Source organism: Martinezella sp. CNPSo 3964 (genome assembly GCF_057784375.1).
In genome coordinates, this window is sequence record NZ_JBXSOW010000003.1 from 57,672 (window position 1) to 288,357 (window position 230,686).

General features: G+C 58.0%; 196 protein-coding genes, 2 tRNA genes and 9 pseudogenes (1 of these 207 running past the window's edge). 103 read left to right on the plus strand and 104 right to left on the minus strand.

Annotation, left to right across the window (positions count from 1 at the left end):
• Positions 1-473: the beginning of a glutathione S-transferase family protein gene (locus AC13Q5_RS10805; protein ID WP_488501657.1), read on the minus strand. It extends 481 nt beyond the left edge of the window; only the first 473 of its 954 coding nucleotides appear in the window; it begins with the start codon at positions 471-473; its stop codon lies off the left edge, out of view.
• Positions 474-635: 162 nt separating this feature from the next.
• Between AC13Q5_RS10805 and AC13Q5_RS10810 the strand changes: the two genes are divergently transcribed.
• Both AC13Q5_RS10810 and AC13Q5_RS10815 read left to right on the plus strand, forming a co-directional pair.
• Positions 636-926: a DUF2218 domain-containing protein gene (locus AC13Q5_RS10810; protein WP_457893735.1), complete on the plus strand. Its 291-nt coding sequence runs from the start codon at positions 636-638 to the stop codon at positions 924-926.
• Positions 927-1,005: 79 nt separating this feature from the next.
• Complete coding sequence (locus tag AC13Q5_RS10815) at positions 1,006-1,605, plus strand: nitroreductase family protein (RefSeq protein ID WP_075853339.1); 600 nt, start codon at positions 1,006-1,008, stop codon at positions 1,603-1,605.
• A gap of 65 nt (positions 1,606-1,670) precedes the next feature.
• On the opposite strand, the gene gyrB is transcribed toward AC13Q5_RS10815, so the two are convergent.
• From gyrB to AC13Q5_RS10840, 5 genes are all read right to left on the minus strand, one after another.
• A complete protein-coding gene (gene gyrB / locus AC13Q5_RS10820) occupies positions 1,671-4,100 on the minus strand; it encodes a DNA topoisomerase (ATP-hydrolyzing) subunit B (protein ID WP_075853340.1) in 2,430 nt (809 codons plus the stop codon).
• Positions 4,101-4,248: 148 nt separating this feature from the next.
• Complete coding sequence (locus tag AC13Q5_RS10825; protein ID WP_069613918.1) at positions 4,249-4,614, minus strand: helix-turn-helix domain-containing protein; 366 nt, start codon at positions 4,612-4,614, stop codon at positions 4,249-4,251.
• Positions 4,611-5,195 (minus strand): Smr/MutS family protein, encoded by a 585-nt coding sequence (locus AC13Q5_RS10830; RefSeq protein ID WP_349956865.1) that lies wholly within the window; start codon positions 5,193-5,195, stop codon positions 4,611-4,613. The genes AC13Q5_RS10825 and AC13Q5_RS10830 overlap by 4 nt, the downstream gene beginning before the upstream one ends.
• Positions 5,195-6,313, minus strand: a complete 1,119-nt coding sequence (gene mltA, locus AC13Q5_RS10835) for a murein transglycosylase A (RefSeq protein ID WP_488501658.1) — start codon at positions 6,311-6,313, stop codon at positions 5,195-5,197. The genes AC13Q5_RS10830 and mltA overlap by 1 nt, the downstream gene beginning before the upstream one ends.
• Positions 6,310-7,011, minus strand: coding sequence for a Tim44/TimA family putative adaptor protein (locus AC13Q5_RS10840; RefSeq protein WP_349956863.1), 702 nt, complete (start codon positions 7,009-7,011; stop codon positions 6,310-6,312). Before AC13Q5_RS10840 ends, mltA begins: the two co-directional genes overlap by 4 nt.
• A 146-nt stretch (positions 7,012-7,157) precedes the next feature.
• Here AC13Q5_RS10840 and AC13Q5_RS10845 point away from each other — a divergent pair, with 146 nt between their 5' ends.
• Both AC13Q5_RS10845 and secB read left to right on the plus strand, forming a co-directional pair.
• Complete coding sequence (locus AC13Q5_RS10845; RefSeq protein WP_075853344.1) at positions 7,158-7,676, plus strand: FxsA family protein; 519 nt, start codon at positions 7,158-7,160, stop codon at positions 7,674-7,676.
• Positions 7,677-7,771: 95 nt separating this feature from the next.
• On the plus strand, positions 7,772-8,254 hold the full coding sequence (gene secB, locus AC13Q5_RS10850; RefSeq protein ID WP_047634000.1) for a protein-export chaperone SecB: 483 nt from the start codon (positions 7,772-7,774) through the stop codon (positions 8,252-8,254).
• 83 nt (positions 8,255-8,337) lie between these two features.
• Here the strand turns inward: secB and dnaQ are convergent, their stop codons facing one another.
• From dnaQ to AC13Q5_RS10875, 5 genes are read right to left on the minus strand one after another with little or no spacing between them, the layout of a single operon-like run.
• Positions 8,338-9,054, minus strand: a complete 717-nt coding sequence (gene dnaQ / locus AC13Q5_RS10855) for a DNA polymerase III subunit epsilon (RefSeq protein WP_075853345.1) — start codon at positions 9,052-9,054, stop codon at positions 8,338-8,340.
• A gap of 17 nt (positions 9,055-9,071) precedes the next feature.
• Positions 9,072-9,671: a dephospho-CoA kinase gene (gene coaE / locus AC13Q5_RS10860; RefSeq protein WP_457881521.1), complete on the minus strand. Its 600-nt coding sequence runs from the start codon at positions 9,669-9,671 to the stop codon at positions 9,072-9,074.
• Position 9,672: 1 nt separating this feature from the next.
• Positions 9,673-10,530 carry a shikimate dehydrogenase gene (locus AC13Q5_RS10865; protein ID WP_488501659.1) on the minus strand — a complete coding sequence of 286 codons (858 nt, stop codon included), beginning with the start codon at positions 10,528-10,530 and terminating at the stop codon, positions 9,673-9,675.
• Positions 10,523-11,122 carry a Maf-like protein gene (locus tag AC13Q5_RS10870; protein WP_075853789.1) on the minus strand — a complete coding sequence of 200 codons (600 nt, stop codon included), beginning with the start codon at positions 11,120-11,122 and terminating at the stop codon, positions 10,523-10,525. The genes AC13Q5_RS10865 and AC13Q5_RS10870 overlap by 8 nt, the downstream gene beginning before the upstream one ends.
• Positions 11,123-11,155: 33 nt before the next feature.
• The gene (locus tag AC13Q5_RS10875) at positions 11,156-11,977 is read right to left on the minus strand and encodes a pyruvate, water dikinase regulatory protein (RefSeq protein ID WP_075853348.1); all 822 of its coding nucleotides are present in this window, start codon (positions 11,975-11,977) and stop codon (positions 11,156-11,158) included.
• 401 nt (positions 11,978-12,378) lie between these two features.
• Here AC13Q5_RS10875 and hemE point away from each other — a divergent pair, with 401 nt between their 5' ends.
• From hemE to AC13Q5_RS10915, 8 genes are all read left to right on the plus strand, one after another.
• Complete coding sequence (gene hemE, locus AC13Q5_RS10880) at positions 12,379-13,413, plus strand: uroporphyrinogen decarboxylase (RefSeq protein WP_488501660.1); 1,035 nt, start codon at positions 12,379-12,381, stop codon at positions 13,411-13,413.
• Entirely contained in the window at positions 13,413-13,958 is a 546-nt protein-coding gene (hemJ, locus tag AC13Q5_RS10885; RefSeq protein ID WP_208621534.1) for a protoporphyrinogen oxidase HemJ, read from the plus strand. Before hemE ends, hemJ begins: the two co-directional genes overlap by 1 nt.
• 197 nt (positions 13,959-14,155) lie before the next feature.
• Entirely contained in the window at positions 14,156-15,421 is a 1,266-nt protein-coding gene (rho, locus tag AC13Q5_RS10890; RefSeq protein WP_004127423.1) for a transcription termination factor Rho, read from the plus strand.
• Positions 15,422-15,545: 124 nt separating this feature from the next.
• Complete coding sequence (mnmE, locus tag AC13Q5_RS10895) at positions 15,546-16,880, plus strand: tRNA uridine-5-carboxymethylaminomethyl(34) synthesis GTPase MnmE (RefSeq protein WP_488502001.1); 1,335 nt, start codon at positions 15,546-15,548, stop codon at positions 16,878-16,880.
• A gap of 110 nt (positions 16,881-16,990) precedes the next feature.
• A complete protein-coding gene (gene mnmG, locus AC13Q5_RS10900; protein WP_488502002.1) occupies positions 16,991-18,871 on the plus strand; it encodes a tRNA uridine-5-carboxymethylaminomethyl(34) synthesis enzyme MnmG in 1,881 nt (626 codons plus the stop codon).
• Positions 18,872-18,900: 29 nt separating this feature from the next.
• Positions 18,901-19,518, plus strand: coding sequence for a 16S rRNA (guanine(527)-N(7))-methyltransferase RsmG (gene rsmG / locus AC13Q5_RS10905; RefSeq protein WP_457881509.1), 618 nt, complete (start codon positions 18,901-18,903; stop codon positions 19,516-19,518).
• Between the two features lie 21 nt (positions 19,519-19,539).
• Positions 19,540-20,337: a ParA family protein gene (locus AC13Q5_RS10910; RefSeq protein ID WP_488501661.1), complete on the plus strand. Its 798-nt coding sequence runs from the start codon at positions 19,540-19,542 to the stop codon at positions 20,335-20,337.
• 36 nt (positions 20,338-20,373) lie between these two features.
• The gene (locus AC13Q5_RS10915; protein ID WP_075853353.1) at positions 20,374-21,258 is read left to right on the plus strand and encodes a ParB/RepB/Spo0J family partition protein; all 885 of its coding nucleotides are present in this window, start codon (positions 20,374-20,376) and stop codon (positions 21,256-21,258) included.
• A gap of 185 nt (positions 21,259-21,443) precedes the next feature.
• Here AC13Q5_RS10915 and holA read toward each other — a convergent pair whose 3' ends face one another.
• The 3 genes from holA to leuS are packed head-to-tail and all read right to left on the minus strand — an operon-like array spanning position 21,444 to position 25,636.
• Complete coding sequence (gene holA, locus AC13Q5_RS10920; protein WP_488501662.1) at positions 21,444-22,481, minus strand: DNA polymerase III subunit delta; 1,038 nt, start codon at positions 22,479-22,481, stop codon at positions 21,444-21,446.
• Positions 22,482-22,494: 13 nt separating this feature from the next.
• On the minus strand, positions 22,495-23,016 hold the full coding sequence (locus AC13Q5_RS10925) for an LPS assembly lipoprotein LptE (protein ID WP_075853355.1): 522 nt from the start codon (positions 23,014-23,016) through the stop codon (positions 22,495-22,497).
• Positions 23,006-25,636 (minus strand): leucine--tRNA ligase, encoded by a 2,631-nt coding sequence (gene leuS, locus AC13Q5_RS10930; protein ID WP_488501663.1) that lies wholly within the window; start codon positions 25,634-25,636, stop codon positions 23,006-23,008. Before leuS ends, AC13Q5_RS10925 begins: the two co-directional genes overlap by 11 nt.
• Positions 25,637-25,836: 200 nt before the next feature.
• On the opposite strand from leuS, the gene AC13Q5_RS10935 reads away from it, so the two are divergent.
• Entirely contained in the window at positions 25,837-26,496 is a 660-nt protein-coding gene (locus AC13Q5_RS10935; RefSeq protein WP_457881503.1) for a YggS family pyridoxal phosphate-dependent enzyme, read from the plus strand.
• 268 nt (positions 26,497-26,764) lie between these two features.
• On the opposite strand, the gene AC13Q5_RS10940 is transcribed toward AC13Q5_RS10935, so the two are convergent.
• A complete protein-coding gene (locus tag AC13Q5_RS10940) occupies positions 26,765-27,472 on the minus strand; it encodes a DUF1013 domain-containing protein (protein WP_075853359.1) in 708 nt (235 codons plus the stop codon).
• Between the two features lie 223 nt (positions 27,473-27,695).
• On the opposite strand from AC13Q5_RS10940, the gene acs reads away from it, so the two are divergent.
• The gene (gene acs / locus AC13Q5_RS10945) at positions 27,696-29,654 is read left to right on the plus strand and encodes an acetate--CoA ligase (protein ID WP_488501664.1); all 1,959 of its coding nucleotides are present in this window, start codon (positions 27,696-27,698) and stop codon (positions 29,652-29,654) included.
• A 62-nt stretch (positions 29,655-29,716) separates the two neighbouring features.
• On the opposite strand, the gene AC13Q5_RS10950 is transcribed toward acs, so the two are convergent.
• Entirely contained in the window at positions 29,717-30,706 is a 990-nt protein-coding gene (locus AC13Q5_RS10950) for an alpha/beta hydrolase family protein (RefSeq protein ID WP_488501665.1), read from the minus strand.
• A gap of 37 nt (positions 30,707-30,743) precedes the next feature.
• Positions 30,744-30,971: a DUF1674 domain-containing protein gene (locus AC13Q5_RS10955; protein WP_488501666.1), complete on the minus strand. Its 228-nt coding sequence runs from the start codon at positions 30,969-30,971 to the stop codon at positions 30,744-30,746.
• A 108-nt stretch (positions 30,972-31,079) separates the two neighbouring features.
• Here AC13Q5_RS10955 and htpX point away from each other — a divergent pair, with 108 nt between their 5' ends.
• From htpX to purH, 4 genes are all read left to right on the plus strand, one after another.
• Positions 31,080-32,078, plus strand: a complete 999-nt coding sequence (htpX, locus tag AC13Q5_RS10960; RefSeq protein WP_457893761.1) for a zinc metalloprotease HtpX — start codon at positions 31,080-31,082, stop codon at positions 32,076-32,078.
• On the plus strand, positions 32,075-33,484 hold the full coding sequence (locus AC13Q5_RS10965; protein WP_488501667.1) for an RsmB/NOP family class I SAM-dependent RNA methyltransferase: 1,410 nt from the start codon (positions 32,075-32,077) through the stop codon (positions 33,482-33,484). The genes htpX and AC13Q5_RS10965 overlap by 4 nt, the downstream gene beginning before the upstream one ends.
• Before the next feature lie 148 nt (positions 33,485-33,632).
• Positions 33,633-35,279, plus strand: a complete 1,647-nt coding sequence (locus AC13Q5_RS10970) for a heparinase II/III family protein (protein WP_488501668.1) — start codon at positions 33,633-33,635, stop codon at positions 35,277-35,279.
• A 171-nt stretch (positions 35,280-35,450) separates the two neighbouring features.
• Entirely contained in the window at positions 35,451-37,067 is a 1,617-nt protein-coding gene (gene purH, locus AC13Q5_RS10975) for a bifunctional phosphoribosylaminoimidazolecarboxamide formyltransferase/IMP cyclohydrolase (RefSeq protein WP_488501669.1), read from the plus strand.
• Positions 37,068-37,133: 66 nt separating this feature from the next.
• Here the strand turns inward: purH and AC13Q5_RS10980 are convergent, their stop codons facing one another.
• The gene (locus tag AC13Q5_RS10980; RefSeq protein WP_488502003.1) at positions 37,134-38,522 is read right to left on the minus strand and encodes an MFS transporter; all 1,389 of its coding nucleotides are present in this window, start codon (positions 38,520-38,522) and stop codon (positions 37,134-37,136) included.
• 49 nt (positions 38,523-38,571) lie between these two features.
• Positions 38,572-43,362 carry an NAD-glutamate dehydrogenase gene (locus AC13Q5_RS10985; RefSeq protein ID WP_488501670.1) on the minus strand — a complete coding sequence of 1,597 codons (4,791 nt, stop codon included), beginning with the start codon at positions 43,360-43,362 and terminating at the stop codon, positions 38,572-38,574.
• A gap of 294 nt (positions 43,363-43,656) precedes the next feature.
• Between AC13Q5_RS10985 and pdxY the strand changes: the two genes are divergently transcribed.
• Complete coding sequence (pdxY, locus tag AC13Q5_RS10990) at positions 43,657-44,532, plus strand: pyridoxal kinase PdxY (RefSeq protein ID WP_349956840.1); 876 nt, start codon at positions 43,657-43,659, stop codon at positions 44,530-44,532.
• A 72-nt stretch (positions 44,533-44,604) separates the two neighbouring features.
• Positions 44,605-45,246, plus strand: coding sequence for a carbonic anhydrase (locus AC13Q5_RS10995; RefSeq protein WP_488501671.1), 642 nt, complete (start codon positions 44,605-44,607; stop codon positions 45,244-45,246).
• Between the two features lie 94 nt (positions 45,247-45,340).
• Here AC13Q5_RS10995 and AC13Q5_RS11000 read toward each other — a convergent pair whose 3' ends face one another.
• From AC13Q5_RS11000 to AC13Q5_RS11045, 10 genes are all read right to left on the minus strand, one after another.
• Positions 45,341-46,162 (minus strand): lytic murein transglycosylase, encoded by an 822-nt coding sequence (locus tag AC13Q5_RS11000; protein ID WP_075853371.1) that lies wholly within the window; start codon positions 46,160-46,162, stop codon positions 45,341-45,343.
• A 284-nt stretch (positions 46,163-46,446) separates the two neighbouring features.
• The gene (locus tag AC13Q5_RS11005; protein WP_075853372.1) at positions 46,447-47,481 is read right to left on the minus strand and encodes an aspartate-semialdehyde dehydrogenase; all 1,035 of its coding nucleotides are present in this window, start codon (positions 47,479-47,481) and stop codon (positions 46,447-46,449) included.
• A gap of 375 nt (positions 47,482-47,856) precedes the next feature.
• On the minus strand, positions 47,857-48,366 hold the full coding sequence (locus tag AC13Q5_RS11010) for a Dps family protein (RefSeq protein WP_075853373.1): 510 nt from the start codon (positions 48,364-48,366) through the stop codon (positions 47,857-47,859).
• Between the two features lie 300 nt (positions 48,367-48,666).
• A complete protein-coding gene (locus AC13Q5_RS11015) occupies positions 48,667-49,416 on the minus strand; it encodes an SDR family NAD(P)-dependent oxidoreductase (protein ID WP_349956836.1) in 750 nt (249 codons plus the stop codon).
• Between the two features lie 159 nt (positions 49,417-49,575).
• Complete coding sequence (locus tag AC13Q5_RS11020) at positions 49,576-49,830, minus strand: winged helix-turn-helix domain-containing protein (protein ID WP_488501672.1); 255 nt, start codon at positions 49,828-49,830, stop codon at positions 49,576-49,578.
• 152 nt (positions 49,831-49,982) lie between these two features.
• The gene (gene lpxE, locus AC13Q5_RS11025; RefSeq protein WP_075853793.1) at positions 49,983-50,747 is read right to left on the minus strand and encodes a lipid A 1-phosphatase LpxE; all 765 of its coding nucleotides are present in this window, start codon (positions 50,745-50,747) and stop codon (positions 49,983-49,985) included.
• Positions 50,748-50,958: 211 nt separating this feature from the next.
• Positions 50,959-52,071 carry a 3-isopropylmalate dehydrogenase gene (gene leuB, locus AC13Q5_RS11030; protein ID WP_349956834.1) on the minus strand — a complete coding sequence of 371 codons (1,113 nt, stop codon included), beginning with the start codon at positions 52,069-52,071 and terminating at the stop codon, positions 50,959-50,961.
• A gap of 324 nt (positions 52,072-52,395) precedes the next feature.
• Positions 52,396-53,214: a sugar phosphate isomerase/epimerase family protein gene (locus AC13Q5_RS11035; RefSeq protein WP_488501673.1), complete on the minus strand. Its 819-nt coding sequence runs from the start codon at positions 53,212-53,214 to the stop codon at positions 52,396-52,398.
• A 245-nt stretch (positions 53,215-53,459) separates the two neighbouring features.
• On the minus strand, positions 53,460-54,068 hold the full coding sequence (gene leuD, locus AC13Q5_RS11040; RefSeq protein ID WP_075853378.1) for a 3-isopropylmalate dehydratase small subunit: 609 nt from the start codon (positions 54,066-54,068) through the stop codon (positions 53,460-53,462).
• Positions 54,069-54,261: 193 nt separating this feature from the next.
• Positions 54,262-54,498 (minus strand): hypothetical protein, encoded by a 237-nt coding sequence (locus AC13Q5_RS11045; protein WP_075853379.1) that lies wholly within the window; start codon positions 54,496-54,498, stop codon positions 54,262-54,264.
• A 111-nt stretch (positions 54,499-54,609) separates the two neighbouring features.
• On the opposite strand from AC13Q5_RS11045, the gene AC13Q5_RS11050 reads away from it, so the two are divergent.
• Both AC13Q5_RS11050 and AC13Q5_RS11055 read left to right on the plus strand, forming a co-directional pair.
• Positions 54,610-55,554, plus strand: coding sequence for an HpcH/HpaI aldolase/citrate lyase family protein (locus tag AC13Q5_RS11050; protein WP_488501674.1), 945 nt, complete (start codon positions 54,610-54,612; stop codon positions 55,552-55,554).
• A 37-nt stretch (positions 55,555-55,591) separates the two neighbouring features.
• Positions 55,592-55,798 carry a DUF1737 domain-containing protein gene (locus AC13Q5_RS11055; RefSeq protein ID WP_037155128.1) on the plus strand — a complete coding sequence of 69 codons (207 nt, stop codon included), beginning with the start codon at positions 55,592-55,594 and terminating at the stop codon, positions 55,796-55,798.
• Positions 55,799-55,848: 50 nt separating this feature from the next.
• On the opposite strand, the gene AC13Q5_RS11060 is transcribed toward AC13Q5_RS11055, so the two are convergent.
• Positions 55,849-56,286 carry a metallopeptidase family protein gene (locus tag AC13Q5_RS11060; RefSeq protein ID WP_075853381.1) on the minus strand — a complete coding sequence of 146 codons (438 nt, stop codon included), beginning with the start codon at positions 56,284-56,286 and terminating at the stop codon, positions 55,849-55,851.
• A gap of 276 nt (positions 56,287-56,562) precedes the next feature.
• On the opposite strand from AC13Q5_RS11060, the gene AC13Q5_RS11065 reads away from it, so the two are divergent.
• From AC13Q5_RS11065 to AC13Q5_RS11075, 3 genes are read left to right on the plus strand one after another with little or no spacing between them, the layout of a single operon-like run.
• On the plus strand, positions 56,563-57,543 hold the full coding sequence (locus AC13Q5_RS11065; RefSeq protein WP_488501675.1) for an ImuA family protein: 981 nt from the start codon (positions 56,563-56,565) through the stop codon (positions 57,541-57,543).
• Positions 57,544-57,583: 40 nt separating this feature from the next.
• On the plus strand, positions 57,584-59,011 hold the full coding sequence (locus AC13Q5_RS11070; protein ID WP_488502004.1) for a Y-family DNA polymerase: 1,428 nt from the start codon (positions 57,584-57,586) through the stop codon (positions 59,009-59,011).
• Entirely contained in the window at positions 59,008-62,475 is a 3,468-nt protein-coding gene (locus AC13Q5_RS11075) for an error-prone DNA polymerase (protein ID WP_488501676.1), read from the plus strand. The genes AC13Q5_RS11070 and AC13Q5_RS11075 overlap by 4 nt, the downstream gene beginning before the upstream one ends.
• A gap of 85 nt (positions 62,476-62,560) precedes the next feature.
• Here AC13Q5_RS11075 and AC13Q5_RS11080 read toward each other — a convergent pair whose 3' ends face one another.
• On the minus strand, positions 62,561-62,803 hold the full coding sequence (locus AC13Q5_RS11080; protein ID WP_425298683.1) for a hypothetical protein: 243 nt from the start codon (positions 62,801-62,803) through the stop codon (positions 62,561-62,563).
• On the opposite strand from AC13Q5_RS11080, the gene AC13Q5_RS11085 reads away from it, so the two are divergent.
• Both AC13Q5_RS11085 and bfr read left to right on the plus strand, forming a co-directional pair.
• Positions 62,690-62,962: a (2Fe-2S)-binding protein gene (locus AC13Q5_RS11085; RefSeq protein ID WP_245304927.1), complete on the plus strand. Its 273-nt coding sequence runs from the start codon at positions 62,690-62,692 to the stop codon at positions 62,960-62,962. The two genes, AC13Q5_RS11080 and AC13Q5_RS11085, sit on opposite strands and share 114 nt — an antisense overlap.
• Positions 62,928-63,413 (plus strand): bacterioferritin, encoded by a 486-nt coding sequence (gene bfr, locus AC13Q5_RS11090; RefSeq protein ID WP_075853386.1) that lies wholly within the window; start codon positions 62,928-62,930, stop codon positions 63,411-63,413. Before AC13Q5_RS11085 ends, bfr begins: the two co-directional genes overlap by 35 nt.
• A 45-nt stretch (positions 63,414-63,458) precedes the next feature.
• On the opposite strand, the gene AC13Q5_RS11095 is transcribed toward bfr, so the two are convergent.
• The 7 genes and pseudogenes from AC13Q5_RS11095 to AC13Q5_RS11125 all read right to left on the minus strand — a co-directional run bounded on the left by AC13Q5_RS11095 (position 63,459) and on the right by AC13Q5_RS11125 (position 70,010).
• On the minus strand, positions 63,459-63,998 hold the full coding sequence (locus tag AC13Q5_RS11095) for an RNA pyrophosphohydrolase (protein WP_488501677.1): 540 nt from the start codon (positions 63,996-63,998) through the stop codon (positions 63,459-63,461).
• Positions 63,999-64,038: 40 nt separating this feature from the next.
• Positions 64,039-65,232: a divergent polysaccharide deacetylase family protein gene (locus tag AC13Q5_RS11100; protein WP_457881474.1), complete on the minus strand. Its 1,194-nt coding sequence runs from the start codon at positions 65,230-65,232 to the stop codon at positions 64,039-64,041.
• A gap of 329 nt (positions 65,233-65,561) precedes the next feature.
• The gene (locus AC13Q5_RS11105; RefSeq protein ID WP_075853390.1) at positions 65,562-66,890 is read right to left on the minus strand and encodes a S41 family peptidase; all 1,329 of its coding nucleotides are present in this window, start codon (positions 66,888-66,890) and stop codon (positions 65,562-65,564) included.
• Positions 66,880-68,319, minus strand: a complete 1,440-nt coding sequence (locus AC13Q5_RS11110; protein WP_244557839.1) for a murein hydrolase activator EnvC family protein — start codon at positions 68,317-68,319, stop codon at positions 66,880-66,882. The genes AC13Q5_RS11105 and AC13Q5_RS11110 overlap by 11 nt, the downstream gene beginning before the upstream one ends.
• Positions 68,320-68,507: 188 nt before the next feature.
• On the minus strand, positions 68,508-68,990 hold the full coding sequence (gene rlmH / locus AC13Q5_RS11115) for a 23S rRNA (pseudouridine(1915)-N(3))-methyltransferase RlmH (protein ID WP_075853392.1): 483 nt from the start codon (positions 68,988-68,990) through the stop codon (positions 68,508-68,510).
• 115 nt (positions 68,991-69,105) lie between these two features.
• Positions 69,106-69,548 (minus strand): annotated as a pseudogene (rsfS, locus tag AC13Q5_RS11120) (ribosome silencing factor).
• Between the two features lie 162 nt (positions 69,549-69,710).
• On the minus strand, positions 69,711-70,010 hold the full coding sequence (locus AC13Q5_RS11125) for a DUF1330 domain-containing protein (protein WP_488501678.1): 300 nt from the start codon (positions 70,008-70,010) through the stop codon (positions 69,711-69,713).
• Positions 70,011-70,294: 284 nt separating this feature from the next.
• Here AC13Q5_RS11125 and AC13Q5_RS11130 point away from each other — a divergent pair, with 284 nt between their 5' ends.
• Positions 70,295-70,678 carry a winged helix-turn-helix domain-containing protein gene (locus tag AC13Q5_RS11130; RefSeq protein WP_075853395.1) on the plus strand — a complete coding sequence of 128 codons (384 nt, stop codon included), beginning with the start codon at positions 70,295-70,297 and terminating at the stop codon, positions 70,676-70,678.
• On the opposite strand, the gene modC is transcribed toward AC13Q5_RS11130, so the two are convergent.
• The 11 genes from modC to rplU form a co-directional block, all read right to left on the minus strand.
• Positions 70,679-71,752, minus strand: coding sequence for a molybdenum ABC transporter ATP-binding protein (gene modC / locus AC13Q5_RS11135; RefSeq protein WP_075853396.1), 1,074 nt, complete (start codon positions 71,750-71,752; stop codon positions 70,679-70,681).
• Positions 71,749-72,450, minus strand: coding sequence for a molybdate ABC transporter permease subunit (gene modB, locus AC13Q5_RS11140; protein WP_488501679.1), 702 nt, complete (start codon positions 72,448-72,450; stop codon positions 71,749-71,751). The genes modC and modB overlap by 4 nt, the downstream gene beginning before the upstream one ends.
• Before the next feature lie 83 nt (positions 72,451-72,533).
• Positions 72,534-73,331 (minus strand): molybdate ABC transporter substrate-binding protein, encoded by a 798-nt coding sequence (gene modA / locus AC13Q5_RS11145; RefSeq protein WP_488501680.1) that lies wholly within the window; start codon positions 73,329-73,331, stop codon positions 72,534-72,536.
• A gap of 558 nt (positions 73,332-73,889) precedes the next feature.
• Positions 73,890-74,471, minus strand: a complete 582-nt coding sequence (locus AC13Q5_RS11150; protein WP_244441482.1) for a nicotinate-nucleotide adenylyltransferase — start codon at positions 74,469-74,471, stop codon at positions 73,890-73,892.
• A gap of 37 nt (positions 74,472-74,508) precedes the next feature.
• The gene (locus AC13Q5_RS11155; protein ID WP_488501681.1) at positions 74,509-75,792 is read right to left on the minus strand and encodes a glutamate-5-semialdehyde dehydrogenase; all 1,284 of its coding nucleotides are present in this window, start codon (positions 75,790-75,792) and stop codon (positions 74,509-74,511) included.
• A complete protein-coding gene (gene proB, locus AC13Q5_RS11160) occupies positions 75,785-76,954 on the minus strand; it encodes a glutamate 5-kinase (protein ID WP_488501682.1) in 1,170 nt (389 codons plus the stop codon). The genes AC13Q5_RS11155 and proB overlap by 8 nt, the downstream gene beginning before the upstream one ends.
• Positions 76,951-78,057: a GTPase ObgE gene (gene obgE, locus AC13Q5_RS11165; protein WP_488501683.1), complete on the minus strand. Its 1,107-nt coding sequence runs from the start codon at positions 78,055-78,057 to the stop codon at positions 76,951-76,953. The genes proB and obgE overlap by 4 nt, the downstream gene beginning before the upstream one ends.
• Positions 78,058-78,327: 270 nt before the next feature.
• Positions 78,328-78,915 (minus strand): GNAT family N-acetyltransferase, encoded by a 588-nt coding sequence (locus tag AC13Q5_RS11170; RefSeq protein WP_488501684.1) that lies wholly within the window; start codon positions 78,913-78,915, stop codon positions 78,328-78,330.
• Positions 78,912-79,547 (minus strand): GNAT family N-acetyltransferase, encoded by a 636-nt coding sequence (locus tag AC13Q5_RS11175; protein WP_488501685.1) that lies wholly within the window; start codon positions 79,545-79,547, stop codon positions 78,912-78,914. Before AC13Q5_RS11175 ends, AC13Q5_RS11170 begins: the two co-directional genes overlap by 4 nt.
• Positions 79,548-79,676: 129 nt before the next feature.
• Complete coding sequence (gene rpmA, locus AC13Q5_RS11180) at positions 79,677-79,946, minus strand: 50S ribosomal protein L27 (RefSeq protein ID WP_007790980.1); 270 nt, start codon at positions 79,944-79,946, stop codon at positions 79,677-79,679.
• Positions 79,947-79,978: 32 nt separating this feature from the next.
• Complete coding sequence (gene rplU, locus AC13Q5_RS11185) at positions 79,979-80,296, minus strand: 50S ribosomal protein L21 (RefSeq protein ID WP_004127263.1); 318 nt, start codon at positions 80,294-80,296, stop codon at positions 79,979-79,981.
• 307 nt (positions 80,297-80,603) lie between these two features.
• Between rplU and AC13Q5_RS11190 the strand changes: the two genes are divergently transcribed.
• Positions 80,604-80,693 (plus strand) — tRNA-Ser (locus AC13Q5_RS11190).
• 199 nt (positions 80,694-80,892) lie between these two features.
• A complete protein-coding gene (locus AC13Q5_RS11195) occupies positions 80,893-81,261 on the plus strand; it encodes a Fic/DOC family N-terminal domain-containing protein (protein ID WP_488501686.1) in 369 nt (122 codons plus the stop codon).
• Positions 81,262-81,432: 171 nt separating this feature from the next.
• Here the strand turns inward: AC13Q5_RS11195 and AC13Q5_RS11200 are convergent, their stop codons facing one another.
• The 4 genes from AC13Q5_RS11200 to AC13Q5_RS11215 all read right to left on the minus strand — a co-directional run bounded on the left by AC13Q5_RS11200 (position 81,433) and on the right by AC13Q5_RS11215 (position 84,843).
• The gene (locus AC13Q5_RS11200) at positions 81,433-82,671 is read right to left on the minus strand and encodes a HipA domain-containing protein (protein ID WP_488501687.1); all 1,239 of its coding nucleotides are present in this window, start codon (positions 82,669-82,671) and stop codon (positions 81,433-81,435) included.
• A complete protein-coding gene (locus tag AC13Q5_RS11205) occupies positions 82,668-82,940 on the minus strand; it encodes a helix-turn-helix transcriptional regulator (RefSeq protein WP_488501688.1) in 273 nt (90 codons plus the stop codon). Before AC13Q5_RS11205 ends, AC13Q5_RS11200 begins: the two co-directional genes overlap by 4 nt.
• A 347-nt stretch (positions 82,941-83,287) precedes the next feature.
• Positions 83,288-83,683: a cupin domain-containing protein gene (locus AC13Q5_RS11210; RefSeq protein ID WP_488501689.1), complete on the minus strand. Its 396-nt coding sequence runs from the start codon at positions 83,681-83,683 to the stop codon at positions 83,288-83,290.
• Between the two features lie 239 nt (positions 83,684-83,922).
• Positions 83,923-84,843: an alpha/beta fold hydrolase gene (locus AC13Q5_RS11215; RefSeq protein WP_488501690.1), complete on the minus strand. Its 921-nt coding sequence runs from the start codon at positions 84,841-84,843 to the stop codon at positions 83,923-83,925.
• A gap of 152 nt (positions 84,844-84,995) precedes the next feature.
• On the opposite strand from AC13Q5_RS11215, the gene AC13Q5_RS11220 reads away from it, so the two are divergent.
• The 3 genes from AC13Q5_RS11220 to AC13Q5_RS11230 all read left to right on the plus strand — a co-directional run bounded on the left by AC13Q5_RS11220 (position 84,996) and on the right by AC13Q5_RS11230 (position 87,719).
• On the plus strand, positions 84,996-85,460 hold the full coding sequence (locus AC13Q5_RS11220; RefSeq protein ID WP_488501691.1) for a winged helix-turn-helix transcriptional regulator: 465 nt from the start codon (positions 84,996-84,998) through the stop codon (positions 85,458-85,460).
• Between the two features lie 220 nt (positions 85,461-85,680).
• Positions 85,681-86,343 carry a flavin reductase family protein gene (locus tag AC13Q5_RS11225; RefSeq protein ID WP_488501692.1) on the plus strand — a complete coding sequence of 221 codons (663 nt, stop codon included), beginning with the start codon at positions 85,681-85,683 and terminating at the stop codon, positions 86,341-86,343.
• A 1,073-nt stretch (positions 86,344-87,416) separates the two neighbouring features.
• Complete coding sequence (locus AC13Q5_RS11230) at positions 87,417-87,719, plus strand: H-NS histone family protein (protein ID WP_488501693.1); 303 nt, start codon at positions 87,417-87,419, stop codon at positions 87,717-87,719.
• 324 nt (positions 87,720-88,043) lie between these two features.
• Here AC13Q5_RS11230 and AC13Q5_RS11235 read toward each other — a convergent pair.
• The 3 genes and pseudogenes from AC13Q5_RS11235 to AC13Q5_RS11245 form a co-directional block, all read right to left on the minus strand.
• A pseudogene (locus AC13Q5_RS11235) lies at positions 88,044-89,069 on the minus strand (IS110 family RNA-guided transposase).
• Positions 89,047-89,196 (minus strand): annotated as a pseudogene (locus AC13Q5_RS11240) (Hsp70 family protein); the annotation flags it as partial. The pseudogenes AC13Q5_RS11235 and AC13Q5_RS11240, both read right to left, overlap by 23 nt.
• A 271-nt stretch (positions 89,197-89,467) precedes the next feature.
• Positions 89,468-89,746: a hypothetical protein gene (locus AC13Q5_RS11245; RefSeq protein WP_488501694.1), complete on the minus strand. Its 279-nt coding sequence runs from the start codon at positions 89,744-89,746 to the stop codon at positions 89,468-89,470.
• A gap of 76 nt (positions 89,747-89,822) precedes the next feature.
• Here AC13Q5_RS11245 and AC13Q5_RS11250 point away from each other — a divergent pair, with 76 nt between their 5' ends.
• The 8 genes from AC13Q5_RS11250 (at position 89,823) to AC13Q5_RS11285 (ending at position 109,637) form a co-directional block, all read left to right on the plus strand.
• Positions 89,823-90,305 (plus strand): invasion associated locus B family protein, encoded by a 483-nt coding sequence (locus AC13Q5_RS11250; protein ID WP_488501695.1) that lies wholly within the window; start codon positions 89,823-89,825, stop codon positions 90,303-90,305.
• Positions 90,306-90,316: 11 nt separating this feature from the next.
• A complete protein-coding gene (locus AC13Q5_RS11255) occupies positions 90,317-92,047 on the plus strand; it encodes a ShlB/FhaC/HecB family hemolysin secretion/activation protein (protein WP_488501696.1) in 1,731 nt (576 codons plus the stop codon).
• A gap of 1 nt (position 92,048) precedes the next feature.
• On the plus strand, positions 92,049-92,651 hold the full coding sequence (locus tag AC13Q5_RS11260; protein ID WP_488501697.1) for a hypothetical protein: 603 nt from the start codon (positions 92,049-92,051) through the stop codon (positions 92,649-92,651).
• Between the two features lie 54 nt (positions 92,652-92,705).
• Positions 92,706-105,479: a two-partner secretion domain-containing protein gene (locus tag AC13Q5_RS11265; protein WP_488501698.1), complete on the plus strand. Its 12,774-nt coding sequence runs from the start codon at positions 92,706-92,708 to the stop codon at positions 105,477-105,479.
• Between the two features lie 29 nt (positions 105,480-105,508).
• A complete protein-coding gene (locus tag AC13Q5_RS11270) occupies positions 105,509-105,976 on the plus strand; it encodes a hypothetical protein (RefSeq protein ID WP_488501699.1) in 468 nt (155 codons plus the stop codon).
• A gap of 7 nt (positions 105,977-105,983) precedes the next feature.
• Entirely contained in the window at positions 105,984-106,421 is a 438-nt protein-coding gene (locus AC13Q5_RS11275) for a hypothetical protein (RefSeq protein WP_488501700.1), read from the plus strand.
• Between the two features lie 171 nt (positions 106,422-106,592).
• Positions 106,593-107,609: a hypothetical protein gene (locus tag AC13Q5_RS11280; RefSeq protein ID WP_488501701.1), complete on the plus strand. Its 1,017-nt coding sequence runs from the start codon at positions 106,593-106,595 to the stop codon at positions 107,607-107,609.
• A 198-nt stretch (positions 107,610-107,807) separates the two neighbouring features.
• Positions 107,808-109,637, plus strand: coding sequence for a tetratricopeptide repeat protein (locus tag AC13Q5_RS11285; RefSeq protein ID WP_488501702.1), 1,830 nt, complete (start codon positions 107,808-107,810; stop codon positions 109,635-109,637).
• Between the two features lie 156 nt (positions 109,638-109,793).
• Here the strand turns inward: AC13Q5_RS11285 and AC13Q5_RS11290 are convergent, their stop codons facing one another.
• Together AC13Q5_RS11290 and AC13Q5_RS11295 are read right to left on the minus strand one after the other, a co-directional pair.
• On the minus strand, positions 109,794-109,988 hold the full coding sequence (locus AC13Q5_RS11290; RefSeq protein ID WP_488501703.1) for a hypothetical protein: 195 nt from the start codon (positions 109,986-109,988) through the stop codon (positions 109,794-109,796).
• A gap of 420 nt (positions 109,989-110,408) precedes the next feature.
• Complete coding sequence (locus tag AC13Q5_RS11295) at positions 110,409-111,326, minus strand: DUF1003 domain-containing protein (protein WP_488501704.1); 918 nt, start codon at positions 111,324-111,326, stop codon at positions 110,409-110,411.
• Positions 111,327-111,802: 476 nt separating this feature from the next.
• On the opposite strand from AC13Q5_RS11295, the gene AC13Q5_RS11300 reads away from it, so the two are divergent.
• On the plus strand, positions 111,803-112,759 hold the full coding sequence (locus tag AC13Q5_RS11300; RefSeq protein WP_488501705.1) for a phytanoyl-CoA dioxygenase family protein: 957 nt from the start codon (positions 111,803-111,805) through the stop codon (positions 112,757-112,759).
• Positions 112,760-112,877: 118 nt separating this feature from the next.
• On the opposite strand, the gene AC13Q5_RS11305 is transcribed toward AC13Q5_RS11300, so the two are convergent.
• From AC13Q5_RS11305 to AC13Q5_RS11325, 5 genes are all read right to left on the minus strand, one after another.
• The gene (locus AC13Q5_RS11305) at positions 112,878-113,363 is read right to left on the minus strand and encodes a DoxX family protein (protein WP_488501706.1); all 486 of its coding nucleotides are present in this window, start codon (positions 113,361-113,363) and stop codon (positions 112,878-112,880) included.
• A gap of 125 nt (positions 113,364-113,488) precedes the next feature.
• Positions 113,489-114,244 (minus strand): HvfC/BufC N-terminal domain-containing protein, encoded by a 756-nt coding sequence (locus tag AC13Q5_RS11310; RefSeq protein ID WP_488501707.1) that lies wholly within the window; start codon positions 114,242-114,244, stop codon positions 113,489-113,491.
• A 10-nt stretch (positions 114,245-114,254) separates the two neighbouring features.
• The gene (gene bufB, locus AC13Q5_RS11315; RefSeq protein ID WP_488501708.1) at positions 114,255-115,109 is read right to left on the minus strand and encodes an MNIO family bufferin maturase; all 855 of its coding nucleotides are present in this window, start codon (positions 115,107-115,109) and stop codon (positions 114,255-114,257) included.
• A gap of 122 nt (positions 115,110-115,231) precedes the next feature.
• Positions 115,232-115,516, minus strand: a complete 285-nt coding sequence (locus AC13Q5_RS11320; RefSeq protein ID WP_457878364.1) for a BufA1 family periplasmic bufferin-type metallophore — start codon at positions 115,514-115,516, stop codon at positions 115,232-115,234.
• 46 nt (positions 115,517-115,562) lie between these two features.
• Positions 115,563-115,829, minus strand: a complete 267-nt coding sequence (locus tag AC13Q5_RS11325) for a BufA1 family periplasmic bufferin-type metallophore (RefSeq protein ID WP_488501709.1) — start codon at positions 115,827-115,829, stop codon at positions 115,563-115,565.
• A gap of 290 nt (positions 115,830-116,119) precedes the next feature.
• On the opposite strand from AC13Q5_RS11325, the gene AC13Q5_RS11330 reads away from it, so the two are divergent.
• The 3 genes from AC13Q5_RS11330 to AC13Q5_RS11340 all read left to right on the plus strand — a co-directional run bounded on the left by AC13Q5_RS11330 (position 116,120) and on the right by AC13Q5_RS11340 (position 117,542).
• A complete protein-coding gene (locus tag AC13Q5_RS11330) occupies positions 116,120-116,686 on the plus strand; it encodes a sigma-70 family RNA polymerase sigma factor (RefSeq protein ID WP_488501710.1) in 567 nt (188 codons plus the stop codon).
• The gene (locus AC13Q5_RS11335; RefSeq protein WP_488501711.1) at positions 116,673-117,308 is read left to right on the plus strand and encodes an NrsF family protein; all 636 of its coding nucleotides are present in this window, start codon (positions 116,673-116,675) and stop codon (positions 117,306-117,308) included. Before AC13Q5_RS11330 ends, AC13Q5_RS11335 begins: the two co-directional genes overlap by 14 nt.
• 160 nt (positions 117,309-117,468) lie before the next feature.
• Positions 117,469-117,542 (plus strand) — tRNA-Gln (locus tag AC13Q5_RS11340).
• Between the two features lie 1,962 nt (positions 117,543-119,504).
• On the opposite strand, the pseudogene AC13Q5_RS11345 reads toward AC13Q5_RS11340, so the two are convergent.
• Positions 119,505-119,711 (minus strand): annotated as a pseudogene (locus tag AC13Q5_RS11345) (IS21 family transposase); the annotation flags it as partial.
• 781 nt (positions 119,712-120,492) lie between these two features.
• On the opposite strand from AC13Q5_RS11345, the gene AC13Q5_RS11350 reads away from it, so the two are divergent.
• The 3 genes from AC13Q5_RS11350 (at position 120,493) to AC13Q5_RS11360 (ending at position 125,565) form a co-directional block, all read left to right on the plus strand.
• Positions 120,493-122,205: a type I secretion system permease/ATPase gene (locus AC13Q5_RS11350; RefSeq protein ID WP_488502005.1), complete on the plus strand. Its 1,713-nt coding sequence runs from the start codon at positions 120,493-120,495 to the stop codon at positions 122,203-122,205.
• The gene (locus AC13Q5_RS11355) at positions 122,202-123,512 is read left to right on the plus strand and encodes an HlyD family type I secretion periplasmic adaptor subunit (protein WP_488501712.1); all 1,311 of its coding nucleotides are present in this window, start codon (positions 122,202-122,204) and stop codon (positions 123,510-123,512) included. The genes AC13Q5_RS11350 and AC13Q5_RS11355 overlap by 4 nt, the downstream gene beginning before the upstream one ends.
• Positions 123,513-123,654: 142 nt before the next feature.
• Entirely contained in the window at positions 123,655-125,565 is a 1,911-nt protein-coding gene (locus AC13Q5_RS11360; protein ID WP_488501713.1) for a M10 family metallopeptidase, read from the plus strand.
• A 249-nt stretch (positions 125,566-125,814) separates the two neighbouring features.
• On the opposite strand, the gene AC13Q5_RS11365 is transcribed toward AC13Q5_RS11360, so the two are convergent.
• The 10 genes from AC13Q5_RS11365 to rfbB all read right to left on the minus strand — a co-directional run bounded on the left by AC13Q5_RS11365 (position 125,815) and on the right by rfbB (position 136,871).
• Positions 125,815-126,987: a glycosyltransferase gene (locus AC13Q5_RS11365; RefSeq protein WP_488501714.1), complete on the minus strand. Its 1,173-nt coding sequence runs from the start codon at positions 126,985-126,987 to the stop codon at positions 125,815-125,817.
• Positions 126,984-128,120 (minus strand): non-hydrolyzing UDP-N-acetylglucosamine 2-epimerase, encoded by a 1,137-nt coding sequence (gene wecB / locus AC13Q5_RS11370; protein ID WP_488501715.1) that lies wholly within the window; start codon positions 128,118-128,120, stop codon positions 126,984-126,986. Before wecB ends, AC13Q5_RS11365 begins: the two co-directional genes overlap by 4 nt.
• Complete coding sequence (locus AC13Q5_RS11375) at positions 128,113-129,609, minus strand: hypothetical protein (RefSeq protein WP_488501716.1); 1,497 nt, start codon at positions 129,607-129,609, stop codon at positions 128,113-128,115. Before AC13Q5_RS11375 ends, wecB begins: the two co-directional genes overlap by 8 nt.
• 89 nt (positions 129,610-129,698) lie before the next feature.
• On the minus strand, positions 129,699-131,036 hold the full coding sequence (locus tag AC13Q5_RS11380) for a phenylacetate--CoA ligase family protein (RefSeq protein ID WP_488501717.1): 1,338 nt from the start codon (positions 131,034-131,036) through the stop codon (positions 129,699-129,701).
• Positions 131,037-131,138: 102 nt separating this feature from the next.
• Positions 131,139-132,116: a glycosyltransferase gene (locus AC13Q5_RS11385; protein WP_488501718.1), complete on the minus strand. Its 978-nt coding sequence runs from the start codon at positions 132,114-132,116 to the stop codon at positions 131,139-131,141.
• Complete coding sequence (locus AC13Q5_RS11390) at positions 132,116-133,192, minus strand: glycosyltransferase (RefSeq protein ID WP_488502006.1); 1,077 nt, start codon at positions 133,190-133,192, stop codon at positions 132,116-132,118. Before AC13Q5_RS11390 ends, AC13Q5_RS11385 begins: the two co-directional genes overlap by 1 nt.
• Positions 133,193-133,224: 32 nt before the next feature.
• Complete coding sequence (locus AC13Q5_RS11395; RefSeq protein ID WP_488501719.1) at positions 133,225-133,971, minus strand: ABC transporter ATP-binding protein; 747 nt, start codon at positions 133,969-133,971, stop codon at positions 133,225-133,227.
• A gap of 3 nt (positions 133,972-133,974) precedes the next feature.
• Positions 133,975-134,811, minus strand: a complete 837-nt coding sequence (locus AC13Q5_RS11400; RefSeq protein ID WP_488501720.1) for an ABC transporter permease — start codon at positions 134,809-134,811, stop codon at positions 133,975-133,977.
• 117 nt (positions 134,812-134,928) lie between these two features.
• On the minus strand, positions 134,929-135,816 hold the full coding sequence (gene rfbD, locus AC13Q5_RS11405; RefSeq protein ID WP_488501721.1) for a dTDP-4-dehydrorhamnose reductase: 888 nt from the start codon (positions 135,814-135,816) through the stop codon (positions 134,929-134,931).
• Positions 135,813-136,871: a dTDP-glucose 4,6-dehydratase gene (gene rfbB / locus AC13Q5_RS11410; protein WP_488501722.1), complete on the minus strand. Its 1,059-nt coding sequence runs from the start codon at positions 136,869-136,871 to the stop codon at positions 135,813-135,815. The genes rfbD and rfbB overlap by 4 nt, the downstream gene beginning before the upstream one ends.
• 104 nt (positions 136,872-136,975) lie before the next feature.
• On the opposite strand from rfbB, the gene rfbC reads away from it, so the two are divergent.
• Entirely contained in the window at positions 136,976-137,527 is a 552-nt protein-coding gene (gene rfbC, locus AC13Q5_RS11415; RefSeq protein WP_488501723.1) for a dTDP-4-dehydrorhamnose 3,5-epimerase, read from the plus strand.
• A gap of 37 nt (positions 137,528-137,564) precedes the next feature.
• Here the strand turns inward: rfbC and rfbA are convergent, their stop codons facing one another.
• Positions 137,565-138,449: a glucose-1-phosphate thymidylyltransferase RfbA gene (gene rfbA / locus AC13Q5_RS11420; RefSeq protein ID WP_488501724.1), complete on the minus strand. Its 885-nt coding sequence runs from the start codon at positions 138,447-138,449 to the stop codon at positions 137,565-137,567.
• A 132-nt stretch (positions 138,450-138,581) separates the two neighbouring features.
• Here rfbA and AC13Q5_RS11425 point away from each other — a divergent pair, with 132 nt between their 5' ends.
• Both AC13Q5_RS11425 and AC13Q5_RS11430 read left to right on the plus strand, forming a co-directional pair.
• A complete protein-coding gene (locus AC13Q5_RS11425) occupies positions 138,582-139,628 on the plus strand; it encodes a glycosyltransferase (RefSeq protein ID WP_488501725.1) in 1,047 nt (348 codons plus the stop codon).
• Positions 139,589-140,263 carry a histidine phosphatase family protein gene (locus AC13Q5_RS11430; RefSeq protein ID WP_488501726.1) on the plus strand — a complete coding sequence of 225 codons (675 nt, stop codon included), beginning with the start codon at positions 139,589-139,591 and terminating at the stop codon, positions 140,261-140,263. The genes AC13Q5_RS11425 and AC13Q5_RS11430 overlap by 40 nt, the downstream gene beginning before the upstream one ends.
• On the opposite strand, the gene AC13Q5_RS11435 is transcribed toward AC13Q5_RS11430, so the two are convergent.
• Entirely contained in the window at positions 140,253-141,182 is a 930-nt protein-coding gene (locus AC13Q5_RS11435; RefSeq protein ID WP_488501727.1) for a hypothetical protein, read from the minus strand. The genes AC13Q5_RS11430 and AC13Q5_RS11435 overlap by 11 nt on opposite strands.
• A 754-nt stretch (positions 141,183-141,936) precedes the next feature.
• On the opposite strand from AC13Q5_RS11435, the gene AC13Q5_RS11440 reads away from it, so the two are divergent.
• The 5 genes from AC13Q5_RS11440 (at position 141,937) to AC13Q5_RS11460 (ending at position 149,691) form a co-directional block, all read left to right on the plus strand.
• Positions 141,937-142,884, plus strand: a complete 948-nt coding sequence (locus AC13Q5_RS11440; RefSeq protein ID WP_488501728.1) for a glycosyltransferase — start codon at positions 141,937-141,939, stop codon at positions 142,882-142,884.
• Between the two features lie 87 nt (positions 142,885-142,971).
• Positions 142,972-143,934, plus strand: a complete 963-nt coding sequence (locus AC13Q5_RS11445) for a rhamnan synthesis F family protein (RefSeq protein WP_488502007.1) — start codon at positions 142,972-142,974, stop codon at positions 143,932-143,934.
• A gap of 2 nt (positions 143,935-143,936) precedes the next feature.
• Positions 143,937-145,934 carry a glycosyltransferase gene (locus AC13Q5_RS11450; RefSeq protein WP_488501729.1) on the plus strand — a complete coding sequence of 666 codons (1,998 nt, stop codon included), beginning with the start codon at positions 143,937-143,939 and terminating at the stop codon, positions 145,932-145,934.
• 40 nt (positions 145,935-145,974) lie between these two features.
• Positions 145,975-146,976, plus strand: coding sequence for a rhamnan synthesis F family protein (locus AC13Q5_RS11455; protein WP_488501730.1), 1,002 nt, complete (start codon positions 145,975-145,977; stop codon positions 146,974-146,976).
• Positions 146,977-147,039: 63 nt separating this feature from the next.
• Positions 147,040-149,691 (plus strand): glycosyltransferase, encoded by a 2,652-nt coding sequence (locus tag AC13Q5_RS11460; protein WP_488501731.1) that lies wholly within the window; start codon positions 147,040-147,042, stop codon positions 149,689-149,691.
• A 34-nt stretch (positions 149,692-149,725) separates the two neighbouring features.
• Here AC13Q5_RS11460 and AC13Q5_RS11465 read toward each other — a convergent pair whose 3' ends face one another.
• The 5 genes from AC13Q5_RS11465 to AC13Q5_RS11485 all read right to left on the minus strand — a co-directional run bounded on the left by AC13Q5_RS11465 (position 149,726) and on the right by AC13Q5_RS11485 (position 156,109).
• A complete protein-coding gene (locus tag AC13Q5_RS11465; protein WP_488501732.1) occupies positions 149,726-150,841 on the minus strand; it encodes a glycosyltransferase family 4 protein in 1,116 nt (371 codons plus the stop codon).
• A gap of 296 nt (positions 150,842-151,137) precedes the next feature.
• On the minus strand, positions 151,138-153,051 hold the full coding sequence (gene traG, locus AC13Q5_RS11470) for a Ti-type conjugative transfer system protein TraG (RefSeq protein WP_488501733.1): 1,914 nt from the start codon (positions 153,049-153,051) through the stop codon (positions 151,138-151,140).
• Between the two features lie 295 nt (positions 153,052-153,346).
• Positions 153,347-153,880 carry an SMa0974 family conjugal transfer regulator gene (gene rctB, locus AC13Q5_RS11475; protein WP_488501734.1) on the minus strand — a complete coding sequence of 178 codons (534 nt, stop codon included), beginning with the start codon at positions 153,878-153,880 and terminating at the stop codon, positions 153,347-153,349.
• Entirely contained in the window at positions 153,877-155,136 is a 1,260-nt protein-coding gene (locus AC13Q5_RS11480; protein ID WP_488501735.1) for an 8-amino-7-oxononanoate synthase family protein, read from the minus strand. The genes rctB and AC13Q5_RS11480 overlap by 4 nt, the downstream gene beginning before the upstream one ends.
• 250 nt (positions 155,137-155,386) lie before the next feature.
• Positions 155,387-156,109: a winged helix-turn-helix transcriptional regulator gene (locus AC13Q5_RS11485; RefSeq protein ID WP_488501736.1), complete on the minus strand. Its 723-nt coding sequence runs from the start codon at positions 156,107-156,109 to the stop codon at positions 155,387-155,389.
• A 405-nt stretch (positions 156,110-156,514) separates the two neighbouring features.
• Here AC13Q5_RS11485 and AC13Q5_RS11490 point away from each other — a divergent pair, with 405 nt between their 5' ends.
• Positions 156,515-156,805: a hypothetical protein gene (locus AC13Q5_RS11490; protein ID WP_488501737.1), complete on the plus strand. Its 291-nt coding sequence runs from the start codon at positions 156,515-156,517 to the stop codon at positions 156,803-156,805.
• 124 nt (positions 156,806-156,929) lie between these two features.
• Here the strand turns inward: AC13Q5_RS11490 and AC13Q5_RS11495 are convergent, their stop codons facing one another.
• Entirely contained in the window at positions 156,930-157,826 is an 897-nt protein-coding gene (locus AC13Q5_RS11495; RefSeq protein ID WP_488501738.1) for a nucleotidyltransferase and HEPN domain-containing protein, read from the minus strand.
• A 541-nt stretch (positions 157,827-158,367) separates the two neighbouring features.
• Here AC13Q5_RS11495 and AC13Q5_RS11500 point away from each other — a divergent pair.
• On the plus strand, positions 158,368-158,601 hold the full coding sequence (locus AC13Q5_RS11500; RefSeq protein ID WP_488501739.1) for a hypothetical protein: 234 nt from the start codon (positions 158,368-158,370) through the stop codon (positions 158,599-158,601).
• Positions 158,602-158,667: 66 nt separating this feature from the next.
• On the opposite strand, the gene AC13Q5_RS11505 is transcribed toward AC13Q5_RS11500, so the two are convergent.
• On the minus strand, positions 158,668-159,588 hold the full coding sequence (locus tag AC13Q5_RS11505; RefSeq protein ID WP_488501740.1) for a DUF1698 domain-containing protein: 921 nt from the start codon (positions 159,586-159,588) through the stop codon (positions 158,668-158,670).
• Between the two features lie 246 nt (positions 159,589-159,834).
• Between AC13Q5_RS11505 and AC13Q5_RS11510 the strand changes: the two genes are divergently transcribed.
• Positions 159,835-160,020 (plus strand): DUF7940 domain-containing protein, encoded by a 186-nt coding sequence (locus AC13Q5_RS11510; RefSeq protein WP_488501741.1) that lies wholly within the window; start codon positions 159,835-159,837, stop codon positions 160,018-160,020.
• Positions 160,021-160,342: 322 nt separating this feature from the next.
• Here AC13Q5_RS11510 and AC13Q5_RS11515 read toward each other — a convergent pair whose 3' ends face one another.
• On the minus strand, positions 160,343-161,143 hold the full coding sequence (locus AC13Q5_RS11515) for a class I SAM-dependent methyltransferase (protein ID WP_488501742.1): 801 nt from the start codon (positions 161,141-161,143) through the stop codon (positions 160,343-160,345).
• Positions 161,144-161,373: 230 nt separating this feature from the next.
• Between AC13Q5_RS11515 and AC13Q5_RS11520 the strand changes: the two are divergent.
• Positions 161,374-161,613 (plus strand): annotated as a pseudogene (locus AC13Q5_RS11520) (phospholipase D-like domain-containing protein); the annotation flags it as partial.
• A 174-nt stretch (positions 161,614-161,787) separates the two neighbouring features.
• Here the strand turns inward: AC13Q5_RS11520 and AC13Q5_RS11525 are convergent.
• The 6 genes and pseudogenes from AC13Q5_RS11525 to AC13Q5_RS11550 all read right to left on the minus strand — a co-directional run.
• A pseudogene (locus AC13Q5_RS11525) lies at positions 161,788-161,970 on the minus strand (helix-turn-helix domain-containing protein); the annotation flags it as partial.
• Between the two features lie 339 nt (positions 161,971-162,309).
• On the minus strand, positions 162,310-162,618 hold the full coding sequence (locus tag AC13Q5_RS11530; RefSeq protein ID WP_488501743.1) for a hypothetical protein: 309 nt from the start codon (positions 162,616-162,618) through the stop codon (positions 162,310-162,312).
• Between the two features lie 647 nt (positions 162,619-163,265).
• On the minus strand, positions 163,266-164,297 hold the full coding sequence (locus AC13Q5_RS11535) for an ABC transporter substrate-binding protein (protein WP_488502008.1): 1,032 nt from the start codon (positions 164,295-164,297) through the stop codon (positions 163,266-163,268).
• Positions 164,298-164,381: 84 nt separating this feature from the next.
• Entirely contained in the window at positions 164,382-165,134 is a 753-nt protein-coding gene (locus AC13Q5_RS11540; RefSeq protein WP_488501744.1) for an ABC transporter permease, read from the minus strand.
• Between the two features lie 97 nt (positions 165,135-165,231).
• A complete protein-coding gene (locus tag AC13Q5_RS11545; protein WP_488501745.1) occupies positions 165,232-166,131 on the minus strand; it encodes an ABC transporter permease in 900 nt (299 codons plus the stop codon).
• Positions 166,132-166,134: 3 nt separating this feature from the next.
• Positions 166,135-167,241 carry an ABC transporter ATP-binding protein gene (locus AC13Q5_RS11550; protein WP_488501746.1) on the minus strand — a complete coding sequence of 369 codons (1,107 nt, stop codon included), beginning with the start codon at positions 167,239-167,241 and terminating at the stop codon, positions 166,135-166,137.
• Positions 167,242-167,472: 231 nt separating this feature from the next.
• On the opposite strand from AC13Q5_RS11550, the gene AC13Q5_RS11555 reads away from it, so the two are divergent.
• The 5 genes from AC13Q5_RS11555 to AC13Q5_RS11575 all read left to right on the plus strand — a co-directional run bounded on the left by AC13Q5_RS11555 (position 167,473) and on the right by AC13Q5_RS11575 (position 172,917).
• Entirely contained in the window at positions 167,473-168,177 is a 705-nt protein-coding gene (locus tag AC13Q5_RS11555) for a GntR family transcriptional regulator (RefSeq protein WP_488501747.1), read from the plus strand.
• A gap of 97 nt (positions 168,178-168,274) precedes the next feature.
• Positions 168,275-169,636 carry an aspartate aminotransferase family protein gene (locus AC13Q5_RS11560; protein WP_488501748.1) on the plus strand — a complete coding sequence of 454 codons (1,362 nt, stop codon included), beginning with the start codon at positions 168,275-168,277 and terminating at the stop codon, positions 169,634-169,636.
• Positions 169,633-171,345: an acetolactate synthase catalytic subunit gene (locus AC13Q5_RS11565; RefSeq protein ID WP_488501749.1), complete on the plus strand. Its 1,713-nt coding sequence runs from the start codon at positions 169,633-169,635 to the stop codon at positions 171,343-171,345. The genes AC13Q5_RS11560 and AC13Q5_RS11565 overlap by 4 nt, the downstream gene beginning before the upstream one ends.
• On the plus strand, positions 171,342-172,115 hold the full coding sequence (fabG, locus tag AC13Q5_RS11570) for a 3-oxoacyl-ACP reductase FabG (RefSeq protein WP_488501750.1): 774 nt from the start codon (positions 171,342-171,344) through the stop codon (positions 172,113-172,115). Before AC13Q5_RS11565 ends, fabG begins: the two co-directional genes overlap by 4 nt.
• Positions 172,102-172,917 (plus strand): winged helix-turn-helix transcriptional regulator, encoded by an 816-nt coding sequence (locus AC13Q5_RS11575; protein WP_488501751.1) that lies wholly within the window; start codon positions 172,102-172,104, stop codon positions 172,915-172,917. Before fabG ends, AC13Q5_RS11575 begins: the two co-directional genes overlap by 14 nt.
• Before the next feature lie 74 nt (positions 172,918-172,991).
• On the opposite strand, the gene AC13Q5_RS11580 is transcribed toward AC13Q5_RS11575, so the two are convergent.
• Positions 172,992-173,345 carry a MarR family transcriptional regulator gene (locus AC13Q5_RS11580; RefSeq protein WP_488501752.1) on the minus strand — a complete coding sequence of 118 codons (354 nt, stop codon included), beginning with the start codon at positions 173,343-173,345 and terminating at the stop codon, positions 172,992-172,994.
• Positions 173,346-173,444: 99 nt separating this feature from the next.
• On the opposite strand from AC13Q5_RS11580, the gene AC13Q5_RS11585 reads away from it, so the two are divergent.
• The 16 genes and pseudogenes from AC13Q5_RS11585 to AC13Q5_RS11660 all read left to right on the plus strand — a co-directional run bounded on the left by AC13Q5_RS11585 (position 173,445) and on the right by AC13Q5_RS11660 (position 186,610).
• Positions 173,445-173,984: a hypothetical protein gene (locus AC13Q5_RS11585; RefSeq protein WP_488501753.1), complete on the plus strand. Its 540-nt coding sequence runs from the start codon at positions 173,445-173,447 to the stop codon at positions 173,982-173,984.
• Between the two features lie 2 nt (positions 173,985-173,986).
• Positions 173,987-174,655 carry a lytic transglycosylase domain-containing protein gene (locus tag AC13Q5_RS11590; protein ID WP_488502009.1) on the plus strand — a complete coding sequence of 223 codons (669 nt, stop codon included), beginning with the start codon at positions 173,987-173,989 and terminating at the stop codon, positions 174,653-174,655.
• Positions 174,652-174,954: pseudogene (locus AC13Q5_RS11595) on the plus strand (TrbC/VirB2 family protein). The gene AC13Q5_RS11590 and the pseudogene AC13Q5_RS11595 overlap by 4 nt, the downstream one beginning before the upstream one ends.
• Before the next feature lie 5 nt (positions 174,955-174,959).
• Positions 174,960-175,298, plus strand: a complete 339-nt coding sequence (locus AC13Q5_RS11600; protein WP_174176210.1) for a VirB3 family type IV secretion system protein — start codon at positions 174,960-174,962, stop codon at positions 175,296-175,298.
• Entirely contained in the window at positions 175,291-177,660 is a 2,370-nt protein-coding gene (locus AC13Q5_RS11605) for a VirB4 family type IV secretion/conjugal transfer ATPase (protein WP_488501754.1), read from the plus strand. The genes AC13Q5_RS11600 and AC13Q5_RS11605 overlap by 8 nt, the downstream gene beginning before the upstream one ends.
• A 14-nt stretch (positions 177,661-177,674) precedes the next feature.
• Positions 177,675-178,355 (plus strand): P-type DNA transfer protein VirB5, encoded by a 681-nt coding sequence (virB5, locus tag AC13Q5_RS11610; RefSeq protein WP_349956707.1) that lies wholly within the window; start codon positions 177,675-177,677, stop codon positions 178,353-178,355.
• Positions 178,352-178,585, plus strand: a complete 234-nt coding sequence (locus AC13Q5_RS11615; RefSeq protein WP_113217523.1) for an EexN family lipoprotein — start codon at positions 178,352-178,354, stop codon at positions 178,583-178,585. The genes virB5 and AC13Q5_RS11615 overlap by 4 nt, the downstream gene beginning before the upstream one ends.
• A gap of 3 nt (positions 178,586-178,588) precedes the next feature.
• Positions 178,589-179,521, plus strand: coding sequence for a TrbL/VirB6 family protein (locus tag AC13Q5_RS11620; RefSeq protein WP_113222316.1), 933 nt, complete (start codon positions 178,589-178,591; stop codon positions 179,519-179,521).
• Between the two features lie 39 nt (positions 179,522-179,560).
• Positions 179,561-179,848, plus strand: a complete 288-nt coding sequence (locus AC13Q5_RS11625; protein WP_113222317.1) for a hypothetical protein — start codon at positions 179,561-179,563, stop codon at positions 179,846-179,848.
• Positions 179,848-180,519: a VirB8 family type IV secretion system protein gene (locus tag AC13Q5_RS11630; protein WP_488501755.1), complete on the plus strand. Its 672-nt coding sequence runs from the start codon at positions 179,848-179,850 to the stop codon at positions 180,517-180,519. The genes AC13Q5_RS11625 and AC13Q5_RS11630 overlap by 1 nt, the downstream gene beginning before the upstream one ends.
• Positions 180,516-181,403 (plus strand): P-type conjugative transfer protein VirB9, encoded by an 888-nt coding sequence (gene virB9 / locus AC13Q5_RS11635; protein WP_488501756.1) that lies wholly within the window; start codon positions 180,516-180,518, stop codon positions 181,401-181,403. Before AC13Q5_RS11630 ends, virB9 begins: the two co-directional genes overlap by 4 nt.
• Positions 181,393-182,559, plus strand: coding sequence for a type IV secretion system protein VirB10 (gene virB10 / locus AC13Q5_RS11640; RefSeq protein WP_488501757.1), 1,167 nt, complete (start codon positions 181,393-181,395; stop codon positions 182,557-182,559). The genes virB9 and virB10 overlap by 11 nt, the downstream gene beginning before the upstream one ends.
• 8 nt (positions 182,560-182,567) lie before the next feature.
• Complete coding sequence (gene virB11 / locus AC13Q5_RS11645) at positions 182,568-183,557, plus strand: P-type DNA transfer ATPase VirB11 (protein WP_488501758.1); 990 nt, start codon at positions 182,568-182,570, stop codon at positions 183,555-183,557.
• A 548-nt stretch (positions 183,558-184,105) separates the two neighbouring features.
• Positions 184,106-185,680, plus strand: coding sequence for a Fic family protein (locus AC13Q5_RS11650; protein ID WP_488501759.1), 1,575 nt, complete (start codon positions 184,106-184,108; stop codon positions 185,678-185,680).
• Between the two features lie 278 nt (positions 185,681-185,958).
• Positions 185,959-186,210: a type II toxin-antitoxin system prevent-host-death family antitoxin gene (locus AC13Q5_RS11655; RefSeq protein WP_106999503.1), complete on the plus strand. Its 252-nt coding sequence runs from the start codon at positions 185,959-185,961 to the stop codon at positions 186,208-186,210.
• Positions 186,203-186,610: a hypothetical protein gene (locus tag AC13Q5_RS11660; protein ID WP_488501760.1), complete on the plus strand. Its 408-nt coding sequence runs from the start codon at positions 186,203-186,205 to the stop codon at positions 186,608-186,610. The genes AC13Q5_RS11655 and AC13Q5_RS11660 overlap by 8 nt, the downstream gene beginning before the upstream one ends.
• 431 nt (positions 186,611-187,041) lie before the next feature.
• On the opposite strand, the gene AC13Q5_RS11665 is transcribed toward AC13Q5_RS11660, so the two are convergent.
• Together AC13Q5_RS11665 and AC13Q5_RS11670 are read right to left on the minus strand one after the other, a co-directional pair.
• Positions 187,042-187,455, minus strand: coding sequence for a type II toxin-antitoxin system VapC family toxin (locus AC13Q5_RS11665; RefSeq protein WP_488501761.1), 414 nt, complete (start codon positions 187,453-187,455; stop codon positions 187,042-187,044).
• Positions 187,455-187,697: a type II toxin-antitoxin system VapB family antitoxin gene (locus tag AC13Q5_RS11670; RefSeq protein ID WP_488501762.1), complete on the minus strand. Its 243-nt coding sequence runs from the start codon at positions 187,695-187,697 to the stop codon at positions 187,455-187,457. The genes AC13Q5_RS11665 and AC13Q5_RS11670 overlap by 1 nt, the downstream gene beginning before the upstream one ends.
• A gap of 461 nt (positions 187,698-188,158) precedes the next feature.
• Between AC13Q5_RS11670 and AC13Q5_RS11675 the strand changes: the two genes are divergently transcribed.
• Positions 188,159-188,902, plus strand: coding sequence for a DUF72 domain-containing protein (locus tag AC13Q5_RS11675; protein ID WP_488501763.1), 744 nt, complete (start codon positions 188,159-188,161; stop codon positions 188,900-188,902).
• A 95-nt stretch (positions 188,903-188,997) separates the two neighbouring features.
• On the opposite strand, the gene AC13Q5_RS11680 is transcribed toward AC13Q5_RS11675, so the two are convergent.
• Positions 188,998-189,621 carry a plasmid pRiA4b ORF-3 family protein gene (locus tag AC13Q5_RS11680; protein WP_488502010.1) on the minus strand — a complete coding sequence of 208 codons (624 nt, stop codon included), beginning with the start codon at positions 189,619-189,621 and terminating at the stop codon, positions 188,998-189,000.
• A 223-nt stretch (positions 189,622-189,844) separates the two neighbouring features.
• Complete coding sequence (locus AC13Q5_RS11685) at positions 189,845-190,432, minus strand: LysR substrate-binding domain-containing protein (RefSeq protein WP_488501764.1); 588 nt, start codon at positions 190,430-190,432, stop codon at positions 189,845-189,847.
• 771 nt (positions 190,433-191,203) lie between these two features.
• Between AC13Q5_RS11685 and AC13Q5_RS11690 the strand changes: the two are divergent.
• Positions 191,204-191,350: pseudogene (locus tag AC13Q5_RS11690) on the plus strand (helix-turn-helix domain-containing protein); the annotation flags it as partial.
• Positions 191,351-191,371: 21 nt separating this feature from the next.
• Here the strand turns inward: AC13Q5_RS11690 and AC13Q5_RS11695 are convergent.
• Positions 191,372-192,757: an O-antigen ligase family protein gene (locus tag AC13Q5_RS11695; RefSeq protein ID WP_488501765.1), complete on the minus strand. Its 1,386-nt coding sequence runs from the start codon at positions 192,755-192,757 to the stop codon at positions 191,372-191,374.
• Between the two features lie 154 nt (positions 192,758-192,911).
• Positions 192,912-193,487 (minus strand): sugar transferase, encoded by a 576-nt coding sequence (locus AC13Q5_RS11700; RefSeq protein ID WP_349958982.1) that lies wholly within the window; start codon positions 193,485-193,487, stop codon positions 192,912-192,914.
• Positions 193,488-193,674: 187 nt separating this feature from the next.
• Here AC13Q5_RS11700 and AC13Q5_RS11705 point away from each other — a divergent pair, with 187 nt between their 5' ends.
• A complete protein-coding gene (locus AC13Q5_RS11705) occupies positions 193,675-194,610 on the plus strand; it encodes a UDP-glucose 4-epimerase family protein (RefSeq protein ID WP_488501766.1) in 936 nt (311 codons plus the stop codon).
• 15 nt (positions 194,611-194,625) lie between these two features.
• On the opposite strand, the gene AC13Q5_RS11710 is transcribed toward AC13Q5_RS11705, so the two are convergent.
• Positions 194,626-195,912 carry a nucleotide sugar dehydrogenase gene (locus tag AC13Q5_RS11710; RefSeq protein WP_488501767.1) on the minus strand — a complete coding sequence of 429 codons (1,287 nt, stop codon included), beginning with the start codon at positions 195,910-195,912 and terminating at the stop codon, positions 194,626-194,628.
• Positions 195,913-196,174: 262 nt separating this feature from the next.
• Here AC13Q5_RS11710 and AC13Q5_RS11715 point away from each other — a divergent pair, with 262 nt between their 5' ends.
• Entirely contained in the window at positions 196,175-196,363 is a 189-nt protein-coding gene (locus AC13Q5_RS11715) for a hypothetical protein (protein ID WP_488501768.1), read from the plus strand.
• 226 nt (positions 196,364-196,589) lie between these two features.
• Here the strand turns inward: AC13Q5_RS11715 and AC13Q5_RS11720 are convergent, their stop codons facing one another.
• The 5 genes and pseudogenes from AC13Q5_RS11720 to AC13Q5_RS11740 all read right to left on the minus strand — a co-directional run bounded on the left by AC13Q5_RS11720 (position 196,590) and on the right by AC13Q5_RS11740 (position 199,234).
• The gene (locus AC13Q5_RS11720; RefSeq protein WP_488502011.1) at positions 196,590-196,964 is read right to left on the minus strand and encodes a recombinase family protein; all 375 of its coding nucleotides are present in this window, start codon (positions 196,962-196,964) and stop codon (positions 196,590-196,592) included.
• A gap of 96 nt (positions 196,965-197,060) precedes the next feature.
• Complete coding sequence (fic, locus tag AC13Q5_RS11725) at positions 197,061-198,164, minus strand: protein adenylyltransferase Fic (protein ID WP_488501769.1); 1,104 nt, start codon at positions 198,162-198,164, stop codon at positions 197,061-197,063.
• 444 nt (positions 198,165-198,608) lie between these two features.
• Positions 198,609-198,718, minus strand: a pseudogene (locus tag AC13Q5_RS11730) (IS481 family transposase); the annotation flags it as partial.
• An 11-nt stretch (positions 198,719-198,729) separates the two neighbouring features.
• Positions 198,730-198,960: a conjugal transfer protein TraD gene (locus tag AC13Q5_RS11735; protein WP_488502012.1), complete on the minus strand. Its 231-nt coding sequence runs from the start codon at positions 198,958-198,960 to the stop codon at positions 198,730-198,732.
• Between the two features lie 49 nt (positions 198,961-199,009).
• Positions 199,010-199,234, minus strand: a complete 225-nt coding sequence (locus tag AC13Q5_RS11740) for a TraC family protein (protein ID WP_349956695.1) — start codon at positions 199,232-199,234, stop codon at positions 199,010-199,012.
• A 191-nt stretch (positions 199,235-199,425) separates the two neighbouring features.
• Between AC13Q5_RS11740 and traA the strand changes: the two genes are divergently transcribed.
• The 4 genes from traA to AC13Q5_RS11760 all read left to right on the plus strand — a co-directional run bounded on the left by traA (position 199,426) and on the right by AC13Q5_RS11760 (position 207,646).
• Positions 199,426-203,310: a Ti-type conjugative transfer relaxase TraA gene (traA, locus tag AC13Q5_RS11745; protein ID WP_488502013.1), complete on the plus strand. Its 3,885-nt coding sequence runs from the start codon at positions 199,426-199,428 to the stop codon at positions 203,308-203,310.
• Positions 203,311-204,281: 971 nt separating this feature from the next.
• Positions 204,282-204,965, plus strand: coding sequence for a YoaK family protein (locus AC13Q5_RS11750; RefSeq protein ID WP_488501770.1), 684 nt, complete (start codon positions 204,282-204,284; stop codon positions 204,963-204,965).
• Between the two features lie 151 nt (positions 204,966-205,116).
• Complete coding sequence (galE, locus tag AC13Q5_RS11755; RefSeq protein WP_488501771.1) at positions 205,117-206,100, plus strand: UDP-glucose 4-epimerase GalE; 984 nt, start codon at positions 205,117-205,119, stop codon at positions 206,098-206,100.
• Positions 206,078-207,646: an alkaline phosphatase family protein gene (locus AC13Q5_RS11760; RefSeq protein ID WP_488501772.1), complete on the plus strand. Its 1,569-nt coding sequence runs from the start codon at positions 206,078-206,080 to the stop codon at positions 207,644-207,646. The genes galE and AC13Q5_RS11760 overlap by 23 nt, the downstream gene beginning before the upstream one ends.
• A gap of 71 nt (positions 207,647-207,717) precedes the next feature.
• Here the strand turns inward: AC13Q5_RS11760 and AC13Q5_RS11765 are convergent, their stop codons facing one another.
• Positions 207,718-208,224 (minus strand): DUF1993 domain-containing protein, encoded by a 507-nt coding sequence (locus tag AC13Q5_RS11765; protein ID WP_488501773.1) that lies wholly within the window; start codon positions 208,222-208,224, stop codon positions 207,718-207,720.
• A gap of 131 nt (positions 208,225-208,355) precedes the next feature.
• Between AC13Q5_RS11765 and AC13Q5_RS11770 the strand changes: the two genes are divergently transcribed.
• The 14 genes from AC13Q5_RS11770 (at position 208,356) to AC13Q5_RS11835 (ending at position 230,050) form a co-directional block, all read left to right on the plus strand.
• Positions 208,356-208,559, plus strand: a complete 204-nt coding sequence (locus AC13Q5_RS11770) for a hypothetical protein (protein ID WP_488501774.1) — start codon at positions 208,356-208,358, stop codon at positions 208,557-208,559.
• A 37-nt stretch (positions 208,560-208,596) separates the two neighbouring features.
• Entirely contained in the window at positions 208,597-209,523 is a 927-nt protein-coding gene (locus AC13Q5_RS11775) for a sugar ABC transporter substrate-binding protein (protein WP_488501775.1), read from the plus strand.
• Positions 209,524-209,595: 72 nt separating this feature from the next.
• On the plus strand, positions 209,596-211,137 hold the full coding sequence (locus tag AC13Q5_RS11780; RefSeq protein ID WP_488501776.1) for a sugar ABC transporter ATP-binding protein: 1,542 nt from the start codon (positions 209,596-209,598) through the stop codon (positions 211,135-211,137).
• A 32-nt stretch (positions 211,138-211,169) separates the two neighbouring features.
• Positions 211,170-212,195 carry an ABC transporter permease gene (locus tag AC13Q5_RS11785; RefSeq protein WP_488501777.1) on the plus strand — a complete coding sequence of 342 codons (1,026 nt, stop codon included), beginning with the start codon at positions 211,170-211,172 and terminating at the stop codon, positions 212,193-212,195.
• Between the two features lie 189 nt (positions 212,196-212,384).
• Positions 212,385-213,443: a dipeptidase gene (locus AC13Q5_RS11790; protein WP_488501778.1), complete on the plus strand. Its 1,059-nt coding sequence runs from the start codon at positions 212,385-212,387 to the stop codon at positions 213,441-213,443.
• Between the two features lie 46 nt (positions 213,444-213,489).
• Positions 213,490-215,130: an ABC transporter substrate-binding protein gene (locus tag AC13Q5_RS11795; RefSeq protein WP_488501779.1), complete on the plus strand. Its 1,641-nt coding sequence runs from the start codon at positions 213,490-213,492 to the stop codon at positions 215,128-215,130.
• Positions 215,131-215,151: 21 nt separating this feature from the next.
• Positions 215,152-216,219, plus strand: a complete 1,068-nt coding sequence (locus tag AC13Q5_RS11800; RefSeq protein ID WP_075853449.1) for an ABC transporter permease — start codon at positions 215,152-215,154, stop codon at positions 216,217-216,219.
• Positions 216,216-217,142: an ABC transporter permease gene (locus AC13Q5_RS11805; RefSeq protein ID WP_488501780.1), complete on the plus strand. Its 927-nt coding sequence runs from the start codon at positions 216,216-216,218 to the stop codon at positions 217,140-217,142. The genes AC13Q5_RS11800 and AC13Q5_RS11805 overlap by 4 nt, the downstream gene beginning before the upstream one ends.
• Positions 217,139-217,972: an ABC transporter ATP-binding protein gene (locus AC13Q5_RS11810; protein ID WP_488501781.1), complete on the plus strand. Its 834-nt coding sequence runs from the start codon at positions 217,139-217,141 to the stop codon at positions 217,970-217,972. Before AC13Q5_RS11805 ends, AC13Q5_RS11810 begins: the two co-directional genes overlap by 4 nt.
• Entirely contained in the window at positions 217,969-218,718 is a 750-nt protein-coding gene (locus AC13Q5_RS11815) for an ABC transporter ATP-binding protein (protein ID WP_488501782.1), read from the plus strand. Before AC13Q5_RS11810 ends, AC13Q5_RS11815 begins: the two co-directional genes overlap by 4 nt.
• A 161-nt stretch (positions 218,719-218,879) precedes the next feature.
• The gene (locus AC13Q5_RS11820) at positions 218,880-219,068 is read left to right on the plus strand and encodes a hypothetical protein (RefSeq protein ID WP_488501783.1); all 189 of its coding nucleotides are present in this window, start codon (positions 218,880-218,882) and stop codon (positions 219,066-219,068) included.
• Between the two features lie 162 nt (positions 219,069-219,230).
• Complete coding sequence (locus tag AC13Q5_RS11825) at positions 219,231-219,389, plus strand: hypothetical protein (RefSeq protein WP_174176193.1); 159 nt, start codon at positions 219,231-219,233, stop codon at positions 219,387-219,389.
• Positions 219,390-220,234: 845 nt separating this feature from the next.
• Positions 220,235-228,745 (plus strand): glycoside hydrolase family 94 protein, encoded by an 8,511-nt coding sequence (locus tag AC13Q5_RS11830; RefSeq protein WP_488501784.1) that lies wholly within the window; start codon positions 220,235-220,237, stop codon positions 228,743-228,745.
• Positions 228,746-228,835: 90 nt separating this feature from the next.
• Positions 228,836-230,050, plus strand: a complete 1,215-nt coding sequence (locus tag AC13Q5_RS11835; protein ID WP_488501785.1) for an OpgC family protein — start codon at positions 228,836-228,838, stop codon at positions 230,048-230,050.
• Positions 230,051-230,686: the final 636 nt, after the last annotated feature.

Consider the following 230,686-nt stretch of genomic DNA (forward strand, 5'->3'; position numbering starts at 1 on the left):
CCGCCATTCAGCATGCGCAGGATATCGGATGACTCGTTGTTGACGATCGTGCCGGTGCGCTTGTCCCAAAGGACCGGAACCGTGGCGCGGCCAGTGAAGGCCGGATCGGCCTTCGTATAGATCTCGTGCATGTAGACGGCGCCGTTTATCGGATCGTTCGTGGCGCCCGGATACTCGCCAAACTGCCAGCCCTGCTTGGAGAGCATGGGTTCGACAACGGAAACGGAAATGACATCCTCCAGGCCCTTCAGCTTCCGGCCGATCAGGGTGCGCGATGCCCAGGGGCAGATCAGCGCGACGTAGAGATGATAGCGGCCGACTTCCGCCGCGAAACCGCCCTCGCCCGTCGGCACCGGCTTCCCGTCCGGCGTCACCCAGTTGCGGAAGCTTGAAACCTGGCGAACGAAACCGCCCTTTTCATCCTTGGCCTGGACCGGCTGCCACTCCTCAGTCCATTTTCCATTTACCAGCAAGGCTTTGTCTCCGCTCGCACGCGTTCCTATCGACCCTCAGCATAGCGGAACAGAATTTCACTGGAATAACGCAAACTTGAAACAGACTGTCTACCTGGCGAATGCGGATGGCTCTATGTATGAAATCGTGCGTTTTGCGATCAGGTTTATTGGAGAAATCCCATGGCGACATCCGTTTCCAACGTCAAAACCGAGCATGCCAGCCGCTATCTCCAGCAGCTCTGCAAGCACTGGAGCCATCGCTTCAGCGTGGAATTCGATGCGGCTGCGGGCAAAGTGCCGTTCAGCCCGGAAAACGTCCTCGACCTGGCAGCCGAACCCGGCAACCTCGTCATGACGCTGACGGTCGGGAAGCTCGAAGACCTCGAGCGCATGCAGAACGTCGTTGCCGACCACCTCAAGCGCTTCGCCTTCCGCGAGGAGCTCGACGTGAGCTGGGCGGCTCGAGTTTAAGTTCTCATCCTCTATTTGTAACCAGCCAACGGCCAGTTTCGACCGCCCGCGGCAGATGCTCTCTAAGGAAGAAGCCCTCATGACATCAAGCAACAGCCGCGAATCCCAATATCCGATCGACAAGCTCTTTCTCGACCGCTGGTCGCCGCGTGCCTTTTCCAACGAGACCATGCCGGAACAGGATCTGCTGACCATTCTGGAAGCGGCGCATTGGGCGCCTTCCGCCTCGAACCTGCAGCCCTGGCGCTTCCTCTACACTCTGCGTGGCTCGGAGCATTGGGACCGGTTCCTGAGCGTCCTCGTGGAGTTCAATCAGGGCTGGGTGAAATCCGCCGCCGCGCTGCTTTTCGTCATTTCCCGTACCCACAGTGGCGAGCTCGGCTCGGCCGAACAGAAGCCCAGCTACAGCCACTCCTTCGACGCGGGTACGGCCTGGGGCTTTCTGGCAATCCAGGCACATCTAGCCGGCTATGAAGCGCATGGGATGACCGGCTTCCATGTCGAAAAATCTTATGAGGTTCTCGGTATTCCCGAAGGCTTCCGCGTCGAGGCGGCTGTCGCGATCGGCAAGATCGGCGACAAGAACCAGCTGCCGGAAAAGTTGCGCGAGCGCGAGGTGCCGAGCCAGCGCAATCCGCTTTCCGGGCTTGCCTTCAACGGCACCTTCATCGCCAAGTAATTGATAGAAAAGAAAAAGCCCGCCAGAATGTTCGCGGCGGGCTTTTTTGTGTCTGAAGCAGGCGATCAGATGTCGAGATTGGCGACGTTCAACGCGTTGTCCTGAATGAACTCGCGGCGCGGCTCGACCTCATCGCCCATGAGCCGGGCAAACAGCCCATCGGCATCGGTCGCGTCAGTGACCTTCACCTGTAACAGCGTGCGGACATTCGGATCGAGCGTCGTTTCCCAGAGCTGTTCGGCATTCATCTCGCCGAGGCCTTTATAGCGCTGCAGCGTCAAGCCCTTGCGACCGCCGGCAAAGATCGTATCAAGCAGCATGCGCGGACCCGAAATCTCCGTCTCTCCGTCCCGGCGGGTGAGCTTCGGCGGAGTCTGGTAGACCTCCTTCAGCCGCGTGCCAAGCTGGTCGATGAGACGAGCATCCTGCGAACCGATCAGCGCCATGTCGAGGAAGACCACTTCCTTGACGCCGCGCACAGTGCGCTCGAAGCGAAGACTGCCCTCGCCGGTTACGGCACCGGTCCAGCCGCGCTCCGTTTCCTCGGCAATGACATCAAGCCGCTTGGCAACGTCATTGGCGAGTACTTCCGCGCGGGCGGGATCGCTGACCATTTCGGCATTGAGAGCGCCGGCGATCGCCGCCTGCTCGACAGCCGAGCGATTGTAGCGGGAGTGCAGATTGTCGATCAGCGTGCGCAGCCGCAGCGCATCGTAGATCGCCTCACGCAGATCCTGACCGGTGCGGACTTCGCCATTGCCGAGACGCAGGCTTGCATCGTCGGTACCCTGGCCGATCAGATATTCTTCCAGCGCCTTCTCGTCCTTGACGTACTGCACCGACTTGCCGCGCGTCACCTTATAAAGCGGCGGCTGGGCGATATAGAGGTGACCGCGCTCGATGAGATCGGGCATCTGGCGGAAGAAGAAGGTCAGAAGCAGGGTGCGGATATGCGCGCCGTCGACGTCTGCGTCCGTCATGATGATGATCTTGTGGTAACGCAGCTTCTCGGCGTTGAATTCGTCCTTGCCGATACCGGTGCCAAGTGCGGTGATCAGCGTGCCGATTTCCTGGCTCGACAGCATCTTGTCGAAGCGGGCGCGCTCGACGTTCAGGATCTTGCCGCGCAGCGGCAGGATGGCCTGGTTTTCGCGCGAACGGCCCTGCTTGGCCGAACCACCTGCCGAGTCACCCTCGACGAGGAAGACTTCGGACTTGGCCGGATCGCGCTCCGAGCAGTCAGCAAGCTTGCCGGGGAGCGAGGCGATATCCAGCGCGCCCTTGCGGCGGGTCAGTTCGCGCGCCTTGCGGGCGGCTTCGCGGGCGGCCGCGGCTTCGACGACCTTGCCGACCAGAACTTTGGCTTCGGACGGATGCTCTTCGAGCCAGGTGCTGAGGGCTTCGTTGACCAGGCTTTCGACGACCGGGCGAACTTCGGAGGAAACCAGCTTGTCCTTGGTCTGCGACGAGAACTTCGGATCGGGAACCTTGACCGACAGCACGGCCGTCAGGCCTTCGCGGCAGTCATCGCCGGTCAGCGTCACCTTTTCCTTCTTGGTGATGCCAGAGCTGTCCGCATAAGAGGTGATCTGACGTGTCAGGGCGGCGCGGAAGCCAGCCATGTGCGTGCCGCCGTCGCGCTGCGGGATGTTGTTGGTGAAGCAGAGCACGTTTTCATGGTAGCTGTCGTTCCACCACATCGCCACTTCGACAGTGATACCGTCCTTCTCGCTGCGGATCGACACCGGCTTTTGAACCAGCGGCTTCTTGGCGCGATCGAGATAGGAGACGAAGGCTTCCAGACCGCCGTCATAGAGCAATTCTTCCTGCTTGACGTCGGAATGACGCTTGTCCGTCAGGAGAATGCGAACACCGGAATTCAGGAAGGCGAGTTCGCGCAGACGATGCTCCAGCGTGCCATAGTCAAACTCGATCATCGTGAAAGTTTCGGAACTCGGCATGAAGCTGACTTCGGTGCCAGTCGCATTGCCGGCATCGCCGGTTTCCTTCAAAGGCGCGTCGGCGACACCATGGGTAAAGCTCATTTCATGGATGCGGCCCTGGCGGCGGATCTTCAGCTTCAGCCAGACGGACAGGGCGTTGACGACCGAAACGCCGACGCCATGCAGGCCACCGGAAACCTTATAGGAATTCTGGTCGAACTTACCGCCGGCGTGAAGCTGGGTCATGATAACCTCGGCTGCCGAAACACCTTCGCCGCTGTGAATATCCGTCGGGATGCCGCGGCCGTTATCGGTGACCGTGACGGAGCCATCGGGATTAAGGGTTACGGTTACGACATCGGCGTGGCCGGCCAGGGCTTCGTCGATAGCGTTGTCGACGACTTCATAGACCATGTGATGCAGGCCAGAGCCGTCATCCGTGTCGCCGATATACATGCCCGGACGCTTGCGCACGGCATCGAGGCCCTTGAGAACCTTGATGCTATCTGCGCCATATTCGGCATTGCCGCCGTTATCGGTTATATCGGTCATTTTATTGAAGTCTTTCCAGTGTTTAGAGAATCTCGCCAATTCCTAACGAATCAGCGGTTTTTCCTAGCCTGAATATAGGATGTTTCACCCTGAAGTTCCAAACGGAAGGCCCCGAAATCAGGTATAAAACAGGGGATTAAGGCGCTTTTCAGCCGGTTTTTCCGGCATTTTCCAGAACCTTTGACAGTTCACGGATCGTCGCCGCGTCAAGGCTGCGGATCTTGCCGGCCAAGTGGTTGACGAAGGCCGTATATTCAGGCGAAAGCCCGGAGGTATCAACGACGACGCGCGGGTCGGAAAACCGCGCCAGCAGGAACAATTCCTCGGCTTCGTCCCAGATGATGTTGAAATAGCCGGCGATGCGCTGCAAGAGATCGAAAGTCGGAAGGCCACGCTTTCCGTGTTCTAAGGCGGATAAATAAGCCGGAGTCACATTGAGCGCGGCGGCCATCTGCTTTTGCGAGACGCCCTTGCGCAACCTCAACTTTCGCACCGCTTCGCCGAACGGGGTCAAAGCCTCTCCCCCTTCAGGCGCGACAGGCGGATATAGAGAGCGCCCTCACCGCCGTGATGCTGCGCCGCAGTCTCATAGGAGGAAATCAGAAAACGGAATTCCGGCTTGGAGAACCAGAGCGGCACGGCCCGCTTCAGCGCCCCCTCGCTGCCCATCGAGCTGCCCTTGCCGGTAATGACGAGCACATGGCGCAGACCGCGGCTATGGGCACGCAGCAGGAAATCCAGGAGCATACCGTGGGCCTCGCTCTGGATCAGGCCGTGAAGGTCGATCCGGGCTTCGAGCGCCAGATGACCCCTCGCGATCTTGCGCTTGACGGGACGCTCGAGCGGATGATGGCGGCCGCCGGGCTGCTTTATGGGCGTTGAAACTTCCGGCGCTTCTGTAGATACAGGCGCCGGCTTTGCCTTTGCGGCGCGGGCAGTTTCCTCGCTTTCGGCTTCGGCTTGCAAGGCCGCCTCGAAAGCCTCGATGTCGGCCATGCGGCCCGGCATGGGACGCGTGCTCTTGGCGACCTTACCCCAAAGGATACGGTCCTCCGCGCTGAGCTTTCGTTCCTTGTCCTTCCGTTCCGGGGCCATCAGCCGAACCTCTGCGCCGCCGCCTTCGGAATGAGTATATAAAAATCGGCGTCGTTGCGCACGGTACCGGCGAGCTCGCCTGCATCGTAGCCGGAGCCGGTAAAGATATCGCCACGTGCCGGCCCGACGATCGCCGAGCCCGTATCGAGCGCCAGCATCAGCCGCGCGAAAGGCTTGCCGGCATCGAGATGCGTCAGGCTTTCCGAACGGATGAAGAAGGGAAAACCGAAGGTATGGATCAGCCGATCGACCGCAAGGGAACGGCCCGCCAGCAGCGGCACCTTGGCTGCCGCGATCGGTCCGAGAGCGGGATCGCTGACTTCGGCCTCGCGGAAGAAGATATAGGATCGATTGTGCGAGAGAATTTCATCGACCTGATCCGGGTGGGCGTAGAGCCAGTCACGGATCGTCTGCATGGAGATCGTCGCGCGGTCCAGCAGGCCGCGGTCTATGAGCAGGCGCCCGACGGCCGAGAAGGGATGACCGGCCTTGGCAGCATAGGTGATACGGCCGAGACGCCCATCTGGATAGCGCAGACGCGCCGCTCCCTGCACATGTACGAAGAAGACGTCGACCTTGGATTTCGCCCAGGCGATCTCCAGCTCTTTGCCATCGAGATAGCCGCGATCGATTTCGCCACGATCAGGATAGGTGGAAATCGAACCAGCCTGACGCCTGCCGAACATGTAGGAAGGATCGATATCCTCCGGCCGATTGCTGTCGTCGAGATCGATCAGATCATCCGGCCGACGATAAAAAGGATAGCGGTAGGTTTCGCTTGGCTCGGCCGACACTTCGATTTCCGGCTCAAAGAAGGCGGTCACGAAACCGGTCGCGCCGCCATCGCGGCGAATGAAGAAGGGCTGGCAGTGCTCCTCGAAGAAGGCTCTGGCTTCGGCTGCATCGCCAGGTTCTTTCCCTTCTGCCGCATCGAGAAGCGCCAGGAGATCATCGGCTGTCAGCCCAGCAGCGCCGGTGCGATAGGGCTTCACATCGCGGATATGGGTGCGACAGTCCTTCATCGCGCGAAAAAGGCTGGAAGGATCGTCCTCCTCCCAGCCCTTCAGATCGGCGAAGGTTGCCGGCTCCAGCCTGAATTCCTGCGATGGGCTCGTCATTGTTCCGATTCGGTCGCCACGAGTTTCCAGTTCGGATCGCGCGAGCGCGTGTCGCGGGCGAAAGTCCAGAGATCGCTGACCTCAGCCACGGCTTCGGCATCGCCATCGATCAGCTTATCCGCCTTGTCGTAGGTGGCGGAAATCATCTGGCTGACGATGCGCATGGTGATCAGGGCATCCGTTCCCTTCACCTCGGCAGTGACGATATCAGCCTTGTCGATGCCGACGAAGGTCGATTTGACCTTTTCGCCCTTGGCTTCGCGATCGGCGATGGCGGCATCGAAGCCTTCGTAGACCTCGCGCGACAGCAGCCCCTTCAGAGACTTGCGATCACCATCGGCAAAGGCCATGACGATCATCTCATAGGCCATGCGCGCGCCATTGACGAACTCCTTCGGGTTGAAGGAAGGATCAACTTTGCTCACCTCGCGCAGCGAATCATTGAGTGGCGTGCCGGCCGGGGTGAAGGCATCGATGGCAGCAAAACGGTCTTCCTCTTCGGTCCCGTCACGACGCGGCAGGGTGACCACCTTGCCGGCGTCCGGTGCAGTCGTGCCATTGGCCGGATCAGCAGAACCGTAGAGATCACGCGGCGGCTTCTCATTCCCCGTGCGGCGGCCAAGGACGCTGCGCAACTGAAAGAAAATCAGCACCGCCGCCACCAGGAAAAAGATCGTCACAAAGTCGTTTGCACCCATCTCGTATCGGAACCACCGTTAAAATTAAAAGATCAATCCCCATATAGTCCGCATCGATCTATCATTCAAATAGCGGACCAGTTTCTTTATTATACGCGAGAAACCAACGCTTACGCGAAGAAACCCGCTCTCAGGACCACCGTAACATGCGCCTATCACTTCTTCCTATCTTCGTTTTTCTGATGCCTCTGGCTGAGATTGCCGGATTCATCGTGGTTGGAAAGATGATCGGCGTCTGGGCGACGCTGGGGCTCGTCATTCTCAGCGTGCTGCTCGGTGCCGCTCTTCTGAGGATCCAGGGCATCGGTATTCTTCAGCGCATCTCGGCCGAAAGCCGCAATGGCGGCGATCCCGGCCGCGAGATGGTGCATGGCGCCATGATCGTCGTTGCCGCCTTCTTCCTGATGCTACCCGGCTTCATCTCCGACATCATCGGCCTGTTGCTTTTCATCCCGGCCGTACGCGACCTCGCCTGGCAGGTCTTGCGCAAGCGTATCGTCGTTGTCGGCAATTCGCGGGCGTTCCGCCGCGGACAAGGCCCGGGTGCCGGGCCACAAGGCCGACCGAACAAACCCGGAAACGTCGTCGATCTCGATGAAGGCGATTTTCATCGCGAGCCGAACCGCAACTCGCCCTGGTCTGATCAAAAGCGTCTGGATGACTAGAGAGCGGCTGCGGGAGCCCCGGCGCCATAAGGGTTGTAAGCCCCTTTTCTAAATGCTAGATGGCGACACCCATCGAGACGTGAGAGGACACCCCCATGGCCAACGAGACCAACGGCAACGGCGCAGCCACCCCGAGCCTCAGCATCCTTGCTCAGTACACCAAGGATCTTTCCTTCGAAAATCCGGGTGCTCCGCGCTCGCTCCAGGCCCGGGAAAATGCTCCGGACATCAATATCAACGTGAACGTCAACGCCAACCCGCTGTCGGACTCCGATTTCGACGTCGTGCTGACGCTGAGCGCCGAAGCCAAGGATGGCGAGCGCGTTCTCTTCCACACCGAGCTGGTCTATGGCGGTGTCTTCCGCGTCACCGGTTTCCCGCAGGAACACATGCTGCCGCTGCTCTTCATCGAGTGCCCGCGCCTGCTGTTCCCCTTCGCACGCCAGATCATCGCCGACGTCACGCGCAATGGCGGCTTCCCGCCGCTGATGATCGATCCAATCGATTTCGCGCAGATGTTCACGCAGCGCATGGCCGAAGAACAGGCCCGCGCTCAGGTTTCGGCCGTTCCGAACTAAGCTTGAATATCTCCATTCTGGAAATGAAAATGCCCGGACGTCGATCCGGGCATTTTCTTTTGGTGGTTGCCTGAGATGACAGCTTATTCGGACGTGCGGTATTTGGACCAGATGCCCTTCGCGCCGAGCTTGGCAACCAGCGCAGCATGGGCCGAAAGTTCTTCCTCGCTCAGCCGGCTCGACAATGGATTGGGTCGCGTAAAGATATCGGCGACTACCTCCTCCGCATCATCACTCTGTCGCGAGCGCGACGACGAACCATTGGTGCTGCCAAGGCCAAGTGCGGTCTGACGGCCACCGATCATCTCGATATAGACTTCGGCCAGCAGTTCGGAGTCGAGCAGCGCGCCGTGTTTCGTGCGGTGCGAATTGTCGATGCCGTAGCGACGGCAAAGCGCATCGAGCGAATTCGGCCCCATTGGATGTTTGCGACGCGCCATGGCGAGCGTATCGATCACCATGTCGGGAAGGATCGGCGGCCGGTTCAGTCGCGCAAATTCAGCATTGACGAAGCCCATGTCGAAGGTGGCGTTGTGCGCGATCCACTTGGCACCCTCGAAGAATTCTAGAATCTTGTCGGCGACCTCTTCGAAGGGCGGCTTGTCCTTCAGCGATTCATCGGTGATCCCGTGCACGGCAAGCGCATCCGGATGAACCTTGCGATCACCCGGATTGATGTAGAGATGCAATGTCTTGCCGGTCGGGAAATGGTTGATGAGCTCGATGCCGCCAATTTCGATGATCCGGTCAGCCCTATTGTCAAGGCCCGTGGTTTCCGTATCGAAAATGATTTCGCGCATGTCGGGACTCCGCTTTCCTATTTCTCGATCGGCAGCTTGCGCCGCACATCCGCAATGATCTCTCTGACCTGCTCGCCAGCCGCCTCGATGCTTCCGCCCGTATCGATGACATAATCGGCGCGCGCCCGCTTTTCCGCATCCGGCGTCTGGCGGGAGAGAATCATATTGAATTTTTCCTCCGTCATGCCCGGCCGGGCAAGCACCCTCTGTCGCTGAATCTGTGGATCGCAGCTTACGACGGCGATCTTGTCCACTCTCTTGTCGGCACCGGTTTCAAAGAGAAGCGGGATATCCAGCACCACCATATCGGCACCGGCCTTGCGATGACGTTCCAGAAACCGGCGTTCACGCTCACGCACGAGCGGATGGACAATCGCTTCGAGACGCTTGAAGCCGGAGGGATCGCCTGCCAGCTTTCGGCTGAGCTCCTGCCGGTCGACCTTACCGTCCGCTGTTGTGCCGGGGAAAGCAGCCTCCACCAGAGGCACCGCCTCGCCACTATAGAGATCGTGCACAATCGCATCGGAATCATTCACCGGGATTCCGGCTTGGGCGAAAAGTTTCGCCGAGGTCGACTTTCCCATGCCGATCGATCCGGTGAGCCCGATCCTGATCATATCAATGCTTTTCCATGTCCGCGATGATCAATGCTCTCAAGGTTTCATCGACCGCCGGACGCTTCCCGAACCATTTTTCGAAACCGGGTACGGCTTGATGCAGAAGCATGCCGAGGCCGTCAACGATGGCAAAACCCTGCTCTTCGGCCTCGGCAAGAAGCGGCGTCTTCAGCGGTATATAGACAATGTCGGTAACGACAGCCCCTTGTGCAAGAGGCGAAAAATCGATGCGGAGCGCCGCTTCGCCATCCATGCCGAGCGACGTCGTATTGATAAAGAGACCGGCGCCCTGCATGACCTCGCCGAGCGCTGCCATCGGATGGGCATGAACCCTTTCGCCGAAACGATCCGCCAATTCCTGCGCGCGCTCGACCGTACGGTTGACGACGTGGATTTCCTTGAAGCCGCGATCGCGCACGGCCTGTATGATGGCGCGGCTGGCACCGCCTGCCCCGAGGATCACCGCGCGATCGCTGCGGGCCCAGCCGGGATGACGCTCGTCGAGGTTTGCCGTGAAGCCGCGGCCATCGGTATTCGTCGCATGGAGTTCGCCGTCCTGAAGCCACAGGGTGTTGGAAGCACCCAGCTCCTGCGAAAGCTCGTCCGGCCGATCGGCGAGTTTGAAGGCTGCTTCTTTATGGGGGATGGTGACGTTGCCGCCGACGAAGCCGCTGGTACCATCCTTCAGGGACGAGATGAAGGCAGCGAAATCCTCGACAGACACTTCATGGGCACGATAGCTGCCGGCCAGACCGAGCTGCTTCAGCCAGTAACCATGGATTAGCGGCGAGCGCGAATGCTTGATCGGATAACCCGTTACGAAAGCGTTTACGCTCTGTGTTTCACGTGAATCATCCATCGATTGTCCCCAACTCTCGCAGTTTTTCCAGGAGCGGCAGCATCGGCAATCCGACGATGGTGAAATAGTCACCGTCGATTTTCGAGAAAAGCTGGATACCTTCGCCTTCGAGCTGGTAGGCGCCGACGCTCGACAACGCCTTCTCGCCGACGCGGTTCAGATGCCGGTGAATGAAATCGGCCGGCAGCTCCCGCATGGTGAGATCGGCGTGGGACACATGCTCCCAAATGATATCGCCGTTGCGTGCAAGGGCGACAGCGCTGTTCAGCCGATGGGTCTTTCCCGACAGGGTCCGCAAATGATTTTCCGCATCCGCCATGGTCGTCGGTTTGTGAAAGACCTGGGCACCGAGCGACATGGTTTGATCCGAGCCTATAACGAGCGAACCGGGGAAGCGATCGCTCACTTCCTTCGCCTTCGCCTTTGCCAGCACGAGCGCGACCGCATCCGGGCTGGCACCGCCTTGTTCCAGCGGTGCTTCGATCGCACGCTCATCGATATCGGCGGCGATGGCCTGAAAATGCAATCCGGCATTTTCCATCAGCATTCGTCGAAACGGGCTGGAGGATGCAAGAATAAGGGGCGAGGTCATGATGGCTGCCTCCGAGAAAATCATCCGCAGCGCTTAGCGCAGCTTCGGTCGCAGGGCAACAATGGCAGCCGCGGTCTCTTCGATCGAGCGGCGCGTGACATCGATGATCGGCCAATTGTGCCGCGCGCAGAGAGAGCGAGCATATTTCAGCTCCTCGGAGATGGCGGCCCGATCCGTATAGCCACCGCGATCGAAGCCCGGCGTTGCCCCGAGAATGCGATTTTCACGGACCTGCGAAATCCGGTCCGTTGTCGCGACCAGTCCAACGATCAGCGGCTTTGTTGCCCTGGCAAGGCTTTCCGGCAACGGCACACCATGGACAATCGGAATGTTGGCCGTCTTGATGCCGCGGTTCGCCAGATAGATGCTCGTCGGCGTTTTCGAGGTGCGGCTGATACCGATGATGACGACATCGGCGTCATCGTAATCGTCAGGCATCTGGCCGTCATCATGATCCATGGTGAAGTTCAGCGCTTCGATGCGCGCGAAATAATCCGCATTCATCACATGCTGCGCCCCGACACGTCGGCGAGATGCCGTGCCAAGATAGGTCTGGAAAACATTCATGACCGGCTCGAGAACATTGACGCAGGGTACACCCATCTCGCGGCAACGCTCGGCGATGAAATCGGCAAGCTCGCGATCGACGATCGTATAGAGAACGATACCGGGGCTGTGATCGATTGCCTCTAGGACAGGCAGAAGCTGCTTGCGGTTTCGAATCAGCGGATAGACGTGCTCGATCGGCTGGCTGGCATGGAATTGAACTGATGCAGCACGGCCGGCGGAGATGAGAGTCTCACCCGTTGAGTCAGAAATCAGGTGCAGATGAAAGAAGCTCGTTCGGTTTTCCACGCTACTTTCCATCACCTGTTGATATCTCGGGAGAAAAGAGAGGTACGGGAAGGGGGGCGTCATGGGCAAGTGGAAAACGGCCGAGTTTTCCACATTTGGAATTTTCGAGAAACGGCTTTCGCGGTGGCTGTGGGCAATGTGGACAAGATCGACGATGCCTTACTCATCCCCGACTTGTCCCCAGAGGGAGAAGAGCCAAATTTCTCTTCAACTTCCTCAAAAGATTAGAAAATTACCTTTCTTTTCCACATGTCGGCTTATGGCTTCGAAATCTCTGCAAATTCGTGCGCGAGGCGCGACAAAATGGATAGGCAAGGGATGAACTTTAATCCTTGCTACTCACCGACTCTAAGAAATAGAAACCTTTCAATATATGTTTGGTTTTATATAGGACGACGTCTGTGACCGATGAACGCCGGAAGATCATGCGGGTCTTGAGCGGAGAAACGCTCAGCCCTCCCCCGCTCTGGCTGATGAGACAGGCAGGGCGTTATCTACCCGAGTATCGTGAAACGCGTGCGAAGGCTGGAAGCTTCCTTGATCTCTGTTATACGCCTGACCATGCTGTCGAGGTGACGATGCAGCCGATCCGACGTTATGGCTTCGATGCTGCAATCCTGTTTTCCGATATTCTGGTCATTCCCGATGCGTTGAAGCGCAATGTCCGCTATACCGAGGGTCATGGTCCGGAGATGGATCCGATCGACGAGGCGGGCATCCTGGCTTTGAAACCTGAGGGGGTCGTAGCCTACCTGGAGACGGTCATGGAGACGGTGCGGCGGCTGCGGCGGGACTTGCCCACGGAGACAACGCTTCTTGGCTTCTGTGGGGCTCCCTGGACCGTTGCGACCTATATGATCGCTGGACACGGCACACCGGACCAGGCCCCTGCCCGGCTCTTTGCCTACCGCTATCCGAAGGCCTTCGAACATCTGCTGATGCTGCTTGCAGACATCTCCGCCGATTATCTCGTCGCGCAGATCGATGCGGGTGCGGATGCCGTACAGATTTTCGATTCCTGGGCCGGCGTGCTCGGCGAGAAGGAATTCGAGGCTTTTGCCATCAAGCCGGTCGCAAAAATGATCGCGTCGATCAAGGCGCGGCGGCCGCAGGCTCGGGTGATCGCTTTCGCCAAGGGTGCGGGCTATCTCTTAAAAACCTATCGTCAGAAGACGGGTGCCGATGCGATCGGTCTCGATTGGTCGGTGCCATTGGCCTTTGCTCGCGAACTGCAGAAGGACGGGCCGGTGCAGGGAAATCTTGACCCCATGCGTGTCGTCGCTGGCGGCAAGGCTCTGGACGACGGGATCGACGACGTCTTGCAGCAGCTCGGGAACGGCCCGCTGATTTTCAATCTCGGGCACGGTATCACGCCGCAGGCGGACCCCGCCAATGTTGCGAGGCTTGTCGAACGCGTGCGGGGATGGAGGAACTGATGACGATGGAAAAGCAGACGGATTCCGCTCCTGGCCAAAGAGCCGGACGGCGCGCCTATTTCATGATCCTGATTTTTGCGGTTCTGGCGATCGGCCTCTTCGCCTGGCATCCCGCCGATCTCTATCTCTGGATCAAGGCGCTGCACATCATTGCCGTCATCTCGTGGATGGCCGGCATGTTCTATCTGCCGCGTCTTTTCGTCTATCATATCGATGCGGAACCGGGTTCGCAGCAATCCGAGACGTTCAAGGTGATGGAGCAGCGGCTGCTGCGCTACATCATCACGCCGGCGATGATTCTGACCTGGATTTTCGGGCTCTACCTCGCCTGGTCCGTCTATGATTTCCAGGGTGGCTGGCTGCACGCCAAGATCGGGCTCGTTGTGCTGCTGTCGGCCGTTCACGGTCATTTCAGCAGCGCGGTGCGCGCCTTCGCCCGAGACGAAAACAAGCATTCGGCGCGGTACTGGCGCCTGATGAACGAGGCGCCGACGCTGTTGATGATCGCGATCGTCATTCTCGTGGTCGTCAAGCCCTTTGCGTGAGGCGTGGCTGTATTAGGGGCGACGTTAAATTTCTTTCATTTTGCGTGCCCCCCTTGCGGTTCAGAAAGTGAGTCGCTATTTTCCCGCCATCTTCTCTTCGTGGCATGTATCCATTCTGTCGCCCGCGAGCGCCCCTATCGCGGTTCTGAATACGAGCAACATTGCCTTTCCCCTCCTAAAAATGAGTAATTCCCTTCATGGCTGAAATGAAGCTTCAGGAACTGAAAAATAAATCCCCGACCGATCTCCTGGCCTTTGCCGAATCGCTCGAGGTGGAAAACGCCAGCACGATGCGCAAACAGGAATTGATGTTTGCAATTCTCAAGGTGCTGGCGAGCCAGGACGTAGAAATCATCGGCGAGGGCGTCGTCGAGGTTCTGCAGGATGGCTTCGGTTTCTTGCGTTCCGCCAACGCAAACTATCTTCCCGGTCCGGACGACATCTATATTTCCCCCTCGCAGATCCGCCGTTTCTCTTTGAAGACGGGCGATACGGTTGAGGGACCGATCCGCGGACCGAAGGAAGGCGAACGTTATTTCGCGCTGCTCAAGGTCAACACCATCAATTTCGACGATCCGGAAAAGATCCGTCACAAGGTTCACTTCGACAATCTGACGCCGCTCTATCCAAACGAGCGTTTCCGTATGGAACTCGACGTTCCCACGTCGAAGGATCTGTCACCGCGTGTCATCGATCTTGTGGCACCGCTCGGCAAGGGCCAGCGCGGCCTGATCGTCGCGCCGCCGCGTACCGGTAAAACCGTTCTCCTGCAGAACATCGCCCATTCCATCACCGCCAATCATCCCGACTGCTATCTGATCGTTCTCTTGATCGACGAGCGTCCGGAAGAAGTGACCGACATGCAGCGCTCCGTGCGCGGTGAAGTCATCTCCTCGACCTTCGACGAGCCGGCCGTGCGCCACGTGCAGGTTGCCGAAATGGTCATCGAGAAGGCCAAGCGCCTTGTCGAACATGGCCGCGACGTCGTCATCCTGCTCGATTCCATCACCCGCCTCGGCCGTGCCTATAACACCGTCGTCCCCTCTTCGGGCAAGGTTCTGACCGGTGGTGTCGACGCCAACGCTCTGCAGCGCCCGAAGCGCTTCTTCGGTGCCGCGCGTAATATCGAAGAAGGCGGTTCGCTGACGATCATCGCGACGGCTCTGATCGATACCGGCAGCCGCATGGACGAAGTGATCTTCGAAGAATTCAAGGGTACCGGTAACTCTGAAATCGTGCTCGACCGCAAGGTCGCCGACAAGCGCATCTTCCCGGCGATGGATATTCTCAAGTCCGGTACGCGTAAGGAAGACTTGCTTGTGCCGCGCCAGGATCTGCAGAAGATCTTCGTTCTGCGTCGAATTCTTGCCCCGATGGGTACGACCGATGCAATCGAATTCCTGATCGACAAGCTCAAGCAGACGAAGAACAACCCGGACTTCTTCGATTCGATGAACACGTAATCCTTAGCCGGATTCATAGAATCCGCTGCTTTGGCAGTGCTTATATGGTGTTATGATCGGGCTGCATTTTGCAGCCCGATTTTGTTTGTTGGATCGGATGTCGCCCGCCCGGCAATCGATTCGGATGCGGATCAATTTGATGGTGACCATGAACGAGACGATTTATGCCCTGTCCAGCGGCGGACTGCCGGCCGGCGTTGCCGTCATTCGTATCAGCGGGAATCTGGCGTTCCCTATTGCTGGGTCCCTTGCCGGCGCACTGCCGGCTCCTCGGCAAGCCGGGCTAAAAACGATTCGGACTCGTAACGGTCTAGTCATCGATCGCGGCCTAGTGCTGATTTTCCCCGGCCCAGCCTCCTTTACCGGAGAAGATTGCGTCGAGATTCATGTTCACGGCGGCAAAGCGGTGGTGAATGCGCTTCTGCAGGAGCTTTCGACCTTCGAGCATTGCCGTCTGGCGGAGCACGGTGAGTTTTCGCGGCGTGCCCTCGAGAATGGAAAGATGGATCTGGTGGAGGTGGAAGGCCTTGCCGATCTCATCAGTGCTGAAACGGAGATGCAGCGTCGGCTTGCGCTTGAGCATGCGGCTGGCGGGCTATCGGGTCTCTATAACGCTTGGGCCGACAGATTGACACGGGCACGCGCTCTGATCGAGGCGGAACTGGATTTTGCCGACGAGGACGACGTGCCCGGCTCCGTCTCCGATATGGTATGGGCCGATATGAAGCGGCTGCGCCTGGAAATTTCCGATCATCTCGCTGGCGCCGATCTCGGCGAGATCATTCGCGATGGCTTGAAGGTGGTGATCGCAGGCGCGCCTAATGCAGGTAAATCCAGTCTCATGAATGCGCTGGCAAAGCGTGAAGTGGCAATCGTTACTGATATTGCGGGCACCACGCGCGATGTTCTGCATATCGATCTCAATATCGAGGGATATGCCGTCAAGCTCTATGATACGGCCGGACTGCGGGAAACCGATGAGATCGTCGAGCGGGAGGGCATTCGACGCGCGCTGCGGACGGTTGCTGATGCGGATCTTGTTCTGTCTCTTGCTGAAATCGGCAGTGAAGCGCAACGGAATTTTCCGGGCTTTGTCGGCAAGGTCCTGACTATTGGTACAAAAGCTGATATTCATCCGGGGGAAACCAATCAGTATGATTTGCTGATCTCCTCGCCCGCGGGTTCGGGTTTGGCGGAGTTGCATGAGCTTCTGCGGCAGGATCTGCAGGCGCGTTCCGGGATGCTGTCGTTGGCTTTGCCGAGTCGGCTGCGTCATCGCACATTGCTTGGCGAGAGCCTTCGTGCTGTTGAGGCGGCGCTTGCGTCAGAGGATCGCGGTCTCGATATCAGGGCAGAATATTTAAGGCAGGCGGCAACCAGCCTTGGACGCATTACCGGACGGGTCGATGTGGAAGATTTGCTGGATGTGATCTTCTCGGAATTCTGCATAGGAAAATGATTCACGTGAAACAGGGCTGCGCCTTACGTCCCTGATTGACGTTTCACGTGAAACCTTCTTGACTCCTAAAATTGGTATGCCAAACAAGCGGCACGACCGAGGACTGGATGATGTTCGATACAATGTATGATGTGATTGTTGTGGGTGGTGGGCATGCAGGCAGCGAAGCCGCAGCCGCAGCCGCGCGCCTGGGTGCGCGCACGGCACTCGTAACGCATAAGCGCGACACGATCGGCGTCATGTCCTGTAACCCCGCAATTGGCGGTCTTGGCAAAGGTCATCTGGTTCGGGAAATTGATGCTCTTGATGGCTTGATGGGTCGCGTTGCGGATGCGGCTGGTATCCAGTTTCGCATGCTCAATCGCAAGAAAGGTCCTGCCGTGCGCGGACCACGCACCCAGGCAGACCGGAAGCTCTATCGTTTGGCCATGCAGGCAGAGATCGCCGCGATCGACAATCTCGAGATCATAGAGGGTGACGCTTTCGATCTCGGCTTTGAGCACGGCCGAGTGTCTGCGGTGATCCTGAAAGATGGGCGCAGCATTCGCTGCGGCGCCGTTGTTCTGACCACTGGTACTTTCCTTCGCGGCCTCATTCATATTGGCGACAAGAAGATGCCGGCTGGTCGCGTTGGCGAGGAGCCATCTCTCGGGCTTTCCGCTACGCTGCTACGACATGGCCTTGCCTTGGGACGGTTGAAAACCGGAACCCCTGCCCGCCTCGATGGTACGAGCATCGATTGGGATTCTGTTGGACGGCAGGGCGCGGATGAAGATCCCACGCCCTTCTCTTTCATGACCGATTCCATCGTGAACCCACAGATTGAATGCGGCGTAACCAGAACGACGCCTGAGACTCACAGGATCATTGCCGAAAACCTGAAGCGTTCGGCGATGTATTCCGGCCAGATTGAAGGCGTAGGACCGCGCTATTGCCCATCGATCGAAGACAAGATCGTCAAATTCGGCGAGCGTGACGGTCATCAAATCTTCCTGGAGCCGGAGGGTTTGGACGACAATACCGTCTATCCAAACGGCATATCGACCTCGCTGCCTGAGGATGTCCAGAATGAGTTCATCAAGACCATTCCGGGTCTGGAACGAGTGCGCATTCTTCAGCATGCCTATGCCATTGAGTATGATCATGTCGATCCGCGTGAATTGAAACTGTCCCTTGAAGTGGAAAAGATTCCCGGACTTTTCCTGGCTGGTCAAATCAACGGCACGACGGGATATGAAGAAGCTGGCGCCCAGGGGCTCGTCGCGGGGCTGAACGCCGCGCGTTTAGCCGGCGGCGGCAAAGCCATCGAGTTCAGCAGAACAGAATCCTATATCGGTGTGATGATCGACGATTTGACCTCGCGCGGCGTAGCAGAGCCTTATCGTATGTTCACCTCGCGCGCGGAGTATCGTCTGTCGCTCCGCGCTGACAATGCCGATGTTCGCCTTACTCCGGTCGGGCTTGCTTTGGGCTGCGTTGGTTTCGGTCGTGCGGCGCGTTTCGGCCGGTATATGAAGAAGCTCGAGCAGACGCGCGATCAGCTGAGAAGCTTGACTGTGACGCCGAACGAGGCCGAGAAGGCCGGTATGCATCTTAACAAGGACGGTCAGCGACGTTCCGCCTATGAGCTTCTGTCTCATCCAGGTCAGTCGGTGGAAAACCTGTCGCGGCTTTGGCCGGAATTGGGGTCCATTGAGCGCAACGTGGCTGAGGCGATCGAGATCGAGGCGGCCTATGCCGTCTATATGGATCGCCAGACAGCGGATATCGTTCAAGCCCGTAGGGAAGAAGAGCGTGTCATTCCGGCGGAGTTTGATTTCTCCGTTCTTTCAGGATTGTCCAATGAGCTGAAGCAGAAGCTGGGAGTTGCTCGACCCAAGAATATCGCCCAAGCCTCGCGCATTGACGGAATGACGCCGGCGGCTATCTCTTTGCTATTGGCTTATTTGAGGAAGATGAGCGCGCCTGAAGAGCAGAAGCTTGTTTCCTGACGCCACTACAAGGTTAGAGAGTCCATAGTATGGAATTGAACGGTGTGCGTGTTTCACGTGAAACACAGGAGCGGCTGCAGCATTTTGCGCAGCTTTTTCAGAAATGGGCGAAGACCATCAATCTTGTCGCGCCTTCTACGATCGACGATCTTTGGCGCCGCCACATCGCGGATAGCGCGCAGATATTTCAGCTGCATCCGGCAACAGATCATTGGGTTGATCTGGGGAGTGGCGGTGGATTTCCCGGTGTGATAACGGCAATTCTGCTGGCGGAAAAGGGTGCCGGGCACGTCGATCTGGTCGAAAGCAATCAGAAAAAGGCTGCGTTTTTGCGCGTCTGTCTGCGGGAATGCGCAGCTCGCGGCGCGGTTCATGCCATTCGTATCGAAGAAGCGCCTTCGGCTATCCAAAATTGTGACGTAATTTCCGCACGAGCACTTGCCGAGCTTGAGATGTTGCTGGATTACGCGGCTCCTTGGCTCGATCGCAATGAAAATCTGCGTCTTTTTCTGCATAAAGGCCGGGATTACGAGCGCGAGCTACAGAAAGCCCGTGGTCGTTGGGAATTCGATCTGGTAAAACATCAGAGTGTCGTTGAGCGAGATTCCGTCATTCTGGAGCTAAGTCGCCTTCGACGCCTGATTTAACCATAATTGGATATGCGGCAGATGATCGGCGAGCGAAACCGGATTATTACAATCGCAAATCAAAAGGGCGGCGTTGGCAAGACGACGACCGCGATCAACCTGGCGACGGCTCTTGCGGCCATCGGCGAGCGCGTCCTGATCGTGGATCTCGATCCGCAGGGCAATGCCAGTACAGGCTTGGGCATCGAGCGACGTGATCGCAAGTTGTCGTCCTATGATCTGTTGGCAGGCAGTCATGGGATCATGGATACGGTTCAGGAAACGGCCGTTCCGAATCTCTTCATCGTGCCATCAACGATGGATCTGCTCGGCATCGAGATGGAAATCGCGCAGCAGCCGGATCGCGTCTTCAAGCTGCGGCGAGCGCTGAACGCCTCGGACGCCCTCGCCTTCTCCTATATTCTGGTGGATTGCCCACCGTCGTTCAATCTTCTGACGATGAATGCCATGGCGGCGGCACATTCCGTTTTGGTGCCGTTACAGTGCGAATTTTTCGCACTGGAAGGCCTCAGCCAGCTGCTGGAAACCGTCGATCAGGTGCGGCGCACGGTCAATCCGTCCCTCGATATTCAGGGAATCGTCTTGACCATGTTTGATTCTCGCAACAATCTGGCGCAGCAGGTTGTCACCGATGTACGGACTCATCTTGGCGAAAAAGTCTACCACACGTTGATTCCGCGCAACGTTCGCGTGTCCGAAGCACCATCCTACGGCAAGCCCGCCATTCTTTACGATCTGAAGTGCGCAGGCAGCCAGGCCTATCTGCAACTGGCTTCGGAAGTGATTCAAAGAGAGCGGCAGCGGAAAGCTGCCGCCTGATATGACCTAGTATTTGTTCAAGAGTGAGTATCGGCGATGAATGATGATCTTTCGAAGCGGCGTCTCGGGCGCGGACTGGCGGCCCTTATCGGGGAGATGGATCAGCCGACGCCTGTGGATGCCGGCAGACCGGCCGTCAATCCCGATCGCCTGGTGCCGATCGAGTTCATCAGCCGCAATCCGCGCAATCCGCGCCGCTATTTCGACGAAACCGAGCTGCATGATCTTGCCAGCTCTATCCGCCAGCATGGCATCGTCCAGCCGGTCGTGGTCCGCACGGTTTCCAGCGATCGCTTTGAAATCATTGCCGGTGAAAGACGCTGGCGCGCAGCTCAGCTTGCCGGCCTGATCGAAATTCCAGTGATCGTACGCGATGTTGACGACAAGACCGCGCTTGAGATCGCTATTGTCGAGAACGTCCAGCGCGCAGACCTCAATCCATTGGAAGAGGCATTGGGTTACGAGCAGTTGATCGCCGAGCACGGCTATACGCAAAACGATCTCGGCGAAATCATCGGCAAGAGCCGTAGCCATGTCGCCAATTCTTTGCGACTGCTGAAGCTTCCCGATCCGGTGCGCGATATGCTTGCTGCCGGGTCGCTTTCCGCCGGTCATGCCCGCGCCCTCGTTTCGACCTCCGATCCGACGGCACTGGCGCGAACTGTCGTTTCCAAGGGCATGTCCGTTCGCGATGCCGAGCGGCTGGCGCAGAATGACATCAAGGCTCAGAACGATCCTCGCCCGGCGGGCGCACGCAGGGATGAGAAGGATTCCGATACACTGGCGCTCGAGCGCACCCTGTCGGACACGCTCGGGCTGGATGTTTCCATCAATCACCGCGGCAATGGCGGCCAGGTGAAGATCAGCTACAAGACGCTGGAGCAGCTTGAGGAAATCTGCCGGCTTCTGGAGCGCCGCTAGAACGGTTCAGCCCCTCACGGGAACGTTATCGGTCTGGTCGCTTGCTACTCGCTATACCCGACGGAAGACCGTTATGTGTTTTCTCCGGAATTGCTCGATAACTCAATAATGCTGTAAAAACAAAGAGATGGGCGGTTACGGGTTCGCTCTGCGTCCACCCTATCCAAGCCGTTTCCCGTGAAACATCAGCCTCTGCGTGCCGACTGCAATGTGGTCGCAAGCAGGGTTTGCGTTGCGATCGTGTCTTCGAGGCTCGCACGCTGGCGCGTCTGGAGAATGGCGGATTGCAGCCTGTTCATCTCGCGGGCGATGGCAGGAGCGGACCAGGTTTTGAGAGCCTGTTCTATGATCGGCTTGCGCCTGAAATGCAGATGACGCCCATGCGTCTGCATGACCTGGGCCGGCGCGATCCGCTTTTCATCCATCTCGGCCCGCATCGTATCGAGCATCTGAAACTGCCGCAGGCAACCCTGTAGCACGAGAAACATCGGGGTCTTGGAGGAGGCGATCTTCTGCATGGCATGCAGAAAGGCCTCAGAGTCCCCCTTCAAGATGGCATCGACGGCATCATCGGTGGAAATCGCGCTGGCATCACCGATGATCTCCATGACATGGTTTTCTTCGATCGTGCCCTGCCCGCGGCAGTAAAGCGCCAGTTTGCGCACCTCGTTGCGCGAAGCGATGCGGTCACCGCCAAGAAGCTCGAGCAATGCCTGACGGGCTGCCGGGGCAATGCGCAACCCCTCATTTGCCAGCTCCGTATCGATCAGGCCATTCAGGGCTCTGGCGTCATCGGCATAGCAGGGAATGGTCGCGACGGAGCGTGCCGGTTCCGCCACCTTGCGCAGACCCGCGCCCTTCTTCAGATCGCCGGCTTCGATGATGACGAAACTTGCCTCCGGCGGGCCTTCAGCAATGATCTGCAGCGAATCGACCAATGCTTTTTCATTGGCGGCACCGCGAATCCAGACGAGCTTTTCGCCGCCAAACAGACCGATGGCGTTGACTTCATCGAGCAGGCGTCCTGCATCATTCTGCAGGTCGCCGACGTCAAGCTTGATGAGGGAAAAGGCATCGTTGAGATCGACGCCGGTTTTGGCGGCGATCTGCGCGGCACGTTCGGAAACGAGGCCACGATCCGGGCCATAGATCACGAAGACCCGATAATTGCGCGCGGCATTTTGCAGGAATCCATCAAATTCGTGAGACTTGATTTCCGCCATGCCGCGCTCTTTATCAGCGGCTGAGCGCGGCAGCGATATCGGCTGCGACCATCTCGGCTACTTCGCGGGCGGCACGGTCTTCCGAATCACGGATGGCGCGCTGCTTGGCGAATTCCTGGGTCGGGAAGTCGACGAGCGAAGTCACTGCTCGGCTACCCGATTTGATGACTTTGCCAGTGCCGATTTCCTTCAAGGTGAAGGAAGCCGTCACGGTGGTGCGGCCTGCGCCGGACGTATCCGAAGACGGAAGATAGAGCACGCCGGCGGTGCCGGAGCTGACGCTCAGATCGACATTGTATTTCGGCGTCTTGGTCTCGCCCGCGCCGCGCCCCGCGATGAAGATCAGCTGGTTGCGCACCTGGAGACCGATGCGCGAGCCGACGTCGGAGAAGGAGACTTCCGACAGCTTCTGCGTGACACCGGTGCTGACGGCATAGAGCGGCCGAACCTGGCAGGCAGACAGAAGTCCGGCAACGGCCACAAGAGACGCAACGCCGGCGATGCGGGCGAACTTGAAAAGAGTATCAGACGACAATGTTTACGATCCTCTGTGGAACGACGATGATCTTCTTTGGCGCCTGACCATTCAATGCGCTCGTAACGGCATCCAGGGCGAGCACGGCCTGCTGCACGGCATTCTGATCTGCATCGCGCGCGATTGTCAATTCGGCGCGCTTCTTGCCGTTGATCTGGACGGGATAGACGATCTCGTTCTCGATGACGAGCGCTTCGTCGTAGGTCGGCCATATGCTGGTCGCGATCATATGGCTGTTGCCGAGGGCTGCCGAGCACTCCTCGGCCAGATGCGGCGTGATCGGCGCGACCAAAGCAATCAGGATCTCGACTGCTTCGCGCACGGCTGAGCGATAGGCTGCGTCGGCCTGGCCGGCAGCCACTTTCGTCAGCGGTGCCGCCAGGGCATTGACGAATTCGTAGATGCGCGCCACGGCCTTGTTGAAGGCGAGCTTGTCGTAGTCGCCCTGAACCGCCTTCAGTGTGCGATGGGCGATCTGCGAGATGGCCAGCGCTTCGCCTTCCTTAGCCGGAGTCGATTCGACGGTCTTCAGGGCGTCGGCAGCTTCCGAGACCAGTCGCCACATGCGCTGCGTGAAACGATGCGCGCCTTCGACGCCGGCTTCCGACCAGATGACGTCGCGGTCCGGCGGCGAATCGGAGAGCACGAAGAAGCGTGCCGTATCGGCGCCGTACGAAGCGATGATGTCATCGGGATCGACGACATTCTTCTTCGACTTCGACATCTTTTCGATCGAGCCGATGGCAATCTCCTCACCATTCGACAGCAGTGTTGCGCGGCGCTGGCCGTCCACTTCTTCGATGCGGATCTCGGCCGGCGACACCCATTCGCGCGTCAGGCCATTGCCGCGGCTATAGGTTTCATGCACCACCATCCCCTGTGTGAACAGGCCTTTGAAGGGCTCCTTCACGTCGAGATGACCGGTTTCACGCATGGCGCGGGTGAAGAAGCGCGAATAGAGCAGATGCAGGATCGCGTGCTCGATACCGCCGATATACTGGTCGACGGGCAGCCAATGATTGGCGGCCTTCTGATCCGTCGGCTGGTCTTCCCAGGGTGCGGTGAAGCGGGCGAAATACCAGCTCGAATCGACGAAAGTATCCATCGTATCGGTTTCACGGCGTGCATCCTTGCCACATTGCGGGCAGGCGACATGGCGCCAGGTGGCGTGCCGGTCGAGCGGATTGCCGGGCTGGTCGAAGGTGACGTCGTCGGGCAGCCGGACGGGCAGGTCCTGCTTCGGCACCGGCAGCACGCCGCAATCGTCGCAATGGATGACCGGGATCGGGCAGCCCCAATAGCGCTGGCGGGAAATGCCCCAGTCGCGCAGGCGGAAATTCACCTTGCGCTCGGCCTGTGGCGCGTTGCCGAGGCTCGTTTCGGAAAGCTTTGTGGCGACCGTTTCGAAGGCTTCCCCGGTGCTCATGCCGTCGAGGAAACGGGAATTGATCATCACGCCATCGCCGTCATAGGCGACATCGCCGACCGTAAAGCTTGCCGCATCGCCATCAGCGGGCATGACGACGGGCACGACGGGCAGGCCGTATTTGCGGGCGAAATCCAGATCGCGCTGGTCGCCGGACGGGCAGCCGAAGATGGCGCCCGTGCCATAGTCCATCAGCACGAAGTTGGCGATGTAGACGGGCAGTTCCCAGGACGGATCGAAGGGGTGGCGGACGCGGATGCCGGTGTCCATGCCCTTCTTCTCGGCCGTTTCGAGCGCAGCCAGCGAGGTGCCGGCGCGGCGGCATTCCTCACAGAAGGCCTCGATCGCCGGGTCCTTGGCGGCGGCTTCCTTGGCGAGCGGATGGTCGGCCGAGATCGCCAGGAAGGAGGCGCCGAACAGCGTATCGGGTCGTGTCGTGTAAACAGTGATCTCGCGATCGCTGTTGGGAGCGGTTTCGGCTACGATTTCCCAGCGAACGGTCAGGCCCTCGGAGCGGCCGATCCAGTTCTTCTGCATCAGCCGCACTTTTTCCGGCCAATGATCCAGCGTGTCCAGGGCATCAAGCAGTTCCTGGCTGAATTCGGTGATCTTGAAGAACCACTGCGTCAGCTCGCGCTGCTCGACGAGCGCGCCAGAGCGCCAGCCGCGGCCGTCGATGACCTGCTCGTTGGCGAGAACGGTGTTGTCGACCGGGTCCCAATTGACCTTGGACTTCTTGCGGTAGACCAGGCCCTTCTCCATCATGTCGATGAAGAGCATCTGCTGGCGGTGATAGTAATCGACGTCGCAGGTCGCGAACTCGCGGCTCCAGTCGAGCGACAGGCCCATGGCCTTCAGCTGGGTGCGCATCGAGGCGATGTTCTGGTAGGTCCATTCCTTCGGATGCACCTTGTTGTCGCGCGCGGCGTTTTCCGCCGGCATGCCGAAGGCGTCCCATCCCATCGGATGCAGCACATTGTAGCCGCGGGCGCGCTTGTAGCGGGCAACGACATCGCCCATCGCATAGTTGCGCACATGGCCCATATGGATGCGGCCCGATGGATAGGGAAACATCTCTAGAACGTAGTATTTCTCACGCGGATCGGCATTGTCTGTCACGAAGACCTTTTCTTCGTTCCATTTTTCCTGCCAGCGGGGCTCGGCGTCGCGCGGATTATAACGTTCGGTCGTCATCTGATCTTGTATTCCGGAAAATCATGGGGAGTAAGGCGTGACCTTCACCACGAAACCACCCAAGCGTCAAGTTTAGCAGTTGCAGCAAGTGCCTTATCTTGCAAAGCAAAGCCGGATTCGGGTGCTTTCGCCCTTGGCAAAGGCCGCCCGCCTCATTACTGCAAGGTTTGAGAAGCAAGCGAAAATATCGAGGCGAAAAGATGGAACTTCAAGAGCGCCTGAACGAAGTCCGTTCCCATATCGCGGCGGCCGAACGCCAGGCTGGCCGAGCTGCGGGCTCGGTGCAGCTTGTTGCCGTTTCCAAGACTTTCGACGCCGATCAGATTCGCCCTGCCATTTCGGCCGGCCAGCGGGTGTTCGGCGAGAACCGCGTGCAGGAAAGCCAGGGCAAGTGGCCAGAGCTGAAGGCCGAAACCCCCGGGATCGAGCTGCATCTGATTGGCCCGCTGCAATCGAACAAGGCGGCTGATGCTGTGACGCTGTTCGATGTCATCGAAACCATCGATCGGGAGAAGATCGCGCGGGCCATCGCCGATGAAATGAAGCGGCAGGGCAAGGCCATGAGGCTCTATGTGCAGGTCAATACCGGGCTGGAGCCACAGAAAGCAGGTATCGCGCCTGACGATACGGTCGCTTTTGTCGAGCTTTGCCGCAAGGAGCTTGGACTTTCGATCGAGGGTCTGATGTGCATCCCGCCGGCGGAGGAAAATCCGGGGCCTCATTTTGCCCTGCTTGCGAAGCTCGCCAAGCAAGCCGGCGTCGAAAAACTCTCCATGGGCATGTCGAGCGATTACGAAACCGCCGTCGCCTTCGGCGCGACCAGCGTTCGCGTCGGCTCGGCGATATTTGGGGCGCGGTAGATTCGGTCGAAAATAAAGGGCCACGCTACCCGCCCTCGTGGTTCGAGGCTACGGCCTCACGGCCTACGCACCTCACCATGAGGGCTAGCCTTTTGCGCACGTCGTTATACAGAATTGGGCTCCATCGGTAGTGGTGCTTACTCCATCCTCACCCTGAGGTGCGGAGGCTGTAAGCCGAAGCCTCGAAGGGCGAGGATGGCCCGTGTCTCCCGACAAAAAAGCCCCGGTTTTTCACCGGGGCTTCGCAAATCTTCGATAAGAACGAATATCAGAACTGATCGTCGTCTTCGTCGTCGCGGCTGGTCGACTTCAGCGACTTCAGCTTGGCGAAAACGGCGTCGGCGTCGATTTCCTTTTCCTTCTCTTCTTCACGCTCATAGCTGAAGCCGAGCTTCTCGGTTTCCTGGGCGGGCTGCAGGGTCGCGCCGAGTTCGGCAGCGGTCGGCAACGGACGGCCCTTGGCGGCCTTTTCAACTTCCATGTCGAGGTCGATCTGGCTGCAGAGGCCGAGGGTTACCGGATCCATTGGTGCCAGGTTGGCCGAATTCCAGTGGGTGCGGTCGCGGATCTGCTCGATGGTCGACTTGGTGGTACCGACGAGGCGGGAAATCTGCGCGTCCTTCAGTTCCGGATGGTTGCGCACCAGCCAGAGGATGGCGTTCGGGCGGTCCTGGCGCTTGGAGACTGGGGTGTAACGCGGGCCGCGGCGCTTGGATTCCGGCACGCGAACCTTCGGCTCGGAAAGCTTCAGCTTGTGGTTCGGGTTGGCTTCGGCGCGGGCGATTTCGTCGCGGGTCAGCTGACCGGTCGAGATCGGGTCGAGGCCCTTGATGCCCTGTGCTGCTTCGCCATCGGCAATGGCCTTCACTTCGAGCGGATGCAGCTTGCAGAACTGCGCGATCTGGTCGAATGACAAGGCTGTATTGTCGACAAGCCAGATGGCAGTTGCCTTCGGCATGAGCAATTGTTGAGCCATGGATATAGTCCTTCTGTCAGTCCGCGCCGGTGTCGCGGTCCGGGGTGTAACACCACATTGTCCGGGAAATACGGCCCTATATAGCGATAGTGTCGCGTAATTGCAATTCTTTGCGCATGAAATGCACTTTGTCCAATTGCTGTCGTAGTTTGACCTGCTATTTATTGCGCGGAAAGAGCACTCGCGATTACAAATCGGAGTGTGAGGATTTGAGGAGGAAACAATGTCGGAGAAGATCCATCCTGTGACGAAACCGGTCAAGGCACGCGCCCTGATCGACAAGGCGAAGTACCAGAAATGGTATGAGCAGAGCGCCGAGGATCCCGACAAGTTCTGGGGCAAGCACGGCAAGCGCATCGACTGGTTCAAGCCCTATACCAAGGTCAAGAACACGTCCTTTACCGGCAAGGTTTCGATCAAGTGGTTTGAGGACGGCATCACCAACGTCTCCTACAATTGCATCGACCGGCATTTGAAGAAGCACGGCGATCGTGTCGCTTTCATCTGGGAAGGCGACAATCCCTATATCGACAAGAAGGTCACCTATAACGAGCTTTACGAGCAGGTCTGCCGGCTGGCGAACGTGCTCAAGAAGCACGGCGTCAAGAAGGGCGATCGCGTCACCATCTACATGCCGATGATCCCGGAAGCCGCCTATGCGATGCTGGCCTGCGCCCGCATCGGCGCGGTGCATTCGGTGGTCTTTGGCGGCTTCTCGCCGGAGGCGCTTGCCGGCCGCATCGTCGACTGCGCATCGACCGTCGTCATTACCTGCGACGAAGGCGTTCGCGGCGGCAAGTCCATTCCGTTGAAGGAAAACACCGACACGGCCATTCAGATCGCCGCCAAGCAGAAGGTTGCGGTCAAGACGGTGATTGCCGTGCGCCGCACCGGCGGCAAAGTCGGCTGGGAGCCTGGCCGCGATGTCTGGTATCACGAGGAAACCGCCAAGGTGAAGGCGGATTGCCCGCCGGCGAAGATGAAGGCGGAAGACCCGCTGTTCATCCTCTATACCTCCGGCTCCACCGGCAAGCCGAAGGGCGTGCTGCACACGACGGCCGGTTACCTCGTCTACGCGGCGATGACGCATGAATACACGTTCGACTATCACCCCGGCGATATCTACTGGTGCACGGCCGATGTCGGCTGGGTCACCGGCCACTCCTATATCGTCTACGGGCCGCTCGCCAATGCCGCGACCTCGCTGATGTTCGAAGGCGTGCCGAACTATCCCGACCAGGGCCGCTTCTGGGACGTCATCGACAAGCACAAGGTCAATATCTTCTACACCGCGCCGACGGCGATCCGCTCGCTGATGGGAGCCGGCGATCATTTCGTCAAGCGCGCCTCGCGCTCCAGCCTGCGCATCCTCGGCACGGTCGGCGAACCCATTAATCCAGAAGCCTGGGAATGGTATTACAAGGTGGTCGGCGACAGCCGCTGCCCGATCGTCGATACCTGGTGGCAGACTGAAACCGGCGGCCACATGATCACGCCGCTTCCAGGCGCGACCGATCTCAAAGCCGGCTCGGCCACCCTGCCCTTTTTCGGCGTGCAGCCGCAGCTGGTCGACAACGAAGGCAACGTGCTGGAAGGGGCTGCCGACGGCAATCTCGTCATCGCCGACAGCTGGCCGGGCCAAATGCGCACGGTCTACGGCGACCACGAGCGCTTCATCCAGACCTACTTCTCCACCTACAAGGGCAAGTATTTCACCGGCGACGGCTGCCGCCGCGACGAGGATGGCTACTACTGGATCACCGGCCGCGTCGACGATGTGCTGAACGTCTCGGGCCATCGCCTCGGCACGGCGGAAGTGGAATCGGCGCTGGTGTCGCACAAACACGTGTCCGAAGCCGCCGTCGTCGGCTATCCGCATTCGATCAAGGGTCAGGGCATCTATTGCTATGTGACGCTGATGGTTGGCCTCGAGGGCTCGGATACGCTGCGGCAGGAGCTGGTGAAGCATGTCCGCGCCGAAATCGGCCCGATCGCCTCGCCGGACAAGATCCAGTTCACGCCTGGCCTGCCGAAAACACGCTCCGGCAAGATCATGCGCCGCATCCTGCGCAAGATCGCCGAAGACGATTTCGGCGCGCTCGGCGACACCTCGACGCTCGCCGATCCGGCTGTCGTTGATGATCTGATCGCCAACAGGCAGAACAAGGCTGATGCGGCGTAGATCGAACGAGGGGCATTAGGCCATTCGACGTTAGGCGAGAGCTTTGCTCTCGCCTAAGCTTCTCATCTTGCAGTGCTGAAAAAAGCAATTGCTGTTTGCGCAACATGGTTGTGCACGTTTTCGCGTACCAAGCCTGGGGTGTCGGTAAAGACCGCTGGTGCGGCCTTCAAGCCTTGTGGTGTGGGCTCAGGCAAAAACGTATAGTGGCCTACTCCGCCGCCCATGATTTCAAGGGAGCTGGAGCGCACATTTTCGTGGAGCCATGTGCAGCACTCGTGGGCCGGGGCTATGAGATCGGCGTCGCCGCCAATGATTTGAATGGGTACTGTTATTTCCTCGAGGCTTTGCTTGGCAAAGCCGAGAACCGAGCGACCCGGTGCAATCGCCAAAGCGGCTTTCAATCTGTCATCCCTGAAGCTGTCTCGTCGTCGATTCCATGATTCCAGGAACATCTCATCCTGGAGAAGCGAAGGAATGTGATCCGCCAAATCAGGGAATTCTCTCGGGCCACGTATGGGGCTCTTTTGAGGGTTATCCGGTTCGAACTGCGAGTAGGCAACGCGCGCGCCCACAAGCAGCATCGCAGTATAGGCGCCGGCGGAGAAACCCGCGACGTAGGCCTGGTCTTCGACGGCCCCTCCCAAAACCTCTCTCCAGTCATTGACATCGAGCAGGGCCGTCAGATCAGCCGCGCGCTCCCAGAGACAGAGGAACCCCTCGGCCCTGTAGGGTTCCGAACCTGTATGGCCGTGATGGTCGATGCCCAAGGTCACAAAGCCGGCCTGCGCCAGGCGATGTCCGAGCCATTCCAGTCCGATGGCAAGGCCGCCCGACCCATGGGACAGCAACACCAGGGGGCGCGGATCGGAAGACTTCTTCAACGGCGCGTTGGGCGCGACCGGCTTTTGCTTGAACCAAGACGGCGGAGGTACAATTTCGGCTGCATCATCGGCCGGATACCATGCGTACCAAGCCAAAGGGCGATGGTCCGTATGGCTCCAGTTTGTGCGCTTGCTATCAAAGGACAGACCTTGAGAGAAACCTACGGCCATTATTCTCTCATCGAATGACGACTAACCTATATTCGTCTCAAAAATCGATCGCCCGGCCGTTGATTTCCCAATCGCCGAAGCGGGCGGGATCAGAGCCGCCGCGGCCGCCGATTTCGGGAGGGAGTTCGGCCCCTGCTTGAGCTTCGTGCGCCTTGCGGCGCTCCTCAGCTTCGGCAAGCGCGCGCTTGGCGGCGGGCGAAAGCGGCTTGCGAGTGATTTCACCGGTTTCGGTGTCGAGTTTATTGTCGTTATCGGCTGTCTGCATGATCTGATCGGCCCGGAACCGTTGAATTAAGCGGAGGAATAGCCAAATCATAGTGCGTCCAGCCGCAAAGAAAAAGGTTTGGGCGACAGATGTGTTGGAGACCCCTCGATGAATCTCATGCGTACTGCCATGCTGCTTGCCTTCATGACCGCGCTTTTCATGGGTGTCGGCTATCTGATCGGCGGTCAATCGGGCATGCTGATCGCATTTGTCGTCGCCGCCGGCATGAATTTCTTTTCCTACTGGAATTCGGACCGCATGGTGCTCTCTACCTATGGTGCGCAGGAGGTGGATGAGCGCAGCGCCCCGGAATTCTACAGGATCGTCCGCGATCTCGCCCGCAATGCCGGCCTGCCGATGCCCAGGGTTTATCTCTATGACAGCCCGCAGCCGAATGCGTTTGCCACGGGCCGCAATCCGGAAAATGCCGCCGTTGCTGCCTCCACGGGCCTTCTGCACGCACTGACGCCCGACGAAGTCGCTGGCGTGATGGCGCATGAGCTTGCCCATGTGCAGAACCGCGATACGCTGACCATGACGATTACGGCGACGCTTGCCGGCGCCATTTCCATGCTCGGCAACTTCGCCTTCTTCTTCGGCGGCCGCCGCGACAACAACAATCCGCTCGGCATGATCGGCGTTCTCGCGGCGATGATCGTCGCGCCTCTGGCTGCCATGCTGGTGCAGATGGCGATCAGCCGCACGCGCGAATATTCGGCCGACCGCCGTGGCGCGGAAATCTGCGGCAACCCGCTCTGGCTCGCCTCGGCGCTTGGCAAGATCGCCCGCGGTGCGGCGCATATTCCGAATGAGGAAGCCGAAGGTCATCCGGCGACGGCGCATATGTTCATCATCAATCCGCTTTCCGGCGAGCGCATGGACAACCTGTTTTCCACGCATCCGAACACGGAAAACCGCATCGCCGCGCTGCACGACATGGCCCGTTACGGCGGCGGCGGCACCTCGCCGATGACGCCCTCTTCAGGCCCATCTTCGGGCTTTGGCTCGACGGGACCGGTTCTGACTGCTAATCCGGGGCGCAAATCGCGCTCCGTGCCGAATACGGGTCGCGGTGGTTCGCAACCGCCGAAGGGTCCCTGGTCTTGAGTTCTGACACGAAAAACAACGCTTCCAACAAAGACGGAAAACGATCGGGCAAGCGGCCGCAGCAGTTGCGGTCGGCCGATCCGTCTCCGCCGAAGCCCGGCCTTGCGGCCCGCGCGGCGGCGTCGAAGATCCTGGGAGCCGTTCTGGATCGCAAGACGCCGCTCGACGGCATGCTCGACGCCGAAGGCGGCAGCGCCGCCTATACGACGCTCAGCGATGGCGACCGTGCCTTGGTGCGCGCCATTCTGAACAGTGCGCTCAGGCACCTGCCGCGCATCGAGGCGGCGATATCGTCGCTGCTTGATTCGCCGCTGCCAGAAGGTGCTCGCGCCCTGCATCACGTGCTGGTCGTCGGCGCGGCGCAGATCCTTTATCTCGACGTGCCGGATCATTCCGCCGTCGATCTTGCTGTTGAGCAGGCCAACCGCGATCCCCGCAACCGCCGCTTCGCCAAGCTGGTCAACGCCATCCTCCGCCGCATCGGCCGTGAGAAGCAGGAGATTCTCGAGCGTGTCGCGAAGGTGCCGGCCATGCCGGACTGGTTCCTGTCTCGCCTCGAAGCTGCCTATGGCGCGCCAGCCGCATTCAAAATTTCCGACACGCAGCTTGAGCCGGCCGCGATCGATCTCACGGTGAAATCCGATCCCGAAGGCTGGGCGAAGCGGTTGAACGGTACCGTGTTGCCGACCGGCGGCGTGAGGCTTGCTGCGTTCGAGGGGTCCATTCCCTCGCTGGAAGGATTCGACGAGGGCGAGTGGTGGGTTCAGGATGCCGCCGCCAGCATTCCGGCCAGGCTTTTCGGCCCATTGACCGGCAAGCGGGTCGTCGACCTCTGTGCGGCGCCCGGCGGTAAGACGGCCCAGCTTATTCTCGCGGGCGCCGAGGTCACGGCTCTCGATCAATCCGCCAACCGGCTGAAGCGGCTATCCGGCAATCTCTCTCGCCTTGGTTTCGAGGCCGAGACCGTCGTTGCCGATATGAGCAAATATCAGCCCGAGGCGCTGTTCGATGCCGCTCTTCTCGATGCGCCCTGCTCCTCGACGGGTACGACGCGTCGTCATCCCGACGTGCTCTGGACCAAGGGGCCGGAAGATATCGCCAAGCTTGCCGGCCTGCAGGCGCGCCTGCTTCGCCATGCCCTGACGCTCGTCAAACCCGGCGGCGTGGTGGTCTTTTCCAATTGTTCGCTCGATCCCGAAGAGGGCGAGGATCTGGTCGCGCGGCTGCTTGCCGAGAAGGATGACGTGGAGCGCGTGCCGATCGACGCGGGGGATTGGCCGGGTTTGGAAGCGGCGATTTCGCCGCTCGGCGCCTTCCGCACCACGCCGGACATGCTGCCGCTTGCCGATGGCTTTGCCTCCGGCCTCGACGGCTTTTTCGCAGTCGTGCTTCGACGCACGCATTGATGACGGTTCGCCGCGTCATCCATCAAGCGGTTAAAAAACCGGTAATATGTCCTTTATCGGTATATCCGTAACCTCTTTTTAACCACGGATAATGAGAGTAAGCAGAAGCAAATATGCAGATCTGCGGCAGGGTTTTGTGAGTTCATACATGCGGGAAGCATGGCGGCGGATGTCGCGCCGCGCGGCGTTGACGCGATTGCGTCTCACCCGCCACACGATGCGTGTGCCGGAGCGCCTAATCGTGGCGCCGACCGACCTTCGCAGCGTCGATCCCTTTTTCGTCGAAGAGCTTCTGAACGGCCGCATCCTGCTGGCTGGGCGGGTTCTGGAAACGCAAGGCGCTTCGCCCTTTTCGCTGGAGCTCCCGTCGCTGGCCTTTGCAGCGCGGCTGCATAATTTCCGCTGGTTGCGGCATTTGCGGGCGGAAAAGAGCGATCAGGCCTCGGCCATGGCGCGTTCGATCCTCACCGACTGGATCGCGGTTCACGGCCGCCGGCTGCACGGCCTTGCCTGGTCGCCCGATATAGCGGCGCAGCGGCTGGTCGCGCTCCTGTCGCATTCGCCCGTGCTTTTGCAGGGCACCGATAGCGGCTTCTACCGCCGCTTCATGCGCATGCTCGTCTTTCATGTGCGCTTCTTGCGTCGGGTCGTGGCGTCGTCGCCCGATGGCATCACCCGTTTTCGTGTGCGCATCGCGCTTGCCATGGCCTCAGTCGCAATGCCGAGCAGTTCGCTGACGCTGAAACGGGCCGGTCAGGCGCTCGATCGCGAGATCGACCGGCAGATCCTGGCAGATGGCGGCCATATCTCCCGCAATCCGCGCGCGTCGCTGGAGCTGTTGCTCGACCTGCTGCCGCTGCGCCAGACCTATGTCAATCTCGGCCACGACGTGCCGGTGCGGCTGATCCCCGGCATCGACCGCATGTATCCGGCGCTGCGCTTTTTCCGCCATCAGGATGGCGATCTGGCGCTGTTCAACGGCGCGACATCGACGCTCGCCAACGAGCTGATGTCGGTGTTGCGTTATGACGAGACGGCGGGACAGGCTTTCAAGGCGCTGCCGCACACAAAATATCACCGGCTGTCGGCCGGTTCGGCCGTCGTCATCGTCGATGCCGGGAACGCCGCTTCGACCGATCTCAGCCGCACGGCCCATGCCGGCTGTCTGTCTTTCGAGATGTCCTCGGGCAAGACGCGCTTCATCATCAATTCCGGCGCGCCGGAGTTTGCGGGCGATCGCTTCATGCAGGCGGCGCGGGCGACGGCCGCTCATTCTACCGTCACGCTCAACGACACGTCGTCCTGCCAGTTTTCCAAGTCGAAATCGCTGGGTCCGATCATGGTCAGCGGCGTGAAAAAGGTCATCGTCGAGCGCGCCGAGACCGAAGACGGGCGCGACTATGTCCGCGCCGCGCACGACGGTTATCTCTCCACCTTCGGCTATGTCCACGAGCGCGAGGTCAGCCTCAACGCCAGCGGCACGATCGTTGCCGGCCGCGACCGGTTCCTGGTGCCGGAGGGCAGGAAGCAGCCGCCGAAAGGCGAAGGTATCGCCTCGGCCCGCTTTCATATTCACCCTTCCATCAGCCTGTTGCAGACCGAGACGGACTCCGCGCTGCTGATCGCGCCGGACGGGGAAACCTGGGTCTTCTCCTCGCCTGGCAACGAGGTGCTGGTGGCGGAAGACATCTTCTTTGCCGATCCTTCGGGCATGCGCTCTTCCGATCAGCTCGAGATCGTTTTCAAGATCACCGAAAAGCCGGAAATCCGCTGGTTTTTATCCCATCGGCCATAGGCTAACAGCGTTAGCTATGCTAACGGGGCGGCATTCCCGTCCCGCGCCATTTCCGCCGGACGTCTCATCTCCTCATACCAGAGCGTTTCCGCTCTGTTTTTTGTTATCGCAACTCCGGACGGAAAACCGCCATACACCTTTCCTGGAGTTGCTCTAGACCGGAGAAAGCCCATGGCCGTCGTTTCCAAGAAAATTCCCGCTCCCGACAAGGTGAAGGTGAAAACCGCGCTTTTGTCCGTCTTCGACAAGACCGGCATCGTCGAACTGGCGCGCGCGCTCAGCGAACAGGGCGTGCGCCTGCTGTCGACTGGCGGCACGCACAAGGCGATCGCGGCGGCCGGCCTTGCGGTAACCGACGTGTCGGAAGTGACGAATTTTCCGGAGATCATGGACGGCCGCGTCAAGACGCTGCATCCGAAGGTGCATGGCGGCCTGCTTGCCATTCGCGACGATGCCGAGCATCAGGCTGCGATGAAGGAGCACGGCATCGAGGCCATCGATCTTGCTGTCATCAACCTCTATCCCTTTGAGGACGTTCGCAAGGCCGGCGGCGATTATCCGACGACGGTTGAGAATATCGACATCGGCGGCCCGGCGATGATCCGCGCTTCGGCCAAGAACCATGCCTATGTGACGACGCTGACCGATCCCGCCGATTATGCCGAACTATTGACGCAGCTTTCCGCCGATGCCGGCCAGACCACTTATGATTTCCGAAAGCGCATGGCTGCCAAGGCCTTTGCCCGCACCGCCGCTTACGACGCGATGATCTCCAACTGGTTTGCCGAAGCGCTCGACATCGCCACGCCGCGCCACCGCGTCATCGGCGGCGTCCTGCGCGAAGAAATGCGCTATGGCGAAAACCCGCACCAGAAGGCTGCTTTCTACCTGACCGGCGAAAACCGCCCCGGCGTTTCCACTGCAAACCTCATTCAGGGCAAGCAGCTTTCCTACAACAACATCAACGACACCGATGCGGCCTATGAGCTCGTTGCCGAGTTCCTACCGGAAAACGGCCCGGCCTGCGCGATCATCAAGCATGCCAATCCTTGCGGCGTTGCCACCGGACCGAGCCTCGTGGAAGCCTATAAGCGGGCGCTTGCCTGCGATTCCACCTCTGCCTTCGGCGGCATCATTGCTTTGAACAGCCTGCTCGACGCCGAAACGGCCGAAGAGATCGTCAAGCTCTTCACGGAGGTCATCATCGCGCCCGATGTTACCGAGGAAGCCAAGGCGATCATCGCCCGCAAGCCGAACCTCCGCCTGCTCTCGGTCGGCGCCCTGCCCGATCCGCGCGCTGCCGGCCTGACCGCAAAGACCGTCTCCGGCGGTCTGCTGGTCCAGAACCGCGATAATGCCTTGGTCGAGGATATGGAGCTCAAGGTCGTGACCAAACGCGCGCCGACGGCGCAGGAGCTTGAGGACATGAAGTTCGCCTTCCGTGTTGCCAAGCACGTAAAGTCGAATGCCGTCGTCTACGCCAAGGATGGCCAGACGGCCGGTATCGGCGCGGGGCAGATGAGTCGGGTCGATTCCGCTCGCATCGCCGCCATCAAGGCCGAGGAAGCCGCCAAGGCCATGGGTCTTGCCGAGCCGCTGACGCGCGGCTCCGCCGTCGCTTCCGAAGCCTTCCTGCCCTTTGCCGACGGCCTGCTCTCGGCGATCGCTGCCGGCGCCACCGCCGTCATTCAGCCCGGTGGCTCGATGCGCGACCAGGAGGTCATCGACGCGGCCAATGAGCACAATGTCGCGATGGTCTTCACCGGCGTTCGCCATTTCCGCCATTAAATGGCGGATATACCCAATCGAAAAATTTTATATCCCGGCTGGCGAACCAGCCGGGATTTTCTTTGCCTACTTCGTCTTGTCGGCCGGATAGGGCGTTGGCAGCAGAAGCAGAAGGCCGCCGGCGAGGAAGATGACGAGCGTCGCCATGCCGAGGCGGGCCGAGCCGCTCCAATAGGTCACCAGTGAGAAGAACAGGGTCGCCATGAAACTGGTGGCGCGGCCTGACAGAGCGTAGATGCCGAAATAGCGGCCGGCCTCCGAGAGGCTGACGCTGCGGGCAAGATAGGAGCGCGAGGAGGCCTGCACGGGACCAAAGGCGATGCCGATCAGCAGGCCATAGCCGATATAGGCCTTTTCCGCCGCAGTGCCGAACAGGCCGCCGGAGCTGACCGTGGAGAGCGGAACGAAGCCGAACAGCGTGAAGCCGGGACCGGTCGAGAGAATGCCGAAGGTGGCGATGAGCAGCAGCGTCAGGCTGATCATAACTGTCGTCTTCGAGCCCAGCCAGCGATCGACATAGCCGGCGGCAAAGCAACCGAAGATGGCGATGACGTTGAGAATGATGCCGTAGATGCCGATCTCGATCGTCGCCCAGCCGAACATGCCGGCCGCGAATGTGCCGCCGAGGATCAGCAGGCCGTTGACGCCGTCCTGATAGATCATGCGGGCGATGAGGAAGAGGCTGATGCCGCGCCGGCGCTTCAGCTCGCCCAAGGTCGCCGACAGCTCGCGCAGGCCCGAGCGAACGGCGGCGCGAAGTGGCAGGCCGCGGGCGGCGTCGGGCGTGAAGAGGAACATTGGCAGGATGAAGATGAGATACCAGACGGCGGAAATCGGTCCGGTGATGCGCGCATCCTCGCCGAGCGTGGCATCGAGGCCGAAGAGCGGCGTCTGGCCGAGAATGGTCCTGCCGGTCTGCGGATTGCCGGCGAGCAGCGCGACGACGGTGATCAGCACGATCATGCCGCCGAGATAGCCGAGCCCCCAGGCGGCGTTCGACAGCCTGCCGACGTCGTCCTTGCCGACCAGCCGCGGCATCATCGAATCGTTGAAGACGATGGAGAATTCGGCCGAGATCGAGGCGAGAATCATGAAGATGACAGGGTAGATGACAGGCGATCCGGGTGCTGCACCCCAGAGACAGAAGAGGCTTGCGATCTTGATGACGGCGAAGAAGGCGATCCACGGTTTGCGGGCGCCGGATTGATCAGCGATCGAGCCGAGAACCGGGGAGAGAATGGCGATGATCACCGAGGAGATCGTCGCCATGTTGCTCCAGGTCGTTTGCGCTGAGACAGGATCGGCCGTCAGCCGCGCAACGAAATAGGGGCCGAAAATGAAGGTGGTGACGACGGTGAAGAACGGCTGAGCCGCCCAGTCGAAGAACATCCAGCCCCAGATGCCGCGTGCCGGCACTTTGGCCGGCACGTCATTGTCAATTTCGGTTGCCACCAGATCCTGCCCCTCAATCCCTTACCCGTATGACGGGCCGGGGCGGACTGTGTCACCTTGCCCGGCCGTTCGCAAGATCGCTGAGCAGGCCGGCGGCGACGGTGATGCGGGCGAGGTTCGGATCGCCACTTTCGCTGAGGCCGCCGAGTTCTTCGGCGATGCGATTGATGCGGATACGGTCTTCCGCATGCCAGGCCTGAACCGGCTGCTTGTCCTTCGGATGGTTTGATAGCGCCGAGATGACGATATCGCGGCGGGCGCCGGCGATCTGGTCGAGGCTGCGCGCGAGCGCCAGGCTCTCGTAATGATCGCCGGTGACGATCCGGCTGCCGGCAAGCAGCAGGCGACCGACGCGGAAGGTCTGCGACACCGTGAAGTAGCTTTCGGCCGCCCGGTTCAGCGTATCGCCGGTGCGCTCGGCGATCTGCATGATTTCCGGTACGAGGACGAGCGCGTAGATCGTGGCGATCTCCGAAGCCAGCTTTTCCGGCAGGCCGGCAGCCTGGTATTCCGCTTCGCGAGCAGCGATCTCGGCCGCGAAATCCGCCGGGATGTGGCTCAGGAAAACGGGGCGCAACTTCTTCAGGGCTGCGCGAAGCCGGCTAACGGTTTCCTCGATCTCACCCTTCGCGGCCCCGGTCTTCAGTAGCAGGCGCGTCAGAACGGTGTAGACCTCGGTGATCTCGCCATAGACGCGGTTCTGCATCTGGCCGCCGACCTTGCCGTCCAACGCGTCGGTCTCGTTCCAGAGCCGGTCGAGATCGAAGCCATCGCGGGCGATGACGGCGGCCTTGACGACTTCCGCAGCCGATGCCGCCGTCGCGTCCATCATGCTGACGGCAAAGCCCGGGCCGCCACGGTTGATCGCTTCGTTGGCGAGCGCCGTGCCGATGATTTCGCGGCGCAGACGATGGCTCTCGATATCGGTGGCGTTCGAACGCTGCATCTTGGCCGGGAAATAGCGGCTGAGGGTTGCGGCGAAATAGGGATCGTCAGGCAGGTCGCTGGCGACAAGCGCGTCGAAGAGAACGATCTTGGCATAGGAGAGCAGCACGCCGATCTCGGGGCGCGTCAGCGGCCGGCCGTTGGCGTAACGCTCGGCGAAGGTCTGGTCGTCGGGCAGGGTCTCGACCTTGCGGTTGAGCTGCTTTGCTGCTTCCAGCACGCTCATGAAGCGGCTGAGTTCCAGGCCGTTGCCGGTGCCCTTGCGCTCCGTCAGCGAGATCGCCAGGGATTGCAGGTAGTTGTTGCGCAGGACCAGCAGAGCCACTTCGTCGGTCATGGAGGCGAGCAGCGTATCGCGCTTGGCGCGCGTCAGCCGATCGTCGAACATGGCATTGGCGAGTGCGATCTTGATGTTGACCTCGACGTCGGAGGTGTTGACGCCGGCGGAATTGTCGATGGCGTCGGAGTTGCAGCGCCCGCCCTTGAGGCCATAGGCGATGCGGCCCTTTTGGGTGACACCGAGATTGGCACCCTCGCCGATCACCTTGGCGCGTACTTCCTCGGCGGTGATGCGGATCGGATCGTTGGCGCGATCGCCGACTTCCGAATCCGTCTCCGACGGCGCCTTAACGTAGGTGCCGATGCCGCCGAACCACAAGAGATCAACGGGAGCCCTGAGGATCGCCGTCATGATCTCGAAAGGTGTTGCGACTGACTTGTCGATGCCGATGGAGGCGACCGCCTCCGGCGTCAGCGTCACCGATTTGGCCGAGCGGGAGATGATCATCGCGCCCTTCGACAGGACCGACTTGTCGAAATCCTGCCAGCTGGAGCGCGGCAGATCGAAAAGACGCTGGCGTTCGGCAAGCGTCTTTGCCATGTCCGGATCGGGATCGATGAAGATATCGCGGTGGTCGAAGGCGGCGAGCAGGCGGATCTTCGGAGACAGCAGCATGCCGTTGCCGAAGACGTCGCCGGACATGTCGCCGACGCCGACGACGTTGAAGGGCGTCGTCTGGATATCGATGTCCATTTCGCGGAAGTGGCGCTTCACGGTTTCCCAGGCGCCGCGGGCGGTGATGCCCATCTTCTTGTGGTCATAGCCGGCCGAGCCGCCCGAGGCGAAGGCGTCGTCCAGCCAGAAGCCGGCTTCCTGCGCCAGCGCATTGGCGGTGTCAGAGAAGGTGGCGGTGCCCTTGTCGGCGGCGACGACGAAATAAGGATCGTCGCCATCGAGCCGTACCGTGTCGGCCGGCGGGATGATATCGGCGCCGGAGATATTGTCGGTGATCGACAGCAGCGTGCGGATATAGGTCTTGTAGGCTTCGCGGCCAGTGTTGAAGATCTCGTCGCGGCTGCCGCCGACCGGAAGCTTCTTCGGATAGAAGCCGCCCTTGGCGCCGACGGGCACGATGACGGCGTTCTTGACCTGCTGTGCCTTCACCAGGCCGAGCACTTCGGTGCGATAGTCTTCCGCGCGGTCCGACCAGCGCAGGCCGCCGCGTGCCACCTTGCCGAAGCGCAGGTGCACGCCTTCCACTTCGACGCCGTAGACGAAGATTTCGCGGAAGGGGCGCGGCTCGGGCAGGCCATCCAGCAGCTTCGGATCGAGCTTGAAGGCGAGCATGGCCTTCGGCGTGCCGTCTGCATTCCTCTGGAAATAGTTGGTGCGCAGCGTCGCATCGATGGCGTTGACGTAGCGGCGCAGGATGCGGTCGTCATCAAGGCTCGGAACGTCGGCGAGCTCGGTCTCGATGGCGGTATGGAGGTCGGAAAGCTTCTTCGTGCGGTTCTTGTCGCTGAGTTTCGGATCGAGCGTGTCGTGGAACAGGCGGAAGAGCGAGGCAGCGATGCGCGGATACTTGTCCAACGTCGCAGAGATATAATCCTGCGAATAGGCAATGCCTGCCTGGCGCAGATAGCGGGAATAGGCGCGCAAGACGTTCGTCTCACGGGCGGAGAGGTCGGCGGAGACGATCAGCCGGTTGAAGGCATCATTGTCAATCGTGCCGCCGAAGGCGGCGAGGAAGGCCTCTTCCAGAGCAGCACCATGGCGGGCGAGATCGATGGTCAATCCGCCCCGAGCCTCGAGTTCCATGTCGTGCAGTACGACATGGCCGGTCGAGCCGTCCTTGGCCGTGACGTAGATATCGAAGGTGCGCTCGCTGATAACGTTGAAGCCGAGATTTTCGAGCAGCGGCACGCGGCGCGACAGTGCGAGGTTGCCATCGCCATGGAAGATCTTCAGCGAGAGAATGTCGCCCGCCTCGTCCTTGCGGATATAGAAGCCGATACGGATCGGCTCGGCACCGGCCGTGGCGACGATATCGGGCAGGTCGGCAAAGGCGTCTTCCGGCGAGAAAGCTTCCTGGAAAGCCTGGCTGACGGAGATGTTCGGCGCCTTCGGACCTGCCAGCATGACGAAACGCTCATCCCAGCGGGCGGTGATGGCGCGGATCGCCTCTTCCAGCTTGGCTTGGGGAACGTGTGGCGTCTTGCCGGCGCTACGGCCGATGATGAAGTGAACGCGGGCCACGCCGCCTTCCGGGAAAGCCGGATAATAAGCGGAGACGCGGCCGTCATAGACTGACTTCAGGTAGTTGCCGATCTTCTCGCGGACGACGGAATCATATTCCTCGCGCGGGACATAGACGATGACGGAGACGAAGCGGTCGAAATGATCGATGCGCGGCAGCGCCCGCACACGCGGCCGGTCTGTCAGGTCGTTGATCTGCTCGGCAAAGCTCGCGAGCAGCGTCGTATCGATCTGGAAGAGATCGTCGCGGGGGTAGGATTCCAGCGTGTTCTCGAGCATGCGGCCGGAATGGCTTGTGGGATCGAAGCCGAAGTGATCCTTGACCTTCTGCACCTTCGAGCGCAGCAGCGGCACTTCAATTGCGGCGCTGGTATAGGCGGTGGAGGTGAAGAGGCCGACGATGCGCAGCTCGCCGGTGACGTTGCCATCCGTGTCGAAGCGCTTGACGCCGACATAATCCATATAGGCGCGGCGATGGACGACCGACTTGACGTTGGCCTTGGTGACGATCAGGAAATCCGGCCCATCGAGGAAGGCGAGGATTTCAGGCGTCGTGGTCACCTGGTCCTTGCCCTGTCGGAGGACGCGGACATCCGGATTGGAGAGGATGCCGAGGCCGGTGCCGCGATCGCGCTCCACCTTGGCGTTGGCGCCCTTGCCGGAATAGACATATTCGCGCATGCCAAGGAAGGTGAAGTTGCCGTCTCTTAGCCAGGCAAGGAAGGCGAGCGCTTCGTCGCGATCATTCCTGCGGCGGCCGGCCGCTTCGTAGGTGGAAAGCTCGGAAATGACTGTGTCGAGGCGCGACAGCATCGGCTTCCAGTCGGAAACGGTGAGATGCGTCTGGTCGAGCACGGTCTGGACCCGCTTGGTCAGATCCGTTGCTTGCGCCGTCGATAGGGGTGAGAGATGCAACTGGATATGGCTGACGCGATGGGCGGGGTCGCTCGGTTGATCGGCTGAATAGAGGCTCGGCTGCTTGCCTTTCTCGATGATCAGGATCGGATGCACCGCCATATAGAGATCGCGGTAGCTGCTGGTCACTTCGCCCATGATCGATTCATAGAGGAAGGGCATGTTGTGGTCGGTGATCGAGAGGATCGACACGGCAACGCCATCGGGCTCGATGTTGGCGACCTGCTCGATGCTGACGCGCGGAGAGGTGCCGCCCCAGGCCGCGAGTTCCTTGGCCGCATGCGTCGCGGCAAGAGCCAGCATCTCCGGGCTGTAAAGCTCCATGTCGTCGTTGCTTGCCCGGCCGAACAGGATTTCGGGATCAAGGTGCGCCTCGCCCGTTGCCGCCGCTATCTTGCGTGCCGCTTCGATCTGTTTTTCCCGTTTCGGATTGGTCTTGGGCGCCATGGAATTCCTCCCGATTTTTGAATTTTGACGACAGTAGCAGAAGGTTTAGCGAAAAAACTGGCAAAAAGAATGCGAATTTGGTTGCTTTCGGACTGATTTTGGCCGGTTTTTTTAAAAATCTTGCCGGAATGCGCGATCTCGATGCAAAGCGGATGTCATTAGTGTGAAATTGGCGGAGTGGGCTCGTCAACAGAGGTTTTCATGACTCTGTGAAGTGCGGTTGACAGAGTGCCGCCAAAGGGATCATCAACGGCGCCATGGCAGTTTGAAGCCCTGAACTTGAAAGCTAGCATCATGTCGCAAGTGTCCGCCGGCGCCGTTATCGTCATCTCCAGCCATGTCGTCCGAGGGTCGGTCGGCAATCGTGCGGCCGTCTTCGCGCTGGAGACGCTCGGCCATCCGGTGTGGGCGCTGCCGACGATCGTTCTGCCATGGCATCCCGGCCATGGGCGTTCGACGCGGCTAACCTTCAACGAGGCGGATTTCGACCATGCGATCGACGATCTCATCGCCGCACCCTGGCTTTCCGAGGTCAGGGCGGTGCTGTCGGGCTATTTCGGCAATGCTGCGCAGGCGCTTTCCGTCGCCCGGCTGGTAACGGCTTTGCGGGAGAAGAACCCCGATCTCCTCTATGCCTGCGATCCCGTTATTGGCGATGCTGGCGGGCTTTATGTGCCCGAGGCGACGGCGGAAGCGATCCGCGACCACCTGATCCCGCTGGCATCGCTGGCAACGCCGAACCGCTACGAGCTTGCCTGGCTTGCCGGTGCACCGCTCGAGGATAACAACGCCATCATGGAGGCGGCTCTCGCGCTCGGGCCGTCGCGCATGCTGGTAACGTCCGCCGTGCCGATGATGGCCGGCGGCATCGGCAATCTCTATCTCAGCGGCCGAAATGCGCTGCTTGCAGAACATCGCAGCGTGGAAGGCGCGCCGAACGGGCTTGGCGATCTCTTGTCCGCCGTCTTCCTGTCGCGCCTGCTTTCCGGCATGGATGAGGAGCGGGCGCTGCAACTGACGACGGCCAGCGTCTTTGAGGTGCTGGCGCGCGCCGTCAAACGCGGCAGCAACGAGCTGACGCTGGCCGTCGATTCCGCAAGCCTGTCGACGCCGATGGCGATGGTGCAGCTGCGCCATCTTGTTCATCCGGCACAGCGGAAGAAAAAATAGCGGTTCGCGACGGTTAACGCTTTTTGCAGCGCAGCAGTTGCCATCGGCCGAAGCGCGCTGTAATCCAATGTCATGCAAAGCTTTCCCGACACCCTTCTGAACGGCTATCGCAATTTCATGAGCGGGCGTTACGTCGATGAGCGCGAACGCTATCGCACTCTGGCGGAACTCGGCCAGAACCCGTCGACGCTCGTGATTGCCTGTTGTGACTCCCGCTCGGCGCCGGAGATCATCTTCGATGCTGGCCCGGGAGAGCTCTTCGTCATCCGCAATGTCGCCAATATGGTGCCGCCCTACGAGCCGGACGGTAATTTCCATTCGACCTCGTCGGCGCTTGAATTCGCGGTTCTGTCGCTCAAGGTCTCCGACATCGTCGTCATGGGTCATGGCCGCTGCGGCGGCATCCGCGCCGCGCTCGATCCCGATGCCGAACCGCTCTCGCCGGGTGACTTCATCGGCCGGTGGATGGCATTGCTGAAGCCGGCTGCCGAACAGATCAAAAGCAATGACATCATGACGCAGACCGAGCGTCAGACGGCGCTGGAGCGTATTTCGATCCGCAATTCGCTGGAAAATCTGCGCAGCTTTCCCGAAATCAAGGCACGCGAGGAAGAAGGCAAGCTGCGCCTGCACGGCGCGTGGTTTGATATTTCGACCGGCGAGCTATGGATCATGGACCCGGCTACGCGCGATTTTATCCGCCCTGACGTTTAAGGGGCCGGTCGCCTGGTGGGGCCGAAGGCAGATCAAATGAAAAGGCGCTGCTGACCATCCCGTCGCAGCGCCTTTTTAATTGATGAGATCAGGCTTACTTGCCGTCGATCTGCTGGCCGATATAGGCGATCGCCTGCTGATAGACCTTTGCGTCATTCCAGCCGGCGATGGCGGCGAAATTCGGCTCGCCGGGCTGATAGCCGGCGCCCGGCTGCCAGCCGTGGCCGCGCAGGAAGTTCGCAGTCGAGGCCAGCGCATCCGCGCGCGAGCCGACCAAGTCTACCCTGCCATCGCCATCTTCGTCGACGCCGAAGGCAACGACGTTTTTCGGCATGAATTGCGTCTGGCCGATTTCGCCGTGAGCCGCGCCGCGCGCCGACGGGCTGAGATAGCCTTCGCCCACAAGCTTCAGGGCGGCGTAGAGCTGCTCGGTAAAGAATGCGGAACGACGGCAGTCAAAGGCAAGGGTCGAGACGGCTGAAAGCGTATGCTGGTCGCCCATATAGCTGCCGAAGCCGGTTTCCATGCCCCAGATGGCGATGATCGGGCCTGGGGGAACGCCGAAGCGCTTCTGTATCTTGGCAAACAGCGCCGCATTGGCTTGCTTCATGCTCTTGCCGCGATTGATGATCGTCTGGCCGCCACGCTTCTTCATGAATTCCTCGAAGGAAAGCTTGAAGCTCTTCTGGCCGCGGTCGGCGCGGATGGTGGCCTGGTTGTAATGAACGTTGGCGAAGGCCCTGTCGAGGGTGGACGGGCTGACGCCCTGTCCCTGCGCTTCCCGCTTGAATTCCTGCACCCAGTTTTCGAAGCCGGCGGAGGTGTTGCTGCAAGAGGCGGCATTTGCCGCAAGCGGCATTCCCAGCAGCAACCCGCCCGCCACGAGAGCCGCCATTCCAGACTTTGTGAAGCGCATTCAGTGTCCCCGAAATCTTACCGCGATGCGAACGCGGTAACCGTTTTCAATGGCGCGCAAACCCTTGGAAGCCAGGGGATCGCGCGCGTTTAGTCGCCACCGGACCATGCCAGCATCCGACCATCATGTCATCATATTTTAGCGACCGATGTTTTCGTTTCATGTGAAACATCGCCGCCAAAATCATTCAGAAAAGCCCCGCCTTTCGTTTGAAATGGCGAGGCTTCCATTCAATCCTGAATAGCCAGAGAGGGTTTATAAACCGTAAATTGGTTTACAGATCCTTATGCAGCCTGCTTGCGCGGCTTGATGAGGCCGCGATTGACCAGCAATTCGGCAATCTGGATGGCGTTGAGCGCGGCACCCTTGCGCAGGTTGTCGGAAACGACCCATAGGTTGAGGCCGTTCTCGACGGTCGCGTCTTCACGGATACGCGAAATATAGGTCGCATCTTCGCCGGCGGATTCGTAAGGCGTGATGTAGCCGCCGTTTTCGCGCTTGTCGATGACGAGGCAGCCCGGCGCTTCGCGCAGGATGTCACGAGCCTGATCGGCTGTGATCTCGTTTTCGAACTCGATGTTGACTGATTCCGAGTGGCCGATGAAGACGGGTACGCGCACGGCCGTGCAGGTGACCTTGATCTTCGGGTCGAGCATCTTCTTGGTTTCGGCCAGCACCTTCCATTCTTCCTTGGTGTAGCCGTCTTCCATGAAGCTATCGATGTGCGGGATGACATTGAAGGCGATGCGCTTGGTGAACTTCTTCGCTTCGATCGGGTCGGCGACGAAGACGGCGCGGGTCTGGTTGAACAGCTCGTCCATGCCGTCCTTGCCGGCGCCGGAGACCGACTGGTAGGTCGAAACGACGACGCGCTTGATCTTGGCGAAGTCGTGCAGCGGCTTCAGGGCGACGACGAGCTGCGCGGTCGAGCAATTCGGGTTGGCGATGATGTTGCGCTTGGTGAACTGCGCGACGGCATCCGGGTTTACTTCCGGCACGATCAGCGGCACGTCGGCGTCGTAGCGCCAGGCCGAGGAGTTGTCGATGACGACGCAGCCCTGGGCGCCGATCTTCGGCGAGACCCGCTTCGAGACGTCGCCGCCGGCCGACATCAGGCAGATGTCGGTGTCGGAGAAATCGTAGTTCTCCAGGTTGGAAACCTTCAGCGTCCGGTCGCCGAAGGATACCTCGGTTCCCTGCGAACGGGCCGATGCGAGTGCCACGACCTCATCGGCCGGGAAACCGCGTTCCGCGAGGATATTGAGCATTTCGCGGCCAACATTCCCGGTCGCGCCCGCTACTGCAACTTTGAAACCCATTTCTCAAGCTCTCTTTCTCTTCTCTCCTCTTGGGCGAAGGGGGGAACCGTGGCCATGACGACCGGTTCCTGTCCCCAGCCGAGCCGGGGAGAGAGCGGCAGGCCAGAGACGTCAGACGGTTTTCGTCGTCGTTTTGGCCTTGGTTTTGGAAGAAACCGGAAAACAGACATCCTGCCCGGCATATTCAGCCAAGTGACTGCAGCTATCGATCTGTTCGAAGCGAACCATGGAAGTCTTCCTTTTCCGTCGCCGGTTCTAAGATGTTTTCCACAGGAGTCAAGGATTTCCTCGCTGGCATCGCTGCCGGAGCGAGGAAATCGGGATCATTGCAGACCGCCTTCAACTGATCGTGTTCGAAGGTCGCGGTCTCAGATGTCAGCGGTTGGACTTGCGCGTGATCTCGAACAGGAACCAGGTGCGGCGCTCCGTCTCGTCCAGCCAGTTTTCGAGGAGGCTTGCTGTGGCGATATCGCCATATTCATCGCAGACATCGTGAACGGCGCGGATTTCGGCTGACAGTTTGAGATTATCATCAGCCAACTCGGCAAGCATGTCCTGCGGATCGACATATTCGGCGTCATTGTCGGGGATACGCTGCAGCTTGGCGATCTGGCCGATCGAGTGGAGGGTCGTCCCGCCGATCTTCCGGCAACGCTCGGCCATGGGATCGGTCATGGCGAAAATCTGATCGCCCTGATCATCGAGAAGAAGGTGATAATCACGGAAATGCGGGCCGCTCATGTGCCAGTGAAAATTCTTGGTTTTCAGATAGAGGGCAAAGACATCCGCCAGCAGCGCGGTCAGCGCTGCGGAAATATCGCGCGTCGCGTCTTCGCTGAGATTGGTGCGAGTGCCCAATTTCGATTTGGTATTGGCGGTATTCATAAAGGCGTCCTCCGTTTGTTATTCACGACAGCCATCGCCGACGGATCTTAAGGGAGTTCGATGACATTCGCTGCGGCGTGGGATCGCATTGAAGACTGGATCTGTTTTGAAATTTCGCGGTCGAAAGGTCGCTTCGCGGCACAGTCGGCTGCGCTGACATGCGGAAAACCCGAACAGCTCTACTAAATAGGAAAATGAGGTGGTTTGGCAATCGCCTGCTAATGTATTGGCAGGGCACGCGGTTATGCCGCGCGGAAGGACACCGCCCTCGTGTCGGAGGGCGATGTTTCAGTTGATGAGTTACTTCAAGCCACCGCCGACATAGATGGTTTCGCCGGTCACCCAGGCGGCATCCTGCGAAGCAAGGAAGACGGCGACCGGGGCGATATCGGTCGGCTGACCGAGGCGGCCAAGAGGCGTCTGGGAGACGAGATGCTTCTCGAAATCGCTGCCGATGAGGCCCGCGGTAACGACGCCTTCGGTTTCGACGCCGCCAGGCGCCAGGTTGTTGACACGGATATTGCGTGAACCGAGCTCCTTGGCGAGGATCTTGGTGATGGAATCCACGGCGGCCTTGGTTGCGGTGTAAACGGACGCAGTCGGCAGGTTCATGCTGACGGCGTTGGAGCCGATGTTGATGATATTGCCGCCTTCCGGGCCGAAATATTTGACAGCTTCCCGGCTGGTCAGCAGCGTGCCGAGCACGTTGATATTGAATTCACGATGGAATTCTTCCTCGGTGAACTCCTCTATCGGCGCAAATTGATAGACGCCGGCATTGTTGACGAGAATATCGACGCGGCCGAAGGCCTGCTTGGTTTCGGCAAACAGCTGTTTGACGTCTTCGGATTTGGAAACGTCGCCGTGCACGGCGAGCGCCTTGCCGCCCTTGGCGGTGATCTCGGCCACTACCTTGTCGGCACCTTCGCGGCTCGAGGCGTAGTTGACGACAACGGCTGCACCCGCCTCGCCCATCGCCTTGGCGATACCGGCGCCGATGCCCTTGGATGCTCCGGTCACGATTGCGACCTTGCCTGTCAATTTGCTCATGTCAGCTTCCTTCGGAGATTATTAGACAGTTTTACAATCATCAAATCATTTGGCGCATGCGACCCGAAAACCGTTTCGCATCGTCACTTTGATATTTAGATAATCATCTAATTGATACAAGAGCCACAGCAAGAAATGCTGATGGCATGGATGGAAGTGTCAGATCTTGGAAAGCTCTGCCATATAGGCGTTCAGCGTGTCACGGCGCAGCACGAGGTTCGCGAACTTGCCTTCGCGCTGGATCTCGATGAGACCGGCATTTTCAAGTTCCTTGATGTGATGCGACATCGTCGCGGCACTGACGGTGTGGCATTCGTTCAGGATGCTGCAGGGCGTGGGCTCAGTCCGTATGCCGATCTCCTTCAGGATCTGCACGCGTCGCGGCTCGGCAAGTGCTCGGGAAATCAATCCCATCTGCCTTTCGCTTAAACGTATCGGTCCGGCATCCATGGTATTCATCGCAAACGGAAACGAAATCGGGTTGACCACCTTCAGCCACCCCTACCTTGCCAGATATATGAATGCGCGAGGGCCTTGGCAACCTTTGCGATGCAGGCGTGACAAGCTCAGGAATCGGCCTGTCGAGGCTTGCCGCTTTTGAAAAGCGGCAGTCGCGGCGTCGGCCAGCCGGCGGCGTTGATACGGAAAAGCAGGCCGTAGCGCGCATAGACGATCGCCACCATGAAGGAGAACCAGCCGCCGAGCGCCAGGCCGGCTATCACGTCGCTCGGATAGTGGGCGCCGACCATGACGCGGGTGATCGCCAGCCACAGGGCGCAGACCGCGAAGATGTAGCGATAGCGCGGGAACAGGAAGGCAAGCGCCACGAACAGGGCACCGATGGTGGTCGCATGGCCCGACGGGAAGCTTTCGAAGCTGGCGCGGCCGTTGAAGGGCGAGAAGCCAAAGGGACCCCAATCGGCAAAATGTGTCGGACGCGCGCGGCCGATGGCGCGCTTCAGCAAATTGGCAAGGAGGCCGGAAAGCGCAATGGTCGTCAGCAGATAGCCGCCGATCTGGCAGATGCGCAGCGCCTGGCAGCGACAGCGTTGGGAATGCAGCAGCCTGCTGCCGGCCCAGCCCTCGACGAGCAGGAAGGCGCTGACGAGGAGAAGCCAGCCGGATTCGCCGAAATTGGTCAGCATTCCTCCGACGAAGCGAATGGATGGCGACAGGCTTTTCAGGGTCGCGCCGACGGGCCAATCGAACAGGAGAGCCGAAAGAAGTACGACATTGGCGGTCAGAAAAAGGCAAATTTTCCAGTGAGATGGTGCAAATGCCGCATCGCTTCGCCGCCAACGCCTGTCGAGAGACGTCAAGATCGCCTGCATAATCATTGCCTATTGTCGATTTCCAATCACCTCGACAAATAACAGGCTGTTGTTACAGTTTTTCTAATTTTCTAAAAATTAACGACACGAGCCGAAGCGGCGATCGTGGGCTCAGACGAGACTATCCTGCTTGCAATGAAAAGCCCCGTTCCGGCGAAGAACGGGGCCTTCGTGTTTCACGTGAAATATATCAGGCGACTTATGCCGGCGATTATGCCGACAGGGCCTTGAATTCGGCGAGGATGGCGTCGCCCATTTCGGCGGTGCCGACCTGGCGGCTGCCTGCCGACATGATGTCGCCGGTGCGGATGCCGCTGTCGAGCACGTTGGCGATCGCCTTTTCCAGCGCGTCGGCTTCGGCAACCAGGCCGAAGGAGTAGCGCAGGCACATGGCGAAGGAAGCGATCATGGCGATCGGGTTGGCGATACCCTTGCCAGCGATGTCGGGTGCGGAGCCGTGCACGGGCTCGTAGAGCGCCTTGCGCTTGCCGGTCTTGGCATCGGGTGCGCCGAGTGAAGCGGACGGCAGCATACCGAGCGAGCCGGTGAGCATGGCCGCAACGTCGGACAGCATGTCGCCGAACAGGTTGTCCGTCACGATGACGTCGAACTGCTTCGGCTGGCGAACGAGCTGCATGCCACCGGCGTCAGCCAGCATATGTTCGAGCTGCACGTCGGAATATTTTTCCTTGTGCGTCGCGGTGACGACCTGGTTCCAGAGCACGCCTGATTTCATGACGTTGCGCTTTTCCATCGAGCAGACGCGGTTGTTGCGGGTGCGCGCCAGTTCGAAGGCGACGCCGGCGATGCGCTCGATTTCGTAGGTGTCGTAGATCTGAGTGTCGATGCCGCGCTTCTGGCCGTTGCCGAGGTCGATGATTTCCTTCGGCTCGCCGAAATAGACGCCGCCAGTGAGTTCGCGGATGATGAGGATATCGAGGCCGTCGACCAGCTCCGGCTTCAGCGAGGAAGCTGATGCCAGCGCCGGATAGCAGATGGCCGGGCGCAGGTTGGCAAACAGCTGAAGATCCTTGCGCAGGCGCAGCAGGCCGGCTTCCGGGCGCACTTCATAAGGAACTGCATCCCACTTCGGACCGCCGACGGCGCCGAAGAGCACGGCGTCAGCCGCCATCGCCTTTGCCATATCTGCATCGGAGATCGCCGCGCCATGGGCGTCATAGGCGCTGCCGCCGACAAGGCCCTCATCGGTGACGAAGCCGGCATTCTTGGCCTCGTTCATGTAAGCGATGATCTTGCGAACTTCGCCCATAGCCTCGGGACCGATGCCGTCACCCGGCAGGAGGAAGAGATTGCGAACTGTCATGGGAAAGCCTCCGCGAAAGAAAAAGTTGCGGGGTTTTTAGACCTGCAAATGCGGCTTTTCAAGCGAGGAAGAGACCGAAACGGTACGGTTTTCGGGCTTTTGCGGCTACCCACCCGCCCTCGCCCTTCGAGACGGCCTTGCAGGCCTCCTCAGGGTGAGGGCTGGTGCTTTTGCACTTAACAGGAGGGGCCGCCTGATCCTTCGACAGGCTCAGTATGAGGGCGGAGCGGGTTGATAGTCTGATGAGGAGATTAGCCCTCATGGTGAGAAGGCCCGAAGGGCCGTCTCGAACCACGAGGGCGGATGGTTTGCGTTGCTTTATCCTTACTCGGCGAGGCCGAGCGAAGCGAGGTAGGCTGCTGATGCCGGGATCTTCGACTTGTCCTTGATCTCGACGATCAGGCGTGGATTGCTGTTGAGCTTGCCAAGGGCGGCAAAGACGGCGCGCCAGTGGATGCTGCCTTCGCCGAGGCTCCAGTGACGGTCGGCATAGCCGTCGGCATCCTGCAGGTGGACATGCTGCAGGCGGTTGCCGGCGGCATGGACGTAATAGTCGACCGGCGGAGCGCCCGTGTAGCCATGGGCGTAATGGGCGTGGCCGGTGTCGATCGAAACGGCGACGGCGGGCGAATTGAAGCTGTCGGCGAGGCCGACGCGGATATGGGGATCCTTGTCCTCGATGTTCTCGATGACCATGGTGAGCCCGATGTCTTCGGCGCGCTTGACAGCTTCTTTCAACGTCAGGTGCGTGTATTCGATGATCTTCTCGCGCTCGCCCTTGTTGTTGTCGAGGTTGTTGTAGGACCACGACGTATAGGGGCTATGGATGACCATCTGCGTGGCGCCGATATTGGCGCAGACGTCGAGGGCCTGCAGCAGGCGCTTGGTGACGACGGCGCGGACATCCGGGTCCTGCGAGGCGATGACGAAACCCCAGAACGGGCCGTGGATGCCGAGGCGGCCCTGATGGCCGTCGAGCAGCTTGCGGGCGCGCTCGGCAAGCGGAGCCCAGTCGCCGCTCAGGATTTCGGCTTCGACGAAGCTCTGCAGCTCCAGATCGCGCGGCTTTTCCAGCAGCCAGTTGCGATGGATTTCGACGTCGTCGAGCGTCATGGCGGCGCCAACAATGGGAAGGGAGGTCATGGAGAAGCTCCAGTGTGTGGAGAGGAATTAGGGGGGTGGGAGAGAGGCCCGAAAGCTCTCAGCAGGTCTGTATGGACCCCCTTCTTGTCGAACATATTACAGCGGACGGGAAAGATGGTGCCTGAGCCGTTTTAACGGAATAGTCCCCTCTCCCCGCATGCGGGGAGAGGGGACCTTTGTGTCCGAATGAAAAAAGCCGGGCTGTAAGGCCCGGCTTCTAAACGCTAGAGATAAGGATAAGCCGATCAGGCGGCCCAGGGGCGCGATGCGGCGTTCGTCTTTTCGAAAGTGTCGATCGCGGAGGATTTTTCCAGCGTCAGGCCGATATCGTCGAGGCCGTTCAGCAGGCAGTGACGCTTGAATTCGTCGAGTTCGAACTTCAGCGAGCCGCCGTCCGGGCCGGTGATTTCGAGGTTTTCCAGATCGACCGTCAGGATGGCGTTGGAGCCGCGCGAAGCGTCGTCCATCAGCTTGTCCAGATCTTCCTGGCTGACCTTGATCGGCAGGATGCCGTTCTTGAAGCAGTTGTTGTAGAAGATGTCGGCGAAGCTCGTCGAGATGACGCAGCGGATGCCGAAATCGAGCAGCGCCCAGGGAGCGTGTTCGCGCGAGGAGCCGCAGCCGAAATTGTCGCCGGCGACGAGGATCTTGGCGTTCTGGTAGGCCGGCTTGTTCAGCACGAAATCTTCGTTCGGCGTGCCGTCTTCATTGTAGCGGGCTTCAGCGAAGAGCCCCTTGCCGAGACCCGTGCGCTTGATGGTCTTCAGATAATCCTTCGGGATGATCATGTCGGTATCGACATTGACGACCGGGAGGGGTGCTGCGACACCGGTCAACTTCACGAACTTGTCCATGGGGTCCTGCCTTCATTTTCGTCTAAGCACGAATTATCCTGCCAATAGAGCAAATCCGGCCCGAAATGAAGGAGAATCTTGGAAATGCTCTAAAAGGCGGCGCTTTGGTCGCCCTTGCCCTTCAGCACGTGGCTTGAACCGGGCAAACGGGTGCCAGCGGCCGGCAATGGGCCGCCCTGCCCTGCTTTCAATCTCAGAGATCGATGATGGTGCCGCGACCGTCGTTCCAGATGCGCATTTCGCGCTGGCCGTTCGTCTTCGCCTTGGCGCGCACCGGTGCCGGCTTCATGCGCAGCGAAATCGCGCGGGCTGCCATCAGCACGGTGAGAATAGCGCCGACGGCAAGCGTGACCGAAACGGTAAACAACGCCATGGCTGCAAACACGGTGATACCGGCAAGCGCGATGAACAGGGAACGGATATTCTGCATGGTCGAGACCTCTCTACAGCAAGCAATGTGGCCCTCTTCCCTGTCATCTGCAAGAGGAGCATGGCTTTTTGTTGACTTGCCTGGCGCGTAAAAGCGCGGCAAAACGGCACAATGAGCCAATCTGAGAGCCAGAATCCCCCTTCCCGCCCCGCCCGGGTGCGCCGCTCGGTCTTGAGCGTTCCCGCCATCAACCGTCGTGCGCTGGACAAGCTTTCGAGTCTCGATTGCGATGCCGTCATCTTCGATCTCGAGGATTCGGTGGCGCCGGAGAAAAAGGCCGAGGCGCGGGAGAATCTGCGAGCCTTCTTTGCTGTCGCGCCGCTGCCGGGCAAGGAGCGGATCATCCGCATCAATGCGCTTTCCTCCAATTTCGGCGCCGACGATCTGGCGCTGGTTGCGGAGCTGGAGCCGGATGCGGTGCTGCTGCCGAAGGTGGACGAGCCGCAGGATGTCATGATGGTCGGCGACTGGCTCACGGAAGCCGATGTGCCGGAAGACTTACGCATCTGGGCGATGATCGAAACGCCGCGCGGTATCCTGAACGTGGCTGCGATCGCCGAGGCTGGTCGTACGGCCGGCAGCCGGCTCGATTGTTTCGTGGTCGGCCTCAACGACCTCAGAAAGGAAACGGGTGTCCTGCCGCAACCCGGCCGCCCCTATCTCGTGCCCTGGCTGATGCAGGTGATATTGGCCGTCAGCGCTTATGGGCTCGAGGCCATCGACAGCGTGTTCAACGATTTCAAGGATGCCGAAGAATTCGAGGCGGAATGCGGCCAGGGTGTCGCCATGGGCTTTACCGGCAAGATGCTGATCCATCCGAGCCAGATCGAGGCCGCCAACCGGCATTTCGGCCCGGCTGAGGCTGCCATCGCCGAGGCCGAGGCCATCATATCAGCCTTCGCCGAGCCGGGCGCTGAAGCTCTCAATGTCGTGAACATCGGCGGGCGGATGGTGGAGCGGCTGCACCTTGTCCAGGCGGAAAGACTCATTCATAAAGCTCGCCTGATCGAGCAGCGTTCTTCGGGCGCTGCCGCAGCGCCCCGCACCGGAGCCTGACTGTCGAATTGCCCGGCCAAACACGAAAGATGCCTTGATGAAACTCTATCGCTTCCTCACCGGTCCTGATGACGCTTCCTTCTGCCACAAGGTGAGTGCAGCGCTGAACAAGGGCTGGGAGCTATACGGCTCGCCGACCTATGGCTTCAACTCCGCAAGCGGCCGGATGGAATGCGGCCAGGCCGTCGTCAAGGAAGTGGCCGGCAAGGATTACGATCCGGATATGAAGCTTTCCGAGCAGTAAGCGTCGATTGAAGTTCTTCACCCTGGCCGCCTACGGTCGGGGGGGCGATATCATCGATCCGTCGCTTCTTCGGCGCTTTCCTCGATGCGCTCCATGTCCTCGTCGCTCAGGCCGAAATGGTGGCCGATCTCGTGGATCAGGACATGGGTGATGATGTCGCCGAGGGTTTCCTCGTTTTCAGCCCAATAGTCGATGATCGGCCGGCGGTAGAGGCGGATCTTGTTGGGCATGTCGCCGGTCTGGGCAGTGAAGCGCTCCGAGATGCCGCGGCCTTCGAAGAGGCCGAGCAGGTCGAAAGGGGTTTCCAGCGCCATATCCTCGAACACCTCGTCATCCGGGAAATCCTCGATGAGAATGACGAGATTGCCGGTGAGCGAGCGGAATTCGTCCGGCAGGTGGCTGTAAGCCTCCATTGCCAGAGATTCGAATGTGCTGATGGAGGGCGAGTGGCGGTCCCGCCAATCTTCGCTCTGGTCGACGCGAGCCATGAATATTCCTTCCTTGGCTGGTCATATAGAGACTTTATGCTGCTTTTACGAGAGCGGATTAGTGTATGGCGCCGAAAAGTGTTTGAGCGGTTTTCGGGCGCCATCATGCCCTACTTCTTTGATTCTAGAGCGGATTTAGATTTTAGGTCATTTCAACCTGAAATCATCCAACTCTGAGCAGAGGAATATTTTCTCATGAAATGGTGTTGACTCTTTCTCCAAGCTCTGGAATCCATAAGAACATAACAGGAACATTATCGATCTGGAGTGAACGTCATGGCCGAGGCTGCCGTGGCGCGGGAAACGCTTTTTGCCCTGCGTGAAACCATTGCCCGACTGGAAGGCAGGCCGATCCCGGCACTGGCAGCAGCGGCGCGTGAAACGCTGGCAGACAGGCCGGGGATGGGGACGGCGGGCATTGCGAAGCCCCTGCCCGCGCAACCCGGACTTTCCCAGCCGCTCCTTCCGATCGGCGTCGATGATCTCGACGCGGCGCTGCAGGGCGGCCTGCCGCTCGATGCACTGACGGAAATCCGCTCGCACGGCCTGCGCGATGCCGGGGCGGCAAGCGGTTTTGCTTTGGCGCTCGCAGCGCGGCTGCATGCGCAAGCGTCGGATACGGCCGTGTCCAAGTCCCCGGTCCTGTGGATCGGCGATACGGTCGCGACGATGGAGGCGGGCGTACCTTATGCCATCGGCGTCAGCGATTTCGGGCTGGAGCCTGCGGCTTTCCTGCAGGCCTCGCCGCGCAAGCTGGACGATGCGCTCTGGGTGGCGGAGGCAGCACTTGGCAGTGCCGCCTTTGCTCTCGTCATTCTGGAAGTGCGCGGCAATCCCGCCCGTTTCGGCCTGACCGAAAGCCGGCGGCTGGCGCTGAGGGCCAAGGCGGCGGGGCGGCCCTTGTTTCTGTTGCGACAGGGAGGCGAGGAGGAGGCAAGCAGCGCCCTCTTCCGCTTTTCGGTCGAACCCGCGCCGGCGCAGGCGCGGCCCCTGCCGGACGGATCGGTGCTTGGCGGCAGCATCGGTCATCCGGCCTTTCGTCTGACCTTGGAAAAAAGCCGAAACCCGGCGCCTCTTTCCATAACCCTGGAGTGGAATGCCCATGACCGCCGCTTTGCCCCTATCCTCGACACTCAACGCCCTGCCTTTCCCGGCGAACACGCAGCGCATTCTGGCGCTGACCTTTCCGCATCTGCCGACCGACCGCATCGCGCGCAAGCGCTGGGGTCTGTCCTGGCGTTCGACAGGCAGGCTTGAAGCGCCGCCGCTTGCTTGTGCCGGCAAGCTCAACAATGCCATGCGACTGACAGCTCTTAACGAGCGCGCGGAGATGATCGGCTTGAAACAGGGTCAGGGCGTGGCCGAGGCGAAGGCGATCTGTCCCGATCTCGATGTGGTCGAGGAGGATCCGGCGGCGGACCGCAAGCTTCTGGAGGCGATCGCCGACTGGTGCGACCGCTATACGCCGCTGGTGGCGATCGACGGCAAGGATGGGCTTTTCCTCGATATTACCGGCTGCGCCCATCTCTTCGGCGGCGAAGAGGCGCTGCTCGAGGACATCCTGATCCGGATTTCCCGGCTGGGCTTCGATGTGCGCGGCGCCATTTCCTCCGCGCCGGGCCTGTCCTGGGCCGTTGCCCGCTTCGACGACAGCCGTGTCGTTCCTCCGGAGGCGATGGAAGAAGCCCTGGCGCCGTTGCCCGTCGCCTCCTTAAGGCTCGGAGAGGAAACGGTTGCGGCCCTGCAGAAGATGGGCCTGAAGCAGGTGGGCGATCTTCTGGCCGCGCCGCGAGCGCCGCTTGCCCGCCGTTTTGGCGCGCAACTGCTGTTGCGGCTCGACCAGGCCGTTGGTCTCGTCGAGGAGCCGATCTCGCCGCGCCGCCCGGTCGCGCAATTGTCGGCCGAGCGCCGTCTGGTCGAACCGGTACAGGCGGAAGAGGATATTCTTAAGCTTGCCCGCCAGCTTGCCGAAACCCTGAAGCCGGGGCTGGAAGCACGCGGTGTCGGCGGCCGTTCCTTCGAACTTCTGCTTTTCCGGGTGGACGGCGCGGTCTTCCGCATCGCCGCCGGTGCATCGCAGCCGCTGCGGGAGCCGAGCCGGATTTCAAGCCTGTTCACGGAGCGCTTCGGCGCCATTCATGACGATCTCGATGTCGGCTACGGTTTCGAAATCATCCGCCTCAATGTGCTTCAGCATGCGCCTTTCGATGCAACGCAAGGCGATTTCGTCGGCGAGGACCGCCAGGAAGGGTCGCTTGCCGCCTTTGTCGATCGCGTGGCCGCGCGGCTGGGATCGGACTGCCTGCAGGGGTTCGAGCTGCGACAGAGCCATATCCCCGAGCGGGCCGTGCGGCCGCTGCCGGCCATGGCGATCCTCGCTTCGAAGCGGCGCACAGGCAAGGAGGATGCCGGCCATGGCTTCTTCCGCGGCGAGCGGCCGCTGCGGCTGTTCCGCATGCCGGAGCTGGTCGAAACCATTGCCGCCGAAGTGCCCGATGGCCCTCCTCGGCAGTTCCGCTGGCGGCGGGTCATGCATCGGGTCAGCCGGGCCGAGGGGCCGGAGCGGCTTTCGGCGGAATGGTGGCTCGAAGAAAAGGAAGAGCCTGCCCGTGATTATTTCCAGATCGAGGATGAAGAGGGTCATCGTTTCTGGCTGTTCCGCAAGGGGCTTTATGGTCGCGGTGGAACGGCGCCGGACTGGTACATGCACGGGGTCTTCGCATGAACGCGCGCCCGAGCTTTCACGAACCCGTACCCTTCTGCGAGATTGGAGTCAGAACCAACTTCTCCTTTCTCGAGGGAGCCTCGCATCCGGAAGAGATCGTGGCGCAGGCCGCCATCCTGAGACTTTCCGGATTTGGGATTGCCGACCGCAATTCGGTTGCAGGCGTCGTCAAGGCGCATGCGCATACCAAGCTTCTCCAGGCGAAACATGAAGACATCATCAAGGAAAATCTTCTGCTTCGAGCCCAGGGAAAGCCGGAAAAGCCGTTCCTGAAGCCGGTTCGTTTCCAGCCTGGCGCCCGTCTGGTGTTTTCGGACGGCACACCTGACATTCTTGCTTATCCTCAGAACCGCAAGGGCTGGGCGCATCTCTGCCGGCTTTTGAGCGCCGGCAATCTACGCGGCGAGAAAGGCACCTGCATCCTCACTGAAAGCGACCTCGTGGAATGGGGCGACGAGATGATGCTGGCGTTGGTCCCCGATGCGACAAGCGTCGAGACGCCGGAGGGGCAAGAAAAGCTGGAGCAATGCCTGAAGCGGCTATGGATGCGCTTCGGCAGGAAGCTGCATATGGTCCTGTCGCCGGCCTATGACGGGCGTGACCGGATGACCTTTGCCACGCTCTCCATTCTGGCGCAGCGCAATGGCGTGCGACTGATCGCCAGCAACCAGCCGCTCTATCACGCGACCGAACGCAAGCCGCTCGCCGATATCGTGATTTCGATCCGGGAGCATGTGCCGATCGCCGAAGCCGGCTTCAGGCTGGCGGCCAATGCCGAGCGCTATATGAAGGATGCTGGCGAGATGGCGCGTCTCTTTCGAGATTATCCAAAGGCCATCGCCAATACGCAGAAGTTTTTTAGCCGGCTGTCTTTTTCGCTGGATGAGCTGAGGCACAATTATCCCGACGAAAGTGTTCCTGGCGAAACCGTCTCGGAAACGCTGGAGCGGCTGACCTGGGAGGGGGCCAGATGGCGCTATCCTGATGAGATTCCCGCAGAGGTCGTCAAACAGATCAATGACGAGCTTATTCTTATCCGCGAGCGGCAATATGAGCCCTACTTCCTGACGGTGCGCCGCATCATGGAGTTTGCCCGCAGCCGGAACATTCTATGTCAGGGGCGCGGTTCGGCCGCCAACTCCTTGGTCTGCTATTGTCTCAGGATCACGGAAGTCAATCCGAAGATCACGACGCTTTTGTTCGAGCGCTTCATCTCGACGGAGCGTGAGGAACCACCTGACATCGACGTCGATTTCGAGCACGAGAAGCGTGAAGAGGTCATCCAATTCATCTACCGGCATTACAAGATGGAGCATGCCGGGCTGACGGCGGCGGTCACCAGCTACCGGGCGCGCTCGGCCGGCCGCGAAGTGGCAAAAGCCTTTGGCCTGTCGGAGGATGTGCAGTCGGCTCTTGCAAGCGGTGTCTGGGGCTGGTCGACGGAGGATCTGTCCGAGCGCGAAGCGAAGATTGCCGGCCTCGATCTTAACGACAAGACGACACAAAACGTCCTTTCCTATGCCTCGACGCTGATGGGTTTTCCGCGGCATCTGACCCAGCATGTCGGCGGTTTCGTCATCACCCGGGATCGGCTGGATGAGGTCGTGCCGATCATGCACACGGCGATGGACGATCGCTACATGATCGAGTGGAACAAGGACGATCTCGACAATCTCAACATATTGAAGATCGACGTGCTGGCGCTCGGCATGCTGACCTGCCTTGCCAAGGCTTTCGATCTGCTTTTGCTGCATTACGACGTCAAGAAGGAGCTCGCCGATCTTGGTTACGCCAATTACCCGGATGGCGAACCTGTCTATGACATGATCTGCCGCGCCGATACGATCGGCGTTTTCCAGATCGAAAGCCGGGCGCAGATGAGCATGCTGCCACGTCTGCGGCCCCGCGAGTTCTACGATCTGGTCATCGAGGTGGCGATCGTCCGCCCCGGTCCGATTCAGGGCAATATGGTGCATCCCTATCTCAAGCGACGGGAGGCCAAGCGGGCGGGGAAAAAACTCGACTATCCGAGTCCGGAGCTGGAGGCGGTGCTAAAACGTACGCTGGGTGTTCCTCTCTTTCAGGAACAGGCGATGCAGATCGCCATTACGGCGGCTGGATTTAAGCCTGCGGAAGCGGACAAGCTGCGTCGGGCTATGGCAACATTCAAGCGAACCGGGACTATCCATACTTTCGAGGAGAAGATGGTCGAGGGTATGGCCGCGAAGGGGTACGACCGTGAGTTCGCCAAGAACTGCTTCGAGCAGATCAAAGGCTTCGGCGAATATGGCTTTCCGGAAAGCCATGCGGCGTCCTTTGCCCTGCTCGTCTACGCCTCTTCCTGGCTCAAGGCCTATTATCCCGATATCTTCTGTGCGGCGATCCTCAATGCTCAGCCCATGGGCTTTTATGCGCCGGCGCAGCTGGTGCGCGATGCGCGCGAGCATGGCGTCGAGGTGCGGCCGGTGGATGTCAATCATTCGAGTTGGGATTGCCTGCTGGAAAAGGCGTCTTTCGACCGCAGTTCGGTCGAGCAGCGTCATGCGTCGATGCGCGAGATCATCAAGACGCAATGTGCCGTCCGCCTCGGTTTCCGGCAGGTCAAGGGCCTGTCCGAGGATGAGATGAAGCAGCTGGTCGAGCGCCGTGGTGATGGTTATCGCTCGGTGCGCGATCTCTGGCTACGATCCGGACTTGCCAAGGCGCAGATCGAGCGTCTGGCGGATGCGGATGCGTTCGGTTCCATCAGCCTCAGCCGGCGTGAGGCGCTTTGGGCGGTGCGGGCGCTTGATGCCAGCAGCGCTGCCGAAAAGCTTCCCCTCTTCGATCTCGGCGACCATGCGGATCTGCAGTTCGAACCGGCGGTTTCTCTGCCCGAGATGCTACCCGGCGAGCAGGTCACCGAAGATTATCGCTATCTGTCCATGTCGCTGAAAGCGCATCCGGTTTCCTTCCTGCGCGCCGATTTCGCGCGGCAGGGTATTGTACGGAGCCGGGAACTGCCCGGTGTCGCCAATGGCCGGATGGTGACGATCGCCGGGCTGGTGCTGGTGCGCCAGCGGCCGGGCTCGGCCAAGGGGGTGATCTTCATGACGCTCGAAGACGAGACTGGCGTCGCCAATGCGATCGTCTGGCCGAAGAAGTTCGAGAAATACCGTGCCATTGTCATGGGGGCACGATTGGTGAAGATCCGCGGCCGCCTGCAGAGCGAAAGCGGCGTCATCCATGTGGTGGTCGATTATATCGAGGATATGACGCCGGCACTCGGCATCCTACAGCGCGAGGCAAGGCGTTTCGGCGTCAGCGACCGGGCGGATGAGGCGCTACGGCCGACCATGGATCACAGGCAGAAGAAAAAATCTGCCCTGCTGCCGCGTCCATCCGGTGCAGGGACAGCGGCGGAAGGCCGCAGCAATGGCGTGGAAACGGCAAAGGTCATGCCGCGAGGTCGCAATTTCCATTGAGATTCTGGGAGATTCGAGGCCTTTCATCCGGAGGTCGCGAGCCAATGCTCCTGTCATCCAATCAAACCGGCAATCAAACCGGCGATTAAAATGAATCGTTTCTTTCTTGACAAAGGGCGTCTTCTTTAGCAGATAACAAGACAGCGGATGTCATGTTTGACGGGCTGAGCGAAGAATGCTGGTTTGCAGTTGTAATTACATCACCGACAAGGAAATCCGGGAGGTCATCACCGAACTCCTCGATCAGGACTGTTGGCAGCTCATCGTTCCCGCCAAGGTTTATCACGCCATGGAAAAGCGCGGCCGCTGCTGCGGCTGTTTCCCGAATGTCGTTGATATCATTATACAGACAACCGAAGATTATCATGCCCGTCGGCACTCGACGGAAGCCGAAATATTTGATTTCATGTCCCGCCTGAAAAAATTCCATGAAGACAACAGGAGAGCGGACATTGAAAGGCGACAAAAAAGTCATCGAGCGGCTTAACGAGGCGCTGTTCCTCGAGCTTGGCGCAGTCAACCAGTATTGGGTTCACTATCGACTCCTCGAGGACTGGGGCTACACCAAGCTCGCCAAGAAGGAGCGTGCGGAATCCATCGAGGAGATGCAGCACGCCGACCGTCTCGTCGCTCGCATTATCTTCCTTGAAGGTCATCCAAATCTGCAGACGCTGGCGCCGCTGCGCATCGGCCAGAACGTCAAGGAAGTGCTGGAAGCCGATCTCGCCGGCGAATACGACGCCCGCACGGCCTACAAGAAGTCGCGCGATATCTGTCATGACGCTGGCGACTATGTTTCCATGAAGCTGTTCGAAGAGCTGTTGACGGATGAGGAAGGCCATATCGACTTCCTCGAAACCCAGCTCGAGCTGCTCGGAAAAATCGGCGAAGCCAAGTACGGCCAGCTCAACGCTGACTCCGCCGATTCCGCAGAATAATTGACATCTTACGAAACCGGCCGCCAAGCGGCCGGTTGTCTTCGTTCAGTCCTCGGCCTTCAGGCCGGCCAGATGGCTGAATTCCGAAATGACCTGCTCGTAGACCGATCGCTTGAAGGCGACGATCAATCCGGGAAGCTCGGCCATAGGCTTCCATCCCCAGGCATCGAATTCCGCTTCATGGCCGCCCGGCGGAGGGTTGATGGCGATCTCGCTCTCGTCGCCGTCGAAGCGGAAGGCGAACCAGCGCTGCGTCTGGCCGCGATATTTTCCTTTGAGGCCGATGCCGATCAGCTGCGGCGGCAGATCATAGTTGATCCAGTCCTTCGCCTCGGCCATCAGGGTCACGGTTTTCATGCCCGTTTCCTCGTAAAGCTCGCGATAGGCGGCTTTCAGCGGATCTTCGCCCTCGTCTATGCCGCCCTGCGGCATCTGCCAGAGCTGCGGCGAGCCGTCATATTCGGAATTGCCGTCCGGAATGCGGCGGCCGGCCCAGACCAGGCCATCCCGGTTCAGGATCATGATGCCGACACAGGGGCGGTAGGGCAGGTCTTCGGCTCTTACGGGCGCGTGGGGCGTGCTCATTTCTCTCTCCAGGGTCAGGCCCAGGGAACCAGGCCAGGGGTCAGGGATGTTTCGGGTCGTCGGCAAGCGCCGAGACGGCGACGATTTCAACGCCGCGCATGGCGGCCTCCTCGCTCCATTTGCTAATGGCGTCGACACTCTCGTCGAAGGCGGAGGCGACGCCGATCGCGGAGCCGTTGCGGCGGGCAATGCGTTCGAGCTCGTCGAGTTTCCTGAGGATCGCATCCTGCTGCAGTTCGCCGTCGAGCTGCACGTCGGCAAAGGCATGCGGCACGTCCAGCGTCTTGGCGAGCGTTCCGGATTTGGATTGCGCCGAAGAGCCGTCATCCAGGAACAGCAGGCCGCGCTTGCCGATATCGCGCAGCACCGGTTCCATGACGCCGGGATTGGCCAGGAAGCGGCCGCCGAGATAGTTCATCACGCCGGTGTAATTGGTGATCTTGCCCATCGCCTTGTGCAGGTTTTCGACATTCTTTGCAGCCGACAGCGAGGTCAGCAGCGTATCCGGGCCTGGATTGTTGCTGGGATAGTCGAAGGGCTCGAACGGCACCTGGATGAGGATCTCATGGCCACCGCGCCGTGCCTCCTGCATCCAGCGCTGCAGGCTGTTGCCGCTGACGGCAAAGGCGAGCGTGATTTCTTCCGGCAGCTTCTCGATGGCGCGCTGCGTGCCGGTCTGGCTGAGGCCAAGGCCGCTGACGACAATGGCGACGCGGGTGCCGCGAGCGCCTGACCAGGGCCGCGCATATTGATCCATCGGCCTCAGGCCGCTCGGTGAGGTGATCGGCAGCTTGCCGAAGGGCGAATCCTCCAGCAGGCTGTCATTCGGCGTTGCCGCCATGCGTGGGTCCTGGCCCACCTGATTGGCGTTGATCAATACCGGGCCGCTGCCGTCACGATTGTTCGGGCTGAACATGGTGACGACCGAACCGTCGCCGGTAACGATGCGTGTGGCATTGGCGCCGGATTGCGGATCGACCTGCGTCAACCCGGCCTGGTCGGTTTTCTCGGTCGCAGCAGGCTTGGTTTCGGCCGGAGGGGCCGGATCTTCCTTCTTTGCCGCCTCTACCGGCTGGGTCTTCTGCAGGTGATCGCGCAGAAGCGCCGAATAGAGAGAAAAGCCGGCGATCGCGATCAGACAGAAGCCGCCGAGAATGCGCCCAAAGGGGATGGAGCGCCGCTGGCGGCCGGGGCCGCGATTCTGTCCCAACGGTGCATGCAAATCCGTTCCCAAATTTCAATCCACCCCAAGCGGAAAACTGTATCGGCCTTGAGCATATCGCTCGCGGCGAAGCGGAAAAATGCCCGCGGCACTCAAAGTGCTAGAGCGGTTCAGTTTTCATGGAATCTCTGAACCGCTCTATCTCTTTGTTTTCACGCACTTCCGGACGGAAAACCGCTGCGCACTTTTCCTGGAATTGCTCTAGAACATGAACAAAACTGTTTCCGAACAAGGCCGGATTCATATGAAATTGAGGCTGGCGGAGAAGAGCGGAACGATACGCGTTATCCCGCTCCCTCATCATGAAAGCGCCGGGTCTGTTTCCAGCCCGGCGCCAATCCTTACTTGGAGGAAACCGCCTTTTCGGGGTTCGGCGGGAAGGCCGGATCGGTCTTGGCGCCGCGCAGCAGGTCGAGCGCGTAGTTGAGCTGGATATCGTCCTTCGGGTCCGGCGGCACATAGGCCGACGAGCCGGAGCCCTTGTCGGTTTCGCTCTGGCCCTTGATGTGGCCCGGCAGGCTGGATTCGCCTTCCGTCGTCAGCTTGCCCTTCAGATCATCCGGCAGCGGCTGGTCGACCTTGATATCAGGCGTGATGCCGGTGCCCTGGATCGAGCGGCCTGAGGGCGTATAGTAGAGTGCCGTCGTCAGGCGCAGCGCGCCGTTGCCATCACCGAGCGGAATGATCGTCTGAACCGAGCCCTTGCCGAAGGACTGGGTGCCGAGAATGGTGGCGCGGCGCAGATCCTGCAGGGCGCCGGCGACGATTTCCGAAGCGGAAGCCGAGCCGCCGTTGGTGAGCACGATGATCGGCTTACCGTCGGTCAGATCGCCGGGCGTGGCGTTGAAGCGGCGGGTCTCGTCTGGATTGCGGCCGCGCGTGGAAACGATCTCGCCACGCTCAAGCACATCGTCGGCAACGTTGATCGCCTGATCGAGCAGGCCGCCCGGGTTGAGGCGCAGATCGAGGACATAACCCTTCAGTTTGTCGGCCGGGATATCCTTCTTGATCTTGGCGATCGCGGCTTCGAGGTCCGGCGTGGTCTTTTCGGTGAAGGAAATGATGCGGATATAGCCGACATCGCCGCCTTCCTCGCGCGACTTGACGGCTGCAACGGCGATGACGTCACGGATGACGGTGAGCTCGATCGGCTTGTCGACGCCCTTGCGCATCAGGGTGAGCTTGATCGGCGTCTTGACCGGGCCGCGCATCTTCTCGACGGCGTCTTCCAGCTTCAGGCCGCGGACGGACTGGCCGTCGATGGCGGTGATATAGTCGCCAGCAAGGACGCCAGCCTTGGCGGCGGGCGTGTCGTCGATCGGGGTGATGACCTTGACGAGGTCGTTGTCCATCGTCACTTCGATGCCGAGACCGCCGAACTCACCCTTGGTCTGGGTGCGCATGTCTTCCGCATCCTTGGCGTTCATGTAGCTCGAATGCGGGTCCAGCGAAGAGAGCATGCCGTTGATGGCGGCTTCGATGAGCTTGTCTTCCTGCGGCGGCGTCACATACTGCGCGCGGACGCGCTCAAAGACGTCGCCGAAAATCGACAACTCCTTATAGGTGGAAGTGCCAGCGGCTTCCGCCGGCGCTACCGCCGAGTAGATAACGCCCATCGCGGTCGCACCCATCAATGCGCCGACGAGAACAAGAGAAGCCCTACGTATCATTGCGTGCCTTTCCAGTGTCTTTGGAGGTCCACCAGGGCCGAGAATCGACCGGTTTTCCATCTTTTCGGAATTCAATGTAAAGCGTTGGCCGATCCGTTTCCAGCGCCAATGCGGTCGCGCTCGCGACTCTTTTTTGGCCCATTGTGGCAAGCGGCTCGCCAGCGAAGACGAATCTGCCAGGGCGCGTCTTGATCGCGTCCATGCCCGACAGCACCATGTGATAGCCGTCGCCCGTATCCAGGATGATCATCTGTCCGTAGCTGCGAAATGCACCGGCATAGACGACCGTGCCGTCGGCGGGAGCCGTGACGAGCGCATCCGGGCCTGTCGCGACGGTCAGTCCCATCGCGGTGTGGCCCGTGCCATCGTCGTCGCCGAACTGGCGGAGAATATCGCCCGCCACGGGCAGCTCCAACTTTTTCTTCAGGTCTGAGAAGGGATATGCGGGCGTAATGCGGTTTTTATCGGGCACGCCGTTCTCGGCAAGGGCTTTCGCCTGCTCGCGCTGCTGTTCGGTCATCTGAGCCCGGCGCGCTTCTTCCGCACGGGCTGCCGCGGCGGCGTCACGCACGGAGCCTATCTGGCTTTCAAGCGAGGCAACGAGGCCCTCCAGGCTGGTTGCCTGGCCTGCCAGCTCTTCCGCGCGCTTGCGCTCCGCCTCGAGCTGGGTCGTATTCTCCTTGTTGTGCTTGTCGTTTTCCGCAATCAGCAGATCCATGCGCCGCTCCTCCTCCAGACTGTTGGTCACGGTGGTGGTGAAGCTGGCTTTTTCGGCGGCGGCATCGGCCCTCAGTTTGCTCAGATCCGTAAGATCGGCGATGAGTTTGTCGGTTTCCTTGCGCATTCCGGGCACGACGGCGCCGAGAAGAATGGCGCTGCGCACCGAGGCGAGCGCATCGTCCGGCGTCACCAGCAGGGCTGGCGGCGGATTGCGCCCCATGCGCTCCAGGGCGCCCAGAACCTCGGCGAGCAGCGCGCGGCGATCATGCAGGGAGGCGCGGATCTTGTCTTCCTTGACGGCGAGATCCGTCAGCGTCTTCTCGCTCTGCTGGATCTTGCGATCCAAGTCCTTGCGGCGGGCGGCACTATCGATCAGTGCCTGGCGCAGGCTGGCGGTGCTCTTGTCGAGCGATGCGATGCTGTCTTCCAGCTCCTTGGTCTTGTCTGAGGAAAGACTGATCGTCTTTGAAAGTGCGTCGAGCTGCGTGCGAGTTTCATCGCGCTTGCGGGCAAGGTCTGCCGCCGGGTCAGGCGCCTGTTGCCCAGGCAGTGCCGATGTCGTCGTGGAAGGGCGATCGTCAGGCGCTTGCGGCGCGATGGCATCAGCTTCCTGCGCGACGGCGACGTCCTCCCGGGAGAAAGGGCCTGTCATATAAGCGCCCATGCCGAGAGACGCCGCCAAAGCTGGCAGCACGAGACGCGAAAGCATGGGCGGGGCTTTTCTCATCCAGTCGGTTCGGGCCTGGTCCCTTCAGATCGCGTGAAAATAGGCTGATTTGCCGCGATCGGCTAGGAAGCATCGTCATTTTCAGGGCGGGAATCAAAACACGCCTGTGTGAGCGTTTCGTTAACGCAAAAGAACCGAAAGCCAAACAGTTTTCGAAATGGAATAGGTGATTACACCCGGTGGTAGGGGTGGCCGGAGAGGATGGTGACGGCGCGGTAGAGCTGTTCGGCAATGAGAATGCGGACCAGCTGGTGCGGCCATGTCAGCTTGCCGAGACAAATGGTCATGTCGGCCTTGTCGTAAAGGGATGGGTCGAGACCGTCAGCGCCGCCGATCGCGATCGTCAGGTCGCGCTTGCCCTGATCGCGGTATGTCCCGAGCATGGCGGCGAAGCCTTCGCTATCGAGCGCCTTGCCGCGCTCGTCGAGAAGAATGAGGACACCGCCTTCGGGATGCGCCTTTTGCAGCAGACCCGCCTCTTCGCGTTTGCGGGTCTCGCTATTGGAAGCACGGCTTTCGGCAACCTCGGTCATGCGCGTCATTTCCAGGCCGATGGCCGGCCCGGCCTTGGCGAAACGGTCGAGATAGCGAGCCGCAAGATCCTTTTCAGGGCCGGCTTTCAGCCGTCCCACCGCAAAGAGACCTATCCGCATTCCCGCTCCCACGCATATCCGCCGTCATGGCGGCACAAAACAAAACCCTTGCCGGAGGCTCATCTCCGGCGATCTAAAAGCTGCGAACCGGGCCGGGAAAGCGTTCCGGGGTCGGTTAGTGCAGCGTGCCTTCGTCGAGATCGGGTGCGGCCCACATCTTTTCGATGTTGTAGAACTCACGGATCTCGGGTCGGAAGACATGAACGATGATGTCGCCGGTGTCGATCAACACCCAGTCGCCACCATCGAGACCCTCGACGCGGGCATTGCCGAAGCCCTCGTCCTTCAGGTCGGTCATGAGATGGTCGGCAATCGCCACGACATGGCGGTTCGATCGGCCGGAGACGACGACCATGTAGTCTCCAAGCGCAGATTTGCCAGCAATGTCGATGGTGACGATATTTTCGGCCTTGGAATCCTCGAGGCTAACGAGGACGGCTTGCAGGGCGCGGGCAGCGGCATCGGCGCCACGTTCCGAGCTCTTCGGGATAACGACAGGCGTTCTTCCCTTGGCGTGTACTGTTGTCAGTGCTCTTCCTTCCTTGAGTAACAGAACATGCACGTACGTGATCTGAGTCGATCACATGATAAAGATAGGCATCAAAGCATTAAGGTTTCAAGACGCTGGCGGCCATCTTGAGGCGTTGAAGACAAGGATTTGTGTCCGAATAGGGCGCTTTCGCACCAGATATGGGTAAATATTCGTGCCGGCGACCGAAATCAGGCTTCCAGACCTGCTCCGTCGACCAGAATGAGATTGCGGCTGAGAGCCCGATTGCGGACTTTGTGAGCGTGCGCATATTCCGGTGAACCATACCAGGCTCTCGCCCGTTCCAGGTCCGGAAATTCCACGATTACGATCGCTTGCGGCGACCGGTCGCCCTCCAGCTTTTCGATCGGGCCGCCGCGGACAAGATAGTGCCCACCATAATGGGCGATGGAGGTGGCTGCGCGGGCCCGGTAGGTCTGGAAGGCCTCGCCATTCCTGATGGTGACGTCGGAAATGATATAGGCCGGCATCGATTTCCTCCTCTAAAATCCACGGCCCGCGCGATTCTTGCTTCTGGCGCTAATGTGCTTTCCATGGAAGATCAGATAGGCCGACGCCGCGGCTTGTCCATTTCCCGGCGGCATGTACAGCCGGGGGAAGGCCGCGTATACACTAGAGCCGAATGATTTTAGGTCTGTTCGACCTAAAATCTGAATCCGCTCTAGCTTCAAAGAAGTAGAGCGTGATGTCGTCCGAAAACCGCCTACACTTTTCGGCATCACGCTCTTAGCAGACCTCAAACGTTACAGATGCCATGACAGATGCTCCGCAGCCACCGTTGAAGCCCATTCTCCGTATCAGCTTTTCGGGGCAGGACCGGCTCGGGCGCGGCAAGATGGAGCTCCTCGAACATATCCAGGAAACCGGTTCGATCTCGGCCGCCGGCCGTGCCATGGACATGTCCTATCGCCGGGCCTGGCTGCTCATCAGCGAATTGAACCATATGTTCCGCGAACCGGTTGTGGAATCGCAACGTGGCGGCCAGAAGGGTGGCGGAGCCGCCCTGACGCCATTCGGCGAGGAATTGCTGCGGCGCTTCCGCAGTATGGAAACGACGCTGCGCGCGGCCATAGCCGACGATCTGAACTGGCTGGAGATCAATCGCAACCCGGCCGAGGCTTCTTCGGAAAAGTCCTGATCAGTGTTCTAGTGCCACGGTTTTGATGACTGCATGGATTGGCAGGCCGATGCGCAGCCCCAGCCGCTCGGCCGAGAATTGCGTGATGCGGGCTGTCACGATGTCGCCGCCGCAATCGATCCTGACTTCCGCCGTTCCGTCGACTGCCGTGCCGATCCCCAGCACCTTACCGTCGAGGATATTGAGGGCGCTGAGCCCCTCGGGCCTAGTTGTCGCCAGCATGACGTCGCGAGCCGGAATATGGACGCGTACGGTTTTGCCGATAGCGGCCGCCTGGCCCGGCACAAAGAGTTTTGCTGCCTTCAGCGCGACGACAGTCAGATGATGGCGATCGTCCATCGATTCCACACGGCCTTCGAGCAGCACGCCGGCTTCGCGCCGGTCCGCGGCCAGCGGGCCGGAAAGCTGGCTGAAGATGTCGACGGCGGCGCCGATCGTCTCGACCTTGCCGTCGCGCATGACAACGACGCGGTTGGCAAGCCGGGCCACTTCGGCAATGGAGTGGCTGACATAGATGATCGGTATCTTCGTCTCGTCGCGCAGCCGCTCGAGATAGGGCAGGATTTCCGCCTTGCGGGCTTCGTCGAGCGCGGCGAGCGGTTCGTCCATCAACAACAGTCGCGGTGAGGAAAGCAGGGCACGGCCGATCGCGACACGCTGTTTCTCGCCGCCGGAAAGCTTTGCCGGCCGGCGATCCAGCAGCGCGCCGATGCCGAGAAGATCGACGACGCCGTCAAAGCTCTCGCTGCGCTCGTTCCGCGGAGCGAACCAGCGGCCGTAATTGAGGTTCTGCCGCACGGAGAGGTGCGGAAACAGCCGCGCCTCCTGAAAGACATAGCCGAAGCGACGGCGGTGGCGCGGCACGAAGATTTGCCTGCTGGTATCGGCAAGTACCGTGCCGTCAAGACTGATGCGGCCCTGGTCTGGCCGGGTGAGGCCGGCAATGATGCGGACGATCGACGTCTTGCCGGAGCCGGAACGGCCGAAAAGGGCGGTTACGCCGCCTTCCGATGTGAATGAAGCCTCCAGCGAAAAGGCGCCGAGGCGATGACGGATATCGACCGAGAGCGTCATTCGAAGTCCACCCTGCGGCCGGCGAGGTAGGCGAGGAATTCCGAGGCGAGCAACGCTGCCATTGAAATGATGATCGCGACGATAGTGAGCCGCATGGCGCCGGCATCGCCGCCCGGCACCTGGGTGAAGGTGTAGATCGCCGAAGACAGCGTCTGGGTTTCGCCTGGAATGTTGGAGACGAAGGTGACGGTGGCGCCGAACTCGCCCATGGCCTTGGCAAAGGAGAGGATCATGCCGGCGATGATGCCGGGCAGAATCAGCGGCAGGGTCACGGTCCCGAAGGTCCAGATGGGGCTGGCGCCGAGCGTGCCGGCAGCCTCCTCCAGCTTGCGGTCGACGGCTTCGATCGATAGGCGGATGCTTCGGACCATCAGTGGAAAGCCCATGACGCCGCAGGCAAGTGCGGCACCCGTCCAGCGGAAGGAGAAGACGAGGCCGAGATATTGCTCGAAGAGCGAGCCGATCGGCCCCCTTCGGCCGAAGAGGATGAGAAGGATGAAGCCGGTGACAACAGGCGGAAGAATCAATGGCAGATGGATGAGGCCGTTGAGGATCGATTTGCCCCAGAAGCGGCCACGCGCAAGCAGATATGCGGCGCCGATGCCGAAGGGGAGGCTCACCAGCATCGCGACGATAGAGACGCGCAGGCTCAGTTCGATGGCCGTCCATTCGTCGCTGCTCAAACTCAATGCTTCCAAGCTCTGCCCCTTAAAACATCTCAGGCCCGCCATGGTCGGCGAGCCTGATATCGAACCTCATACCTGATTTGCGGTGATGACGCTCACTGCTTCAGGATGGTGAAGCCCTCATGCTCGAAGAAGGGAACAGCCTTAGCCGATTTCAGATAGTCAAAATAGGCTTGTACGTCCGGGTTCTTGCTGCTGTTGGTGATGGCGAAGGGGTAGACGATCGGCGGGTGGCTGTCTGCCGGGAAGGTGCCGACGACGGCAACGCCCGGATCGGCCGAGACGTCGGTCTGATAGACGATGCCATACGGGGCTTCGCCGCGCGAGACCAGCGCGAGTGCGGCGCGGACGCTTTCGGCGCCGGCAACCTTCTTTTCGACCGAAGACCAGACACCGAGCTTTTCCAGCGCGGTCTTGCCATATTTACCCGCAGGCACCGATTCCGGCTGGCCGATCGCCAGGCGGCCGTCGCCGAGCAGGGCGGCGAGATCAAAGCCATGCTTGATCTCGACCGGCTTGGCCTTGTCCTTGGCGGCGACCAAAACAAGCTTGTTGCCGAGGAGGTTTACCCGGCTGTCGTCCTTGATCAGCTTCTTGCCTGTGACATAGTCCATCCAGTTGGTGTCGGCCGAAATGAAGACATCGGCGGGTGCGCCGTTTTCCAGCTGCTTGGCAAGCGGTCCGCTTGCAGCATAGGAGACGGTGACTTCCTTGCCGGTTTCCTTGGTGAAGGCGGCATCGGCATTGTCGAGCGCGTTCTTCATGCTGGCGGCGGCAAAGACGACGATCTTGTCGGCGGCGAGCGCCGGCGTCGGAATGACCGAAAGGCCGAGCCATGCGGCTGATACTGCGGCGGTTGCAAGCTTGATCCATTGGCGTCGGCTGGTGGTCATCTTAATTCTCCCCAAAGATGTCGACATGTTTCGACAGATATAACGGCGAGAGAAGCTTGGCTAGGGATGTATTTGCAAAAATATATCGCGAAATTGTCACGTAACCCTACGAATTCTATGGATTTTCCGTGGCGCAGTGCATATGAAGGGTTTCGGGTATTGCAAAAATGCATGACTGGATTCGCCCAGCGGCTTGGCGAACGCTCACGAAGCAAGACGTAACGTTACGAACCGTGCGATTGTCGGCCTTTATCGCGATTGTTTGATTCCTGCAGTGAAAATCCGAACGCCGCAAATCTGCAAAAGAAGCGTTTTTTGGGCAGTAAATTTTCATAGCTATGCTATCAGTGCATTGCTGCATTGCGCAATCGACCATTTATCAATCGGTAAAATCTGGTAAAACATAATCATCGAGACGGCGATCTCCTCCTCCCAATGCCGTCCGATATGGATCAGCAACTCTCCTCCTCCCAGTTGCTGATCAGGTTCAAAAGCCCGACGCATCCTCCTCCCGCGTCGGGCTTTTTATTTTCCAGATTTTCCTACAGATCGGCGAAATTATTGTGCGGCGCGCAACGCTGTCGAGCTGAGCGTTGAGCGCGGTCCATGGATGAAGGTCCAGGCCGGCGCCCGCTTCTTCCAGAGCACGCGGGCATCATCCTCGTCGACGCGGGCGTAGTGGAACGTCTTTGCCATCTTGGCCGAGAGATAGGAGAGTGTGGATCCCGGTCGGTCGATGACAGCGATCGGGAAGGTTTGCGCGATTTCCTGCCACTTCTGCCAGCGATGAAACGTGTTCAGGCTGTCGGCGCCCATGATCCAGATGAAGTGGACATGGCGGTTGCGCGCCTTCACATGTGCCAGCGTATTGGCCGTGTAGCTCATGCCCAGCGTCTGCTCGAAGGCCGTCACCTTGATGCGCGGATTGTGGAGGATTTGCTCGCTCAGCGCGATGCGCTCGGCAAGCGGCGCCAGATGATTCCGGCTCTTCAACGGGTTGCCCGGCGTTACCATCCACCAGAGCTGATCGAGGCCGAGCCGACGGATGGCGATCTCGGCGACGAGTGCGTGGCCCTCATGCGGCGGATTGAACGAGCCGCCGAAAAGACCGACCACCATGCCGCGCTCGGCATGGGGCATACGCAGATAGCGTTGATCGATCTCTTCTTTCAGCACGTCAGGGCCGTATCTGTCCGGTGCCGCGAACGCGATATTTGAAGGAGGTGAGCTGCTCGACGCCAACAGGCCCGCGCGCATGCATCTTGCCGGTGGCGATGCCGATTTCCGCGCCCATGCCGAATTCGCCGCCATCGGCGAATTGCGTTGATGCGTTATGCAAGAGGATCGCCGAATCGATCTCCGTAAAGAAGCGTTCGACAACTGCTGGGTCGTCGGCGATCACTGCCTCCGTATGGTTCGACGAATATTTGTCGATATGCTCGATTGCGCCCGAGATGCCGTCGACCAGCGCCACCGAGATGATTGCGGCCAGATATTCCGTCGTCCAGTCTTCTTCAGTTGCCGCCTTCAGGCCGGGTACGAGCTTCAGCACATCGGCCGAACCGCGGATTTCGCAGCCCGCGGCGGCAAGTCCGTCGAGCAACGGCTTCAAATGGGTGGAAGCGACCTTCTTGTCGACCAGCAGCGTTTCGGCAGCACCGCAAATGCCCGTACGGCGCATCTTGGCGTTGACGACAATCGCTTTCGCCATTTCCAGATCGGCCGAAGCGTCGATGTAGATGTGGCAGAGGCCTTCCAGATGCGCAAAGACCGGCACGCGCGCCTCGGTCTGAACGCGTCCGACAAGGCTCTTGCCGCCGCGCGGCACGATAACGTCGATATTGCCTTCCAGCCCACGCAGCATGGCGCCGACGGCGGCGCGGTCGCTGATGGGCACGAGCTGGATCGCATGTTCCGGCAGGCCGGCTGCCTTCAAGCCCTCAACCAGGCAATCGTGGATCGCCTGCGAGGAGCGACGCGAATCGCTGCCGCAGCGGAGAATCACGGCATTGCCAGCTTTAAGGCACAGCGCGCCGGCATCGGCCGTCACGTTCGGCCGGCTTTCGAAGATGACGCCGATGACGCCGAGCGGCGTGCGGACGCGCTCGATCTGCAGGCCGTTCGGGCGATCCCAGGCAGCGATGACTTCACCGACCGGATCGGCCAGCGCGGCAATCGCGCGGATACCCTCGGCCATCTCGGCGACGCGCTTGTCGTTCAGCGTCAGGCGATCGACGAAGGAGGCGAGCATATCCGTGCCCTCGACATCCTTCAAATCCTTGGCGTTTTCAGAGAGGATATGATCCTTGCCGGCCAGAATGGCGTCCGCCATGGCGTTTAACGCCTTGTTCTTGCTTTCCGTCGAAGCAAAGGCCAACGGTCGCGACGCAGCCCGGGCCTTGCGGCCGATATCGTTCATCAGCGCATCGATGTCGGGGCTTTGTGCGACAGTATCAAGCATGAGCTTCATCCTTCTTCAACTTCTCGGCCTTCGTCCTGACGGAAGCGGTCATGACGAGGTCGTCGCGATGCACCATGGCGGCGCGGCCGGCATAGCCGAGGATCGCCTCGATCTCAGCCGATTTGCGGCCGGTGATCTGGCGAGCCTCTTCGGCATCGTAGCCAACGAGGCCACGAGCAATTTCCCGGCCCGAGGGGCCGATGATGGCGACGGTATCGCCGCGGCCGAAATGGCCGACGACGCTACGCACGCCGGCGGGCAACAGGCTTTTTCCCGCGCCGAGCGCGGTGACGGCACCGTCGTCGACATGCAATTCGCCGGCCGGCTGCAGCTGCCCGGCAATCCAGGTCTTGCGGGCTGTCACGGGCGTACCCGACGGCGCGAACCAGGAGGAGCGGGCGCCATTTTCGATTGCGTTCAGCGGCCGGTCGGTCTTGCCCGATGCGATGATCATGGCGCAGCCGGCACCGGTGGCGATCTTGCCGGCATCGATCTTGGTGCGCATGCCGCCGCGCGAGAGTTCAGAGGCCGCGCCGCCGGCCATGGCTTCGATCTCTGGGGTGATCTCGGCGATCGTGTCGAGGAATTTCGCCTGCGGGTCGAGATGCGGCGGAGCCGTATAGAGCCCGTCGATGTCAGACAGCAGCACCAGAAGGTCGGCGCCGGTCATGGTGGCGACGCGGGCAGCGAGGCGATCATTGTCGCCATAGCGGATTTCGCTCGTCGCGACCGTATCGTTTTCATTGATGATCGGCACGGCGCCGATCTTCAGGAGTTGGTTGATGGTGGCGCGGGCGTTGAGATAACGGCGGCGCTCCTCGGTGTCGCCGAGCGTCAGCAGGATCTGGCCGGCGACGATATTGTCATGCGACAGACTTTCCGACCAGGCGCGGGCGAGCGAAATCTGCCCGACGGCCGCGGCCGCCTGGCTTTCTTCCAGCTTCAGCGCGCCGGAAGGCAGATCGAGCACGGAGCGGCCAAGTGCGATGGCGCCTGAAGAGACGACCAGCACATCGATGCCCTTGGCCTTCAATGCGGCGATGTCGGCACACATGCCGTCGAGCCAGGATTTCTTCAAGCCGGTCTTGCGATCGACCAGGAGGGCGGAGCCGATCTTGATGACGATGCGGCGGTAGCGGTCGAGCGGCTTGCGGGCTGTCATCCCTGATTATCCCCGTCTTCACCAAGACGTTCGTCAGCGCCCTCATCGTCGGAGAGCTGCATGTCGCGATGCCGCACTTTCGGGGCCTTTGCCGGCTTGTCCGCTTCGCCCGCATTGGCTTCGACAATCACGTCACGCAGCGCACGCAGCACTTCGGTCATGCCGCGGCCGGTGACGGCGGAAATCTGGAAGGGCGTCCTGCCGCAGGCGCGCGCCAGTTCGCGGGTCTTCTTCTTCAGCGTTTCCTCGTCCACCACGTCGATTTGCGAGAGGGCGACGATTTCAGGCTTGTCGGGGATGCTGTTGCCGTAGGCTTCGAGCTCGTGCTTCACGGTCTTATAGGCTTTGCCGACCTTTTCTTCCTGGGCGGAAACCAGATGCAGCAGCACGCGGGTGCGCTCGACATGGCCGAGGAAGCGGTCGCCGATGCCGACGCCCTCATGAGCGCCTTCGATCAGACCGGGAATGTCGGCGAGAATGAACTCCTGGCCGTCGATGGTGGCAACGCCGAGATTGGGATGCAGCGTCGTGAACGGATAGTTGGCGATCTTCGGCCGCGCACGGCTGACGGCAGCGAGAAAGGTCGATTTGCCGGCATTCGGCAGGCCGACAAGGCCAGCATCGGCGATCAGCTTCAGCCGCAGCCAGATGGTCTTTTCCTCGCCGGGCAGGCCTGGATTGGCCCAATCCGGCGCCTGGTTGACCGAGGATTTGAAATAGGCATTGCCGAAGCCGCCATTGCCGCCGGCGGCGAGACGGAAGCGCTGGCCTTCCTGCGTGATGTCGCAGATCAGGGTTTCGCCGTCCTCTTCGAAGATCTGCGTGCCGACAGGCACCTTCAGCGTCACGTCCTCGCCCTTGGCGCCGGCGCGGTTCTTGCCCATGCCATGCGTGCCGATCGTCGCCTTGAAGTGCTGCTGATAGCGGAAATCGATTAGCGTGTTGAGGCCGTTGACGGCCTCGACCCAGACATCGCCGCCGCGACCACCATCGCCGCCATCCGGGCCGCCGAATTCGATGAACTTCTCGCGCCGGAAGGAGACGCTGCCTGCGCCGCCATCGCCCGAGCGAATAAAGACTTTTGCTTCATCGAGAAATTTCATCTTGCTACGTCCGTCACTCGGTATCGGCGCATATCCCTTCGGATCGAATGGGATTCACAAAGCCTATGCGCTCTTTTCAATTGCTGCCGTCTTTTGCATCCGGAAGGACGCATCGGACGGCCATTTGCCCGTCATGTCGCCTTCGATATAGGCGCTTCGGGCTGAGGTCAAAGAATATCGTGCGGTTCCAGTGCCATAAAGGGGCGGAACTGCATGGCTGGCATGATGGTCATCGCCGGTTTGAACGGCGATGACCGCTTTTCAAGGGCCTTAGGCCGCCTGCGAGAGCCGCAGCGCGCCCGGCTTCAACACGGTCTCGATATGCGGAACCATGGTGTTGCGGGCAAAGCTGTAGATCTCCGAGCAACCGGTGATCTCGAAGCCGAGCCTCTGCTGCAGCTTCAAGGATGCCGGATTGTCGGCGAAGGCGCCGGAATAGACGGCGACTTCGGGCATGCGGCGGGCAAAACGTTCGAGCGCAGCCTTGACCGCTTCGGTCATGATGCCTTGCCGCCAGTAGAAGCGGTTCAGCCAGTAACCGAGGTGCCAGCGGCCGTGGCGGAGTTCGATACCGACGTTGCCGATATGGGCATCATCCCGCTCGGTGATGGCCAGTTCCCAATCCATGCCGAGGCCGGAGGTGTGCTCGACCAGCCAGTCGAGCGCATCCTGCCGGTCATAGGGCGCGGGGACGCGGGCCAGCATGCGGGTGACGGCGAAATCCGAAAGCGACTCCGCAATCATATCGGCGTCGCTGAGCCGGTGCGGGCGCAGCGTCAGTCGGCCCGTCTGGATGACAGGCGTTGGCCCGGGCATGAGGATCCGGACATCGCGACGGGTGACGGCGAGAGCGTTCATCTCATGCCTCCCCAGCTGCGCAAGGATATCCAGGTCTTGCGATCGAGCCTGTACCATTCGACCGGCACGGTGCTGCCGAGCGCGAGCGAAGCGGCAAGGCCGGATCCCTGAAACTGGAAGCCGCACTTCTGGACGACCCTTCTCGAGGCAACGTTGGTGACCCTGCAACGTGCGTCGATCTGGGCGACATTTTCGCGGGTGCGGAAGACCATGTCGATGAGGGCATGGGCTGCTTCCGTCGTATAGCCCTGATTCCAATGTGGTTCGCCCAGCCAATAACCGATCTCGACGGTGTTGGGATCACTCGTGGGTTCGACCCCGCAGCAGCCGAGAAAGGCGCCGTTGTCGGCTTTGGTAATGGCATAGACGCACTTGCCAATCTCGCCAAGCTTCGTGCGTCGCACGAAATCGGCGGCATCGGCGATCGTATACGGGTGCGGCATACGCGATACCATTGTGGCGACATTGGCGTTGTTGGCGAGATGGGCAAGGGCGTCGATGTCTTCTTCGTGGGGCGCGCGCAGAACGAGCCTTTCCGACAGTAAGACAGGGCAATCGGTCCTTAACCGTTCCGGCCTCAGCCGCTCTTCGGGAGACCGCGATTGGCCTTCCCTTAACAATTCGCCTTGCATGGTTCAGTCCTCCTTGGTTGAGGGTAAAGAAAAAGGGGAGATGGTGCCCCATCTCCCCTTTTTTCTTGACTGAACCTTGTAGCGTCAGCCGGGTCGATGAGACGCCGGCTGTTTTAGAGCGCTACCGGCTTATTCCGCTGCTTCCGCTTTCGGCATTACAGACACGTACACGCGGCCATTGGCCTTCGTACGGTAGTTCACGTTGCCCGCCGTAAGCGCAAAAATCGTGTGATCCTTGCCGAGGCCAACGTTGGAACCCGGGTGCCACTGCGTGCCGCGCTGACGCACGATAATGTTGCCTGCGATGACGGTTTCGCCGCCGAACTTCTTCACGCCAAGGCGCTTGGATTCGGAATCGCGACCGTTGCGCGAGGAACCGCCAGCTTTTTTGTGTGCCATTGGAGTTCTCCTTTAAACCCTGATCCCGTTACTTACTTGGCAGCCACGATGTCCGTGATACGGACAACAGTGTGGTGCTGGCGATGGCCGCGCGAACGCTTCGAGTTCTGACGACGGCGCTTCTTGAAGGCGATGACCTTCTTGCCGCGGTTGTGCTCGACCACTTCGGCCTTGACGGAAGCGCCCTTGACGAAGGGAGCACCAATCGCAGCGTCGGCGCCTTCGCCGATAACGAGGACTTCGGTGAATTCTACGGTGCCGCCGGCGGTGACTTCGAGCTTCTCGATGGTCAGCACGTCGTTGGCTGCCACACGGTACTGCTTACCGCCGGTCTTGATGACTGCGAACATTTTTTATCCTTTCATGTTCGTTCCGGCTCTCTCGCCTTAAGGGACGAGCGGCCGTCTTTTTATCAGTCGAAATTTAGCAGGAATTCCAAAGGCCTGAGGCCTTGTAAAAGATCTGCCGGTGAAGCCCTGCGCGAGGCAGGGCGGGCAAGGCGCGGACTTATCCACACCTATTGCGTCGCACGGGATATATAAGCGTCCCTGATCTGTCAAGGCAAAAGGATGAAAAGCTTTCATATTCGCCCTTGCTATCCTCTCCATCAGTCGCTATGAGACAGCCCGCGCCGAACAAGCGCCGACCAGCATAACCGGAGAGGTGGCAGAGTGGTCGAATGCACCGCACTCGAAATGCGGCATACCTGCAAGGGTATCGTGGGTTCAAATCCCACCCTCTCCGCCATAAATATGTTCATTATCGTATAGTTACGACGTTGATGTCTGCGGCAGACGTCGCCTATTTTGGCTGGCTGCGATCACAATTGACCACAGGGCCACGCTGAAGGCGCTGCCCGGCGAATCTCTTTCTTGGAATTCAACTCAAATTTTGGATTACTCCGCACTGACAATCACGGATGTGGATTTAACATGTTGCGACGGACATGTTAAATCCGTCCTATCAGCTTCCCGATCTGACATCGCTTCATGGCTTTGAGACCATCGAAGTTTTCAAGGCGCTCGCTGGAGCTAACAGATCCCTCGCTGAATTGAAGGGGCGAGCTGCGGCAATACCCAATCAGGGAATTCTGATCGACACGCTTGCATTGCAAGAGGCAAAAGCGAGCTCGGAGATCGAAAACATCATCACCACCCAGGACGAGTTGTTTCAAGCCGATCTGTTTCCAGAGGGGCTAGAGTCTCCGACGGCAAAAGAAGTCTGGCTATATCGCGATGCCCTAAAATTCGGCTTCGACAAGCTCCGGCGGACCCATGGCCTGATTACGAATGCAACCATCGTCGGCATGTTCTAGCTTCTCGAAAATGGATGAAGTAACGATGCACACGCATTTATTGTATTCGCACCCAATATACGGGCGCAATTTGCCGCATCGCGGATTGTCTAATCAACAGACCGACTTTTGGTCAGCTCGCCAGACTGATGAAACGGACGGAAATCATTTCCGCCCTGCATACGGCTCTCGTTATCCGCGGCATAGCGTTTGAATTCGCCGACACCGCTTTTGAATGGAGTGCGCAATCTTTTCCAGGACTCTCGTTGGATCACCCGCCAAAGCCTCAATTTGCGACGCGACGTTCTCGCATCCCGCGCCGACACGCTCTGTAAGTTCCTCGACACGCCTCAATGTCGATGCACCACTCAATCCGATCTCGTCGGCAAGCCCCTGCCAGTCTACGCGCCGTAGATCCCGAGCGTTGAAACGTCCAGCGATCCCCTGAGCCAGGCTCTGATCGACCTGCCGATAGACCGCTGCACACGTTAGATCGTAGAGCGGCGCCATCTTTGCGGACCCGCCGGCACCAATCAGGACCGAATAGTTCTTGGCATGCGAATCCGAATTGCAGATCAGCACATTGAAGATCACTGCTTCGAGAAGCTTCAGACGCTCGCCGGGCGAAACCAGATCGCTGAGGGCGTCGAACATCATTTTCAGCGTCACGCCGTGCCCTGTCGAGGAGCGCTCATATTTCTGCGATGGGAAGTGGCCCGTTAGCTGGCAAAGATCTTCCTGATGCAGCCGGCGGATGTCGCCTTGCGGATCGATGAAGCGGTCGTATCGCTTCACCAGCAGATAGCGCCGTTTGCCGGCGACACCAATAGTCGCTTCGGCTGCCTCGAGACCGCATGCGCGCGCCAGGGCAAGGCAGAACGCTTCGTTTTCGACGCTCCCCGCGAGCCGTTTCGTATCCGGCTTCAGAATGTGTGTGGAGGGTGTTCCATCAACCGGAATGGAAATCGCGCCATCCTCGTCGACGAAGACCGGCAGTTTTTCCTGAACGCCAGCAAGCGACATGGAGACGCCGCGCTCCCCGACGAGGAAGGGTTTTGCGGGAAGCTCGTCCAGGATGCGCTCGAGCGTCGCCGCATCCGGCATCGGTTGCAGATGGATCCCCGCCTTCCGCGGCTCGCCAATCGACAATGCGCCGGCTGTGTCACGTCCGATATGGCCAAGCAGGCCAACGACGTCCTGGGGCGAGACTTTCAGCCGCTGGCCGATCTCGGCAAGATGCGTTTCCGGAAGCAGGTTTGCCAGCCAGGGCAGGAGCCTGTCGGCTGCGACTGGGCCTGAGCGCAATGGCATGGTCAGCGACACCGGGAATGCCGAGCGGCGCGCTTCCCAGCTTGGATCATAGTCAAGCCGCCATTCGCTTTCGAAGGCCAAATTAGCGACAGGCAGGCTCTCGTAGAAGATCATGGTCATCCGGCTTTACCGAAGGTCGGCAGGAAACCCAGGTCGTCGTCTGGCGAAGGTGGAGCGGTCTGGACCGTCTTGATGTCGCCGATCTCGATGCCCACGGTGCGCGCCACGATGAGGGATTTCTCGAGCTGGCAGCTTGGCTTGCCGAATTCGAGTTCTACGATGAAACGCTCTCCCGTGCCGGAACGGGTGGCGAGCTCGGTCTGCGTCCAGCCGAGAGCCTTGCGTTTCTCCCGGACGGCAGCGCCGAAATCACGTGCGGACTTGAACATGGAGCATCTCCCGAGTTGGCTTACCGTACAGGAAGATTTCTCGACAATCAATACGAAACTTACCGATCGGGAAGCGTAAAGCCTTGGGGCTAAAGATCACCCCGATCGGGAAGTTTCACGTCTTTTAGGCTATCGAAGAATGAGGTCCTTGAGCTCCGGGTATCGCACTTGGTACACCTGCGGGTATCGCAATTTTCCGAACGCGGGCAGGGGTTTACGGAAACCCTAGGTCTCTCAGGTATCGCAGGCCTAATTGGCGGAGAGTCCCACCCTTTCCGCCATTTTGACCTTTGTTTCAATCCGCTATCAACCAAGCTGATCCACTGAAAATCAGCCCCGGGGGTGTCTCAAACCTCCGGAAACCGATAGACCACGTCCGCAAACGATCCCGTCGGAAACACATAGAAGAATTTCAGGCTGGTGAATGATTCGTTGCGGATGCCGTGTTCGGCTTTGCCGGGGATGAAGACCGTAGTGCCTGATTTAACCGTGGTTTCCTCGCCGTCGATTTGGACGATGCCGGTTCCTTCGAAGATGAAGTAGATTTCCGAGGGGTCGTGGCGATGCGGCTTCAATTCGCCGCCGGGTGCGAGCTCGGCGATGCCGGCGCTCATGCTGTCGGTGGGGGTGATGTCGCTGCTGAGCAGCGTGTGCCAGGAGATGGAGCCGTGGACGGGGTCGTCCCATCCGTCGCGCGGGCGTTCTTCGGCGGTGGTGATAACGGCTTGCGATCGCTTTGTCATTTTGCCTCAGGACGGTGGGTCGGCAACCATGCGGAACGGTGTCACAACCGCGGAGAATGTCAATCAGGTCCGCATTCAATCGGCTGATATTGGCCGCCTTTCACCGGCTCTCAAGAGCTTTCCGAAAGCGCCATGTGGAGGTCGGCAGATTGAAGTCGAGCCACGCCGCGGTTGACAGAAGCGGGAAGATTTTTCTCGCTCCTGCGCTTTGCTTCGAATTCGATCCTGAGCGGCTGTGTTCAGGTCCGACGCAGAAAGTCCGTGATCAGGCCCGAAATGGTCTCCGGGGCATCTTCGAAACAGTAGTGCCCGACACCTGGGAGGCGCTCGATGGGCGCTGACGGGAAGAGGGCGGAGAACAGCGGCAGGAAATGCTCCGCATGCAGCGTTCGGTCCGCCTTGCCCCAGATAGCGAGCGCCGGCTTGGAGCGGATGGCGCGATCGGCCGCCGGATCGGGCGTCTCGAACCGGTGGGCGCCGGTCGCAAAGCCCTTGGCCCAGCCGAGCGCGCCGAGGCACTCGACCGCGGTGGCAAAAGGCGCGCTATAGGCTTCGAGCCAGGTGTCGTTGATGATGGCGTTGTTTTCGAAGCCATTGAGCTTGAGCGTGCTGAGAATGTTGTAGCCGAGATTGTTGAGCACCGGCTCCAGCGTGCCGTCGGCTTCGGCCTTGAGGATCCATTGAAACCACGGGGACACGGCGGCATTTGCCACACCTCGCTCCATACTGTCGGGCTGGCCGAAGGGCGTTGGTCCGTTTGCCGAGATGATGCGGCGGATATGGTCGGGATGACGGGCGGCAAGGGCCATGCCCACGGGGCCGCCGAAATCATGCATCACGAGCGTGATGTCCGTGAGGCCGAGCGCGAGCACGAAGGCCTCCAGATTGGCGACGTGGTCCTGAAGCCAATAACCGCGGCCGATTGGCGTTTCGCTCTTGCCGAAGCCCATGTGGTCGGGGACGACGACGCGATGCGTTCGGCTCAGCGTCGAGATGAGATGGCGAAAGAGATAGCCCCAGGTCGGCTCGCCATGCAAGCAGAGGATGATCTCGCCGTCGCGAGGCCCTTCGTCGACATAATGCATCCGGAAGCCGGGTGCCTCGGTGAAATGCGGTGCGAAGGGGAATGTGCCGGCGAATGTTTCATTGGCAGGAATCACAGTTGCTCTCCTAATGTGGTTTTAGTTTGAAACCACGATTCGAATATCTCTTGTGGTTTTAATTTGCAACCGATATATCTGGGAAGGCGCTGCAGCTGCATTTTGCTGCCGACGCGACGGGATGACAGGCAAGCAAGCGAGGGCAGGACGGCATGGCCAAGAGAATAAGCCACAGGGATTCCATGTGCGGGGTGGCGCGGCCGCTGGATGCGATCGGCGACTGGTGGTCGCTGCTGATCATCCGCGATGCCTTCGATGGGCTGCGCCGGTTCGGCGAGTTTCAGAAAAGCCTCGGGCTTGCCAAGAACATCCTCTCTGCCAGGCTGCGCAATCTCGTCGCCCACGGCATCATGGATACCGTGCCGGCATCCGATGGCGGCCCCTATCAGGAATATGTGCTGACACAGAAAGGGCAGGGCCTGTTTCCGCTGCTGGTAGCACTTCGCCAATGGGGCGAGGATTTCTTCTTCGAGCCCAATGAGCCGCATGTGACGCTGGTCGACAGAGCAACAAAGCTGCCGGTACGGCGACTGGAGCTGCGGGCGCAGGATGGGCGGATGCTTATGGCGGAGGATACGATGATCGTGGTGCCGCCGCCCGAAGGTGCGCACGAATAAATTCGCCGGTCAAAATCTTTGCTTGCCCTTTAGTGGAGTTTACTCGGCGATCAGACCGCTTCGGCGCAGGAGCGACAGGAAGAAAAGCGGATTGGCGCCGTCAGAGGATTGCCTGGTGAATAAGGGCTGGCGTACCGGCCCTGGGGCAACAGTTCGGTCACGGCCGAACTATTGCAAGCGTCATGTCGGCTACACTGGAACTCTCAAAGGAGAGTTTGCAATGTTGACGAACACAGCCGAATTCAACGCAGCCGAGAGCGATCGCGAGCATATCGAAATCAAGCCCAGCGTGCTTTATGTCGGCACTCCCGTGGCGCTGATTACGAGCCTCAACCCTGACGGCACGACAAATATCTCGCCGATGTCCTCATTTTGGGCCCTATATGACCGAGTCGTTCTGGGACTGACATCAACCAGCAAGGGGCGGGAAAATCTCCTGCGCGAGCGTCAGCTGGTACTGAATTTCCCGTCGCCGGAGTTGTGGCCGAAGGTCGAAGCGATCGCGCCGACCACGGGTCGCGACCCCGTCCCCCCGCATAAGGAAAATATCGGCTATCGTTTCGAGGCAGATAAGTTCGATGCGGCCGGCTTCAAGCCGCAGCCCGCCGATCTCGTGCGGCCTCTGCGCATTGCCGAATGTCCGATCCAGTTCGAGGCAGAGGTGGTGGCGGCGCATCCTCCCGGTGCAGAATGGCCCTCGGAACGTGCCGAAGCCTTCTCCATCATCGAAGCAAAGGTTCTTCGCGTCCACGCACACAAGAATATCGTCATCACCGGCACCAATCACATCGATACCAGCAGATGGAGCCCGCTGTTTTACGTGTTTCGACATTATTTCGGCACCGGGCCGGATCTCGGCCGCACTTTCAAGGCCGAGAGATGATGCATGCAATTTCGGACAACGCCCATATGACACATTACAGTCCGCACATGAAGTTGTGCGTAACCCCGCGGGCAATTTATGGCCGTTCGGTCCGCGCGTCACAGAGCGGCGTGTATACAACGCCGTCAATTTTCACGCACGGAATGTCTGAAATTCTGCCAATCTTTTTGGTCCGGGGCCGCCCGTGGGGTGGTTCAGCACAGCTCCCGTGGCGCAATTGCCTCGAAGCGCTGAAGAACGCTGACTGGCGCCAGCTTCAATCATTCGGCAAATGGCGGGCAATCCATAAGGATCGATTGATTGCAAAGGCAATGAGCGATCCAGCTCTCCGCAAAAAAATGCTTTCTTTGACTCTCAGTTGATTGACGAAAGAGCGACTGCTGCGAAGGCCGTTAATCCTGCAAAAATCAGCAGCAGTTTGGTCATGATGAGCTGCGCAAGCTTTCGCTTTTCTATGTCCGTCACGTTCTTCTCGCTTCGAAAAATAACTGCTCAGAAAACCTTGCTACGCCGCAATTGGAATAACAGTGTCGCTTAGTGTGCAGAAAATAGCACCAAGGACACGCCTTGGCTATAGGTGCGTCGCTCGGGACAACGTTGGGGAGTGTTTACTTCTCGTGCGCAGGCGTGCACCTCATAAGAGGTCGAAAGTTTTGCATGCTAAAACCCATATCTGCATCATCGTTGCGTTTGGCGCGCGTGTTGTTGCGCAAATGCGCCGCTGCCGGAAATGTTCTTTCGAACCACTCTCGGCCGGGCTTCTTTGGAACAAAAAACGATCCACCAGGGAGTGCCCGCTTTCCTAGCGGGCCGAAGTTGGGGTACAATCCCGGGCGGCTTATTTCCTTAGCAGTCGGCTCTGCTCAGCTTCCCAAGGCTCCTTAGGCGTCTCGGAGCGTGGTGTCTTCAATTGAAAAGACGCTAACCAATAACATCTCCAATAAGACTCTACATTTGGCGCGGACGCGCTTATAGAGAACGGCGTTCGTCAAGCGTCTATATACGCTTTAATTGTATTATGGTGCTTGAGGCGTCGACCCTTGGCAAAGCATTAACGAGATGAAAGGTTTTAGATGAAAGTTGATTATTCCAAGGCGACGCTAAAAGAATTGAATGAAATCATTGCTGATGCAGTCGCGGCTCGAAACAAGATCATCTCGACACGCAGGTCGCAACTTCTCGCCGAGCTGAACGAGCTTGATAAGTTGTCCAAAGCAGGCTTGGGGAAGACCGCCAGAGAAGTGCCTAGTTCAAAGGCTATCTACAGAGACGACAAAGGAAACTCATGGCGCGGCAGAGGCCGCATGCCTCAGTGGCTGAAAGATGAAATTGATGGCGGCGCAAAGCTAGAAGATTTTGAGGTGCACGAGGCCTAGGACGACTAGATTTGGTTTGAATCCTCCTTGTATGGACACGAAAATAAGCACCGGCTCATGTATGGATGCCCCCGTTCATGCAAGTTTTTCTTTGAGCGGTTTGAACGTGTGATTGGATGCGGTCATGTATCAGGCCTTTGATGCGGTCTGGATATTGCTGCTGGCCGGTATGGAGCTAAGCGGGGCTGGCGCAAATCAGTTCTACGAGCTCGTGGCTCACTGAGCCGGGTGCATTTCCAACCCCTCTTGCCAATCTTTTGTCCTTACCGTTCGCTGATCTCCTCACACGCCGATGGTCCGATCTCGTTGTATCGCCAGCTTTGCTTATGAGGTGGCGAGACCGGAATCTTTGTAATTTTCATTCTTCGTCATCATCGCCCAGACGGAGCGCGCCATCTTGTTGGCCAGCGCAATAGCAACGAGCATACGTGGCTTGCGCATCAACATTCGCCCCAGCCATGAGCTCTCTGAGGGGGCCTTGCGGCAAGCCCATCGGATCACCGTCATTGCGCCGATTATCAGAAGCCGCCGGATGTCACGCTGTCCCATCTTCGATGTCCGGCCAAGCACCTGCTTTCCACCGCTCGAATGTTGCCTGGGCACTAGCCCAAGCCATGCTGCAAAATCTCGTCCCTTCCGAAACGTCGTTAGACTTGGGGCAAAGGCCTCGATCGCCATGGCAGTGATCGGCCCCACGCCGGGCATTGATAACAGCCGAGCAGTATTCTCCGACTGCTAAGCCTCAGACTTCAGTACCTTCTCCAGTGTGAGGATACGGGCGTTGAGCAGGTCGATCTGCTCCAGATAAATCCGGGCAGTCTCTACGACCAAGAGCTCAAGGCTGCTTTTATCGTCTTCTACGATCTCCCTCAACGCGACCAAACTTGCAATTCCCTGTGGTGCAATGACCCCATGTTCTGCCAAGTGGGCTCGGAGGGCGTTGATGAGCTGCGTGCGCTGACGCACGAATAGATCACGCGTCCGAAAGACCATGGAAGAGGCTTGCTGCTTCTCTGTCTTCGGTACGACGAATCTCATTGAGGGGCGGGTGGCAGCGTCTACAATTGCTTCAGCATCTGCCGCATCATTCTTCTGACGTTTGACGAAAGGCTTTACATAGGCGGGTGGCAGCAATCGAACCTCGTGGCCAAGCTTCCCGATCTCACGAGCCCAGTAATGCGCGGTCGCGCATGCTTCCATTGCAACTATGCACTTCGGCAATTCTGAAAAGAAAGCTAGGACATGCACGCGAGATAGTTTCCTTCGAAACACCAAAGCGCCATCGGCGCTGGCCGCGTGGAGTTGGTCGGGTATCGGCGGCCGCGCGGCCGACCAAGACCATACCATCATCGGCGATGCTGATTGCCGATGGCGTCAGAGTTTCTCCCAATGCGTTGGTGATGAGTTTCGAATTGTTTTCGGACCAGACGGCGACCAAAGAATTGGAGGTGCCGAGATCAATGCCCACAATTGCCATCAATACCTCGTATGCGAATGGAAAATATCTAGTAAGAGATCAACGCCAGATAGCGGACAGATGTAAAAAGATTGTACATTTTGTCAGTCGAATTGCCGATCAGAAGGGAAGAATGTAGGTTTTCCGCCAGAACGGAGCAGCTCGGCTTGCGCTGGAGCCAACAAGGTCGTGGGAACCAAGAGCGCGACAATTTTATTCAATTGTTGAACGTCGGTGTTGCAGATTTTACACGCATATCTAAAAACGAGCGTGTGAGTCGCCCATGTGCTTGCTACTTTTTGCTGTACTTTTTTAGAAATCTGCTATTGAGCGGATCAGGCCCATGATCGGCTACGCCACTATGTGGTGAATCTTCCTGAATTTTGACCGACATGCCGATTGAGCAAGGTACGCCTTGCGCAAGCGAATGGCTTTGACTTTGGGTAATTTGTATGTCCCTCGCCAATAAAACCCTTTCCTTCAAGACGCTGACTTCAGCAGTTTTTCTTTCTTCGACGTTGCTTGCTTTCCCAATGATGGCGCAGGAACAGCCCGCTCCGGCGGCTGCCAACACGCCGCCCAGCGCCGGTTCTGCTCAGAGCACTGCCCCTCAAACAGACGAACAAAAGCCAGCGCCGCAGGCGCGCGTGCAGAAGTTTGACGACTGGTACTATCGCTGCATCGATGGCAAGGCAGCGGATGGTTCGGCAACGAGGAGCTGCGAAGTCGCGCAGATTGCGACGGTCAAGCAGGGTGACCAGGATGTGAACATATTGACGCTGGCGGTTGCCAAGGTGCCTGCTCCCACTGCAACGGACAAGAAGGCGGCAAAGCAAGCGGCAAGCGATCTGGTGCTGACGACGCTCGTGCCGCTCAACATGTATCTGCCAGCCGGCATCAGCATCGACGCCAGCGACAAGCAGGTTTTGCAGCTTGCCTATCGCAACTGCAATCAGGCCGGCTGCTGGGCGCAGCAGAAGCTGGACGCCAAGATGGTATCGGCCCTTTCCAAGGCTGCGGATGGCACCGGCCACGTTCAGATGATGAATGGCCAGAAGGTCAACATCAAGTTCTCGCTGAAGGGATTGTCGGCAGCGCTTGATGCGCTGCAGAAGGCTGCATCCAACTAGTCGGGGCAGCCATGACATCAATCTCGCGCTCGGCCGCCGCCATAGGCGGGCTTTTGGCAGCGGTTCTTGTGGCTTCGGCCGCGGCCGCTCAAACACCCAACGACGACTTCGCGCGCCGTCAGGCGCAGGAAGCCGAACAGCAGCGCCTCAAGACGCTTGGTGAGATGACGCCGAGACCTTCTCCGGTCGAAGTCCTGCAGCCGGAGAAGGCCGGTGGCGGCAAATCCGGCCGGTGTTTTGCCATCACCCATATAGAGGTTGAAGGCGTCACGCGGTTTTCGGCCGGCGCGATCGACAAGGTCACCGCTCCTTACGCGAACCGCTGCGTCGGCGTCGGCGAGATTAATGCTCTGCTGCGCGACTTGACGCGTCTTTATCTCGACAAGGGTCTTGTCAGTTCCCGTGTCTATGTGCCGGCGCAGGATATCGCCAAGACCAAGCTGCTGCGCCTCGTCGCCGTCGAAGGGACACTCTCCGACATCTACATCAACGGCAAGCCGTCGCCCGGTTCCGGCGTGATCGCTACCGCCTTTCCCGGTATGAAGGGCGATATCACCAATCTTCGTGATATCGAGCAAGGTCTCGACCAGATCAACCGCCTTACCTCCAATAATGCCAAGACGGCGATGCTGCCCGGCAAGACCGACGGCACCTCTATCCTCAATATCGAGAACAAGCCCAGCCATCCCTGGCACCTTTCGTTCGGGAACAGCAATCTCGGCCAGGAACAGACGGGATATTCCAAAAGCTCAGCCTCGATCGGCTATGACAGCCTCTTCGGCATCAACGACCAGTGGAATTTCGCTTACGAGCATACTGGCCCAGATTATCCATGGCGCAATGACGGTCTGGGCAAGAGCAACAGCTATTCCGGCAATGTCAGCGTGCCCTACGGCTACTGGACCTTTTCCACCAATGGCTCCTGGTATGAATATGACAGCTCCGTGCCAGGCAATTTCGGCACGCTGCGGACGTCGGGCGATAGCAAGCAGGCCGGTATCGGCGCCGACCGGGTGATCTTCCGCGACAAGGATTCGATCACCACCTTCAACAGTGGGCTGACCTACAAGGAAACCAACAACTTCCTGCTCGGCAACCGGATCGAGGTCGGCAGCCGCAAATACACGGTCGGCGATCTCGGCCTCTCGCATTCGCGCCGCATGCTCGGTGGCCTCTGGGTCTTCGATCTCTCCTATAGCCAGGGGCTCAATCTCTTTGACGCAGTTGCGCCAGGCGATGCCGGGGCGGGGGATGCCGATCCTCGCTTCTCGAAATTGTCAGGCACGATCACGGTCACGAAGCCGTTCCAAATCGCGGAGCAGCATTTCGAGATCAATTCGATCGTCACCGGTCAATATTCGCCCGACAATCTGTTCGGGGCGGAGCAGATCTCGGCCGGCGGCTATTCCTCGGTGCGCGGCACGCGCGAGACGATGCTCTTCGGCAATAACGGCTTCTTCATCCGCAACGATCTCGTCTGGCGTACGCAGCCCTTCGCCGACAATGCCGGGCTGGCGAAGATGCTTGGAGAATTCAGGCCGTATATCGGTCTCGACTACGGGCGGATCGCACGCCAGGCCCGCTACCAGATCGCCGGCGGCGACATGTTCGGCTGGACGGTCGGCGCCAAGCTCGCTGGCGGCAATGTCAATTTCGATATGGGTTATTCCGATGTTCTCGGCGGCACGGTCAGCCGGCGCGACTCCGGACTTCTTTTCGTAAGTACTTCAGTGAGGTGGTGAAATGAGTGAGAAGATGAAGGAAAATTGCAAAAAATTGCATCGCGGCGTGACCAGAGCTCTGCTTGCCGCTGCGCTTGTGGGTTCGATTGTCGTGGCCGGATGCACCACACAAGATCCACGCCTCACCGCGGCACTTAGCACAGCCAGTATCGCCGATGTCCGCATAGAATCGGCGCCTGATCTGAGGATGGGGTCACCTCTATTGAACGGTGATACGCGGGAATCTCAGGTAGCACTTGTGTCGCGTGTCCTGCAGCAAAGACTTGCAAAAGATCTGAAGGGCTATCCAGGGGGGAATATTCCCGCGCGGTTGATTGTCACCCTTCATGATCTGGATGTGGCGTCGGCTCCCGGCAGAATTATTGCAGGTAACAACAGCTTTATCGATGGAACCGTTCGCCTCGAGGACATGCGCACCGGGAAATTGATCGCGCAGGCTCAGGAGATCCGTGCCAACGACATGACGGTTCGCGGGAATGGGTTAGCGCTCATTCCGGCGATGGTCATCAATGCGGCCGTCACCCCCAATCAGACCGCCGTGGCGACCCAACTGGCCGAGACGTTCATGAAGCAGGTGAAGACGTGGCTAACGCCACGGAAGTAGTCGATCGAAAACTCACGGCGAGCAAAAAGCGTTCAACAGGACAGGGCGATGACCATGACGTCAGCACGTGTTTCAAGTGGCGAAAATGGCAAGGTAAGTGTCAGACACCTGAGCAGTGCCATGCGTCAACTGTCTGCGACGCTTCTGAGCGCCCTGCTTGTTTTCCAGCCGATGCTGGCCAATGCCCAGTCGGTATCGGCCGCTGGATCGGCTCCCGTTGCCAATCAGCCGAGTGTCGGTGCTGCCCCGAACGGCGTCCCGCTGATCGACATCGTCACGCCGAACGGGGCCGGCCTCTCACATAACAAGTACGACAATTTCAATGTCGGTACGCAGGGTCTCATCCTCAACAACTTCAAAGGTGAAGTCGGCACGTCGAACTTGGGCGGCGCGACACCCGGCAACCCGAACCTCAACGGCTCCGGCCCTGCTTCTGTCATCCTCAACGAAGTCACATCAGGCAATCGTTCCGCGCTGAACGGTCAGATGGAAGTCTTTGGTGGCCGCGCAGACGTTATAGTAGCGAACCCGAATGGAATAACCTGCGACGGCTGCGGCTTCATCAACACGCCGCATGCCACGCTGACGACAGGCGTCCCCAATATCGGCGCCGACGGAAGCCTGACCGGCTTCACCGTCAATGGCGGCGACGTCACCTTCGAAGGGGCGGGGACGAACCTCACGACCGCTCCCGGCGCAGTCGATCTCTTCGACGTCGTCTCGCGGCAGATCCATGTGAATGCTCCAGTGTATGGCAAGACCATCCGACTGACGGGCGGCGCCAGCCAGTATAACTACGCGACTGGAGAGTCTACAGCGCTGACGGCAACGTCAGGCACGCCGGAATACGCCATCGACGGCACGGCACTTGGCGCCATGCAGGCCGACCGCATCAAGGTCGTCGTCACGGAAAAGGGCGCTGGCGTCAAGATGAGCGGCGACATGGCCGCCAATGCCGGCGAGCTCTCGCTGTCGGCCGACGGCAAGATCTCGATCGGTAATGCGTCTGGTCGCGATGGGGTGACCATCACTTCGAAACAGAAGGTCACTGCTGCCAAGGTTACCTCAAGGCAGAAGGTTGCCGTCCAGGCCGATCAGGGCATCACTCTGCAGTCCATCGCTGCCGACAGCGATATCATGCTTGCCAGCGGAACCGGACTCTTGAGCGTGTCGGGTGATGTCAACAGCGGTACGACCGTGCAGATGAATTCAGGCGGCGGCATTGCTGCTGGCAGCGTCACCGCTGGCAATGGCGCAACAACCATTGTCGCCACCTCTGGCGATATCGCGATCGCAGGGGCTGCCAATAGCACAGGCGACCTCAACCTGACCGCTTCGGCCGGCTCGATCTCGGCCGCCTCGCTGCAGAGCGGCCAGAACATCGCCTCGAATGCCGCTCTCGATATTGCCGTTGCCGGCAATATGCAGGCACAGGGCAATGTCAATGTTACCGGCCGGTCCATCTCCACCGGCAAAGTCATCTCAGGCATCAACATCGCCGCTACCAGTGCTGATCCGAATGGCAATGTGGTGCTTGGGGTAGCCGGTGATCTGAGCCTGACGGCGACCGGCGGCAATATCGCCACCGGCAATCTTTTGTCGGCTGGAAGCCTCAAGACGACCGCGACCGGCAATATGACCGCGGGCAGCGTTCAGTCGGCCAACGATCTGACGATCTCAGCTGCATCGCTGACGGTGAGCGGCGTCACCTCCCATGGAGCGCTTACGGTCAATACGGCAGGCGGCCGCGTTGATGTCAGTGGCCAGGTTTTGGTTGCCAGTAATGTCCTGATCTCCGGTTCTGCTCTTCAGGCCGGCGCCATTGCCGCCGGTGTCGACTTTGCCGCTACCGACGCGAACGGCGGCGGTATTGTTCTCGGCTCGTCGGGTACGCTCGGGCTCACCGCCACGGCAGGCAATATTGTTGCTGACAAGCTTCTGTCAGCAGGCGACCTGACGGCTCAGGCCGCCCTGTTGCAGGCAAATAACATCACGAGCCATGGCGCGATCGGCATCACCGGCGGCGTCAATGTCGCCAATCAATTGCTCAGCGCTGGCAATATCACCATCAATGGCAACGCCAATGGGGTCAGCACCGGTCTACTCGCCTCCGGCGTCGACTTTACTGCTACCAAAGCCAATGGTGGCAATATCGTACTGGCGGGTAGCGGCGATCTGACGATCAATGACAGCGCCGGCGCCGTCCAGGCAGGGACCTTGCTTGCAGCCGGCGCGATCAATGCCACTGGCCAGACCATCACCGCCGATACGATCACCGGCCACAAGGACATCACGCTTTCGGGCGCCACCAGTGCGACGGCCGGAAGTGGTGTCGTCAATGTGACTGGCCAGGTTCTCGGTGCAGGCAATGTCGGCGTTTCCGGCTCCGACATTAAAGCCGACGCCGTTGTTTCTGGCGTCGATATAGCCGCCACCAATGCCTCTGGTGGCGGCGTCATACTCAGCCAGACCACGGCTGGGACTGGCAATCTGTCCTTGACTGCGTCCGACCAGCTCGAGGTCGGCACCTTGCTGTCCGCCGGCGATCTCAATGCCAGCGGTGCGGCGATCACCGCCGGCAATATCTCGGCCCATCACGACATGACGCTTGGCGGCATCATCAGCACGACGACCGCAAGCGGTCGCGTAGATATCAGCGGCCAGATTCTTGGCTCCGGCAACGTCTCGATCACCGGGCAGAGCCTGTCTGCACAGACCATCGTCGCCGGCCTTGATTTTGGCGGCACAAATGCGGCTGGCGGCAACATCGTCCTTGGTCAGGCTGGCGATTTGAACGTGTCCGTCAATGGCGCCGTCACGGCGCCAACCATCCAGGCCGCGGGTATCATCGATGTGAGCGGCGCATCCGTCGCGGCAGGTTCGATCACCGGTCACAAGGATATAACCCTTTCCGGCGCGGACGCCGGCGTGAATGTTACCAATCAGGTGCTGAGCGGCGGGATTGTTGCGATCTCCGGTTCCAGTATCGGTGCCGGGACCATAGTTTCAGGCGTCGACTTCACGAGGACTGCCGCCGCCAATGGCAATATCGTGCTGGCCGGGAGCGGTGACCTTACGCTTGCGGCTTCGGGCGCACTCAGCGCCGGCACGCTGATATCGGCCGGCAGTCTTAGTGCAACCGCTTCGACCCTCACGGCGAACAGCGTGACCGCCCATGGTGACATGACGCTCGGCGGCGCAATCAACGTGACAAACCAGATCCTCGGCTCAGGCAACGTGTCGATAACCGGCCAGAGCCTGACCGCTCAAACCATCGTCTCCGGTATCGACTTCGATGCGACAAGTGCTGCGGGCGGCAATATCGTCCTTGGCCAGGCCGGCGATTTGAACGTGGCTGTCAATGGCGCGGTGGCGGTGCCGACCATGCAGGCCGCAGGCATCATTGACGTCAGCGGCGCGTCCGTCGCGGCAAGTTCGATCACAGGCCACGGCGATATCACCCTTTCCGGCGCGACCACGATTGGTGGTCAGGTTCTGGGCGGCGGCAACATCGCCATCTCGGGTGCAGGCATCAAGGTTGGAACTGTGGTTTCCGGCGTTGATTTTACCAAAACTGCCGCTGCAAATGGCAATATCGTTCAGACCGCAAGCGGTGACCTGACGCTCGTGTCGACGGGTTCGATCGATGCAGGCACATTGCTGTCCGCCGGTGCACTCTCGGCCAACGGCCTTACTGTGACCGCTGATGCGGCCACGGCGCATGGTGATATTACCCTTAAAGGCACGGGTGCAACGACCACGAGCGCGGGTGTAAGCATTGCTGGCCAGATCCTCGGATCCGGCAACGTTTCGATCACGGGCCAAAGCCTGTCCGCCCAAACGATCGTTACCGGTATTGATTTCGATGCCACCAATGCCGACGGCGGCAATATCGCCCTTGGTCAACGCGGTGATCTGACCGTGAATGTCAATGGCGCCGTAGCTGCGTCGACCATACAGGCAGCGGGTGCCATCGATCTCAGCGGCACGTCCGTCGCAGCAGCTTCGATCACTGGCCACGAGGATGTAACGCTTTCCGGAACGTCCGTCGGAGGCGTGACCGTTGCCAACCAGCTGCTCGGTGGCGGCAACATCGGCATCTCCGGCTCGAGCATCCAAACTGGGGCTATCGTCTCAGGCGTCGATTTCGCCGCGACGGCAGCCGCCAATGGGAGCATCGTCCAGACAACGAGCGGCAATCTGACGCTCGCTTCGACGGGTTCTATCAAGACTGGCATATTGCTTTCGGCTGGCAGTTTTTCGGCCAGCGGTGCGACCGTGACTGCGGATGCCGTCACAGCGCATGGCGACATGATGCTCAATGGTGCCACCAGCGTTGCCGGCCAGATCCTTGGCGCTGGCAACGTGCTGATCACAGGTCAGAGCCTGTCGGCCCAATCTGTCGTCGCCGGTATCGACTTCGACGCGACCAGTAGGGCAGGCGGCAATATCGTTCTTGGCCAGACTGGCGACCTGACAGCCCAGCTCAGCGGCGGGCTCTCCGCATCGACGATCGAGGCGGCCGGTGCCATCAATGCCAATGCTGGTATCGTTACAGCCGATACCGTCATCGGCCACAAGGATATCGCGCTCACCGGGGCGACCACCGTTAATGGTCAGATCCTTGGCGGTAGAGACATCAGCGTCTCAGGCTCGAGCATTGCAGCAGGCGCAATCGTCTCCGGTGTCGACTTTGCCGGAACGGCTGCTGCCAACGGCGATATTGTCCAGACATCAAGTGGTGATCTGTCGCTGAGCTCTGCGGGCGATATCACGGTCAGCACACTGCTCTCCGCCGGCGATCTTGCCGCTCAGGCCACGAATCTGACAGCGAGCAACATCACCAGCCATGGCAACACCGGCCTTCAGGCCAGCGGTCTCGTTGACGTCAGTGGTCAGGTTTTGTCGGCCGGTGATCTTACGATCCACGCAAATAGCCTCAGCGCCGGCGCCCTGATCTCCGGAGTCGATTTCGCGGGCACCAATGGGAGCGGCGGCAACATCGTCCTTGCCTCATCTGGCACCATCGACCTCACCGTCTCCGGCAATGCCACGGCCGGCACGATCCTGTCGGCCGGCGACGTGACCGCGAAAGCAGCGGACCTCCAGGCAAGCAGCATCACCAGCCACGGCAAGGTCGGTATTGTCGGCAACGTCGACGTTCGCAACCAGATTCTTGCCGCCGGGGACCTCACCATCAATGGCGGCAGCATCAGCGCGCCAACCCTGATCTCCGGCATCGACTTTGCCGCCACCAATGCCGCGGGCGGCACTATCGTGCTGGCGTCGTCTGGCAGCACCAATCTTACGGCCTCCGGCAATATTGCTGCTGGGACGATCCTTTCGGCCGGTGAATTCACGGCGAATGCGACGGATCTCATTGCCGACAGCATCACCGCTCATGGCAGCGCAGGCATTGACGGCAATGTCGATATCAGCAACCAGATCATTGCTGCCGGCAATCTCACGGTTAGCGGCAGTCACATCAACGCGCCGACGCTGATCTCCGGCATCGACTTTACTGCCACCAATGCCCGTGGCGGCGGTATAGTGCTCGGAACTGCTGGCGAGATGAACCTGACCGCCTCTACCGGCATCACCGCGCAGACCATGCTGTCGGCCGGCAATATCAACGCCAGCGGTACCGCGATTACCGCCAATGCTGTGACCGGACATGGCGACATTACCCTTGCTGGCAGCAACAGCGTCAATGTCTCGGGCCAGTTCCTCGGCGCCGGCAACGTGCTGCTCTCCGGTTCGACCGTCCAACTCGGCCAGGCAGTTACCGGCGTCGATTTCGCTGCCACCGCGCGGTCGTCAAACGGCGCCATCGCTCTCGGATCCAGCGGCGATCTGACCATTAACGCCGCAAGTGCGTCGGCCAGCACGCTGATCGTCGCAGGCAACCTCAATGTGGCCGCGAGTGCCTTTACGGGCGGCAACATCACCGGCCATGGAGCGGTCTCGATCGGTTCGGCCACCAGTCCTGGCGCCATCAGGATCAATGGCCAGCTCCTGGGCGCCAGCAACGTCTCGATGACCGGATCTGCCGTCAGCGGCAATGTCATCGCAGCCGGTGTCGATTTTGCCGCGATGGACCAATCGGGCGCCGGCAACGTTATTCTTGGCCAGAGCGGTAATCTCACGCTCACAGCCACGGCAGGCGACGTTTCGTTCAACAGCCTCCTTGCTGCAGGGACCATCACCGCCAATGCGGCGAACAATATTGGCGCCAATGCCGTTGCCCATGGCGACCTGGCGCTGACCGCCGGCAACGCCATCACGCTCACCGGCCAATCGCTGGGGACCGGCAATATCAATCTCAATGCCCGGTCGATCTCGATCGATACGCTGGTCTCCGGCGTCGACTTTGCCGCCACCAATGCATCAGGCAACCGCAGCCTGATGTTGCGTCGCGCCGGCACCATGACGCTTGCTGCCTCAAACGGCAGCATCAGCGCCAACTCGCTGCTTTCGGGCGGCAATCTTTCGGCCACGGCGACGCAAAATATCGGCTACAACAGCCTGCAGAGCTTAGGCGACGCCGCGCTCACAAGCCCTGGCGCCATTGCTTATACCAGCACCACCCGCGTCGGTGGCAGCCTGACCCTTAATACCGGGGCGCTGGATCTTTCGGGCAGCAGGGGCAGCGGGATTGCCGCGGGCGGCACGCTGATCGTCAACGCTTCATCCGCCAATCTCTCGGGAAGCAATCTCGTCTTCGGCGGCCTGAGCCTCAATCTCTCCGGCGGTGTTGATCTTTCCAATGCACAGGTCAGCACCGTCACCAATGCCGGTGGCTCCGGCGATATCGCCATCTCCGCCGCAGGCCTGACGACGACGGCCGGCACTTCGCTGCTCGCCGCCCATGACCTGACGCTGAACCTGCCGTCGCTCGGCAATACCGGCCAATTGGCGGCCGGCAACAATCTGACCTTCAACGTATCAGGCGATTTCTACAACAGCCCGTCCGGTCTCGTCTTTGCCGGCAACAATGCCAACCTCTTTGTCGGCGGCACGCTCATCAACGACCAGGGCGCTATCCTGTCCGGCAACGGTCTTACCATAGCAGGGCCTGGTGGCGGCCAGCGTAACGGCGCCGTCGTCAACTCCGCCGGTCTCATTCAGTCCGGCGGCACCATGTCGATCCTGACCAACGGGTTGACCAATACCACGACCTCCGGACCGGCAATCCAACGCAACGTGCAGGTCTCCGACGACATCCTGCATGCCTATGATCTCATCGACGATGATGGCACCACCACCAGCCTTGTCCACCAGATTGTCGACCAGGATCAGTTGATCAGCGGCGCGGGCGCCTCCGCGCAAATTCGCGCCGGTGGGGATTTGACCATCAATGCCACCAACCTCACGAACGGCTACAGTTCGATCAAGTCCGACGGCAACATGGTGCTCACCGTCGCGGGCACGCTCACCAATGACGGCGCCACGCTCAATCGCATAACCGAGGCAACCTGCAGCAGTTCGACGCCGTGCCAGTATTATCCTGACAAGACGGTTGAGACGACGACACTGAACTGCAGCGGACCCAACAGACCCTGCATCGAAAATACCACGACGACCTATGAACCCAACCCCAATGGCACGCGTGACCCCTCGAAGGATCTGAACCCCGGCACGACCGTTACCGGCGTTGCCGCGATTGGTGCGATCTCTGGCGTTATCCAGGCACGCGGAGGCCTCGCCATTAACGGCGGTGGCGCGGTCAACAACGTTGCGTCCAATGGTTCCATCGCCGGTCAGGTTGCGATTGACGCTCCTGCGACGGCGAACAATCCGCTTGGTGCGCTGGGCAGCATGACGGCCGGCGGGGCCCTGTTCAATGTCAACGCCGCACTTTCAAACGTAACAGCCAATGGCGGCGCCAACGCGGGCAGCGGCCCGTCGCTTACAGGCAGCGGTCCGACGATCGGCTCGGGACCGGCGATCGGCAGCAGCAATCTGCGGGCCAGCGGTGGTCCTTCGATCAACGGCGGCAACCTGGCTGTGGCGAACGGTGTTGCGGTCAGCAACAACGGTGTGATTGCATCTAACGGAACTGCGATCGGCGGCAACACCCTGACGGTTGCCGGCGCTTCGGTCAATCCGAACAGCCTGATGGGCAAGCTCACTGCCGCAATCGGCAATAGCGGCAATCTCACTCAGATCCTGCAGACGAATGGCGCGCAGCTCGCTTCACTTGCCAAGCCGCAGTCCGGCGGCGTCGGTGGCACGGTTCCAGGCCAGGTCTTCCTGTTCGAGACGCGGGCTGCCTTCCTCGATGTCTCCAAGTTTTATGGGTCGAGTTATTTCATCGATCGAGTTGGCTATACGCCGGAGACGAAGGTTCCCTTCCTCGGCGACGCCTATTTCGACAATCAGCTCGTAGACGAACAGATGCGGCAGCTGGTGGGCAATGGCCTTGGCGCGGGATCCTTTGTTCCCGGCGATAACGCCACCGACCAGATGAAGTCGTTGCTCGACAACGGCGTCGCCTATGCCGAGGCGAACGGACTTGGCCTCGGGCAGGCGTTGACGCCACAGCAGGCCGCGTCGCTGACGCAGTCGATGGTGATCTACCAGACTGAGATCGTCGATGGCGCGCCGGTGCTGGTGCCGGTCGTCTATCTCTCTGCCGCCGACCGGGCCAAAACCGCGTCAGCGGCAATGATCGCCGGCAACACGGTCAGCATTGATGCTGGCTCGGTCGACAATTCCGGCACGATTGCCGCAGTCGACGGCATGACCATCAACGCGGGCAGCATCAAGGCCAATGGCGGGGCGTTCCTCGCCGGCGGCAATATGAATCTCAATGCCGAAAACGGCATCACGCTCGCCGCCCAGACCATGAACATCGGCGGACAGACCATGGTTGCTGCCAATGGCGGTGTCACGGCCGGCGGAAACCTGAAGATGGATGCCGGCGCGGGCAGCCTGACGCTGAGCGGGACGAAGGTCGCCGCTGGCGGCAGCGCGCAACTCTCCGGTCAGACCGTCACGATCGGCGCCGTCAAGCAAGACAATGGCGGGGTTCAGACGCTTGTCGGGACCACGGTGACGACTGGCGGCAATCTGAGCATTGCCGGCACGAACGGCGTCAACATCATCGCCAGCTCCGCCAAGGTCGGCGGCGACCTATCCGTCGCCTCCGCCAGTGGCACCGTCAACATCATCTCCGCCGGCGTCCAGAACACCACCGTCGATATCAGTCGCGGCACAACCGTCAAGACCACCAGTCAGACGCAGCAGGGTTCGTCGCTCACATCAGGCGGCACCACTCTCATATCCGGCAATCAGGGTATTCTGATCGGCGGTTCGTCTCTCACGGCCGGCGGTAATCTCACCCTGGCTTCGACGAACGGCAATATCGCGATCACGGCGTCTGAGGATCAGACGGCAAGCCAGTCAAAAACCAAACCCGGCACATCCAACGGCTACCAGGGTAGCCAGTCGTCGTCGGCCGCCGTTACCAGCAACGCGTCCTCGATTACCTCGCAGAATGGCAACGTCACCGTCCAGGCCGATACGGGCAACATCAGCGTCATCGGCTCCGATGTCGATGCCAAAGGCGGTGCTGCCAACCTCACCGCCAAGGGTGACATCACCATTGGTGAAGCAACCGATAGCGCTTCCTCGTCCAGCAAGTCCGGCTCTAAGAAGGCAAGTGAAGCGACGACCACTGCGAACGGTTCGTCGATTTCTGGCCAGACCGGTGTCGATATCGCCTCCAGCGGTGGCAACGTCACGATCTCGGCCTCTGATGTCACGGCTGGCGATGCGACCCATACGGCGAACGCCAATATCAATGCCGCTGGCAACATTGTCATCGCCTCCGGCAAGGACACGAAGGAAACCACCTCCGACAGCAAGTCGAGCGGCTTCCTCTCATCGTCGAAGACCCATACCCATTCCTACGACGAGAATACCGTCGGCTCGTCCATCGCCGCGTCTGGCAATATCACCGTCAACGCTGGCGGTGAGGCCGTCGTCTCCGGTTCCAACATGGCTGCAGGCAACAATCTCAGCCTCTCCGGCTCCACCGTCACCGTCATGGGGGCGGAAGAAGAGCACGAGAGCGACAAGCAGACCAAAAAGTCCGGCATCGGCGTCGGCTCCGGTGGCGGGTTTATCTCGATCTATGGCAGCCATGACAAGACGATCAGCGAAAGTTCGAGCGATAATATCGGCTCGACGCTGTCTGCCGCCAATGGCAACATCACCCTCAACGCCACTAAGAGCGACCTCAACATTATCGGCTCTTCGATCGCCGCGACCAATGGTAATGTTACGGGCAACGCAACCGGCGATATCAATATCTTGCCGGGTCATGAGAGCGACCAATCCTCGAAGAGCGACAAGCGTTCTGGCTTTGGTATCCAGGTCTCGACCAACGGCGGCGGCGCCTCGATCGGCATCGGCGTCGGGCGCTTTACCGATCAAGTCAACCAGAGTGCCGATACCAATGCGGTGTCCACCATCAAGGCGGGCGGAGACATCAACCTGACCGCCGGTAAAACCTTCAATGATCAAGCCGGGCAGATCGCCGCAGGTGGTGGTGTCAGCATCTTTGGACAGAACGGCGTCAACATCCTCTCGGGGAATGACATCACCAATTTCGATGAGGTGGCGACAAGCTTCTTTGCTGGCGTCAGTGTCGGCGTCTCCTCAAGCTTCGTCGGCGCCGGCCAGAGCATCGAGAACCTCGCCTCCAAACTCGGCAAGGTCACGGATGGCTATTCGGCTGCCAACGTCGCCTTCGCCGGCATGCAGGCTTACGATGCGCTCTCCAATCTCAAGGATAGCGTCAATGCCGGCAATCTTGCCTCTGTCTCCCTGACTGCCGGCTTTACCTACTCGAAGAACGAGACTTCGGTTTCGACCTCGACACCGGTGCTGCCGACGATCGCGGGCAGCTCGGTCGATATCACCACGAATGGTGATTTCGTCAGCAGGGGCCTTCAGATTTCTGCGACTGCCAACCCGGATCATACCGACGACCCAATGAACGGCAGCGTGCTGATCTCCGCCAACAATATCGATATGGCCGGCGCCCAGGCGACATCCAATGCGTCGTCAAGCAGCCAGTCGGCCGGCGCCAGCATCGGTGTGTCGGTTGGCGTCGGCATGGGCGGCGCAACCGGCATCACGCCGACGGCGAGCGTCTCGGCCGGCCAGTCTAAATCGTCAAGCTCGTCGTCGACGCAGGTGATCTCCACGGTCAGCGGCACGAATAACATCACCTTCGTATCCAAGGGCGACACAACGCTCAACAACACCGTCTTCTCTGCCGATACGATCAACGGCAAAGTGGGCGGCAACCTCAACATAGTCTCGACGCCGAGCACCGGCAGCCAGTCGAACAGCTCATCCTCGCTCGGCTTCTCGTTTACCGGCCCGACGATCGGCAGTACTCCCGGACAGGATCTGCTGACATCAGGCAATGTCGGCACGGCGCTTGGTGGTCTGACGCTGGGCGGCGTGCAGCCGGGCTTCGGCTCCGGCAAGGGCTCGACCAACTGGATCGACACGCCCGCCGGTCTTTATTCCACCGGCGACCAGAATATCACCGTCGGCGGCAACACCAATCTTGCTGCATCCGGCCTGGTCTCCACCGATGGCCAGGTTAATCTCGACACTGGCACGCTGACCTGGTCCGACTTCATCGGCACGCAGAAATACCAGGGCTATGAGGTCAATGCCAACATCGACCTTTATTCCGGCACTGACGCCAATGGCCAGAACAAGAACAATTCCAGTGCCAGCGGCAAATACCAGCTCGATGACGTCCAGCAGTCGGTCAAGGCGACGATTAGTGGCAGTGGCGCGGCGGGGAACATTACCGTCCGCAATGCCGACCAGCAAGCCTCGATTGAGCAGAGTGGCGCCACCCAGCCGCTGGATCAGATCAATACCGATCCCAGCAAGCAGAATGTTGTCACTAAGGACAAGCATATCGATCTCGAACCTTATGTCTCGGTCCAGAGCCTTAGTGCAGCGGTTAGTGCCGGCAAGACCGTCCTGCAGGCAATTGGTGACGCACTCGACAAAATGGTCGCCGATCGACAGATGTCGTCGGGCGACGGCCAAACGGCGCGCAACGTCCTTTTAAACCTGAAGGACCCGCGGCTACGTGCAGCGCTGATCGGTTGTGCGCAGCAAGGCGCCGGCACCGCTTGCTCGGGTGTGGACCCTGCATACGGCGCAATTTCGTCCGATCTTGCACAAAAGATTCTTGGCATCGTCGGCCCCGGATCAAAGCTTGTTGTTACCACCGAGGAAGACAAGATCCTTGTCACTCAGATGGGGCAAGCCGCAGGCGAGGAGGAGGAATCAGAAAGTGAGGCAGACCGCATTCTACAAATGTACGGGCCAATTGGAAAGGGGATGCAGGGCTCTATCGAGGAGGACGTAGGTCCCTACGGCGACCTCAAGGGCGGCCCAACAATTCGGCCAACACCGCGTCAATCGGAACTGGATGTTGGTGATGATCTAGGAGAGGGTTACACGCCGCAGGTTAGCTATATCAATGGTCAGGAGGTTCCTTACGGAACGTCCGGTAGCGTTCGGCCAGACTTCATTGCCAACGATGGTAGCGCCGCCTTTGAGGTGAAGAATTACAGTATCGCCACAAATTCCGATGGCCTTATCAATAATGTTTCCAAACAGGCAATTCAGCGCTCGGTAAATCTGCCGTCTGGGATGCAGCAGCAACTGGTAATTGATACCCGCGGCCAAACAGTGACAGACGCCCAAAAATCAGCAATCATCCAGGGCATTGTGCAAAAAACCAACGGTATAATTAACGCCGGAGCTATATTGTTCAAATGAGAAAAGTTGGCTTTCATGGGGGCCACTCAATGTATGAGCTTGGCCCAGTTTCTGATGTGTCACTGTTTTTCGACTGTTTAAAGACGTACGTCGAATCGGCCCATTCAGAACAAAACTGGACCTTGCTAACCGATCGCTTATATCGTCGCTACATCGCGCTTGAAGATATTGATCTCTCAATCACTTTGATGGAGCGCGCGCTAGAGATTTTCAAACTCGTGCCGGCCGGTTCAGGTGTGGCATGGGACCCAAACTTGGTCGGCAACCAAGAGAAAAGCTGGCTAAACCCAAATCAGGCGACGTTGGCCGACGTGTTTGTCGTGTATTTTGACAATTTTGCAAAAGCATGCGCCTCAGCAAGATCTTATGAACGGGACTTCCACGCCTATAGGCCGGTGAAGACCATCATATCTGACCTACCGGGATTCATGCGAGACGACCGTAGGTCATTGACTGAATATGACGCCTTAGACGGCGAGCCTTTTTGGCTTCGTTGAGGTGACGATGAGTTACGATCTTATTGTCTATCTACGTGACATTGAAATGCCGACACCCGCAGCTTGGCAGGCACGGGTAGACCAAGCGTCATTTTCATTTCCGATCGAACTTTCCCAAGATTTCGATCCTCGCGCAATGACTGGCTTTCTTCCGGTTAAAGTAGACGGATTCACGGCTGGCTTTGAGTATTATTTTACTCCGGCCTCAGAGGAGGAGTTGGTTGAAGTCTGTGAGAATGGAAAAGCGGATCAATCAGTCCTCTTTTGCGCGCTTCATAATCAGTTCAGGGAGTTGATCGCCGCTTTTGCTGCGGCCAGCACGCTTGCGTCCTTAACAGGTGGTTTGCTCGTTGATCCACAATCGGGCGAGAAAGTACATAGTGACAATGCAGTATCTTGGGCTCGCTCGGGTATCGAGAGGCTGGGGCGGGCGAATAGGATGTAGTTGCCCCCACTGTCCTGCTTGCCATGCCTCAACCCTTCCGACGTAGCGATGCTGGACGCACAGCGATGCGCTGTTCCAGCACAAATTCAGGTCCCTGGTCGTGGATCACTTCGTCAACTTCGGATCGACTTCATCAGTTAGTTGCGACAAGAAAACAAGGACAGTGTGCGAATGGCAAGACTAGTCTCATTTGGAATTCTCGCCGCAATGGCTTTTGCGACGACGTGCGAGAGCACGAACGCAGCGAACCGACCGTTGGCGGAACCGCTCGACGAATCCACGAAAGCGCTCCTTGCCACGATGACGCCTCAGTCCAAGTGCCAGATCCTCGTGGACGCGATGCGCGATAGCAACGAGGCGGTGATCAAGTGGGGTTCCGTTATAGTCGAAATGTCGGTCATGTCCGGCTCCAATATTTTCCGAAATGAATTTGGCCAGACGGAAATCAAAGAGCTCCATCGGCGCTCGTTCGAAGGATGCGCCAAACATCCCGACGACACGATTTCCAACCAGGCGCACGTATCGTTTCAGTCGATCACCGAGGAGATCCGCAAACCAGGCTATCGCGACGGTCCGGAATTGGATGAGGTTTCCATCCCTGCAAGTGTCCAGGCTGCCGCCGAAAAGCTACGGTCGATCCTGCCCGACGCCACTGTCGTATCAGAAGCCAGAATCACGATGAAAGCGAAAGACGGCGCCAAGCCGGGCCGAGAAACCACTTTTACGATCAAGCCGCACAAGGATGGGACGACCCGTGTTCGGGAAGACCACATGAATTTCACCATGGATCGCGAATTGATGGGGCTGGTACAGTTGAAATCACGGGATAACACGCGGGGATATACCGCGCCTTCGGGAGACCAGAGGATAACGACCACAACAGCAGTCGCGCTGGACGCTTCGACATGGACTGCTGGAGCCTCCTTTTCGTTCGAGATTGAGACATCAGGAGGAGTGAGAGCAAGGGGTGGCGCGTGGAAAACCTCCTGCAAGATTGGGCAACCAATCGATGCCAGCATTGTCCATCCGTCTCTTATGGGCCGCGCCTGGCCGCTGCAATGCGAGACCTCCGATTCGAAAGACCGGGGGTTTTACATTGAGGAGCTTCGCTATTATTTGCGCACAGACGGCGAATCCAAATATGGAATCGCCGCCGCCGACATCGAGCGCCTCGATATCACGCGTTGATCCCGCCATCACTTATTCTGGGACCCTATGACGAGCTTGAAGAACGCATACCCTCACCCGAAACAAGGACGTCGCGGCACTCACATGATCCAAATCCATGCGAGGTTTGGTGTAGTGTGATCCCAGGCCTGTCAGCACTTTCAGGACGTTAAGCGTTTCGTCATGGCTACAATTATGCACCCTCTCCAGAAAATCTCGTTGTCATTGTTTTTCGTTGGCGTCGCTTCGGCGTCGATTGCAGCTCCCTCTGCCAATTTGAATATCTCAGCCGATTCGCTTTTCATGAAAGTACAATTCAGCGAGACGACTGGAGGCGAGGCCAAGCGAGGTGCGGAGCCATTGCCCCTTGCACCTTCGGACAAGAACACGCAGCTCCTCACCCAAGGTGATCAGCTGGCGCATCAACTCAAATGGAACGACGCGCTCGCCACTTACCGGGCTGCGCTGCGGGAAGATCCGTCATCGGTCGCTCTGCGGGAAAAGATATTCTCCGTCCTGCTCATTCAGAAAAAATATGAAGACGCCATCGCCCAGGCTCAGCAGGCGATGCTGCTGACGCCTGGATCGGCCCAGCCGCATATTTGGCTAGGGTCCGTTTATATGCTTCAGGCCAAGTTCGAAAAGGCCGAGCCTGAGATGCGTCAGGCGGTCCAACTCGATCCGAAGGCCTCGCAGGCCCATTGGTATCTTTGGTTAATACTGGCGACCCTGGGCAAGACGGAGGACGCCGTCTCCGAATTGAAGACCGCCATCGATACCGATCCGACGCACGCGATCGTGCAAAATCCAGCGCTCCGGAACGCTCGCCTTGGGCTCCCAAGTCATATCGATTATGAGGATATCGCCTATCGTGAATGGGTTCGCGTTGATCCGGAGAATGTGGCGGCACATCTCACACTGGCCCGCCATTTGTCGCTGAGCGTTTCCGATGCCACAAAGGAAACGCTGGCAGAATATCGCGAAGCACTTCGCCTTGACGGCAACAACGTCATCGCCCATCTCGGCATCGCCGATAACTCGAGGGGATCACCCAGCGCGGACGCTGAGGCCATCGCACATTACCGCGAAGCAATTCGCCTCGCTCCTGGAGATCTGGATGCCCGAATTCGGCTGGGTGTTAAACTCAAATCCGCCAGAAAATATGAGGACGCTGCACGAGCTTACTTTGACGCGATATCAGCGTTTCCGAACGCCTATGAGCCGCACTTTTTCCTCGCCAGTCTCTATGAGGGTGAGAAAAAATGGAATGAGGCGCTAGTTCAATACGAGGCCGCGACGAGGCTGCATCCGAAGCATCATGCCTATCATCGAAACGTGGCCGATATCTACCAGGCTCAGGGCAGATCCAGCGAAGCTATTAGTGAATATCGGCTCGCGATTGCGCAGGATCCCGCCGATACGTCGGCCAAAGACGGATTACAGAAGGCATTGCGCGCGACAGGGCGCATTGCCGAGGCAGATGCCGCAAACGCTGAGGATATCGCTCGTATCAAAGCCGACATTGCTCGCAGCCCCGACAGTGCTGACGACCATGACACGCTTGCCAAAGCTTATTTGCAGCAGGGTAAGCTTGAAGATGCTATCGCTGCGTTTCGCGAAACCGTGAGGCTACAGCCAACCTTCTCTAGTTATCACGAAGATCTCGCAATTGCCCTGCGCGACCATGGTAATGTGGACGAAGCGATCAAGGAATTGCGCGAGGTCATCCTTCTCGCACCAATGTCGGCGAGACCTTACGTCGAACTATCTGATTTGCTGCTGCAGTTGGGCAGGTTGAATGATGCTGTTGAGAACTACAATACTGCGATCAAGAATGTGCCGGAGGACTCCTCCCTTCACGCCAATCTGGCTCTCTTGCTTGAGACAATGGCCGACCGCGAAATTGGCGATCAAAAATTTGCGCTGTTGCGAGAGGCCTGCGCTGAGCTGATTTCTGCCAGTAAATTGCCTTTCGCTGGAGCAGATCTCGTCTCACGGCTGCACAAGATCGATCTGTCACTTGGTTCAAACGGTCGTTGTGCAATGTAATGGGATTTGATCTGAACTGAACTGAACTGATCAATAATGATCTGTTCCAGTGCGCGAGAACCGTGCCAACGCCTGACTGATCGCCTTTTGACCGCCGCTGCGCGCTGCAGATTATCCTGCACTGTGCTACGCGCAATTCCCAACACGACGGCAATCTCACGCGAGCTGGTTCCGCTTGCCGCCAGCCGCAGCATTCGTCGCAAATGTCTCATGGTCAGCCTTCTCTTTGGCGGCATCAAATCGGAACGGCGGCTGGTCTTTGATCGGAATGATGGCCGGCTTCACGTCGGAAAATTTGGCCTTTGCATTGGCAACGGTCCAAGTTTCATCGTCGTGTGGTGATGGCTGCATTGGAGTTCTCTTAACTATATGGGCCGACCTGGGACGGGTCACAAGTCGCTTGTGGGGCGGGCGTCCGGGCAGCGACATTTCCCTCCTGCTTAAGTTATGGCAAACATGGGCGCTTGCAGGGCGTGCTGACCAGCCTGACGAGCATGGCCTCAACGATCACGCCATTGGCGATCAGCGAGATCTATTTCTCCTCAAGGCATGTCTTTCCCGGATTGGTCTGGGTGCTCGGAACTTCGCTTTATCTCTTGTGCGTGCCGGTCCCGTTCGCAAACCGGCCTCAGGCAGATCGACCGAGGGAAGGAGCAGCGCACAGGCAAGGGGAGCGCTCGTGAGCGGCAGCCAAGGGACGGTGCGAAGGGTGCAAGCGAGCAATAGCCATCTATGCGGGGCGCCGGGCAAGAGCCGCCCGCTTGTCCACGGTCAGTTGACGGAATCGTCCGGATCGGGATCCTTGACCTTGGTGAAGAGGCTCTTCAGCGCACTGGTCTTTACCTTTGTAGCCTTGTTGGCCTTGATCGCCCGTGTCGCGGCCTTGGCCTGTTCCAGCATCATCTCGATCTGGATCTGCTGGATTTCGGTCAGGCGCTCCCATTGGCGATTGAGGAGGTGGTCGACCTTTTCGTGCAGGTGCCGGATTTCCAGTTCGGCCTTCAGGTTGACCTTGTAGTCATTGAGGGCGCGCAGGCGATCCTTCTCTTCCTGGCGGCGCTGGCTCATCATGATTACCGGCGCTTGCAGTGCGGCGATCGTCGACAGGACGAGATTGAGGAGAATGAACGGATAGGCATCGAAGGCCTCCTTCTCGCCCACGACGATGTTGACGGCCATCCAGACGGCGAGAAACAGACAGAAAGAGATGATGAAGGTCCAGCTGCCGCCGAAGGACGCGACGCCATCTGCCATGCGGTCGCCGATCGACCGGTGGTCCTCGTAATCCTCTTCGATGTTTTCGGCCAGCGTATCATGTGTCTTCAGGCTTTCGACGACCTCGTCCTCGAGGTTGGAAAGCTCGCCGCGCTCCACTGTCAGCAGCTCGGCAATATATTGGGCGCGATAGTCGTCCATGACTTTGCGGCTGATATAGTCGTCGGCGCGAAGTTCCGGATGCTTCAGCCGCATGAAATCCGCCAGCGAGGGGCGGAGGTCGTCGACGTGGACGGCATCTTTTTTCTTCAGCACCTGGCCGGTGATGGCATCGATCAGCTTGACGGATTTGGCCTTCGCCTGGGCAAGGCTCTTGGTATAATCGTCCATCTCCACCACGGTCGGGCTCTCACCCTCGCCCGCGTCGAAATCGACAATGCCTTCCGCCGGCTCAAAGCTCTTCGTTTCTGTCATCTAAGGGGCCTTCTTTGACGTTTTCTCGCTCATTTAGCCAATAATGCGAACAGGAATATGACTGTTGGAAGACAGCGAAAAATGTGGCTGGCATAAGCCGCTGTCGCTGATCCGCAACTTTACTCCTCCATCCGCTCTGATCAAATTTCTAGCGCCATTATCCTAAGCAACGGCAAACGAAATGTGCGCTTTCGGCAATCCCCACGCCGATTTTGACCGTCCGGTCCGAAAGACAACCGCTCCGGGCGATTTCGCAAATGTTTTCAAAAGCCTTGCGTGTTTCTGTGGGAATTTCTACCGATTCAATCAGGTTTTGACTTTTCATCCTCTTGACCAAGTTCGCCGGACCTCTATTTGCCGCGATGCAGCAGACATTCGCTGTTGCGAATAAATATTGAAGTTTCAACGGATTATATCGCATCAACAGGAGTTGGGCCTGTTGCCATGGGTTTTGCACATGTGTGGAAAGGATAGCTATGCACAATCCCCCGGCAAGAGACTTGGAGTCCGTCGCCCGGCAGGGTAGCCGCTTCAAGCGTATGGCTGTTAGGATACCGACCTACCTGACCGATCTCAAAGAGAATCCGGCCTGGTTGCCTATGTTTCTGTTGGCTCGAACCCTGCCGTTTCGACGGATGCATTGGTTTGCGACTAAGCAGGCCGTCAGGCTTCCAGTTTCCGGCTCCTCGATGTTTGCAGGCGTCGAGCGTAGCGCCGTCGTCAACGCCTTGCGGACGGATGGAATCTATCCCAACCTGATGCTTCCGGCTCACGTTCATCAGGAAATTGCCGAATTCGCGCGGGAGACCGGCTGCTACGGCAATTTCAACCGGCAGCTCGAATTCGTCGCAAGCGAGCATCGGCAGGCGGAGGCTCGTTTCGGCCGGCCGATTCTGAGCGGGCACTTTTTCGAGCGCTCGCTCGATTGCGAGGCCGTTATGGCGGTCCAGCGCGATCCGCTACTGATCGACGTCGCCCGCCAATATCTCGGCGGCCAGGCCAAGGTCATCACAACGCGGATTTGGTGGAGCTTTCCGACCCAGGCATCCGAAGCTGACAGAAGCCTCGCCTCGCTCGATAAATATCACTTCGATCTCGACGACTGGCGCATGTTGAAGTTCTTCTTCAATCTTGTGGATGTGGATGATGGTACGGGACCGCACGTCTTCATCAAGGGAAGCCACAAGCGGCGCCGGGTCCGGCACCAGTTGACCATGCTTGTCGGGCATCCGGCAAACGAGGTGCTCGATTATTACGGGCAGGCGAATGCGCTGACGCTGACTGGCAAGGCCGGCTCCGGCTTCGTCGAAGACCCATTCGGCTTCCATATGGGCACGGTGCCGACGCAGAAGCCGCGGCTGATGATGGAGGTGGGTTTTGGCGTCTCCAAGCCTTCGCGCCGCCGCTTCCACGGCGAACCCGTGCTGCGCTAGAACAGGTCGCGCAAAAGCGCACAACAATTTTGCGACAAATGACATGCGCAAAATAAAGGGCGCATTCAGCTGGTATCACGGAGCGCCAATTGTAAATGGCGCTCCCGTCTGATCGACGTCAGGCCGAGCGCGTAAAACGCTTGGCAATCAGATGGTCAAGCGCGATGCGGCCGGGTCCTCCTGCTATGATCACCAGAAAGCAGGTTGCCCATGTGCCATGCGTTGGCCAAGCATCGGGATAGACGAAGATCTCGATGACAACAGTCATGCCGAGGAGCGCCAGCGCCGAGAGCCGGCTTGCGAAACCGATCACCAGCAGAAATGGGAAGAAGTGCTCGCTGAAGGCGGCAATATGCGCGGCGATCCAGGGATCGATCAGCGGTAGCTTGTATTCCGTCTGAAAGAGATAGACGGCATTGTCCGTCACATGCCAGCCGTCCACCTTTGTCTGGCCGGACTGCCAGAAGACGGCGGCGATCGATAGCCGCGCAATGAGCGCGATCATATCATGTGGAATGCGGTCGAGAAGCTTCAGGGCGCCGTAGAGCCTTTGGGGCATGGTTTCGCGTTCGGCCGGGGCGGCCGTCATCAACTGGTTCTGCATGTCGGTTCTCCCTGGAGCGTGATGCCGAAGCGCGGAGGGATTTTGGCATCATGCTCTGTTTCTGTGATGTTAGAGCGGATTCGGATTTCACGTCGCTTCGACCTAAAGTCATCCGGCTCCAGCGTTCAGCGAATGGCCGCGAAAGCGCCTGCCGTGAACGCGCCGGCGAGGTTGGGGGAAAGATCGAAATTGGCGGCGTCGGCAAGTGCCGTTTCATAGGCCCGGCCAAGTGCTGCGCCGGCAAACAGCTGCTCCAGAAAGGCTGCGCCCCCCGGCGGCAGGCGATGCACCTCAACGATCATCTGCGGGCGGATGACGAGAGCATCCTCGCCTGTCCAATCGGCAATATCGGCAAGCTCGATTTCGCCGGTGTTCATCGCCCAGATAGTGACGGCCGGATGGGCAGAACGCATAATCGAGGCGGAAGGATGCGGCACGAAAGCCAGCTCCGCCAGGCCGGCAGGCTCGATGGTTGCCAGGAGAGCCGTATCGAGCGGCAGAGCATCCGCGGCGTGATAGGCCCGTCCTCGTAGCGTCTCCAGTCGCATGACGTCAGCCAGATAGGGGATTTCACGCGCCGGCTCGAAACTCTCGACGAAATCGGGGAAATCATCACCATAGGCAAGCAGCAGCGGCGATCGCGGCGGGTGCAGCTGGATAAATTCATGCGCCATGGCGGCGAAGAATTCCTCGCCGACGATCCTTTCCGCAGCCGGAAAGCGCGAGGCGAGCGCGCCGATCAAGCCGACGGCGACATTGTTGCGATAAACGCCGAAGCGTCGTGTGGGCTTTGGGCCATTCCAGGCAGTCAGCCCCTCGGGCACGGCGAGGCCGGGATCGATAAGTGCCGCGGCGAATTCGCTTTGCGTGGTGAGAGACATCATTCTCTCCTCAGGCTGCCCGACGTGCGGAGGCGCGTTTCAAAAGGGTGTCGGCAGCTTCTGCCTCTGCACGCAAAACCGGCCATTTCGGCACGTCGTTATCCCATTCGACCAGGCTGGCGATCGGTCCGGTGCGGCCGATCAGCTCTTCATAAAGCGCCCAGACGGGGTCCTTCACCGGCGTATCGTGGCTATCGATCAAAAGTGGCGCACCGGCATCGTCGATGGTCTCCGAATGGCCGCTTAAATGGATCTCTCGCACCCATTGCACCGGGAAGCGCTTGAGATAGGCCTGCGGGTCCAGGTGGTGATTGGTGGCGGCGACGAAGACGTTATTGACGTCGAGCAGCAGGCCGCAGCCGGTGCGTCGGGCGACTTCGGCCAGAAAATCCGTTTCCTCGATCGTGCTCTCTTCGAAGAGCAGGTAGGTAGCCGGATTCTCGAGCAACATCTGGCGGCCGAGGATTGTCTGCACCTGATCGATATGGGTGCAGACCTGCTTGAGTGTAGCCTCGGTGTAGGGCAGGGGCAAAAGATCGTTGAGAAAGGTCGTGTCGTGGGTCGACCAGGCGAGGTGTTCCGAGAAGCTTTCAGGTTCGTAGCGATCGCAGACGATCTTCAGGCGAGCAAGATGCTCCTTGTCCAGCGGCTGCATCGAGCCGATGGAAAGGCCGACGCCGTGGATGGATAGCGCATAATCTTGACGGAGCCTGCCGAGCTGCGCATGCGGCGGACCGCCGGCGCCCATATAGTTTTCGGCATGGACTTCGAAGAAGCCGATCGGCTGTGTAGCGCCATTGATCGCGGAAAAATGCTCGGGCTTGAAGCCGACGCCGGCGCGGCGGGGAAGTTCTGACGGGTTCATTGCGGGCCTCCGGATGAGAACAATTCCAGCAAAGTTGCGAAGCGGTCTTGCGTTCAAAAGGCGGGCGGCGCCTGTAAAAGGCTGCGCCGCCCACGCGTTTGCGCTGCCTCGTCTGATCGGGGTCAGACCGGGGCCGGACCCTGCATCAGGGTGCCGTGACCATTCGGTGTCTTGATCGTCTCGCAGGTTCCTCCGGGAACCAGCTTCCACGAGTTCCGCTGGTAATCGACCTTCGAGGTGCCGGCGCAGGTCGTGCCGGGGCCGGCGGCGCAATCATTCTGGCCCTTGAGGGCGACGCCGTAGCATTTTTCCTTGGCGTCTGCGGCCGAGGTGGTCGTTGCGCCGGCAACCAGCGTCACTGCGGTTGCGACCGATGCGGCCAGGGCGAATGCGGACATCTTGTTCATGGCAAACTCCTTACGAGCGATGGTTGACAATCGATCCGGTTCCCGATCAGGCCGGCGTCAGCGAGCCGTTGCCCTTCGGGGTCTTCATGGAGGTGCAGGTGCCCGTCGGAACAAGCTTGAAGGACATCTTATCATAGCTCATGGTCGATTTGCCGGCGCAATCATGTTTGCCGGCGGCGCAATCGTTCTGGCCCTTGAGAGCAACGCCGTAGCATTTTTCCTTGGTATCGGCCGCCGATGCGGGGGCGGCGACGGATGCAAGTGCCGATGCAATCGAGCCTGCGATAGCCAGGGTGATGATGCTGTTCTTCATAGATCTGTCTCCTAGATGGATGCGAGCCGTCATTGGCTTGCATCGAGGTCTACGGAGCGTCTCGACCGGATGTTACAGCCGCATCGAAATATTTTTTGCGACAGTGCCCAATCATACTGCGCCGGCTATCTGCTACGGTAGCCAAGCCGGGGAGGTATGTGATGAAGCTCATATGTGCATGGGCAGCAGACGAGTCTGGCGGAGAACCTACCGTGGAGACGAAAGGACTTGAAAAATAAGTGCCGTTGCCGGTAACGAAAGCCTGCGGTCCCGCGTAGAGGAGATGTCGGATGAATCATTCGGCGCGCGAAGAGGAATGGGCAGTCTGGATGCGTGCCGCCATTGGCGGCGATGCGCACGCCTACCACCGTTTCCTCACCGCAGTGACGCCGCGTCTGCGCGCCATGGCGAAAAGACGCTGCGATCAGCTGGGCGCGCCGGTAAGCGAGGCCGAGGATGTGGTGCAAGAGGTGCTGCTGGCCGTCCATCTGAAGCGCGGCACATGGGATTCATCGCGTCCGATCGGCCCCTGGCTGTCGACGATCGTACGCAACAAGCTGATCGACAGCCTGAGGCGGCGTGGGCGGCATGTGAGCGTACCGATCGACGACGTGATCGATTTTCTGGAGGCGGAAGAGCATACCGACTCCTTGGACCGGCTCGATGTCGATCGTATGCTGGAACAGTTGAAGGATCCGGGAAAGACGATCGTGCGCTCGATTTCTGTCGAAGGCGCTAGCGTGCGGGAAACGGCGGACCGGCTGAAGATGACGGAAGGGGCAGTGCGCGTGGCGCTGCACCGCGCGTTGAAGGCGCTAGCGGCGCTCTATCGGAGTGAGACCAGTGAAAACCGATGACCTCATCAATCTTCTGGCGCAGGACGCGCCGGTCCGCACGCGGATCGGCAAGGTCCTGACCCTGGCGGTCGTCGCGGGCATCCTGATCAGCGGCGGTATCTTCTTCGCCATGATCGGGTTTCGAGCCGATATCGATACAGCGATGGAGACCGTCCGTTTCCTGTTCAAGTTCGTCGTGACCATCGCGCTCGCCACAACGGCGTGCGCCGTCGTCTTCCGCATCGGGCGGCCGGGCGCATCGCTGCGCCTGTGGGGCTGGACGCTGTTCTTGGCGCCTATCTTGCTGCTTGCCGCAGCCGCCGCCGAAATGGCCGTCATGCCGGCTGACAGCTGGAGCGCGCGGATGATCGGTCACAATGCCCGCTTCTGCCTGACACTGATCCCGCTGCTGTCGATCGGGCCGCTTGCCTGCTTCCTTTTCGCCCTGCGGCATGGCGCGCCGGAAAAGCCGGGCGCGGCCGGCGCCGTCGCCGGCCTTGCCGCCAGTGGCATCGCTGCGACCTTCTATGCCTCTAACTGCACAGACGACAGCCCGCTCTTCGTGCTCCTTTGGTATCCGATCGCCATCGCCATGGTGACGGCAGTCGGCTATGTCCTCGGCAAGCGCCTGTTGCGCTGGTGAAATAATCAATCCTGAACTTCCACGAGGGCCATCATCTTGTGCATCGACGGTGCTCCGCCAAAAAAATGCATTTGCCTGCGTTAAACTATTTGCATCTGCGACGAATTCTATTATAGAGGCCCAGCCTTCACCGCGAAGGGGTTTATCGCCTGGCGGTCGTTGGGGAATAGTTCAATGGTAGAACGACGGACTCTGACTCCGTTAATCTTGGTTCGAGTCCAGGTTCCCCAGCCAATTTTCTGTAAATAGCGTCAATTTGTTGATTTGCCAGTCGTCTCAGAGATTGATTGGCGTCAATGGTGACCTGATGCCTGCAATAGGGATGGGTTCCTGCCCTAAACATCAGGGTTAGCGGTCATATCGAACCACGATGGAAAGCGAGTAGCCGAGCTAGATGGTCGTTGCGTGATGCACGACCTGCTGATGGCCCATTTGCTCGGTGGCCTAGCATCAATCATGTGCGATGTGGAGGGTTTTATCGGAAAAGTGCGGTAGTGTCGCGCTCGATCTCCAGGCTGAGGCTGAAGCAGTCGGCACCCCGCAAGCGACGCGCTTTGCTTATTCTATGAAGACATTGCAGAACTTCACGGAAAACATCGCGCCCCCGCTCGGTGGCGGTGCAAGAGGCGATCTGAACCTGGTGTTTGAAGAGCTTGGACACCTGAGGGATATCGTCCGACTCGATCAACGGTCACAGAATCCAGGCTGAAAGAGATGGGGCGGCTTCGGATAAGATATTGGCGCGGGCGAAACGCTATGCCACTGCTATGAGCATCGGTGGGATGACTATTCCAAGCTGAAAGATCGAGCGACGTTTTAAACGCTCTGCCTAGCTGGGCGAAATTCCAGCCAGCTTACTCTGTATCCCCTCCCGGCTGTGAGGCGAATTATTTACTCGACTCGTGTGTGAATTTGAGGACATACTCTTACCAACGCTCGGGCAGAGACGGATGCGATGGACGAGGATTTTTTATATATCGAACAGGAATGGAAAAGCGCCCTGGCAGTTGTTGCTGTGGTGCTTACGTGCATAATCCTGATTGTCGCTATATTTTGGCTCTGATCTCCAAAATGCGCAGTCTGCCAAATTGCTGTAGGTGAGGTGCAACTTTGAGTAATTTCTATAGTTGCCAGGAACAATCTTTACGGTGAGTGTTGGTGCGTGTGGTGAAAATTACCTCGAAAGAAGCGGCGTCTCGATTAATGCGCCCGTCATCCTTCATAACCTCTGAATCATGGTGATCTATGGATTCAAGACTATCAAGAAATATGCAACTATAATGCTAAGCTACTTTTCCGGGGCGGCACAACCTCTTCCCGCATGGGCACAACGACACCCCCACTGCCGACCCCGCTTGTATGATGGTCGGTCCGCGCCGAGCTCCTGGAGTTCACCACGTCGCATAGAGGTGGCTATCGCCCGCCAATCAAATCTTTCGTGAGTTTCGCTTGAATTTGCTCTCGCAACCAACTTGAACTACAATATAGTCTCCAATTGCGCTTATATAGGCGCATTCGAAACACAGCCGTCGTGGGATGCACCTATTTAAACAACAAGGGCAGATTGAAATGATCCTTCTTATTTTGGCCCTCGTCTTAGTGGCTGCATCGATCTTGTCGCTCTTCCTTTTGGGTGATGACTCGGAGCCGGGACCTGCAAGGCGTGCTTTTATGAAGGCCTCGACGCGATTGCGTCTCCTCTTTTCGCTGGCACTCTCCGTCTTTCGCCCAGTTTTCACCCATGCAAAGTTGGCCCTTATAAGCCGCTACCGTAGCAGTCTCGAAGACGACCTTGAGGCTCCATTTCGCAACAAGTACGAACGGTATGATGTCTAAGTATTGACATCCTCGGAACAACGACTGTGTCTTCGCCGAGAAATGCTTTTATCACTATGGTATTTGGGGCTGGCGGCTACTATTGCAGTTGCTGAGTTCGCCGTGATCGAACTGTGTCAGCCGCAACTGGATGAGGTTGGCTGAGACACCGTAAGTGCGTTACGCATCTTGCCATCCGATTACACCGTTTCGAATATGCTGGCAAAGCTGCAACTTGAACGGCGTCGAGTGCCGCCGATATGGTCCTCGGGATTTCATGAGCCATCTCCGATTGAGGCCCACAGAGCGTATCAGTTTTCGGTCTCACGTGGTCCCGCCCCAGGGGTTCACTCTATAACCGGCTCAGTTCTGCATGAAACACTCCGCATCAAAGATATGCTCAAGCGGATCGGGCCGGCGCTGGCCCCGCGGCGGCTTGGTTTGTGACGGGAGGCGCTGCTTCTTCTCGATACGGAAAGCCGTCGCCCGGCTGATCGACGCCTTTGCGGCAGCGACCTCAACAGAATGCGTTTGTCGATACTTCATGAATAATCTCGTCTGATGATCGGTTACATGGCGACCCGGCACAAAGGTGGTTCTCCATTCCAGAAAACCGCCACCGTAGCGGGCTGACCGCGATCATGAGACGCCGAAAAATTGCGCCGCGGCGGGTGTAACTCCGGTACGCCCTCCCTTCGTCACACCCCCGCCGCCGAGTCTCATCCTGATTGACGATGAGTCTCACCTTGTTTGTCGCCGTGCAGTCAGGATGACCACCGCGTTGCTGGGTCGTTTCACCTGTCACCGATATATCCTTGAGACCGGAAGGATAGCTTTTTCTATGAACATCACAGCGAATTAGCCCAGAACGACGAGGAAGAGGCGAAAGAACTTGACCAGGACAACCAACACGCACAATACCTAAGGACGAGTCAATTCTCGACGCCACCCCCTGGGGCAGTTCTTAGAGCAATCAACAATCTTTAAAGTTTTGGTGCTAAATCGGACAGTGCGGTGAAAACTGGATTCCGTTGTAGAATAACGATCAGCCGTTGATGCAGCATGAAGCAGCCGGTACAGCGTTTTATAACACATTCATCGATCACCCAGTGGCTCGTTTTGCCCTGAGCCGATTGGCCCGCCCGACGCTCCGCACGTCAATTGTTGAAGTAAGTTGGGCGAGGCTGAAATATATCAGTGACCGGAGAAGGTATGTATCCTTTATGTTCAAGGACGCGAATAACTCATTTTTATTAGACCGTTTGGCTGCAGCAATTTTTCGGTCGGGCGGCTTACATTCTCTCGGCAACAGCGCGCGGGGAATTTAGACGTGTTCGATAACGCAATTAAGCCGCCGCGATCATTTCTGATGGCGGTGCTATCGTCGCTGAAAATGGCTTTCCTGGGTATCGGGGCGACCAGCGCCCTGGTCAACATTCTTGCATTAACTGGCTCGTTTTTCATGTTGCAGGTCTACGACCGGGTGATCCCGGCGCGTAGTCTGCCGACTCTCGTCGGCCTTAGTATCATTGCAGCGACGCTCTATGCCTTCCAAGGATTTCTAGAGGTGGTCCGCTCAATGCTCTTGGTGCGTTTAGGACTCTCAGTCGATGAGCGTTTTGGAGCAAGAGTCTATGATTCGCTTGTCCTGTTTCCCGCGCGCATGCAGATGCACGGAGATGGTCTCCAGCCTGTACGGGATCTTGACGTCGTACGCTCTTTTCTTTCCGGGCCGGGGCCAACCGCTCTATTTGATATTCCCTGGATGCCTTTTTATCTTGGTTTGTGTTTCCTTTTTCATGTCTGGATAGGAGTCACGGCGCTTGCCGGTGCATTGATACTCGTCGGACTTACAATCCTCACCGAACGGTTATCTCGCGAACCCGCAAAAGAGGCAGCCAAGATCATTTCGGAGCGTATGGCGCTGGCGGAAGCAACGCGTAGAAACTCCGAAGCTGTGCTTGCGATGGGCTTCGGCCATATGCTTGGCACGAAGTGGGATGAGATCGATAGCCGCTATCTGGGCAATCATTTACGCTTGTCAAACGTAACCGTTACCCTCGGGACTATTTCGAAGATTTTGCGGATGATGCTGCAATCAGTCGTGCTTGCCGTTGGCGCGATCCTCGTCATTCGTCAGGAAGCTTCGGGTGGCATCATGATTGCGAGTTCCATTCTCCTCAGCCGAGCATTGGCTCCGGTCGAATTGGCAATCAGCCAGTGGAAGAGCTTTGTCGCCGCCAGAGATAGCTGGTCGCGTCTGACTAGGCTCGCCGACTTGATATCCGTCGATGGGCGAGAGGTCGCTTTGCCGAAGCCGGAGAAAACCTTGAAAGTGGAAAATCTGCACCTTGCGGCGCCGGGGTCCAAGAACTCGATCGTACGAAACATATCGATAGAGCTCCAGGCGGGGGATTCAGTTGGTGTGATCGGCCCAAGCGCATCTGGCAAATCCACACTCGCGCGGGGGCTCGTCGGCCTTTGGCCACCGGTTGGAGGAACGGTTCGCTTGGATGGAGCAGCGCTGTCGCAATGGGATCCGCATGCCCTTGGTAAACATATCGGGTACCTGCCGCAGGATGTCGCATTGTTTGGCGGAACTATCGCCGAAAACATTGCCAGGTTTGATCCGGATTCGACATCGGACAAGATCATTGCTGCTGCGAAGACGGCGGGCATATACGATATGATCCTGCAATTTCCCCAAGGTTTTGAAACGAAGATTGGCGAGCAAGGGGCCGCCTTGTCGGGCGGGCAGCGGCAGCGCATTGCGCTGGCCCGCGCGCTCTATGGCGAGCCGTTCCTGATCATTCTCGACGAGCCGAATTCGAATCTCGACGCTGATGGAGAGCTGGCGCTATCGCGAGCGATCTTGAGCGTGAAGGCCCGTGGAGGCATCGTCATCGTCGTTGCGCATCGTCCCAGCGCGCTTGCTGCGGTCGACAAGGTTCTCGTGTTGACGAATGGCCAAATGCAGGCTTTCGGACCGAAAGATGAGGTTCTCAGGAGGACAACGCAACCCGGACCCCCGGGGCCTCAACCCGTCCGGCTGATTATCGGCGGTGAGGAGATGGCACAATGAACGGCGCTCTTACGCCGCTTGCTGAACGCGCCGTCCGCCGCCTGACGCTGGTTGCGCTCGCCGCCGTTGTGCTTCTCGTTGGCGTTTTGGGAGGGTTGGCAGCCACCCTTCGTCTTCAGGGTGCCGTTATCGCCACTGGCACGTTGGTTGTTGACAGCTATGTCAAGCCCATCCAGCACCAAAAGGGCGGTACTGTTGGCCAGGTATTCGTCAAAAACGGCGATCTCGTTGCAGCTGGCCAAATACTCGTGCATCTCGACGATACGCAGGCCCGTGCCAATCGTGCCATCATTTCGAAGCGTCTGAAGGAACTTTCGGCGCGCGTAGCTCGGCTCTCGGCAGAACGAGATGCGAAAGAATCAATCACTTTTCCAGAGGACCTTCTAAACGAGCAAGGTATAGCCGAAGTAGCGGCGATACTTGATGGAGAACGGCGGCTGTTTGAAGATCGGCGCTCATCCAGGACAGGCCGCAAGGCGCAATTGGCCGAACGGGTCCGTCAGCTTTCGAAGGAGGCGGATGGCCTGGGCGCTCAGCAGGAAGGCAAACGACAGGCGATCGATATCATAAATACCGAACTCGCCAGTCTTCAGCCATTGCTTGACCAGGGTATCATTCCCGCAACACGGGTCTATAGCTTACGGCGTGATGCTGCGGACCTCACTGGCCAGCTTGGGAGCTTGATCGCCTCCGCGGCTCAAACCAATGGAAAAGTCGCCGAAACTCAATTGCAGATTATTCAAGTCGATGATGATCAAAGAACCGAGATCTCGGACCAATTACGCCAAGCCGAAAGTGATATCGGCGAATATTCCGAGCGGCTTGTTGCCGCCGAAGATGAGTTGAAACATATCGATATTCGCGCACCTCAGGAAGGGATCGTTCATCAGCTTGTCGTTCACGCTACCGGAACGGTCGTTACGCCTGGTGAGGCGATCATGCAGATCGTGCCCGACAAGGATGCGCTGACGCCGGAACTTAAGCTATCGCCACGGGATATCGACCAAGTGGCGGTCGGGCAGGAGGTGATGGTTCGGTTTTCGGCTTTCAATCAACGCACTACGCCGGGATTGACGGGCCGAATAACGAGCATCGGGGCCGACCTGACAACTGATCAACGCACCGGGCAGAGCTACTATGATATAAGGGTTACTATACCGGAGGTCGAATGGGCACGGCTCGGGAATCTGACGCCGATGGCAGGGATGCCGGTGGAGGCATTCGTCCAGACGGATCAGCGAACGATGTTGGCCTATTTGGCAAAACCGTTGTCCGATCAGGTGGTTCGCGCGTTTAAAGAACAGTAACGATGTGGAAATGGATGGCGTCCGGAAATCAAGGATTGTGGCAAAGATGATGCTACTCATACTTGCAGACTTTCCTTTCCTCGTTTATTCAGCTCAGTGAAAATGGGTCGTTAAAGTCGTCTTGCTCTCGGAGATCTATTGAATGCTAACAATCACCTATCCGGTGTCGGTTTTTGGAGACGATGCCGATGACTTGATCTACGGGCGGTATTGGGCGCAAACTTCACTCGATTTTTCATTCCCGACGAGTGGCGCGCAGTATGGCAGCTATAGCACCGGGGAACAGCTGACGTTTCAGCCACTCAATGTCACCATGCAGGCTGCGGTGAATTCCGCGTTGGCACAATACGCCGCCGTCTCGAATCTTTCCTTCAACGAAAAAGCCGATGCGGGAAGTGCCACAATTCGGTTTGGTATGTCGGATGAGGCGCAAGATACCGCCTATACGTATTTTCCATCGAATTCTGATCTTGGTGGCGACGTTTGGTTTGGTACGCAGACCGGCACAAGTGCGATGACTGATCCGATTAAAGGCAATTATGCCTGGGTCTCCACTCTCCACGAAATCGGACATGCACTCGGCCTCAAGCATTCTTTTCAGCCTTCGCTTTATAATTCCTCGACGATGAGTATTTGGCATGACAGCATGGAATTCACTGTCATGAGCTACCGCTCCTATTTTGCGGCATCGACGAGCTTTGGTTACACAAACGAAGATTTCGGCTTTGCTCAGTCGTTGATGATGTATGATATCGCAGCCATCCAGAAGTTGTACGGTGCAAATTTCACGACGCATTCCGGAGACACGACTTACACCTTTTCACCCACGACCGGTGAAATGTTCATTGATGGCGTGGGGCAGGGAAAGCCTGGCGACAATCGCATTTTTCTCACCATTTGGGATGGTGGCGGGAACGATACCTATGATTTCTCAAACTACACAACAAATCTGTCTATAGATTTGAGACCGGGCAGCTGGTCATTGATGTCCGCTGCACAAAGCGCCTACCTCGGGGATGGCAACTTCGCACACGGCAATGTCTATAATGCCCTTCAGTATCACGGCGATAGCCGCTCATTGATCGAAAATGCAATTGGCGGATCCGGCAACGATACGATTATCGGCAATGCCGCAAACAATACACTAAAGGGTGGCACCGGTAACGACTGGCTAGACGGCGGAGCTGGTTTTGACACGGCCGTCTTTGACTTTAGCCTAGCACAGGCGACGGTCGACTACGGTTACCGCGCAATGATAGTCAAGGGCGGCGGAGCGGTGGAAAGCTTGGTTTCGATTGAGAAACTACAGTTTTCGGACAGAGCGGTTGTTCAAAGTGACAGCTTAGTCGATGATATGTTCTATTACACCCACAATCGTGATGTTCTCAACGCAGGCATTGATGCGGACCAGCACTATGATCAGTATGGTTGGAAGGAAGGGCGTGATCCGAACAGTTTCTTTAGTACGTCCGAATATTTGGCGAAATATCATGATGTTGCGGCTTCCGGAATCGACCCCCTACAGCATTATGATCAATTCGGATGGAAGGAAGGGCGAGATCCCTCTGACCGGTTCCATACGAAGGAATATCTGCGGATCAATCCAGATGTCGCCGCAGCAAAGATTGATCCGCTTGAGCATTATTTGCATTTCGGTATGTATGAGGGTCGTGCTGTCACGGCGAATGATCTGCTAATTAATGGACAATTCTACTACCAGAATAACGCGGATGTAGCGGCCGCCCATCTCGATCCACAGCAGCACTATAACCAGTACGGCTGGCATGAGGGGCGAGATCCCGACGCATTTTTTGACACCTCAGCATATTTGGCCAGGTACAAGGACGTAGCGGCTGCTGGAATCAACCCGTTTCAGCATTACTTGGAGTTTGGCTGGCATGAGGGGCGAGATCCCTCCGCAAAGTTTGACACTGCGGGATATTTGAAACTTTACCCGGATGTCGCGGCTGCCGGCATCAACCCTCTTGTGCATTACTTGGAGTTTGGCGTCTTTGAGGGTAGGACCTATGTAAATGATGGGATACTCGGCTAAGCTGTACATAGGGTGCGAAGTCGGGTACTTGTGCGGAGCAGTAGCAGATGCCGTGAGGTCAGGTCGCAGTGCAGCGCTGTGGCGGGTTACGGTATCTCAGCACAGATCAAAGTTCACATCACCCGTCCAACCGTAGATGTTAAAGCGCTGCACGCCAATGTCCTTATCGCCGGGATGCAAGGGATACAGAACTTTTCTCAGATTGAAATCGGTAAGTGAAAGCGACAACGGGGCTCACAGGCATTTTCTTCATATCAGTGCAAGCATTCGATCGAGTCGCGCTTCCCAGCTAAAATTTAGAAGCCTGGAATCATGCAGTCCAATAGCCTCAGGTGGTGAGGCCAACAATTTTTCGGTGTTATAAATCCACTCCGTTGGATTGCTCGCTACGGCAACTTGATCCTTGATATCAGCAAGCGCGTCTATGGCTGTAGAGATGATGGGTCTCCCTGCCGCCATATACTCATATAACTTCATCGGGAAAACGCCCGACATGTAACCTGTTGTTAGATTAGGAAGAACTGCAATATCTGTCCCACGCAAATAGTTCGGTAGAGAGTCATAGGACCGGTACCCAAAAAAATAGACGTTGGGTAGTTCTTTCAAGCGGCCAACAGCTGGGCTCTTTTGGCCCTCTGGCTCGTCTCCGATGAAGATCCAATTCCAGCCGGGTCGAGCAATGGCGCATTGTTCAACGAGCGAGAAATCGAGCTTGTAGTCGGACAAAACTCCTGTGTAGCAAAGCTTCGGTCCACTAATTTTGGCCAACTCGGCAGGGATTGTTCCAGCATGCCTCGCCTGCGAAAAATGCTCGATATCGGCGACGTTGCGCTCGTAGACACTGCGCTCTCCAGCCACGGCCGCACAGTGAGACTGAAGATAAGGGCTTGTCGTAAAGACACGATCCGCTCTTTTGAGAAGCGTCACTTCCGCTTTTCGAAACGTATCGGCGTCCACGCCAGGAATGGCGGCAAGGTCATCGACGCAGTGGTAAATAGTAGACCGCACCGGCAAACCATCCATGATGCCGTCAATATAGGGGTGATAGGTCCATACAATAACATCATCACCATCGCGGTTGCGCTTCAGCCATTTGCGGATCGCCGAGCCAAGCAGCCATCGATTGAAAGCTCGGACAAACCTGCTCTTGTGACCGAATGGAATCGTCAGCGGTGCATAGACCCAGAGCGTTTGGTCAACTTTCTTTGGGGGAATGAACGCTCTCTTCAGGCGATCCCATATGCGGAACAGATCGCGCGCATTGGCTCTGGGGGCACGAATTCCGGGTGACTCGATATAGAGGACTTGATGGCCCCGCTTGGCCAAGCGGTCGGCGACATGCTGCTTGTTCGTCCAGTAAGGTGCTGCCCAATCAGCTGTCGAAAACATGACGAATGTCATTCGTTTATCGCCACCGGTCACGGTAACGGTTCCTTCGACAGTATGTCGACGATCCGCGCCGCAGCATTGCCGTGTCCGTAAGGATTGGGTCTTCCAGCCAGCATTGTCTTGCGACCAGACCGCAGCCAGGAACCGGCCAGGGAGACAATATTTTCCCGCGTGATCGGCACTAGGCGAGAGAAGCCGGCGCGTACCCCCTCTGGCCTCTCCGTCGTCCTGCGCAACACGATGACCGGCACGCCGAATGAGGGAGCCTCTTCCTGCAAGCCTCCCGAATCCGTCATCACCAGCTCCGCAGACGAGAGACAAAATAGAATATCTGCATAGGGAACCGGATCCGCCAGCACGACATTCTCAATACCATTCAGCCTTGGCATCACCAGCGCGCGGACATTTGGATTTAGGTGCACGGGAAAAAAGAACGTGCGATCGGGGAAGCGGTTGGCCAGCGTGGCGATCGCGTCGACAATGACATTGAGGTCATGCGCAAAGCTTTCCCGGCGGTGGCACGTCACGAGCACGAACCGTCCTTGGCTTCGTGCTACCAGCTCCCTGACGGCGGGCGAGATATCACCGGTGGTCACTTTGCCTCGAAGCTCTTCCAGCGCATCGACGACGGTGTTGCCGGTGACGAAGATCTTTGATGGAGGGACGCCTTCTTTCCGCAATTGTCGTGCCGACCGTTCTGTCGGCGCAAAATGCAGGGTAGCCAACGACGTAACGAGCTTGCGGTTCATTTCCTCCGGAAATGGGTTGTAGCGTTCATAGGTCCGCAGGCCCGCTTCCACATGAGCAATTGGAATCTGTGCGTAATGTGCAGCCAATGATGCCGAAAGAACCGTCGTCGTATCCCCCTGCACAAGGACGACGTCCGGTCTTGCAGCTTGAAAGATCTTTTCGCATGCACCGATCGCAGCTCCTGTCAACGAGGCAAGCGTTTGATCGGGCTGCATGATGTCTAGATCGACATCCACGGAAAGCCCGAAGCTGGTCAATGTTTGGCGCAACATCTCACGATGTTGTCCCGTTGAGACCACCGTACAGCGAAAAGCCTCCGGCCGCGCGTAGAGCGCCTTGATGACCGGCGCCATCTTAACTGCCTCGGGGCGTGTGCCTACGATGATCATGACATGACGCACGCCGATTTCAGCCATCGACAAAATCCGCCAATGCCAGGGTAGCGCCGCGCCAACGGACAGAGAATGCGAGACCTGACGGGGTTCCAACCGCAGTACCTTCCGTCAGTCCGAAGCCACTATTCGTTTCTCGCATCGTTAGGCGCATCTTGGCCGCGATCCAGTCCAAGGTATCCTCTTCATTGAGCCAAAGGATCGGACGACCCGCCATTTCCAATTCGATATGGTCGATAAACTCACGATGCCGCGACAGGCGATGTTCCTCAGACCCCCACCCGTAGTCATAGCGCGGCGAGAATGGATGATCGAGATAGCCGAACAGGTTTCCGGCAGCAACCGCCACCGTGAAAGCCTGCTTGTTGATCGCCAATGGATCCCCTTCCCTCAGAATACAATCACCATGCAACATGCACTGTTGGCTGTGCGTAACAATTCCCGACCTGTCACCCGGTATCGTTCCCCCCTTGGCCATCAGCATTTCCGGATCGTTGGCGATGATACCGCCAACGAAACCCTGCAGCCCCGCTCGCTTCAGCGCTTCCGGCACATAGGCGGGATTCTGATGGAAGGGCGATACGGCATAGCGTACGGTCAAGCCCGGCAGGCGCTGCTCGAGCCAGTCTGAAGAGGTTCGCGCTTCTATCTCGCAGGCTTCTCCGGAGCCTCCCCAACGGGATGCATGCGTCACAGAGTGCGAGAGAACGGCACCGCCGGCATCCAGAACCTCCTTCATCAGCGCGACGTGCTCGTCCTTGTCTTCCTGAGCAGTCTTGACCGCCACCGAGAATGGCAGGCCGCGCGAACGGTAGAGTTCGAACAATGGCCGCGCCGACGCAATGTCTTCATCGCAATCCAGGCGCATCGTCACTGCCGCGTCATATCCTTGCGGAATTTCCCCAATGACCGGAATGCACGGCCTGTCCTCGTGCCGCCAATCCGCGAGGAACGCCTCGATCACGGCCCATTCGGCGCTGTCGACCGGACCCACTGGACGATTCCACCAGAGGATGGACGCCGTCTCGTTCTCCAGCAAGGTGACGAACGGCAGAACTTCTGCAATATTAGGTGCAGAAGCGACCGCAAGCGTCGTTGCGCCGAGGGCTTCAATCGTCATCGCAATAGACCATGACCCGCCATCGGCCGTAATCCGTCCGTATCCTAGGTTGTTCCATTCGTCGGCATAGTCAAACCGCAAGAAAGGTCGTGACGAAAATGGTGATGCATTCGCCAGGGGATGCTTGTTCCAACTGACCTCCGCCGATGATCGCGTCGTGGTATAGATTGGCGTCGGCGGGCATGCCGCTGCATCGGCCCATCCGGAAGCCAAGGGGCCTGGCGCAGCCAGCCCCGCCAAGGACGCGACTTTGTCGGGCAAGTGACCAAATAGAAGAACCTTGGCGTTTGACCTAGAAGCCGTATCGACAAGGGGCGCTTGATCCACCCGGGGCGAGACGAAGACATAAACGTTGCCGTCCCCAATTGTCGGCACGGGATCGTCGGATGCCACTGTTACCAGACCCCGGGTTACCGACCGGCGGAATGCTTCTGCGACGATCTCGGTGGTGGAATCATCGGGTCTGCCTGCAAATACGGTGATCATTGCCCCGATGCCTCTTCTGGAACGAAATGCCTGAATTTCTGGCGCAGGCCGACCAGCTTTAGGTCAGCTGGCGTGATGAACTCAACCTCGACATTGTCGGACCACCACGAGGCAATGCGTTCCCGGATTGCATTTGTGTCGGCGGTATCTTCTGGCACAAGCCGAAACACCGGTTTGCCATGGAGCATCTGAATCTGGAATTCGCGAATGCCACCGACGCGATCAAGCACGTCCTGGATAAAGTGGGTGGGGAGTGGCGTGCCGCCCAACATGATCACGTCGTGAACGCGGCCAACCATACGGGGAATGACAATACCATTCGGTTGCTGCGCTAGGATGGCGTTGTCGCCAGTGCGATAACGCAACAGCGGCATCATCCTGTTGAAAAGTGGAGTTATCACCAACTCACCACTGCGGGCACCTTCAGGGATATCCGCCAACCCTGTTTCCTCTTCCGTCCGCAACTCCGGCCATGCGAAAAACTCGTAAAATCGCATATCGGAACTCTTTGGGTCGATCTGGTAGGCGATCACGCCGGCTTCCGCCAAGCCATAGCGATCAATCACCTGGCATTGCAGCACTCTTTCGATGCGCTCTCGCTGCCGCGCCTCGAGCAACTCGCCGGAAGATTCGAAGATCTGGAACCCTTTATCCTTGCCGCGGGTCGCCTCGACGTGGGCTGCGAGCTGATCGGCGGTTGACGGATGGGCATGCGCCAGATGTGGCCGGATCGACTTTATTCTGCGCCATATCTGTTCGAGTTCCTCGCTTGCGAATGTTGCGAAGAAGATATTGTCGCGATTCATGGCAAAGCACTTCACATGCTCACGCATGCGGTCCCGCCACGGAAATACCTCCGGAAATTTCGAGGCGAAATGCAGCTCGCTACGCCAGTGCGTGTTCCCGACGCGACGGCGGCTTTCCTGGGTGATGGCAGAAGACCAGTCGGCCGCCTCCTGATCATAATAGATATGAGCGGACGGTCCAGTCGAGCCGCCGGTCTTGGCCACATGAATCCGCATGCCGTCCCGATCATCGCGCAGCAGCCTTTGACCCTGTTCGCGAATGATCTCCTTCGTTAGGTATGGCAAATCCTCGATATATCGGGGGTCCGCAGCCACCTTCACTGGATCGAAGCCGATCGAACTGAACAGATCACGATAGTACGGCACCTTGGCGCCCGCAAAGACGACTGTTTCGGCAAGGCGCGCCACCGCACGCGCACGTCGCTCTGCAAACGGGCGGTCGATCTCTTCTCTAACCCATCTCGTTTTGCTGCGAATATCGCGAGCTTCATAGCGCTCTGTGAGGGGGTAGACGATGATCGTTGCCAAGGCCCCGCGAATGCTGTTCCGAAGAGCGCTAAGAATCATTGTCTTCCAGCCTTTGAAATTCCGCGTGAAATGCGCCGTGGTAACGGCAAATAGGGTCGCCTGTCAACGCGCAGCCGCAAGCCTGTGGTAGAGTTCCAGCAACGGCTCGACGGCGCGATTCCAGGTAAAATTCCTGTTTACATGTCGCTGCAGCTGCTCCGATGGCGGCGTTTCTGCTGCTTTTATCAACGCAACGGCAATTCCCTCTACATCGTCGCTGTCGACATACAGAGCACGATCTCCAAAATACTCGCGGGTGGAGCCTTCGCCGGTAACTACGAGCCGTGCACCTGCAGCCGATGCTTCCAAAGCAGCAAGGCCTGGCGTTTCCAACGTCGAAGGTAGACAGAAAACCTCGCAAGCAGCATATGCAGACCGCAGCAACGGACTATCGTGATCAAGGGCGCCCAAATGACGGACATTCGGACCGGCTTCTGCGAGACAAGCCTTACCATATTCTGCGTCTCGGATATGACCAAAGAGTATCAATGGCTTGCCGGCTTGCTTTGCTGCGCGGATCAAAGCCAACTGGTTCTTGCGTGGCTCGATATTGCCGACATTGAGCACAAACGGCCCGTCGACCTCGAAGGCGGAGCGGAAAAGTCCAGGGTCAACCGGCTCTCCGAACCACGGATCGCAGGCATTGCGCACCGTATGGAAGCGTTCGCGCGATAGACCGAGTATGGTCGAGATACGGTCGCTTTCTACATCGCCATTGGTAACGATCGCATCAGCCAAGGAAAGCTGCGCGGCGATTTCGGCGATTGGGTAGAGGTGCATGGTTTCTTCCGTCAGCCAGAGGCTGGCGGAAATGACGAGAGGAATGCCCCGCGCCTTCGCGTAGTTGCATAGATGTACGGAGCCGCCCATACACGAGAAAAAATGAAATATTTCCGCCTTGTCGAGGCCGCCACGCCAGGGATCGTACCGCACGACATCCGCGCCGGCGTTCAACAGATACTGTTCATATTTCAGCAGCTGGATTTCGCCGCCGCCCGGTGTTTCGAATGCCCAAGGATACGTCGCATAGACAATCTGCATCAGGCCGCTCCCAAACCTTCGATAGCACTCAGGATAAGCCTGCCGTCAGCCTTTGTCCGCAGTTCCTCAAGGCGTTTCTTCCGCAAGGAGGTGTGGCCAGCGTGGTCGCCATCTATAAGAAAAGCCGCGATCGCCGCGGCGGCCCCTGCCTTGTCATTTTCCGGAATTAGCAATGCCGCAGACCCCAACACCTCCAATATTGCGGGAACGGGAGTGACGAACATCGGTTTATCAAAGGCCAGCGCATCGAGGGCGGGCACGCAAAACCCTTCGTGAGACGAGTGCGCGATGCAGGCCGTCGTCATTTCATAGAGCGCCTTTAATTGGCGATCTGATATCCCATGATGGAAGGTGACAGGCACGTTATGGGTTTCCTCGATCGTCTTTGCGAGCGCCTTGACAATATCGACGTAGGGGCCATTTGCGGGGCCACCGACGATATTGAGTGCAATCGGTATCTTCAGCGCCGCTAGCTCGCCGGCGATATCGACAATGTCGAGGACGCCCTTATGTGCAACGATGCGCCCGACGTAGAGGAGATTTCGCTTATCCGACGCAGCTCGGAGATCTTCGGCCTGAACAGCATTCCACCGGTCCGCGCCAATGAGCGGCGGGCAGATGACGATCCGGTCCTTGTGATGCGCTAAAGCATCTGCATCGAACGCCTCGAACAGACACTTCGCCGTCGCTTCCGAATTGACCATGATGACATCGAACTTAGCGAGAAGTGGACGCTGCTCGAGGCCCAGTCGGCAATTTTCGATCGTTCGCTCGTCAGCACGATCAATCAGATCAGGCGGTGTGATATTGTGAAAATAGACAATCTTAGCATTCGATAGAGCGACAATATCGTCGAGCGCAGGATCGAAGATCGAATGATTGAAAAAGATGACATCCTCCGGCTGGACCGCCGTCCAGAATGCCGAGCGGCTTTCAACAGGGTGAGGCTCTTGAACGTCTGTATGTTCAGCCCAAAGCCGAACATCGTGCCCTGCTTTCTCCGCTAGAATGGCGATCTGCCGCGCGAAGCTGCCGACGGCGTCGTTTAAAACGATATCCCGGGCATGAATATGCACTGTGCTCAACGCTGTTCTCTCTATATTATGGGTCAGCTAGCCGCAGTTGCAGGCGTTTCCGCACCATCAATCTTTTGCGCCGGCACGACAGCTTCATCGGATTTGATATGCCCCTGCTCCAGCCGGACGATGCGTGTGCAAACACGCTCAAGCATCTTCATGTTGTGGGATGCAATGATGAGGATCTTGGAACGGGAAACCAGATCCTCCATGCGTCGCTCGGCCTTCTTGGAAAAGGTTTCATCAACGACGCTTAGCCATTCATCCAGAAGAAGGATCTCCGGTGAGAACGCCGTCGAGACGGAGAAAAGCACGCGCATCAGCATGCCCGAAGAGAACGTGCGCAAGGGCATGCGGCGCATCTTCTCCTCTAGGTCCGTGAACTCCCAGATTGAATCGACAAGCTCTTTCGTTGGTTTGATGCCATCCACGCGGAGCAAGAGCTTGATGTTGTCCTCCGCGGAAATTTCCATATTGGCGCCGATCGCAAGCCCGAGTAAAGGCGTCATCTGACCGGTGACGGAGATGTTGCCGCCGGATATTGGAAAAATACCCGCGATTGTCCGCAACAGCGTCGTCTTGCCGGAACCGTTTGGTCCGTACAGCCCGATGCGTTCCCCAGCTTTAACCTCAAAGTCGATCTCGTGAAGGGCGCGGATGACTGTTGTTTTCTCCGTGGATCCGCCCGCGGCGGACAGCAAAAGCCTCTTCAAAGACTTGTCGTTCAGATCGTAGATCGGATAGTCAAGCGTGACTTTCTTAAGCGTGATCGTAGCCATTGTTCAGATCCAGAAGGCTGCGTTGCGCAGGCGCGTTAGCGCAAACCAGCTCAACAGGGCAAGAATTGCGAGAAGTCCCAGCGACACGATAAAACTATGCCAAGGCATGGCGCCGTTCAACAATGGCTCTCGCCAGATCGCAAGCAAATGCACCACCGGGTTATAGTGCAACAGATAGTCGCGACCTGCGACCACATGCGGTTTCCACATGATCGGAGAGGCAAGGAAGGCCAAGTTCATAAATGACTCTACCAACGGCTGCACGTCTCGATAGCGCGTGGCGAGCGTTCCTGCCACAAGCGATAGGCAGAGCGTCACCGCCATGAAAATGATCAGTCCCGGAATAGCCATGAGGAGACCGAGGAACGTAGCCCCTCCTAGAAAGATGAACAGAATAATCGGAACGACGATGTTATGGGCGAGAAACAGCAGATGCCGGAAAAAGCACTGGACATAGAAGACATAGGCAGGCAGCCCCCGATCCTTGATGAATCCACCCGCACCCAGCAGCGTCGTCGTCGCATTGTTGGTCGCACCGGACAAAAAGTTCCACATAACGAAACTGACTGCAAAATACGGCAGGAAGTCGGGAACGGAGACGTTCGATATAGCGCTAAAGACAAAGCCAATGCAGCCAGCGAAAATTGCCGTCTGTAGCGTAATCCAAAAAGGGCCGATCACCGATCGCGCATAGCGGTGCCGCACATCGTACCAAGCCAGGAAATAGGCCAATTTGATGTTGTTATACACCCCAGGCGGCGATTTCTGTATCCGCAAGGACTCAGTCGGTTCAGACCACGACGGATTCAACGGGCTCGTCGCCTGTGTCTCAACTAACATATTAGTTATCCTCTTCTCGAGATCAAAAGCATCCCGTCGTCTATCCCACAAGCTCCAACTAATAAGCAAATGGGAACAAAAGAAGGCCTAGGCTTTCCTGCCTTGATGCAGAAGCGATCAACCCCTGATCACCGCCAGCTGCCGCAGGCAGTGAGCTAAAGAGTCGCGCCAGTGCGGAGCTTCAATTTCCAGCACGCTGGCGATGCGATTGCAGTCAAAACGTGAATTGGCTGGCCGTCTTGCCGGTGTCGGATATTCGGCGGTCGAGATTGCCGTCACACGGTCGGGCACTGTCCATCCATGCGCTGCCGCTTCGGAGAAGATTGCCTCGGCAAACCCGTGCCATGTCGTATATCCCCGACCGGCGAAATGGAACGTGCCCGCGACGTTGCGTGAGCGAGCCTTCGCTATCTCAACAATCTTCAAGCAGGCCAAGGCAATATCGCCCGCATAGGTCGGATTGCCATGCTGATCGGCGACTACGCGCAGTTCCTTGCGCTCCCCGCCGAGGCGAAGCATGGTCTTGACGAAGTTGCTTCCGCTCTCGTGAAAAACCCAGGCGGTGCGCAGAATGGTGGCTGCCGAATAGACCTCACGTACTCGCTTCTCGCCTTCGGCCTTGCTTAGGCCATAGGTGCTGATCGGCGATATCGCATCGTCTTCGGTGTAGGGCGTCGTTTTGTCGCCCGAAAAGACGTAATCCGTGGAGATATGCACAAAGGGGACATCGAGCTCCCTTGCGACCTGCGCGACGATCGCTGGGGCATCGGCGTTCAGGCGCATCGCCGACGCAGCGTCGCTCTCCGCTTTATCCACAGCGGTATAAGCCGCAGCGTTTACGATGGCCGACGCTCCCGACTTCATGATCGCTGCATATGTCTGGTCGAGATCCGAAAGGTCGAGCTCGCCCCGACCCCACGCAACCCATTCGAGGCCGCGTTCCGCGGCCAGTTCCGCAAGGGCTGTAGCAACCTGCCCGTTCTTACCCAAGATCAAGAATGTCATTTGGCTTTCGCCTTATACAGGGCCTCGGCGGCATCCTTATGCGGCCGCCACCACCACTCGTTGGAAAGATACCACAAGATGGTGGCATGCAGACCGTGGTCGAAATCATATCTCGCTTTCCAGCCGAGTTCGGTTTCGATCTTCGTTGCATCTATCGCATAGCGGTGATCGTGACCGAGGCGGTCGGTTACGTAGGTGATCAAGCTCTCATACCCCCCTTGCGGCGCAGGAGGTCCCAACTCGTCCAACAGGGAGCAAATGGTGCGAACGACATCGACGTTGCGGCGCTCGTTGCGCCCACCGATGTTGTATTTTTCACCAAGGCGCCCCTTCGTCGCCACGAGCCACAGAGCGGACGCGTGATCGTCCACGTGCAACCAGTCGCGGACATTGTTTCCGGCGCCGTATACCGGTAATGAGCCATGCTCCAGCGCGGTCGTAATCATGCGCGGGATGAGCTTTTCCGGAAACTGGAACGGACCATAATTGTTTGAACAATTCGAAATGACAATCGGCAGGCCGTAGGTATGATGCCAAGCATTGACCAGATGGTCCGATGCAGCCTTCGATGCAGAATAAGGCGAATTTGGCGAATAGGGCGTCGTTTCCGAGAAAAGTCCCTCGTCGCCCAATGTACCATACACCTCGTCTGTCGAGACATGCAGGAAACGGAATTCCGCCTGCTCAGCCGCTGGGAGTGCCGACCAATAGCCTCGGACGGCTTCTAGAAGCCGGAAGGTGCCGACGATATTGGTTTCGATGAACGGCGCCGCCCCATCGATAGAGCGGTCGACGTGAGACTCCGCCGCGAGATGCAGAATGACCGACGGGCGGTGGCGTTGCAGGATTTCACCCACTAGCTCGCTATCACCGATGTCACCTTGTATGGTCGAGAAGCGCGGACTTGATTTGATGGAGTCGAGCGAGCGAAGATCGCCAGCGTAGGTCAACAGATCCAGATTGACGACATCGTAGTCTGTTTCACCAACGAGATATCGACAGACTGCTGATCCTATAAAGCCCGCTCCCCCAGTGACCATTGCTGTTTTGCGCATGAAAGCTCTCCGCACTACCTTGTACTCAAGGAAGTGTCCCTATATCGGATCTGCATCGACGTCAAAGCTGCTAGCGCGATCGCCATCTCCAGGAAAGGAAAAAAATGAACTTCAAGGCTATTCCTCAGGCTATCCCCGACGTCCTGCTCTTGGAACACAGGGAATTTGGAGACGATCGCGGCTCGTTTACTGAGACGTTTCGCGCCTCCGCGTTCCAGGAATTGGGATTGCCGCAATTTGTACAGGACAATCAATCACGCTCTTCAAAAGGAGTCGTTCGCGGCCTGCACTACCAGGTCAATCCAAACGCGGTAGGAAAGCTGGTCCGCTGCGTTCACGGGCGGATATTCGACGTTGCCGTGGATCTGCGGCTGGGATCGCCGACCTATGGTAAATGGACGGGTACCGAGCTTGCCGGCACAGACAACCACATGTTTTACGTTCCAGAGGGCTTCGCACATGGCTTCATGGCGCTGGAGGATGATACCGTCGTTTCCTACCGGCAGACGGGATACTGGGATGCCGCGTCTGAGCGATCGCTCCTATGGAACGATCCTGACGTTGCGATAGATTGGCCAAAATTTGCCGTGCTGCTTTCGCCAAAGGATGCCATCGCCACGCGCTTTGCTGACGTTGATCACAATTTCCGCTACTAGACGGCGGCAGAACAGTCTAATTCCGCGTATAGAGAAACTATCGCGGAATTAGGCTCAGCAGGTACTTTCCATAGCCGCTCGACACAAGCGGATGAGCCAATTGCGCAAGCTGCTCGTCATCGATGAAGCCCATGCGCCAGGCGATTTCCTCAATGCATGCGATCTTCTGGCCCTGACGCTTTTCGATCGTGTGTACGAATTGGCTCGATTCAAGAAGACTATCATGGGTTCCGGTGTCGAACCATGCATTACCGCGGCCGAGCTTTTCGACATGGAGCTTGCCAGCCTTTAGGTAGACATCGTTGACAGTCGTAATCTCTAGCTCACCGCGCTCCGACGGTTTAATGCTCTTCGATATCTCGATGACATCGTTATCGTAAAAATACAGGCCAGTAACCGCGTAGTGGCTGCGTGGCTTAGCAGGCTTCTCGACGATTGAAATCGGCGTATGTCCATCGCTCCCGAATTCGACAATTCCGTAACGCTCCGGATCACTGACACCATAAGCGAAAACGGTGGCGCCCGAACTGCGCTCCGCAGCGTTGCGCACGCTCGTGCCAACGCCAGTGCCGTAGAAAATGTTGTCACCTAGCGCAAGCGCAGCGCAGGCTCCACCGATAAAACGCTCGCCAATAATGAATGCTTCCGCCAGACCTCGAGCTTCCGCCTGTATGGCATATTCGAAGCGCATACCGAGCTGTTCTCCGCTACCCAAAAGCTCCTGATAAAGCGGAAGTGCGCTCGGCGTAGAAATCACCAACACTTCCTTTATGTTGGCAATCATTAACGTGCTAAGCGGATAGTAAATCATAGGCTTATCGTAGACCGGAAGCAATTGCTTACTAACCGGAATAGTGGCCGGGTAGAGACGTGTCCCTTTTCCACCTGCCAGAATGACGCCTTTGTATTTCGGGTGGAGCATCAACAAACCTCTGTAAAAACTGCATTCGGGAAGCCGTCTCCCTAGCCCGGCTTTCGGCCTTGACTCGACTGGCCCATTTCCTCTAGGGAATTTTCGCATTGTCTGCAAGCACAACACATGCCGGAACAGAGGATGCTACGTATAGCGGTAGAGGCTCGACGATCAACCATTGTGGGGCACGATGTCTCGCTTTCAGTGTTTCTGCGCATAATTCGACCTCTGCGCGAATTCAGCACGCGAGAGCCGATTTTACTGATAATCGAAACAACTCAGAGACTTCTGGAGCAGGCTGTTCCCGATTTCGACGTCCTTATAATGAATAGGCCCTTCTCCAGCCTAAGCGCCGCTCTTGCATCTCGGGCTAAGGCGCTCGACATACCGGTCATAGTTGACGTCGACGACTGGATGTACGGCAACCCAAGCTACGGCAGGGGCTTACTTAAGGGTGCTGATCCGCAAATAGTTTCCCAGATTTATGCCCTAGCTGATTGCGTTGTGGTCCCAACTTCGTTTTTCCGTCAGGCGATCTCCCCGAGCTATCGAGGGCCGACGTATTGCATACCCTATGCGACTGATTTCTGCGAGGAGGATGCCTACCTTAATCAGGAATCCACAAGGTCTATATTATTATCTTCAATGTTTACACTGAAGCTTGGCTCACAAACTGCTGCATTCGCAGAGGCAATAAAGGAGTTTCTGAGCCAGAATGAAGACTGGCAGCTCGATTTTTATTGCGAAAACTTCGACATTTCAATTTTCTCCCACGATAGAATAAGCGTTAAAAAGCCCATAGAATACAAAGAATACCGAGAAATTCTATCGAGAAGAAACTACGATTTTTGTATTGTCCCATTATCGGGTTACGAAGATTCAGAAGACATACTTTTCAATGCGTGTAAATCACCAGTGAAGTATGTGGACTATAGCGCTGCCGGCCTACCCGCAATCTTTTCTAGAAGCCCAGTCTATGAAATGGCTGTCACCAATAAAGTGACCGGTTTACTTGTCGACAATACAACCGAGGACTGGCTGCTTGCTCTGAATTCACTGGCCTCATCGGCTGAGCTTCGCGAGCGCTTGGCCAACAATTGTTACAAGGATGCAAAAAAGCATTACACGCTAGAAAGAACGGCTGCAGCATGGGAACAGGTTATCAATTCGGTCGTGAGCCGGGCCTGATTGAACGGCTATCCGAGGCTAAGGCATGGAAGACTATGCACCTGATCCGCCACGCCGAAACTCCACTCAATGCAGAGGGGATGGTAGACGGTCGATCGGCATCCGTTCTGACGATGAATGGAGAGACGCAAGCGAAAGAGTTGGCAGCTGCCCTTAGACAGCGGCATCCTTCGTTGTTTCTATCGGCCGCCACAAAGATCGTTTCGAGCCCTGCTCCCCGCGCGACCGCTACAACAGAACTGATCTTCGGCGAAGCTTCTTTTGAAAGCAACGCTGGTTTCCTTGAGGTAGATGCAGGCGATCTTCAAGGATTCAGCTGGCGCGACGGTATCGAAAAAAAACTGATATCATCCAATGTGGATGTGTTCACGCATTTCCCTCAGGGTGAATCATACGCTGGAGCCCAGGTACGTGCAATTCAGGCGCTACAATCGTATTTGGATGCACCACAGGAAAACGTTGTTATTGTCACGCATGGCGGCATTATAGCGCTCATGGTATTGGCTACAATGTCCATCGAAATCTCCAAATTTCCTCTCACAGTTATTGACAACGCATCCCTCACAACAATTGAATTTTACAGAGATTCTCTGCAAATATATTCAAAAATAAAAACGCTAAACTCTACTTTTTGACGATATGAGGGTGAGAGTTATTATTGTATTTCTCCCAAAAATATAACTGCCGCAATTTGGTCGCTAGATCCATTCTCTTACGCAAATCATTCGAAAAATAGCTCTGACGATCAGCTTCCGCAACTTCGTCATAGAAATGCACAGCGATCGCTTTTTCGAATTCATTTAGACATCTCGAAAGTAGCGGCAGTTCGTAAGCAGCAACAATCCATTCCGATGCGTCAAGATACGTGGTCAACATTCTCTCGACAATGAATGGAAGAAAAGGGGCTGGGTCGGTGTGAAGTGTGTTGGCGAAAAGCCTCTGTGTTAGAGGATGATTCTCGTGTTGATCCAGCCACGTGACAATCGGCTCCAGAATTTCTCCTATATATGCCTCCCAAAAACCGGATTTTGCGAGCCAAAAATTCGAATAGCACAATATTCTCGGAGAATGTCGACGCCCGACACCCGGCTTTAATTTCAAATCAAGGGTGTCGCACAACTCATCCGCCAGATCAATTAAGCCTGGATGCGCATGTTCGCCCTGCATCCAAGCATTGAAGGAAATAAACGCTAGGTGTGGGAACGGATTAATGAGGATTACGTCTGCGGAGGCATTCCGTTCCGCATAACTCTTAATAGCTTGCCCTGTCACACCGGTCTTCAGATTGAATTTCGGAGAGAAGAGTCCGGTAAATCCCGCATGCCTGTGTAAACCCTGCCGATACATATTGACAAGAATTCGAATCTCGCGCCATGCGGAAAAGCGATTATTATTCAATTTTAACGGTAAAAATTCTGCATCCACCAATGCTATGTGGTCTGCGTATATTGGCTGAAACATTTTTATCATTTTATGCGGCACGACCTTGGATGCGTCAACGACAGAAGCAAGCCTCACTTTTGACGACGGTTTCAGTCGAAGTCTGAATGACAATTGGGGAGCCCGTGAGCTGTTCTAGCAATACCGGACACAGTTAGCTATCCCCTTGTCAATACCGCGTGAAATTTGCCCAAACGTGTTGCGTAACGCAATTTTGTTACTGTTTGCCTCGTCTAGGATGTCGTTGCGTAGCGGCACATAAGAGATCTGGAGCGACATATGCGCCAGTCTGCCAGCGTCGCCGATGAACCGCTATGCGGCTTCTGTCGTCACACCCTTACTCGCCTTTGCAGTGCGCGAAGCTGTTGGAAGCTCCATTGTCCAGGGTAACGGGCTTGGAGATCGACAAGTTCAGATCAGAAGTTTGAGTGCGGTATGGTCCGAGTGTTCTTCAAGCCACCCTGCCGCCTCCTCCCAATGGCTTTCAAAGACATCGGGGCGGCGACCGTGTGATTTGTCACTGAGGCGACGATACGTTTCAGCCCAATGACAACGCCGCGCGTGAGCCGCTTGGCACCAGGGGCCGACCCGTCGGACAAGCGCTTTATTGCTTGACGCTCGGATGTCGCTGGGGTGGTGTTTCGCCGTCGTCCAAGGTTGCCAAGTAAGCCTATGCCCAGCAAATTCCCCTAGTTAGATAGCGCCGCCAACAATAAGGGCAGCGAGCTCGCCTAGACCAAAGCTGCGCAGACCCCCATTTTTTGACAAATAACCTATGGCAGGGTCCGACGGAAGGCGTTAGGGTGAACGTCGCTAACTTCCTACTGCAGTCATTAAATGCCAAAAGGGATCCACAAGCTTGCGACTCTTGCTGACCACCTACCACCAGGCTTTTTTGTCACCAGGCGGCGGCGAAACTGAGCTGCATCAACTTGCTGAATATATCAATGAGGTTGGTGTTCGCGCAGATCTTTACGGGCCAAATTCAAGACGTCTCAGCGCCTACGATGCGGTCATTCATTTTTCTGCCCACGGCGGCGGCGAAGATTTATTGCGAGATGTGAAGGCCGCGGAGAAACGGATCGTCCTGATACCAAATTTCAACTTCTTCGATCGGCAACACAAAGCCCACGATGTCGTCCAGCGTCACTTGGATCTTGCCGATCTTGTTATACTGAGGGCCAATGCCGAGAAGGTTGTCTGCTTGGAGAATTTTTCCGTTGACAGCTCTAAAATCATTGTGGTCCCGGCGGGTATCGACCCCAGTTTTGGCAAGGCCGCCGAAGCAGGTCTTTTCCAATCCGCCTACGGCATCGACCGATATATCCTTTGGGTTGGACAGATTGCCGAGCACAAGCGTCAGCTGGAGACTATTGAGGCCTTGAGGGATTTAGAAATCCCTTTGGTTTTTATCGGCGGTTATGCTGACAAATTCTATTATGATAAATGCCGCGCTGCCGCAGGCGAAAACGTTCGTTTCCTACCTTACATGCAACCGGCATCGGAGATCCTGCGCTCTGCCATGCAAAGCTGCGCGGTTTACCTTGAGCTCGGGGATGACTATCCTGGCTTCTCAGCTTTGGAGGCGGCATTGGCCGGAAGCCCGATGGTGCTCAACGATCATCCATGGTCGAGAGAAACATTCGGTGATCTGCCGGTTTACGTCGATACCCCAACACCTGCGGCCTTGCAAAACGCCATTGCTACTGCGATAAGCTCGGGCGCTAGAGAACAGCTCACGCAGAAAATGCGACGGCTGCATCTCCAACCCGGCCCGACGAAACAGCTATTGGAATTAGTTGGTATGGCTCTTTAGCGATGGAGTTGGGTCGAGCGGAATCTTTCTGAGCGACCGTGCAATTAAGCTTCCTGGCAGAACATGGCAATGTATCCGAAAAGCAAGATGTCAACATTACACACGCACCTTGCGCGACGCGGCGTAACATTTGACGAGTATAAGGGACATAGTAATCTTACGGTATCCCATGTCGACGATTTTAGCCTCTCAGTACCCTTTGACTATACGATAGACAATATATCCATCGGGCGCATAGCTGTTGTGTGCCATCTATACTATCCAGAGATGGCTGCAGAATTTTCTCAATATTTTGAAAACATCCCATGTGCTTTTGATCTATATATATCAACAGACTCGGTACCGAAACGAGATGCGATTCTTGCTGTGTTCTCTTCGCGGAAGATTGGACGCGTTGAGGTGGTTGTTGTGCCTAACCGTGGACGGGATATTGCCCCGAAGCTGGCGTTGCTCTCAGCCATAAATTCGGAATACGATTTTGTAGTTTGTATCCACTCCAAAGCCTCCACGCATCATGAAGACTTGAAGAAGTGGCGTGGTTTCCTGTTGCATCATCTTCTAGGCTCGCCTGAAATTGTGAAAAGCATTCTGGAGCTTTTTGCGGTGGCACCCGAGATTGGAATGATTGGTCCTCAGCACCACGAACCGATTCGGAAATGGCTTGGTTGGAGCGGAAATTATGAGATAACGAGAGACATCGCTCGATGTCTCGGTATCGAGCTCATGACCAATCATGTGCTAGATTTTCCATCGGGATCGATGTTCTGGGCACGGACATCGGCGCTCAGGCCGTTAATTGACCTCAATCTCGCTGCTGAGGATTTTGCTCCGGAAGAAGGGCAGAAGGACGAGACAATTGCCCACGCTATTGAGCGCCTTTTTTACTTCAGCGTGGAATGCGCTGGGTACAAATGGGTGAAAATCGCAGACTCCAGGTATTTCAACGAAATGCCTGGCACCGTACAGGTGGGATCACGAGACGAATTGAAAATGGTGGTTTCTGAAAAGACGTCGACGCTAACAAAGCAGTTGGCAGGCGGGCAAGGATAACGATGGAAGACCATAAGACGATTTTCCGGCGGAAGCTTAAGGATGAGCTTACTGAGTTTCTCAATTCCGATGCCTTGATAAAAATGCCTATCATTGCAGACGCATGTGTATCCATCGTTGTGGTCACCTGGAACCAAGCCGAACTGACCTATGCCTGCCTTCGCGGGCTAGAACAAAACATCACAGTTCCATTCGAGCTCATCCTCGTTGACAACGCATCGACAGATGAGACTGATGAGCTGCTTGGCCGGCTGCGAGGCGCTCATATCATCAAGAACTCTGACAACCTCGGATTTCTCCTAGCTGTAAATCAAGGGGTAGAGTTTGCCAGCGGAAGGCATATTTTACTTCTTAACAATGATGCAATTATCAGGGCTGGGTCGCTTGAAGCTGCTGTAACGACCCTTGAGGCGGATGCGACGATTGGGGCTGTAGGAGGCCCGATCGTACTTCTCGACGGTAATCTGCAGGAAGCCGGTTCCATTGTTTGGCAGGACGGGACTTGCCTCGGATACGGCAGAGGCCGGAATCCAAACGATCCTGAATTCCGGTTTCAGCGCGATGTGGACTATTGTTCTGGGGCGTTTCTGTTGGTCCGTCGAGATGTCTGGCGCATGCTAGGAGGTTTTGCCGAGGTTTTTGCTCCCGCCTACTACGAGGAAACGGATCTGTGCCTACGGCTTCAGGATGCCGGGTATCGTGTCGTATATGAACCCAAGGCCATCATCGACCACTATGAGTTTGGTAGCGCCGGCCAGAGCGAATGGGCGTTCTCACAACAAATTAAGAATCAGCAGATTTTTTGCAGGCGGCACTGGCCGCGCCTGAAGACTCACTATCCGTCAGCGCCTGCAAATGCGCTAAGCGCCCGTATTGTACCAAGGCAAAAACAAAACATATTGGTCATCGATGAAATGGTGCCTCACGAGTCCCATGGTGCTGGCTACCCGCGATGTGCTGAAATTATACGTACTTTGGACCAAGAAGGCTTTGCCGTAAGTTTTTATCCCCTGCTCGTACCAGATGATGATTGGGACAAGGTTTACGCGACGTTACCCTCGAGTGTCGAGGTGATGCTTGGCTTGGGTGTTGCCGGCATTGAAGAATTTCTACGCTCTCGCTTGAATATCTATGATTTCGTCGTGGTCAGTCGACCCACCAACATGCAAATTATCGCTAGTCTGCTATCGAAGAACCGGGCCTTGTTCGGAAAGGCTAAGTTAATTTATGACGCCGAAGCCATGTTTTCCGCACGCGAAATTCTACGGCGAACCGTCGCGGGAGAGGATATTACGGAGACTGAGGCTGCGCGGCTACTCGAAGGTGAGTTGTCTCTTACCTCATTCGCAGACCACGTTATAGCGGTCTCTGAGGAGGAGGCTTCGTATTTCCGCAATTACAAATCTAGCAATGTCTCAGTTTTAGGACATCTGCTCGATGTACAGCCCACGCCTGCCTCTTGGGACGCCAGGCACGACCTGCTTTTCGTAGGTCGACTTGATGGCGAAGGCTCCCCAAACGTCGATAGCCTTGTATGGTTTGTGTCTGAGGTTCTTCCCCGCATCACGGCTATCAATCCGGATATAAGACTGAAGGTCGTGGGCAAAAACGACGCGCCATCGGTGCAGTCCCTCGGCTCTCGCAATGTTGATCTCGTAGGAATACAGCAAGATCTCAGGCCTCTCTATGATCAAGCTCGAGTATTTATAGCTCCAACACGTTTTGCGGCAGGCATTCCCCATAAGGTTCACGCCGCAGCGTCGTTTGGCCTTCCTTGCGTCGCGACCCCATTAATTGTCCAGCAGCTGGGTTGGAAAGAGAACGTCGCCATTTTATCTGGCGCCGATCCTGAGGCGTTCGGTGCTGGCGTGCTGCGCATCTACAATGACGAATTGCTATGGAACAGCGTTAGGGCCGAAGCTCTTCAGAAAGTTGCTGATGATTGCGGGGCCTCGAGATTTAGGACGGCGTTGATGGGGGCGTTCAACAAAGAAAATTGAACGAACGCGAGTCATTGCGATAGCGTTGGGGCAATTTTGAATGAATCGCTCATGGGGTAAGTCTTTGTCAGCGTACCGGAAACGACTAGAACTCGGCGTCGTTAGCGTCACAGGTTACATTTCGAGGTTTTTGCCGACGATCAGACGGCGATGGCGCGGAAGAGACCCTAACAGTCAAAGCAACAAGCACGCAATTTACGTACATTACGATGAAAGCGGCAAAATTGACGAGTTCGTTAAGTTTCACCTAAATGCGATTTCGCAGCTAGGTTTCAGGCTGACATTTGTTAGTAATAGCCCGCGACTTGATGAACACGATGTGAGCTTAATTCAAAACGTCTGTCGCGAAATACTACTTCGACGGAACATCGGATATGACTTCGGCGCATATTCAGAAGGCGTTCGCGCAATTGGCAACCTTGACAAGGTTCAAAGTCTAATTCTTGCCAATGATAGCGTTTATGGCCCTCTTTTTCCATTGGCGAAATATATTGATAATTTCGACCCCAGTGTATTTGACATCTGGGCGATGACAGACAGTCGAGAGATTACCTATCATCTGCAGTCGTACTTCTTGTTAGTGCACAAGTCCGCGATTGACTCTAAGGCTTTCAGGGCATTCTGGCGGCGATATCCATACGTGAACGGCAAACAATGGGTGGTGCGCTTAGGTGAGATCGGATTTAGCCAAAAGATGCAGAGCTCTGGGCTCCGATTGGGCGCACAGTTTTCATGTCAGGATGCGGAATCTCGGCGAAGCGGTGTAATTGACCAGCTTGCCCACGATAGCGATGAGCCCGCGATTGCTGAATTTTTGCAGCGTCTGAAAAATTCCGAGCGGGATGCCGACACCTACAACCCCACCCACTATTATTGGGATCATTTGATCCGCTCCGAAAGATATCCATACATAAAAAGAGATTTGGTGCGCAACAATCCGGCAAATATTCCCACCGCGTTGCACTGGGAATATCTGCTTGATTCCTATACCAATTACGACTCATCAATTATAATCCATCATTTAACACAATCTAAGAAATGACTTGATTTGGCGCCATGCGAACGCCAATTCTTCCGCAAATGGTTAACTGAAATGTGTGCCCGAATGAATGAGACAGAGCCTGCCAGCTTACTCGCGATGTCGTATCGTTACTTGTCGACCTTTGGCTATGATTTGCCCACAGGTCTGGTTTCGACATGGATTGCTTGCGGCCCCCATTTTCAGCGGCTCTATGACATAGATACGGACGCTGGCGCTGATGCCTTGGTGTTTTGGTGGCTCAGCAACGGATACCAAGAGTTTCCTGGGATACGGAAGATTCTGGACAACAAAATTGCCGCTGATCTACATCTGCAGCACTTAGACAGCGCATTTCAAGAAAACCAATTAGAGCTGACCCCCCTTCTCCGGTTGATACTTCGCAATCGGGATGATTTGCGCGCTTCCTTTCCTGGCGACAAGGCGTCGCTTTTGAACTTTTGGGTTTGGTGGCTCTCTGAAGGGAAGCACGAGTTTAATTCGATTTTCGAGGCGGTGAAAGATAAGCAATACCTTGAAATATTGACAAGATATTTTGGTGCATCGCCGCTATCCCGGTTGGAAATGCAATGTGTTTCTTATGCTGCTTTGCAAAAGATAGATGTCTCTAAAAACACTTCAGAAGTTAAGCAATTTTTTGAAAGATTATATTTCTCAAGTCTGCGAAACCCCAAGAGATTAAATTCAGATTTTCCACCAATACTATCTCTGATCTATAAAAGTAGGACAGATCTGGAAGTAACGTTTGATCTCAATACGACAAACGGTTTCGCCGATTTCTGGGGCTGGTGGTTTGAAATTGGCCAAGGCGAATACTTTGAGAATGGCAATTGGATTGTGTTGGAGCAACTTTCTGCTTTGCTATCCAGCCTTCCTTCCGACTCTGGCATTGAGGATAGCAACTACGATGTAGTTCGCTTTAAGTCCCTTGTTCAGCTCAAGCAGATCACAGCGTCAAACGCGGAATCGGTCCGGCAACTTCTAGACGGCATTCACTTTAATTTTTTACGCAGTGCCAAAGTCGATGGCGAACCAACACCTTTGATGGCCTTGGTCTACCGTAACCGACCCGATCTTCGCGCGACGTTCGACCTCCAATCTCTCGAGGGTTGTGCGGACTTTTGGGAGTGGTGGTTTGAAGATGGCCAAGGCGAATACCTTGGGAATGGTAATTGCATTGCGGTCGAGCAACTTTCTGCTTTTTTATCCGGCCTTACTTCCGACCCTGGCATTGAGGATAGCTACTACGATGTGGTTCGGTTTAGGTCCCTTGTGCAGCTCAAGCAGATCATGGCGTCAAACGCGGAATCGATCCGGCAACTTCTAGACGGCATTCACTTTAAATATTTACGCGGTGCCAAAGTCGATGGTGAACCAACACCTTTGATGGCCTTAGTCTACCGTAACCGACCCGATCTTCGCGCGACGTTCGACCTCCAGTCTCTGGAGGGGCGTACGGCCTTTGGGGAGTGGTGGACTACATTCGGTCAAGCTGAGTATTTCATTGATACCGGTGAGGTCGTCGCTGGTATTGCGGTTCCAGTTGTTCCCGCAGCAGAGACCTTACCGGACGTGCGCGAAACAACCGCCACACATGCCGTCTCCAACGCCTCTACCTCCGTGGTATCGCTCGTTGGATATCCAAGGGGAGAGTTCGGGCTGGGCGAGGACATACGGCTACTTCGAGCATCATTAAACGAAGTGCGAATAAAGCCGACTGTCATCAACGCACCTTGGACGATTATGGCGCGTCAAGCGATCGACGAACCGTCCGTCGAAGCGGATGTTGCTACTTTCGACGGTGAGGTGATGATCTATGTCATGCCGGCCTTCGATACTTTAACGTTGTTAAACAAGGTCGGCCCTAGCGCCTTTTCCGCTCGACGAAAAATCGGTTTCTGGCAATGGGAGCTGGAACGATTTCCGCCGTCTGCCAGAATGGCAATGGAATTGGTCGACGAGATCTGGTGCCACTCGGAACATTCAGCTCGTGCATTTCGAGGCGCAACGGATAAGCCCGTCATCAAGGTGACGCTGCCCGTGATGGTGCCCGAGATTCCTAGAGTTTCGCGATCAAAATTTGGCCTGGAAGACGACAGCTTCGTCGTCTTCACGAGTTTCGATGGCGCCTCCTCTATCTCGCGCAAAAATCCCTTGGGCGCCATCCTTGCTTTTCAAGCGGCTTTCCCCCGTGAAACCCACCACAAGGCGCGGCTGATTGTCAAGGCAATGAATGTGCACGATGATTCGCTTTGGCGCGAATGCATGCGCAAGGCCACGCAGGATCGACGCATTATCATCCGCAACACTGTCATAGATCGCCTCGAGTATTACGAACTGCTGCAATGTTGTGATGTGGTCTTATCGCTACATCGGGCGGAAGGCTTTGGACGTCTTATGGCGGAGGCGATGGCGCTAGGAATTCCGGTCGTGGCGTCCGCATATTCTGGCAATATGGATTTTATGAACGGCACGAATAGCTGGCTCGTGAGCGGCGAAACGCTTCCAGTGCTATTTGGGGATTATCCGTTTTATCAGGATCAAATTTGGTTCGAGCCGGATATAGGTTCGGCGGCGGAAGCCCTTAGAGACTGCGCAAGCAACGCGGAAAAACGCGAACAGTTTGTTATCGCTGCCAAGCAGACGATAGATCGTTACAGCACTCAAAACTGTGGCAGAGAATATCTCAAATTATTGAAAAGCAGAGCTTCGAAATGAGGCGTTGCCATACGGATTTTTGCGAAGAAAAGGCCTATGGCCGTGCCAACAGGTCCCGATAAAGCGCCGCATAGGCGTTTCCCATGCGTTCCGCGGTGAAATTTTCCTGGTAGCGCGCCCGTGCCGCGCTGCCTTGGTTGGCTGAACGTATGCGGTCATTGGCGATGCCATTCATTGCCGTTGCCAAGGCTTCCGCGTCGTTGGGGGGGATGACGACCCCCGTCTTTCCTTCGATATTGACGAAACTTGTTCCGGTTCCGATCTCGCAGGAAACCATAGGTTTGCCGAACATGGCAGCCTCGATCAGGGAAAGGCCAAAGGCCTCCGATCGCAAATGGGAAGGGAATACGAAGCCGGTACACAGTTCGAAGAGGGCTGATTTGTCTATGTCCGGCAACGCGCCAAGAAAGTACACGTTTGCCAGATTGTTGGCCTTCGCATATTTTTGCAACGAACGATCCATCGGACCGTCTCCAACGATAACAATATCCAGATCAGTCCGCTTCGCGGCCTCCAGAAGAATATGAACGCCCTTATAGTAGCGCAGAACACCGACAAAAAGAAAGAAAGGCCGAGGTAGACGCTCGCGCCAGCGCGTCTTCGTGTCTTCCTCTGCCCTGGGATATTCCGCTTCGTCAAGCCCTAATGGAATGACGACTGTCTTTGCTTTGTATCGCTGTAATACGTCGCTGGTTGCAAGATAGTTTGGAGACGTAGCTACGATTGTGTCGACACTGTCGAGGAAGCGGTGCATTAGCGGCCTGTACAGCTTCAGTAGAAACTTTTGCTTCACGATATCCGAGTGGTAGGTAACAACGGTCGGCTTATGGGGAGGATGAACAAGATGAACTGCGTCCATCAGTGGCCAAGGAAAATGGTAGTGAACAATATCAGCCGTATTTGACAGCTCGCGAAACCTTCTGAAGACGTCGCGCGAGAATCCAGTTGATGCAAACTCAAAATCAAGCTTCGATTTATAGGCCATGTACCCATGAAATCTGGCTGTACTTTCTGTTGGAATTTTGCTCAGCGATAGGACCTCGGATTCTATACCCTTTGTGGCGGCGCCCCTGATAATCGCATGAATCGTCCGCTCGACGCCTCCGAAGGTATCTGGCCAATACGTCTTGAAGAAATGTAGGACCCGCATTTAATTCCCGCGCAGAATCACTTAACTCGTTGTCGGCTGGCTTGTTGTCTTTCCACTCATTCACGATCACCAGAATGGCGGCACTAGGAGGTGTTGAAAAAATCCATATAGAGCAAGCCGTGAAAAATGATAGTTGCTACGCGTTTGTCAACTAGACAGGCGTGAAAGCGGAAAACCAGCTTCCGCATGTGACCTTGTCGAACAGATCGCACAACGGAGAAATTAACGCCAGGTCACACGCTCTATCACCGCTGGCTATCGGAATTCGTTATTGCCTTCGCGGTCAACGCCAAAGCCTAGAATTTCAAAAAGCGGTTGAGCTTTGCCGCCTGATCCATCTCCTTGCGTCGGAAATAGATTGCTCGCCCGCAGCGAATTGGACTGTGGCCCTGGACAATGATGATCTGCTCATCTTTGCGCATCGACTGGGTGATTTCGTGCGGCATGATCAGCGGTCGGCGCTGGAAACTGAGGCTTTCGGATTGGCGGGCGCTGCTATTGGAATTGCTCCAGCCGAGGTTGCGCGAACGTCCCCGGACTTCGACCGTCATGTCTCCACATAGGGCGGAGACATTTCGTGCTGTATCGAGCGCCTTGATTGCGGCGTAGGATGTGAAAGCGCATCCTTCGATCCAGGAGGTCGCTCCATCCTTTCCGAAGTGACGCTCGAGCTGGCCGACGGATTGGTACATCAGCATCAGTGTGATGCCGTACTTGCGCCCGCGGTCGCGCGCTTCTTCAAGAATGCGCATATAACCCAGTAGATCGACCTCGTCGAGCATTAAGAGCGCTCGGTGCCGGAAGTCGCCGTCGGCCCGAACCATGGCATTGATCAGCGAACCGACGATCACCCGGCCAATGCCCGGATAGGAGCGCAGGATCGAAGCGGGGATATTGAGGAAGACGTCCTTCCGTCCAGAGGCGATGTCGCTCGATTTGAACGCGTTACCACAAACTAGGGCGGCATAATTGTCGAGCGACAGCCATTGCGTATCCTTGGATGCGGTCGAATATACGCCGGAGAAGGTCTGCTCAGTCATATTGGTGAAGACACCGAGGGTTTCGCGGATAAAGGCCGACGCGGAATTTTCCTGGATGTCGCGTAGCATGGCAAGCACCGACGGTTCCGGCTCGGAAACGATCAGGCGTAGGCTACGCAGGTTGCGGCGGCCGGCGTAATCGGGCGATAGCATCACATGCGCCAAAAGCCCAGTTAATAGATTGTGCGCCTGGTTCTGGAAATAGGAGCCAGTCGAGGTGTCGAAGCGTAGGCTTTCCGACAAAAGCATATGGGCAATCCCAACGATGTCCTCTTCCTTACGCATCGATCTCTCGATCCCATCAAGAACGTTGAAGCCCATGCCTGGATTGGTCGGGTCGAGTACCATGACTTCGCGACCGAGCGCGTGGGTGCGATGTTCGAGAACCATCGGCGCGACCTCAGTTGATGGATCGAGACAGATCAGCGGCCCCTTGTAGCGCAGCGCTGTTGGAATGACATTGCTGGTTGTCTTGAAGCCGCCGGAGCCTGCGAAGAACAACATATGGGTGGAATCGAAATTCTGATTGAAGGTCATGAGTGGCGCCTCGCCACCTTGCCCCCAAGTCTCGTGATCATTGGGATCAAAGGGCAACTTATGCACGCGATCACGGTCGACGCGGTAGCGCTCACCGATAACGATCTCTCCGTCCGAGGGGAAGAGCTTAGCCATTTCCGGCATGGGCAGCCAATCGGCATCGCCGAAAATGCCGCGCTTGGCGCGCTTGATCGGATCGGAAACGACGATGGACATGCGCGCCGACATTGCCACAATACCAAATCCGAGAATGGTCCCGGCAACCGCGAAGGCGTCGAGATAAGTGAGCGCCTCGCTCCATATGACGACGCCATTCTCCACCCACGGAACCAGACGGGCATATTCCCGCAGGGCGTAAAAGCCTGCCACGCATGAAAAGCAAAGAAGGCTCGCAAAAGCGATCGGCCGGCGACGATGCAGCGGCAATGCCGAAACCGTTAGAAGTGACGCGATAGGTCCGAGAAGGATATTGGGAAGGGGACCTACTCGCAAAAACCAATAGGCGATTCGCGCTGGCATGCCGATCGCCAAATCATGCCACTGCCATCCAGTGATACCGAGTGTCAGCGTTGTCACTGCGATCGGCACCAGCATGAGAAGCAAGCTCGGATGTATTCTGTTCTTCAGCGCCATCAATAAGCCTTCTCGGGCGGCGGTGTTTCCGGTTCGTGTTAAGGCGTTTTTGAACACCATCTTTCTTATCTGCTGACAATCTGCTCACTGCGCCGGACCCGCTCGGGTGTCTGCGTGGTTCAAATTTTCTGCTCGATGGCGGGCAGCGCGCTACGCGCGCAACATTGCGACGGCGGTGTTGATGGAGTTGATACAGCTGGTTCCCGCGCCCGCGACCGAGGCGGCGAGATCGCGAGCAGCATAAGGGGCCGCAACGGCACCAATCCAATTGCCAACAGCGACCGATATCTCTGGACTAATGCTCCCTACCATGTGACGGCAGCTGAAGCGGTTCAAGACCTGCAGGGAACCACTCGATTGCCTCATTGGAGATGGCCGCGAGTTTCGAGAGACTACCTTCCAGAAGTGTTCGAACTCCGCAAAAAATGACGACGTCTCGGGCGAAAATGCGAACAAATAAACCGTCGTTGGTTGGCCGTATGATGACGCAAGCGTCGCCGAAGTTGAGAAACCTGTCGGCTCCGTCGGTGGTTGCAGATCTGTTGCCATGCCGAATTTGCCTGCAGGTCCTCTCAGCAATAAAATCCGTCGTGCTGATAATTGGGTGTACTTGCTCGCATTCGATCCATTTTTCTCGTCCGTTGGAAATTATGGAAGGGCATACCTCGGCAGCGTGTCTGCAAATCTGCTCAAGCCATATAACGGAATCGGGTAAGGTGACGTATGCTTGGGCGATATATTTCAGCATTTCGATCCCATCTGCCTTTGATTTGATGTTGGGGCTAATTTCCCAGGCCTCAATCAGAATGATGCTGATTGGGTCGATCATGGATCTGTTCCTCGTTCGGCGAGCGCCTCGTTGATCGCACGTCCCAACCCTTCAATTTCCCGAATGCCATGCCTGGCGGTAGGGCAGACCCGCAAGCCAGCCTTACCCTTTGCGACCGTGGGAAAGAAGATCGCAGAGGTGTAGTAACCTTTGTTGAGGATATGGGCCGCGGCACGAATGGATTGTCTTTCGTCGCCGAACTCTATGGTGCGGATTGGAAGCTTTGAGCCGGCTTGTTCGCTGGCAACCAACCTATCGAAAACAGCTAACCGATCCGTAAGCGCGTCCTGGCGTAATTTGAGCTCATCGGTGCGGTGCAGCGCCTGAGACGCCATAGCAGCGCCGATTGCAGCTAGATTAAGCGACGCGGAAAAGGCATAGGCAATCGAAAAGCGACGGAACAATTCTTCTTGCCGAGGAGTGCCGAGCATTAGCAAGCCGCCCGACGCTCCAAAGCCTTTGCCGAGTGATGCCGCAATGATTGTGCGTTCGCCAAGGGTTGCGCCGACCTGGGATCGTACAAAGCCCTCTCCAGACTTCCCGAACAAGGAAATGCCATGGGCATCGTCGATATAGAGAAATAGGCCGTACCGATCCTGGAGTGCCAGGAGGTCGGCAATCGGTGCGCTGCCGCCCATAGAATAGACGCCATCGCATACATAGGCTACGCGATCGTTGCGTCTGCAAATATCCTCGAGTGCGTTCAGATCGTTATGAGCAATCGTTTCAATCGCTGTTTCATTCGCCACGACCGGCTTGTGAAACGCAAGCGTCGCATGCGCCAACCGGTCGAAAACGATTGCGGGTCTTTTGTTCTCAGTGAGGTATCCGGAGGCGAGGAGCGGTAGGGCTCCCATATTAGCGGCGAGAACCGTCGTGTAGGTTATGACGCGCGCGGCAAACAAGTCGGAGAGCGCTTCCTCCAGTTCGCCTAGCAGGCTGAAATTAAGCCTCGTTCTTGCGCAGGACCAATGGAGCGCCTTGCATCGTTGAACCGCCTCTATTGCGCCTTCGAGGATGAGCGGATGATTGTCAAGGCCCAGATAAGAGCAGCGAACGAAGTCAGTCACTTGTCTCTTCTGACGCACCGTGCGCAACAGGACGGAGCGATCCTTATCCGGGTCCGCGTAAAGCGCCATGACTCCCTCCTGCTCGGCCGCAGCAAGATTTTGATCGGCGGAAACGATCACGCTGAGTGTATTGCGGTGGGATCGCGACACAGCCGAAGCGGTGGGCGAATGACGATCATCGCTCATGGGAATATCCAATTTGTTCGTAGCGGAGCAGCGGCACAGCAGAAAATGGACATCTACTGCGGCACATCGCATCTCATCGGCGACGCGATGCTATTTTATTGCCGTGGAATGGGTCTGCGAACAACGATCGTTTCGGTAATATTGCTTGACGGTTCTGTGACGGCGCTTTTTCGAAAGCGTGAAGCTTAATAAGCACTGCAGGCGGAATGTCACATTGAAGCTCAGCGGAGTTTCCCCGCGATCTCGATGCTCACGACGCCCGATCTACATTCCGACGCTCATCGAGCGCATAACCGCTAGCCCGCACCGTGCGGATAATATCGCGACCTAGGACGCCTTTGATGCCCCGCCGAAGGCGCCCGACATGAACGTCGACGGTGCGGGGCTCCACAAACGTACCTTGCGGCCATGCAGCCGCGATGAGGGCGTCGCGGCTGAAGACGTAGCCTGGTTTCTGTAGAAAATGCTGAAGAAGGCGAAATTCGATCGGACTGAGTTGGACGTCCACGCCGTTGCACTCGACGCGCATGGTATCGAGTTGCATCGTGATTTCCGCATAAATAAGCGAGTTGCCGGAGGCTCTTTCCGCGCAAGATCTTGCGTTGCCGTCTGGCGATAAGTCTGACAGATAAGCTAGAAAACGCTCTGGGTTGAACGGGCGCATAAAAATCTCGCTCACGCCGGTCTTGAGCACCTCGAGATAAAGTTGCTGATTGCCTGCTCCCACGAAGACCGCGATCGGTAGCGCTTTATCGGCCAGTGTTTCCCTGATCTGGCCTACAAGATCGCCGATACGGAAGGCGTCACTATGATAGTCTATTATCACGGCCATCAAATCATCGGATTTCACGCGAGCTAGTGCTTCCTCCGCTCCTTCCGCCAGCGAAGATTCAAGACCTCCCATATTGAGAATTTGGGCGAGCAGAAGGTAGAATTCGTAATCTGTGGAGCAAATCAGGATGAGTGGCTTCATTGATGATAACCTTTCGACCATTGGGCGACAGCACGCGGAAGATCAGAGAATTAGAGATTCCGCGCAGCGCTGGTTATTTTGATGCAACAAAAATCTCTGATATAAGTCGTAATTCTTTCTTATTCCACCAGAAATAGCTATAATTTATCTGTCACAAATCTTTATTGCACGTAAAGAGAGAAAATGATATGTGGTGGATCACATTTTTGTTGCAACAAAAGAAGGGCTCGGTGAGGGCGAATTTAGGTGGCTCGCCCAGGATTCAAGGCTAGTGGAAGTTGAGATAAAATAGGAAGTGGCCAGGGATCACACGACACATGCGACATTCGCGGTCGTGACTCACTTGTGAGAATAAAGTCCGGCCAAACTTTCGTCCCGTGTCGGACATTCACGGGAGAGCTTCCTATGACTTTTGTGGGTACATCAAAATATCGCCTGGCGTCATCTTCGGATGATGACATCTCTGTTTGGTCTGGCACGGATATGACAGCCGCAGTCTCAGCTGCAAAGGCGGCTTATGGTCCCGATGCCACGCTTGCTGTGGCTTGGTGCGCCTTAGGCGCGAAGGTAGATGGACGTGCTACCGACGCCCATTTCTGGTTCCAGGTGTTTTGCCTGATGCGTGGCGGCGAAATGCCAGCCACGGACTTTTCGAGGGGCGCGGTCTCTATAAACTCACATGGAAAACCGCGTTAGTCTCGGTTTCCTATGGTCACAAATGGCCGGGCAGAACCGATCCGATGAGTGCCAACTGACTGAAGAAAGGCTGCGAAATTGCTGACGGCGGCAAAGAACGTCGATAAGCGCTTGCCTGCAGTGCTCAGAGCTTTTTCCGCAGCTTTTCGATATGTTCCTCATAAATCGCTTTTACCAGTTGCTGAAGTGCGTCCGTACGTTCGCCAAGCCAGGCGAGTGCTTCCTCGCTGATTTTGAAATGCTCGGAATAGCGGGCTTTCACGTAGGCTTGGTTGATGATGTTGAACCAGGCAGTATAGCGTAGCCGATCTTGTGGCCAGATCTCAGCAAGCCGCTGATCGCGGCCTTCGGCAAGTGTCCTTAAATGGTTGAGGTTGTGTGAGGCAGGGCTGTAATTCGTCAATGTCAGCAGTAAGGTCGAATAGGCCTGTTCAATCGCTTGATGGAGCAGGAATGCTGCTTCGTCTGGGTCACCCTCGTTTGCGTAAAATCGAGCGCCTTTTAGAAGCTTTTGGCTTCTTTGAAATCTCTTAAAATGCTGTTGAGCCGCACGATGTTCTTCTGTTGGCGTGAGCGGCTTCGGCTCGGCGAGTTCTTCGTCATCGAGTTCATAAAGAACGATGCCGTCACGACGGATCTCGCTGAAGAAATATTTGCCCAGCTTCAGTGCTGTGTTGACCTCGCGGAGCGAATGCACGTTGAGGCTGACTGGCGGTTTGACGATACGGGGAAGACGGTCGGCGGCCTTGCGCCAGTATGAACCGAAGTCGGTCAGCTTGCGATTGTTGACGATCACCAGCAGATCGTAGTCGGACTTATAGCCTTTGCCGGTATGCTCTTCATCGACCCAATCGCCACGAGCATAGGAGCCGAAAAGAATGATCTTGAGGATACGCCCCTTCTTCTTGAAATCGGCCGTGCCTTCCTTCAGCGCATCCTCGAATTCCTCATGCACAATCTCGACAATTCGAGACAATTCCAAGCGTTTGCGTTCCGGCAGATGATCGAGGCTGAACTTCATGGAGAGCGGGACCCTTTCTGATGATTCCAGTTGTAGGTACGATACGACTACAACGCCAGTCCGATGTTGATTCTGTGCCAAGCGGATAGGGTAGCAGAAGAGATCTTTCAGCCCTTCGATTGAATTCGGATTTCGAGGGCGCCTGCTCAACAATCTGCTCTGCGCAGGTCACGGTAAGATCCGAGTGTTCCCTTTATGTTCTTATATTGCAAATGACAAGTCAAGTCTGACTTCTGAGCATTAAGGTGGTGGCTCATCTCATTAAATGCCGCCGATAAAAACCAAATAGCTTGTGGACATTTTCTCCTCAGAGACTCCAGACGCCGATGTGTTTGAGAAATGTCCGCTCGCCGGAGTCTTTTGGGCATCCAACCGTCTCGACGCTTTACAGGCCGAGGCATTTGGTCGTGTGATTCAACACCAGGACCGCAGGCGCGGTCACTGCGGTCGAGGCTATCCCCTCCGATGCGCTGCCTATCACGGATGAGCAATTGTCGGATCTCGTCATCAACCAGGGTCGGCGCAATTTATCAGCGGCCAAGTGGTCGTATCCGCTGCCGTCTCCTCCCGCCAGTTCAAGCTGCAGCTTCTCGCAGCCGGTCTCCTCGATCAGGTAGACGCATGGGTTTCCAGCCAATCGAAGGCTGTCCAGATCGCCTATGAATATTCCGGCTCGTTCGTCCGGACGGAACCTATGATGGCCGCTGGCTTCGCGGCGCTGAGCTTTACCGATCAGCAGATCGACGACTTCTTCACGGCTGCGGCTGCGCTATGATCATCCGCTATCTGACATATTTCCCGGCGAACCTGCTGTTCGTCCTTCTGGCCTTGACCGGTTCCATTAAGCCGCTTGATTTCGGCGCGCACAGAGAGCAAAGGCTGGCCCATTAACGTGGTATGGATCATCGAAGGCGATGTCGATTGCTTGGAAGCCCTTGGATCGCAGATAGCCGATGATGCTTTCCCGGGTCATCCAAATCGCATAGGGCGCATCGCCACCGGAGAAAATTGCTAAGTCCATCACTTCCCGCGGATAGGCCCGTTTAGATCCAAAATAACCAGGCGCGATCTCAGATGCAGGCTGATAGATGCTGCTATCGGGTCGTTTTGCGATAATGTTTTGGTCAAAATATTGGGTCCAGAAGAACAGTCGATCAGACTTCGACGACAGGGCATCGAGCAGCGCAATGGGATTCGTCATATGGTAAAGAATGCCACTTGCGACAGCAATGTCGTACTTTTTGTCGCTGCCATTGAGATGGCGTATTGCGTCATCGAGAACAAAATTGGCGCGTTTTAGATTGAATATCTCTTTGATCGCCAAACACTTTAGATAGGCGCGAGGGTTGTTTTCGATCGACGTTATCGACTGGGCGCCGAGATTGTGAAGCATATACGTATGCGCTGCTTCGAGCGGCCCAAGTTCAAGGATATCCATTCCGGTCATGGGGCCGAACTTCTGGTAAAGCCAGCCAATACGAGGATCCTCGAAAAGGGTCGTTGTCCCGGGTATTGCCTTCAGGCCGTGGCTTGACGGCATTTGGGAGTTCCATTCACCAGCGAATATATCAAGTACCGCTTGCGCATCCGATCCGATGGCTTGGGGCGATTTGCGCGGCGAGAATGTCCGCCCTTCAGCTACTCCATGCGAGATGAAGTGCCGCCAGGGATCCATGCCAGTTGCAGCAACATCGGGATTTTCGTCGAGGTACGCTTCACCGTCGAAAGTGCCGAACGAAACTCCAGCGTCAATTTTATCCATGTTTGCATCTCATGTTTGGCCAGGAAGATCGACATAAAAGACATCGGGACGGCGGCTGCTGTGGCCGCTGAATCCAATGCGTTTTTTCATATCGCATCGCCGCGAAAACGAAGCGCCATTTGTAACTAAATGTTTCTGACGCGCAACTACTACATGAGTTTAGCCGCTTAATTCGCAGTGGGTTTCAATCAAGGGTCTTCCATCTGGTTGGTCTCCAGCCGCCCTTTTTCATTTCAAGGACAATCCATGAAACCGAAACTCGTCCCGAATGCGGGCCGGGTGCTTCGCCGTGCGTGGAGCATTCACCTCATCGTCGTGGCCGGCATCCTGTCCGGCTGCGAAGTTGCCCTCCCGATCATCGATCAGTTCGTCACGCAAGTTCCGTTGTCCTTTCCTACAGCTTTACGTCTTTCCAAATCGGTTTGCGAATGATCCTGATCTCGATGAGCCGGTGCACACTCATGATGAGTTCTCTCGAGGGAGGGCTCACAAGGTCGGCCGTCAAATAGTTCTTCCTCTTGCACTGATCGCAGCGGAACTGCTTCGCAATTTGCCGAACCGAGCTGTTTCCGCATAGCTGCAGGAGAGACGATGGAAAACATCGTGGCGTCTACGACACCTGATGGCTGGGTGTGAGTGAAGACCGGGACATCCCCGGTCTATCAGTCTATGCAGGCCTCAACTGCTGAAGTTACCGCAAGCTTGGTTGCAACAGTGCAATATCTTGGTAAACAGCTGGCCGAACTGAAGGCGGCTAGCTCTTAAGGCTGTCGGACTTTATGCCGACGAAGAGGCCGCGCTGATGGGTCTTATAATATCCCTTGTCGAGGACATCGAGAAGCTCCACTCCACCCCATAGGTCATACTGCTCGAAAACCATGTCGAAACCAGCGACGCGCATCGCATGAACGAGACCATGGCGCGTGGGCCAGAATGATTTCTGGTTTTCCCATGAATGCCACTTCAGTTTGTCGAGGTCTTCCTTGCTGCCGCCCTGGTGTTCCGGCAACCAGCGACCGGGTATGCCCTCATGCTCCGTCATTGGGGATAGCGTGTGGGCGGTCTCGTCATCAAGCGGGGCGAAGTGGGTGTGAATGAAGATGGCGTTCTTGGTGCAGCTTGACATGAGCTGGATGAAGTCTCGCGGCCTGTCCAGATGGTATAGAAGGCCGATGCAGAAGGTGACATCGAAAGTGCCATACTTTGTCATATTCCAGCAGTCGTCATTGACGAAATTAAGGTTAGGCAGATTGAAGGCGCCTTTCACCTTCAGGCAATTCTCATAGTTCGATGGGCGCACCTCGAGGCCGGTCGAGATCATGCCGCGTTTCGCGAATTCTAGTGCGTAGCCGCCCTCTAGGCAACCAAGGTCAATGATGGATTTTCCTTCAAGCTTTCCACCGTAAAGGACATCCAAATCCTTCAAGACTGAATGCAACTGCGGAGCGTCGGCGATGAAGCCGGGCTCATCAGGGATCGTAACGGTTCCATCGGGAAGGCGAATGTTATGGCCGCTAAAACCGGCACGTTTGGTTGGGTCGAATTTCATGTTCATGTCGTTCCTCCGCGAGCATGAGAGGCTCATTTTTAAGGAAATACTTTTGGATCGCAACTACAACATGATTTTTGCCGCTTAATTCGAAGCGGATTTCAATCATAAGTCTAATTCGCGATTAATAATACGCCATTCCTTTTCTTTTCTCAGGTCATCCAATGAAACCGAAACTCATGTGCAGGCTGTGGCGGGCACGTTGGCGCGCCTATCCCATGCGGCCGGTCTATGTCATGGAACGTCGGGACGCCGGTGCCGGGCATCGTCTCCTATCTCGACGGCTGGATCCCTCACTGGTTGTCGATCGCGCCAAGTCCTTCATCCGCGTCCAGGCTTATGGCTTCACGTCGCTGCCAATCATCCATGCGCTGCAGCGGGCTGCGGGCAGGGACGTCGAAGTCCTGATGATCCTCGACAAGACGAATGAGCGAAAATATTCGGGCGCGACCTTGCTCGAGGCGGCTGGCGTTCCGGTCTGGATCGACTTCCAGCCGGCAATAGCTCACAACAAGATCACTGTGATCGACGGCCAGGAGAGGAGTACGGTCGAGTCGCGTCGTGCGCAGAACGTTTGGTCTCGTTGCAGCTGCGGTGTCGGCCGCTGGCGCGCCGGCTGGAATTTCTTGATTGATTTCATATCGTTCGACATCGGCACGGCGGATGCGCATGAGCTTCTCCCCCAGCTTGAAAGATCGCAACTCGCCGGACGCACAGAGGTTCCTGATATGACGCTCGGAACATCCCCATGCTGCAGCAAGGGTTCGAGGCGTATAATTCTTGACTTCGGCGCCCCGTGGAGGAGTTTCTGACTCGTCATCCTGCGACGGCATCGGCGGCGCATGAGAGGGCAGCGCGGAAAAGGCCTCGTCGATCGCTAGACCGGCTATAGCGCTGCAGCACTATAACGTCTCGGAGCAGCCGCCGATCGATAAGATATTCAGCCTTCTGATATCGGTCGTCGAATTGTGCAGGTGCGCTGATAATTGCCTCCTTCGGCGCGAATGCCTGCAACAGCACACTCCCATCCCTATACCGCTTTGCTCGCGATTCCGCGAAATCGCGACCTATCTCCGAATTGGACGTCCAAGACATGCCGTATGTTCGCTTGGACCTGTTCACCCATCCGTCCCCGGGAAAGAGGATCAACCCTTCGCCCTCGTATTTTGGCATCAGTGCTCGTAGGCCGCCGATAAGGGCCAGATCATCTTCGGCAGCCGAGCGCAGGCTATTGCCGTCACGCACCCAGATATCCCGAAAAAATCGCGCAGCTCATCCGGCGCGGATAATCTGGATGCGGCCTTGAAGGCGCGCGCTATCACAAAACTAGCCTCGAGCTGCCCGAGTGCGCCGACGAAGGCCTGCAGATCGCCGGAAATAACCGTGCTCTTGAATGCTCGAACAGAGCAGGCTTCCTGGAGCCGTTCTTCGCGCATGACCGCGAAGAATTCCTGCATGTCGCCAGCGCTTCCGTCGTTCATGTCAGTCTTTGGCCTCGTCGTTTTTGGTGCTGGGTTGAGTCACGATTGCGCGTTCGTTCCAATCATATTCGCATTGGGGGTCATCGATATCGTCGCTCGTGTACGGACCTCGTGATCCGCAATCTTTACATATAACCACCTATTTCGCGCGCTCCGCTTTGCCGTTACAAAATGGGCACGGGAGAAGTTGGTTTTCATCCATTCAATTACCCTTTCTATTATTCAGACTTTCTCGTGATCAGCCGAACGCCTGGCTGTCCATGGTTGAGGAATTCAATTCCCGCACTCTCAAGGGCTCGTTGGACGGCTTGCACGTTTGCCGCCCGGCCCGAGATGCCCGCAGAGCCAGACGCCTCCATGCTTCGGATCGTGTTTACGTGCGCGTTCGCTGTTTTAGCTAAACGCAATTCCCAAACGAGAAGGTAGCGGCGCGACAAAAGGGGCAATTCTGCATCCTGGGAGGCGTCATTGGGCAAGGAAGCCCGCCGCGCTTCGAGCATTTCTGCTCGCAGCGGACCTCCTGCAGAGGGGTAATGGGGATGCGTCGGCGTCAAGCGTTCATTCAATGAACGATCACTGAGCGTTTATCTTCCAAACGTCGTGGCAGCCCATGTTCATGTACAATGTTTTCATGTCGTTATCCTGCCTTAGCGAACCCAATTGTTCCATCGCTCCAGCAATTCCGAGGCATGCTCGTTGATCCATTTGGCATCTGGAATGACGATACTGTCGCGCACGTCTTCGGCGCTCGGCATCTGGTCGCGAACTGCTTGCGGCATCATCATAATCGCCGCGCTGCTAGGCGGCGTGCACAATAATGCCTCGCACACCTTGGCCTGAATCTCCGGGGAATCCAACCAGAAGGCGATGAGCTTCAGAGCATTGTCCCGATTGGGCGCGCCCTTGATAACCGTGAGACGATCGCCCACCAGAAATGCCGCCTTATTCGACCAAGCGATTGAACGTCCTTCTGCCTTAAGCGCGCTTGCCCTCGTTAGCCAGATCTGTCCGATGCTGTAATCTTTCTCACGGAACCCCTGGACGCTCTGATCTCCGGTTTTCCACCAGAGCGAGATGGACGGCCGCAATGCGTCAAGTTTCTTGAGGGCGCGATCGACGTCGAGCGGAAACAGGTTCTCGCGTTTGACCCCGTCTGCCAAAAGGGCAGCCGCCATGACACGCCACGGATCGTCGAAATTCGGAAACGAGCGTCCGCCCGGAAACTTTGAAGTATCCCACATATCCGCCCAGGTCACGGGCTGGTTGCCTTTGAAGGCTTGCGGGTCGTAGGCCATCAAGGTGGCTGTCGAAAACAGCCGCACGCCGGCCGGGATGCAGGCATCGGGAACAAGATCCTGACGGTCCTTAAATTGTGTGCAAAAACTATCAAGCGGCTCGGAAATCGCGAGATGATCCTTTGAGCTCACCTGGATTTCTCCATCCGGGTAGAGATCCCAGCTGACATTGCCGGTTTTCACCATCGCGGTCGCCTTGGCGCGCATCTCCGCGTTGGTTGCCGCTACGGAAACGACCCGGATACCGGTCTTAGCGGTGAATGGTTCGAACCACCATTTGCGTAGCGCCGCATCATAGGCGCCGCCGGTCGTGGCGATCACGACCTGCTCGCTGGAAAATGCTGGACCGGGTGTTTCTCCCACAAGAATGGCTGCGCAAAGCATAGCAATGCCGCTCAGCCGGATGGCTGCTCTTTTTATCATCAATATTTCCCTCTTTTGTCCCGCCTGCAGCGGGTGTTTTTGCCGCTAGTGCTGCTCTCGGCGGCTGTTCAGGAGATGTATTGAACCCATCAAAAGCAGCGAAACGGCAACGATGATGACCGAGACGGCGGCAATGACAGGTGTCAGGTTGAAATCGATGTCTTCAAACATTTTCCGGCTGATCGTCTTGCCGCCGGTGTCAGAGATAAAGAATGCCACGGTCGCTTCGTCGAAGGAGGTCAGGAAAGCAAAGACTGCAGCCGTCGCGACCGCCGGTGCGAGATTGGGAAGTGTCACCGCAAAGAAGGCCCTGAGCCGCCCCGCTCCGCAGCTCAAGGCCGCCAGTTCCAGCAGGGGGTCCATTCTTTCCAACGCTGCGGAAACTATGATGACGACAAAAGGCACCGCCAGCACCGAATGGGCAACGACGAATCCCGTCAAATTCCCGGTCAGTTGCAAAGGTGAGAAGACCAGATAGAGCGCCACGCCGAAGACAATTGCCGGCACGATCATCGGCCCCAGGCAGAGGGCCTGCAGTAGTGCCTTGCCCGGCAATTTGCCCCGTACAAGGGCAACCGCCGCCATCGTCCCGATGGTCGTCGCTACCACAGTGGTTAGTGCGGCGATCTGCAGGCTGAAAATGGTCGAGTGCAGCCAGTCGGAATCGGATAGATACGCCTCGAACCACCGTAGGGTCAGTCCCTGCGGCGGGAACGTGATATAGGAAGCGTCGCTGAGTGCCAGCGGTATCACCAGCAGCGTCGGAAGGACGAGAAAGAACAGCGCCGCCGCAATCATTAGATTGGATGTATGCCGCGCCGCCCGCGGCCAGACCGGGCGATGCCGGCGGGCGTCGGATGACGGGTTTGCCAATCGCTGCGTCAAAGATTGAGATTCAATGGACACTGTTCAAACCTTTGCTGAAAGAGAGCGCGCGGCGAAAGAGCAGCACCAGCAGTAATGTCGCGGTGAGCAGGATGACTGACAGGGCAGCCGCAAATGGCCAATCCAGAAGGACGATTGTCTGCTGACCGATCAGGGTCGCCATCATCAGCGCGCCGGGTCCACCGACTAGGGCGGGGGTGATGTAAAACCCGATGGCGAGAATGAAGCAGATGACACAGCCGGCGAAAACGCCGGATAGGCTGAGTGGAAAGGTCACGCGCCAAAAGGCGACGATCCGGCCGGCGCCGAGATTTCGTGCCGCCTGCTCATAAGCGCTCGGCATTGAACGCAAGGCGGAATGGATCGGCAGGATCATGAAGGGCATCAGCACATGCGTCATCGCGAGAATGACGGCACCCTCCGTATAAAGCATTTTCAACGGTGTCGAGATAACACCAAGCTGAATCAGCCCGTCGTTGATGATGCCGTTGCGACCTAGCAGCACGATCCAGGCATAGGATCGGACAAGCACCGAAGTCCATAGCGGAATGAATAAGCATGCTGTTCCGAGCTTTGCCAGCTTGCCTCGCATGCGCGCGATCGCATAGGCGGTCGGATATCCAATTGCAAAGCAGGCAACGGTCACGATCGCCGCGATGCGGAAGGTTCTGAGTAGGACCTGAATATAAAGTGGGCTGTCGAAGGCACGCTGGTAGGGGGCAAGCGGAGCTTCCCCGGAAAGGCTGATGCCCACAAGCCTGAGCACCGGATAGATGAAGCCTCCCGCCAAGAGGAGGAGCAGGGGCAGGATCAGCAACATGGCCAATAATGGCGAATAGTGGCGGCTCGATCCTGTGAGGATCCAGCGAAGGAAAGACCCTGTCGATTGTGTCGCGAAGGATGACGTCATGGATTAACCCCCCACTTTTGCAAACAACCGCAACGCGTTTGCTTCGGGGATGACGTCAACAAGGTCTCCTTGACGAAGACCTGCGGCCACATGCCCGACGGGCATCTGGATCTGCAGGAGGCGGTCATCGCCGTTCTGGGTTCGCACGAAGAAGAGGAAAAACGAACCGGCGAATACGGTTGAGTCTATGGTGCCCGTCAAAATGGCGCCGCGGTCGCGGCCATGAGGCGCTAGCGACAACCGTTCGGGGCGAACCGCGATACTGACAGCTTGGCGAGAGGCAAAGGGGCTTTCCCCGTCTTCGGCGGCCGCCGTAGCAACGACGTTGCCGCCTTTTGGCCGTACCATGTAGTTGCCGCTATCTTGACCGAGATATTCGCCGTCGAGAAAGTTCATGCGACCAATGAAGTCTCCGACAAAGGCTGAGACAGGCGAACGGTAAAGCTCGAGCGGCGATCCGACTTGAGCCAGCCGGCCTTCTGCCACCACCGCAACGCGATCAGACATGGTGAGCGCTTCCTCCTGGTCATGCGTCACATAGACGACAGTCGCGCCGAGTCGCTGCTGCAAGCTCTTGATTTCCAATTGCAGCGCCTCACGCAGTTTCTTGTCGAGGGCCCCAAGTGGTTCGTCCATCAGGAGAACGGGCGGCTCGAAGACGATTGCCCGAGCGACGGCGACGCGCTGCTGCTGGCCTCCGGAGAGTTGATGGGGATATCGATCGCCATAGCCGTCGAGATGCACCTGCGCGAGCACCGCCTCCACCTTGCGGCTGATGAGATGCTTGTCCATTCGGCGCATGCGCAACGGAAAAGCGATGTTGGCTGCCACCGTCAGGTGCGGAAAAAGGGCATAGCGCTGAAATACCATACCGATGTTGCGCCTGTTTGGCGCCATATAGGTGACGTCGCGACGGCCGATCATGATCTGGCCGTTGCTCGGGCTCTCGAAGCCGGCGATCATCGTTAGCAGCGTCGTCTTGCCGGAGCCCGAAGGACCAAGGATCGACAGGAATTCACCCGCCCGGATGGCCAGTGAAATCCCATCCACAGCAAGCGATGTGTCATATCGCTTTTCAAGCCCTTGCAGCGTAAGCGCTTCACCAATCAAAGTTCCTCTCCTTATTGTTGTCGTTTTGAAACGTGTTCGTTTGCGACGGCGTGGTAAGTCGTTCACCGCGATCGCTTGGCTTTTGATCCGGTTCCCGAGTTGAACTTTGGGAAGACGGGAATTTGCGAAAGTGCTATGACTTTAATGTCACATAATGTTCGCAAGTATGTCGCTTTTCACTTTTGTTGCAACAAAATGAACGATTGTCAAAGGAAATAGGAGAAATTTTTAATGGAAATGCCACCGGAAGACGAAGGGCACGCTCAGCATCAGCCCAATCGATTGGGCGAAATGGCGTATCGCAACATGAAGGAGCGACTGATACGTGGCGCTTTTTCCCCTGGGGACAAGCTCACAATTCGTGCGGTTTCGGAAATGCTGGATGTCAGCACGACACCCGCTCGTGACGCCATCAACCGCCTGGTGATCGATGGGGCGCTCATTTACTCCGGCCCGAAAACCGTCATCGTTCCTCACTTGAGATTGTCGGATCTCGAGGAGATCACGCAAATGCGCCTGGCTCTGGAAGGGCTTGCGGCGGAGCAGTCCGTCAAGGCTGCCGGCGAGGCGACGATCGAAGAGCTTGAGCTACTTCAGGCGAAAATTGACGCTGCATTGGATGAGAAGCGTTATTTTGACGCCCTTTGGCATAATAAGGAATTCCATTTTGCGATCTACCGTCTGAGCGGGATGCCCTATCTTTTGCAGATGATCGAGACCCTGTGGCTGCGGGTTGGTGCGTCATTTAACGGCCTCTACCCAGAATTTTCCGAGACGCGCTACGGTGCTCGCAATCATCGTGCGGCGATAGAGGCGCTTGTTGAGAAGGATGCGGCCGCTGCCCGCGCCGCCATCGAGAGCGATATTCGTGATGGATTTCGCCAGATGAAAAAAATCAGCGCAGACCGCGATCAAAGGAATCTCTCCCGCCGCTGAATAATTATGTTGCACTTTCCTCCTCTCCATGTTTTTTTGATGCAACAAAAATGTGAACGGGATGCGAACGCGCATCTCTGCGTGGAGAGGGTAAGGCATGCTTCATCAGGATTTTCCATCATTCCGACGGGCGGCGCTCAGATCGCGCTCGCAATATTTCTTCGAGCGAGGGCAGATCGTGTTTCCCGATGGAACCACGCGCGTCACCGTCGAACGCGATCCTCTGCCGACGTATATCTCCCGTGGTGAGGGTGCCTATCTGATTGATGTCGACGGCAATCGGCTCCTCGACCTCAATAACAATTTCACAACGCTGATCCACGGTCATGGTTACCTGCCCGTCGCTGACGCAATTGCGGATCTCCTGCAGAAAGGAACCTGCTTTTCCAATCCAACGGAGCACGAGCTGGGATTGGCGGAATTGCTCGTGCAGCGCATTCCGGCGATCGAGCAGATCCGCTTCGTCAATAGCGGCACCGAGGCCGTCATGTTCGCTATCAAGGCAGCCCGCGCCTTTACCGGGCGGTCGCGCATCGTCCGCGTCGAAGGAGCCTATCACGGTGCCTATGATTGGGCCGAGGTAAGCCAGGGCGCGTCGCCTGCATCCTGGGGACCAGCGGACGCCCCAGCATCCTCGACCTCTTATGCCGGCGCGCCGGAAAGTGTTGCCAAAGAGGTCGATGTGATCCGCTTCAATGATGTCGAAGGCCTGGAACGAAGGTTGACTGCGTCGGGCGGCGACCTTGCCTGCATCCTGATTGATCCCATGCCGAGCAGGGCAGGTTTGCTCGCTCCTGAGCCAGCGTTCATCGAAGCCGTGTCTGATCTTGCCCGGCAACATGGCGTTCTCGTCATAGCCGATGAAGTGCTCAATCTGCGGCAGGGATATCGCGGTGCATCGGCACATTTCGGGCTCGTGCCGGATCTTATTGCGGCCGGAAAGATCATCGGCGGCGGCTTTCCAGTCGGCGCGGTCGGCGGTCGCAAGGAGGTGATGGGGGTGTTCGCAAGCTTGGGCGCAAGGCCAGCGCTGCCACAGGGCGGCACCTTTTCGGCCAATCCCGTTTCAATGGTCGCAGGAAGGGTGGCTATGGAGGCACTGACCGCGGCAAGCTTCGAGCGTCTTGATGAGATGGGTGCGCGTGTGCGCGATGGCCTTTCTGCTGCCATCGTGCGTCATGACGCTCCATTTGTCGTCACCGGTTCGGCTTCGCTTTTTCGCATCCACCCAAAGCGGCAGATACCCCGTGACTATCGGCAGGCCTTCCCGACGCCGGAACAGAACAGTTGGATGACCAACCTGACAAGCCATTTCCGTCAACTCGATATCCTCCTGCCCTTTGGGGCCGCCGCCTGCCTCTCCACGGCCATGACGAATACCGATCTTGATTTGATCGTCGAAGTCTTCGGCGATTTCCTCGAAACCTACGAAGCCGATTTTGCTGGAGCAACCGCATGAGCACGAAGTCCTTGGAAACTGTCGCCGAATGCCTGGCTCGCTCGCTGGTGCGCCATGACGTCACCCATATATTTGCCCAGAGCCTACCATCAGCACTGATCCTGGCTGCTGAAGCGGCAGGCATTCGCCAGGTCGCTTACCGGCAGGAGAATATGGGCGGCGCCATGGCCGATGGTTATGCTCGACGATCCGGAAAGATCGGCGTGGTGGCTGCCCAAAATGGCCCGGCTGCCACGCTGCTGGTGCCCCCCATGGCCGAAGCGCTGAAGGCGAGCGTTCCGATCGTGGCACTTGTGCAGGAGGTCGAGCGCGATCAGATGGATCGGAACGCGTTTCAGGAGCTCGACCATATCGCGCTCTTCCAATCCTGCACGAAATGGGTGCGCAGGGTCATGGTCCCGGAGCGAATCGAGGACTACGTCGATGCCGCCTTCACTGCCGCTGCCTCCGGTCGACCCGGGCCAGTTGCGTTGCTGTTGCCCGCAGATCTGCTGCGCTCGGAGGTTAACGTCAAAACGCCGTCACGATCTCTCAATCTCGGTCATTGGCCGCTTGATCGGTCGTCCCCTGATCGCGCGACTTTGCAAAGGGCAGCGGAGTTGATCGCGAATGCCCGTAATCCCGTAGTGGTCGCGGGTGGCGGTGTCCTTGGCAGCGATGCCTGCCATGAACTGGCCATGTTGCAGGATCTGGCTGTACTCCCAATTTTGACCACCAACATGGGCAAGGGTGCGGTTAATGAATATCATCCGCTTTCGGCCGGCGTCTTAGGGTCACTCGTGGGGCCGCGGTCACTCGGGCGCCATACGGCCGCTCTGGTCGGTGACGCAGACCTTATCATTCTGGTTGGAACGCGAACCAATCAGAATGGCACGGATAGCTGGCGGCAAATTCCTGCTGGTGCTCAGGTGATCCACATCGATGTCGACCCTCAAGAAATCGGCCGCAATTATCAGGCGCTGCGCCTCGTCGGGGATGCGCGTGAAACACTCAGAGAGCTCGTTCATGCCCTCAACGCGCAAGATTTATCCCAACGTCGGGACCAACGGACTGCTCTTATCGACCGCATAGCCGAGTGCTGGCGGCAGTTCGATGAGGATCGGCATCACCTCGTGCATGCTACTGCGTCGCCGATCCGCCCGGAACGCATCATGGCAGAACTGCAGGCGTCATTGACACCGCAGACGACCGTCGTTGCGGATGCAAGCTATTCATCGATGTGGGTCGTCGGCCAATTGCGATCGCTTGCCTCAGGAATGCGGTTCCTGACGCCACGCGGTCTTGCGGGACTGGGGTGGGGCCTGCCTCTGGCTCTTGGCGCAAAGGCAGCTAGACCCAAGCATCCGGTGGTCGCCATCATTGGCGACGGCGGGTTCGCCCATAGCTGGGCGGAGATGGAAACCATGGTTCGCTGCGATCTTCCCATCACCATTATCCTTCTCAACAACGGTATCCTTGGTTTCCAGCGGGATGCCGAGACCGTGAAGTTCGGACGCTTCACATCGGCGTGCCATTTTGCGCCTGTCGATCATATGCAGATCGCTCAAGCCTGCGGATGCCCGGCAGTGCGCGTTGAGGATCCAGTCGAGCTCACGGCTCATCTACAGGGTGGGCTGGCAGGCAAGGGGCCGTTGTTTATCGAGGTCATGACAGATCCTGAGGCTCATCCGGCTTTGTCCTTGTTTGCCGGCTTGGATGAGGCGGCATGATGCCAGAGCCGTCTCGCATCGCCGTCGTGACAGGAGGGACGAGCGGTATCGGATTGGCGACGGCGCGAAGGCTATTGGCGGCGGGGCATTGCGTCGCCGTCTTCAGTCACAGCGTTAAAACTGTGACTGACGCAACTGCCGTGCTATCCGCAGAGTTCGGATCTGGACGGGTCTTGGGCCGAGTTGTCGATCTGTCGGATCCTGTGGCCGTTGCCAATTTCTTCGAAGAGCTTTCATCGACCTGGGGAGATGCCGTAATTCTCGTTTGCAACGCCGGGATATCGCCCAAAGGCGTCGCTGGTCCTCGGCGGTTCGAGGACATTGGGCTGGAAGAATGGAACAAAGTGCTGGCCGTTAATCTGACCGGCGCCATGCTATGTTGTCAGGCGGTCGTCAGGGGAATGCGACAGGCGGGATTCGGACGCATCATTTTGATCGGATCGCTTGCTGGGCGCACACGCCCTCGCATCGCCGGTGGCGCTTACGCCGCCAGCAAGGCAGCACTGGCCGGTCTTATGCGCTCGCTTGTCGGGTCGTGCGGTCCTTTCGGCATAACCGTTAATCTCGTGGCGCCTGGCAGGATCTTGACGCCCTTGACCGGCGATCCCAATACGCCAGCCAATCGGGACGCGGTCGGGCGTATTCCTTCTGCCAGATTGGGAACGCCGGAGGATATCGCTGCTGCCGTTGCCTTCCTCGCGTCGGAGGAGGCGGGTTTCGTTAATGGCGCTATCCTCGATATCAACGGGGGTGAATATGCGCCAGCCTAGAGCCGTCACACGGTCCGGCGCGTCCAACTTCAAGCGCTCCGATGCGGCAGTTAAGCTCAATGTGGCCCCCTGCAACGAAGTCATTGTCTGGACCTGCGATGCGGAGCTGTTCCTGCCGTTTAGGTATATTCTGAAGACCGAGGGTTTTATCCCCTCTTTGGCTTGCAGCGTAAACGATGTTCTGACTTCCTGCACGGAGCGCTCACCATGCGCAGTCCTTTTCGATTGCGGCCACGAAGCCCAACATGCTGTTTCCATATGTGGCAAAATCAGGCGATTCACCAAACATGACAATAAGGTCCGTCTGATTGCGCTTTTACGAAGCGAAGCGCAGCCGCTTCATCTGGCCTTGCTGCAAGCCGGTGTTGATGACTTCCTGTTCAGGCCGCTTTCACCGGAGAAGTTGTTGACATCTCTCAGACAGGCGACGGGACAAGCCATGGAAACGGCCAACTCGAAAATGGTTGCGTCGCTGGCCTTTGACGACCTGGAAGTCGACGTCGACAGCCGTCGAATACATTGCAACGGTCGCGACTTTGCGCTGCCGCCAATCGAGTCCAATATTTTATGTCATCTCATGAGCAGGCAGGGACAGCTCTGCAGCCGTTCCGAGCTGATTGCTTCGGCTTGGCCGGCTTCCGCCGAAGTCACGCCGCGAACGGTGGACGTTCACATCGGCCGCTTGCGCAAGGCGCTGGGAGAATTGCCCGGATGTAGTGCTGCCATTCGCACCGTCCATGCAGCTGGCTATGTGTTCAGGCCACGGGGCTTACGAAAGAGTGGCTCAAGCACATCAGTATAGTCGCTTTATTTGGACGTTTCTGCGTTTTAATTGACTATTTCAATTCAGTTTGATTCGGCGGCTGAGACGACCAATCACTGCGCCTGAAAGCTCCTTAGCTTCTCGAAAATCTCCGGCGCGATCTCAAATTGACGGGCCTTGCCGCGGCCCATCGAATTTTTCACGAACGTCTCCGTCAGGATCCCACGTTTCACCAGTGGCTCGATTGTCTCCGTCACTCCCATACGTGTGAGCTTCGTAATTTCGACTATATTTGAGATAGTTAGTGCCTGATGAGCTTGGTTCATGATGTAAAGAACACTCATCATGCCGACCTGCTTTAGCCGGGATTGCGGTGTCTCGTCCTCCTGCGGATGATCCATGATCTCATGCAGGATGAAGGCTGCAAACGAAAGACTGTGCCACTGGGTGGTTAGGGTACTTGTCATCTTTTTAACTGCATTATATAAACTAGTATAAATTACGAGCAGCGCCAGATTCGTCGCCGAACGGATCGTTTGATATCGCCACATCGAAGGATCATGCTGATGAAACGCCTTCTGGTTGGAACAATCTTCGCCATTGCCGGCTGCATCCCTTTATACCTCATTTCCGAGCGGCATGCGCGCGCCGATGATTGGGGATGTCAGGTTATCCTGTGTCTTTCCAATCCGGGTGGACCTACACAATATGCCGCCTGCCGTCCGCCGATCAGCAAGCTCTGGCAGGAGCTTGCCAAGGGGCATTCTTTTCCCACCTGCAGCGGTGTCGGCTTCCGGGCATCGCGTCCTGGTTACGAGCCCTATTTCTGCAATGACAGCTATCGCCTGACGACACGCTATGGCGAGCGCGGTCAACAGGAGATCTGCGTTTCGCTGACGCTTTCCAAGGTTGACGGCGGCTATTGCGCCTCCGGTCGTAATAGTGGCGCAAGAGACGATGGGCTGGTGATATCGGCGCGCTGGCAACGGGATGGCCGGCACATGCAATGCATGGGCTATCCGACGGCGCGGCCGAATATGCGATCCGAGCCCCATTATGTCGATGTGACCATCGATGGCGTTGGAAGCCAGCGAGTGTGGTACTGATCATGGCTGTCTCCTTCACCGATCTTGCCCAGACATGTGCGCCGGCGATTGCGATCGAAACGCTTGCAGCAGTGGTCAGTCTCGAAAGCCAGTTCCAGCCTTTCGATATTCGTGTGGGCGGAAGTTCATCTCTTCTTGAACAGCCGAAGAGCAAGGCGGAGGCGATCGAAACCGCAACGGCTCTGATGGCGGAGCATCTGGATGTCCAGCTAGGGCTTGGCGGCATTGGTATCGCCGAATTGCGCAAGTTTGATCTCAGTATCGCGGACGCCTTCGATCCATGCCTCAACCTCAAGGCGACGGCCACATTGCTCGATGGTTATTATCGTCTGGCCGAGCGCGCCGGCGCTGCACCGCAGCAGGCTGAGCGCGTGATGCTTCAATCCTACTACGGGCGCTCCGATCCTTCGGTCGGAAAGATGGCCCAATATGACGATCAGGTCCAACGCGAAGCCAAACGGCTTTCGAAGACGCTGTCCGCCATAGCGATAGGGCAGAGTGTCGAGAGGTCGACAGTTCCCGAATCCCAAGCCGGTGATCCGTCCTTGAACGGCAAGGAAGGACCTTTGCCCGAACGGTCGGTGAAACCACCGTCTTGGGATGTATTCCATCCAGCGCGGCAATCATCCGCGCTGGTCTTCCAAAATGATCACCCGGAGCAGTCTGAATGATGACCAGGATCAATATTCGTTCGTTTGGCGTCACCATTGCGATGGCAAGTGTCCTTTCGATCGCGATGATCGAGCCAGCCTTCGCGCAGAGCGCCGGCGGAATCTAGACGGTTCTTCAAAATATCGTCACCTTACTCACCGGCAACGTCGCCAAGCTCTTGGCAACGATCGCCGTCATCATCGTCGGTATCGCCTGGATGTTCGGTTACCTGGACCTTCGCAAGGCTGCCTATGTCGTGCTTGGTATCGGCATTCTATTTGGCGCCTCGCAGATCGTCAGCACGATTTCCGGGGGCTGAAGATGATGCTGGAGAAGGTTTCGCTTGAGGAAGATACCCTATTCTTGGCCTGCACCCGGCCAGCGATGATTGCCGGGGTGACGATGGAGGCCATGGGCGTCAACATTATATTGACGACGATCCTCTACATAATTGCCGGCTCGATTGCCTATGGGCTTGCCGGTGTTGTCTTTCATTTCATTTTCCGCTCGCTCGTCAAGCATGACCACAACATGTTCCGTATTCTGCTGGCCTGGATCGAAACGCGTGGTCGTTCGCGCAACGGCGCCTATTGGAGTGGTGCTTCGCTGACGCCGTTGAGGCTAGTGCGACACTATGACGAAAGGGACCTTGGTCATGCCTAATGTGTCCCGTCTCAAATTCCGTGAACTCGAGCCGGAAACGTTCATCCCCTATGTCCGGCACGTGGACGAAACCGTGATCGCACTCGATTCCAGGGCATTGCTAGCGATGATCGCTTTAGACGGCGTGTCGTTCGAGACAATCGATGCTATCGATCTGAACAGCCTGCAGCGCGATCTCAATACGCTCTACCGCAATATCGCGGATGAGCGTCTGGCAATCTGGACCCACCTCATCCGCCGGCGCGACAACACCTATCCCGACGGCGAGTTCGCCAATTCCTTCTCGGCAACGTTGAATGGCAAGTATCGGGCGCGGATGGTGGGCGAAGACTTGTTTCGCAACGATCTCTATCTCACCCTGCTCTGGCATCCGGGACGCGATCCGGCCGAACGGCTCGCAAATCTGCTGTCACGGCTTCGCAAGGCCCAACGAACCGCAGTCGAGCTCGATGAAGACAGTCTGAAGCATCTACGGGACAAGGTAACCGATGTCACGGCAGGACTGCGACGCTTCACGCCGCGCGTGCTGTCGCTTTACGATCAGAACGGCATCCTGTTTTCCGAACCGAGCGAGGTGCTGCATCAGTTGATCGGCGGCCGCCGAGAACCTATACCATTGACGGAAGGCAGGATCTCCTCGGCGATCTATTCCGATCGTGTAATCTTCGGGCGCGAGACAGTCGAGATCCGCGATGAAGGGACAAGCCGTTATGCAGGCATGTTCGGTTTCAAGGAATATCCGGCGAGAACCCGCGGCGGTATGCTGGACGGCATTCTGACGGCACCTTTCGAACTGATCCTCACTCAGTCCTTCACATTCAGGTCTAAAACCGATGCCCGCACCATCATGGGGCGCAAGCAGAACCAAATGGTGAGTGCGGTCGACAAGGCGGCCTCCCAGATTGAAGAGCTTGATGCGGCAATGGACGAGCTCGAATCGAACCGTTTCGTGCTCGGCGAGCACCACCTGACCCTCGGGGTATTCGCTTCATCTGTCAAAGACCTCGCTGACAATCTCGCCAAGGCGCGCTCGCATCTGACCAATGGCGGCGCTGTCGTGGCGCGCGAGGATCTGGGGCTCGAGGCTGCATGGTGGGCACAATTGCCTGGTAATTTTCGCTATCGGGCCCGTTCTGGTGCGGTCACCTCGCGGAATTTTGCAGCACTTTCTCCGTTTCATTCCTATCCTATGGGCAGGAAGGACGGCAACGAATGGGGGCCGGCCGTCGCCATGCTGAAGACGGCGTCGGGCTCGCCGTTCTATTTCAATTTCCACTATGGCGATCTCGGCAACACCTTCGTCTGCGGTCCGTCGGGTGCTGGTAAGACCGTACTTCTCAATTTCATGCTATCGCAACTCGAAAAGCATGACCCGCACATGGTCTTCTTCGACAAGGATCGTGGCGCCGACCTCTTCGTGCGGGCTGCCGGCGGTACCTATTTGCCGTTGAAGAACGGGCTGCCAACCGGATGTGCACCGCTGAAAGCCTTAGAGCTGACACCGGCGAACAAGATATTCCTGGCACGATTTATCGCCAAGCTAGCCGGTGCGACCGTGCGTGATTTTTCGGTCAGCGATGTCAGCGATATCGCGCTGGCGATCGATGGTCTTGCCGATCTGCCGAAAGAGCAGCGCACGATCGGCGCTTTGCGCACCTTTCTCAACAATACCGATCCGGAAGGGATCGCCGCACGCCTGCGTCGATGGGAAAGAGGCGGGCCGCTTGGTTGGGTCTTCGACAACGAGGCCGATGAAATCGGTATCGGTGCCAAATTTCTCGGCTACGACATGACCGATTTTCTCGACAATGAGGAAATCCGTAATCCCTTGATGGCTTATCTTTTCTATCGCGTCGAACAATTGATTGATGGCCGACGGATTATCATCGTCATCGACGAGTTCTGGAAGGCGCTGCAGGACGAGAGCTTTCTTGACCTTGCCCAGAACAAGCTCAAGACCATCCGCAAGCAGAATGGCTTGATGCTGTTTGCCACGCAAAGCCCGCGCGACGCCATTAACTCACAAATCGCGCATACGATCATCGAGCAGTGCCCAACACAGGTTTTCCTGCCGAATTCCCGCGGTAATCGAGACGACTATGTCGGTGGCTTCAAGCTCACCGAACGAGAATTCGAGTTGGTTGCCCGCGAGCTCTCCGCTGAAAGCCGGCGCTTCATTGTTAAACAGGGTCACAACAGTGTTGTCGCCGAACTCAATCTCAACGGTTTCGACGATGAGCTCGCAATCCTGTCGGGGCGAACGGCCAATATCGAACTCGCCGATGCGATCCGGTCTGAACTCCGAGACGATGGCGATGGCGAAGCATGGTTACAAATGTTCCAGCAAAGAAGGAGTGTGTGATGGTTCGATGCAGAATGTTTCGACAAACAGCGTTAGCGTTGCTCGTCTCAGCCCATGTCGTCGGCGCACAGGGTATCCCGGTGATCGACCAGACGGCGATTGCCAAGCAGATCGAAAGCATAACCCAGCTGAAATCGCAGCTCGATGCGCTGAACCAGCAACTCCAGCAGGCCCAGCAGCTCTACGGTTCGCTCAATAAGCTCACCAATATGGCTGACGTCGCCAGCCTGTTGAACGATCCGGCGATCCGCAAGGCATTGCCAGGGGACTTTTCTGCCGTCGAAAGCCTGCTCAAGGGCTCAGGTTCAGGCGCGATTGGCGATGCTGCCTCAAAGTTCTTGACCGACAATTCGACCTACAAAACGAGCGCCAATGACTTTTACGCTCAGGAACTGTCGCGTCTTCAGAACAAAAATGCCGGGCAGATGAGCCTCGGCCAGCAAATCTACGACGCTGCGACCAAGCGGATTGACGGGATTGATCAATTACGCCGGCAAATCTCTTCGGCAAGCGACGCCAAGGACATCGCCGATCTGCAGGCGCGGCTGCAAGCCGAAACGGCCTTTCTCCAGACCGATATGCTCAGGATGCAGGGGTTGCAGATGATGCAGCAGGCCGAGGTTCAGGTCGATGAGCAGCGCAGGGCCGAGGATTGGCGCAAGCGCATGGATACAATGGGAGCGGCCCTTCAATGAAGCTTCTTGTTCTCCTCATACTCGGTCTTTCTTTGTTCGGCTGCTCGAAGCAGCCCGAGCGTACCTATTCGGTCGACGAGCTGATGGCCAACCAGACGCTGCTGTCGGATCTCATCGCCAAATGCAAAAGCAATCCCGGCGAATTGCGAGCAACGCCGAATTGCGTGAATGCCGAGGCGGCCGATTGGAAATCCCGCCTGGAGCGCATGGGCAAAGCACTCGGAGGCTGAGGCATGTATCAGATCTTTGCCTTCGTCGATGGGCAGTTCAAGGCGCCGCTGGAGAACTTCATATCGTCAGGTACGTCGAATATTGCCAGCTGGGTCACCGGGCCATTGACGGCGGCTTTGACACTTTATGTCATCCTCTATGGCTTTCTGATCCTGCGTGGATCCGTCCACGAACCGATCATGGATTTCGCCTTTCGGGCAATGAAGCTTGCCATCATCCTGATGCTGGTCACGAATGCTCGCGAGTACCAGACTTATATCGGCAGCATCTTCTTCGACACATTGCCCAAGGAGATCTCGCAGGCGTTGAACTCCGGTACGATACCAAGTGCCTCGACCTTCGACAGCCTGCTGGATAAAGGCCAGAAATGCGCGAAAGAGATCTGGTCGCGCGCCTCATGGGGTGTCGATATCGTTACCGGTCTCGGTGGCATGCTGGTCATCCTAGCAAGCTTCGTGGTTGCCGCGATCGGTTATATCGTTTCGCTCTATGCCCGCCTGGCGCTGGCGATCGTGCTCGCTATCGGCCCGATTTTCGTAGCGCTCGCCATGTTCCGCTCGACACGCCGCTTCACCGAAGCCTGGATCGGGCAACTCGCCAACTTCGTGATCCTGCAGGTACTGGTTGTGGCGGTTGGCTCTCTGCTTATTACCTGCATCGATTCCACCTTCACAGTGATCGAGAGCTACAGCGATGTACTGATGCGACCCGTTGCGCTCGGCGCCATTTGCCTTGCCTCCCTCTACGTCTTTTACCAGCTTCCGGGCATCGCTTCGGCACTTGCCGCGGGCGGAGCTTCGCTCACTTACGGCTATGGCGCGGCACGCGACGCACATGAAGGCACGCTTGCCCGAGGCGCCACCTACATGGCGCGAGCGACTGGCCGGGGTGCACGTGCCGTTGGCCGCAGCTTTCGTTCGGAAAGAACCGACTGATGTGGAACTCCAAGCAAACAACAAGATGGCTGGTTCAGGATGATCCGAATATTCGTGCTTTTTTGTGTGGTATCAACGCTCGGCGGCTGCGCGTCACATTCCTATCCCCTACCCAAATGCGATGGCTATTCGCGCCGGCCGCTCAATCGCGCCATGTGGCAATGGGACGGCGATAGTCGGTCGACGCCGCAACCTCTTCACTCTCCACCGGCACAGTCCGGTGACAAGCCACCCGCCTATGTCGAGGAAAAGCCGGACATCGTTCCCGCCGCCTTTGCGCATTTTGATGTCGGCCACTCCTATCGCCCATGCGGAGGGCAGCGGTGATGGTAACGACGGACAGTCTCAAGGACTATTTCAATAAGGCTCGGCGCTTCGATCAGGACCGCATGATCCAGATGGAACGTTCGGCTCGGATTGCCTGGTTCGTAGCCACTGCGGCCGGCGTGCTTGCGGCAATTTCGATCGCCGCCATCGTAGGCTTGACACCGCTAAAGACGGTCGAACCTTTTGTCGTGAGAGTCGACAACTCCACCGGCATTGTCGATGTTGTTTCGGCACTCACGTCTTCTGCTGGAACCTACGACGAAGCGGTGACTAAATATTTCGCCGCCCGCTACGTTCGCGCCCGCGAGGGTTACGTCTGGAGCGAGGCGGAGGAGAATTTTCGCACGGTTTCGCTGCTCTCAACGGCGCCGGAACAGACCCGCTTTGCCGCAATTTATCGCGGTGGCAATCCGGATTCCCCGCAAAATATCTACGGCCGCGGCGCCACATCGCGGATCAACATCGTTTCCATCTCGCTGATCAACGCCAATGTGCTGTCTGTTCGCTATATGCGTACCATCACCCGCGGTGATGAGACCCATACGACCCATTGGGTGGCAACGCTTACCTTCTCCTATGTGAATGCTCCAATGTCCTCGACCGATCGGCTGATAAATCCGCTCGGCTTCGCCGTCAGCGACTATCGGTCCGATCCGGAGGCCATCAATTGAAACATCCGAAACATCATTGTTTGATTGCACTACTGCTGACTGCTAGCTTGCCATCGGCAGCCCTTGCGCTGGAAACGCCGCGCGGCGCATCCCAGGACAGTCGGGTTCGCTTCGTCGACTATCAGCCTTACAATATCACCAGGGTCGTGGGCTCGTTGCGTTCCTCCGTCCAGGTGGAGTTTGCCGCCGACGAGGAAATCGCCCACGTGGCGCTTGGTAACACGGTCGCCTGGGAAGTGGCGCCCGCCGGCAATATCCTCTTCCTGAAGGCGCGAGAGAACCAGCCGGTCACGAACATCTCCGTGGTCACGACACGTCGTGATGGTTCGACGCGTAGTTACCAGATGGAGTTGACGGTCCGTGACGGTCCGGTAGCCGCCGGCCAGGACACTTACTTCTATGTAAAATTTCGCTATCCGGCCGATGATGCGGAACGCCGTCGTCAGGAGGCGCTTGCGCGAACCCAGGCAGCACAAGCTGGACAAGCCGACACAGTGCTGGCTTTGCATGAGCAATATGGACCGCGCAACTGGCACTATTCCGCACAGGGATCAAAGGCTTTGCAACCGAACGCTGTTTATGACAACGGCAAGATCACGACTATCGCCTTCACCGGTAACCAGGAAATGCCGGCAATCTATATGGAAAACTCCGACGGCACCGAGAGCCTGGTACCTAAGTCGGTGGCCGGCGATCTCGTGCTCGTTCACGCGATCAGTCGCAAATTCATCCTGCGGCGGGGAGGAGACGTGCTCTGCATCTTCAACGAAGCCTACGATCCGACCGGCATCGATCCGAACACCAATACCACATCACCTTCGGTTGAGCGCGTCATGAAAGTACAAGCGAGAAGTGCTGCAAAAGGAGGAGCCGATGGCCGATGAGGCGGAAGACCGTATCCCAGGCGAGCGCGCCGAGACCGATGTCAATTCGCGAACCGAGGCCAGTCCATTCCTGAAGCGCGGTGCCGTCGTTTTAGCAATGGTCGCTTTTGTTGGGTTTTCGCTGTGGTCGATGCGTGACAGGCAAAAGACTGAGACGACAAAGCCCGACCATGTCGCTATTCGCCAGACGGCTGACTTTGAGCCGGCGAAGGAAGAGGTAAAGCCGGCGGCACCGCTTCCCGAGGTGTTGCTACCGACGCCTGCGCCAAAGGAGCAGGTCACACCTGCTGAGGACACTTTGTTGGACTCTGCCCGCCGTGCGCCGGTGATGGCCTATGGACAGCAGTCCTCATCGCAACGCCGCGACACAGCAGCTGCCATGTCGCAAGACGCTAGCTCCAATTATCTCCCTGTTCCAGGCAGCCTTGGAGGCGTCCAACCTGAAACCGAGGATCAGCGCTTCAACAGGATGTTGACGCCGACCCATCTGGAAGGATCACGCGCCGGCACGCTCGGCAATCGCGACTTCATCGTGACGATGGGAACTTCGATTCCCTGTGTGCTGGAAACGGCGCTCGCCTCCGATCAGCCGGGCTTCGCCAGCTGCGTCATCAACCGCGATGTGCTTTCCGACAACGGCCGCGTCGTTCTGATGGAGAAAGGAACTCAGATCGTCGGAGAATATCGAGGCGGCTTAAACCGCGGCCAGAAGCGTCTGTTCGTGCTTTGGAACCGGGCAAAGACGCCAAGAGGTGTGATTATTACACTCGCCTCGCCCGCAACCGACGCACTCGGGCGGGCGGGCATGGATGGCTATGTCGATACACATTGGTGGGAGCGCTTCGGTAGCGCCATCCTGCTCTCTATCGTCGGCGACGCGACGACCTATGCCGGCAGCCGGCTGCAGGATAGTGACGTTCAAGCGCAGAATACGACGACGGCTGGCCAGCAGGCAGCAACGATCGCCGTCGAGCAATCTATCAATATTGTGCCGACATTGACGAAGCATCAGGGCGAACTCGTCTCGATTTTTGTCGCCCGCGATCTCGATTTTTCCGACGTCTATAGCCTGCGTGTCACCGAACCCCGCAACAGGATCCTCGATCGGGCGGTATTGGGGGACTTCATGCTCCGATCGACGCTCGTGACGAAGTAGGGCGCAAGATGGCGGAAGCTTCAGATGCTGGTGTCGTACGTGAATTGCTTTTGCCACTGTCTCGCTTCCTGAAGGATAAATCTCTCTATGAGATTGTCGTCAACCGCCCAGGTGAAGTCCTGACTGAGGGGGCGGAGGGATGGCGGCACCACGCATTGCCGGATCTTAGCTTTGAGAAGCTCATGCGTCTGGCCCGGGCCATTGCAAGCTATTCGAACCAGGCAATCGACGAGGCCCGGCCGATCTTATCGGCCTCCTTGCCGGATGAAGAGCGGATTCAGATCGTTGTTCCGCCGGCAACGAGAAAGGGCACGGTCAGCATCACGATCCGAAAGCCGCCGTCGGTGACGCTGACGTTGGTTGATCTCGAAAGGGGGGGATTATTTTCCAATGTCTCCTCGCCGAACCGTGATGTCGAATCCTCGGATACGAGGTTGGACAAGATCCTTAAGGCAGGCAATTACGCGACGTTTTTACGTGCGGCGGTTCTTGCGCGCAAAAACATTATCATCTCAGGCGCGACCGGATCCGGCAAGACAACCCTGTCGAAGGCATTGATCCGGCATATCCCGGAGCATGAGCGGATAATCTCGATCGAGGATACGCCGGAGCTGGTGATCACGCAGCCTAATCACGTCAGGCTTTTCTATTCGAAAGGAGAACAGGGGCTGGCGAAAATCAGTGCAAAAGATCTGCTCGAATCGTGCCTCAGGATGCGACCCGATCGCATTCTTCTACAGGAGCTGCGCGACGGCTCGGCCTTCTACTACATCCGTAATGTCAATTCAGGACACCCTGGGTCGATCACAACGGTGCATGCCGATTCTGCGGTGCTAGCATTTGAGCAACTGACGTTGCTCGTAAAAGAGTCGGAAGGAGGTCGTGACCTTGAGCGTGGCGATGTTCGTAGTTTGCTGAAGGTCGCGATCGATATCATTGTCCAGTGCAAGCGGATCGATGGGCAGTTTCGGGTGAGCGAGATTTATTTTAAGCCGTGATCGGGGCGGCCCCATTCCGTTTCGCCGTCATGCAATCCTCGGCTTCGGGCGAACGGCCTCGTTCATCGGAAAACTGGGCCGGAAAATGGCTGATGTGCATGCGAAATTCGGGGTACGTGAGCGCTCTCCAGGGCCGCATGCCATCTTTCGTCGCACGGCCTCGTAGTTGCCCGCGGATTATGCGACGAAAATAGAGAGCATTGACAAATACTTGAACTTCGCAGTGGCGAGCCGGTTGGTCGCAGCAGCATCAACTTGGCAATGACTCTCTTAGTGCGTTGTTGAGCGAAAAGCCGAGGTCGTCAGTCGCTGAGGATTCTAATTGGTTTTCTATATCGACCTCAGTTACTAATCGATTTTCGATGCGAAACTTGCGGTTTCGATGAGGCTCATATCCGGTATAATCAATTTTCGATATGATTGTTCGAATCTAAGCGTTTTTCGATAAGGATAATTGATTTCCGATGTAAGCGATTTTCGATATTATGCCTCGAAAATAATCATCCTTCGATGATGTAACTTGTTTTTCGATGAGGAAGGAAGTCGGCATGACAGCCAATCCCGCAAATCCGGCGGTCTTCCAAGAGCGTATCGTGCCAACGGATACGGTTCCCGTTGGGTATGCAGCTCTCATCCAGAAATACGGGATTGCAGCCCCCGTTCGTCGCCCCTCGTGCGTCGCGAAGGGCTTCGTCTATGGCTCGAGGAGAGCACATGAAGATTGGACGATCTTCGACAAGCGCTTCGCTCCAGAGGACAGCTTGCTTGGACATCTGTCTTTCGCACTGAGGCACGAGACGATCGATCTGTTGATCCTAAAAAAGCTATTTCACATCGCCCCGGCAAGTGAGATCGCAGCGCTGATCGAAGCCGAACCGACGAGCAGCATGACGCGTCGGATCTGGTTCTTCTATGAATGGTTGACCGGTACACGCCTTGACATTCCGGACGCCGAACGGGGGAACTATGTTGAAGCGCTTGACACCGCGAGCTACTTTACATCGACTCCTATGAATTCATCTCGCCACCGCGTGCGAGACAATCTTCTCGGCACACCCACATTCTGCCCCGTATTAAGGCGCACCGAATATCTCGTCGACACGGTCGCCCACCGCTGGGATGCTGAAGCCAAAGAGCTCATCAGAAAGATCGGGAAGGGGATCGTTACGCGCGCGGCAAGCTTTTTGCTCCTGTCGGATAGCCAGGCATCCTACCAGATCGAAGGCGAACGCCCACCGCGAAGCCGCCTCGAGCGTTGGATGAGGGCTGTTGCCCAAGCGGGAAAGCGGCCGATCACAGTGGACGAACTCGTGCGCCTCCAGCATATTGTCATCGAGGAGAACCGGTTCATCAAGCGCGGGCTGCGAGACGCCGGCGGCTTTATTGGCGATCGCGACTGGAACGACGATCCTCTCCCCGAATTCGTTTCAGCTCGGCACGAAGACATTACCGATCTTCTCGCAGGGATCATAGCCGCAGGAAGCAGGATGGCGGAGAGTGGGATCGATGCCGTACTTCAAGCCTCGGTCATGGCCTTCGCCTTCGTCTTCGTCCATCCCTTCGAAGACGGAAACGGTCGCCTGCATCGGTATCTCATACACCATGTTCTGTCTGAGCGCGGATATACGCCCGCCGGCATGATCTTTCCCATTTCTTCCGTACTTCTTGAACGCCAGGAGGAGTATGGCGCGCGCCTGCGCGGTTACACCGGACCGCTGTTGCCCTTTATCGAATGGGTGCCGACACCGGAGAAAAACGTGCGTGTCGTCAACGACACCGCCGATCTCTATAGGTTCGGGGATTACACGGAGTTGACGGAATTTCTCTATGCTTGCGTCATACAGACGATCAGGCATGATCTGCCAAATGAGATCGATCACCTCGCGCGCTTCGATGAAGCGAAGGGACGCATTCAGGATTTCCTTGAGATGCCGGACGCGATGATCTCAAGTCTCATCAATTTCATCCGTCAGAACGAGGGTGCGCTTTCCAAGAAGCGGCGCAGTCGTGAATTCGAAAAGATGACGGACGAGGAGGTAAAGTCAGCGGAAGCTGTGGTTCGCGACGCCTTCGACATCCGCCTATCGAATGAGGATGGCGCGCCCAACGGCCCGCTCGGCTAGGCTCAGCCTTTTCAGCAGGGCCAACACGTCGATCGACGGTTCAGGCGGTAAGGGGGGGCGGCACAGCGCCACTATCTTCTCGCCATCCAAGACCCGCGCAACAAATTTGAGACGCTCGTCCATACGGTTGCACTCCTGCCAAGCCTTCGCTCTCCTCGCAAAGGCAAAAAGTGTAACCCATGTCTCCGGTATGAACTGTCACCCTTCTCTCGGGTGCTTTGCGACTTGTCGAAAACAGCTAATCCATCTATTTTAGCTGAATAGCAAGGAGATCAGATATGGCCAGCTTTTCCTTAACCGATCTTGGAAACCGTTCCGGTGAGGTCGTTGAAGCAGCGTTTCGCGGTCCGGTCGATATTACCAAGCGCGGTAAGCGCAAATTCGTGCTGCTCACGGCCGAACAATTTGATCGTCTGACCGCCAGCACCGCTCAGCGGGCGCAGCGGGTTGAGGATCTCGTCGGCGCCGAGCGTGACGAAATCCTGGCTGGCCTCGACGCGGTCGCGCGCGATGGCAGTCGTGATGACTGATAACCGGCACGGGGACATCATCCTTTACTCCTATCTCTGGGCCCGTCAACATGAGCGTGGGGAAGAAAGCGGCCGCAAGGCTCGGCCGACCTGCGTGATGCTGATCCTCGCCAGTAGGGATGGAAAGCCGAAACCACTGCTGTTCCCGATTACCAGCCAGCCGCCTACGGCCGGCGCTCACGCCGTCCAAATACCCGAAACGGAAGCCCGACGTGCGAAGCTCTACACCCCCGCCTGGGTCATTGTCGACGAGTTCAACACCGATGACTTAGCCACGTCTTGGGCGATCGAGGATCCGAAGCCTCTTGGGCAGTTTTCTCGCAAATTCATGTCGCGCATCGCGGCTGAGGCCGCGGCCGCAATCCGAGCCGGGTCGGCACGAGGCGTTCCGCGGCGCTAGTAGCCTGTGCTTTCGGGAAAAGTTACAAACAATTCTTGACCATGTTTTGTATAAGGGCTCACCGGTGGAAGGTCCTTCTGAAGACCATCTCAGTAGACGGTCGGCAGTTGAAGAGGAGCCATATCGCTGGCTTGGCTGATAGCAGCCAATCTGCCTACGGCAGCAAATCACTCATTTCAGCCCGACTAAGCTATTCGCTCGCCTATGAATGTTCCTTAGACGGAATTTTGCAATATCAGGGTCGCGAGTTCTGATCTCTTCAGGAGCCACGTTCTCCGTCAAAAGCATGCCATTCAGTATTTCATAAAGACGGCTCAATATGAAAGGCTCCGACCCTTTCGGGCGTAGGTGTTGTAGCGAATGTTGGCGGCGCTGCGGCTCCCGGACACTTCCACTCGGTCTTGGTTGACCGGTTGCTCGATGGAAGCGGCTCAGCTCGCGTCGGGCAAAGCGCTCTTGAGATCTGTTTCTGTAAAATCATGACCTTTGAACAGGATCGGTATGTTGTGACTGTGCGCACAGGCATAGGATAGGCAGTCGGCGAAATTGAGTTGGGCTGGGTGACCCTTTCCTTTGCCGTATACGGCAAAAGCTTCCACTGCGCGCCGAGCGATCGCATCGGTGATTGGAACCACGGTAATTTTGGCCGCTTGAAGAAAGGCGTCGAACATCTCTTGGGCATCAAGGATCTCTAGCCCAAGAATACGCGCCAGGTTGATGGTTGCCTCAAGCCGAACATGCGCGCCGGTTTGTCGGCGTACGGCGCCGTCGACTGCGGCTAGGTATAAGTCGGCCTCCGGTTCTGCCGCAAGGATGGTGACGAATGCCGAGGTCTCGATGAACATCATTGGCCCCAGAGTGCGTCGCGTTCCTCTTTGGTCAAGGGCGCGGTCGGCGGGAGTTTTGCCTTGGCGAGCGCCCGGGCACGAATCTCTGCGACGTGCTGTTTCAAGGGCACAGCTTCGTCAGCCCGCTCAATCTCGTGCTGCAACGCAAGCTTGATAGCGGCGGTCAGGTTGGAGGCGCCACGTTTGCGCATGACGATTTCCGCTAGGGTGCGAACTTCCTGATCTCGGATACTGAGCATGTGACGGCCTTGTTGTCATGACAACCGCTGTATATACGTATGGACGAATTTTGTCCATACGAGGGACTGGATTCATATCTGTTTCTCGCCCTGTGCCCAATTCCAGCGCAAACGGACCCAGGCGCTCACACCATTCTGGTCGCGGGGTTCGATTCCCTTCACATCAACAGATTCCATTTTTGGGCTATGGGTTGTCGTTTTAAGCGAATGGAGTCGCAACCGAGCGAGGGACGATTGCTTTGCGCCCTCACATCGGCCGTTGATAGTGGAGCATCGTACAGCCTGACATAATCTGCTGGGTTCCAGATATCTCTTGTTTGGATTCCTGAGCAACGGTCAGCGCCGTAGCTAGGTCGAGGTATAACACTGCATTCTACCCTGACGTTGCCCAATGGCGGCCGGAACTTTGCCATTGGCTCCTCCGTTTCGTTCGAACGCCGAAAAGCTCGGAGGAAGTCGATTTGCCGATCATTGCCACTGCGGCTTGGTCCATTCCAAAAAAGGTGGCCGGCCGGTTTGCACAGGAGGGAAGTGGATTGACTCGATACGCTTCGGTTTTCGATGGCGTCGAGATCAATTCCACCTTTTACCGTTATCATAAAACATCAACTTTCGCACGCTGGGCCGAAACCGTTCCCGAGAACTTCCGGTTTGCGGTAAAGATCCCCAAAGAGATTACCCACACTCGAGCGATGAAAGGCATCGCCCAGCCGTTCCAAACATTTGTCGAGGAGATCGCGCCCCTTGGGGAAAAGCGCGGTCCGCTGCTCTGCCAGCTACCACCGTCGCTCGCGTTCGATGCCGATGTGTTCGAGACGACGTTTAAGGCGATGCGGAACGCCGATGAAGGACCGATTGTCCTTGAGGTAAGGCATAAGAGCTGGGTATCGGCCGAGGCATTGGATCTGATCAAAACCTTTGCGATAGACCGGGTGCTCGCCGATCCTGCGTCGGTGTGGCCGGCGGAGGATTTCGACACGGCGCCTCGATACGTTCGTCTGCACGGCAAACCAAAAATCTACTACTCGAGCTACACAGATGAGGAGATCGGATCGTTCTCGAAACTTTTGGCGCCGGACGGCTGGTGCGTGTTCGACAATACCGCTTCCGGAGCCGCAATCGAAAACGCGCTGGCGATGCAGGTTTTGCGATCTGCGCTGCCGCCCGCAGAATATTCAGATGCTTTGACCTGCGGTCGAAGCTAAAGTGTTCAAACCTTTGCGCATCACAATTGCAAATTGGGCGGCCGGATCGACGGTTCCTATCCATTCAAGAGCTACCAACCGCAAGCCGTCTATATTCATTTCTTCGAGCTAGCTTTCGGCTTCGGTTGGTATAGACGCCGTTTGACGTTCAAGCGTAGAGCATTGCGGAGATCTTTATCCGCGGTCGAAAGGTCGAACCATTCGGGATCGAAGTAGCCGCCGCACCACCGAATAGTTTCCGCATATTCGGGGTCCTCCGGATCGGCAATAATTTCTAAAAACCGCTCATATCCTGTCACGCCGCCCACATCTTCCGGCGGTCGCGCCCTTTCGCCGGCGACGCAGCTTCCGTGCTTTGGAGTGGTGGCGAGTGTCAAGAAGTCCTCTACCGAAACGGTATGCCGCCAGCCGTCCCCAAAATCATAGTGGTAGCTGAAGACAGCGCCTTGCTCGAAGTCGAGCAAGCGCACCTCCCTGTGATCGAAGACCCGAGGGTCGTCGTCGGTCGCGTCTTCTTCAAGGATCTCAACATCTCCATACCTGAGACCGCCGATCCGGAACTCATAGAGATGATAGTTCCACCAGTTGAAGGCTGCCTGAATTCCGAGATGCAGCTGTTCCAGGTTCCAATGAACCGGCAGAACCAGACGACGCCAGACATCAGGCTGGATCTCGTCGATGGAAACTCTGATCTGCACGGCATTTGCGGCTTTGAACATTGCCAAATTGAACAAGGTTGCCAACTGGTCGTCAAGACGGGTGCAACGCACGACGGCGTTTCTCGACGTCGAGCTTTATTTCCTTTCACCACTCAACAGCTACTCGCAGTAACCACCTCGTCCGATTGAGGACAGCTGGCCAGCGACTGTGCACGGTGTGCACCCCGAAAGCTTCGCTCTACATCCGCTTTGGGACAGCAGAAAGACAGGGCGAGGACTGAGTTTAGGTCGCGCCGAAGATCGACGCTGCGGAAGACCATATCCTCTTCGCTTGCATGCTGGCTTTTGGCGCACAGTAAAGCAGGAACGTGTATGCCAAGTTCGGATCCGACGGTAGATTCCGCAGCCTGCCAGAGCTTGTGTCTGCTTCAACAAGGCTTAGGGGCACCACGCCACGTCCTTCGCCGGCTAGGCAGTAGTTCCTGATATCCGCCGCCATATCGTGTTCCAGCTCGACCGTCGATGGCATCGAAATCCGGCACCTCTGCCAGATCTGGCCGATGTAGGTTCGGCGATCTGAAACATGAAGTGGCGCCGGCTTGCGATCGTCCCATTCGGCGGACGACACGATAACCAGCCTCTCCTTTGCAACTTCTATTGATCGCAATGCCGAGAATTCCAGCGATTGGCGTACTTTCGGATGGCTCGTGGCCAGCGCCAGATCGCATTCGGAATTCGCAAGCATGGATCCGACACTGTCGTGGTTCGCTATTCGAACGGAAAAGCTTGCGTAAATCGCGCCCTTTGCGAGCTGATGTTTGAATGACGGGAAAACGCTGATGGTTGCGCTGTGAGGCATCGCAATCGTCATTGCGCCATCCGCCGCCTGATATCGGGGTCATCTGGCCGCCGCATCGTCCGCCAATCATCGTTGCGGCCTAGCCCCAGGATCGATAAAATCCCAGGAAGCTGTTCTTGCGGACGTCGCGCGGTGTGTCTGCGATGACCTGTCGCGATCTTGAGGCCGCGTCAGAGGCCGCCCGTCCAGCCATTGAGAACAGACAGCGTGCTCGCCTGCACGGCTTTGCCGTATCGCGACAGGATGCGGAAAGGTTGCTTGTGGCACCAGGGGAGATCCACGGTGCCGGAGGAGCTCCCATTGGTCGTCGTTCAGGCGATCTGGATCGAAAATGATGCTCAAAAGGCGATCTCCAGTTCTGGTCGACGGCGGGAGTTGCGTTCGAATTGATATCCGCCGCAATGTGCCGTTTGGTCAGCCGAGCGATCTGAGTCCCGACACCTCTGTATTCAAAGCCGACCTCCGGGTGGCGCTTATGGCTTAGCGGTTGCGCCATGTGCACATCAAGTTACCCACTAAAAGGGGAAGGACAGACATCGACGCTGTTTTTGATTCAGAAGGCGGTTGTGGGAAGCGCCGAGCTTAAGTCGATCAGCGCGACATAGGGTAACGGAACGGCCGACAGAGAGGAATCATTGGCCGCTCCGGCTCGGTCCGCCGTAAAGCGCTCAAAGCGCGCCTTTGATAGCCGCGGGTCCGGAAATATCAACCATATCTGGATGTGTACGCTGACGTAAATATCGTCTGCCGCGGTGCTTGCGAGCCGAATCTTGGTAGCTGTAGGGCGAAGGCATGAGCTATGTGTGCCGGGAGTTCGGGATCTCGCGTAAGACCGACTACAAGATCTTCAATCGCTACAAGGAAGACGGGTTGGAGGCGCTCACGGATCGGTCACGGCGGCCTGTGCACTATGCCAACCAGCTACCCGAAGCGTTCGTGCAACTATCATGCTCACGCTCTCACGGCCGCTTCCTTCCTCTCGACCTTCGGCGTCGTCAAATACTCCCCCTTCAGGCGCATATGGCACCAGCAGGCGAAGGCGGAGCTTGCGAAGGCCAGGCTTTCGCCGATCGCTAGGCGGTTGTTGGAGTTACTGAGGAGCGTCAATGAGAAAAAGAAAAGGCAGGCGATGTAGGCGTGCCATGCGGCGCGCGGGATGATGCCGGCCTTGCGGGCGCGCCAGACAGCGCGGATGAAGGTGGCGAGCATGAAGCCCATGATTGCCGCGCCGAATAGGCCGTAGCGCACCAGGATTTCCAGGTATCCGTTGTGCAGCAGCGTGTACTGGATATGGGAATAGCGGGTTTCGGCCCAGCGCTCGAGCCATTTGTTGCCCCAGCCGAAGATCGGTGCGGAGGAAAAGACCTCCCAGCTGTTCGACCAGAGCTGCAGGCGCTCGTCCATTGATACTGGGGTGTTGGTCGAGCTGATGGTATTGGAGACCACGCCGCCCATCTCATGGCCGTTGGCTACATTCTCCACCATGGAAATGGCCGCCGATACGGTCGGTCCTGCCGTCTTGTCGAGATTGTGCCTGACACCATAGATGCCGGCGATCAAAAGGGCCGCAACGGCAATGATGGCGATGACGCCGCTCTTCAGGCGCAGATAGGTCAGCGTAATCAGAGCCAGCAGCGGCAGGGTGATGCCGAGCGCCAGCCAGACGCCTTTCGATTTGGCGCCGTATATGGCGATGAAACAGAGCGCGAAGATGAAGGGCGAGACGATATAGGCGAAGCGCGCGATCCGGCGATCGCTTGATTTGTCCGTCAGGTAGTGCAATAGCCAGAACAGGGTGAAGATCACGATCATGCCGCAGGCGACGGCGCCATGGATCTGATTGTTCATGATCAGCGGGCGGATGGTCTCGCCGGCAAAGACCTCACGCAGATGCTGCGTGGCGACCAGCATGATGAGGACCACGGCAAAATAGGCCGCGACGATCTTCTCCATCAGCTCTTCATAAAGCAGGAAAGCGACGCCCATGATGGGGAAGAAGAAGGGGAAGGCATAGAGCCAGTCCGAGGCGCCGATATCGTGCTGCGGCGTCAGCCAGAAGGTGATGAAGAACCGGGCCATGACATAGAAGGCCCAGCCCATGCACAGCCAGCCGATCCAGTCCGTGCGCGGCCGTATCGGTGCCTTGATATAATAATAGAGGGCGATCAGAGAGAGAAGCGCGGTGGCATAGCGATAGGCATCGCTTTCGACCACGGTCGGGGAGGCGACGAGTAGCCAGAGCAGGCCACCGATGATGGCGACCGGCTTTGCCATGCTGCTTGAGGCCTTTGTGACGCCGATCGGCTCAGCTGCGAGATCAGCATGCGGTTTGTTCATGCGCGAGTCGTCCAATGTGGTCCGCCTTCGTCTAGAGTCGGTTCATCATCCGGCATTTCTCGCCCCCATGACCGCCCCTATGGTTGCAAAGGGGCAGGAATGCGGCATTTTCCGATGCCGGTGCATCAATGATGTCGATTTCGCCGGATGCTTGTTAATGGGCAACTCCGTCGCGCCGGACCACTTTCAAGGCTGTCAGGAAAATCACCTTGAGATCGAAAAGAAAGGAGCGCCGGCGCAGATAGTCTTCGTCCAGGGCCACCTTCTCGGGGATCGGCAGTTCGTCGCGGCCGTTGACCTGCGCCCAGCCGGTCAAGCCCGGCAGCAAAGCGTCGACGCCGCGCTCAGTGCGCAGGGCTATGAGGTCGTGCTGATTGAAAAGGGCAGGTCGCGGGCCAACGATGCTCATCTCGCCTTTGAGGATGCACCAGAGCTGCGGCAGTTCGTCGAGGCTGGATTTGCGCAGAAAGGAGCCAATGGGCGTCAGATAAATCTTGGGGTCCTTCAGCAGATGGGTTGCGACCGCAGGCGTGTCGGTGCGCATGCTGCGAAATTTCGGCATGCGGAAGATCTTGTTTTTGCGGCCGACGCGATCCGACCAATAGAGGATCGGGCCGCGCGACGTCAGTCGTACTGCGAGTGCGACGATCAGGATCGGAATGAAAAAGACGATGGCCGCCGCAAAAGCGGCGAGAAAATCGAAAAGGCGCTTGGCGATCGTATAAAGCATCATCTCTTATCGTTGCATCGCCCTGTGTTGTAAGGGTAATGAAGGTCGTCATTGCCCTGTGCATCTCATATCGCGATTTTAAGCACAACCATCCGCGGCAAGATTCCCCGCCCTTGTTCCGAGCGAATATCCTGTGCAAAGCATGTCTCAGCTAATAATGGTGCGCAAAAGCGGAGGCAGCGTAGGCATGATCCTGGTGACGGGTGCGACGGGTTTTGTCGGACAGGCTCTATGCGCGGAGCTTTCCCGCCGGCGGATGGATTATCGGCCGGTCAGTCGCAACTCCCGCCCAGGCTTCGCCGTCATCGGGGCAGCTAATGGCGATACCGATTGGACCGGAGCGCTTGCCGGTGTCGATACCGTCATGCATCTGGCAGCCCGCGTCCATGTCATGAATGAGAGTGCTGCCGATCCGCTAGCCGCGTTTCGCGCCGTCAATGTCGATGCAACGGCCAATCTGGCGCGGCAGGCAGCGGGCGCGGGCGTGAAACGCTTCATCTTTTTAAGCTCGATCAAGGTCAACGGCGAGGGGACGGCGGCGGGAGAGCCCTTCAGCGCTTCGGACGCGCCGCATCCGGAAGATGCCTATGGCCGCTCGAAGCTCGAGGCGGAGAAGGCCCTGCTTGCGATATCAGCGGAAACGGGTATGGAGGTCGTCATCATCCGGCCGCCGCTCGTCTACGGCCCAGGGGTGAAGGCGAATTTCGCAAGCCTGATGAAATGGGCCGCCCGGCCATTTCCCTGGCCGTTCGGGGCGGTTCGAAACCGCAGGTCGCTGATCTTCGTCGGCAATCTCGTCGACTTCATGTTGCTCAGCGCTCGCCATCCGGCCGTTGGAAATCGTGTGTTTCTGGTCAGCGACGGTGAAGATCTTTCGATCGGCCAACTGATCGCCAAACTATCCTTGGCTGCCGGGCGCAAGGCTTGGATGCTGCCGGTGCCGCCAGCGTTGCTGGAGGGACTTGCCGCGCTTTTGGGGCGTCGAGCCGCCGCGCAGCGGCTGCTTGGCTCGCTTCAGGTCGATATCGGCGAGACGAGGGCGGTTACCGGCTGGTCGCCGCCCTATTCAGTCGAAGAGGGGTTGGCGACGACGGTCGCCGGTGCAGGGGCGAAGGCGCGCTAAGCCAGCCTTTCAGCCTTAGAGACTCCAGACGGAATGGCCTTCCAGCAAAGAGTTGCTCCGATCGAGAGCGGCCTTCACGTCGACGACGACGCCGTTCTCACTCAAGAGATCGAGGATCTTGCCGGCACCCTCGGCCAGATAGGATTTGTGGGGAACGGCAAGGACGAGGGCGTCAAGCTTGCCGAAATCCTGCAACTCCTTGAGCTTGATGCCATATTCTTCTTCAGCTTCCGAATGGCTCGCCATCGGGTCGTGGACCAGCGGTTCCAGGCCGAACTGACGCAGTTCACTGATAATATCGGGCACGCGGCTGTTGCGCAGATCGGGTACGTTTTCCTTGAAGGTCAGGCCGAATATGCCGATCCGGGCACCATTGATCGGCTTTTTCGCCGCGACCAGCATCTTGATGAGCTTCTGGGCGATGAAGGCGCCCATGCCGTCGTTGATACGCCGGCCCGACAGGATGACTTCCGGGTGGTAGCCGAGCTCTTCGGCCTTCGCGGTCAGATAATAGGGATCGACGCCGATGCAGTGGCCGCCGACCAGGCCGGGAGTGAAGGGCAGGAAATTCCACTTCGTACCGGCCGCCTTCAGCACATCGGCCGTGCGGATATCCATCTTCTCGAAAATGATCGAAAGCTCGTTCATCAGTGCAATGTTCAGGTCGCGCTGGGTGTTCTCGATCACCTTGGCGGCCTCGGCCACCTTGATGCTGGGGGCGCGGTGGATGCCGGCCTCAACCACGGCGCCGTAGATGGCGGCGATCCTTTCCAGCGTTTCCTCGTCGTCGCCGGCGACCACCTTCACGATGCGCTCGAATGTATGTTCCTTGTCGCCGGGGTTGATGCGCTCGGGCGAGTAGCCGACATGGAAATCCTCGCCCTGGCGCAGGCCGGAGACTTCGGCCAGTACCGGGCCGCAGACGTCTTCGGTGACACCTGGATAGACGGTCGATTCGTAGACGACGATCGAACCTTCACGCAAAACCTTGCCGACCGTGCGTGAGGCTGAAATCATCGGCCGCAGATCGGGCTGCCGATTCCGGTCGATCGGCGTCGGCACGGCGACGATGAAGATATCGCGATCCCTGAGATCCTCGATCTCGCTGCTGACGCGCAGCCCGCTCGACCGTAGCCTCTCGGCAGAAATCTCCCGTGTATCGTCCTCGCCGGCCTTCAGCGTGGCGACACGGGAGGCCTTGATGTCGAAGCCGACCACATCATGGAATTTTTCGGCAAGCGCAATCGCGACAGGCAGGCCCACGTAGCCGAGGCCGATAACGGCAATTTTTTCGTTCAACACAACATACCTCGAACACTCCGCCTGAATTAGCCTAAATCCGAAGCGGATGTCAGCGCCTAATATTCGCCTTCAGGATCATTTCAGATGCGACTCGCATGAATGTGATGAGCGGTCAGCTGCTTTGCAATGGCCCGGAAGTGCAGCCCTGTCGCATGTTGCGCCCCAGCTTTGGCGGAGACGCATAGGATGCCTATCGAAACTTTCTGGTTTCGACCCCATTTACTTGGGTGAGACCTAATTTTCTCGGAAAGCGTGGTTCGCAATGCGAAACAGCTATCTCAAACATCTACGCACCCAGCGCGAAGAGCTTGAAGCCAAGCTCGAGCTGCATATAGCCCGCTATTGTTTCGGCGACGGCGAGGTGGACGACGGTACCGAAGCGGAGCTCCGGCAACGGATTACGGAAGTATCCGACGAGATTGCACGGCTTGAGAGCGAGCGCGGCGAGTAAGATTGCATGAGGCAGGTTTCCAGCTGTCCGGATCGATTCTAACGCTTACAAAATAGCAAAGTCAGCGTTATTGATGGCATTTTTTCGCAATAAATACAGGACAATGACCATATCTAATAGCTACGCTCGCGAGGTAACTTCGACGATTCGTCCGAAGAAAGCCATTGGCTGGCGGAAGCTTCGATGCGATCGGCGCAAGCCGCTTTCCGCACCGCGGTCATTTTCGCTAAGGCCTCCGGGGTTCTTTCTCGGAGGCGGCGTCGACTGGAAGTCCGCCCGTTGTTCTTGCGGCCTTGATGCCTTTTGCTCGTTCGGAGATCAGCGCGCGTTCGAGCTGTGCAACGCCGCCAAGCACTTGGCGCGAGAACATGCGCTGCGTTATAGAGCTGTCGATCGGATCTTGTAGCAATCGGAAATGCGCCCCTCTGACCGAGAGATCCTCGATGACCTCGAATAGATGGCTCAGCGAACGAGCCGAACGATCGAGGCGTACGGCAACGAGCGCGTCTCCGGTATCAACGTTGCGCAGGCGCTTTGCCAGGATAGTGCAGCCCGGGTAAGGGATTGGACTGAACCCTGTTCTTGAACAATGATGTCGCAGCCGACCGAGCGCAGTTCAACTTCTTGGGCATCCGTTGTCTGCTCTCCTGTGGAAACACTAGATAGCCGATGAGGGGAAACTTGCCGTTCCTGTGCCTCATTGATCATGCCGCGCTATGGCTTGATCACGGAGGAGGGTGAGTAACGCCAGATTGATATAGAGATTTTCTCGTCCGGCTTTGATTTCTTGGAGTAGGCCGGCTTCGACAAGAAGCTTAAGATAGACTGATGCGGATTGCCGCTTGGCGATCTGCGCCTCAACGAGGTCGCCGATCCGGCAATAAGGGTTCACAAAGATTACTTCTGCGAGTTCTCGCGAATAAATCCTCGGTATATCCCGCCGAATGCTTTCTGCCGTCTCGTTGAGAAGATCGCGAATAGCACGAATGCGAGCTGTCGACCATTCCGCTGTGTCGCGAACTACTTCCAGCATATAGAGTATCCAGCCCTCCCAGGCGCCTTCCGTTGTCACGGCCACTAGCCGGTCATAATAAGCTCTCTTATTGCCAATGATGTAGCGGCTAAGGTAGAGCACTGGAATGTCGAGTAGTCCTTTGTCGACGAGATAGAGGAGGTTCAAAACGCGTCCGGTGCGGCCATTGCCATCAGCAAATGGGTGAATGGCTTCGAACTGGTAGTGCATTACCGCAAGGCGGATCAACGGATCGATATCTTCGGCCTCGTGGATGTAGCGTTCCCAGTTGGCAAGCTTGCTCCGGAGCAATTCCTGACCTTCCGGCGGGGTGTAGATGACCGTGCCAGTAGCCTCATTCATCAGTGCCGTGCCTGGCGTTGAGCGAATGTCGAGATCGATGCCCTTGATCGTTCGGCAGACGGCAACTGCTGTAGATGTCGAGACCGGCCGGTTCCGGAGCGATTGAAATCCTTCGCTGAGAGCCGTGCGATAACGGAGCGCTTCCTTTGTCGCGGGATCGGCGTGATTGCCGGTTTCGTTTGCAAAACGGAAGAGCCTGTCTGTCGTGGTGACGATGTTCTCGATTTCGGAGCTTGCTTGCGCCTCGAGTAGCGGGATCGAGTTAATCAGGATCGACTGGTTGGGAATAAGCTGTCCCGACACCCGTAATTCCGCGAGAGCGGTCCGAGCAGCGATGCAGGCCTTGAGTATTTCCTTCGTTTCAACGTCTGAACGCGGGGGCAACACGGGAAGATCGTTGTAAGGGCGGTCAGGTCGAAACGTCATGTCGATGATTCCTCATTTCATTGACGCACAGCGGGTAATATGTCGATGGCGTCGACACATTGGCAAATTATGTCGATGAAATGCAAATTTATCGACATATCTTTCGGCTTACAAGCGGCGCTCAAAGTGTTTTACGATCAAAGCCGAGAGCCATCGAGCGCGCCTTGCGACAAGGGTAGGCATTAAAATCCATCGTGTCCGCCAAATGCACATCAGGAGGCTTTGATAGCCAAAGCCGCATAAATCGGTCGTTTCGCAAGAGGGCCCACTCCCGCCCCGCTGTTTGGTCAGGTTCTGACGCGGAGAAGTGGCTAGTGGCAATTCTTGGCCACGATTATTGATGAGATCTGTCCGTCAAACGGCTCCCACGGATCGATCATTCAGTCGTAGTTTAGTTACGCAATGTATAAATTGCAGGAGACGAGCAACATCCCTACGCAGCCGCTTCTTTGTTCGCTCCTTGTCGCCTTCGACGTTGGTAATCGCGAAATTCCGTGACGCTGAAGGCCTCGATGTAAAGATGAACGTGTCAGAGGGGGTATCGTCGGCGGGATCAAAGCCTGGGTCAAACATCTAGATCCTTGCTCTCCGAATTATTCATGCGTGCATCGGCTCGGAACGCTTCCATACCAATCTTGTGAAGCTCGCGGTACTGCGCAGTATCTGGCGGGATCCGGCTGGCCTCGATCAAGGCGCCGAGCAGGAACGCGCGATCGGCTTTTCTCAAGCCAGCCTTGATGATCAATCCGTCGAAGATCATCTTTTCGCGCGATTCGCGCTTGCGATGGTTTGTCATATCGCGCTGCCGCCTTCGTTCGAGAAGCATAATCCGCTGATCCAGCCTCTTAAGCGGATTCGCCCGCTGTCCTTTTTTCGCCGTCGCGAAATCGCGCTGTGATTTCGACGAGAATCTCATTGAGCTCGGCGTCGGAAATGTCCAGTTCGGCGAGACCTGCCCTCCGTGCCGCGCTAGCGAAACGGTCATTGGCCTTGGCGACCATGGTCTTTCGTTTCTCTCTGAGCAGCTCGATCTGTGTGTCGATCTCGGAAACCGTGGTTCTTGCACGCATATCTGTCCTTCCTTTCATCAGAGCCGAGTCTGTTGGCATCTTTTATACTACATTAAATAATGTAGTCAAATCAGCTGCAATAATATAGGAAAGTGGAATTCGCCTTGGAAAATTGCGGATTTTCCGAAGGAATTGCCGCTAAATATCTCGCTATCCGCGATGCGGATGTGCCTGAAAATATAGAGTCAAATATGGCTATTATGTTTTTGAGAGCGAAAATAATCAGCCGCGGAGCGGGACAGAACATTGTCTCGGCTGCCGCCTATCGTCATCGTACCAAGATGATGGATGAGCAGGTGGGGACTAGGTTCCTCTACTCCGCAGACGCGGCCGAACTCGTCCATGAGGAACTCGCTCTGCCTGATGATACACCGGCATGGTTGCGAATTTTAATCGACGGACGATCGGTTGCCGGCGCTAGCGAAGCGCTTTGGAATGCCGTCGATCGTTTCGAGACCCAACGTAATGCACAGTTGGCCCGCGAGATCATCCTTGCGCTTCCAAACGAGCTCAGCAGGAAGGAGAATATCGCCCTGGTGCGCGACTTCGTTCGTGAAAACCTGGTGTCGCGCGGAATGGTGGCAGACTGGGTCTATCACGACAAGAAGGGCAATCCGCACGTCCACGTTATCACCACGCTGCGTCCACTAACAGCGGAGGGATTTGGGCTGAAGCGCGTCGCTGTCGTTGACGACGGCGGTGAGCCGTTACGCCACAAAACGCGTCGCAGGCAGAAAGGAGAAATCATTCGCCATCCATGGGCAGGCAACAAGGCAACGCTGGAGGAGTGGAAGCTTGCATGGGCTCAAACGGTAACGCACCATCTGGCACTTGCCGGTCACGATATCCGCATAGACGGCCGCTCTTATGAGGAGCAGGGGTTGCGGGGAATGGGGCAGCGCCATCTCGGTCCCGCCCGCACAGCGCGTCTACGCAAGGGTGCCGATGTCTATTTCGCCCCTGCAGCATTGGCACAGCGTTACGAGACGGCGGATCGCCTCGCTGCCGACCCCGCCCTACTGCTTAGGCAACTCAGCAACGAGCGTTCGACTTTCGATGAAGCCGAGATCGCCCGTGCCCTGCACCGCCACGTTGATGATCCAATCGTCTTTGCCAATATCCGCGCGAAACTGATGGCGTCAGACGACTTAGTAATGCTGCGGCCGCAGCAGGTGAGTTCGGAAACTGGTGGGGTCGAGCTGCCGGCGGTCTTCACTACGCGCGCGACGATTAGGACCGAATTCCATATGGCGCGGTCGGCATTCAACCTTTCGAACATCGGTGGCTTCGCGATATCGTCATCCCAAGTTGATGCTGCCATAGGGGAGATTGAGGCAGCGCCAAACAAGGCCATTCGCCTCGATGCCGAGCAGGTCGATGCGGTCCGGCACATCACGGCCGATAGCGGCATTGCCGCAGTCGTCGGTATCGCGGGTGCTGGCAAATCGACATTGCTGAGTGTGGCACGTCTCGTATGGGAAGGAGACGGCAGGCGCGTCCTCGGAGCAGCGCTCGCCGGCAAGGCGGTGGAGGCATTGACTGGTAGTTCCGGGATCCGTTCACGTACGATTGCCGCTTGGGAGCTTGCCTGGAAAAACGACTATGACCTGCTGCAGAAGGGCGACGTGCTGGTTCTGGACGAAGCTGGTATGGTGTCGTCGCAACAGATGGCGCGTCTTCTCAAACGCGTCGAGGATGCCGGTGCGAAAGCGGTTCTTGTCGGCGACGCGATGCAGCTTCAGCCGATCCAGGCGGGGGCCGCCTTCCGTGCCATCGTCGAGCGCATCGGCTTTGCCGAATTGGTCGGCGTTCGCCGCCAGAGACACGAATGGGCGCGAGAGGCGTCCGGTCTGTTTGCCCGTGGAAATGTTGAGGAAGCCTTGAGGGCCTATAGCGCCCATGGCCATGTCCTCGAAAGTGACACGCGCAATGATGCGGTTCAACGCATCGTCTCCGACTGGGCCAACGCTCGCCTTGATGCCATTGCGAAGGCGCAGGTCGTCGGTCGTAAGTTGCGGGGTGACGAGTTGATGGTTCTCGCCCACACCAATAGCGATGTTAGACGCCTCAACGATGCGATCCGTGCGGTCATGTTGCAACAGGATGCGCTTGGGGAAGGTAGGTCGTTTCGCACAGAGCGCGGCAGACGTGAGTTCCGTGAGGGAGACCGGATCATCTTCCTGGAAAATGCGCGGTTCGTCGAACCCAAGGCCCCCCACCTAAGTGTTCAGCATGTCAAGAACGGCATGTTTGGAACGGTGATATCGATAGCGGGTCGAGGTGGGGAACCATTTCTCTTTGTTCGGTTGGACAGTGGTCGCGATGTCATGTTTTCCGAAGACACTTATCGCAATGTCGACCATGGCTACGCCGCAACGATTCACAAGACCCAAGGATCGACCTTCGACCGCGCTTTCGTGCTGGCAACAGGCATGATGGACCGACACCTGTCATATGTTGCCATGACGCGTCATCGCGAGCGTGTCGATCTATATGCGGCAAGGGAAGATTTTCAGCCAAAGTTCGAATGGGGCAAGCCGGTACGCGTTGAACATGCCGCTGGCATCACGGGCGAGCTTATTGAAACTGGGCTTGCGAAGTTTCGCAAGCGGGACGACGATGGTCCTTCTCCTTATGTTGACGTCAGAACGAACGACGGAACCACGCATCGCCTTTGGGGCGTCAGTCTGCCCAAGGCGCTTGAGGAGGCCGGCGTCGGGGTCGGCGATACAGTGACCCTGCGCAAGGATGGAACTGAAAAAGTTACCGTCAAAGTCCCGGTTATTGATGAGGAAACGGGCGCGAGGCACTTTGAGGATCGTGTTGTCGACCGCAATATTTGGACAGCATATTCAACCGATAAGGCCAAGGATCGGGCGGACCAGTTTGCAGCCGAACATCATCCTCCGACGCTCTTTGCGCAACTGGTCGAACGGCTGTCGCGCCCCGGCGAAAAGACGACAACGCTCGATTTCGAAAACGAGGCGTCTTATCGATCCGTGGCTTTTGACTTCGCACGGCGGCGCGGCATCGACACTATCGCGGAGTATGGTCACGCCGTCGAGGCACAGGTTGAGCGTCTATCCAATTGGCTCAGCGTACAAAGTGATCATGTGGCGCGGCTCTGGCAACGGGCGAACGTGCCCTTCGGGGTTGCAGTCGAAACTTCGGGGCGGAATACTGCTATTCACCCAACCCACGATAAAGACCCCTTGCCCGTTCCGACGGCGGATGCTTCCGATCTATTACCCGCAGTGAACTCCCTTACCCGATCGTTTGCAGAAGAGGCGCGTCTCGCCCAACCCACATCTCCTGCAATGTTGCCGGCGGTCACGAAATTCAAGGCAAGCCTCGATGAGGAGGCGCGGATGCGCGTGATCGAGGCTGAGCACTACAAACAGGTAAGAGCTGTACTCATAGCGACTGCATCCGTGATCTGGCGCGACCCCGCAGCCGCCGTGGCGGTGATCGAAGATCTGGTGCTGAAGCAGATCGATCCTGAGCGTATTGCACGTGCTGTTGCCACAGAGCCAACGGCCTATGGCCATTTGCGCGGCAGCGCCAGAACGATGGATAGGCTGCTCGCTGGTGGCCGGGAGCGCAGGAAAGCACTGCAGGCGGTTAACGCAGTTAGTGCCGACATTCACTCTCTTGGTCGATATTACTTGAGCGCTTTTGAGACCGAAAAATCGGTGGTCATGATAGAGCGGGAACGGATGGCAATAGCCATTCCAGCGTTGACGAGAATTGCCGAGACTGAGCTGCGACACATCACGTCCGAGACGGAGAAGAACCCGCGCGAGCTGGCGCGATTGGTCCGGTCTTTGTCACCAGATGTCCGACACGAATTTTCTGTGGTCAGTAAGGCACTTGATGCTCGCTTCGGACCGGGCGCAATTTTGCGCAACGAGACCGATGTTGCCAATATGGTCTCAAGGTCTCAGCAACCGGTCTTCAAATCCATCCTTGGCCAATTGCGCACAGTCCAGCGTGCCGTCGCTACAGATAGGACAGAAGAGATTATCGCTGAGCGCCAAAGTCGAACGATCAACCGTGCCCGTGGTATTGATCGCTGAGAACGTCCAAAGATTTGAAAGGAAAACGCCAGGCTATACCCGAGTCCGTGTCGTGGAGCCGCCTTTTGGTCGTCCAACAGAAGCGAAGATGCGGGTTGTTCGGCTGGTAATGAGTAGTGGCGAGATGGCGACAGACCTGAATGCGGGTTTTGGAGGAGCGTCGGGCGCTAGTGGAATAGAGGGTGCCTTTCGCGCCGGCGCATCAGCTGTCGCCCAAAAGCGGCTGTTCGTTCGGGTAGGATCGAAGCCTAGTGTCGGCCACGGCCACGGACGGGCCGCGCTTTCGGTTCAGATCAAAAAGTCCAAGCAACTGATCACGCCGAAGTTTATTGCGCAAAAGCACGCCGCCAGTTCTATCAGAGCCATGGTGTCGAGGCGGTTCATCGGAAGTTCCGTTATACTATTTTTGCAAATCTAGTATAACGCCGCCCATTTCTCAATCAAAGATACCAACGAAGATGCCGCAACGTGCTTAGGTCTGCCAGTTTCGGAATGCCTTGACCCAGATTTGCATTTGAGGCTGATCCGTTCTGTCGCGAAAATGCCGTTGACGAAATTGCGCTATTGGAATTCAGCCAGGGTCACGATGAAACGCAAAGTTGGGTGAAATTTCGGCGCAAATGAACAGTGCTTATGAGGCCGCGCCCCAGTTGGTTGCGAAATCCAACGTGTCCAACAAGCCACGACGACCCAGTTGAATCGCTAGTCCTGCTGCGGCCCTTATCCGACGGTCTTGGACGAGGAGGTGCACAAGACGCGAGAAAACTGCTGGAATCGTGAAGCGCTGCCTCCCACCGTCTTTGTGACAGACGACCGGTTGGGCACGTGGATGCAACTTTGATCTGCAGTATGCCGCCGCCGTCCGATCGGCGTTGCACGGCGATGTTTCGTTTCCCGCCACGCAACCATCTCGACAACGGCAGCTATTCGGCGCGATATGATCGGAGACGATAAAAGCGAGCAAGAAAGCGATGAAGCCGAGCCTGCCTACCCTTCTGAGTATCAATGGCGGCTATGTGGATACCGCCGGGTTTCTGGCCCTGCATGGCCTGTTCACGGCGCATGTGACGGGCAATTTCGTCACGCTCGGCGCTTCCCTGGCGCTTGGAACCTCGGGCGCGCTGGCCAAGCTTCTGGCGCTGCCGGTCTTCTGCGTCGTCGTCATCCTCGCCCGTCTCATTGGCGGCGATCTCTCGCGGCGCAATCTGCCGACGTTGCAGATCATCCTGACGCTGAAATTGCTGCTACTTGTGTTTGCGGCAATCTTCGCCCTCCGTTTCGGCCCGTTTGCCGATGGCGATGGCTGGCAGGCCATCCTGACCGGCATGATCCTTGTCGCCGCCATGGCTATCCAGACGACGGCGCACCGCATTCATCTCGGTTCGACGCCACCGACCACCATGATGACGGGCACGACGACGCAGATCATGATCGACATTGCCGATCTGCTGCGTGGCGCCAAGCCGGGGGATAGGGCGGCGATGAAGGCGCGGCTTTCCCGCATGGGAGCTGCAGTCGGCGGCTTTGCGCTCGGCTGTGCCGTGGCGGCAGCACTTTTCCTGTTTGTCGGCATGGCTTGCTTCCTGCTGCCGCCGGTTCTGGCGCTTGCCGGAATTCTTATGCATACCGGCAAGGCAGAGGCAAAGCCGGCTTAGCTTCTTGGTCTCCGTCCATTCTTGACACTACCAATCTTGCTCCTTTCTCCCGCCTTGCAAGTCGGCTACAGCTCTCTAAGTGTACGCGTCGGATCGAACTGGTCCGCCGCGTCTGGAGCGGCAAATCCTTGTGAGTCAAGAAGGGATGGTCATGGCAGGAGAAACGGTGCTTGTGGTCGGCGGAGCCGGATATATCGGTTCGCACACATGTCTGGATCTGGCGAACAAGGGTTTCAAGCCCGTCGTCTACGACAATTTCTCCAACGGTCATCGCGAGTTCGTCAAATGGGGTCCGGCCGAGGAAGGCGATATCCGCGATCGGGCGCGCCTCGACGAGGTGCTGGCCAAGCACAAGCCCGCCGCCATCCTGCATTTTGCCGCGCTCATCGAAGTGGGCGAATCGGTTAAGGATCCCGTCTCCTTCTATGAAAACAACGTCATCGGCACACTGACCTTGCTTTCAGCGGCGCAGGCGGCCGGCGTGAAAGCCTTCGTCTTTTCGTCCACCTGCGCGACCTATGGCCTGCCGCAGAGCGTGCCGCTCGACGAAAGCCACCAGCAGGTGCCGATCAACCCTTACGGCCGCACGAAATATATCGTCGAGCAGGCGCTCGCCGATTACGACCAGTACAAGGGCCTGCGCTCCGTAATCCTGCGCTATTTCAATGCTGCCGGCGCCGATTTCGAGGGCCGCGTCGGCGAGTGGCATACGCCGGAAACCCATGCGATCCCGCTTGCCATCGATGCCGCCCTCGGCCGCCGTCAGGGCTTCAAGGTCTTCGGCAGCGATTACGATACGCGTGACGGCACTTGCGTCCGCGATTACATCCATGTGCTCGATCTTGCCGATGCGCATGTCCGCGCCGTGGAATATCTGCTTGATGGCGGCGATTCCGTCGCACTCAATCTCGGCACGGGCACGGGTACGACCGTGAAGGAGCTGCTCGGCACGATCGAGACGGTGTCGAACCGGCCGTTCCCGGTCGAATATGTCGGCCGCCGCGAAGGCGATTCGACGACGCTCGTCGCCAACAACGATAAGGCCCGCGATATTCTCGGCTGGTCGCCGCAATATGATCTGACCGAGATCATCCAATCCGCATGGAATTGGCATGCCAAATCCAACCAGCACTGAACCCTCCTCTTTGGTTGGTGTTGGGGGCAAGCGCCCGAACGTTCTGTTGATTTCGGCTGACCAGTGGCGGGGAGATTGCCTCTCCGCCGTCGGGCATGAATGGGTGAAGACGCCCAATGTCGATGCGCTGGCAAAGGAAGGCGTACTCTTTCGACGCCACTATGCCGGTACCGCGCCCTGCTCGCCGGCGCGGGCAACGCTCTATACCGGCCTTTATCAGATGAACCATCGCGTTTGCCGCAATGGTTCGCCGCTGGATGCCCGTTTCGACAATGTTGCGCTTGCGGCGCGCCGTGCCGGCTACGATCCGACGCTGTTTGGCTATACCGACACGGCGCCCGATCCGCGCGACCGCGATCCCCATGATCCGCATCTGACGACCTATGAAGGCGTGCTGCCGGGGTTCACGCCGCGGCAGCTTTTGCCGGAGCATGAGAAGCAGTGGCTCTCCTGGCTGCGGTCACGCGGCCATGCCGATGCCGTCAGCCGCGATATCCATATTCCGCTCAGTGCCAAGCCCGGCGAAATTTCCAACAATGCCCCTGCCTATTCCAGGGAGGAGACGCAGACGGCCTTTATGGCGGGCGAATTCATCCGCTGGCTTGGCGAGCAGGATCAACCCTGGTTCGCGCATGTTTCCTTCCTGCGGCCGCATCCGCCTTTCTCGGTGCCGGAGCCCTATAACCGCATGTTCTCGACCGCCGATGGCCCGGCCTTTGCACGCGCCGCCGATCGCGAGACGGAAATGGCGTTGCATCCCCTGCTCGCCTTCGGCCTGCCGCTGATCGGCAAGGGCGGCTTTATGTATGGCGGCAAAGGCTCCATCAACGAGTGGACGTCGGAGGATTTTTCGGCGATCCGCGCCATCTATTACGGCATGATCGCCGAGGTCGATGCGCAGCTTGGCCGGATCTGGCAGGCCCTGAAGGATGCCGGCGCCTGGGACGAAACTGTCATCGTCTTCACCTCGGACCATGCCGAGATGATGGGCGATCACTGGATGCTCGGCAAGGGCGGCTTCTTCGACGGAAGCTATCATGTTCCCCTTGTCATTCGTGATCCTCGTCGGAGCGCCACGCATGGCCGGCAGATAGCGCGCTTCACCAGCGCCGCTGATATTTTCCCAAGCCTGTGTGACCGGCTTGGTGTCACGCCGGCAAATCATGTCGATGGTGAAAGCCTGCTGCCGTTCCTTTCCGGTTCCGAACCGGCGAGCTGGCGCGATGCCGCCTTCTGGGAGTTCGATTTCCGCGATATTGCCGAGGGTATTCCCGAGCGGCATTTCGGCCTGCGGTCCAATGCCTGCAATCTGGCCGTTATTCGCGACGACCGTTTCAAGTACGTCCATTGCGCGGGTCTTCCGCCGCTGCTCTTCGATCTTTCAAAGGATCCGGCGGAACTATCCAATGTCGCCGAGGACGGCGCTTACACGGCGATCAGGCTCGCCTACGCCGAAAAGCTTCTCTCGCTTCGGGCGGAGCATCTGGATCAAACGCTGGCCTATACGGAGCTGACGGAAAAAGGGCCGGTTTCGCTCCGGCCCTGAGTGGCTTCTGTCATTCATTTTTGCGTAATTCCGGACGGAAAACCGCTGCGCGCTTTTCCTGGAATTGGTCCTTAGGCAAACGATCCGAGATAGTTCATCTTGCCGATGGACAGGCCGCGGCTGCGCAGGATGTCGTGTGCCGTGGTGACGTGGAAGAAGAAATTCGGCAGCGCGAATTTCGCCAGGTAATCCTCGCCCTTGAAGACGATCTTGTTGCCTCCCGGCGCGATCGTCACTTCCCGCGTGTCGCTGCCTTCCATCGTTGCCGGCGTAACCGTCGTCAGGAAATCCTGCGTTTTCTTCAGGCGCTCGCGCAGATCGGCGACGGTCGCTTCGTTGTCTTCGAAGCGCGGCGCATCGATGCCGGCAAGTCGGGAAATGGTGAGCTTCGCGGTATCGGAGGCGCGCTGATACTGGCCGGAGAGCGGCAGCATGTCGTCGATCAGGCGGGCGGAAATCAGCTCCTCCGCCGCAATGCCTTTTTCAGCCGCATGGGCTTCGATCTTGTCGAGATAGACCGAAAGGTTTTGAAGGCCGCGTTGGAAGACGGGGACCGAGAAACTGTACATCGAGGGCATGTGTGTTCTCCATTGCGGGCCGCGGCGCGGCCGGTTGGTCGTCTGCATTCTATTCCGTTCCCGTGTCGATGGAATAACCGTTCCACGGTGACGGGTGCCCGTATGTAGGTTTGATCATCCGATCTTGCAGTGTGAGCGGCAAGAAAACTCGTCTTCCCCGGCTCCAGCGATGCGCCCAGAATTTGCTGTTGACCTTTGCCTTGAAAAATGGAATGAATATTCCGCATAATGAATTTTACGGTTTGTTTGTTCCGTTTTTCGATGTAGCCGCCATGGGAGTGGCGGCCGAATTGAATACAGGCCCCGCAGTCGAGACTGGGGGTTCCGGCATTTAGGAGGGGTGTGGCCGGGCACCTTATCTGGGAGGAAATCATGAAGAAATTTATCCTTGGCTCTGCGATGGCTCTTTTGCTCTCGACCGCTGCCCACGCACAAACCATCGGCGTTTCGATGGCTCTGTTCGACGACAACTTTCTGACCGTTCTGCGCAACGGCATGCAGGACTACGCCAAGGACAAGGGCGTGACGTTGCAGGTCGAAGATGCCCAGAACGACATTGCAAAGCAGCAGAGCCAGATCCAGAACTTCATCGCCAGTAAGGTCGATGCCATCATCGTGAACCCGGTCGATACCGACGCAACGGCTGCCATTTCCAAGCTCGCAGCCGATGCCAAGATCCCGCTCGTCTACGTCAACCGCGAGCCGGCAAACGTCGACAGCCTTCCGGACCAGCAGGCCTTCGTTGCTTCCAACGAGCAGGAATCCGGTACGCTGGAAGCCAAGGAAGTGTGCCGGCTGCTGGGTGGCAAGGGCAAAGCCGTCATCATGATGGGCGAACTCTCGAACCAGGCTGCCCGCATGCGCACCAAGGACGTCCATGACGTCGTTGCGACCGACGAGTGCAAGGGTATCCAGATCGTCCAGGAGCAGACCGCCAACTGGCAGCGTACCCAGGGCGCCGACCTGATGACCAACTGGCTCTCCAGCGGTCTCGAATTCGATGCCGTCATCTCCAACAACGACGAAATGGCGATCGGTGCCATCCAGGCGCTGAAGGCTGCCGGCAAGCCGCTGGACAAGATCGTCGTTGCCGGCGTCGATGCCACGCAGGATGCGCTTGCCGCCATGCAGGCCGGCGACCTGAAGGTCACCGTGTTCCAGGATGCCGCCGGCCAGGGCAAGGGCGCAGTCGACGCTGCGCTGAAGCTTGCCAAGGGCGATAAGATCGAGAAGAAGGTCTACATCCCCTTCCAGCTCGTCACGCCGGCCAACGTCAAGGACTTCGTCAAGAAGAACTGATGACGAGAGTGATCGATGGATGCGGGCTTAAAGCCCGCATCCTTTGAAATCCGATCTGCCCGGGAGGGAAAAATGGTTGTGAGCCCATCCACCATGGCGGCGGTACGCGCCAGCGGCGCTGTCCCCAATGCCGCCTATCTGCTGAGCGCGGAAGGCATCCGCAAGGAATTTCCCGGCGTGCTCGCCCTTGATGACGTTTCCTTCCACCTGAAGCGCGGAACGGTGCATGCCCTGATGGGTGAAAACGGCGCGGGCAAATCGACGCTGATGAAGATCCTTGCCGGCATCTATATTCCCGACCAGGGCGAAGTGCGCCTTAAGGGCGTCGACATCCGGCTGAAGTCACCGCTCGACGCGCTGGAAAACGGCATCGCCATGATCCATCAGGAACTGAACCTGATGCCTTTCATGACTGTTGCTGAAAATATCTGGATTCGCCGCGAGCCGAAGAACCGTTTCGGTTTGGTCGACCATGCCGAGATGAGCCGCAAGACCGAGGAACTCTTCCAGCGCCTTAACATTGCCATTGATCCCGAAATCCAGGTGCGCGAGCTTTCGGTCGCGAGCCGGCAGATGGTCGAAATCGCCAAGGCGGTTTCCTATAATTCTGACGTGCTGATCATGGACGAGCCGACTTCGGCGCTGACCGAGCGCGAAGTGGCGCATCTCTTCCAGATTATCCGCGACCTGCGCTCCCAGGGCATCGGTATCGTCTACATCACTCACAAGATGAATGAGCTGTTCGAGATCGCCGACGAATTCTCGGTGTTCCGTGACGGCAAATATATCGGCACGCATGCTTCCACTGATGTGACCCGCGACGACATCATCCGCATGATGGTCGGCCGCGAGATCACGCAGATGTTTCCGAAGGAGGAAGTGCCGATCGGCGAGACCGTGCTGTCTGTCAAGGATTTGAGCCTCGATGGCGTCTTCTCCAATGTCTCCTTCGATGTCAGGGCCGGCGAAATTCTCGGCGTGGCCGGACTTGTGGGATCGGGCCGGTCGAATGTCGCCGAAACCATCTTCGGCGTCACGCCGGCCTCGTCGGGCACGATCGAGCTTTTCGGCAAGAAGACCGAAATCACCTCGCCGGCGGCTGCGATCCGCCATGGCATGGCGTTCCTGACCGAGGACCGCAAGGATACGGGCTGTCTTCTTATCTTGAGCGTGCTCGAGAACATGCAGGTGGCCGTGCTGCACGATAAGTTCGTGCGCGGCGGCTTCGTGCAGGAAGGCTCGATCGAAGAGGCCTGCGAGGAAATGGCAAGGAAGCTGCGCGTCAAGACGCCGAATCTCGACGAACGGATCGAAAATCTTTCCGGTGGCAATCAGCAGAAGGCGCTGATCGGCCGGTGGATGCTCACCAATCCCCGCATTCTGATCCTGGACGAGCCGACGCGCGGCATCGATGTCGGCGCCAAGGCGGAAATCCACCGTCTCGTCACCGAAATGGCGCGCAATGGCGTCGCCGTTATCATGATCTCGTCGGAAATGCCCGAGGTACTCGGCATGAGCGATCGCATCATGGTGATGCATGAAGGACGGGTGACCGGATTCCTCAATCGGGCGGAAGCAACTCAAGTGAAGGTGATGGAACTGGCCGCGCAGTGACGCCGCCAATCATCGCAAGGGAGGACTGAACCATGGTTAGCAAAGTTGCAGAGGCGACCGCCCCGGCAGTCACACGGCCAAGACGCCGCCGCGTGCCGCCTGAGCTCGGCATCTTCCTGGTGCTGATCGGCATCGCGCTCCTCTGTGAGATCCTCGGCTGGATCTTCGTCGGCCAGAGCTTCCTCTTGAACCTCCAGCGCCTGAAGATCATGATCCTTCAGGTCTCGGTCATCGGCATCATCTCCGTCGGCGTGACGCAAGTCATCATAACAGGCGGTATCGACCTCTCATCCGGCTCCGTCGTCGGCCTGACGGCCATGGTCGCCGCGAGCTTTGCCCAGTCGTCGACCTGGGCGAGGGCCGTCTATCCCGCGCTGACCGACATGCCCTTCTTCGTGCCGATCGGCATCGGCCTGCTGATCGGCCTGCTTGCCGGCTTCATCAACGGCCAGCTGATCACGAAGACGAAGATCCCGCCCTTCATTGCGACACTTGGAATGATGGTCTCGGCCCGCGGCCTGTCGAAGCTCTACACCAAGGGCCAGCCGATCTCGGGTCTGACCGATCAGTTCAACTTCATTGGTTCCGGCATCTGGCCCGTCGTCGTCTTCCTCATCATCGCGGTCGCTTTCCATATCGTGCTGCGCTACACGCGCTACGGCAAGTTCACCTATGCGATCGGTGCCAATGTGCAGGCGGCGCGCGTTTCGGGCATCAATGTCGAGGCGCATCTGGTCAAGGTCTATGCCATTGCCGGGCTCTTGGCAGGTCTTGCCGGCATCATCACGGCTGCCCGCGTGCAGACGGCGCAGGCTGGTATGGGTGTCAACTATGAGCTCGATGCGATCGCGGCTGCCGTCATCGGCGGTACATCGCTCACCGGCGGCGTCGGCCGCATCGCCGGTACCGTGATCGGCACCGTCATCCTCGGCGTGATGATCTCGGGCTTCACTTTCCTCAACGTCGATGCCTATTATCAGGAAATCGCCAAGGGCTTCATCATCGTCGCGGCTGTTGCCATCGACGTCTACCGCCAGAAGAAGCGGGCCAAGCGCTGAAATGCCCGACACATCCTCAGCGTTCTAATGCATGCTCTCAAGGCGGGGTTTTACCCCGCCTTTTCCGTTTGAACGTGCCATTCCATGCAAATGCAAATTTTTTTCATTTGGGTATGGCGAATCCTGTCAGCTTTTCTATTCTGGCCGCTTTCCATTCGCTCCCCCGGAGCGCTTCACCCAGGATAGACAATGCAAGCCGTATTCGATGGTCACAACGACGTTCTCTTGAGGCTCTGGCATCACGCGCGCGACGGCGCCGACCCGATCGCCGAATTCAAGGATGGAACATCCGGCGGCCATATCGATGCGCCACGGGCGCGGGCGGGTGCTCTCGCCGGCGGTCTCTGCGCCATCTACATTCCGTCGGGCGATCTCGTCTTTGCCGATCCGGACAGCAACGGCCACTACGCGACGCCGCTCGCGGCTCCGCTCGAGCGGGCGCCATCCCTCGATATCGCCCTTGAAATGGCCGCCATTGCGCTGCGGCTCGACCGCGCCGGCGCCTGGAAGCTCTGCCGCTCCACGGCTGATATCCGCGATTGCATGGAGAAAAGAATTTTCGCGGCCGTCATGCATATGGAAGGCTGCGAGGCAATCGATGCCGATCTGACGGCACTCGAAACTTTTTACGCGGCGGGCTTGCGCTCGCTCGGCCCGGTCTGGAGCCGCAACAACGTCTTCGCCCATGGCGTGCCCTTCGCCTATCCAAGCTCGCCGGATACCGGGCCGGGCCTGACGGACGCCGGCTTTGCGCTGGTGCGGGAATGCAACCGCCTCGGCGTCGTCGTCGATCTCGCCCATATCACCGAAAAGGGCTTCTGGGATGTGGCCAAGACCTCGGATCAGCCGCTGGTCGCCAGCCACTCCAACGCGCATGCGCTGACGCCGGTCGCACGCAATCTCACCGACAAGCAGCTCGACGCCATCAAGGAAAGTCACGGTATCGTCGGTCTCAACTATGCGACGGCCATGCTGCGCGACGACGCGCGCTCGGATGCCGATACGCCGCTCAAGGCAATGGTGCGGCATGTCGATCATCTCGTCAGCCGCCTCGGCATCGACTGCGTCGGCCTCGGATCGGACTTCGACGGCGCCACGATCCCAGCCGAAATCGGCGATGCGGCCGGCAATCAAAACCTGATTGCCGCCCTTCGCGACGCTGGTTATGCTGAGGACGATCTTGTAAAGCTGTGCAGGGAGAACTGGCTTCGCGTCCTGGCATCCGCCTGGAAGGAAGGCAGCCGGTAACGTGCGTGCCGATATTGCGTAGAGTTAAAAAAGGGGAATGAAAACAATGATGATTACCAAGATGAACCGCGGTTTCCGCGCACTTTCTGCCGGCGTGGCTCTCTCGCTTTTGCTGATGGCGGCGCCGAACGCATATGCTGCGACGCCCAAGGATACGCTGGTCGAAGGCTTTGCCTTCGACGACATACTGAGCATGGATCCGGCCGAGGCTTACGAACTGTCGGCTGCCGAAATCACCGGCAATACCTATAGCCTGCTCGTGCGCCTCGACATCAACGACACCTCGAAGATCAAGGGCGACCTTGCTGAGAGCTGGTCCGTCTCTGACGATCACCTGACCTATACGTTCAAGCTGAAGCCAGGCCTGAAGTTTGCTTCCGGCAATCCGATCACCGCCGAGGACGTTGCCTGGTCCTTTGAGCGCGTCGTCAAGCTCGACAAGAGCCCGGCCTTTATCATCACCCAGTTCGGCATTAACGGCGACAACGTGACGGAAAAGGCCAAGGCGACCGACGCAAACACCTTTACTTTCACCGTCGACAAGCCCTATGCGCCGAGCTTCGTGCTGAACTGCCTGACGGCGACTGTGGCCGAAGTGGTCGACAAGAAGCTGGTCCTGCAGCACGTGAAGCCGGCAACGCCGACCGCCGACTACAAATACGACAACGACTTCGGCAATAGCTGGCTGAAGACCGGCTTTGCCGGTTCCGGTCCGTTCAAGCTGCGCGAATGGCGTGCCAACGAAGCCGTGGTGCTGGAGCGCAACGACAATTACTACGGCGAAAAGGCCAAGCTGAACCGCGTCATCTATCGCTTCATGAAGGAAAGCTCGGCGCAGCGCCTGGCGCTGGAGAACGGCGATATCGACATCGCCCGTAACCTGTCGCCGACCGATCTTCAGGCAGTCGAGAAGAATGCACAGCTTGGTACGACCAGCGCGCCGAAGGGCACGATCTACTATATGAGCCTCAACCAGAAGAACGCCAATCTGGCCAAGCCGGAAGTGCAGCAGGCGTTCAAGTATCTGGTCGACTACGATGCCATCGGCAAGACGCTGATCAAGGGTATCGGCGAGATTCATCAGACCTTCGAACCGAAGGGCATGCTCGGCTCGCTGGATGAAAATCCGTTCAAGCTCGACGTCGCCAAGGCCAAGGAATTGCTGGCCAAGGCGGGCCTGCCCAATGGCTTCTCGATCACCATGGACGTGCGCAGCATCGAGCCGGATACCGGCATCGCAACCGCCATCCAGCAGACGCTCGGCCAGGCTGGCATCAAGGTGGAGATCATCCCCGGCGACGGCAAGCAGAAGCTGACGAAATATCGTGCCCGCAACCACGATATCTACTTCGGCAACTGGGGTCCGGATTATTGGGACCCCCATTCCAACGCCGATACCTTCACAACGAACGACGACAATTCCGATACCAGCACCAACAAGACACTCGTCTGGCGCAACACCTGGACTTCGCCTGAGCTGGAGAAAGAAGCCAAGGCTGCGCTCTTCGAAGGCGATGCGACCAAGCGCGGTGCCATGTATCAGGACATCCAGAAGAAATTCCTGGAAGCAAGCCCCTTCATCATCCTCTATCAGCAGACGGAAGTCGCCGGCTATCGCAAGGACGTGAAGGACTTCAAGCTTGGTCCGAGCTTCGACAACAACTTCGTCTGGCCGATCTCCAAGTGATAATCCGGCAGGATTAGTTCTTTGAGCACCGTCGAACGGAAAATGCAGGTGCGGCCCAAAAAGGGCCGTGCCGCTCCCTTCTTCATGGGTCTGCTGCGATTTCTGGTCGTGGCGGTCACGACCTATCTCGGCCTACTCGCCGTAACCTTCTTCATCGGGCGTGTCATCCCGATCGATCCGGCGCTGGCGATTGCCGGCGATCACGCGCCTCAGCAGGTGCTGGAGCGCCTGCATCGAGAGATGCACCTCGACCAACCGCTCTATCTGCAGTTCTATTATTATCTCCTGAGCGCTCTGAGCGGCGATTTCGGTACTTCGGTGCTGACGACCAATCCGGTCATGGACGACATCAAGCGCGTCTTTCCCGCGACGATGGAGCTTGCCACGGTCGGCACGATCATCGGCGCCGTGTTCGGGGTTCCCTTCGGCGTCCTTGCCGCCGTGCGCCGCAACAGCATCATCGACCAGATCGTCCGCGTCATCGGCCTCGTCGGCTATTCCGTGCCTGTCTTCTGGCTGGCCATGGTCTCGCTCGTCATCTTCTACGCGGAGCTGAACTGGGTCGCCTATCCCGGCCGCATCGATATCGCTTATGAATATACTTTCACGCCGATCACGGGCTTTTTCCTGCTCGACAGCGCGATGCAGGGGCAATGGGACGTCTTCTGGGACGTGTTCCGCCACATTATCCTGCCGGCATCGCTGCTCGGCTATTTCTCGCTCGCCTATATCAGCCGCATGACGCGCAGCTTCATGCTGAACGAGCTCGGCCAGGAATATATTGTCGCGGCTCGCGCCAAGGGACTTTCCGAGACGCGGGTGATCTGGGGCCATGCCCTTCGCAGTGCCGTCGTGCCGTTGATCACGGTGATCGCGCTTTCCTATGCCGGCCTGCTCGAGGGCTCCGTGCTGACGGAGATCGTGTTCTCCTGGCCGGGCATCGGCTTCTACATCACCAGCTCGCTGCGCAATGCCGACATGAATGCCGTTCTCGGCGGCACCATCGTCGTCGGCACGGTTTTCATCGGCATCAATCTGATTTCCGATCTTCTGTATCGGACGCTCGACCCAAGGACCCGACGTAAATGACTGTCGAGACCACCCAACCCAGCTTGAGGGACTGGCTGCTCTCCGACCGGCCACAGTCGCGCCGGCAGGCGAGACTAGGGCGCGCCTACGTCACCTGGCGGCAGTTCTCCGCCAATCGCCTGGCCGTCATCGGGCTGCTGATCATCATCGCGCTCGTGCTCGTGGCGGCGCTCGCCGATGTCATCGCGCCGCATTCGCCCGTGATCGGCGATCTCACCAACGCCTATCTGAAGCCGCCCGGCACGCCGGGCTATCTGCTCGGCACAGATGATCTCGGCCGCGATATCCTCTCGCGCCTCATCTACGGCTCGCGCTGGACGCTCTACATCGTCGTGCTCGTTGCGATCATCTCGGCGCCGATCGGGCTGATCATCGGCATGGTGTCGGGATATATGGGCGGCTGGGTCGATGTGATCCTGATGCGCATCACCGATATCTTCCTTGCCTTTCCGAAGCTGGTACTGGCGCTTGCCTTTGCGGGTGCGCTCGGTGCGGGTATTGAGAATGCCATCATCGCCATCGCCATCACCTCCTGGCCGCCCTATGCGCGCTTGGCGCGGGCCGAGACCATGACGGTGCGGCGCTCGGACTATATTGCCGCCGTGCAGCTCATGGGTGCCTCGCCCTTGCGCATCATCTTCCGCCACGTCATGCCGCTCTGCATCTCCTCGGTAATCGTCCGCGTCACGCTCGACATGGCGGGCGTGATCTTGACGGCCGCCGGCCTTGGTTTCCTCGGGCTCGGCGCGCAGCCGCCGTTGCCGGAATGGGGCGTGATGATTGCGACTGGCTTCAAATACTATCTTGACCAATGGTGGGTGGCGGCCATGCCCGGCATTGCGATCCTCATCGTCAGCCTCGGTTTCAACCTGCTCGGCGACGGCCTGCGCGACGCGCTCGACCCGAAGGAGAGCGGACAATGACGACGCTTCTGACCGTGGACAATCTTCGGGTTCGCTATCCGACGCGCACGGGTGTTATCGACGCCGTGCGCGGCGTGTCCTTCACGCTCGGCCGCGAGCGGCTGGGCATCGTCGGCGAGAGCGGCTCCGGCAAGTCGCAGACCGGCCGCGCCATCATGGGGCTGACGCCGCCGCATGGCATCGTTACGGCCGACAAGCTTGACTTCAGCGGGATCGATCTTCTGTCGATCTCGGCTAGAGAGCGCCGGTCGCTGCGCGGCAAGCGCATCGCCATGGTGCTGCAGGACCCAAAATATTCGCTCGATCCTGTCATGACTATCGGCAAACAGATCACCGAAACCTTGCGAACGCATGAGAAGGTTACCAAGGCTGAGGCTCGCGACCGCGCCCTTGCCATGCTCGAAGCCGTGCAGATCCGCGATCCCAGCCGTGTCTATGACCTGCATCCGCACGAGGTTTCGGGTGGCATGGGCCAGCGCGTCATGATCGCCATGATGCTGATCGCTGGGCCGGAGCTTTTGATCGCCGATGAGCCGACCTCGGCGCTCGATGTGACGGTGCAGCTCGATGTGCTCAAGATCATGGACAAGCTCGTTTCGGAGCGCGGCATGGGGCTGATTTTCGTCTCGCACGACCTGCGGCTGGTGTCGTCCTTCTGTGATCGCGTGATCGTCATGTATGCAGGTAAGGTCGTAGAAGAGCTCAAGGCTTCCGAATTGAACAATGCACAGCATCCCTACACGCGCGGTCTGCTGAACTGCATGCCCGTCATCGGCGAAAACAGGCATCCGCTGCCGGTGCTCGACCGCAAGCCGGAGTGGGCGGCATGACGGTGGCACTTGCAGTTGATGGCCTCAGCGTCGTCTATGACGGTTACTATGCTCTCGATGCCGTCGGCGTCGAGGTCAACAAGGGCGAATCCTTCGGCCTGGTCGGCGAGTCCGGTTCGGGAAAATCGACATTGCTGCGGGCCGTCGCCGGCCTTGCACCCGTCACGGACGGAACGATCCGCGTCGGCGGCGAGCTGCTGAAGGGGGCAAGGCGCAGCAAGACCTTCTATCGCCAGGTGCAGATGGTGTTTCAGGACCCTTACGGCTCCCTGCATCCGCGTCAGACGATCGACCGGCTGCTGCTGGAGCCGCTCTCGATCCACCGGATCGGCGACACCGAAACCCGCATCGCCAGGGCGCTGGACGAAGTCGGTCTTGGGACCGGCTTTCGCTTCCGCTATCCGCATCAGCTGTCCGGCGGCCAGCGCCAGCGCGTCGCTATTGCCCGCGCGCTGATCGTCGAGCCGTCGATTCTGCTGCTCGACGAGCCGACCTCGGCACTCGACGCTTCGGTACAGGCCGAGGTGCTCAACCTGCTCGAACAGGTACGCAAGGATCGCAATCTGACCTTCGTGATGGTGAGCCACGATCTCGGCGTCATCACCCATATGTGCGAGCGCCTGGCCGTCATGCGCAACGGTGCGGTCGTCGAGCGGCTGACGGCAAAGGAGTTGGCAGCCGGCGACGTGAAGGAAGACTATACGCGCAATCTGATGGTTGCCAGCAAGGGGTTCGTCCGCGCCTGAGCGGTCGGCTTTTGCGCCCAGTGGGGCGTTAACGAATGGGCCGCTTAAACACGACCAATCGTATAGACTATTGACACCTGCCGCAATTCTGTCATGATCTCGTTAATGGCGGTTAACTTTCGTGATCCCGATAAGGGGTCAGACGTTAAGTGGAGGCAGGCATGTTTTTCATGGGTGGCATGACCATGGGCTATCTTCATCCGCCGGTTCCGGCGAAACGGGAAGGTGCACGGTCCGCTACTCTTTCTGACGAAAACAGCCGCCGCCAGACCGGACCTGCCGAAGAGCAGACGGTCGATACCAGCGCCATCGAGCGCAGTTTGATTTGGGCCCGCCGCATTCTTTGCTGATTAGGCGTTGCCGATCTTTCGGGCCCTCGACATCCAATGGTTTAATTTTTCTCGGCTCGCGTTCTGGACGGAAATTCATCTCTACCTAATTGATAGGAAATGTATGAATGTCCGTTCTGGGCTTGGCCCGGAAAACATATAAGAAACGAACGGAGGCAACACATGGCGAATTTGGGTATGTCGAATACGCATGTGAATCAGTTCGATGGTTCCAAGCGCGCCGCCAAGACGCGGCAGAAGATTCAAACGGCGATTCATGTCGTCTTGTTTTCGGCTGCATTCCTGTTCGTTGCGGCCATTGTTTGCGGTATCGTCGTTTAAGGCGACGTTTTGTCGAGTGGCGGCTTGTGCTGCCGCTAATGTGAGGCCGATGCGGCCCATCTCCTGAAATTCGGGACGTTTGTGGGGCCGGTCGATCAAGACTGGCAGCTTGTTTTCTCGCGCAGCTTCCGATCTCGTTTCGCTGACATGGTTTCGCCGGGCAAAGAAAATTTGTCCGGCCGATGGAATATGCCGTGTGAAAACAGTAAACTTCACCCCCAAAATACGAGGAGGTTCACGAAGGCGATTGGCGCAGCCAGGCCTTGGTGGTGCGGAGGGGTCAAGCGAACTTTTGCGTTGAGCTTTCCGGGATCGGGGAAGTGGCCGTCTTTTTGTGGTAGGCATAGGATTGGGCCAGATCGGTTTGGGCGTGCTGGCTTCGAGCCCGGGCATGCGCTGCCGTGAAAACGATGCGCTCCGACAGGAATTTGCGAATCTTTTGAGAGGGTTCAGTTTAAGTTCATCTTCTGCGGGATATTGAGGGGTCAATATGCCGAACCATGCTGAATTTCCGAAAGCGGATCCATCAGCCCAAGGAGAATGCCTCGTGACCTTGATCGATTGTCGTTGACGTCTGCGGATCGCTGCCGGAACCATTTGGCTGCGTATCCAGTTTCATGGGCACCCAACCGGGATAATGGCAAAGCGCCGCGATCCTTAAGAATGGCCCCGTGAAAATCTTCGCCTCTGTTTGTTTGTTCTAAGCCGTCATTTCGAATTCACCCCCTTCGCCCGCCGGGAAGCGAAGCAAAAGGGTCCAAATGCGTGAATTCTTGTGTCGGGCAGGGCAAAGACGATAAAGGCGATAATGCCACTCACTCTGTTTGGACCCAGAACCCGAATCCATGACATCTCAAAATCTCTCCACCGTTACGCCGCGCGATTCTGAAGCCAAGCAGATCGATCATAACGATGCGATCCGCGCCACCTATTTCTCCAATGAACAGATAAAGGAATGCGGTGCGACCTTCGCCCGCAACGGCGCGAAAACCAAGCTGCCGGGCTTTGCGCCCTTCGATTTCTTCGCGCGGCACAAGGAAAACGAAAAAGAGATCCTGCGTGTCTACCGCTCGGCCAATGCCGATGTCGATGCTGGTGAATCGATCACGCCGGCCGCTGAATGGCTGCTCGACAACCACTACATCATCGAAGAAGCCATTCAGGAAGTTCGCCGCGATTTTCCGAAGAAATTTTACGACCAGCTGCAGACGCTGACCATTGACGGCATGGTGATGCCGCGCACCATGGCCTTGGCCTGGCTCTATGTCGCTCATACGCATAGCACAGTATCCAATCAGGGCCTGCTGGCGCTCGTCGAAGGTTTCCAGTCTGTCGAGATGCTGAAGATCGGCGAGCTTTGGGCCGTTCCTTCGCTGGTGCGCTACATCCTCGTCGAAAACCTGCGCCGCATTTCGATCCGCGTCGAGCAGAGCCGCATTACCCGCAAGAAGGCCAATGCCGCCGTCGACGAGCTGATCCGTCTCAATGACGATGCCAAGGTCGCCGAGTTCCTGAAGACGCTCGAGCCTTTAACTTCGGACAATACCTTCGCCACGCAGTTCCTCTATCGCCTGCGCGATGGCTCGCATACGTCGGGTCTCGCCGTCACCTGGCTTGAGAAGCGGCTTGCCGAGGCCGGCACCGACGCCGAAAGCGTCATGATGGCCGAGCATAATCGCCTGTCGTCGGGCAATGTGACGATGGGCAACATCATCAAGAGCCTGCGTCTCATCGACGATACCGACTGGTCCGTCTGGGTCGAAGAGGTCAGCGCCGTCGACAAGCTGCTCTGGGACGAGACCGACTACGCCAAGCTCGATCCGGGCTCGCGCAACAGCTACCGCCGGCGCATCGAAAAGCTCGCCCGCCGTTCCGACAAGACCGAAATGGAGATCGCCCAGGTCGCCATGGCGATGACCGAGGCCGCCAAGGCATCGGGCGAAGGGCAGGCGCGTGAGCCGAATATCGGCGATTTCATCATGGGTCAGCAGACCCAGAAGCTGGAAAAGGCAATCGGCTACCGCGCGCCGATTTCGGTCAGTTTCGTGCGCCAGTGGCGCAAGCTTAATTGGCTGTCGATCGCAGCCCCGGTGCTGTTCCTAACCGTCGTGGCGCTGGTCGTCGTCGGCTATTTCATGCTGCATGCCGGCATGGGCTGGGCCGAGACCATCCTGCTGCTCCTGATGTTCTCGCTGCCGGCCTCGGAAGGCGCCACGGGCCTCTTCAATTTCTTCGTCACCATGTATCTGACGCCGGCGCGTCTGGTCGGCTACGAATTCAAGGACGGCATTCCGGAAGAAGCCCGCACGCTGGTCGTCGTGCCGACGCTGATCGGCAACCGCGACAGCGTCGACGAACTCGTGCGCAATCTTGAAGTCCATTACCTCGCCAATCCGGGCGGCGAGATCTACTACGCACTGCTCAGCGACTGGCCCGACAGCCAGGAGGAGGAGAGCGAGCGCGATCTGGAAATCCTCGATTATGCCCGTCGCGAAGTGGCCAATCTGGCTGCGCGCTATGACGAGGATGGCATTCAGCGCTTCTACCTGCTGCATCGCCGCCGTCTCTATAATCCGTCCGAAGGCGCCTGGATGGGCTGGGAGCGCAAGCGCGGCAAGCTGCACGAGCTGAACATGCTCCTGCGCGGCGACCGCGACACCACCTTCCTGCCCGGCGCCAATATCGTGCCGAAGGACGTGCAGTATGTGATGACGCTCGATTCCGATACGCGCCTGGTGCGCGATACGGTGACGAAGCTCGTCGGAAAGCTGCATCACCCGATCAACCGCCCGGTTTTCGACCCCGAGAGCAAGCGCGTCGTGCGCGGCTACGGCGTGCTGCAGCCGCGCGTTACCCCGTCCTTGACCACGGGCAAGGATGCGTCGGTCTTCCAGCGTGTCTTCTCGGTCAATCGCGGCCTCGACCCTTACGTCTTCGCCGTTTCCGACGTCTATCAGGATCTGGTCGAAGAAGGTACGTTTACCGGTAAGGGCCTCTATCATGTGGATGCGTTCGAGGCGTCGCTGAAGGGCAAGATCGACGAAAACGCCGTTCTCAGCCACGACCTGCTCGAAGGCTCGATGGCGCGCTGCGCCCTCGTTACGGACTGCGAACTCGTCGAAGACTTCCCGATCCGCTACGAAGTGGAAGTCTCGCGCCAGCATCGCTGGGCGCGCGGCGACTGGCAGCTCCTTCCCTATCTCTTCAATCCGAAGCGCGGCGTCACCGGCCTCGGCCGCTGGAAGATGATGGACAATCTGCGTCGTTCGTTGACGCCGATTGCCTGGTTCTTCGCCTCCGTGCTCGGCTGGTACTTAATGGAGCCGCTGGCGGCGCTGATCTGGCAGATCCTTCTGATCTTCTGCCTGTTCGTCGCGCCGACGCTGTCGCTCATCAACGGCATCATTCCGCGCACCAGCGATATCGTCGCCCGCGCCCATCTCTACACCGTCTGGTCCGACATCCGCGCCGCCAATGCGCAGGTCGCGCTGCGCATCGTCTTCATTGCCGACGGCGCCTGCATCATGGCCGACGCCATTGGCCGCTCGCTCTACCGCGCCTTCGTCAGCCGCAAGCTGATGCTGCAATGGCGGACCGCCGCAAGCGCCCAGGCCGCGGCCCAGACGACAATCCTCGGCCACTACCGCGTCATGTGGCATGCGCCCGTGCTGGCATTGCTGGCCTTGGCCTTCGCTTCGCTCTCCGGCGACAACGCCTTCTTCGTCGGCATTCCCTTTGCGTTGCTCTGGGTTCTGTCGCCGGCGATCGCCTGGTATGTCAGCCAGTCGGCCGAAACCGAAGACCGGCTCGAAGTCCCGGAAAGCGTTTCGTTCGAACTGCGCAAGATTGCGCGCCGCACCTGGCGCTATTTCGAGACCTTCGTCGTCGAACAGCAGAACCATCTGCCGCCCGATAACGTGCAGCAGACCCCGAATGCCGTCGTCGCATCGCGGACGTCACCGACCAATATCGGCGTCTACCTGCTGTCCGTCATTTCGGCCCGCCATTTCGGCTGGACGTCCTTCGAGGAAACCATCGATCGCATGGAAAAGACCATGGCGACCGTGGCAAAGCTCGAAAAGTTCCGTGGGCACCTGTGCAACTGGTATCACACCGATACGCTGAAGCCGATGGGCGCGCGCTATATCTCGGCGGTCGATAGCGGCAACTTCGCCGGCCACCTGATTGCCGTTTCGTCCGCCTGCCGCATCTGGGCGGAAGCGCCATCTGCGCATATGCAGGGCAATCTGGACGGTATCGGCGACGTCGCCGGTATTCTCGCCGAAACGCTTGCCGAGCTTCCGGACGACCGCAAGACGGTGCGGCCGCTGCGCCGCCGCCTGGAAGAGCGCATCGCCGGCTTCCAGAACGCGCTTGCCGCCGTCAAGCGCGAGCATGAGTTCGCCTCCATCCGCGTCATAAACCTTTCGGTTCTGGCGCAGGACATCCAGAAGCTTGCGGCAAATCTCGATCATGAAGTGAAGTCGACGCAGAGTGGCGAAGTGCTCACCTGGTCGCAGTCGCTGGTTAGGGTTTGCGAAGGCCATATCGCCGACAGCATCTTCGATCTCGCCAACGTGGATTCGCTGCGCCAGCGACTGGCGAAATTGCGCGATCAGATGCGCGAACTCGCCTTCGGCATGGAATATGCCTTCCTCTATCGTCCGGAGCGGCGCCTGCTTTCCATCGGCTTCCGCGTCGAAACCAACGAGCTCGATGCGGCCTGCTACGACCTTTTGGCCTCCGAAGCCCGCCTCACCAGCCTTTTCGCCATCGCCAAGGGCGATCTGCCGACCGAGCACTGGTATCGCCTCGGCCGTCAGGTCGTGCCCGTCGGTTCGCGCGGAGCGCTGGTCTCCTGGTCCGGCTCGATGTTCGAATATCTGATGCCGCCGCTCGTCATGCAGGAGCGTCAGGGCGGTATCCTCAACCAGACCAATAATCTGGTCGTGCAGGAGCAGATGAACTACGCCAAGCGTCTCGGCTCCGACATCCCCTGGGGCATTTCGGAAGCGGCCTTCAATGCCCGCGACCATTACATGCACTACCAGTACACCAATTTCGGCGTGCCCTCCCTCGGCCTCAAGCGCGGCCTCGGCCAGAACGCCGTCATCGCGCCCTATGCCTCGATCCTTGCCAGCCAGTATCGCCCGGCCGCGGCGCTGGAAAACCTGCAGAAATTGCGCAAGGTCGGCGCGCTCGGCATCTACGGCTTCCACGATGCCGTCGATTTCACGCCGACCCGTGTTCCCGAAGGCAAGAAGTGCGCGGTGGTCTACAACTATTATGCGCACCATCACGGCATGTCGATCGCCGCGATCGCCAACGTCGCCTTCAACGGCCGCCTGCGCGAACTCTTCCATGCCGATCCGGTGATCGAAGCCGCCGAACTGCTGCTGCAGGAAAAGGCGCCGCGCGATATTCCGGTCATGGCCGCCAAGCACGAAAGCGACCAGCCGGCCAATATCCAGGAAGACATGCTGCGCCCGGAAATCCGCAAGATCGCCGATCCGGCGACGCAGGATCGCGAGCTCGCCTTCCTTTCCAACGGCCATTATTCCGTCATGCTGACGGCAACCGGTGCCGGCTACTCGCGCTGGAACGGCCTGACCGTCTCGCGCTGGCGTGCCGACCCGACGGAAGACCGCTGGGGCACCTTCATCTTCCTGCGCGATACCGCCTCCGGCCAGTGGTGGTCGGCGACGGCCGAGCCGCGCAGCATCGAAGGAGAAAAGGCCAAGGTCTCGTTCAGCGATGAAAAGGCGGAATACAGCAAGACGGTCGGCGATCTCACCAGCGACGTCGAGTGCATCGTCGCCACCGAGCACGACGCCGAAGGCCGCCGCGTCACGCTGCTCAACATGGGCACGGAAGATCGCTTCATCGAAGTGACCTCCTACCTGGAGCCAGCGATTGCCAGCGACGACGTCGATTCCGGTCACCCGGTCTTCACGCGCATGTTCGTGCGCACCGAGATCGGCAAGAGCGGCGACGTGATCCGCGCCGAGCGCAACAAGCGCGACTACAATGAGCCGGACATGTCAGTCGCCCATCTGGTCGTCGACAATGCCGGATCGGAACGTCCGACCGAATTCGAAACCGATCGCCGCAAGTTCCTCGGCCGCGGCCGCACGCTTGCCGAAGCCGCCGCCTTCGATCCGGGCGCGACGCTCTCCGGCACGGACGGCTTCACCATGGACGCCTGCCTGTCGCTGCGTCGCGTCGTGCGCGTGCCAGCCGGCAAGAAGGTCAGCATCATCTTCTGGACCATCGCCGCGCCGAACCGGGAAGAGGTCGACAAGGCTGTCGAGCGTTACCGCAATCCCGACACCTTCGGCATCGAACTCACGCAGGCCTGGACCCGTACGCAGATGCAGATGCGCCATGTCGGCGTCACCTCGCAGCAGGCGGCCGCCTTCCAGAAGCTCGCACGCTATCTCGTCTATCCGGATATGCACCTGCGCGCCGATGGCGCCACCGTGCAGGCCGGTCTGCATTCGCAGTCGGCTCTCTGGCCGGTGACGATCTCGGGCGATTTCCCGATCTTCACGCTGCGCATCAATGACGATGTCGATCTCGAAATCGCCAGGGAAGCGCTGATGGCGGCGGAATATCTGCGCTCACGCGGCATCAACGCCGATCTCGTCATCGTCAACGAGCGCGCCGTCGACCATGCGCAGGACATGCAGCGCGAACTGGACAAGTTCGTCGAGCACGTTCGCCACAATCAGGGCGATGGCCTGAGGCCGAACATCTTCTCGGTTCGCAAGGACCTGATCGAGAACGAGACCTATCAGGAGATTCTTGCCGCATCGCGGGTGATCTTCCATGCCCGCAACGGCAAGCTCGTCGATCAGATCGCGCGTGCGGCGACGCTTTTTGCCTCGGCACAGTCCGACGAGCCAGCGTCGGCCAATCGTCTCACCGTGCCTGCCGCCCTGCAGGATTCGGTCTTTACGGCCGAGCCCCTCGAGGCGCAGGACGATCTCGATTTCTGGAACGGTTACGGCGGCTTCTCCAAGGACGGGCGCGAATATGTCGTGCGTCTGCCGGGTGGCCAGTCGACGCCGCATCCGTGGGTCAACGTCATCTCGAACGAGCGCTTCGGCTTCCATGTTCCTGCCGAAGGCGGCGGTTTCACCTGGAGCCACAATTCGCGCGACTACCAGCTGACACCCTGGACCAACGACATGGTCATCAACCGTCCGGGCGAGGCGCTCTATGTCGCCGATCTCGACAGCAACAAGGTCATGACGCCCTATGCCGGCCTGTCGCGCAATGCGAAGGTCCGTTTCGAGGCGCGTCACGGCCTCGGCTACTCCGTCTTCTCGAGCGAAGAGAATGGCGTGGCGCTGGAGCTGACGCAGACCGTCGATCGCGAGCGTCCGGTCAAGCTCTTCCGCCTGCGGCTCAGCAACAACGGTGCTGATAGCAAGCGCTTGCGCGTCTATAATTATGCCGAGTGGGTGCTCGGCATCAATCAGAACAAGACCAGGCCCTTCATCCTGTCGACGCTGGATGAGGAAACGGGTGCTCTGTTTGCCAACAACCCCTACAGCATCGATTACTTCAAGCGGACTGCCTTCATGGCGGCGAGCGAGACGCATTCGAGCTTCTCGGCAAGCCGCCGCGAGTTCATTGGCCGCCATGGCACGATCCAGATGCCGGAAGCCGTGGTGACGGGTGCAGCACTCTCCAACTCGGCCGATCTCGATGGCGACCCCTGCGGTGCTCTGGCCTTCGACCTGACGATTGCCGCCGGCGAGCAAAAGGAAATCTGCTTCTACATGGGCGATACGGCGACCGTCGAGGAAGCCCGGGCGCTCGTTTCGGAAATCCGCAAGGCCGATTTCGAGGCCGTACTTTCGGCAGGCCGCGAGTTCTGGAACGGCTTCACCGGTCATGTGAAGATCTCGACGCCGGACAAGGCGATGAACAACATGATCAACGCCTGGCTGCCTTATCAGAGCCTTGGCTGCCGCATCATGTCGCGTACCGCCTTCTACCAGTCGTCGGGTGCCTTCGGCTTCCGCGACCAGCTGCAGGATACGCTGGCATTCCTGGTGCATAAGCCGGAGCTTGCCCGCAACCAGATCCTCAACGCGGCCCAGCGTCAATTCCGCGAGGGCGATGTGCAGCATTGGTGGCTGCCGGGCAGCGGCGCCGGCGTGCGCACGCATATCTCCGACGACGTCGTCTGGCTCGCCTATGCCGTCGACCAGTACTGCACTGTCACGGGCGACAAGTCGCTTCTCGACGAGGAACTTGCCTTCGTCGAGGGTGCGGCACTGATGCCGGGAACGCATGACGTGTTCTATCAGCCGACCGTGTCGGAGGACAAAGTCAGCGTCTACGAACATGCGGCCTTGGCCCTTGATCTTGCGATCAAGCGCAAGGGCGGCAACGGCCTGCCGCTGATCCTCGGCGGCGACTGGAACGACGGCATGAACCGCGTCGGCATCCAGGGTCGCGGCGAAAGCGTCTGGCTCGGCTGGTTCCTGGCCGGCATGCTCACCGCCTTCCTGCCCTATGCCGAAGCACGCGGCGACAAGGAGCGCGTCAAGCGCTGGTCGGATCATCTGCCGGAACTGCGCAAGGCGCTGGAATCGGCTGGCTGGGATGGCGGTCACTATCGCCGCGGCTATTTCGATGATGGCAGCCCGCTCGGCTCCAGCGAGAATTTCGAATGCCAGATCGATTCGATCGCGCAGTCGTGGAACATTCTCTCCGGCGAGGGTGACAGGGCACGCGGCGAGAAGGCGATGAACGCTGTGCTCGACAAGCTGGTGGATGACGAAAACCGCATCATCCGGCTGTTCACGCCGCCCTTTGCCAAGTCGGCCCGCGATCCGGGTTACATCAAGTCCTATCCGCCGGGCGTGCGCGAAAATGGCGGCCAGTATACCCATGCGGCTACCTGGGTGGTCATGGCGCTGGCGGAGATGAATCGCGGTGACGATGCCTGGCATTGCTTCGACATGCTGAATCCGATCAACCATGCACGCGATCGTGATCAGGCCGATACCTATCGTGTAGAGCCCTATGTTGTCGCTGCTGATATCTACGGCGAAGGACAATTGACGGGCCGTGGCGGCTGGACCTGGTACACGGGATCCGCCGGCTGGCTGTATCGCGTCGCTGTCGAAGGCATTCTCGGTATCCGCGTGAAAAACGGACGGCTTTTCGTCAAGCCGGCCTTGCCTTCGAACTGGGACGGCTTTGCGGCGGATATCGAACTGCCGAGCGGAAATTACCGTATTTCCGTCTCAAAAGCGCCCGATGCAGCGACATACTCGGTCACCATCAATGACAGGGCGGTCGCCCATCCCGAAGAGGGCTATCCGGTCGGACAGTAGCGTTTCTGCACTGTTTCGCTTCGACGATCGGGGCCAAAGGGGGAACTCTTTGGCCCCGATTGCATTTGAGTGTCGGAACAGGAGAGTTTTATGAATTCGAGGGCGGATATGAGCCCGGTTGCGGCACAACGCGTGAGTTTGCCGAAACCGGCCTCCCAGAGGGACACCCGACTGGATGTTCTCAGAGCCTTGGCTCTGATCATGATCTTTATCAACCATGTACCGGGGCAGATCTTCGAGGACTTGACCTCGAAGAATTTCGGCTTTTCCGACGGCGCCGAGGCTTTCGTGCTGATCTCCGGCATTTCCGTCGGCCTGGCTTACGGAACGAAATTTCTTCCGGGCAATCGGCTGAAGATGGCTTGGAAGGCGGTCAGGCGCGCCTTCACGCTTTATACCGCGCATATGATCACGACTTTCATGACGTTGGTGCTCTTCATTTCCGGCGCGTGGATTTTCCACCAGAAGGGCCTGCTCTGCGAGGTGAATATCCTTGCCTTGCTGATGGACCCGGCGCGCGGCGTACCAGCATTGCTGACGCTCGGGCATCAGATCGGCTACAACAACATTCTGCCCATGTACGGCGCTCTGTTCCTGATGCTGCCCCTGATCATGCTGCTCGAGGCAAGGAATCCCCTGCTTCTGCTTGCAATTTCGGTCGGTGTCTGGCTGGTGTCCGGCATCTATTACATCGCGCCGCATACAACGCTGCTTGACGGCTTCTGGTTCCTCAATCCGTTATCCTGGCAGCTGCTGTTCGTCATCGGCTTCGTCGCCAGCATGCATGTCAAGCGGGGCGGGCAGATCCCCGCCCATCCGGTTTTGATCGCGCTGGCCTTCGCCTATGTGCTCCTGTCCTTCATCTGGGTGACCGACAAGCTCTGGATACTCGGCGATTACCTTGCCATGCTTGGCCTGCCGACTGTCGTCACCGGCTTCGACAAGACTTTCCTGTCGCTGCCGCGGCTGCTGCATGTTCTGGCGCTCGCCTATCTGATCGTCAGCATCCCCGCCATTTCCGCAATGCTGCGCCGTTCGGCAAGCCACCCGTTGACGATCCTCGGGCGGCATTCGCTGAACATCTTCGTTGCCGGCACCATCCTCGCCATGGCCGGTCAGGTCCTTCTTTACGTAGCCAACAAGAGCCCGATCGTCGGTGCGATCTATGTCGTCTTCGGCATCGCCGTGCAGTTCCTCTATGCCTATCATCTCGAGCACAAGCGGCTTCAGCTTGCCGGTCAGCGCGCGGCGAAGACGCCTGCGGCAACGATCGCAATGCCTGCGCATTTCGGAAAGCGTCATTGAAAGCTTCTGCCGCGCCGCGTGCTTGCGCGGTTTGGCCTATCGATTTTGTCGCCGTCGCTGACGGTGCGGCGGCCCAACTCGCGGAATCGGCACTGACAACTGGACGGGCCTGCTTAGTTTCGGGTGCAAGTTCTGATCCGATGCCGGTCGGGTGCCGACCCTAACTCCAGTCGGTATTCGTCCGTATTGACCTCCGATCAGAAAACGGAAAGGCCTGGTTTTCCCGCCGGGTCTTTCTTTTTTGGTTGGTCTGTATTTGACCGGCGTAAGCTCGTGCAGGAACAGGCCCTCCACCCTGACCCTTACCCCCGCCAGGGGCAGGGGCTATCGCATATGCGAGACGAACACCGGAAACTCCTGGAATTAGCGACTGCCACCAGCTCCGAATTCTCGGCTTCGGAGAGCATGTCGGGCAATCAGCTGCTTGAACTACCGAGTATTCCATTCGTTAGCGGATCGAAGCCGTTCCATCTATCGTGCTTTCAACCCAGCTTCCGTCTGAGATGTCGTTTTTTCGAGACCCACCAAGAGAAAACCCTCAACGTCATGGACCGCTGGCGTTTGACGGAGAGGCCAGTCTTCATAGGCAATTGTCTCCGTACTCGATCCATTAGGTCGGCGCAGTATTGCCGTGAA

Excerpts from the sequence above, each read along its gene's own strand:
- AC13Q5_RS10810 (WP_457893735.1), top strand. The coding sequence starts at position 636 with ATGGCGACATCCGTTTCCAACGTCAAAACCGAGCATGCCAGCCGCTAT.
- AC13Q5_RS10815 (WP_075853339.1), top strand. The coding sequence starts at position 1,006 with ATGACATCAAGCAACAGCCGCGAATCCCAATATCCGATCGACAAGCTC.
- gyrB (WP_075853340.1), bottom strand. The coding sequence starts at position 4,100 with ATGACCGATATAACCGATAACGGCGGCAATGCCGAATATGGCGCAGAT.
- AC13Q5_RS10830 (WP_349956865.1), bottom strand. The coding sequence starts at position 5,195 with ATGGCCCCGGAACGGAAGGACAAGGAACGAAAGCTCAGCGCGGAGGAC.
- mltA (WP_488501658.1), bottom strand. The coding sequence starts at position 6,313 with ATGACGAGCCCATCGCAGGAATTCAGGCTGGAGCCGGCAACCTTCGCC.
- AC13Q5_RS10840 (WP_349956863.1), bottom strand. The coding sequence starts at position 7,011 with ATGGGTGCAAACGACTTTGTGACGATCTTTTTCCTGGTGGCGGCGGTG.
- AC13Q5_RS10845 (WP_075853344.1), top strand. The coding sequence starts at position 7,158 with ATGCGCCTATCACTTCTTCCTATCTTCGTTTTTCTGATGCCTCTGGCT.
- secB (WP_047634000.1), top strand. The coding sequence starts at position 7,772 with ATGGCCAACGAGACCAACGGCAACGGCGCAGCCACCCCGAGCCTCAGC.
- dnaQ (WP_075853345.1), bottom strand. The coding sequence starts at position 9,054 with ATGCGCGAAATCATTTTCGATACGGAAACCACGGGCCTTGACAATAGG.
- coaE (WP_457881521.1), bottom strand. The coding sequence starts at position 9,671 with ATGATCAGGATCGGGCTCACCGGATCGATCGGCATGGGAAAGTCGACC.
- AC13Q5_RS10865 (WP_488501659.1), bottom strand. The coding sequence starts at position 10,530 with ATGGATGATTCACGTGAAACACAGAGCGTAAACGCTTTCGTAACGGGT.
- AC13Q5_RS10870 (WP_075853789.1), bottom strand. The coding sequence starts at position 11,122 with ATGACCTCGCCCCTTATTCTTGCATCCTCCAGCCCGTTTCGACGAATG.
- hemJ (WP_208621534.1), top strand. The coding sequence starts at position 13,413 with ATGACGATGGAAAAGCAGACGGATTCCGCTCCTGGCCAAAGAGCCGGA.
- rho (WP_004127423.1), top strand. The coding sequence starts at position 14,156 with ATGGCTGAAATGAAGCTTCAGGAACTGAAAAATAAATCCCCGACCGAT.
- mnmE (WP_488502001.1), top strand. The coding sequence starts at position 15,546 with ATGCGGATCAATTTGATGGTGACCATGAACGAGACGATTTATGCCCTG.
- mnmG (WP_488502002.1), top strand. The coding sequence starts at position 16,991 with ATGTTCGATACAATGTATGATGTGATTGTTGTGGGTGGTGGGCATGCA.
- rsmG (WP_457881509.1), top strand. The coding sequence starts at position 18,901 with ATGGAATTGAACGGTGTGCGTGTTTCACGTGAAACACAGGAGCGGCTG.
- AC13Q5_RS10910 (WP_488501661.1), top strand. The coding sequence starts at position 19,540 with ATGATCGGCGAGCGAAACCGGATTATTACAATCGCAAATCAAAAGGGC.
- AC13Q5_RS10915 (WP_075853353.1), top strand. The coding sequence starts at position 20,374 with ATGAATGATGATCTTTCGAAGCGGCGTCTCGGGCGCGGACTGGCGGCC.
- holA (WP_488501662.1), bottom strand. The coding sequence starts at position 22,481 with ATGGCGGAAATCAAGTCTCACGAATTTGATGGATTCCTGCAAAATGCC.
- leuS (WP_488501663.1), bottom strand. The coding sequence starts at position 25,636 with ATGACGACCGAACGTTATAATCCGCGCGACGCCGAGCCCCGCTGGCAG.
- AC13Q5_RS10935 (WP_457881503.1), top strand. The coding sequence starts at position 25,837 with ATGGAACTTCAAGAGCGCCTGAACGAAGTCCGTTCCCATATCGCGGCG.
- AC13Q5_RS10940 (WP_075853359.1), bottom strand. The coding sequence starts at position 27,472 with ATGGCTCAACAATTGCTCATGCCGAAGGCAACTGCCATCTGGCTTGTC.
- acs (WP_488501664.1), top strand. The coding sequence starts at position 27,696 with ATGTCGGAGAAGATCCATCCTGTGACGAAACCGGTCAAGGCACGCGCC.
- AC13Q5_RS10950 (WP_488501665.1), bottom strand. The coding sequence starts at position 30,706 with ATGGCCGTAGGTTTCTCTCAAGGTCTGTCCTTTGATAGCAAGCGCACA.
- AC13Q5_RS10955 (WP_488501666.1), bottom strand. The coding sequence starts at position 30,971 with ATGCAGACAGCCGATAACGACAATAAACTCGACACCGAAACCGGTGAA.
- htpX (WP_457893761.1), top strand. The coding sequence starts at position 31,080 with ATGAATCTCATGCGTACTGCCATGCTGCTTGCCTTCATGACCGCGCTT.
- AC13Q5_RS10970 (WP_488501668.1), top strand. The coding sequence starts at position 33,633 with ATGCGGGAAGCATGGCGGCGGATGTCGCGCCGCGCGGCGTTGACGCGA.
- purH (WP_488501669.1), top strand. The coding sequence starts at position 35,451 with ATGGCCGTCGTTTCCAAGAAAATTCCCGCTCCCGACAAGGTGAAGGTG.
- AC13Q5_RS10985 (WP_488501670.1), bottom strand. The coding sequence starts at position 43,362 with ATGGCGCCCAAGACCAATCCGAAACGGGAAAAACAGATCGAAGCGGCA.
- pdxY (WP_349956840.1), top strand. The coding sequence starts at position 43,657 with ATGTCGCAAGTGTCCGCCGGCGCCGTTATCGTCATCTCCAGCCATGTC.
- AC13Q5_RS10995 (WP_488501671.1), top strand. The coding sequence starts at position 44,605 with ATGCAAAGCTTTCCCGACACCCTTCTGAACGGCTATCGCAATTTCATG.
- AC13Q5_RS11000 (WP_075853371.1), bottom strand. The coding sequence starts at position 46,162 with ATGCGCTTCACAAAGTCTGGAATGGCGGCTCTCGTGGCGGGCGGGTTG.
- AC13Q5_RS11005 (WP_075853372.1), bottom strand. The coding sequence starts at position 47,481 with ATGGGTTTCAAAGTTGCAGTAGCGGGCGCGACCGGGAATGTTGGCCGC.
- AC13Q5_RS11010 (WP_075853373.1), bottom strand. The coding sequence starts at position 48,366 with ATGAATACCGCCAATACCAAATCGAAATTGGGCACTCGCACCAATCTC.
- AC13Q5_RS11015 (WP_349956836.1), bottom strand. The coding sequence starts at position 49,416 with ATGAGCAAATTGACAGGCAAGGTCGCAATCGTGACCGGAGCATCCAAG.
- AC13Q5_RS11020 (WP_488501672.1), bottom strand. The coding sequence starts at position 49,830 with ATGGGATTGATTTCCCGAGCACTTGCCGAGCCGCGACGCGTGCAGATC.
- lpxE (WP_075853793.1), bottom strand. The coding sequence starts at position 50,747 with ATGCAGGCGATCTTGACGTCTCTCGACAGGCGTTGGCGGCGAAGCGAT.
- leuB (WP_349956834.1), bottom strand. The coding sequence starts at position 52,071 with ATGACAGTTCGCAATCTCTTCCTCCTGCCGGGTGACGGCATCGGTCCC.
- AC13Q5_RS11035 (WP_488501673.1), bottom strand. The coding sequence starts at position 53,214 with ATGACCTCCCTTCCCATTGTTGGCGCCGCCATGACGCTCGACGACGTC.
- leuD (WP_075853378.1), bottom strand. The coding sequence starts at position 54,068 with ATGGACAAGTTCGTGAAGTTGACCGGTGTCGCAGCACCCCTCCCGGTC.
- AC13Q5_RS11045 (WP_075853379.1), bottom strand. The coding sequence starts at position 54,498 with ATGCAGAATATCCGTTCCCTGTTCATCGCGCTTGCCGGTATCACCGTG.
- AC13Q5_RS11050 (WP_488501674.1), top strand. The coding sequence starts at position 54,610 with ATGAGCCAATCTGAGAGCCAGAATCCCCCTTCCCGCCCCGCCCGGGTG.
- AC13Q5_RS11055 (WP_037155128.1), top strand. The coding sequence starts at position 55,592 with ATGAAACTCTATCGCTTCCTCACCGGTCCTGATGACGCTTCCTTCTGC.
- AC13Q5_RS11060 (WP_075853381.1), bottom strand. The coding sequence starts at position 56,286 with ATGGCTCGCGTCGACCAGAGCGAAGATTGGCGGGACCGCCACTCGCCC.
- AC13Q5_RS11065 (WP_488501675.1), top strand. The coding sequence starts at position 56,563 with ATGGCCGAGGCTGCCGTGGCGCGGGAAACGCTTTTTGCCCTGCGTGAA.
- AC13Q5_RS11070 (WP_488502004.1), top strand. The coding sequence starts at position 57,584 with ATGCGACTGACAGCTCTTAACGAGCGCGCGGAGATGATCGGCTTGAAA.
- AC13Q5_RS11075 (WP_488501676.1), top strand. The coding sequence starts at position 59,008 with ATGAACGCGCGCCCGAGCTTTCACGAACCCGTACCCTTCTGCGAGATT.
- AC13Q5_RS11095 (WP_488501677.1), bottom strand. The coding sequence starts at position 63,998 with ATGAGCACGCCCCACGCGCCCGTAAGAGCCGAAGACCTGCCCTACCGC.
- AC13Q5_RS11105 (WP_075853390.1), bottom strand. The coding sequence starts at position 66,890 with ATGATACGTAGGGCTTCTCTTGTTCTCGTCGGCGCATTGATGGGTGCG.
- AC13Q5_RS11110 (WP_244557839.1), bottom strand. The coding sequence starts at position 68,319 with ATGCTTTCGCGTCTCGTGCTGCCAGCTTTGGCGGCGTCTCTCGGCATG.
- rlmH (WP_075853392.1), bottom strand. The coding sequence starts at position 68,990 with ATGCGGATAGGTCTCTTTGCGGTGGGACGGCTGAAAGCCGGCCCTGAA.
- AC13Q5_RS11125 (WP_488501678.1), bottom strand. The coding sequence starts at position 70,010 with ATGCCGGCCTATATCATTTCCGACGTCACCATCAGGAATGGCGAGGCC.
- AC13Q5_RS11130 (WP_075853395.1), top strand. The coding sequence starts at position 70,295 with ATGACAGATGCTCCGCAGCCACCGTTGAAGCCCATTCTCCGTATCAGC.
- modC (WP_075853396.1), bottom strand. The coding sequence starts at position 71,752 with ATGACGCTCTCGGTCGATATCCGTCATCGCCTCGGCGCCTTTTCGCTG.
- modA (WP_488501680.1), bottom strand. The coding sequence starts at position 73,331 with ATGACCACCAGCCGACGCCAATGGATCAAGCTTGCAACCGCCGCAGTA.
- AC13Q5_RS11150 (WP_244441482.1), bottom strand. The coding sequence starts at position 74,471 with ATGCCCCATGCCGAGCGCGGCATGGTGGTCGGTCTTTTCGGCGGCTCG.
- AC13Q5_RS11155 (WP_488501681.1), bottom strand. The coding sequence starts at position 75,792 with ATGCTTGATACTGTCGCACAAAGCCCCGACATCGATGCGCTGATGAAC.
- proB (WP_488501682.1), bottom strand. The coding sequence starts at position 76,954 with ATGACAGCCCGCAAGCCGCTCGACCGCTACCGCCGCATCGTCATCAAG.
- obgE (WP_488501683.1), bottom strand. The coding sequence starts at position 78,057 with ATGAAATTTCTCGATGAAGCAAAAGTCTTTATTCGCTCGGGCGATGGC.
- AC13Q5_RS11170 (WP_488501684.1), bottom strand. The coding sequence starts at position 78,915 with ATGAACGCTCTCGCCGTCACCCGTCGCGATGTCCGGATCCTCATGCCC.
- AC13Q5_RS11175 (WP_488501685.1), bottom strand. The coding sequence starts at position 79,547 with ATGCAAGGCGAATTGTTAAGGGAAGGCCAATCGCGGTCTCCCGAAGAG.
- rpmA (WP_007790980.1), bottom strand. The coding sequence starts at position 79,946 with ATGGCACACAAAAAAGCTGGCGGTTCCTCGCGCAACGGTCGCGATTCC.
- rplU (WP_004127263.1), bottom strand. The coding sequence starts at position 80,296 with ATGTTCGCAGTCATCAAGACCGGCGGTAAGCAGTACCGTGTGGCAGCC.
- AC13Q5_RS11195 (WP_488501686.1), top strand. The coding sequence starts at position 80,893 with ATGTTAAATCCGTCCTATCAGCTTCCCGATCTGACATCGCTTCATGGC.
- AC13Q5_RS11200 (WP_488501687.1), bottom strand. The coding sequence starts at position 82,671 with ATGACCATGATCTTCTACGAGAGCCTGCCTGTCGCTAATTTGGCCTTC.
- AC13Q5_RS11205 (WP_488501688.1), bottom strand. The coding sequence starts at position 82,940 with ATGTTCAAGTCCGCACGTGATTTCGGCGCTGCCGTCCGGGAGAAACGC.
- AC13Q5_RS11210 (WP_488501689.1), bottom strand. The coding sequence starts at position 83,683 with ATGACAAAGCGATCGCAAGCCGTTATCACCACCGCCGAAGAACGCCCG.
- AC13Q5_RS11220 (WP_488501691.1), top strand. The coding sequence starts at position 84,996 with ATGGCCAAGAGAATAAGCCACAGGGATTCCATGTGCGGGGTGGCGCGG.
- AC13Q5_RS11225 (WP_488501692.1), top strand. The coding sequence starts at position 85,681 with ATGTTGACGAACACAGCCGAATTCAACGCAGCCGAGAGCGATCGCGAG.
- AC13Q5_RS11230 (WP_488501693.1), top strand. The coding sequence starts at position 87,417 with ATGAAAGTTGATTATTCCAAGGCGACGCTAAAAGAATTGAATGAAATC.
- AC13Q5_RS11255 (WP_488501696.1), top strand. The coding sequence starts at position 90,317 with ATGACATCAATCTCGCGCTCGGCCGCCGCCATAGGCGGGCTTTTGGCA.
- AC13Q5_RS11260 (WP_488501697.1), top strand. The coding sequence starts at position 92,049 with ATGAGTGAGAAGATGAAGGAAAATTGCAAAAAATTGCATCGCGGCGTG.
- AC13Q5_RS11265 (WP_488501698.1), top strand. The coding sequence starts at position 92,706 with ATGACGTCAGCACGTGTTTCAAGTGGCGAAAATGGCAAGGTAAGTGTC.
- AC13Q5_RS11270 (WP_488501699.1), top strand. The coding sequence starts at position 105,509 with ATGTATGAGCTTGGCCCAGTTTCTGATGTGTCACTGTTTTTCGACTGT.
- AC13Q5_RS11275 (WP_488501700.1), top strand. The coding sequence starts at position 105,984 with ATGAGTTACGATCTTATTGTCTATCTACGTGACATTGAAATGCCGACA.
- AC13Q5_RS11280 (WP_488501701.1), top strand. The coding sequence starts at position 106,593 with ATGGCAAGACTAGTCTCATTTGGAATTCTCGCCGCAATGGCTTTTGCG.
- AC13Q5_RS11290 (WP_488501703.1), bottom strand. The coding sequence starts at position 109,988 with ATGCAGCCATCACCACACGACGATGAAACTTGGACCGTTGCCAATGCA.
- AC13Q5_RS11295 (WP_488501704.1), bottom strand. The coding sequence starts at position 111,326 with ATGACAGAAACGAAGAGCTTTGAGCCGGCGGAAGGCATTGTCGATTTC.
- AC13Q5_RS11300 (WP_488501705.1), top strand. The coding sequence starts at position 111,803 with ATGCACAATCCCCCGGCAAGAGACTTGGAGTCCGTCGCCCGGCAGGGT.
- AC13Q5_RS11305 (WP_488501706.1), bottom strand. The coding sequence starts at position 113,363 with ATGCAGAACCAGTTGATGACGGCCGCCCCGGCCGAACGCGAAACCATG.
- AC13Q5_RS11310 (WP_488501707.1), bottom strand. The coding sequence starts at position 114,244 with ATGTCTCTCACCACGCAAAGCGAATTCGCCGCGGCACTTATCGATCCC.
- bufB (WP_488501708.1), bottom strand. The coding sequence starts at position 115,109 with ATGAACCCGTCAGAACTTCCCCGCCGCGCCGGCGTCGGCTTCAAGCCC.
- AC13Q5_RS11320 (WP_457878364.1), bottom strand. The coding sequence starts at position 115,516 with ATGAACAAGATGTCCGCATTCGCCCTGGCCGCATCGGTCGCAACCGCA.
- AC13Q5_RS11325 (WP_488501709.1), bottom strand. The coding sequence starts at position 115,829 with ATGAAGAACAGCATCATCACCCTGGCTATCGCAGGCTCGATTGCATCG.
- AC13Q5_RS11330 (WP_488501710.1), top strand. The coding sequence starts at position 116,120 with ATGAATCATTCGGCGCGCGAAGAGGAATGGGCAGTCTGGATGCGTGCC.
- AC13Q5_RS11350 (WP_488502005.1), top strand. The coding sequence starts at position 120,493 with ATGGCGGTGCTATCGTCGCTGAAAATGGCTTTCCTGGGTATCGGGGCG.
- AC13Q5_RS11355 (WP_488501712.1), top strand. The coding sequence starts at position 122,202 with ATGAACGGCGCTCTTACGCCGCTTGCTGAACGCGCCGTCCGCCGCCTG.
- AC13Q5_RS11360 (WP_488501713.1), top strand. The coding sequence starts at position 123,655 with ATGCTAACAATCACCTATCCGGTGTCGGTTTTTGGAGACGATGCCGAT.
- wecB (WP_488501715.1), bottom strand. The coding sequence starts at position 128,120 with ATGGCTGAAATCGGCGTGCGTCATGTCATGATCATCGTAGGCACACGC.
- AC13Q5_RS11385 (WP_488501718.1), bottom strand. The coding sequence starts at position 132,116 with ATGCAGATTGTCTATGCGACGTATCCTTGGGCATTCGAAACACCGGGC.
- AC13Q5_RS11395 (WP_488501719.1), bottom strand. The coding sequence starts at position 133,971 with ATGGCTACGATCACGCTTAAGAAAGTCACGCTTGACTATCCGATCTAC.
- AC13Q5_RS11400 (WP_488501720.1), bottom strand. The coding sequence starts at position 134,811 with ATGTTAGTTGAGACACAGGCGACGAGCCCGTTGAATCCGTCGTGGTCT.
- rfbD (WP_488501721.1), bottom strand. The coding sequence starts at position 135,816 with ATGACATTCTTGATCTTGGGTAAGAACGGGCAGGTTGCTACAGCCCTT.
- rfbB (WP_488501722.1), bottom strand. The coding sequence starts at position 136,871 with ATGCGCAAAACAGCAATGGTCACTGGGGGAGCGGGCTTTATAGGATCA.
- rfbC (WP_488501723.1), top strand. The coding sequence starts at position 136,976 with ATGAACTTCAAGGCTATTCCTCAGGCTATCCCCGACGTCCTGCTCTTG.
- rfbA (WP_488501724.1), bottom strand. The coding sequence starts at position 138,449 with ATGCTCCACCCGAAATACAAAGGCGTCATTCTGGCAGGTGGAAAAGGG.
- AC13Q5_RS11425 (WP_488501725.1), top strand. The coding sequence starts at position 138,582 with ATGCTACGTATAGCGGTAGAGGCTCGACGATCAACCATTGTGGGGCAC.
- AC13Q5_RS11430 (WP_488501726.1), top strand. The coding sequence starts at position 139,589 with ATGGGAACAGGTTATCAATTCGGTCGTGAGCCGGGCCTGATTGAACGG.
- AC13Q5_RS11445 (WP_488502007.1), top strand. The coding sequence starts at position 142,972 with ATGTCAACATTACACACGCACCTTGCGCGACGCGGCGTAACATTTGAC.
- AC13Q5_RS11450 (WP_488501729.1), top strand. The coding sequence starts at position 143,937 with ATGGAAGACCATAAGACGATTTTCCGGCGGAAGCTTAAGGATGAGCTT.
- AC13Q5_RS11455 (WP_488501730.1), top strand. The coding sequence starts at position 145,975 with ATGAATCGCTCATGGGGTAAGTCTTTGTCAGCGTACCGGAAACGACTA.
- AC13Q5_RS11460 (WP_488501731.1), top strand. The coding sequence starts at position 147,040 with ATGAATGAGACAGAGCCTGCCAGCTTACTCGCGATGTCGTATCGTTAC.
- AC13Q5_RS11465 (WP_488501732.1), bottom strand. The coding sequence starts at position 150,841 with ATGCGGGTCCTACATTTCTTCAAGACGTATTGGCCAGATACCTTCGGA.
- traG (WP_488501733.1), bottom strand. The coding sequence starts at position 153,051 with ATGGCGCTGAAGAACAGAATACATCCGAGCTTGCTTCTCATGCTGGTG.
- rctB (WP_488501734.1), bottom strand. The coding sequence starts at position 153,880 with ATGATCGACCCAATCAGCATCATTCTGATTGAGGCCTGGGAAATTAGC.
- AC13Q5_RS11480 (WP_488501735.1), bottom strand. The coding sequence starts at position 155,136 with ATGAGCGATGATCGTCATTCGCCCACCGCTTCGGCTGTGTCGCGATCC.
- AC13Q5_RS11485 (WP_488501736.1), bottom strand. The coding sequence starts at position 156,109 with ATGAAGCCACTCATCCTGATTTGCTCCACAGATTACGAATTCTACCTT.
- AC13Q5_RS11490 (WP_488501737.1), top strand. The coding sequence starts at position 156,515 with ATGACTTTTGTGGGTACATCAAAATATCGCCTGGCGTCATCTTCGGAT.
- AC13Q5_RS11495 (WP_488501738.1), bottom strand. The coding sequence starts at position 157,826 with ATGAAGTTCAGCCTCGATCATCTGCCGGAACGCAAACGCTTGGAATTG.
- AC13Q5_RS11505 (WP_488501740.1), bottom strand. The coding sequence starts at position 159,588 with ATGGATAAAATTGACGCTGGAGTTTCGTTCGGCACTTTCGACGGTGAA.
- AC13Q5_RS11510 (WP_488501741.1), top strand. The coding sequence starts at position 159,835 with ATGAAACCGAAACTCGTCCCGAATGCGGGCCGGGTGCTTCGCCGTGCG.
- AC13Q5_RS11515 (WP_488501742.1), bottom strand. The coding sequence starts at position 161,143 with ATGAACATGAAATTCGACCCAACCAAACGTGCCGGTTTTAGCGGCCAT.
- AC13Q5_RS11530 (WP_488501743.1), bottom strand. The coding sequence starts at position 162,618 with ATGAACGACGGAAGCGCTGGCGACATGCAGGAATTCTTCGCGGTCATG.
- AC13Q5_RS11535 (WP_488502008.1), bottom strand. The coding sequence starts at position 164,297 with ATGCTTTGCGCAGCCATTCTTGTGGGAGAAACACCCGGTCCAGCATTT.
- AC13Q5_RS11540 (WP_488501744.1), bottom strand. The coding sequence starts at position 165,134 with ATGATTGCGGCGGCGCTGTTCTTTCTCGTCCTTCCGACGCTGCTGGTG.
- AC13Q5_RS11545 (WP_488501745.1), bottom strand. The coding sequence starts at position 166,131 with ATGACGTCATCCTTCGCGACACAATCGACAGGGTCTTTCCTTCGCTGG.
- AC13Q5_RS11555 (WP_488501747.1), top strand. The coding sequence starts at position 167,473 with ATGGAAATGCCACCGGAAGACGAAGGGCACGCTCAGCATCAGCCCAAT.
- AC13Q5_RS11560 (WP_488501748.1), top strand. The coding sequence starts at position 168,275 with ATGCTTCATCAGGATTTTCCATCATTCCGACGGGCGGCGCTCAGATCG.
- AC13Q5_RS11565 (WP_488501749.1), top strand. The coding sequence starts at position 169,633 with ATGAGCACGAAGTCCTTGGAAACTGTCGCCGAATGCCTGGCTCGCTCG.
- fabG (WP_488501750.1), top strand. The coding sequence starts at position 171,342 with ATGATGCCAGAGCCGTCTCGCATCGCCGTCGTGACAGGAGGGACGAGC.
- AC13Q5_RS11575 (WP_488501751.1), top strand. The coding sequence starts at position 172,102 with ATGCGCCAGCCTAGAGCCGTCACACGGTCCGGCGCGTCCAACTTCAAG.
- AC13Q5_RS11580 (WP_488501752.1), bottom strand. The coding sequence starts at position 173,345 with ATGACAAGTACCCTAACCACCCAGTGGCACAGTCTTTCGTTTGCAGCC.
- AC13Q5_RS11585 (WP_488501753.1), top strand. The coding sequence starts at position 173,445 with ATGAAACGCCTTCTGGTTGGAACAATCTTCGCCATTGCCGGCTGCATC.
- AC13Q5_RS11590 (WP_488502009.1), top strand. The coding sequence starts at position 173,987 with ATGGCTGTCTCCTTCACCGATCTTGCCCAGACATGTGCGCCGGCGATT.
- AC13Q5_RS11600 (WP_174176210.1), top strand. The coding sequence starts at position 174,960 with ATGCTGGAGAAGGTTTCGCTTGAGGAAGATACCCTATTCTTGGCCTGC.
- AC13Q5_RS11605 (WP_488501754.1), top strand. The coding sequence starts at position 175,291 with ATGCCTAATGTGTCCCGTCTCAAATTCCGTGAACTCGAGCCGGAAACG.
- virB5 (WP_349956707.1), top strand. The coding sequence starts at position 177,675 with ATGTTTCGACAAACAGCGTTAGCGTTGCTCGTCTCAGCCCATGTCGTC.
- AC13Q5_RS11615 (WP_113217523.1), top strand. The coding sequence starts at position 178,352 with ATGAAGCTTCTTGTTCTCCTCATACTCGGTCTTTCTTTGTTCGGCTGC.
- AC13Q5_RS11620 (WP_113222316.1), top strand. The coding sequence starts at position 178,589 with ATGTATCAGATCTTTGCCTTCGTCGATGGGCAGTTCAAGGCGCCGCTG.
- AC13Q5_RS11625 (WP_113222317.1), top strand. The coding sequence starts at position 179,561 with ATGATCCGAATATTCGTGCTTTTTTGTGTGGTATCAACGCTCGGCGGC.
- AC13Q5_RS11630 (WP_488501755.1), top strand. The coding sequence starts at position 179,848 with ATGGTAACGACGGACAGTCTCAAGGACTATTTCAATAAGGCTCGGCGC.
- virB10 (WP_488501757.1), top strand. The coding sequence starts at position 181,393 with ATGGCCGATGAGGCGGAAGACCGTATCCCAGGCGAGCGCGCCGAGACC.
- virB11 (WP_488501758.1), top strand. The coding sequence starts at position 182,568 with ATGGCGGAAGCTTCAGATGCTGGTGTCGTACGTGAATTGCTTTTGCCA.
- AC13Q5_RS11650 (WP_488501759.1), top strand. The coding sequence starts at position 184,106 with ATGACAGCCAATCCCGCAAATCCGGCGGTCTTCCAAGAGCGTATCGTG.
- AC13Q5_RS11655 (WP_106999503.1), top strand. The coding sequence starts at position 185,959 with ATGGCCAGCTTTTCCTTAACCGATCTTGGAAACCGTTCCGGTGAGGTC.
- AC13Q5_RS11660 (WP_488501760.1), top strand. The coding sequence starts at position 186,203 with ATGACTGATAACCGGCACGGGGACATCATCCTTTACTCCTATCTCTGG.
- AC13Q5_RS11665 (WP_488501761.1), bottom strand. The coding sequence starts at position 187,455 with ATGTTCATCGAGACCTCGGCATTCGTCACCATCCTTGCGGCAGAACCG.
- AC13Q5_RS11670 (WP_488501762.1), bottom strand. The coding sequence starts at position 187,697 with ATGCTCAGTATCCGAGATCAGGAAGTTCGCACCCTAGCGGAAATCGTC.
- AC13Q5_RS11680 (WP_488502010.1), bottom strand. The coding sequence starts at position 189,621 with ATGTTCAAAGCCGCAAATGCCGTGCAGATCAGAGTTTCCATCGACGAG.
- AC13Q5_RS11685 (WP_488501764.1), bottom strand. The coding sequence starts at position 190,432 with ATGACGATTGCGATGCCTCACAGCGCAACCATCAGCGTTTTCCCGTCA.
- AC13Q5_RS11695 (WP_488501765.1), bottom strand. The coding sequence starts at position 192,757 with ATGAACAAACCGCATGCTGATCTCGCAGCTGAGCCGATCGGCGTCACA.
- AC13Q5_RS11700 (WP_349958982.1), bottom strand. The coding sequence starts at position 193,487 with ATGCTTTATACGATCGCCAAGCGCCTTTTCGATTTTCTCGCCGCTTTT.
- AC13Q5_RS11705 (WP_488501766.1), top strand. The coding sequence starts at position 193,675 with ATGATCCTGGTGACGGGTGCGACGGGTTTTGTCGGACAGGCTCTATGC.
- AC13Q5_RS11715 (WP_488501768.1), top strand. The coding sequence starts at position 196,175 with ATGCGAAACAGCTATCTCAAACATCTACGCACCCAGCGCGAAGAGCTT.
- fic (WP_488501769.1), bottom strand. The coding sequence starts at position 198,164 with ATGACGTTTCGACCTGACCGCCCTTACAACGATCTTCCCGTGTTGCCC.
- AC13Q5_RS11735 (WP_488502012.1), bottom strand. The coding sequence starts at position 198,960 with ATGACAAACCATCGCAAGCGCGAATCGCGCGAAAAGATGATCTTCGAC.
- AC13Q5_RS11740 (WP_349956695.1), bottom strand. The coding sequence starts at position 199,234 with ATGCGTGCAAGAACCACGGTTTCCGAGATCGACACACAGATCGAGCTG.
- traA (WP_488502013.1), top strand. The coding sequence starts at position 199,426 with ATGGCTATTATGTTTTTGAGAGCGAAAATAATCAGCCGCGGAGCGGGA.
- AC13Q5_RS11750 (WP_488501770.1), top strand. The coding sequence starts at position 204,282 with ATGAAGCCGAGCCTGCCTACCCTTCTGAGTATCAATGGCGGCTATGTG.
- galE (WP_488501771.1), top strand. The coding sequence starts at position 205,117 with ATGGCAGGAGAAACGGTGCTTGTGGTCGGCGGAGCCGGATATATCGGT.
- AC13Q5_RS11760 (WP_488501772.1), top strand. The coding sequence starts at position 206,078 with ATGCCAAATCCAACCAGCACTGAACCCTCCTCTTTGGTTGGTGTTGGG.
- AC13Q5_RS11765 (WP_488501773.1), bottom strand. The coding sequence starts at position 208,224 with ATGCCCTCGATGTACAGTTTCTCGGTCCCCGTCTTCCAACGCGGCCTT.
- AC13Q5_RS11775 (WP_488501775.1), top strand. The coding sequence starts at position 208,597 with ATGAAGAAATTTATCCTTGGCTCTGCGATGGCTCTTTTGCTCTCGACC.
- AC13Q5_RS11780 (WP_488501776.1), top strand. The coding sequence starts at position 209,596 with ATGGTTGTGAGCCCATCCACCATGGCGGCGGTACGCGCCAGCGGCGCT.
- AC13Q5_RS11785 (WP_488501777.1), top strand. The coding sequence starts at position 211,170 with ATGGTTAGCAAAGTTGCAGAGGCGACCGCCCCGGCAGTCACACGGCCA.
- AC13Q5_RS11790 (WP_488501778.1), top strand. The coding sequence starts at position 212,385 with ATGCAAGCCGTATTCGATGGTCACAACGACGTTCTCTTGAGGCTCTGG.
- AC13Q5_RS11795 (WP_488501779.1), top strand. The coding sequence starts at position 213,490 with ATGATGATTACCAAGATGAACCGCGGTTTCCGCGCACTTTCTGCCGGC.
- AC13Q5_RS11805 (WP_488501780.1), top strand. The coding sequence starts at position 216,216 with ATGACTGTCGAGACCACCCAACCCAGCTTGAGGGACTGGCTGCTCTCC.
- AC13Q5_RS11810 (WP_488501781.1), top strand. The coding sequence starts at position 217,139 with ATGACGACGCTTCTGACCGTGGACAATCTTCGGGTTCGCTATCCGACG.
- AC13Q5_RS11815 (WP_488501782.1), top strand. The coding sequence starts at position 217,969 with ATGACGGTGGCACTTGCAGTTGATGGCCTCAGCGTCGTCTATGACGGT.
- AC13Q5_RS11820 (WP_488501783.1), top strand. The coding sequence starts at position 218,880 with ATGTTTTTCATGGGTGGCATGACCATGGGCTATCTTCATCCGCCGGTT.
- AC13Q5_RS11825 (WP_174176193.1), top strand. The coding sequence starts at position 219,231 with ATGGCGAATTTGGGTATGTCGAATACGCATGTGAATCAGTTCGATGGT.
- AC13Q5_RS11830 (WP_488501784.1), top strand. The coding sequence starts at position 220,235 with ATGACATCTCAAAATCTCTCCACCGTTACGCCGCGCGATTCTGAAGCC.
- AC13Q5_RS11835 (WP_488501785.1), top strand. The coding sequence starts at position 228,836 with ATGAATTCGAGGGCGGATATGAGCCCGGTTGCGGCACAACGCGTGAGT.